Origin of the sequence: Collinsella sp. Sow4_E3 (assembly GCF_052116285.1) — a bacterium.
Classification (GTDB): Bacteria; Actinomycetota; Coriobacteriia; order Coriobacteriales; family Coriobacteriaceae; genus Collinsella.
This window is the reverse complement of record NZ_JBQKLJ010000001.1, coordinates 288,358-476,215: the sequence shown is the minus strand read 5'-3', so window position 1 is coordinate 476,215 and position 187,858 is coordinate 288,358. Positions and strand designations below refer to the sequence as shown.

139 protein-coding genes, 5 tRNA genes, 4 pseudogenes and 1 CRISPR repeat array (1 of these 149 cut by a window edge) are annotated in these 187,858 nt (G+C 58.0%); of the genes and pseudogenes, 54 read left to right on the top strand and 94 right to left on the bottom strand.

Annotation, left to right across the window (positions count from 1 at the left end; all coding sequences use genetic code 11):
• Positions 1-516 precede the first annotated feature (516 nt).
• Genes ACTQ48_RS01955 through ACTQ48_RS01915 form a run of 9 tightly spaced genes read right to left on the bottom strand, consistent with a single transcriptional unit; the run spans position 517 to position 10,665 of the window.
• The gene (locus ACTQ48_RS01955) at positions 517-2,751 is read right to left on the bottom strand and encodes a DUF7657 domain-containing protein (RefSeq protein WP_441570000.1); all 2,235 of its coding nucleotides are present in this window, start codon (positions 2,749-2,751) and stop codon (positions 517-519) included.
• A complete protein-coding gene (locus ACTQ48_RS01950; protein WP_441570003.1) occupies positions 2,720-3,073 on the bottom strand; it encodes a DUF2304 domain-containing protein in 354 nt (117 codons plus the stop codon). The genes ACTQ48_RS01955 and ACTQ48_RS01950 overlap by 32 nt, the downstream gene beginning before the upstream one ends.
• A gap of 5 nt (positions 3,074-3,078) precedes the next feature.
• On the bottom strand, positions 3,079-3,789 hold the full coding sequence (locus ACTQ48_RS01945; protein ID WP_441569999.1) for a glycosyltransferase family 2 protein: 711 nt from the start codon (positions 3,787-3,789) through the stop codon (positions 3,079-3,081).
• Positions 3,790-3,815: 26 nt separating this feature from the next.
• On the bottom strand, positions 3,816-5,075 hold the full coding sequence (locus ACTQ48_RS01940; protein ID WP_441569998.1) for a glycosyltransferase family 4 protein: 1,260 nt from the start codon (positions 5,073-5,075) through the stop codon (positions 3,816-3,818).
• On the bottom strand, positions 5,057-6,232 hold the full coding sequence (wecB, locus tag ACTQ48_RS01935) for a non-hydrolyzing UDP-N-acetylglucosamine 2-epimerase (protein ID WP_441569997.1): 1,176 nt from the start codon (positions 6,230-6,232) through the stop codon (positions 5,057-5,059). The genes ACTQ48_RS01940 and wecB overlap by 19 nt, the downstream gene beginning before the upstream one ends.
• A 21-nt stretch (positions 6,233-6,253) precedes the next feature.
• A complete protein-coding gene (locus tag ACTQ48_RS01930) occupies positions 6,254-7,318 on the bottom strand; it encodes a glycosyltransferase (protein WP_441569996.1) in 1,065 nt (354 codons plus the stop codon).
• A gap of 59 nt (positions 7,319-7,377) precedes the next feature.
• Entirely contained in the window at positions 7,378-8,595 is a 1,218-nt protein-coding gene (locus ACTQ48_RS01925) for a polysaccharide biosynthesis C-terminal domain-containing protein (RefSeq protein WP_441569995.1), read from the bottom strand.
• Between the two features lies 1 nt (position 8,596).
• On the bottom strand, positions 8,597-9,646 hold the full coding sequence (locus ACTQ48_RS01920) for a polysaccharide biosynthesis protein (protein ID WP_441569994.1): 1,050 nt from the start codon (positions 9,644-9,646) through the stop codon (positions 8,597-8,599).
• Positions 9,647-9,675: 29 nt separating this feature from the next.
• On the bottom strand, positions 9,676-10,665 hold the full coding sequence (locus tag ACTQ48_RS01915; protein ID WP_441569993.1) for a glycosyltransferase family 2 protein: 990 nt from the start codon (positions 10,663-10,665) through the stop codon (positions 9,676-9,678).
• Between the two features lie 118 nt (positions 10,666-10,783).
• Here ACTQ48_RS01915 and ACTQ48_RS01910 point away from each other — a divergent pair, with 118 nt between their 5' ends.
• Positions 10,784-11,980, top strand: coding sequence for a lipopolysaccharide biosynthesis protein (locus ACTQ48_RS01910; RefSeq protein ID WP_441569992.1), 1,197 nt, complete (start codon positions 10,784-10,786; stop codon positions 11,978-11,980).
• Between the two features lie 163 nt (positions 11,981-12,143).
• Entirely contained in the window at positions 12,144-13,436 is a 1,293-nt protein-coding gene (locus ACTQ48_RS01905) for an IS30 family transposase (protein WP_441569991.1), read from the top strand.
• Between the two features lie 581 nt (positions 13,437-14,017).
• Here the strand turns inward: ACTQ48_RS01905 and ACTQ48_RS01900 are convergent.
• From ACTQ48_RS01900 to ACTQ48_RS01870, 7 genes and pseudogenes are all read right to left on the bottom strand, one after another.
• A pseudogene (locus ACTQ48_RS01900) lies at positions 14,018-14,373 on the bottom strand (DUF2304 domain-containing protein).
• Between the two features lie 7 nt (positions 14,374-14,380).
• Positions 14,381-15,103 (bottom strand): glycosyltransferase family 2 protein, encoded by a 723-nt coding sequence (locus ACTQ48_RS01895; protein WP_441569990.1) that lies wholly within the window; start codon positions 15,101-15,103, stop codon positions 14,381-14,383.
• A gap of 74 nt (positions 15,104-15,177) precedes the next feature.
• The gene (locus ACTQ48_RS01890) at positions 15,178-18,492 is read right to left on the bottom strand and encodes an N-acetylmuramoyl-L-alanine amidase (RefSeq protein ID WP_441569989.1); all 3,315 of its coding nucleotides are present in this window, start codon (positions 18,490-18,492) and stop codon (positions 15,178-15,180) included.
• A gap of 334 nt (positions 18,493-18,826) precedes the next feature.
• Positions 18,827-19,180: a hypothetical protein gene (locus tag ACTQ48_RS01885; RefSeq protein ID WP_441569988.1), complete on the bottom strand. Its 354-nt coding sequence runs from the start codon at positions 19,178-19,180 to the stop codon at positions 18,827-18,829.
• Between the two features lie 57 nt (positions 19,181-19,237).
• Positions 19,238-19,555 (bottom strand): annotated as a pseudogene (locus ACTQ48_RS01880) (C39 family peptidase); the annotation flags it as partial.
• Between the two features lie 125 nt (positions 19,556-19,680).
• Positions 19,681-21,069 (bottom strand): annotated as a pseudogene (locus ACTQ48_RS01875) (hypothetical protein); the annotation flags it as partial.
• Positions 21,070-21,224: 155 nt separating this feature from the next.
• Positions 21,225-24,236, bottom strand: a complete 3,012-nt coding sequence (locus ACTQ48_RS01870; protein WP_441569987.1) for a L,D-transpeptidase family protein — start codon at positions 24,234-24,236, stop codon at positions 21,225-21,227.
• Positions 24,237-25,050: 814 nt separating this feature from the next.
• On the opposite strand from ACTQ48_RS01870, the gene ACTQ48_RS01865 reads away from it, so the two are divergent.
• Both ACTQ48_RS01865 and ACTQ48_RS01860 read left to right on the top strand, forming a co-directional pair.
• Positions 25,051-25,218, top strand: a complete 168-nt coding sequence (locus tag ACTQ48_RS01865; protein ID WP_441569986.1) for a hypothetical protein — start codon at positions 25,051-25,053, stop codon at positions 25,216-25,218.
• A gap of 51 nt (positions 25,219-25,269) precedes the next feature.
• Positions 25,270-25,452: pseudogene (locus ACTQ48_RS01860) on the top strand (DUF2304 family protein); the annotation flags it as partial.
• Positions 25,453-25,466: 14 nt separating this feature from the next.
• Here the strand turns inward: ACTQ48_RS01860 and ACTQ48_RS01855 are convergent.
• The 6 genes from ACTQ48_RS01855 to ACTQ48_RS01830 form a co-directional block, all read right to left on the bottom strand.
• Entirely contained in the window at positions 25,467-26,000 is a 534-nt protein-coding gene (locus ACTQ48_RS01855; RefSeq protein WP_441569985.1) for a hypothetical protein, read from the bottom strand.
• Positions 26,001-26,225: 225 nt separating this feature from the next.
• A complete protein-coding gene (locus ACTQ48_RS01850; protein WP_441569984.1) occupies positions 26,226-28,712 on the bottom strand; it encodes a glycosyltransferase family 2 protein in 2,487 nt (828 codons plus the stop codon).
• On the bottom strand, positions 28,713-29,780 hold the full coding sequence (locus ACTQ48_RS01845) for a glycosyltransferase (protein ID WP_441569983.1): 1,068 nt from the start codon (positions 29,778-29,780) through the stop codon (positions 28,713-28,715).
• A gap of 12 nt (positions 29,781-29,792) precedes the next feature.
• Positions 29,793-30,911: a glycosyltransferase family 2 protein gene (locus tag ACTQ48_RS01840; RefSeq protein ID WP_441569982.1), complete on the bottom strand. Its 1,119-nt coding sequence runs from the start codon at positions 30,909-30,911 to the stop codon at positions 29,793-29,795.
• 74 nt (positions 30,912-30,985) lie between these two features.
• A complete protein-coding gene (locus ACTQ48_RS01835; RefSeq protein WP_441569981.1) occupies positions 30,986-32,026 on the bottom strand; it encodes a glycosyltransferase family 2 protein in 1,041 nt (346 codons plus the stop codon).
• Positions 32,027-32,032: 6 nt separating this feature from the next.
• Positions 32,033-33,136, bottom strand: a complete 1,104-nt coding sequence (locus ACTQ48_RS01830; RefSeq protein ID WP_441569980.1) for a glycosyltransferase — start codon at positions 33,134-33,136, stop codon at positions 32,033-32,035.
• A 255-nt stretch (positions 33,137-33,391) separates the two neighbouring features.
• Here ACTQ48_RS01830 and ACTQ48_RS01825 point away from each other — a divergent pair, with 255 nt between their 5' ends.
• Positions 33,392-34,411, top strand: coding sequence for a glycosyltransferase (locus tag ACTQ48_RS01825; protein ID WP_441569979.1), 1,020 nt, complete (start codon positions 33,392-33,394; stop codon positions 34,409-34,411).
• Between the two features lie 11 nt (positions 34,412-34,422).
• On the opposite strand, the gene ACTQ48_RS01820 is transcribed toward ACTQ48_RS01825, so the two are convergent.
• From ACTQ48_RS01820 to ACTQ48_RS01810, 3 genes are all read right to left on the bottom strand, one after another.
• Entirely contained in the window at positions 34,423-36,219 is a 1,797-nt protein-coding gene (locus ACTQ48_RS01820; protein WP_441569978.1) for an AAA family ATPase, read from the bottom strand.
• A 204-nt stretch (positions 36,220-36,423) separates the two neighbouring features.
• The gene (locus ACTQ48_RS01815; RefSeq protein WP_441569977.1) at positions 36,424-38,073 is read right to left on the bottom strand and encodes a hypothetical protein; all 1,650 of its coding nucleotides are present in this window, start codon (positions 38,071-38,073) and stop codon (positions 36,424-36,426) included.
• 138 nt (positions 38,074-38,211) lie between these two features.
• A complete protein-coding gene (locus tag ACTQ48_RS01810) occupies positions 38,212-38,643 on the bottom strand; it encodes an RrF2 family transcriptional regulator (RefSeq protein ID WP_154518293.1) in 432 nt (143 codons plus the stop codon).
• A 223-nt stretch (positions 38,644-38,866) separates the two neighbouring features.
• Between ACTQ48_RS01810 and sufC the strand changes: the two genes are divergently transcribed.
• From sufC to sufU, 5 genes are read left to right on the top strand one after another with little or no spacing between them, the layout of a single operon-like run.
• Positions 38,867-39,667 carry a Fe-S cluster assembly ATPase SufC gene (gene sufC, locus ACTQ48_RS01805; protein WP_427718800.1) on the top strand — a complete coding sequence of 267 codons (801 nt, stop codon included), beginning with the start codon at positions 38,867-38,869 and terminating at the stop codon, positions 39,665-39,667.
• 12 nt (positions 39,668-39,679) lie between these two features.
• Positions 39,680-41,092, top strand: coding sequence for a Fe-S cluster assembly protein SufB (sufB, locus tag ACTQ48_RS01800; protein ID WP_117854891.1), 1,413 nt, complete (start codon positions 39,680-39,682; stop codon positions 41,090-41,092).
• Positions 41,092-42,471 (top strand): SufB/SufD family protein, encoded by a 1,380-nt coding sequence (locus ACTQ48_RS01795; protein ID WP_441569976.1) that lies wholly within the window; start codon positions 41,092-41,094, stop codon positions 42,469-42,471. Before sufB ends, ACTQ48_RS01795 begins: the two co-directional genes overlap by 1 nt.
• Positions 42,468-43,793, top strand: a complete 1,326-nt coding sequence (locus ACTQ48_RS01790) for an aminotransferase class V-fold PLP-dependent enzyme (protein ID WP_441569975.1) — start codon at positions 42,468-42,470, stop codon at positions 43,791-43,793. The genes ACTQ48_RS01795 and ACTQ48_RS01790 overlap by 4 nt, the downstream gene beginning before the upstream one ends.
• Complete coding sequence (gene sufU, locus ACTQ48_RS01785) at positions 43,786-44,220, top strand: Fe-S cluster assembly sulfur transfer protein SufU (protein ID WP_441569974.1); 435 nt, start codon at positions 43,786-43,788, stop codon at positions 44,218-44,220. Before ACTQ48_RS01790 ends, sufU begins: the two co-directional genes overlap by 8 nt.
• A gap of 634 nt (positions 44,221-44,854) precedes the next feature.
• Here the strand turns inward: sufU and ACTQ48_RS01780 are convergent.
• Entirely contained in the window at positions 44,855-45,667 is an 813-nt protein-coding gene (locus tag ACTQ48_RS01780; protein WP_441569973.1) for a transposase, read from the bottom strand.
• 403 nt (positions 45,668-46,070) lie between these two features.
• On the opposite strand from ACTQ48_RS01780, the gene ACTQ48_RS01775 reads away from it, so the two are divergent.
• From ACTQ48_RS01775 to ACTQ48_RS01765, 3 genes are all read left to right on the top strand, one after another.
• The gene (locus ACTQ48_RS01775) at positions 46,071-46,805 is read left to right on the top strand and encodes an iron-sulfur cluster assembly scaffold protein (protein WP_006235554.1); all 735 of its coding nucleotides are present in this window, start codon (positions 46,071-46,073) and stop codon (positions 46,803-46,805) included.
• Positions 46,806-46,823: 18 nt separating this feature from the next.
• A complete protein-coding gene (locus tag ACTQ48_RS01770; protein WP_154518278.1) occupies positions 46,824-47,828 on the top strand; it encodes a GGGtGRT protein in 1,005 nt (334 codons plus the stop codon).
• A gap of 492 nt (positions 47,829-48,320) precedes the next feature.
• Positions 48,321-49,847, top strand: a complete 1,527-nt coding sequence (locus ACTQ48_RS01765; protein ID WP_441569972.1) for an FAD-dependent oxidoreductase — start codon at positions 48,321-48,323, stop codon at positions 49,845-49,847.
• A 391-nt stretch (positions 49,848-50,238) separates the two neighbouring features.
• Here ACTQ48_RS01765 and ACTQ48_RS01760 read toward each other — a convergent pair.
• The 3 genes from ACTQ48_RS01760 to ACTQ48_RS01750 all read right to left on the bottom strand — a co-directional run bounded on the left by ACTQ48_RS01760 (position 50,239) and on the right by ACTQ48_RS01750 (position 50,532).
• Positions 50,239-50,314 (bottom strand) — tRNA-Lys (locus tag ACTQ48_RS01760).
• Between the two features lie 43 nt (positions 50,315-50,357).
• A tRNA-Lys gene (locus ACTQ48_RS01755) sits at positions 50,358-50,433 on the bottom strand.
• Positions 50,434-50,455: 22 nt separating this feature from the next.
• Positions 50,456-50,532 (bottom strand) — tRNA-His (locus ACTQ48_RS01750).
• Positions 50,533-50,697: 165 nt separating this feature from the next.
• On the opposite strand from ACTQ48_RS01750, the gene ACTQ48_RS01745 reads away from it, so the two are divergent.
• Positions 50,698-51,879 (top strand): pyridoxal phosphate-dependent aminotransferase, encoded by a 1,182-nt coding sequence (locus tag ACTQ48_RS01745; protein WP_441569971.1) that lies wholly within the window; start codon positions 50,698-50,700, stop codon positions 51,877-51,879.
• A 140-nt stretch (positions 51,880-52,019) separates the two neighbouring features.
• The gene (locus tag ACTQ48_RS01740) at positions 52,020-52,910 is read left to right on the top strand and encodes an ROK family protein (RefSeq protein WP_441569970.1); all 891 of its coding nucleotides are present in this window, start codon (positions 52,020-52,022) and stop codon (positions 52,908-52,910) included.
• Between the two features lie 113 nt (positions 52,911-53,023).
• Here ACTQ48_RS01740 and ACTQ48_RS01735 read toward each other — a convergent pair whose 3' ends face one another.
• From ACTQ48_RS01735 to argS, 4 genes are all read right to left on the bottom strand, one after another.
• Positions 53,024-53,473 carry a VanZ family protein gene (locus tag ACTQ48_RS01735; protein ID WP_427794116.1) on the bottom strand — a complete coding sequence of 150 codons (450 nt, stop codon included), beginning with the start codon at positions 53,471-53,473 and terminating at the stop codon, positions 53,024-53,026.
• A 6-nt stretch (positions 53,474-53,479) separates the two neighbouring features.
• Positions 53,480-54,928, bottom strand: coding sequence for a hypothetical protein (locus tag ACTQ48_RS01730; RefSeq protein WP_441569969.1), 1,449 nt, complete (start codon positions 54,926-54,928; stop codon positions 53,480-53,482).
• 313 nt (positions 54,929-55,241) lie between these two features.
• On the bottom strand, positions 55,242-57,620 hold the full coding sequence (gene rho, locus ACTQ48_RS01725) for a transcription termination factor Rho (RefSeq protein WP_441569968.1): 2,379 nt from the start codon (positions 57,618-57,620) through the stop codon (positions 55,242-55,244).
• 981 nt (positions 57,621-58,601) lie between these two features.
• Positions 58,602-60,455 (bottom strand): arginine--tRNA ligase, encoded by a 1,854-nt coding sequence (argS, locus tag ACTQ48_RS01720; protein ID WP_427796045.1) that lies wholly within the window; start codon positions 60,453-60,455, stop codon positions 58,602-58,604.
• A 342-nt stretch (positions 60,456-60,797) separates the two neighbouring features.
• Here argS and ACTQ48_RS01715 point away from each other — a divergent pair, with 342 nt between their 5' ends.
• A complete protein-coding gene (locus ACTQ48_RS01715; RefSeq protein ID WP_441569967.1) occupies positions 60,798-61,283 on the top strand; it encodes a CarD family transcriptional regulator in 486 nt (161 codons plus the stop codon).
• Positions 61,284-62,166: 883 nt separating this feature from the next.
• Here the strand turns inward: ACTQ48_RS01715 and ACTQ48_RS01710 are convergent.
• Positions 62,167-62,766, bottom strand: a complete 600-nt coding sequence (locus tag ACTQ48_RS01710) for an HD domain-containing protein (protein WP_441569966.1) — start codon at positions 62,764-62,766, stop codon at positions 62,167-62,169.
• A 171-nt stretch (positions 62,767-62,937) separates the two neighbouring features.
• Positions 62,938-64,224 (bottom strand): glutamate-5-semialdehyde dehydrogenase, encoded by a 1,287-nt coding sequence (locus ACTQ48_RS01705; protein ID WP_441569965.1) that lies wholly within the window; start codon positions 64,222-64,224, stop codon positions 62,938-62,940.
• 113 nt (positions 64,225-64,337) lie between these two features.
• Between ACTQ48_RS01705 and ACTQ48_RS01700 the strand changes: the two genes are divergently transcribed.
• Positions 64,338-65,756, top strand: coding sequence for an alpha/beta fold hydrolase (locus ACTQ48_RS01700; RefSeq protein WP_441569964.1), 1,419 nt, complete (start codon positions 64,338-64,340; stop codon positions 65,754-65,756).
• Between the two features lie 100 nt (positions 65,757-65,856).
• Here ACTQ48_RS01700 and proB read toward each other — a convergent pair whose 3' ends face one another.
• The 5 genes from proB to ACTQ48_RS01675 form a co-directional block, all read right to left on the bottom strand.
• Positions 65,857-66,984, bottom strand: coding sequence for a glutamate 5-kinase (proB, locus tag ACTQ48_RS01695; RefSeq protein ID WP_441054043.1), 1,128 nt, complete (start codon positions 66,982-66,984; stop codon positions 65,857-65,859).
• A gap of 79 nt (positions 66,985-67,063) precedes the next feature.
• On the bottom strand, positions 67,064-68,569 hold the full coding sequence (locus ACTQ48_RS01690) for a nicotinate phosphoribosyltransferase (protein ID WP_441014794.1): 1,506 nt from the start codon (positions 68,567-68,569) through the stop codon (positions 67,064-67,066).
• Positions 68,570-68,653: 84 nt separating this feature from the next.
• A complete protein-coding gene (locus ACTQ48_RS01685) occupies positions 68,654-69,112 on the bottom strand; it encodes a hypothetical protein (RefSeq protein WP_441569963.1) in 459 nt (152 codons plus the stop codon).
• A gap of 64 nt (positions 69,113-69,176) precedes the next feature.
• A tRNA-Ala gene (locus tag ACTQ48_RS01680) sits at positions 69,177-69,249 on the bottom strand.
• 232 nt (positions 69,250-69,481) lie between these two features.
• Positions 69,482-70,420: a radical SAM protein gene (locus tag ACTQ48_RS01675; protein WP_441569962.1), complete on the bottom strand. Its 939-nt coding sequence runs from the start codon at positions 70,418-70,420 to the stop codon at positions 69,482-69,484.
• Between the two features lie 534 nt (positions 70,421-70,954).
• Here ACTQ48_RS01675 and ACTQ48_RS01670 point away from each other — a divergent pair.
• From ACTQ48_RS01670 to ACTQ48_RS01660, 3 genes are all read left to right on the top strand, one after another.
• Complete coding sequence (locus ACTQ48_RS01670) at positions 70,955-72,154, top strand: MraY family glycosyltransferase (RefSeq protein ID WP_427727958.1); 1,200 nt, start codon at positions 70,955-70,957, stop codon at positions 72,152-72,154.
• A 159-nt stretch (positions 72,155-72,313) separates the two neighbouring features.
• A complete protein-coding gene (gene trpS / locus ACTQ48_RS01665; RefSeq protein WP_441569961.1) occupies positions 72,314-73,363 on the top strand; it encodes a tryptophan--tRNA ligase in 1,050 nt (349 codons plus the stop codon).
• A gap of 221 nt (positions 73,364-73,584) precedes the next feature.
• Positions 73,585-73,878 (top strand): DUF6485 family protein, encoded by a 294-nt coding sequence (locus tag ACTQ48_RS01660; RefSeq protein WP_195838532.1) that lies wholly within the window; start codon positions 73,585-73,587, stop codon positions 73,876-73,878.
• 420 nt (positions 73,879-74,298) lie between these two features.
• Here the strand turns inward: ACTQ48_RS01660 and ACTQ48_RS01655 are convergent, their stop codons facing one another.
• From ACTQ48_RS01655 to ACTQ48_RS01630, 6 genes are all read right to left on the bottom strand, one after another.
• Positions 74,299-74,619: an MGMT family protein gene (locus ACTQ48_RS01655; RefSeq protein ID WP_427747461.1), complete on the bottom strand. Its 321-nt coding sequence runs from the start codon at positions 74,617-74,619 to the stop codon at positions 74,299-74,301.
• A gap of 193 nt (positions 74,620-74,812) precedes the next feature.
• Positions 74,813-75,667: a DegV family protein gene (locus tag ACTQ48_RS01650; RefSeq protein WP_441569960.1), complete on the bottom strand. Its 855-nt coding sequence runs from the start codon at positions 75,665-75,667 to the stop codon at positions 74,813-74,815.
• Between the two features lie 119 nt (positions 75,668-75,786).
• Positions 75,787-76,236, bottom strand: coding sequence for a MarR family winged helix-turn-helix transcriptional regulator (locus ACTQ48_RS01645; protein ID WP_154515655.1), 450 nt, complete (start codon positions 76,234-76,236; stop codon positions 75,787-75,789).
• Between the two features lie 169 nt (positions 76,237-76,405).
• Positions 76,406-77,125, bottom strand: a complete 720-nt coding sequence (locus ACTQ48_RS01640; RefSeq protein WP_441559673.1) for a B3/B4 domain-containing protein — start codon at positions 77,123-77,125, stop codon at positions 76,406-76,408.
• Between the two features lie 226 nt (positions 77,126-77,351).
• The gene (gene pckA / locus ACTQ48_RS01635; RefSeq protein ID WP_441569959.1) at positions 77,352-79,022 is read right to left on the bottom strand and encodes a phosphoenolpyruvate carboxykinase (ATP); all 1,671 of its coding nucleotides are present in this window, start codon (positions 79,020-79,022) and stop codon (positions 77,352-77,354) included.
• Positions 79,023-79,284: 262 nt separating this feature from the next.
• Positions 79,285-80,856, bottom strand: a complete 1,572-nt coding sequence (locus ACTQ48_RS01630) for an L-lactate permease (protein ID WP_441569958.1) — start codon at positions 80,854-80,856, stop codon at positions 79,285-79,287.
• Between the two features lie 177 nt (positions 80,857-81,033).
• On the opposite strand from ACTQ48_RS01630, the gene ACTQ48_RS01625 reads away from it, so the two are divergent.
• Positions 81,034-82,608 carry a lipopolysaccharide biosynthesis protein gene (locus tag ACTQ48_RS01625; protein ID WP_441569957.1) on the top strand — a complete coding sequence of 525 codons (1,575 nt, stop codon included), beginning with the start codon at positions 81,034-81,036 and terminating at the stop codon, positions 82,606-82,608.
• A gap of 316 nt (positions 82,609-82,924) precedes the next feature.
• Here ACTQ48_RS01625 and ACTQ48_RS01620 read toward each other — a convergent pair whose 3' ends face one another.
• Positions 82,925-83,764: a metallophosphoesterase gene (locus ACTQ48_RS01620; protein ID WP_441569956.1), complete on the bottom strand. Its 840-nt coding sequence runs from the start codon at positions 83,762-83,764 to the stop codon at positions 82,925-82,927.
• A 262-nt stretch (positions 83,765-84,026) separates the two neighbouring features.
• Between ACTQ48_RS01620 and ACTQ48_RS01615 the strand changes: the two genes are divergently transcribed.
• The gene (locus tag ACTQ48_RS01615) at positions 84,027-85,628 is read left to right on the top strand and encodes a potassium/proton antiporter (RefSeq protein WP_441569955.1); all 1,602 of its coding nucleotides are present in this window, start codon (positions 84,027-84,029) and stop codon (positions 85,626-85,628) included.
• A gap of 337 nt (positions 85,629-85,965) precedes the next feature.
• On the opposite strand, the gene ACTQ48_RS01610 is transcribed toward ACTQ48_RS01615, so the two are convergent.
• Positions 85,966-86,157 (bottom strand): hypothetical protein, encoded by a 192-nt coding sequence (locus ACTQ48_RS01610; protein ID WP_441569954.1) that lies wholly within the window; start codon positions 86,155-86,157, stop codon positions 85,966-85,968.
• 115 nt (positions 86,158-86,272) lie between these two features.
• Between ACTQ48_RS01610 and ACTQ48_RS01605 the strand changes: the two genes are divergently transcribed.
• Together ACTQ48_RS01605 and ACTQ48_RS01600 are read left to right on the top strand one after the other, a co-directional pair.
• On the top strand, positions 86,273-86,629 hold the full coding sequence (locus tag ACTQ48_RS01605) for a nucleotide pyrophosphohydrolase (RefSeq protein WP_441569953.1): 357 nt from the start codon (positions 86,273-86,275) through the stop codon (positions 86,627-86,629).
• On the top strand, positions 86,622-88,364 hold the full coding sequence (locus tag ACTQ48_RS01600) for a DNA/RNA helicase domain-containing protein (RefSeq protein ID WP_441569952.1): 1,743 nt from the start codon (positions 86,622-86,624) through the stop codon (positions 88,362-88,364). The genes ACTQ48_RS01605 and ACTQ48_RS01600 overlap by 8 nt, the downstream gene beginning before the upstream one ends.
• 99 nt (positions 88,365-88,463) lie before the next feature.
• Here ACTQ48_RS01600 and ACTQ48_RS01595 read toward each other — a convergent pair whose 3' ends face one another.
• The 3 genes from ACTQ48_RS01595 to ACTQ48_RS01585 are packed head-to-tail and all read right to left on the bottom strand — an operon-like array spanning position 88,464 to position 98,596.
• Complete coding sequence (locus ACTQ48_RS01595) at positions 88,464-90,197, bottom strand: ATP-binding domain-containing protein (RefSeq protein WP_427727988.1); 1,734 nt, start codon at positions 90,195-90,197, stop codon at positions 88,464-88,466.
• A gap of 2 nt (positions 90,198-90,199) precedes the next feature.
• Complete coding sequence (locus tag ACTQ48_RS01590; RefSeq protein ID WP_441563134.1) at positions 90,200-95,512, bottom strand: DEAD/DEAH box helicase; 5,313 nt, start codon at positions 95,510-95,512, stop codon at positions 90,200-90,202.
• Between the two features lie 12 nt (positions 95,513-95,524).
• Positions 95,525-98,596: a hypothetical protein gene (locus ACTQ48_RS01585; RefSeq protein WP_441569951.1), complete on the bottom strand. Its 3,072-nt coding sequence runs from the start codon at positions 98,594-98,596 to the stop codon at positions 95,525-95,527.
• Positions 98,597-99,298: 702 nt separating this feature from the next.
• On the opposite strand from ACTQ48_RS01585, the gene serC reads away from it, so the two are divergent.
• Together serC and ACTQ48_RS01575 are read left to right on the top strand one after the other, a co-directional pair.
• On the top strand, positions 99,299-100,423 hold the full coding sequence (serC, locus tag ACTQ48_RS01580; RefSeq protein ID WP_441569950.1) for a 3-phosphoserine/phosphohydroxythreonine transaminase: 1,125 nt from the start codon (positions 99,299-99,301) through the stop codon (positions 100,421-100,423).
• A gap of 69 nt (positions 100,424-100,492) precedes the next feature.
• Positions 100,493-101,656 carry a phosphoglycerate dehydrogenase gene (locus ACTQ48_RS01575; protein ID WP_154515718.1) on the top strand — a complete coding sequence of 388 codons (1,164 nt, stop codon included), beginning with the start codon at positions 100,493-100,495 and terminating at the stop codon, positions 101,654-101,656.
• A gap of 348 nt (positions 101,657-102,004) precedes the next feature.
• Here the strand turns inward: ACTQ48_RS01575 and ACTQ48_RS01570 are convergent, their stop codons facing one another.
• Positions 102,005-102,985: a hypothetical protein gene (locus ACTQ48_RS01570; protein WP_441569949.1), complete on the bottom strand. Its 981-nt coding sequence runs from the start codon at positions 102,983-102,985 to the stop codon at positions 102,005-102,007.
• A 223-nt stretch (positions 102,986-103,208) separates the two neighbouring features.
• Between ACTQ48_RS01570 and ACTQ48_RS01565 the strand changes: the two genes are divergently transcribed.
• Both ACTQ48_RS01565 and ACTQ48_RS01560 read left to right on the top strand, forming a co-directional pair.
• On the top strand, positions 103,209-104,429 hold the full coding sequence (locus ACTQ48_RS01565) for a M20 family metallopeptidase (RefSeq protein WP_441569948.1): 1,221 nt from the start codon (positions 103,209-103,211) through the stop codon (positions 104,427-104,429).
• 39 nt (positions 104,430-104,468) lie between these two features.
• The gene (locus ACTQ48_RS01560) at positions 104,469-105,158 is read left to right on the top strand and encodes a DUF1015 family protein (RefSeq protein WP_441569947.1); all 690 of its coding nucleotides are present in this window, start codon (positions 104,469-104,471) and stop codon (positions 105,156-105,158) included.
• Between the two features lie 131 nt (positions 105,159-105,289).
• On the opposite strand, the gene ACTQ48_RS01555 is transcribed toward ACTQ48_RS01560, so the two are convergent.
• The 3 genes from ACTQ48_RS01555 to ACTQ48_RS01545 all read right to left on the bottom strand — a co-directional run bounded on the left by ACTQ48_RS01555 (position 105,290) and on the right by ACTQ48_RS01545 (position 107,238).
• Positions 105,290-105,925 (bottom strand): histidine phosphatase family protein, encoded by a 636-nt coding sequence (locus ACTQ48_RS01555; RefSeq protein WP_427794603.1) that lies wholly within the window; start codon positions 105,923-105,925, stop codon positions 105,290-105,292.
• 18 nt (positions 105,926-105,943) lie between these two features.
• Entirely contained in the window at positions 105,944-106,486 is a 543-nt protein-coding gene (locus ACTQ48_RS01550) for a histidine phosphatase family protein (RefSeq protein ID WP_427747436.1), read from the bottom strand.
• 80 nt (positions 106,487-106,566) lie between these two features.
• Positions 106,567-107,238, bottom strand: a complete 672-nt coding sequence (locus ACTQ48_RS01545; RefSeq protein ID WP_441569946.1) for a nitroreductase family protein — start codon at positions 107,236-107,238, stop codon at positions 106,567-106,569.
• 233 nt (positions 107,239-107,471) lie between these two features.
• Here ACTQ48_RS01545 and ACTQ48_RS01540 point away from each other — a divergent pair, with 233 nt between their 5' ends.
• Positions 107,472-108,074, top strand: coding sequence for an HdeD family acid-resistance protein (locus ACTQ48_RS01540; RefSeq protein ID WP_441547739.1), 603 nt, complete (start codon positions 107,472-107,474; stop codon positions 108,072-108,074).
• Positions 108,075-108,557, top strand: coding sequence for a YaiI/YqxD family protein (locus ACTQ48_RS01535; protein ID WP_154515742.1), 483 nt, complete (start codon positions 108,075-108,077; stop codon positions 108,555-108,557).
• 132 nt (positions 108,558-108,689) lie between these two features.
• Here ACTQ48_RS01535 and ACTQ48_RS01530 read toward each other — a convergent pair whose 3' ends face one another.
• Positions 108,690-109,772 carry a putative manganese transporter gene (locus ACTQ48_RS01530; protein ID WP_441569945.1) on the bottom strand — a complete coding sequence of 361 codons (1,083 nt, stop codon included), beginning with the start codon at positions 109,770-109,772 and terminating at the stop codon, positions 108,690-108,692.
• 171 nt (positions 109,773-109,943) lie between these two features.
• On the opposite strand from ACTQ48_RS01530, the gene ACTQ48_RS01525 reads away from it, so the two are divergent.
• From ACTQ48_RS01525 to ACTQ48_RS01505, 5 genes are all read left to right on the top strand, one after another.
• A complete protein-coding gene (locus ACTQ48_RS01525; protein ID WP_441569944.1) occupies positions 109,944-110,912 on the top strand; it encodes a 3'-5' exonuclease in 969 nt (322 codons plus the stop codon).
• A 438-nt stretch (positions 110,913-111,350) separates the two neighbouring features.
• Complete coding sequence (locus ACTQ48_RS01520) at positions 111,351-112,541, top strand: hypothetical protein (RefSeq protein WP_441569943.1); 1,191 nt, start codon at positions 111,351-111,353, stop codon at positions 112,539-112,541.
• Positions 112,542-112,952: 411 nt separating this feature from the next.
• Complete coding sequence (locus ACTQ48_RS01515; RefSeq protein WP_427747430.1) at positions 112,953-113,321, top strand: ArsR/SmtB family transcription factor; 369 nt, start codon at positions 112,953-112,955, stop codon at positions 113,319-113,321.
• A 63-nt stretch (positions 113,322-113,384) separates the two neighbouring features.
• Positions 113,385-113,603 (top strand): cation transporter, encoded by a 219-nt coding sequence (locus tag ACTQ48_RS01510; protein WP_195363207.1) that lies wholly within the window; start codon positions 113,385-113,387, stop codon positions 113,601-113,603.
• Between the two features lie 100 nt (positions 113,604-113,703).
• Positions 113,704-115,656 (top strand): heavy metal translocating P-type ATPase, encoded by a 1,953-nt coding sequence (locus tag ACTQ48_RS01505; RefSeq protein ID WP_441569942.1) that lies wholly within the window; start codon positions 113,704-113,706, stop codon positions 115,654-115,656.
• Positions 115,657-115,752: 96 nt separating this feature from the next.
• Here the strand turns inward: ACTQ48_RS01505 and ACTQ48_RS01500 are convergent, their stop codons facing one another.
• The 8 genes from ACTQ48_RS01500 to ACTQ48_RS01465 form a co-directional block, all read right to left on the bottom strand.
• Positions 115,753-116,523, bottom strand: coding sequence for a Cof-type HAD-IIB family hydrolase (locus tag ACTQ48_RS01500; RefSeq protein ID WP_441569941.1), 771 nt, complete (start codon positions 116,521-116,523; stop codon positions 115,753-115,755).
• Positions 116,524-116,529: 6 nt separating this feature from the next.
• A complete protein-coding gene (locus tag ACTQ48_RS01495; RefSeq protein WP_441014850.1) occupies positions 116,530-118,389 on the bottom strand; it encodes an ABC-F family ATP-binding cassette domain-containing protein in 1,860 nt (619 codons plus the stop codon).
• 205 nt (positions 118,390-118,594) lie between these two features.
• Positions 118,595-119,467 carry a phosphate ABC transporter ATP-binding protein PstB gene (gene pstB / locus ACTQ48_RS01490; RefSeq protein ID WP_441569940.1) on the bottom strand — a complete coding sequence of 291 codons (873 nt, stop codon included), beginning with the start codon at positions 119,465-119,467 and terminating at the stop codon, positions 118,595-118,597.
• Positions 119,464-120,390: a phosphate ABC transporter permease PstA gene (gene pstA / locus ACTQ48_RS01485; RefSeq protein ID WP_427795763.1), complete on the bottom strand. Its 927-nt coding sequence runs from the start codon at positions 120,388-120,390 to the stop codon at positions 119,464-119,466. The genes pstB and pstA overlap by 4 nt, the downstream gene beginning before the upstream one ends.
• Positions 120,383-121,291 (bottom strand): phosphate ABC transporter permease subunit PstC, encoded by a 909-nt coding sequence (gene pstC, locus ACTQ48_RS01480; RefSeq protein ID WP_427795762.1) that lies wholly within the window; start codon positions 121,289-121,291, stop codon positions 120,383-120,385. Before pstC ends, pstA begins: the two co-directional genes overlap by 8 nt.
• Positions 121,292-121,315: 24 nt before the next feature.
• Positions 121,316-122,269 carry a phosphate ABC transporter substrate-binding protein gene (locus ACTQ48_RS01475; protein WP_427794614.1) on the bottom strand — a complete coding sequence of 318 codons (954 nt, stop codon included), beginning with the start codon at positions 122,267-122,269 and terminating at the stop codon, positions 121,316-121,318.
• 275 nt (positions 122,270-122,544) lie between these two features.
• Entirely contained in the window at positions 122,545-123,981 is a 1,437-nt protein-coding gene (locus tag ACTQ48_RS01470; protein WP_441569939.1) for a M20 family metallopeptidase, read from the bottom strand.
• Positions 123,982-124,035: 54 nt separating this feature from the next.
• Positions 124,036-124,698, bottom strand: coding sequence for an HAD hydrolase-like protein (locus tag ACTQ48_RS01465; protein WP_441569938.1), 663 nt, complete (start codon positions 124,696-124,698; stop codon positions 124,036-124,038).
• A 156-nt stretch (positions 124,699-124,854) separates the two neighbouring features.
• Between ACTQ48_RS01465 and ACTQ48_RS01460 the strand changes: the two genes are divergently transcribed.
• The 3 genes from ACTQ48_RS01460 (at position 124,855) to ACTQ48_RS01450 (ending at position 130,567) form a co-directional block, all read left to right on the top strand.
• Complete coding sequence (locus ACTQ48_RS01460; protein ID WP_441569937.1) at positions 124,855-125,715, top strand: DegV family protein; 861 nt, start codon at positions 124,855-124,857, stop codon at positions 125,713-125,715.
• Positions 125,716-126,051: 336 nt separating this feature from the next.
• On the top strand, positions 126,052-127,173 hold the full coding sequence (locus ACTQ48_RS01455) for an IS110 family transposase (RefSeq protein ID WP_441569936.1): 1,122 nt from the start codon (positions 126,052-126,054) through the stop codon (positions 127,171-127,173).
• 382 nt (positions 127,174-127,555) lie between these two features.
• Positions 127,556-130,567, top strand: coding sequence for a TOTE conflict system archaeo-eukaryotic primase domain-containing protein (locus ACTQ48_RS01450; RefSeq protein ID WP_441563116.1), 3,012 nt, complete (start codon positions 127,556-127,558; stop codon positions 130,565-130,567).
• Between the two features lie 64 nt (positions 130,568-130,631).
• On the opposite strand, the gene ACTQ48_RS01445 is transcribed toward ACTQ48_RS01450, so the two are convergent.
• From ACTQ48_RS01445 to tgt, 4 genes are all read right to left on the bottom strand, one after another.
• Positions 130,632-130,940 (bottom strand): type II toxin-antitoxin system RelE/ParE family toxin, encoded by a 309-nt coding sequence (locus tag ACTQ48_RS01445; protein ID WP_316367041.1) that lies wholly within the window; start codon positions 130,938-130,940, stop codon positions 130,632-130,634.
• A gap of 2 nt (positions 130,941-130,942) precedes the next feature.
• Positions 130,943-131,242 (bottom strand): type II toxin-antitoxin system RelB/DinJ family antitoxin, encoded by a 300-nt coding sequence (locus tag ACTQ48_RS01440; RefSeq protein ID WP_441563115.1) that lies wholly within the window; start codon positions 131,240-131,242, stop codon positions 130,943-130,945.
• 113 nt (positions 131,243-131,355) lie between these two features.
• The gene (locus ACTQ48_RS01435) at positions 131,356-132,114 is read right to left on the bottom strand and encodes a TIGR00730 family Rossman fold protein (RefSeq protein ID WP_441548184.1); all 759 of its coding nucleotides are present in this window, start codon (positions 132,112-132,114) and stop codon (positions 131,356-131,358) included.
• A gap of 233 nt (positions 132,115-132,347) precedes the next feature.
• On the bottom strand, positions 132,348-133,487 hold the full coding sequence (gene tgt / locus ACTQ48_RS01430; protein ID WP_441041950.1) for a tRNA guanosine(34) transglycosylase Tgt: 1,140 nt from the start codon (positions 133,485-133,487) through the stop codon (positions 132,348-132,350).
• Between the two features lie 233 nt (positions 133,488-133,720).
• Between tgt and ACTQ48_RS01425 the strand changes: the two genes are divergently transcribed.
• Positions 133,721-135,493: a hypothetical protein gene (locus tag ACTQ48_RS01425; protein ID WP_441569935.1), complete on the top strand. Its 1,773-nt coding sequence runs from the start codon at positions 133,721-133,723 to the stop codon at positions 135,491-135,493.
• 399 nt (positions 135,494-135,892) lie between these two features.
• Here ACTQ48_RS01425 and queA read toward each other — a convergent pair whose 3' ends face one another.
• From queA to ACTQ48_RS01410, 3 genes are all read right to left on the bottom strand, one after another.
• Positions 135,893-137,104: a tRNA preQ1(34) S-adenosylmethionine ribosyltransferase-isomerase QueA gene (queA, locus tag ACTQ48_RS01420; RefSeq protein WP_441569934.1), complete on the bottom strand. Its 1,212-nt coding sequence runs from the start codon at positions 137,102-137,104 to the stop codon at positions 135,893-135,895.
• Between the two features lie 70 nt (positions 137,105-137,174).
• Positions 137,175-137,750, bottom strand: coding sequence for an epoxyqueuosine reductase QueH (locus ACTQ48_RS01415; protein ID WP_441064239.1), 576 nt, complete (start codon positions 137,748-137,750; stop codon positions 137,175-137,177).
• Positions 137,751-137,879: 129 nt separating this feature from the next.
• The gene (locus ACTQ48_RS01410) at positions 137,880-138,449 is read right to left on the bottom strand and encodes a DUF3267 domain-containing protein (RefSeq protein WP_441545493.1); all 570 of its coding nucleotides are present in this window, start codon (positions 138,447-138,449) and stop codon (positions 137,880-137,882) included.
• A gap of 132 nt (positions 138,450-138,581) precedes the next feature.
• On the opposite strand from ACTQ48_RS01410, the gene ACTQ48_RS01405 reads away from it, so the two are divergent.
• A complete protein-coding gene (locus tag ACTQ48_RS01405; protein WP_441569933.1) occupies positions 138,582-140,732 on the top strand; it encodes a methionine--tRNA ligase in 2,151 nt (716 codons plus the stop codon).
• 151 nt (positions 140,733-140,883) lie between these two features.
• Positions 140,884-141,987 carry an RsmB/NOP family class I SAM-dependent RNA methyltransferase gene (locus tag ACTQ48_RS01400; RefSeq protein ID WP_441569932.1) on the top strand — a complete coding sequence of 368 codons (1,104 nt, stop codon included), beginning with the start codon at positions 140,884-140,886 and terminating at the stop codon, positions 141,985-141,987.
• Between the two features lie 21 nt (positions 141,988-142,008).
• Here ACTQ48_RS01400 and ACTQ48_RS01395 read toward each other — a convergent pair whose 3' ends face one another.
• The gene (locus tag ACTQ48_RS01395; RefSeq protein ID WP_441014875.1) at positions 142,009-142,179 is read right to left on the bottom strand and encodes a hypothetical protein; all 171 of its coding nucleotides are present in this window, start codon (positions 142,177-142,179) and stop codon (positions 142,009-142,011) included.
• 191 nt (positions 142,180-142,370) lie between these two features.
• Between ACTQ48_RS01395 and ACTQ48_RS01390 the strand changes: the two genes are divergently transcribed.
• Positions 142,371-143,462, top strand: a complete 1,092-nt coding sequence (locus ACTQ48_RS01390; RefSeq protein ID WP_427728970.1) for a hypothetical protein — start codon at positions 142,371-142,373, stop codon at positions 143,460-143,462.
• A gap of 107 nt (positions 143,463-143,569) precedes the next feature.
• Here the strand turns inward: ACTQ48_RS01390 and ACTQ48_RS01385 are convergent, their stop codons facing one another.
• The gene (locus ACTQ48_RS01385; RefSeq protein WP_441559512.1) at positions 143,570-144,460 is read right to left on the bottom strand and encodes a DegV family protein; all 891 of its coding nucleotides are present in this window, start codon (positions 144,458-144,460) and stop codon (positions 143,570-143,572) included.
• Between the two features lie 318 nt (positions 144,461-144,778).
• Between ACTQ48_RS01385 and ACTQ48_RS01380 the strand changes: the two genes are divergently transcribed.
• From ACTQ48_RS01380 to ACTQ48_RS01370, 3 genes are all read left to right on the top strand, one after another.
• Positions 144,779-146,695, top strand: coding sequence for a fructose-1,6-bisphosphatase (locus tag ACTQ48_RS01380; RefSeq protein ID WP_441569931.1), 1,917 nt, complete (start codon positions 144,779-144,781; stop codon positions 146,693-146,695).
• A gap of 78 nt (positions 146,696-146,773) precedes the next feature.
• A complete protein-coding gene (locus ACTQ48_RS01375; RefSeq protein ID WP_427719820.1) occupies positions 146,774-147,169 on the top strand; it encodes a GtrA family protein in 396 nt (131 codons plus the stop codon).
• Positions 147,170-147,388: 219 nt separating this feature from the next.
• The gene (locus tag ACTQ48_RS01370; protein WP_370450581.1) at positions 147,389-147,796 is read left to right on the top strand and encodes a GtrA family protein; all 408 of its coding nucleotides are present in this window, start codon (positions 147,389-147,391) and stop codon (positions 147,794-147,796) included.
• Positions 147,797-148,380: 584 nt separating this feature from the next.
• Here ACTQ48_RS01370 and ACTQ48_RS01365 read toward each other — a convergent pair.
• The 7 genes from ACTQ48_RS01365 to ACTQ48_RS01335 form a co-directional block, all read right to left on the bottom strand.
• On the bottom strand, positions 148,381-149,271 hold the full coding sequence (locus ACTQ48_RS01365) for a DUF4430 domain-containing protein (RefSeq protein ID WP_441569930.1): 891 nt from the start codon (positions 149,269-149,271) through the stop codon (positions 148,381-148,383).
• Between the two features lie 9 nt (positions 149,272-149,280).
• A complete protein-coding gene (locus ACTQ48_RS01360) occupies positions 149,281-155,085 on the bottom strand; it encodes an InlB B-repeat-containing protein (RefSeq protein ID WP_441569929.1) in 5,805 nt (1,934 codons plus the stop codon).
• A gap of 667 nt (positions 155,086-155,752) precedes the next feature.
• Positions 155,753-157,516: an ABC1 kinase family protein gene (locus ACTQ48_RS01355; RefSeq protein WP_441569928.1), complete on the bottom strand. Its 1,764-nt coding sequence runs from the start codon at positions 157,514-157,516 to the stop codon at positions 155,753-155,755.
• 8 nt (positions 157,517-157,524) lie between these two features.
• Positions 157,525-157,941, bottom strand: a complete 417-nt coding sequence (locus tag ACTQ48_RS01350) for a hypothetical protein (RefSeq protein ID WP_154515830.1) — start codon at positions 157,939-157,941, stop codon at positions 157,525-157,527.
• Between the two features lie 147 nt (positions 157,942-158,088).
• Positions 158,089-159,612 (bottom strand): C69 family dipeptidase, encoded by a 1,524-nt coding sequence (locus ACTQ48_RS01345; protein WP_441569927.1) that lies wholly within the window; start codon positions 159,610-159,612, stop codon positions 158,089-158,091.
• Between the two features lie 98 nt (positions 159,613-159,710).
• Positions 159,711-160,565, bottom strand: coding sequence for a bifunctional 5,10-methylenetetrahydrofolate dehydrogenase/5,10-methenyltetrahydrofolate cyclohydrolase (locus tag ACTQ48_RS01340; RefSeq protein WP_441569926.1), 855 nt, complete (start codon positions 160,563-160,565; stop codon positions 159,711-159,713).
• Positions 160,566-160,567: 2 nt separating this feature from the next.
• Positions 160,568-161,200, bottom strand: coding sequence for a cyclodeaminase/cyclohydrolase family protein (locus tag ACTQ48_RS01335; protein WP_441569925.1), 633 nt, complete (start codon positions 161,198-161,200; stop codon positions 160,568-160,570).
• 381 nt (positions 161,201-161,581) lie between these two features.
• Between ACTQ48_RS01335 and ACTQ48_RS01330 the strand changes: the two genes are divergently transcribed.
• Together ACTQ48_RS01330 and ACTQ48_RS01325 are read left to right on the top strand one after the other, a co-directional pair.
• On the top strand, positions 161,582-161,806 hold the full coding sequence (locus ACTQ48_RS01330; RefSeq protein WP_441569924.1) for a hypothetical protein: 225 nt from the start codon (positions 161,582-161,584) through the stop codon (positions 161,804-161,806).
• Positions 161,807-162,155: 349 nt separating this feature from the next.
• Complete coding sequence (locus ACTQ48_RS01325; protein WP_441569923.1) at positions 162,156-162,941, top strand: ADP-ribosylglycohydrolase family protein; 786 nt, start codon at positions 162,156-162,158, stop codon at positions 162,939-162,941.
• Here ACTQ48_RS01325 and ACTQ48_RS01320 read toward each other — a convergent pair.
• From ACTQ48_RS01320 to ACTQ48_RS01310, 3 genes are all read right to left on the bottom strand, one after another.
• Positions 162,938-163,132, bottom strand: a complete 195-nt coding sequence (locus ACTQ48_RS01320; protein ID WP_441569922.1) for a hypothetical protein — start codon at positions 163,130-163,132, stop codon at positions 162,938-162,940. The genes ACTQ48_RS01325 and ACTQ48_RS01320 overlap by 4 nt on opposite strands.
• Before the next feature lie 102 nt (positions 163,133-163,234).
• Positions 163,235-163,319 (bottom strand) — tRNA-Leu (locus ACTQ48_RS01315).
• Positions 163,320-163,420: 101 nt separating this feature from the next.
• Positions 163,421-164,449 (bottom strand): VG15 protein, encoded by a 1,029-nt coding sequence (locus ACTQ48_RS01310; protein WP_441569921.1) that lies wholly within the window; start codon positions 164,447-164,449, stop codon positions 163,421-163,423.
• Between ACTQ48_RS01310 and ACTQ48_RS01305 the strand changes: the two genes are divergently transcribed.
• The 5 genes from ACTQ48_RS01305 to ACTQ48_RS01285 all read left to right on the top strand — a co-directional run bounded on the left by ACTQ48_RS01305 (position 164,448) and on the right by ACTQ48_RS01285 (position 167,417).
• Positions 164,448-165,425 carry a hypothetical protein gene (locus ACTQ48_RS01305; RefSeq protein WP_441569920.1) on the top strand — a complete coding sequence of 326 codons (978 nt, stop codon included), beginning with the start codon at positions 164,448-164,450 and terminating at the stop codon, positions 165,423-165,425. The two genes, ACTQ48_RS01310 and ACTQ48_RS01305, sit on opposite strands and share 2 nt — an antisense overlap.
• Positions 165,425-165,616 (top strand): hypothetical protein, encoded by a 192-nt coding sequence (locus ACTQ48_RS01300; protein WP_441569919.1) that lies wholly within the window; start codon positions 165,425-165,427, stop codon positions 165,614-165,616. Before ACTQ48_RS01305 ends, ACTQ48_RS01300 begins: the two co-directional genes overlap by 1 nt.
• 121 nt (positions 165,617-165,737) lie before the next feature.
• Positions 165,738-166,499, top strand: a complete 762-nt coding sequence (locus ACTQ48_RS01295) for a hypothetical protein (protein ID WP_441569918.1) — start codon at positions 165,738-165,740, stop codon at positions 166,497-166,499.
• Between the two features lie 46 nt (positions 166,500-166,545).
• Positions 166,546-166,767 (top strand): hypothetical protein, encoded by a 222-nt coding sequence (locus tag ACTQ48_RS01290; protein ID WP_441569917.1) that lies wholly within the window; start codon positions 166,546-166,548, stop codon positions 166,765-166,767.
• A complete protein-coding gene (locus ACTQ48_RS01285) occupies positions 166,749-167,417 on the top strand; it encodes an HK97-gp10 family putative phage morphogenesis protein (protein WP_441569916.1) in 669 nt (222 codons plus the stop codon). Before ACTQ48_RS01290 ends, ACTQ48_RS01285 begins: the two co-directional genes overlap by 19 nt.
• 48 nt (positions 167,418-167,465) lie before the next feature.
• A CRISPR array of direct repeats spans positions 167,466-171,912; the repeat unit is 36 nt; unit sequence GTTTGATTACCAGTTAGATCGACACTGCTCCAAAAC.
• 55 nt (positions 171,913-171,967) lie between these two features.
• On the opposite strand, the gene csn2 is transcribed toward ACTQ48_RS01285, so the two are convergent.
• The 5 genes from csn2 to ACTQ48_RS01260 all read right to left on the bottom strand — a co-directional run bounded on the left by csn2 (position 171,968) and on the right by ACTQ48_RS01260 (position 179,736).
• Entirely contained in the window at positions 171,968-172,648 is a 681-nt protein-coding gene (gene csn2, locus ACTQ48_RS01280; protein WP_154515875.1) for a type II-A CRISPR-associated protein Csn2, read from the bottom strand.
• Positions 172,645-172,953: a CRISPR-associated endonuclease Cas2 gene (gene cas2 / locus ACTQ48_RS01275; RefSeq protein ID WP_427794632.1), complete on the bottom strand. Its 309-nt coding sequence runs from the start codon at positions 172,951-172,953 to the stop codon at positions 172,645-172,647. Before cas2 ends, csn2 begins: the two co-directional genes overlap by 4 nt.
• A 23-nt stretch (positions 172,954-172,976) precedes the next feature.
• On the bottom strand, positions 172,977-173,858 hold the full coding sequence (gene cas1, locus ACTQ48_RS01270; RefSeq protein ID WP_441569915.1) for a type II CRISPR-associated endonuclease Cas1: 882 nt from the start codon (positions 173,856-173,858) through the stop codon (positions 172,977-172,979).
• Complete coding sequence (gene cas9, locus ACTQ48_RS01265) at positions 173,845-178,035, bottom strand: type II CRISPR RNA-guided endonuclease Cas9 (protein WP_441569914.1); 4,191 nt, start codon at positions 178,033-178,035, stop codon at positions 173,845-173,847. The genes cas1 and cas9 overlap by 14 nt, the downstream gene beginning before the upstream one ends.
• A gap of 363 nt (positions 178,036-178,398) precedes the next feature.
• Positions 178,399-179,736, bottom strand: coding sequence for a hypothetical protein (locus ACTQ48_RS01260; RefSeq protein ID WP_441569913.1), 1,338 nt, complete (start codon positions 179,734-179,736; stop codon positions 178,399-178,401).
• Positions 179,737-179,954: 218 nt separating this feature from the next.
• Here ACTQ48_RS01260 and ACTQ48_RS01255 point away from each other — a divergent pair, with 218 nt between their 5' ends.
• Entirely contained in the window at positions 179,955-181,136 is a 1,182-nt protein-coding gene (locus ACTQ48_RS01255) for a cation diffusion facilitator family transporter (RefSeq protein WP_441569912.1), read from the top strand.
• Between the two features lie 110 nt (positions 181,137-181,246).
• Here ACTQ48_RS01255 and ACTQ48_RS01250 read toward each other — a convergent pair whose 3' ends face one another.
• Positions 181,247-182,203 carry a hypothetical protein gene (locus ACTQ48_RS01250; protein ID WP_441569911.1) on the bottom strand — a complete coding sequence of 319 codons (957 nt, stop codon included), beginning with the start codon at positions 182,201-182,203 and terminating at the stop codon, positions 181,247-181,249.
• Between the two features lie 138 nt (positions 182,204-182,341).
• On the opposite strand from ACTQ48_RS01250, the gene ACTQ48_RS01245 reads away from it, so the two are divergent.
• Positions 182,342-182,578, top strand: a complete 237-nt coding sequence (locus ACTQ48_RS01245; RefSeq protein WP_035137347.1) for a hypothetical protein — start codon at positions 182,342-182,344, stop codon at positions 182,576-182,578.
• 494 nt (positions 182,579-183,072) lie between these two features.
• Here the strand turns inward: ACTQ48_RS01245 and ACTQ48_RS01240 are convergent, their stop codons facing one another.
• The 5 genes from ACTQ48_RS01240 to ACTQ48_RS01220 all read right to left on the bottom strand — a co-directional run.
• Positions 183,073-184,740 carry a formate--tetrahydrofolate ligase gene (locus ACTQ48_RS01240; protein WP_154515893.1) on the bottom strand — a complete coding sequence of 556 codons (1,668 nt, stop codon included), beginning with the start codon at positions 184,738-184,740 and terminating at the stop codon, positions 183,073-183,075.
• A gap of 146 nt (positions 184,741-184,886) precedes the next feature.
• Positions 184,887-185,954, bottom strand: a complete 1,068-nt coding sequence (gene ruvB, locus ACTQ48_RS01235; RefSeq protein ID WP_427717818.1) for a Holliday junction branch migration DNA helicase RuvB — start codon at positions 185,952-185,954, stop codon at positions 184,887-184,889.
• Positions 185,954-186,574 (bottom strand): Holliday junction branch migration protein RuvA, encoded by a 621-nt coding sequence (gene ruvA, locus ACTQ48_RS01230; protein ID WP_154515896.1) that lies wholly within the window; start codon positions 186,572-186,574, stop codon positions 185,954-185,956. The genes ruvB and ruvA overlap by 1 nt, the downstream gene beginning before the upstream one ends.
• A complete protein-coding gene (gene ruvC, locus ACTQ48_RS01225) occupies positions 186,574-187,095 on the bottom strand; it encodes a crossover junction endodeoxyribonuclease RuvC (RefSeq protein WP_035137351.1) in 522 nt (173 codons plus the stop codon). The genes ruvA and ruvC overlap by 1 nt, the downstream gene beginning before the upstream one ends.
• A 137-nt stretch (positions 187,096-187,232) precedes the next feature.
• Positions 187,233-187,858 carry the end of a hypothetical protein gene (locus ACTQ48_RS01220; protein WP_441569910.1) on the bottom strand. It continues 1,360 nt past the right edge of the window, so 626 of the gene's 1,986 nt are visible here — the last part of the coding sequence; its start codon lies beyond the right edge, outside the window; the stop codon is at positions 187,233-187,235.

The window sequence follows — 187,858 nt, the reverse complement described above, 5'->3', positions numbered from 1 at the left end:
GTCCTTTCCTAGAACCTGTTGTTGTGGTGATTTCAGATTCTAGGACGAAGGCCGTTCTTCGTTAAACGAGCGCTAGGGTGTCACCCTTACACCAACATTTTCGACGCGATCGCTGGGACCCCGATGAGGTCCTGCCGTTGCGCTTGGTCCGACCGCCGCAGTAGGGGCAATAAACGGCCTTCATGGGCACCTCTTCCGAAAGGGTATTTAACGGTTCCGGAAAAGGTTATCTACCTGCGGTAACGATAGGCAACCGGACACACATTCTGTCCGAGCGGTTAAAAGCGGGCACGGAATTTATACGGCTGAAAAAGGGGCATCGACCTGCGCCGATGCCCCGAACGTGGACACACATTTTGTCCTATAAGCCTATTTGGCAATTTGTGCAAAACGTCTTTACTATCTAGTTAACTCAAAAATTAAATTTTAAACTCATGTCGGCCCCGGTACCAAAACAGTATAATTAAGGAGTTGTTTCGCGATATTCAGCATTGCACAAGCGTACAAATATTCAATTTAGTAATCAAGTTTGTACAACGTGAACCCATTAGCTGAACCCATACTCTCGATTTGCATTCTATCTGTAGAGAACTGTAATAAATCCCTACTGGAGACAACAAATCTCACTCCGAGCGTCATGAGATCGTCTACAGTCAAATCAACAGAAAACAAATCAGGCTGAGGCGAAGTGAAAGATGTCGAAGGGGCAAATACATTAGCAACAATATGAGCATAGCGATTATATGCGTATTCATCTTCATGTTTGGGGTCGATTAATTCCCAACGCTTTAAATCGGGGTACGCATTCGTAGAATTAATAACTGGCGCTCCATAGGAAGCGCAAAGGTTTGCAACAGTCCACGAGCCGTCAACGACCCATTTATCTGACAGCCCCTCTTCGTCTGTAAAACGATCAACAAGGGACGCTAAAGAGGTATCGATGACTGGCGCAGCACCGACTTGGATTGGATTTATGCAGAAACCAGGAATTACACCAAAACAAATAGCAAATAAGACAACTAAACTCGCATCTTTTCTATTAAACGAATAGGAACCAAACAAAATACAAGAAAGCACACACAATAGAACTAACATAACAATGTAAAGCTTCCTAGATACGAGAAACTCACCCGAAAGTAAGTTAATAATTTGAAATGCGAAACTGAGAGCAATCCCAATTACCAAGAAAATAGGAAGGTAATCTACACCAATACTATGCGCATGAAGCTCCCTGATCCTTTTAATTGAAATCAAAAAAAGGAGAAGTTCTAGGTAACCCATCGGAAATAATAGTCGAGTTGTAGGAACGTTGTACATCAGAGTCAACCGACTAATAATCGGCGGGAATCCGAAGAATGCAAAAATCAGAAAGAAAACCTGCAGCGCTAAAAGGGTTATTTGTTGTCCATCACGTTTTTTAATAAGACAAAGAGAAGATGCAATCGTTCCAAGAGGGAAAAAGCAAAGTATAGTTGCCATTTCACATTCATTTAAAACCACTGGTGCATCAAAAGAATAAAACAAAGGAAGTGCGTAAGAAAATAGCTCCGGAAGACCCCTTCCCCCTGTTTCAAAGCGTGCGCCAGGATAAACCGTATTAACAACGGAAGCCATGGCCTCAGAGGACTCAGAAAAAGCAAACAATACAAGACTTGCCGAAATTATCAAAGTAGCAATCAAAACTAACGTATCAACGATTGACCACAAGAGCATTTGCTGGCAATCATCCGAAATGAGCTTCTGATAGTAGTCGTAAACTTGAAAAATACCCATAGCAGCAAAAATAAAGAAAAAGGGAACCATCCAAGCTGGATACATAAGCACTATGTAACAACCGCACAACCATGCAATAGTCACAATCGAAATAAGCCTAGTTGCTCTTATTTGAGTAAACAAAGCCTTGTTTAATAGCAGAACAAGTGCCTGGCCATAAAGGATAACCTCACCAGTACCCCACCATTGAATCAACGGCGAAAAACAGAGTAGGCAGGAAAATAGCAAACTCAATGACTTTGATCTGATTAAGAGGAAAGCACAATCAAAGGAGACAAGTACCATCAGGCATAACTTAATTGACCAAGAATATGCTAGGCCTAATTCAAATCCAAATAGCAAATAACCCCATAAAGTAGGTCGAAATAGAGTAATAACACTCCAGCATGCAGCGCCATACACCATTCGAACATCGGTCGAATCTCCTCTTAAGATTTCCGATATTGGAGCATAATTATTATGAGACTGTGATAACTGAAATAAAGTTCCGACCGAAAACTCATCGCTTCGAAGGGATCTAGGTATTCCCCAAACAGGCGATCCACTATTTTCAGGGAGCATAAAACTCCACATGCCAAGGGATGAGCCACTAATCCTAAAAGCCACAGCCAGAAGCGCTACTGATATTCCGATTATCCATCTATACTTAAATAGAAAATCACCTTTGTACTCCACCAATTTGATAGCAGAAAGAAGGAAGATAACGGTCAATCCACCAATAAAGAGAATTGACATTCTGCCATTTGTTGCAAAATTAATTACATTATCAGATGCACTATAAAAGCAATTAACGTAATTAACGAACAATGCTAAATATATAAGTGAAAATGAGAGAGATAAGAAAAAAAAGGCACCCTGATACAGTGAACGGAAATTACGGGATGTGTTGCTTTCTTTATTATCTGGATAACGTTTTTTCATATTTGCGGTCATAAAATCCATTTCTTTATAATCCTGATCGTTTCCGTAGAGAATCATTCTCATTTTCAAGTATCGCAATACGTTGAGTTAAGTTCTTGCAAGCCGTAACGAGTCTGCTGATCGCAATACTGAGAGATAGAGAAATCATCAATAAAAGTACTACGGCGACGAGAAAAGCAAAATTCGAAGGGCTAATAAACCCGATACAGCCTGAAATTCGATAAATCAACTCCGGAAAGCAAACGCTAAATAGCGCCACCACGCACAGGCAGAGCCATAGTAACGAGTACTTTAAAAGTAGCTTTCCTTTGCCGACTAAAGAGACGACATAAAAGAAAAGGCCACTAAAAATTACGCCAGCGCCCACGCGAATTATCATACTCATTAGTGAGCCGCCTTTCTATAAACAAAACAGGCCATGGAAATTGCAAGCGAAACCTTAATCATATAATAAATTGAAGAAAGGCCAGAAATTGATGACACTCCGCCCTGCCTCTCGCGCATAAGTACAGGAACCTCAACCACTGAAAGACCAGTTTTTAATGCTGCGGCAATAGATTCAGGCTCAGGATAATCATCTGGATAGTCCCTACAGAACAGATCTATGGCTTTTTTGCCGCACGCGCGAAATCCAGAAGTAGGATCTTTAATCATCTTTCCGGTAAATAATCTCAACCAACCAGAAAGCCATCGGATACCTACTCTCCTTAAAAAAGTAGACTGAAAGCCTTCCGTGGGAACGGCAAATCTGGAACCAATGGATAAATCGGCACCATCAATAACCGGCTCGATTAGGTTCCCAATATAAGAAGGATCATGCTGCCCGTCACCATCAACCTGGACATCAATATCATAACCATGCCTGAGCGCATATTTATGACCGGCCTGAACAGCACCACCGATGCCCAAATTTTGCGGAAGGTCAAGGACATTAAATCCATGTTGACGGCAGATAGATAGAGTTTTATCGGTTGAGCCATCATTCACCACTACATAATCATAGCCAGCTTCAACAACCGATGAAACAGTCTGAACGATATTGGCTTGCTCATTATATGCAGGAATGATTACAAGCACTCTCAACATGTCATCCATTAAAACCCCAACGATCCACATCGGACCTATATTGAAAATAGAACCTGCTTAATTTTATCCAAACAAACCAATCTCGAGAAATGCTCACGATAATAATTGAAGCCATTAGATCCTAAAGCTTCAATAGCGTCTTTATTCATTGAAGCAATTTTAACCATGTTGTTAGCAAGTGCATTAACGTCTGAAGGATTGGAGACGAACCCGCATCTAGCAGAACGAACCGCATTGGCCCCTTCACCGCGCATTACGGCAAGTATTGGTTTCGAAGACGCCATGCAACTTGAAATTTTCGCCGGAATAGTAAGCTCTAACTCGGGATTGTCAGCAAATGGTGCAATCATTGCCGTTGCAATATCTGAATACATGGGCACGACCTCGGGATCCACGCGCCCCAAAAACAAAACAGAACTATCAAGCCCCTTGCTTAAAACGAGCTTCTGCAGTTCTGCCCTAGACATGCCATCGCCAAGAATTAACAGCTTCATCTCGATAGGGCTCTCTGAAATTGCACGCGAGAACGCTTCAATAACCGTATCAAGCCCTTGGGCGGGGGTTATAGAACCAGCAAATAGGAATACGCATTGATTTTTGAATTGCGATCTCAGTTCCGATGAGACAATCTTTTGCTCGTAACTTTCCTCGCAATGTTGAGGTATTACGTCTATCGAAACATCAGAATTCAAAGGCTTGACTCTATGAAGCAGGTTATCAGCCAAAGAGTCGCTCAAAGCAATCAGCTTATTGCAGGCCGCATACTGCTTGTCACAAAAAGATTTGGCAAAAGACCTCAGAAAACCGCTTTGGACATTCAAGACTGTGTAAAGGTTCTCGGGCCAAATATCCAAGACATAAGTTACTAGAGGACATTTATTTCGCCATGCAGCAACCCTTGCAGGAATTACCATCAAAATAGGACTTGTATTGTAGCAAAATACAACGTCATACTTTTTATTGAGCCTCAAAGCTCTAAAAGAAGCAGTAATTGGCCAGCTAATATAGTTCAGGAAAATGCGTATCGAAGTATTACCCTTACGACGGATTTCGCCAGACCGAAAAACGGACGCACCGAAATAATCGTCTCGACGGTGACCGAAATAACCATATCCATCAGACCATTCGCCTGAAGGATAATTAGGGATGCCACAGAGAACATCTACGCTTACTCCGTCTTCAACAAATCCCTTCACCAAGTCATTAATTCGAAAAGATTCCGGATAGAAATGCTGTGTAACAACAAGCATTTTCTTTCCAGCACATGAGCTAGTCATTAAATGCTCTTCCTCCACACCATCTTGTCAACGACGCCGGTGTAGCTCTGGATGATCTTGACCACCTTGGTTGACACGGTCTCGTCGGCGTAGTCGGGAACGGGCGCCTCGGGCAGCGAACCCTCCGCGTCGAGCTCGACGGCGGTGTGGACGGCCTGGAGCAGGCCGCGCTCGCTGATGCCGGCAAGCGTGAAGCAGGCCTTGTCCAGGGCCTCGGGGCGCTCGGTGGAGGTGCGGATGCACACCGCCGGGAACGGGCGGCCGACGCTCGCGAAGAAGCTGGACTCCTCGGGCAGGGTGCCGGAGTCCGACACCACGGCGAAGGCGTTCATCTGCAGGCAGTTGTAGTCGTGGAAGCCCATGGGCTCGTGCATGCGCACGCGCGGGTCCAGCTTAAAGCCGGTGGCCTCCAGGCGCTTGCGGGAGCGCGGGTGGCAGGAGTACAGGATCGGCATGTCGTATCTCTCGGCCAGCGCGTTGATGGCGGTGAACAGGCTCGTGAAGTTGGCCTCGGTGTCGATGTTCTCCTCGCGGTGGGCCGAGAGCAGCATATAGCGCTTGGGCTCCAGGCCGAGCTCGGAGAGGATGTCGGAGGCCTCGATCTTCTCAAGGTTGGCGCGCAGGACCTCGGCCATGGGCGAGCCCGTGACGTAGGTGCGCTCGGGGGCGCAGCCGGTGTCCTTCAGGTAGCGGCGTGCGTGCTCGGAGTAGGCCAGGTTGACGTCGGAGATCACGTCGACGATGCGGCGGTTGGTCTCCTCGGGCAGGCACTCGTCCTTGCAGCGGTTGCCCGCCTCCATGTGGAAGATGGGGATGTGCAGGCGCTTTGCCGCGATGGCGGACAGGCAGCTGTTTGTGTCGCCCAGGATCAGCAGTGCGTCGGGCTGGACCTGCACCATGAGCCTGTAGGAGGCGGCGATGATGTTGCCCACGGTCTCGCCCAGGTCCGCGCCCACGGCATCCAGGTAGACGTCGGGGTCGGCGAGCTCCAGGTCGCGGAAGAAGATGCCGTTGAGCGTGTAGTCGTAGTTCTGCCCGGTGTGCGCCAGCAGGCAGTCGAAGTGGCGGCGGCACTTCTTGATGACCTCGGACAGGCGGATGACCTCGGGGCGGGTCCCCACGATGATCAGCAGCTTCAGGCGGCCGTCGTTATTAAAACAAATATTGGAATTCATAGTTTTCCCTAAAAGCCGAGTCTAGTATTTAGCCAACAACAATGAGGCGGACAGCACGTCACCACATTCAACAAGTTTTGAATCGTCCCTATGCAAGGTCTCGGAGCATCCACCGACATCGTAACAAACGACCGGAACCCCACAAGCCTCAGCCTCAAGATTGACCGTAGGATAATTATCTTCGTATGTTGGATTGAATAGAACGGAGGCAGAACTATAAAGTGAGGCCAACTCTATCTGAGAGTCGGTTCGTGGAATACCAACCACCCCCGGAGGTAGTTGCCTCATCTGCTTAACACTCAGCCCAACCAACACAATAGAATACTCGGACTTGTCAAGCTTATCTGCAAGGGCAAAAAAGTCTGAAAGACCCTTACGCTTGGACCATGGAGAGGCAACCCCTAAAATAATTTTCCTCGAATCAAGGCCGTATTTCTCCTTAACGCTAAAAACCTCACTATTGGATCGTGGCTTAAAAACGTTGAGATCAATCGTATTGTGTACAACCTCAATCGGATACTTTGATAAATAGCTACAAGCGACCAGTCCAGCCAGCCATTTAGAAGGGGTAATGATAGTCATTCGATTGGAAGGAAGCGAAGTGAAAATCGAACGTTTGGCCTCGTAGCTCCATTTACATGATGCAGAATTAATAGTTGGAGGATATCCCATGAGTTGAGGGCACCTCTTGGCGCCACAGCCAGTTTTCCATTGATTGCAACAAGAATAGGTGAAATAAGGGCAATGGCCGGTAAAAGCCCAGCAGTCGTGCAAAGTCCATACAACACGACAATCAGATCTCATCAACCATTGAAACAGTTTATCAATATTCAAATAGTAACCATGGAGGTTGTGCAAGTGAACCACATCAGGACCGAACTCATCAAGACGATGAATCAACGCGTCGGTTTGCCTCGCCGAATGAAAGCCCACCTTACCGTCAAGGAGAGTAAGACCAACGTCAAGTATAAAATTAGCCGATGACCCAAAACAGTATTCACTGACACTGCTTGCTGGCCTTTTTCTGCCCCAGCAAGCAAGCGATTCGTACCCCTGATCAATAAGAGCATGATGCTCCTTCATCATAATGCGCCCAGTGGATCCATTTGGAACGCTATTAATATGAGCGTATCTGGTCAAAACCTCTAGACTTCCTCGTAGTAGGTGTCGGGGCTCTCGGGGTCGAAGGGCTCGTTGGCCCACATGACCGTCACGAGGTCCTCGGTGTCGGACAGGTTGGTGATGGAGTGCGTGTAGCCGGGGATCATCTCGACCACGCGCATGTCGCTCCCCTTGACGACGTACTCGTCGACGGGGAACGGGTTGCCCCCGGCGTCCTCCCCCACCTTCCTCAGCTTGATGGAGGCGGTGCCGGAGACCACCAGGAACCTCTCCCACTTGCTCATGTGCCAGTGGTTGCCCTTGGTGATCCCGGGCCTCGAGACGTTGATGGAGACCTGGCCTCGCTCCGGCGTGCGCAGGAACTCCGTGAACGAGCCGCGGTTGTCCACGTTGGGCTTCAGGCCGTAGGCGAAGTGCCCTGGCTCGTAGTAGGACAGGAACGTGCTCCAGAGCTTCTTGGAGAAGGAGCCCTCGGACAGGTCGGGCACCGAGAGCGTCTCGCGGCTGTCGCGGAAAGCGCCCAGCAGGTAGACGATCTCGCCCAGGGTCTTCACGTCGGTCCCGGGGACGTAGCAGAACCCGTCACCGTCGACGCGCTCGAGGCCCTCGTAGCCGCAGCGGTGCTCCTCCCCCAGCAGGGCGCCCAGCATCTCGTCCACGAGGTCGTCGATGTAGAGGAGCTCCAGCTCCACGCTGGGGTCGTTCACGGTGTAGGGGCGGCCGTTGGCGATGGCGTCGCAGAAGGTCGCCACGGCGGAGTTGTAGCGCGGGCGGCACCACTTGCCGTAGAGGTTGGGGAAGCGGTAGATGAGCACCGGCGCCCCCGTGCGCTCCGAGTACTCCCGGAACAGGCCCTCCCCCGCGAGCTTGGACTCGCCGTAGACCGAGCCCTCGAAGCGGCCCGACAGGCTCGCCTGCGCGGAGCTGGAGAGCATGACGGGGCATTTGTTCCCGTGGCGCTCGAGCGTGTCCAGCAGCGTGGAGGCGAACCCGAAGTTGCCCTCCATGAACTCCGCCTGGTCCTTTGGGCGGTTGACGCCGGCCAGGTTGAAGACGAAGTCCGCGCGGGAGCAGTAGTCCTCCAGCTCCCCGGGCGTGGAGTCGACGTCGTACTCCATGACCTCGAGGGGAAGGAGAGGCTGGTATTTGGCGAGGCGGTCCTTGCCGTCGCGGATGTTCTTCAGCGCGCAGCAGAGGTTCCTGCCCACGAAGCCCCTCGCGCCGGTGACGAGGACGCGCACCCTACTGCACCGCCTCGTGCTCGCGGCCCTCGAGCGCCAGCTGCACGTACTCGGCGGTCTTGATCTTGGCGATGGTGCCCTCCACGTCGAGCCTCTCGGTGTTGTGGGAGGTGTAGGACTCGTCGGCCTGGGTCTCCACCTCGCCGTCGACGACGAACTTGTCGTAGTTCAGGTCGCGCGAGTCGCAGGCGACGCGGTAGTAGCCGCCCATGTCCTCGGCGCGCAGGCGCTCCTCGCGGGTCATGAGGGTCTCGAAGAGCTTCTCGCCGTGGCGGGTGCCGATGACCTGGGTGCCCACGCGGCCGAATACCTCCTGGACGGCCTCGGCGAGGTCGCCGATGGTGGAGGCGGGGGCCTTCTGGATGAACAGGTCGCCGGGGTTGGCGTGCTCGAAGGCGAACTGCACCAGGTCCACGGCCTCGTCCAGGTTCATGAGGAAGCGGGTCATGTTGGGGTCGGTGACCGTGAGCGGCTCCCCTTTCCGGATGCGGTCGATGAACAGCGGGATGACGCTGCCGCGCGAGCACATGACGTTGCCGTAGCGGGTGCAGCAGATGGTGGTGCGGCCGGCGCCGTTGCGGGCGTTGGCGTAGATGATGGACTCCATCATGGCCTTGGACTTGCCCATGGCGTTGATGGGGTATGCGGCCTTGTCGGTGGACAGGCACACGACGCGGTCGACGCCCTCGTCGATGGCGGCATGGAGCACGTTGTCCGTGCCGATGACGTTGGTGCGGACTGCCTCCATGGGGAAGAACTCGCAGGAGGGCACCTGCTTGAGGGCGGCGGCGTGGAAGATGTAGTCCACGCCGTGCATGGCGTCGCGCACGCTCTGGGCGTTGCGGACGTCGCCGATGAAGAAGCGCACCTTGGAGGCTAGCTCCGGTGACCTCTCCTGCAGGCGGTGGCGCATGTCGTCCTGCTTCTTCTCGTCGCGCGAGAAGATGCGGATCTCGGCCAGGTCGGTGTTCATGAAGTGCTTGAGCACGGTGTTGCCGAACGATCCGGTGCCGCCCGTGATCATCAGGGTCTTGTTATAGAAAGTACTCACTATAAATCTCCCACAAAATGTACAGACAATTATCTGAATAAAAACCCATTGCCTCTGACTTTTCTTTTTTCAAAGTATAAAGACAGGTAATTCAAAAAAATACCTGGGATTCTCAGGTAGTAGCTGAGCGTCTTGAGCGGTCCCATTGCACTAAGGAATTGCTTATAACCAGGCAATAAATCTAAGCGCTTTTCAGTAACAATCGCAACTCTGAGCTGAAACAGCCATTGACTCCTTAGACAATCAAAACCAATAGCTGAACCATAAAACTCCGCATTTCTATCAATTATCGCTAAGTGCTCCATTGCTATATCGGAGTACAAAGAGCGACTATTGTAATTAGTATCATTACCGGCTGTTATCGTTCGATAAACAGACATGACTTCGGGCAAAACAAGTACATCGCCCAACCGCAACGCAGCCACGCACCAAGTAAAATCCCAAACCATCCTGTTAAAGCAAAATAAATCTGCAAAGCTGGCATCCTGTGACAGATTCAAGTCAGTAAAAACATTCTTGTATATGGTCACGACATTGCTATAAGTTTTGTTTTGAAGAAAATCAGACAGCCTAACGCGCTGCCTTTTATGCACCCAAGAAGGATATTTGGCAAGAATTTCCCCCTCAGGATCAATCTCACTGATTAGATGGCTTGCGCCAATAAGCGAGTCGTCCTTTTCCAGTTCTGAAATCAACTTCTCGATTTTAGAATCCGAAGTCCAGTAGTCATCCCCTTCAAGAAAACCGATATAACGACCAGTCGCTTCCTTAATTGCATTCCATGTGTTGCGCGAATTGCCTTGATTAATATCAGAAGCTATCAATTTGACGTTTTGATTATGCTGAGTGTACTCACGCGCAATTGCCACCGTGCCATCAGAAGAGCAATCATCCGCAACGATTACCTCATAATTATAGTGAGTTTTTTGGGAGAGTATGCTATCTAGGCCTTTGGCGAGGTAGCCCTCATGGTTATAAGTGCTGACTATGATAGATACATCGACGTTATTTTCGTGCAAATCCAAAGCTCCAACCGGTACTAATTCTTTATTTCCATTAGTTTAAACCTACGCAATCCAATCAATACGTAGAGCGGAACCTCGGAAGATGAATCCCACAAACACAAAAGAACTATCCATGAAAGCGAATGCGCTTTGGAACACATTTGGCTGCATCTTTTATCTCGGCTGTCAATGGCTAATTACCGTTCTCGTCGTAACACTTTCAAATGGTTACGGTAACTCGGGAGCATTGTCTCTTGCAATGAGTGTAGGGCTCATTTTTACAGCAATAGGTTCTTACAACATGAGAACTTATCAAGTCTCAGATACAAAGAATCGATACAGTGACTCAAGTTATATTGCGTTCCGTTTTTTGACTCTATTCTTGTCCCTTGGAATCTGCATCGTATATGGCTTTGTTGCGTATAAGGATGTTCAATTATTTGAAACATGCATTTGCTACCTAGTCTTCAAGTTCGATGAAACGTTCGTCGATGTAATATACGGAATTTATCAGAAGAACTTACGGATGGACTATATAGGTAAATCTCAAATTCTTAGAGGCTTTCTTTCCCTATCTTTGTTTTCAATTGGATTGAGCTTCACAAGCAATCTCAAAATGAGCATATTATTAATGTCATTCGGATGCATCCTGGTGACAATTCTTTTCGACAGAAAGCATCTTAAGCTTTTTTACCATGGCTTTCCAAAAATTGATATTGCCACTGCAAAGTCAATGATTATCACCTGCACGCCAGTAATGATCGCCTGCCTTTTAAACACGGCGATAGCGTCAGCCTCCAGACAGTTGTTTGGCGTAAACCAGGGCACAGAGCTATTGGGGATCTACTCCGCCCTCGCAACGCCAGCCGTACTCATACAAGCAGGAATCACCTACATTTACAGTCCTTGGATTTCCTCGTTATCGAGAGACCTTGCCAGCGATAAACGCCTATTCAAAAGAAATTTAAAGAAACTAGTTCTAGCGCTAATAGGGATGACTGTATTAGGAACATTGCTGCTTGCGCCACTAGGCACACACCTCTTACCGCTTGTGTATCCAAATATCAACAACTACATTTGGACATTTCCGTTCGTCCTTTTGGCCACATCGGCAACGGCTGTATTTGGCTTAATTCACAATTGCTTGATCATCAATCGATCTCTAATCACTCTTGTAGTTGTAAATGCTGGTGCATTAATTCTTGCGCTTGCCACGCAAACACCGCTTGCATCAGCCTGTGGTTTAAACGGATTAAATCTATCCCTGCTAATGTCGTATACGACAGCAAGCGTAGCCGGCTATCTTTACTTATTATACAAACTTAAATAATCAAGCCACCTCAACTGCTCAAGATAAAATCGCTCAAAACGATTCCCTTGATTATCAACTTTATCCGAACACCTCCCACATTCATCCGTACATGTGCGGATGAATGTGGGAACCCGATACCCTGAGGGCCGGATCGGCCGGCCCCGGGAGATCGGAGGACGGCATGTCCGGAAAGAAGAAGAGCGGCTCCGCAAGGGCGGTCCCGAGGGCCTACGGAAGGCTCACGAGGCACGAGCGGGACACGGTCCAGAGGATGCTGGAGCGCAGGGCGTCGTGCAGGGAGATCGCGAGGGAGCTGGGCAGGTCGCCCTCGACGGTGAGCGCCGAGGTGGCGTCGCACAGGTTCGTGACGGCGCCGAAGGCCAGGCGCGGCGAGCGCGTGGACGCCTCCGCCGACCTGTCGGCGGCCTGCCCGCGCCTGGCCGCGTGGCCGCGATGCTGCAACGGCTGCGGCCGGTACCGCGCGATCGGCTGCAAGCGCCGCCCCCACGTCTTCTACGAGGCCCGGGCCGCGCAGCTGTGCGCCGACTCGGTCCTCGTCTCGTCCAGGCGCGGGATAGACGCCGACGAGCCCGCCGCGGCGGCCAGGCTGGAGGCGATAAGGGACTGCCTGCGCCGGGGGCTGTCGCCCGAGCAGATGGCGGCGCGCAACGGCGGCCCGGTGGACCTGTCGCCGTCGACCATCTACCGCTGGGTCTCGGCGGGCTACGACGGCATGACCAACATGGAGCTCAGGCGCAAGGTCGGCTACAGGCCGAGGAAGCGCGCCGCGGGCCGGGCGGCGACCCGCCACTCCGCCCGCAGGTCGCATGCCGCGTTCCTCGCCCTCGGGGAGGACGCGTGCGCCGCGGCCTGGGAGATGGACACCGTCGAGGGGGCCCGGGAGGACTCCGCCTGCCTGCTCACGCTGCTGCACCGCCCCAGCAGGCTCCAGCTCGCGCTGCCGCTGGAGGAGAAGACCGCCGAGGACGGCCCGGACGCCCTGGAGGGCGTCCGGGCCATCCTCGGCGCCGACGGGACGCGCCGCGTGTTCCGCGCCGTCCTCACCGACAACGGCGCCGAGTTCTCCGACGAGGCGGCGGTCGCGGCGCTGCTCGGCGAGGGGCCGGGCGAGACGAGGCTGTTCTACTGCGACCCCGGGCGCAGCGACCAGAAGGGCGCCTGCGAGCGCAACCACGTCGAGATCAGGAAGCTGCTGCCCAAGGGCGCCGGAATCAGGTTCGACCGGCTCGCCCCGGCCGACCTGGCGCTGGCCATGTCGCACGTGAACTCCGAGCCCCGCGGCGCGCTCGGCTTCGCGACGCCCGCGCGCGCCTTCAGGGCGATGCTCGGGGAGGACGCGGCGGCGCTGCTGGACGCCTACGGCGTGGGGGACGTGCCGCTCGGCGACCTCGACCTGACGCCGGGGCTCATCGAGAGGGCGCGCGCAGAGAGGGGCGATGCCCCGCTGGCCTAGCCTAGGAGAAAAACGGAATAGACGGACCGACCGTCCGGCTGAGTCTGGGAAGAGGTGCCGGGCGGCGGGCGGGGCATGGCCACCGGACCCATCGAAACACATCTCCACCATTCCTTCAACTGGGAAAATGGCGCCCCCGGGGCCCGAGAGGGGCCGCGGGGACGTTCGGTTAACTGCGGGAGCGTGCCATCAGCTCAATGTGTTCGGTTGAGATCGGAAATCAACCGACATGTTACACAGGCATATATCATGCAAACGATAAGGGCGGCAGCGTTTGTCAAAACACGAAATGCCAAATATTCGCCCGTAGTGTTCTCATTTCTAACATCAGAGACTTGATATGTGTACATTCGGCACTGTGCTATTGGAGCAAAAATGGCATAAACAGAAACAGCTAATGAATAAATACCTGCAGAATCAAAGCCCTTGGAAAGTCTTACAATTAGGACATTTAAAGCCCATTGACACCCTAAATTTACAATAGACCCAAATGAGTTCCAAAACATATTCAGTTTTAGAGAGAGCCTAGAAGTGTTCAAAGAATCACCATTCTAATGCCACTAAAGCCTGAAGCACGACTTTCATTCCTCAGTTGTTTTACTTAAGTTAACCTCTTTCTCAAGAAGAGCGACTTCTTGAGAAAGATTCTTAATCGCGACACTACTTCGACTGACTGCAATGCTCAGAGAAAAGCAAATTGCCGTTAATATAATAATCGCAATTAAAAAAATAAATTTGAAGGTGTAATAAAACCAGCAAATTCAGAGGCATACGAGGCAATACATGGAAAAGCATCACAAATAAGCACAAGAATGCAAAGCAACAACCATAGTAAAGAATACTTTAAGAGCAGCTTGCCATCTTTTATCAGATTAAATAAATGAATAAGGAATATGACCATTAAAACAGCGATACAGGCCTTGAAAATTAAACCCATGACATCCTCATTTATTAGAGAAACTTGCAAACAATATAGCAAGAGATACTTTAATCATATAGTAGATAGACGATCCGGCACCGATTGAAGAAACCCCACCTTGACGCTCATGCATAATTACAGAGATTTCAGAGACATGAAGCCCTTGCTTTAAGGCAGAAACAATAGACTCAGGCTCAGGATAATCATCAGGATAATACTGACTGAACAGCTTAATAGCCTTATGGTCGCAAGCCCTGAAACCAGAGGTCGAATCGGTGATATTTACACCTGAAAAAAGCCTGATCCAGAAACAGAGCCATCTGATTCCAATCCGACGCATCAAGGTTGACTGAAACCCATCTGTCTGCACAAGAAACCTGGAACCAACAACAAGATTTGCTCCATTGTTAATTTGATCGACAAGATTTTTAATAAACCGAGGATCGTGCTGACCATCGCCGTCAACTTGAATATCAATATCATAGCCGTACCTAAGAGCGTACTTATGGCCTGCCTGAATTGCACCGCCAATCCCCAAATTCTGAGGTAGGTTTAAAACATTGACACCATTATTAACACATATTTCGAAGGTATCATCCGTTGAACCGTCATTGATAACGACGTAGTCATAGCCTGTGGCCTTAATAGATTTCACAGTATCAAGAATACAGTCCCTTTCATTAAAGGCGGGAATAATGACAAGGACCTTCGGTTCGTGACCATCACTCTTTAAACTTAAATCAAGCAAAGAAATTCCAAAATAGATACTACGAAATTAATCACTACTATGCTAAGTGATTAAACGGTTATCGAGTAAAAATCCTATGCAATCCTTGTAATTATCGAATATATATTCTGCCCATAATATGTACCCGGAACAGCCCATCGCCCGTTTAGATCTGTGATAAAAGGAGCGACGCCTCTCTGGACTAGATTAAAACGAGGATCCACACAAGCTCTATTCAACGATTCCGTAGTGGCATACGCCTTAAGATGTTGAACTTGGGCACGGACTCCAAGAGCAACCGAATCAAAAGACGCTCCGCCAACAGTAGGAGAAGTAGCGCCAAGACCAGAGAAATTACATTGTTCAGGTCTGACAGAACCGCCAAATTTTAACCAACCAGTCTCAAGCATTGACTGAGCAAAAACAACCTCAGCACGTACTCCTTCGGCAGATGCTTCTTCAACAATTATCCTACAGAAATCTTCGATTGATTTTGCACCCTTTGAAGAGTAAACATTACTCGGAAAAATGTTTCCAGTCGATTTAAAACAAGCTGCCATTTGTGCGGCGGTCACTTTAGAAGATCCCATGATAGCGTAATCTGCCTTGTCCCAGAACGGCGTGTCGGTGGAGCCGGGGGCCGCGGCGCCCTTCTCGACGAGCCTGATCTCGACCGCCTCCGCGTGCCTGCTGTAGCCCTGGGAGCCGGCCTTCTCGCCGTTCTTCGCCCAGCCCATCCAGCCGAAGCCCGACGCGTGCACGCGGTACCAGATGTCGTACCTCTGGGCCAGGTCGCCCGTCAGCCTGATCCTGAACGCCTCTACGCTCCTGGACTGCCCGGTCGTGCCGGAGACGCCGCCAGCCGCCACGTAGCCCTGCCAGCCGATGCCGGAGACGTGGGCGCTCGACTCGACGGTGCCGGACATCTTTGCGTTCTCGAGGCTGAGCTGCAGGGCCTCCATGGCCTTGCTCTGCCCCGTGGTGCCGGCGACGCCGCCCGTGTAGGACTGCCAGCCGATGCCGGAGACGTGGGCGCGGTAGGTGAGGCTCATGGGCTCGTCGGCCTTGTCCCTGAACGGCGTGTCGGTGGAGCCGGGGGCCGCGGCGCCCTTCTCGACGAGCCTGATCTCGACCGCCTCCGCGTGCCTGCTGTAGCCCTGGGAGCCGGCCTTCTCGCCGTTCTTCGCCCAGCCCATCCAGCCGAAGCCCGACGCGTGCACGCGGTACCAGATGTCGTACCTCTGGGCCAGGTCGCCCGTCAGCCTGATCCTGAACGCCTCTACGCTCCTGGACTGCCCGGTCGTGCCGGAGACGCCGCCAGCCGCCACGTAGCCCTGCCAGCCGATGCCGGAGACGTGGGCGCTCGACTCGACGGTGCCGGACATCTTTGCGTTCTCGAGGCTGAGCTGCAGGGCCTCCATGGCCTTGCTCTGCCCCGTGGTGCCGGCGACGCCGCCCGTGTAGGACTGCCAGCCGATGCCGGAGACGTGGGCGCGGTAGGTGAGGCTCATGGGCTCGTCGGCCTTGTCCCTGAACGGCGTGTCGGTGGAGCCGGGGGCCGCGGCGCCCTTGACTACAGCAACTATTTCTAGCGCCTGAGCACCGTTACCGTAACCAACTGAACCGGCACTCTCACCGTTTTTAGCCCATCCGAGCCAACCAAAATTTGCGGCATGGATTCGGTAGTAAATATCATATTTGGAGGCAGCATCCCCAGTTAATTTTATCTGAACAGCCTGAACAGCCTTGCTCTGGCCGGTAGTACCAGAGGTGGCACCGTTGGAGACCCATCCCTGCCAGGAACCGTCAACGTTGGAGCGATACTCCACTCCCCCGCTCGCAGCTACACCGTTAAGAGCAGAGATTTGGAAGGCCTCGAGGTTAAAAGATTTACCAGTAGTACCAGCAATTTTATTGTCATAAACGGTGCTTTCCCATCCAAGATTAGCCACATGGGCTTTAACGGCAACAGAGGCGACAGCTCGAGCATCAGCGTCTTTGCCGAGGTTATATTGCTGAGCAACACCAGTAGCATCGGCAATGCCGAGCTTAGTCCTAAAAGAATCGTTGGCAAGATTGGCGGCATCTGACGGATTGGTAACAAACGCATGCTCAACAATAATACCGGGAATACCATGCAGGCGAGCGTTGCGAATAACGCTGTAATAGTCCTTCATGCTGCCATCGGGATAAGAGGAATCGCTACCAGAACCCCAATCCCTTGTCTTGACCCCACGGTTACCGAGGCCTAAAGCAACGAGCTGAGCCTCGATCTTGGCACCAAGCTCCTGCCCATCAACATGGGTCGAGTAGTTAAAGGAACTGGAGTTGGGGACCCAGACCTCTGCACCATAGGCGCTTGCGGAAGCCGAATTAACATGGACGCTTACAAAGACATCGGCACCGACAGCCACAGCGCGATCGACACGCGTTTGAAGCCCGGGTTCTTCCCCGTTGGTAGTGAGATACGGAGTAACGCCAGTATAAGTAGATAGCTCGTCCTTAAAATGATTCGCAATACTCCAGTTAACGTCGCGTTCGACAACTCCGTTAGCGCACGCACCGGTATCACTTCCGCCATGGCCAGGATCAATTGCAACAATTAGATAATTCTCTCGGGTCTGATTAACAGCAGAACGAGAACTAGAGCTGTAGGTAGAAATAGCCGTGGAATCAGAGATGCTTTCACTAACGCCACTTTCGTCTGCCGCCGCGAGAGCATCTTCGACAGAGTCTTCAGCTACAAGCTGGCCATCATCATCGATATGTAGGGCAGAAACGCCATCATTATCCGCAGATTCAATTGCAGCTGCCGTATCTTTCCTCACGACTTCAAATGAATACGAATTCTCGGAAGCAGAGTCCTCAGAAAATGAAACACTGTAGGTCACATTGCCCGAAACGAAAAGCAGAGAATCGATCGTGTAAAAATCCGCATCGGAATCATTAGAGAAAGTACCGGAAAAACGAAGTGCACCGTCAGCGTAAGCAGACAGTGGCACCTCAACGGTAGTCGAATCAGTTTTGCGCAGAACGAGCTGGGCGTCCGAAATGTCATTGCTCAAATTAGCCAGACCGATAACCACATTCCACTCATTGCCAACAGAGACAAGAGAATCATCCATGTACACGTATTGAACGCTACCGATAGGAAACTGCTCGGAAGTCCGATCAGAATCTTGCTGGTCTGAGATATCTTGCTCATCAGGATTCTCAGCAGAGGAATCTCCCAGAGACTGTTTGTTCGCCTCAGATGAATCGGTACTCTCAGAATCTGAGCCATTTGCAGACGTTTCTACATCAACCGGCTGGGAAAATGTGTTCTCAGCATAAATACTGAGTGGGCTGATAAGGCTCTCAGCCAGCATGAAAGCCGATAAAGCAAAGGCCATGATGCGCTTAGATGACATCTGGAATCTCCTATCAAACGAATAGCATTGTTAATATTACAGGAGGACCCCTTGCGCAACAAATCGAATGGGGTCCCGTCAGCTAAAAAGTAGAAACGCGCGTTCGTTATCGAAGTATGCAAACCTGCTGATTAACTTCGCCCTTATTGGCATTGTTAAAACAAGCTCTAATGGTATTGCGAGGAGAAATCTGGTGCCAGATCTTATTGTCGCTCGAGCTATCTCCCCAAAAGATACCTATATGGCAATCGATGCCAGGGGCAGTCTTAAAGAAAATAATGTCTCCTTTGCGCGCAACGCCGCTCGCCAACATATCACGAACCGTATGGAACGTTTAAACATGAGCTCCAGAATCGATCGCATAGCCATACCAACGCCATGCATTGATGTAAGCGCCGCCACCAGGTCCGCCGTTCCACGGAGAATGGCTGTTGTTAACGGCAATCGGCGCCAAATTTCCGCCAGCCGATTGATAAACATGTGCAACAAATCCCGCGCAGTTCTGCCCAACATAGCCGTCCCAGCGACGAGACCCATTAGGATACATACAGGACTCAGGGCTAAAACCGCTCGGAAACGTCGCAAAGGGCGTGCCAAGATAGTAACCATCGTAGAGGTGGCGATTGGGCCAGCCAAGGATGTTCATTCTGGGAACGCCAAGAACGGTATCGAGAGAAGTCGCATCCATGAAAGCGTTAGATGTGGAACCGGAAGCAGAAGCGCCTTTGGGGAGCACGCTAACCTGAATAGCCTCGATACGTCGAGAAACGCCCTCGGTGCCCGACTTGGCGCCATTCTGGGCCCAACCAAGTCGTCCGATGCCCTCAACATGAGCGCGGTACCAAACATCGTAGTAAGAGGATGCTTTTCCTGAAAGTTTAATTATTACAGCTTCAACGCGGAGAGACTTTCCAACGGATCCGGAAATGTTTCCGCTAGAAACCCAAGACTGCCAGCCCTCACCTTGAACATGAGAGGAGATATCAAGATCGCCCGAAACCGGACCGTTCCATTGGAGCTTAAGCGCCTCGATGCGCAGGGAGCGGCCCGTTGTGCCGGCAATGGCACCGTTACCAACGGGATTCTGCCAACCAATGTTCTGAACATGAGCGGGAACCGAAATATCAGCTTTTTGCAGGTATGGAAGTTCTTCGGAAGTCGGAGCCGATTCGCTTTTTTAACGAGTTTGACCTGTACCGCTTCAGCCTGAACGCTCAGGCCTGATGTACCGGCCCCCTCTCCGTTCTTGGCCCATCCAAGCCAACCGTAACCAGCCGCATGAACACGGTAGTAAATGTCACAGGATTCTGCAGCAGGTCCCTCAAGCTTAAACGCAAGTGCCTCAATTGCACGCGATTGGCCGACCGTGCCCGCATACGACCCATCGCACCAATCCTGCCAACCAATACCCGAAACATGGGCTTTCGCAGAAACATTAGAGCCATCCGCAATACCAGAAAGCGAGATGTTAATGGCCTGAAGAGCACGACCTTTGCCAGTGGTTCCAGCAGTAGCGCCATTGGTCGCGTTTTCAAGCCAGCCTTCATTGGCAACATGTGCTTGGTAAACCAACAAAGGGTCACCAGGAGCATCCGCAAACGCATTATCAGTAGATCCCGGAGCAGAAGAACCCTTGGCAAGTTCTTTTATCTCGATAGCAGATAGAGAAGACGTGACATCGGAGCATCCAGCAGCATCACCATTACATGCCCATCCAGACCAACCACGTGATGAATCAAAAACGCGATACCAAAGATCATACTTTTGAGACAAAGCACCATCAAAAGCCATACGAATGGCTTTAATAGTCATTCCATCGTTTATTCCATGAACCGCAACGCCGTTGGAAGCCCAGCTCGACTGCCAGCCCGAATGCTGAAGATAAACCTGGTACTTTATAGAGCCCTCATTCTGTCGATTATCCAAATCCAGAGAGAACGAGCTGAGAGCACGACCTTTTTCGGAACCAAGAACAACCGAATTGCCTTCTGATGCTGGGCCATTGACTGAATTAATAAAGGAAACAGAGCCCTTGATCTCATCAACATTGCCCACAAATGATTTGTCGACAGAACCAGGAGCAGCGCCGCCCTTTTGGGTCAATACAAATTGGATGCCCTGAATGGAAACAGATGCGCCCGTTGAACCGGAAAGTCCACCATTAGTTGCCCAGCCCAGCCAACCGCCAAGCTTTGCCGAACAAACTCGATAGCAAATGTCATATGAATCAGCGAGCTGACCCGAAAGCCTCGCCTGAATACATTCGAGAGCCTTGCCCTGACCGGTGGTTCCAACAGCACCAGAGGCCCAATTTTGCCAACCGATGCCAGAAACATGTCCACAAAGTTCTACTCCACCGGTACGTCCACACCAACCAACCGAGGATGAGAGTGCCTCAATGGCGTTAGGTGACCCCACCATTCCGGCGGTTTGACCAGAGGGCACCGAACCCATCCAGCCAACGCCTGAGACGTGGGCAGAGTAGCTCAGAACAGGCGGCTCATCACTGTGATTCTTGAATGCATTGCCCGTTTGAGGAGCAGAGTCATCTTCCTTTGGAACAAGCAGAATCTGCAATGCCTCAACCTGCCGAGAATAGCCAGCAGGGCCGGCAGGATCTCCGTTAGAGGCCCCCAACTTAGCCAACAATTGAGACAAATTATCCAACGCATCTGCATAAAAGCAAAGCCCCGAATCTCCAAACGGGGAATCGGGGCTTTAAGCGGTCCAAGCTAGTACGTGACGACCTTTGTGCCAATGGGAACGTTATCCCATATCCATTTAGCTCGATCTATAAGCAATCTCACGCATCCCTGAGATATATGCACACCCATTCGATCGTCCATAACGTTAAAAGTGCCCTGGTAATACGTTCCAGAGTGGATCAGATAGTCACCATAGAATTGCGTGTAGTAATAGCAGGTATAGCCATGACCAAATGAATAGCCCTTACCCGTGACGGAGTATTCACCCAGCACCGTTGGAGTTTGAGGCGCACCCGTAGAGCACTGCCAAAATTGAGCATAGCTCCAATTACCCTTGAAGCCTCTAAAAACACCCAGCTTGCAATTAACGGTATCAACCATAATGAGCCAACCAGTATTGCTCGAATACCAATTGGCTCGGTTGAGCATCGCCAATTGATCCGAAGGCATCATGGGTTGCGTAGTAAAAGGACGAGCTGTTGACCCGGGCGCAGAAGCACCTTTTGAGGTGATAACCACCTGTACGGCTTCAACACGATAGCTAACGCCCTCGGTGCCAGCTTTAGAGCCATTAGAGGTCCAACCCATCCAGCCGTAGCTCTGAGCATGCACGCGATACCAGATGTCATAGTATTGCGAAGCGGTGCCGCTTAAGCGCATCTTAACGGCTTCGACACGGCGGGATTTACCCACAGTTCCAGAAATCGAACCGCCTTTAGCCCAATCTTGCCAGCCCACGCCCTCAACATGAGAAGAAATCTCGATACCACCGGGAATAGCGCCTTGCCAAGAAGCCTTAAGGGCCTCAACGCGAAGGCTTTGCCCCGTGGTGCCCGCGACCCCGTTTTGGCCAACAGGATTAAGCCAACCACGACCCTCAACATGAGCTGCAATCGCAATATTAGGAGATGACACAAGAGCAGGGAGGTTATCGGAGGGAGAGAATGCGCCTTTCTCAACAAGCTTAATTTGAAGAGCCTCGGCGCGGACACCAAGCCCGGTCGTACCAGCATCCTCACCATTTTTTGCCCAACCAAGCCATCCATAACCGGAAGCATGCACTCGATACCAAATATCATAGGAATCAGAGGCGGGTCCTTGAAGTTTCAAAGAGATCGCCTGGATCGCCTTACTCTGACCAACGGTGCCAAAATAAGAGCCATCGGAGACCCAGTTTTGCCAACCGATATCGGAAACATGAGCCCTAACAGAAATGGATGAATCCTCAAAACCATTAAGTTTAAGGCCAACTGCCTCCAGAGCGCGCGATTGGCCAGTCGTACCTATAACTGCGTCGCCAGAAACAGTGTCAAGCCAACCAACTCCAGAAACGTGCGCCTGTGCAACAACACCAGGAGCAGAATCCCCTTCAACAAAAGCGTTGTCAGAGGCACCCGGTGCCGTTGAGCCCTTTGCAGAAAGTTCAACTTCAATTGCAGTCACACCCGAGCCATCGCCAGTACGACCTACGGAGACGCCATTAGAAGCCCAGCCCGACCAGCCAAAAACAGGCGTGAAAGCCCGGTACCAAACGTCGTACCTTTCGGCTAGAGCGCCAGAAAGCTGGACCCGGATGGCATTGATCGATTCGCCATCATTTGCGCTATGAAGCTGAGCGCCGTCTTGAGCCCAAGAGCTTTGCCAACCAGAACGTGAAAAACATGCTTGGTAGCTAATAGAGCCATCAGTTTCGCGGTCGACAACGGAAAGGGCAAAAGAGGAAAGGAGACGGGACGATTTAGTCGAGCCAATCGACAGAGGAGCAGCACCGTTCTCAGACTCAGAGACATTGTTGACATAGAAGCCGACACCGCTCAGCCGATCAACATTTCCTTGAAAGCGATTGTCCGCAGACCCCGGCGCAGCAGACCCTTTGGAGAGCAAAATCGCCTGAAAGCCCTGAATTGCCGCGCCCTTGCCGGATGATCCTGCCGAGAGCCCATTGGTGGCCCAGCCGCTCCATCCTCCATTTTTAGCAGAATAGACTCGATACCAGATATCGTATGAATCCGCCGCTTGTCCCGTTAACTTAAGCTGCACGGCCTCAAGGGAATGGGACCGGCCTGTGGTACCGCAGCTGCCGGTATTCCAGCTCTGCCAACCCTCACCGGAAACATGACCGCGCATGGCAACTGCACCAGTACCCGCATACCAAGAGAGACTCATGGACAAAGCCTCAATGGAAGAAGTGGCGGAAGCGTGGCCGGCCGTGGCGCCAGAAGAAACGGCTCCACCCCAGCCAGTACCCGAGAGGTGCGCAGAGTAGCTGATTGAAGCAGGCTCATCAACTCGATTTTTGAATGCATCTCCCACGGAAGGGGCGCTGCTCGAATTCTTGGGCAAGACCTCGATTTGGATAGCCTCAACCTGGCGTGCGTAACCAGCCGATCCTGCGGGGTCGCCATTAGAAGCCCAACCAAGCCAGCCAAAGTTTGAAGCATGAACACGGTAGAAAATATCGTATTGAGAAGCGAGCTCATCACTGAGTTGAAGCTTAACGGCCTCGACCGCTTTGGATTTTCCCGTTGTGCCGGCGATTGCATCGTTTCCAACGGGGTCAAGCCAGCCGATACCAGAAACATGCGTGGTGACGGAAATAGCGTTAGCGCCGAGAGGAGAGCCATCGGCTGACGTGCCCGTCAGCTTAACCTTAACGGCCTCGATACGTTTAGACTTACCCGTAGTACCCGCAATGCCACCATCTTTGACATAGGACATCCAGCCCATGTCTTGCACATGAGCGCTAATTGAAATTGCATCGATTGAAGCTGCGCCCTGGTCATTAACCGAAGTGTCTTCGACCGCGGGAGGATCGACAACGTCACCCACGGCATCTCTGGCTTCAGAGGACGTCGAGTCCAACGCCTCTAAAGAATCGTCCTCGACGGGGACGTCAGGGCAGTCTTGAGTCGTTGACAAATTTAATGAAACAAGATTTTCAGCATATACAGTAAAGGGAGTTAAAAACGAACTAACGCACATCACCGATGAAAGCAGGCATGCAACAGAAAATCTCAGCTTACCCATGAGCAACTCCATCAAACTACAACAGCACTATTAACAAAATAATACAAGTTAAAGGCTATGAGACTGAGATGTTGCGCTAGACAGAATCGAGCCGATAAAATTAAGAAGGATGTTCTCAATTCTTCAAGAATTAGGAAATCAAAACCTGCCGAGAATCTCCTCAACATTCTCCTTCAGATACTCATCCAGATCGGGTGCGGCAAACTGCACGTAGCCTCGCTGCGGCGCCTAAATGTCCGCCTGCTGAAGCAGCTTGGCCCCAATAAAGCTAATCTCGTTGGTCTTCTTGCCCATGCACTTGGCAATCTCGGACGATTTGGAATGTTGCTTATCCAAATGGAGTAACCAATCAGCTGTGCCAGGTGTGCGTAGCCCTTAGTAGCCGTAGCGGCTCTCGAGAGCGGGGTCGCCCTCAAAGGCCAGTTCCGACATTGTATCGGCTTATCGCAAAAGTATCGAGCTCTCGTAGGGCTCGAAGCTTTTAATCGAGATATACGAGATATATGCAGCCCACACAGGCCGCATATCACTTGAAAAACTAACAGCAGTTTGTTAAACAAATATTGGTGGCTTTTAGCTACCTCCAAGTACCGGGGGAAGTCCTCCGGCGTTTTTTCGGCCCTATTAGAACCAGATGGCCATACGGCCCATCTAACATTTCATTCCATTCCGAACCCTTGCTAAACGGCCACAAGGTATACGAGGGACTCACCATCGAGCAACGCAAGAAAATGCTTGTGACGTTCTCCGCGCTTATACGCCGTCTTCCTATCCGCTATGCCTCATTTGTTTATCTAAGGGTGTCATCGAGCGACGGAAGACCTCCATGGTCGATTACCGACCGGAACAGGCGGCGGACTACCTCTACCCTATCGAACTTGCCGCGGTACAGTATGCCGCAAAGGGAAACGGTGAGACCAACAATAAATTCATCGGCGGTTCGGGAAACTTCAAAAAGAGTTGGCTAAAACAGGCCCGTCACAAGGTAATCTAGCCATCCGTTAATTCAAGCTAGCAAAAGGATTAAAACCTTCCCCAATATCGTCATTTTTGTTCCAAGCTGTTTGGCTTTGAGTCGGCTTCCAACTTTGCCTACTTCTGCGGCATCATCATGCTCGCCCGTGTCTTTACCCAAGACCTCAAGATCGCCACACTCAAGAAAAAGCTAACGACCCTCACTCAAACGCTTGCGCTTAAGGATCATGAAGCGCGAACTGCGGGAAAATAAAAGTTTCAATTAGATTAGTACCGCTCGAGAATCTCCTCGGCGTTTTCTCGCAGGTAGATGTCTAGGTCCGGCACAGCAAACTGCACGTAACCCCTCTGCGGCGCCTGAATAACCTCTCTTTGTAGCAATTTGGCCCTAATAGAGCTGATCTCATTGGTCTTTTTACCCAAGCGCTTAGCAATCTCAGACAATTTTGACTGTTGTTTATCATCGCACATGGCCAAAAGGTATTTGATATCGTTGAGCCCCAGTCCGGAAATCGCGGGCTCGTGAACAAAATCGTGAAAACGAGCCTCTGCCAGCGCAATGCCTTCGGTGACGTCGCGCTCGCTCACAATGGAACTTTTGGCACGATGCAAGTCGGCGCGCTGCCAAATGGAATAACCGACCAGTTGCACCAGATAGGCATAGCCCTTAGTGGCCTTAGCGGCTCTCGACAGAAGATCGTCCTCTATGGTCAAACCAGTCGCGACAAAGCTATCGCCCATAGAGAGCGCTACCTCCACCTGGTTGATAGGCGCCAGATCTTCGGGGAGGGCACGACGCAAGAACGTAAGCGCCTTGCCGTTAATAAGATCCATAACGCCGGCGGGTAAGCCGGCAAAGGCAAGTGCGATATCTACTTATATCGGATAATATCGAGTTATATAAGCGTGTATAAACTTATCGCGAAAGTATCGACCTTTCGTAATTCGTCTTAATAAGTAGTCCAACGTTGCTTTCTTCCAAGCTCGTAGCGAAAGAAAGTTAAGGACTTCCTAAAAACCATTGCCTTAATACGAGAAATACTCGCTCTCAGCGGATAAATTCGGCCCCAACCACGGATCGCCCGTCAAGAAGAACTCCGGCCAGCGCTGCATGAACAGCGCCTGTTCACGCTTCCAGCGGCGCAGTTTTTCCTCGTTGGCCTCTTCCCTGCCGCGCGAGGTGAACTCGTAGTGGTACAGCTCGGCATAGGGCGAAAAGATGGTGCGGTAGCCCGCCTCCCACGTGCGCAGGCAAAAGTCCGCATCGTTAAAGCCGACGGCGAATTCCTCGTTGTAGCCTCCGACCTGCTCAAACACGTCGCGTCGGACCATCTGGCAGGCACCTGTTACGGCGCTAAAGTTACCCGGACGTGCGGCGCGGGCAAGATAGCCCTCGCGCTTTGCCGAGAAGTTCTGGTTGGCATGGGCAAGTGCGCCGCGCACACCGACCAAAATGCCGGCATGTTGCACCAGATGATCGGCAAAGTAGAGCTTGGCACCCACCACGCCCACATCGGGACGCTGCAGATAGCCCATCATCTCTTCAATAAAGTCCGGGCTTACGACCTCGGTATCGTTGTTCAGCAGCAGCAGATAATCGCCCTTGGCATGCTCAACGCCAAAGTTGATGATCTGGGAGTAATTGAACTCACCCGGCCAGTATACGACGCGTGCGCTACCTTTGCCTTCGGATACTGCGGCCACGCGCTCCGGCAGGGTTTCGTAATACGCAAACGTCTCCGGATCTTCGCTGTTATTCTCCACCAAGACGATCTCATAGTTGGCATACATGGCCTTTTGGGCGATCGACATCACGCAGGCATCGAGCGTCTCGACGTGGTCCTTGGTGGGAATCACAATGCTCACCAACGGCGCAGACTCCGGCAGCGCATAGCGCATGCGGTAGACAAACGGCGTCTCGGTCTCCTCGACCGCTCCATGAACGCCCAGTGCGTTAAAGTGGCGCTGAAGCGCAAGACGCCCGGCCTCTATGGCATACGGCTTGCTGTCGGCAGAGCCATCGGCGGTGAAACCGGAATGCACGCGCCAGTGATACAGCACGTGGACAATATGCTCAAACCGTGCACCCGATGCAAGGCAGCGAAGCGTCAGATCATAATCCTGGGCGCCCGCGACGTCTTCCGGCGACATGCCAATGCGATCGATAAGCGCCTTCTCCACCATCAGAAAATGCGTCACGCAGTTATGGCTATAGAGCAGGTCGACGTTGAGCCGCGTCTTAAAGACCGGCTGACCCCACTCCCCCGTTTTCTGAAACATGTCCTCGTCACAGAACAGGACCTGCGGACGCTCCCCCTCTGCCGCCTTGTTCAACGCGGCGACATAGTGGAACAACGCATCCGGCTCCAGAATGTCGTCATGGTCCAAAAATGCGATGTAGTCGCCCGACGCTTGTTGAATGCCAGCGTTGGTGTTGAGCACAATGCCGCCGTTGCCAGGCAGCTCAATACGATGAACCCGCTCGTCATTGGCGTCGGCCGCAAGCTTGGCCACCGCATCCCATTCGGGCGAGGCGTCCATAAGCAGCAATTCCCAGTTGTCATAGCTCTGAGATAGCACCGAGTCCAGCAGCTCACGCAGGTAAACCCGATCGGTCTTGTAGCACGGCACCACAATGCTCACGAGCGGTCGGTAGGCGAATGCCGCCGCGACGACGCACTGGCACGCCAGGTCGCCCGGCCTTGCGCGATGCTGCTCAAACCAGCATCGATAAGCAGCGTCATCCGCACGCGCATCTTTCATGCGGTTCCAACTGTCGTCGACCATGCCGTTGTACAGGCGGCCATCCATAGCGCAAAACCCACTCTGGATTTGGCCCGTGGGATCAGCCGCAATCGCGACAAAATCTCGTATATCCTCGGGCATCTCCACGCTCAGATACGTTTTATTGACGCGACAACCGTTTTGCTGGAGAACATCGACCTGCGACTCAAACACATGCACGGTGGCATCAATCGTATTCATGTGCGTATCGAAGATCTGGAGCCCAGGGACGCACTGGGGATCTCCCGCCCACTTTACCTCATAGCGCCAGACGGCGCCCTCATCTGCCGGTAAATAACGAACGGCATCGATCTCGTAGCGACCGCAGCACTCGCCGCGCTGCGCATCGCGGATAAGCGCGCACATCGCAGGCTTTGCTTTGTAGTTAATCTTAGATTCCAGCTTGGCAATACGACTATCAAGGCGAAGAGAGCCCAGCCTTTTGCCGCCGGACGCAAATGAGACGTCAATTGTAGAGCCGTCCATAAACGGAAGCACCAAGACGACGAGCTCACGCTCATAATCGGCAACGGAGGGGCAAAGCGCAAGCACGCGGCCATGATCGACCGGCAGTGCCAAAGACGGCACGCAAGCGCGATTGGTCGTCGCGTGAGCAAAGGCCTGGGAACCCTCCTGCTCAATAAGCCCCGCGATATCCTGGCCGACAAAGCGAAGCAGGACAAACAGACGACCCTGACTGCGGCAAAGCGCCAAACGCTTGATACTCATCTACACTTCTCGCTTTCCCAGAGCGTTCGCAGCCATGCGCTTGCACGCGCCCAGGCGCCCAAACCTCAAGACGTCGTAATCGAACATGAGTTTTTTGCGCGAACGAGCAGCAGGAGCCTTACCGACAAGCGCCGCACGCACCATAGCGGCAACAGAAGGAGCGCATTGTGCGAGCGCAGCATCGCTGCCCACGGCAGAACCGGCAAGCGCCGTGGCAACGGCAGCAAACACCTTGCCGCAGTCCGTACCCAACAGCCTGAGCGCATCGTACAGCACCAGATCGCATAGAAAGTACGCCAGGTCATCGGCATGCTGGGCATCGAGACCGTGGCGCCGCCAGTCAGCCAGCACCGCGGAGTAAATCTTCACGTGCTCCAGCAGACGTGTCTCGTCGTCGTAGCGCATGGTGTCCATGAGCGAACCCTTGCGCGCCACGCGGTAGTCGTACAGCTTGTTCGAGATAAGCGCAGTCTTGCGCGAACGACCATAGACGGCAAAATCGAAGACCTGGTCCTCGCCATACTTAACGGTTTCATCAAACACGATCCCGCTACCCAGCAAAAAAGCGCGCTTGCAGGCGGTGCGCCATGCAAAAGGGCGAGACGCTTCCTTAAACAGCAGGTCGGAGCTATAGCCCTCAAACGAAACGTCGCGTGGACTCAGCACATAGTTAAGCCACGGATACCCCGCGTCGAGCGGATACGGGTTTGCGCCAAAGGTCAAAACGTCGCAGTCCTCGCGCTCAAAGGCATCGACGATCACGCGGCACGCATCGGACGTAAAGCGGTCGTCAGAATCCAGGAACGCTACGATAGGAGCCAAGGACGCAGCGATGCCCGCATTGCGGGCGCTCGACAGACCACCGTTGGGCTTATCGACCAGCTTAAAGCGCGTATCCTTTTCGCAATAGGCAGCGGCGATATCGCGCGACCCGTCCGGCGAGCCATCGTTAACCAGCACACCTTCCCAATCGGGCATATCCTGCGCGAGCAGGGAGTCCAGGCACCATGCCAGACAATCCTCCACCTTGTAGATGGGAACGACAACGGAAATCTTAGGGGTAACCATAATCACGCGCTCCTACTGTGCCGCCGGCACGTCATCGGGATGCGGGTTATCGCCATAGGCGCGCTGATACGTCAGCACGCGCCAGACCAGCGGCAGGCCGCCGATCTTAAAGTAGTGCTTAAATGTATTGAGCTTGCCGGGCTTCTTAAAATCAAAGCGCGAATCGATATAGGCGCGGGGCGACTTGACCATCAAACGCAAGTCGGTCTCGCCGCGCGGATCGAACAGCGACAGGTCAAAGCGACCGGCATCCCAATCGGCCTTGAGCTCGGGCGACGCCTTCTCCCAAAACTGCTCGCGCAGCCCATCGACCAAACGCTCATCATTCCAACGGTACGTATCGACCTTCATGCGCATTAAAATGCCCTGAAGCCGAGCCTTAAGCTCGGGGCGTTCATCCAAAAAGCGCTGCATCTCGGCATATTCGTCGCACACGCAAAATACCTTGTTGGGCGAATTAACGGAGCTCTTCTCGTTATCCTGGCGATAGCACAAAATGGGGTCCGCAATAAACGCGGCACGCTCGGCGCATGCCCAGACCTTAAAGTTAAAACCCGCATCCTGATACGAGGCACCCGGCGTGGGAAGAAACCGAATCTGATTGTCGTTAAGGAACTCGCGTCGATAGATGGCAGACCAAATGGAAGGCTTGCGGTAGAAGATACCCGGACGATCGGCGGGGCGATACGCGGCGCCCGTCATATGCTCGTCGATAATCCCAAACAGCTCACGGCGCTCGCTGGGCGCAGACCAGTACAAGTAAAAGTCGCCCTTAACGACATCGGCATGCTCAGCATCGGCCTTGGCGACCAGCTTTTGGAGCGAATCCTCAAACATAAAGTCGTCGGACTCAAGGATGCCCACGTACTCGCCGCGTGCCATCTCCAGGCCGCGATTCATCGAGTCGCCGTAGCCGCTGTTGGCCTTGTCGATCATCTTTACACGGGGGTCGCGCTCCATGTACTCGCGGATGATATCCGGCGAGCTATCGGTAGAGCCGTCGTTGATGCAAATGATCTCAATGTCCTTGAGCGTCTGCGCCACGGCGGAATCGAGGCACTCGCGCAGGTAGCGCTCAACATTGCAGATGGGAACAAGCAGCGAAACTTTAGGGGTATCAGAGTTCTGCAAGAGAACCTCCTGTTGAATAGCGTGTAACAGGGTTATTTTAGCAGCCGAGTTGCGGCGGGCGGCAGCGCCCAGAATTAGATAAAGCGTTCCAGGCAGGCCTTAAGACCGCGGGTCGAAAGATAGAACAGCGTGGCATCTGCCATCGAAACGCCCGAGGTCGCCGCTACGAGCTTATGGGCAACACGGCGAACGGCGCCCTGAGCAGGCATATCCGCCCACTCCGATCCCAAAAACGTCGTGAGGTCCATGTTGACGCGAGCCGCCACGCGATGGAAGTCATCGGCATCCAAGCGTGCCAGGTCGAACACAATGAGGTCCAAAAACCAAGTGATCAGCTCGCCGGGACACAAGTCCAAAAGACCGTAGGCAGCCCAATCCTTAAAGACCTCCTCGAGCATCCTCATATGGGCGTCGAGCTTTTTAGCGCGGGCCTCGGCGCTGTTGAACTCGTGCGTTGCCGAGTCGTTCTCCATCACGTAGTGGTAGAACTTGTCCGGCATGACAACGGTCTTGCGGGCAAGCGCATAGGCCGCAAATTGGAAGACGACGTCCTCGCCCAAGGCCAAGCCGGGAGCAAAGCGAATGCCTTCGCGATTGAGCAGCTCGCGCGAAAAAGCCGCACGGCACGCATACGGCTGCGCATTCGCATGGAACAGCAGCTGGGGATCACGAGCGCCGAAGGTACTAGCTTTGGGACCCATGAGTTGCTGGACGCGTTTGGGTGCGGCGTCGGACGGCTCGCAGACGCCGCCAAAAACGGCAACCTCGGCATCCGCGGACGCCATGGCCTGCAGCACGCAGTCGACCGTCTGGGCGTCGATGTAATCGTCGGCGTCCACAAAAAAGACGACCTCGCCCTCGGCCGCATCGATACCGGCATTTCGAGCGCACGAGACGCCAGCGTTTTCTTGGTCAATCACCAGCACACGGCCGTCGGTATGGGCAATCTGGCGCAAGACGCTTAGCGAGCCATCTGCGGACCCGTCGTTAACGCAGATAACCTGAATCGAGCGCTCCGACTGCGCCAACAGCGAATCGAGGCATCGCCGAATCGAGCGTGCCGAGTTGTATACGGGAACGACAATAGTCGCTTTGGGGCTCGTGGCCTCTCCCATGCCGATCTACCCCCTCAGCGATTCGATGAGAAAGGCGGCGACCACGCCAGGGCCTCCAACCGATGCGTAGTACTTGGCACGCCCCAAGGCACCATCCGTCGCAAAACTCGGATGCTCGTCAACCCAGCCCTCAGGATCTTTGAGGATGGCAGCAAGATTCGCGCGCTTCCACGGCTTGAGGTCGTCAAGCGAAAAATCCCCCGCGTCCAAGGCCGCCTGAAATTCCTTGGCCATCTGAACCAGGAACTCCTTATAGAATTTGGGCGCCAGGCGCACGTAGTTCCACATGTACGAATCGTACTTAATGAGCTGATTGAACTTGAGCATGCGGGCGACGTCATCACTTGCGTGGTCGCGAGCATAATCCTCTCGAATCCAACGCTCGATCTCGGCATACTCGGTATTGACGCAAAAGACCTTGGCTGAAGAATTAACCGAGGAATTCTCGTTGTCCTGGCGATACGACAGCACGGCATCATGCAGGTAAATAGCCTTATCGGCACACGCGATCACCTTAAAGGCAAACGACGTGTCCTGAAAGGATGCCCCCGGAGTCGGCAAGAACTTGATGCCGTTGCGCTCAAGAAAATCGCGACGGTACACGGCCGACCAAATCGACGGCTTTTGCTTAAAGAACTGCGTCGTGTCGCTCGGATGCACCGGCTTGTCACAGTCCCTTGCCTTAAACATCTCGTGCAGCGAGCGGCGCTCCTCGGGCTTAGACCAGTAGAAGTCAAAATTCGCCTTCGCAAAGTCGGCGTTACTGCTCTCGGCTGCCAAGACCAGCTTCTCCAGCGCATCGGGCGCCATAAAGTCATCGGACTCTAGAATGCCCACGTACTTGCCGCGCGCCATATCCAGCCCGCGGTTCATCGAATCGCCGTAGCCGCTGTTGGCCTTATCGATCATCTTCACACGCGCGTCGCGCTCCATGTACTCGCGGATAATCGCCGACGAGTTGTCGGTAGAGCCGTCGTTGATACAGATGATCTCAATATCCTTGAGCGTCTGCGCCACGGCGGAATCGAGGCACTCGTGCAGGTAGCGCTCAACGTTGTAGATGGGAATTAGCAGCGACAGGACGGGGCTGCCAGAAGAATTAGTAGACAAATGTGCTCCTTAGGAAATACCTGTCGTTAATGGTATCAAAGGGTCGTCCAGCCCGCGGGCGTTTATATAATCTATGGAGCCTCTTACGGGCAAAGCAGCCCCACGCCACTCGTCGCGCACATATCAGGTTCCTGCGTTTTATTCAAACCTTGCCTACATGGCGCAGCGACCCTTTACAATAGGTGCCGTCCAACGGACGCATTCGATAGCTTCCGCGCAGCGCTCGCCCGCCGCGCGTGAAAGGATATATTCCCCATGACTTCTACCCTCCCCGCTCCCATCGACAAGCTCGCCATCGTCGTCGTCACGTACAAGCGTCAGGAACTCCTGGCCAACCTGTTCGACTCCATGACCGAGCTCACGGCAACGCCCTGGCGCATCGTGATTGTCGATAACGAGAATTCGTGCGAGACCAAGGCCATGTGCGCGGCGTTTAACGAGCGCCTCGCCAACCTGTGGGGCATCGACGCCGATCAGCCCGACGCGCAGGGCGGCACCGACCGCGTTATCTACGCCCCGCAGCTCGAAAACGGCGGCGGTGCGGGCGGCTTCTCCGCCGGCACCAAGTGCGCCTACGATCTGGGCGCCCAGTGGTTTTGGGTGATGGACGACGACGTGCTCGTCATCCCGGAGGGCATCGAGCGCCTGGCCAAGTGGACCGACCGCTACGACGTTATCCAGGGTTCGCGCCTGGACTTTGACGGCGGTGCCTTCTTTTGGCAGTATCAGCTCATCCTTTCGCTTGGTATCCCCAACCCCATCGCTAAGTGGGACCTGGGCCCCGAGGGCTATCGCGCCATGAACCAGCTGTGCTTTGAGGGAGGCCTGTTCTCGCGCCGTGTTGTCGACAAGATCGGCCTGCCCGACGCTCGTTTCTTTATCTACGGCGATGACGCCTGCTATGGCTATGTCGCCAGCCAACACTTCCCTGCCGTCGTAGTCGCCGATGTGGTGCTTAAGCGCGCCCGCGCCGTCTCCAACTGGGATATCGCCGGCAAACGCCAGCTCAACTCCACGAGCGACACCAACCGCTACTACATCATGCGCAATCGCGGCTATTTGGCCCGCTACATGCAGATCTACGGTGATTACCACCCTATTTTGTTCCGTTTGGGCAATGTGGCGACCTTCTGCAAGGAGTTTATCCGCCTTGCCGCCGTCGACAAGTGCTTTAAGACCGGCATTCCGGCGCTGCGCCGCGGCATGAAGGATGCCCGCAAGATCATACGCGACCCCAACTGGAAGCCCATGCCGCCCATGAAGGAAACCGAGTAAAGCCGGCCCTCCTATAACTTCTGACATGCGACGGCAACTCGTTGTCCATCAAAGCCAAACCCCCAGCGCATGCGGCCCACGGCAGGACGCGGCACGCGAATGTCGTCGAGACCGCTCCGTTCGATATCGAGCAATGCCTGCACTGACAGAAGCTCTAGGCCCAACGCATCGACATCGGGGTCGTACAGCATGCTGACCGAGATCAGCGGGCGGCTATCCAATATGCCAAGTGTATCCGCCGCATCAAAGGTATTGGCGGTCGGAAACACCTGGAAACCCCCAAACTCCGAACCGTGCGCTCGTTTTGTAACAGGGTCGGCATATCCAGGCAACCCAAAACAAAGACCCTGCAGTGCCAAACGAAAAGCCAGTAGCAAATCCGACTCGTCTCCATCGACGCCCAAATCATTAATAATTACGTCCAAAGCTCGCCTAACTGCACGCTCGTCTCCGCGGCAAAGAGCCTCTTGGAAATCATCGATAGTCTCGGCACTCTCGACAGCGCACTCGAACCATTCGATAATCACAAGACGCAGCGCATACCGGAGCTCGTTATTGGGAAGGCGCAGGGCGCGGGGCAGACTGCCGTCCGTCTGGCGATCAGTCGCATCTGTCGTCAGGAGTCCACTCAAATACAAATCGGTCCAAATACCTTCCGATGTACCGGCATCAGGCTTCACGGCGTCTATGCACAGTGGCGCCTCAACACAGCCATACGGATTAAGCAAATCAAACATTGCCGCAAGCCATCTTAAATCCCAGGCGCCCACAGTCTCGTTCAGACAATCGGCATAGCAACATACGTCAAAGCGCGTTGGCGGCAGGCAGCCCCGAGCCAAGAACTCAACCACGCGAGCCGGGTTCGAACAATAGAACCCGCCAAACCGGTAGCCTTCGAACCATTCGCGTGCGCAAGCCAGTCTGTCGCTCTGGCCAGTGTAATCTAGCAGCGCCCTGTTTTCGGCATCCGAAAAACCAAAGCGGCGATCGCACCAGCTCGACAAGGGCGAAGCCAAACAATACGGGCAGTTGCGATGCGCAAGTGCCGCCCGTGCGGGGCCGGGTCGCTCCCCCATCAAGCAAACCAGCCGCAAAGAATCGGTCGAGGCGACAATGCCGTCAAAGAGCAGGCGGTCAAGCAACTCGATAAAGCACGAGCCATAGGCGGCCTGCACCTGCATATGATTCGAAAACGCCGCGTCATACCCATCAACCAGCATCACAACCTGTTCATCACATGCCATACGGAGGAGCTCGATTAACACGCCAAGAGCCGAATCGATCTCATCAGGAGCGGCAACACCGCGCGCTACGCGCTCGATATGGCGCACGTCGCCGCGCGCTAAATCGGGAACTTCCAGCAGCGGCAACAGACGAGCGCACTCACGAGCGACGGCATCGCGCATGGCGGCCTCGGCATCGGCGCCTCGATAGGAGGAAGCAGAAAAATCCAAAGCAATGACCGGATAACGTGCATACTCATCACGATAGATGCCATCTTCTGCGTCCCATATTTGGCTACCGATGAAGAGATTGACGTTAGACGAGCCGGGCACAGGACGCTCCAGATAACATTTGAGCATGGAGAGGTTCATACTCTTGCCAAAACCATGAGGCCGACAACAGAGCGCCACAGTCGATTCGCAATCTAAGATATCGGCAATAAACATGGTCTTATCAACTAAAACACAATGATCGGCGGCGTCGGCAAAATCATGAATATCAATCGGCAGAACAGCATTTCCGACGGGATTGAGCAACTTCACGCCAAAGGTGTTATCAATATCATACATTGCCTGTTCAGACACCGTTTTATCTCCCCTTTTAGAATAACGATGCCATTTTAGCGACCATCTTGATAACAATTTTGTAGTTCAACAAATGATTCGGGTAACGGCAGATGTGGCTCCATAAAGGGGGGGCATAACAAAACGATTCGCAACAAATAGGGGTCCGGTGCTATCGCATCGGGCCCCTATTTCAATCCCTAAGGCAAAACACTCGCTGAGAGCCTACTTTTGGGCGTCTTTCTCCGCAGCGTCTTTGTTTTGCTGGTCAAGTTTATGCTTACCGCTCACAATAGACGTAGCGCCCAATGTGGCCAAGCTCGCGCTGGCAAGGCTCGCCATCAAAATCAAGTCACCCGTCTTGGGCATGCTGCCCTTAGAGGACTCAGTCGTCGTGGCTGAAGCAGTCACAACCTTGGTCTTACCCTGGTTCTGGTCGGCGGCATCATCAACCAGGCCCTTGGACCCATTGTCGTCCGTGTGCTTGCCATCCTTATCAAGGCGGGGATCCTTCGATTCCGCACCGTCTGATTCCGCGCCTTGGTCGGAATCGGACTCCTTAGAACCCTCGTCCTTCGAATCGCCTTTAGCTTCTTCGGTCTTTTCCGTAGCGCCCTGGTCGGAGCCATCCTTCTTGGAAGACGAGCTGCTGTTGATGCCAGACATCAGCGAGGAGCCAAACATGGAGCCAAGCTGTTCGCTCGCAGAGGGTTTGTCATTCGTCGACGAGTCGCTCGAACCGGCAGTCGATCCGCCGGCGGGAGAACCAGACCCTGCTGCAGCATCTGCGAAATTCGAAGGCGAGGCAGACCCCGCGCTACCGGCCGAAGCGACATCGCCATTTCCATCGCTTGCTCCGGCATCGTTCGAAGGAGTATCGACGGTATCCTCGTCAGCACCATTGGTATCGGCACTAGGCCCAGAGGGAGCAACGGGAGCGGCGGGCGCCTGGCTAGGCGCTGGAGTCACGGGCTTGGGCTCAGGCTCGGGTTCAGGCTCGACCGGCGGCGTCGCCGCGGCCTCGTCCTCGGTAATATAGACCAGGCAATCCTTAAGCTCGTTCTTGTAACGGTTCTTCCAGCCCTCGTGATATTGCGGCTGGCTCGAGTACTTACGGGCAACGTTATTGACCACGCTGCTGGAAAGCGCCGTCACAAATTCACGGTCGGTCATATCGTTTGTAAGATTTGCCCAGCGGAAAAAGTCCTGGCAGCCATAGGTGCCGCACATGTTGGTGATGCTCCACACCATACCCTTGACGCAATCGGCGCGGCCAGAGATATCAATACCAAGCGCGCTCTTGAGCCAGGCCTCGGTCACCGCGTAATAGGAGTTGTATGCATATGAATCTTGCAGCGCCGAGAACTCAGCCGGATCGGCGTTATAGGCGCCCTGGAAGGCCTCCTGTGCAATACGGCCCAGCTCCGTCAGCTGGCCATTGGAATACATGGGGTTGCTTGCGTTGGAGATATCGCTCCCGCGGTCGATTGCAGACTTAAGCATGCCGTACTTGGCAGGATTGTAGTTATAGACCTGCTTCATAAACGGGATGAGCGACCAGCGTCGATCGAACTGGTAGTAACCGAGAGCGTTGTAACCATCGCCGTACGAAAAGCCCTGGTTATAGTTGCCGTGGCTCTCATACTTGGTAAAGTACTTCATCTCGCTGGTCACATTGACAAACGAGACGCCTTGGACCGACCTCAGCACGCCCGAGAAAGACTGCTGGGTATAAAGGCCCTTATCGATATCGGTGGCATCCGAGGCAACGCCCGGCGTGGGCTCATCCGCAGCAGCGGGCGCGGGCGCGGCAACGGCGCCAAACGAAAGAGCCAGCGTCAATCCGGCAACAATCGCAGAATGCTTGGGCTGCATAAGATCCTCCTTGCATTGGTGTAGTTAAAGTGCAGTTTGCAAAGATAGATTTAAGTATCGCAGCAAGACCGATGTCGTACAACAACAACTCGACAGACGGTAACGCCCTCCGCGAAATCTTAAGGAATTGCGCTCGAGTTACAGCTTGATATCGAAGTTAATCTCGGGCACGGCCGCCAAGTCGGCCAACGTCACGCCGTCGACGTACTTTTCAATCACGTCGTCCAGACCGCGCCAGAACTTCACAGTAGAGCACAGATCGCTGCGAGTGCAGTTGTTATCGATGCCATCGCACGCGACGGGCGCCGTGCTGCCCTCGACGGCGCGCAGTATATCGCCGGCTCGCACCTCGGCCGGGTCCACGGCCATCATGTAGCCGCCGCCCTTACCGCGCACACTCTTGAGCAGGCCCGCCTTCATAAGCGGACGGACCAGCTGCTCCAAATACTTTTGCGAAATATGCTCACGGTCGGCAATCTCGCGCAGGGCGATTTTGCCCTCGGCGTCACCGAGCGCCGCGATATAAATCATCAAACGGAGGGCATAGCGGCCCTTAGAAGAAATGAGCATACCTACCCTCCCGGTGCGCTTGAGAAAAAATCATCAGCAGAGTTTGCCCCAGATGCCAAGCGTGTGGGACAGACAATCCCGACTATTATGTCCCACATCTGAAAAGTCGAGTGGATTAGTCGGGTTTTCCCTTGACTAACGCCGAACCCATAGTAACTTTATTCCGAGAAGATTCCTAGGGTTTAGTACACCTATGAGTACACCATAAACAGAGAGGGACAGCATGAGCGCAAATCCGCTGCTTTCCATCGAAGGTCTGACCGCCTCCGTGGACGAGAAGACCATCCTCCACAACGTCAACCTCAACGTCGCCGCCGGCGAGACCCATGTGCTGATGGGGCCCAACGGCGCCGGCAAGTCCACCCTCGGCCACTTGGTCATGGGCGATCCCGTCTATACCGTGCAGAACGGGCGCATCGTCTTTGACGGCCAGGACATCACCGAGCTCACCACCGACAAGCGTTCGCGCGCCGGCCTGTTCCTGAGCTTCCAGGCTCCGGTCGAGATCCCGGGCGTGCCGCTGTCGAGCTTTTTGCGCGCCAGCATCGCCGGCCGCCCCGGCCTGGAGATGAAGGGCAAGGAATTCCGCCGTCGCGTCAAGGAGCTCGCGGCCGAGCTCAACATGGATACCGCTTACCTCAACCGCGAGCTGGGCGTAGGCTTCTCGGGCGGCGAGAAAAAGAAGGTCGAGATGCTCCAGCTTCTGCTGCTGCAGCCCAAACTCGCCATCCTGGACGAGACCGACTCCGGCCTGGACGTCGACGCCCTGTCCACCGTCAGCCACGGCATGGACGCCTACCGCAAGAGCTGCAACGGTTCCATGCTCATCATCACGCACAACACGCGCATCCTGGAGCACCTGGATGTCGACCGCGTCCACGTTATGGTCAAGGGCCACATCGTGCGCGAGGACGACGCCTCGCTGATCCCCTGGATCGACAAGAACGGCTTTGAGGCCTTCGAGCGCGAGGCCGCCGAGCAGCGCGCCCAGGCCGAGGCCGCCGCTGCCGAACAGCAGGCGTAAAGGGGCGACGCAATGACCAAGAACCGCACCGAGGTCGCGGACATCGACCGCAGCCTCTACGACTTCACCTATGGCGAGGAGGGATTCGAGCGCCTCGACGCCGGCATCACGCCCGACATCGTGCGCGAGATCAGCGCCAAAAAGGACGAGCCGCAGTGGATGCTCGACCTGCGCCTCAAGTCCCTCGAGATCTTCAACCGTTTTCCCGACCCAACGTGGGGCCCCTCCATCGAGGGTCTGGACATGGACAACATCGTCACCTACGTCAAGCCCAACACCGACCAAAAGCACGACTGGGAGTCGGTGCCCGACGACATCAAGAACACCTTTGAGCGCCTGGGCATCCCCGAGGCCGAGCGCAGCTACCTGGCGGGCGTCGGCGCGCAGTACGACTCCGAGCTCGTCTACCACAACATGCAGGACACCGCGTCCAAAATGGGCATCGTCTACTCCGGCATCGAGGAGGCTCTGCACGACCCGCAGTGGGAACCGCTCATCCACGAAAAGTTTATGACGCTCATCCCGCCCACCGACCACAAGTTTGCGGCCCTGCACGGCGCAGTATGGTCGGGCGGCTCGTTTGTCTACGTGCCCAAGGGCACCAAGCTCGATTTTCCGCTGCAGAGCTACTTCCGCCTCAACGCCAAGGGCGCCGGCCAGTTTGAGCACACGCTCATCATCGTCGAGGACGACGCCGACCTGCACTTTATCGAGGGCTGCTCCGCGCCTAAGTACAACGTGGCCAACCTCCACGCCGGCGCTGTGGAGCTCTTTGTGGGCAAGCGCGCACACCTGCGCTACTCGACCATCGAGAACTGGTCCAAGAACATGTATAACCTCAACACCAAGCGTGCGCGCGTGGACGAGGACGGCGACATCGAGTGGATCAGCGGCTCCTTCGGCAGCCACGTGGGCTACCTCTACCCCATGAGCGTGCTCAACGGCCGCCGCGCCCGCTCGAGCTTTACCGGCATCACCTTTGCCGGCGCCGGCCAGAACCTCGATACCGGCTGCAAAGTCGTACTCAACGCGCCCGATACCTCGGCGACCGTCGAGACCAAGGGCATCTCCAAGAGCGGCGGCATCCAGACCTTCCGCAGCTCTATCGTGGCCACGCCTAAGGCCGAGGGTTCCAAGGCAACCGTGAGCTGCCAGTCGCTCATGCTCGACGACCAAAGCCGCTCCGACACCATCCCCGCCATGGACATCCGCGCCAAGAACGTCGACATCGGCCACGAGGCCACCATCGGTCGCATCGGCGACGACAAGGTGTTCTACCTGATGAGCCGCGGCATCTCGGAGGAAGAGGCCCGCACCATGATCGTCAACGGCTTTGCCAACCCGGTCTCCAAGGAGCTGCCGCTTGAGTACGCCGTCGAGATGAACAACCTGATCAAGCTCGAGATGGAAGGAGCGATCGGATAATGAATCAGACCACGAACACGCCGAACGCATTTACGTCATCCGAGCTTCTGCAGTGCGACGTATCGGGAGCGACGAGCCCGACGACGCGTACTAAAGGTACGCGAGGAGGGTCGGAGCCCCGAGACGGCGTGCTGCAGGAGATCGGGGGCGTCAACGCGATGCCGGCCGCCACATGGGGCTGGCTCAAGATGAACCAAACCAAGCTCGAGCTTTCGGACGAACTTGCCTCCGCTCCCGCCGAGGCCGTTGAGGTCGAGGGCCTGGACGAGCAGATCCATGGCGCGGCCGACGCCTTCGACGCCGCCATGGACGCCATGGCCGAGCGCTTCCCCGAGCGCCGCGCCTCTGCCCCCGGCGACGCCGCCGACCGCGCCCGCATCACGCCCGAGACCGAGCTCGACGTGCCCGCCACTTCCGTCTACCAGGCCGGCGCCATCAAGCTCGAGGAGGAGCTCTCCCCTGCCGAGGCCTTCGAGACCGGCATGGGCGAGGCTGCCTACACCTACCTGGCCGACCATGCCACCAAGCGTATCGTCATCGATGTGCCCGCCTACGGCCGTGCCACGGTCACCGTGCGCGTGAGCGGCGTCGATGCCGCCGCTGCCATCGCCGCCATCGACGTTGTCGCCCGTCCGCAGGCAATACTCGACTTGCAGATCGCTCTGGACTCCCCCGTTACCGGCGAGGGCGTCGTGGGCTCCGTGCTGCGCGTGTGCGCTCACGAGTACGCCACCGTCAACGTGACCTGCACGCAGACGCTCGACGACAGCTGGATCGCACTCGACGACACCGGCCTGTTCCTGGACGAGGGCGCGCGCGTCAACGTGCAGCACACCGTACTGGGTGCCGGCGCCAGCGCCACCGGCCTTGCCGGCGACCTGCTGGGCGACACCGCCAAGGTGATGATCGATACCGATTACCTGGGTGCCCGCCAGCAGGTGCGCGACTTTAACTACGAGCTTCGTCACCGCGGCCGCAAGACCGAGTGCGAAATCGATGCCAACGGCGTGCTGACCGGCACGTCCAAGAAGGTCTACCGCGGCACCATCGACCTCGTGCACGGCTGCAAGGGTGCCGTCGGCACCGAGCGCGAGACGGTGCTCTTGGCCAACAAGGGCGTCGACAACAAGACCGTTCCCGTCATCCTCTGCGACGAGGACGACGTCGCCGGCAACCACGGCGCCACCATCGGCCACGTCCGTGACGAGCAGCTGTTCTACCTCGCCTGCCGCGGCCTTGACCAAAACGCCGCCGAGGACCTGTTCATCCGTGCCAAGCTGGAGGACGCCGCACTTTCCACCACTGACGAGCGCACCCGCGCCGCCGTCGTCCGCTTGGGCAACAACCTGATCGATAACTTTGAGGAGGAGCTCGCATGATCGACACCGAGCACGTTAAATGCGATACCTGTACTGCCCCCGAGCCCATGGAGTTCGACGCCAGCGATGAGGCCTCGCGCGGCTGGCCTACCGTCGACATCGAGATCAATCCCTACAAGGCGCAGTTCCCGCTGTTCCAACAACACCCCGAGATCGCCTTCCTCGATAGCGCCGCCACCGCGCAGCGCCCCGCCTGCGTGCTCGACGCCGAGCGCGACTTCTACCAGCGCATGAACGCCAACCCCCTGCGCGGCCTGTACTCGCTGTCCGTCGAGGCCACCGAGGCCATCGCCAAGGTCCGCCAGCAGATCGCCGATCTCATCGGCGCCTCCCAGGCCAACGAGATCGTCTTCACCCGCAACACGAGCGAGTCGCTCAACCTGGTCGCCAAGAGCTTTGCGCCCACGGTGCTCGAACCGGGAGACGAGGTCGTCATCACCATCATGGAGCACCACTCCAACCTGATTCCGTGGCAGCAGGTCTGCCGCGAGACCGGCGCCAAGCTCGTCTACCTCTACCCCACCAAGACCGGCCAGCTCACGACCGAGGAGGTTCTATCCAAGGTGGGCCCCAAGACCAAAATCTTGGCCGTGGGTCAGGTCTCTAACGTGCTGGGCGTCGAGAACCCGGTTAAGAATCTCGGCAAGCTCGTGCACAAGTACGGCGGCTATCTGGTCGTCGACGGCGCGCAGTCGCTGCCGCACATGCCGGTCGATGTGGCCGATCTGGGAGCCGACTTCTTTGCCTTTAGCGCGCACAAGGCCATGGGCCCCATGGGCATTGGCGTGCTGTGGGGCAAGATGGATCTGCTCAACGCCATGCCGCCCATGCTTACCGGTGGCGAGATGATCGATTCGGTCACCGAGCAGGACGCCGTCTGGGCGCCCGTCCCCGAGAAGTTCGAGGCCGGCACGCAGGACGCCGCCGGCATCTTCGCCACGGGCGTGGCGCTTGATTACCTGGTCAACACGGTGGGCTACGAAAACATCCAGGCACGAGAGCAGGCACTCGTCCACTACCTGATGGGCGAGCTCATGCAGCTCGACTTTGTCCAGATCATCGGCTCCATCTATTGGGACAACCACCACGGAGTCGTCAGCTTTAACGTCAAGGGCATCCACCCGCACGACGTCGCGAGCATCATGGACATGGACGGCGTCTGCATCCGTGCCGGTCACCACTGCGCGCAGCCGCTGCTCACCTGGCTGGGCGTCGAGAACCTTGCCTGCTGCCGCGCCAGCGTGGCCTTCTACAACGACAAGGCCGATATCGATAAGTTCATCGCCGGCCTGTATCACGTTTGGAGCACGTTCAATGGGTAATCTGTACACCTCCACCACGTTTATGGAGCACAACTCCCACCCCGACTACAAGTACGAGATGGATGCCCCCACGCACGAGCACGACGGCATCAACCCCAGCTGCGGCGATGAGCTCACCCTGCAGCTGCGTGTCGAGAACGATGTAATCGAGGAGGCTTCCTTTACCGGGCACGGCTGCGCCATCAGCCAGGCCAGCGCCGACATCATGGCCGACCTCATCACGGGCGAAACGGTCGAGGAGGCTCGTCGTCTGGCAGGACTCTTTCTCGCTATGATCCGCGGCGAGAAGCTCTCAGAGGAGGACCTGGAAGACCTGGACGAGGCCGCCCAGCTCCAGGACATCTCGCACATGCCCGCCCGCGTCAAATGCGCTGAGCTCGCATGGCGAACTCTCGACGGCATGCTCGAGGGTCAGGCTAACCAGTAACGGATGCCCCGAATCCAAGGTTTTTGATTGCCGAGCCGCCCGATACGGGCGGCTCGGCTTTTTCATAACGAGCGCACGCGCAGCCACGCTTCCGGCACCCAATCTGTCATTTATCGCACGGCCAACCGCAAGCACAAGCGTTTTTCACAGTACCAAAGGCTTGCCACAGGGCCACGGGGCACGCCGAGCAAAGCGCCAGGCACCGTCCTACTAGGCTCCGGCTCGCCTCCTGCCTGCCGCAGACGGGTCCCCTAGGGTGCGGCGTGCATTTTTGCGAGTATTCAGCACGCCAAGCTATGTGCATACAAATCACGAGCATAAATTAGCGCCTTCGGGCGCGTATATATTGCGTTTTAGAACAGGCATTACGGTCTACGGGGACGCAAACGCGTGCTTCGGGGCGTATTGGCAGACAAATAATTGTCTCGGGGCCCGCAAGTTGCAAGGTTATAGCAGTTCCGACAGCACTACGATGCTGAAAACTCCGCTATTTTGCACGGCGTGGACGGGGGTAGGCACGGGCAAAACCGGACTGAGCTATTGTTTTATGCAAGACGGCAATCATTCTATGCATATTTAGAAGTGTAGTTAACGTCCAAGCATTTAGAATGATGGTCCCAGTGGGCAGACAGCCCTATCCCAGGCTGTCATCAGTCCGCACCGCCGTTCGAGCACGGGCGCGCACAATACGAGAAGCGGTACTTTTGCTTATCCCCGTATACCGCTCAATCTGGCGCACCGTAAAACCAGCATCGTGCAATCCAAGAATAACGATATTGCGCTGCGCCGGCGGCGCCGCTTTAACCCCCTGGAGCGCAACCCCGCATCCCTTCGCCAACTCGTCGGCAAAGGCGCGCCGCTCCAACTCCATCTCTACCAAATCGCGCATCGCCGGATCGCCGCCGTCGGGCGTCGAAAGCGAATAGGCAATAAAGGCCTTGGCAGAACCAAAAAGCTCAAGCACGCAAGAAGGATCGGAAAATCCCCTCGTAGCATCTGCCTCGTCGCCGTCGTAAACGCGCAGATGCTCCGCAAAGCTGCTCCAGGGATAACGCTCAATTAGGTTGATGCCCGCATCCTGCGGATCGGCGTGAACGGAGCGAACAGCCTCAATCACCTGCCGGTCGGTATCGAGCGAACAGCGCTCAAAACGTTCCCGGAACAGGCAGCCCGAACGCCCAGTACGCCTATTGAACCGACGAGCATACGTCAACAGCAGGCGTTGCATGGCTGCACTCATGTTGTCCTCATAATCCAAAAGTACCAGATCCACATGGTCGCCCATGAGGCACCACGCCACAATCGTTACCTGGGCATCGCGGCAGCAGTCGCGCATCAGCTCCAAAAACTCCCACCGGTCCTCGTCGCTCTCAAAGATCAGCTGACTGCCCATACCGCGGGCACAGACATGGTAAAAACCGGTGATCGTTTTCCAAACACGCTGCATGGCGCTCCCTTCGCCGGGACCTGCTTACCATCCAATACATCACGATTGAAACGTGCCATCAAAACATTCACGCAAAATGGCACCCGTCGACGGTAAAAGGCGGCAAACCGACGGCGAATGGCATCATAACCACAGGCTAGACACCGCAACATGGGCAAGAACTAACCAATAACTTGACCAGAACTGACCCCCTATAACGTATCGCATAACCGCAACCAAGCTTGTTAAATCGTTTTAATTGAAAGTTCCGCGCTTCTCGTTACGAAAACTGCGCCGTTCGCCGAATATTCCGTGCATTTCGCGGTATTATAGGGGCTGCATGTCATGTCCCTTTCGAAGGGTCGCCCGGCAATCACCAGCCACGACCTCCAGACGGGACGCCAACACGATAGAGAGGAGAGGCATGCAGTACTCACAGGAAGTGGAGAACATGTGCCCCGTTGCCAAGGGTGCATACCACGGCCCCGCACCCATCCCCGAGGAGGGCAAGTGGGTCCAGGCTAAGGAGATTTCCGACATCTCCGGTCTTACGCACGGTGTGGGTTGGTGCGCACCTCAGCAGGGCGCCTGCAAGCTCACGCTGAACGTCAAGGACGGCATCATCGAGGAGGCCCTCGTTGAGACCATCGGCTGCTCGGGCATGACCCACTCTGCTGCCATGGCTTCCGAGATCCTTCCCGGCAAGACCATCCTCGAGGCCCTCAACACCGACCTCGTCTGCGACGCCATCAACGTTGCTATGCGCGAGATCTTCCTGCAGATCGTTTACGGCCGCAGCCAGACCGCGTTCTCCGAGGGCGGCCTGCCCGTGGGCGCCTCCCTCGACGACCTCGGCAAGGGCCTTCGCTCTCAGGTCGGCACCATGTTCGGCACCAAGGCCAAGGGCGCTCGTTACCTCGAGCTCGCTCAGGGCTACGTCACCCGCATGGCTCTCAACGACAAGAACGAGATCATCGCGTTCGAGTTCCTGAACCTCGGTAAGTTCACCGACGCCGTCAAGGCCGGCAAGACCCCCGAGGAGGCCATCGCTGGCGCCATGGGCCACTATGGTCAGTGGGAGAACGCTGCCAAGTACATCGACCCGCGCACCGACGAGGAGACTCACTCCGTCGCCAGCGTGTTCCCGGTTCACGAGTAGAAAGGGAGGGAAATAACTATGACTGTTACGTTCGAAGGTTACGAGCGCCGCGCTGACAAGATCAACAAGTGCCTCGCCGACAACGGCATCGCCTCCCTCGAGGAAGCTCTGCAGATCTGCACCGACAAGGGCTTCAACCCGCGTGAGATCGTCAACAACACCCAGTCCATCGCCTTCCAGAACGCCGAGTGGGCCTACACCCTCGGCTGCGCTCTCGCTGTCAAGCGTGGCGCCAAGAACGCTTCTGAGGCTGCCGCCATCATCGGCGAGGGCATCCAGGCCTTCACCGTTCCCGGCTCCGTCGCCGAGGACCGCAAGGTCGGTCTGGGCCACGGCAACCTGGGCGCTATGCTACTCTCCGACGACACCGAGTGCTTCGCCTTCCTGGCCGGCCACGAGTCCTTCGCTGCCGCTGAGGGCGCTATCGGCCTGGCCCTGAACGCCAACAAGGCTCGCAAGAAGCCGCTGCGCGTTATCCTCAACGGTCTGGGCAAGGACGCCGCCCAGATCATCGCCCGCATCAACGGCTTCACCTACGTGAAGACCCAGTTCGACTACTACACGGGCGAGCTCAAGGTCGTCGAGACCATCCCCTACTCCGATGGTCCCCGTGCTGCCGTTAACTGCTACGGCTCCGACGACGTCCGTGAGGGCGTTGCCATCATGTGGCACGAGAACGTCGACATCTCGATCACCGGCAACTCCACCAACCCCACGCGCTTCCAGCACCCCGTCGCTGGCACCTACAAGAAGGAGCGCATCGAGGCTGGCAAGAAGTACTTCTCCGTCGCCTCTGGTGGCGGCACTGGCCGTACCCTGCACCCGGACAACATGGGCGCCGGCCCTGCCTCCTACGGCATGACCGACACCATGGGCCGTATGCACTCCGACGCCCAGTTCGCCGGTTCTTCCTCCGTGCCTGCGCACGTCGACATGATGGGTCTCATCGGCATGGGCAACAACCCCATGGTCGGTGCCACCGTCGCCTGCGCTGTCGCCGTCGAGGAGGCCCTCAAGGCCTAATCGCGCCCGCGCGATGCTCATATAGTTGAGCTTCGGAGCCGCTATCCACCCGGGTAGCGGCTCTTTTTTATTCCAAAACAGCCAATCGCTTTGGATTGCTCCACGAAAACGGCCCATCTACTACGTTTAACCCGCGCAGGTCGACCATAGCTGGGTTTCTTGAAAACCAATAAGCAGTCTACCTGCGGTTTTAATTTTGTGATTCTCGGTATGGTTGGGGGGTGACCGCTCAAACGTAGTAGATAGGCCCATTTCGTGGCGAGCGGATCGACCCGAGGCGCAGGACAGCTCGTAAAGCCCCGTCTCAAATTGACTAATCCAAAATAGATGTCCGATATATCAGTTGCAGCGAAATACGAGATGCCCGGAGACGAAGCCAGCGAATGCGTATGACGTCCACCTGCCATATTCGCCCTTTACCGAATAGCGCGGCCTTTGCATCGCATTAGTCGATCACCCATGCGAAAATGCGCCGGACGAGAAAGGAATCCCATGGAATCGACTGATGTACTGGTAATAGGATCTGGCATTGCGGGCCTTTGTGCCGCCATAGAAGCGGCACGCGCGGGCGCGACCGTTGCCGTCGCAAGCGCCGGCAAGACCATGAGCGGATCGAGCTTCTTCCCGGGCACCTGGGGCCTTGGCCTTATTGGCCCCATCGACGAAGACGACGAACAGGACCTCATCGACACCATCCAAGCCGTCGGCGGCGGCGTCGCCGACCCTACGCTCGTCCAGACGTTCGTCCACGGTATTCCCCAGGCCATCCAATGGCTCGAGCAGGATCTAGGTGTTGAGCTCCAACGCCCGCAAAGCGCCGAGAGCGCCCAGCAAAAGCAATTTATCCCCTGCTTTGACCATAAGACACGCAATTGGCGCGGCCTCACCCGCAAGCCCCTTGAGGACGCGTGTACGGCCCAGATCAAGTCTCTCGGCATTCACCTGCTCCCCCGCCACGAGCTTATCGACCTTGTTGAGGACACGACCGGAAAGATTATCGGCACCGTACTCTACGACCGCACAAACGAGCATCTCGTACCTATGGCAGCCAAGGCCACCATCATCGCTGCGGGCGGCACGGGTGGCCTGTTCGAGCGAAGCCTCACTTCCGCCGACGTGCTCAGCTCCTCGCAGGCCATCGCGCTGGCACACGGCGCAACGCTCACTAATATAGAGTTCATGCAGATGATGCCGGGCTTCATCGAGCCCAAGCGCAACCTTGTCTTTAACGAGAAGACCTGGCGCTACGTACATGTAGACCAGCCGGTCGATATCGCCGACGACAAGCTGGACGATCTGCTTGAGCAACGCTCCGGATATGGTCCTTTCACCTCGCGCTTGGCCTCCCGCGCCATCGATCTTGCCATCGATCAAGCGGGTACCGAAGGTCTGGCGCTCCACTACGATTTCCCCCGCGAGGACGTTCCCGAGTTTGTGCAGACCTTTGCCACCTGGCTACAAGACGAGCACGGCATCGCGCCGACCGACGAGATGCGTGTGGCGATGTATGCCCACGCCGCCAATGGCGGCATCAAAATCGACAAGACCGCGTACACGGGCGTTGAGGGCCTCTATGCCTGCGGCGAGGCGACAGGCGGCATGCACGGGGCCGATCGCATTGGTGGCCTGTCAAGCGCCAACGGCATCGTGTTTGGGCGCATCGCGGGCGCCTCGGCAGCCCAAGCAGCACAGAATGCACCTGAGGTGGCCCCAAAGGCGGATGTCGCCCTCCCCCAGCATGGCATTGCCACAACAGACGCCGAGCGCCTGACCCGCGGACTTAAGCACACGATGAGTACCTATTGCATGATCAACCGCACCGAAGGGGGCCTATCCAAGGCACTACACGAGCTTGAGGGCTTGAAGACGGAGGCAACGACCTTGAGCACACAGAAAGCTCAGGACAGCGAAATCGCAGCCCTCGCCCGCCTGCAATCGCAGATTCAACTAGCACAGGAAATGGTCAAAGCCATGCGCAAACGGACCGAAAGCCTCGGATCGCACTATCGAGCGGACTAATTCGATTCCCACCTTGAGCTTGATCACAATTACTCAACATGTATCGAGCCCCGTAAGCATGATTCCCCTAAGGAGAACACGCTTAGGGGGCTTTAGCCGTGTTTTCCCTAAGGGAATCACAATGGAGATTTCTCAGCTCCGCGCCCTTTCGGGTTCGACCCATGTATGGTTAACAAAAAAGACGGCCAACTTTCGCTGACCGTCTTAACATGCTTTGGTGGGCCGTCAGGGGGTCAGCCTGCTGCGCAGGCGGCCGCTGCGGCGCTTCGCGCCTTGCGCGCTGCGCTGGTAAATGCTCACGCATTTCCTCAGCTCCGCGCCCTTTCGGGTTCGACCCCATGCGAGGTCAACAAAAAAGCGACCAGCCAAAGCCAGTCGCTTTAACGTTCTCTGGTGGGCCGTCAGGGGGTCGAACCCTGGACCTTGGGATTAAGAGTCCCCTGCTCTACCAACTGAGCTAACGACCCAAAGCTAAAGTCCGTAGTAGCGGACTTTAGAGGAGATATCGTGTGGTGGGCCGTCAGGGGGTCGAACCCTGGACCTTGGGATTAAGAGTCCCCTGCTCTACCAACTGAGCTAACGACCCGATATCAACACGAAGCAAGAACTGGGGTGGGTAAAGGGACTCGAACCCTCGACCTACGGGACCACAACCCGTCGCTCTAGCCAACTGAGCTACACCCACCGTGTCCTGTGCGCTTCGCGCTCGACTATTATTGCAAGGAACGCCACGCGACGCAAGCCCCAATTTTCAAGAATTTTGAAAAGAGTTTTTCGGATCCATTTCGAGCAAATCCCACCGGTTCCATAGGAGTAAACTTGCCCCACCCCGATGTTCGAAAGGACAAGCATGAAAGAACTCTCCAATCGCACGGCAACGTTTACCGATTCGGTCATCCGCCGCATGACGCGCATCTCCGATATGTACGGCGCCGTCAACCTCTCGCAGGGCTTCCCCGACTTTGATCCCCCGGCGCAGCTGCTCAAGAGTCTGAACACCATCGCCACCGACCCTAAGCCGCTCTACCACCAGTACTCCATCACCTGGGGCTCCCAGGCCATGCGCGAGGCGCTTGCCGCCAAACAGGAGCACTTTATGGGCATACCGATCGACCCCAACCAGAACATCGTGGTCACTTGCGGCTCCACCGAGGCCATGATGGCTGCCATGATGACGGTCACCAACCCCGGCGACAAGGTCGTCATCTTCTCGCCCTTCTACGAGAACTACGGCGCCGACACGATCCTTTCGGGTGCCGAGCCCATCTACGTGCCGCTCAACCCGCCCACATTCGACTTTGACCGCGAGACACTCGAGGCGGCCTTCCGCGACAACGACCCCAAGGCCATCGTCCTGTGCAACCCTTCCAATCCCTGCGGTAAGGTCTTTACGCGCGAAGAGCTCACCTTTATCGCCGATCTCTGCAAAAAGTACGACGCCTACTGCATCACCGACGAGGTATACGAGCACATCGTCTACGCGCCCCACGAGCACGTCTATATGGCCACGCTGCCCGGCATGTTCGAGCGCACCATCAGCTGCAGTTCGCTATCCAAGACGTACTCCATCACCGGCTGGCGTCTGGGCTACACCATCGCCCCGGCCCAGATTACCGAGCGCATCAAGAAGGTCCACGACTTCCTCACCGTGGGTGCCGCCGCTCCCCTGCAGGAAGCCGTCGTCACCGCCCTCAACTTCGACGACAGCTATTACCAGGAGGTCCTCGATCTCTACACAGCCAAGCGCGATCTGTTCTGTCAGGGGCTCGATAGCATTGGTCTTGAGCATAACGTGCCGCAGGGCGCCTACTACGTCATGATGGACATCTCTGAGTTTTGCTATGACAGCGACCTCGACTTCTGCGAGGATCTCGCGTCTAAGGTGGGCGTGGGCGCTGTGCCCGGCTCGAGCTTCTTCCGTGAGCCCGTCAGCCATCTGATTCGCCTCCACTTTGCCAAGCGAGACGAGACGATTAACGCGGCGCTGGAGAACCTCAAGTCGCTACGCGATAAAATCAAGCCGCGCGGGTAAGGACGGCCCGGCAACTAAAGCACCCAAAGAAGCCCCGCACCGCACGCGCGTTGTGGGGCTTCTTTTTATAGCGCTTTCTTAATTTGTTTAAAGCGCTATACTTTAGTCACGGAGCAACTCGTCCCAGGGGGAGGAATACTATGGCAGAGCAGCAGCTTATCGGAGCGCTCGAGGCCGGCGGCACCAAGATGGTCTGTGCCACGGGCTATGCAGACGGTACGGTTCTGGAGCGTGAGCAGATCGCAACCACGACCCCACAGGAGACCGTTGAGGCCGTCAACGCATGGTTTGCAAACAAGGGCATCGCCGCGCTGGGCATCGGCGCCTTTGGCCCCACCGCAGTCAACCCTGCCTCGCCCCAATACGGCAAGATCTTGGAGACGCCCAAGACGGCATGGCGCTACTTTGACCTGCTGGGCACCATCCAAAACGAGCTCAATATTCCCTGTGGCTACGACACCGACGTCAACGTCGCCTGCCTGGGCGAGGTCACCTTTGGCTGCGCCCAGGGCCTCACCGACGTGGTGTATCTGACCATCGGCACCGGTGTGGGCGCCGGTGTGCTCTCGGGCGGCCAGCTCGTTCATGGCATGATGCATCCCGAGGCAGGGCACATCCTGGTCACACGCGATCCGCGCGACACCATCGGCGAGCACAGCGGCTGTCCTTTCCACGACAACTGCCTCGAGGGCCTCATCGCAGGCCCCGGCATTAAAAAGCGCTGGGATGGCAAAAGCGCCGGAGACATGGCCGATGACCCGGCGGCCATGGACCTGCTCGCAGGCTACCTGGCACAGGCACTCATGACCTACACGCTGTGCTATGCGCCGCAAAAGATCATCATCGGCGGCGGCGTAGCCGACCACACCCCCATCGTGCCGCTCGCCCGCAAAAAGTGCGCCGAGATGCTCAACGGCTATATCGTCACGCCCGAGGTCAACGACATCGATACCTACATTGTCAACAACAGCCTCGAGGGTAAGCAGGGCGTCATGGGCTGTCTGGCCCTTGGCGCACAGGCGCTCCAGTAAAGGGTGCACCAACGACACACGGTATTGCCGGGCCCGTATAACGCGCAGACAACGCTATCGCGTCCTGCAGGGCCCCCAAACGCACAAGGCCGTCTAGGACCAAGCAAAACGTCCTAGGCGGCCTTTTTGGTGCATACAAGCGATCGGAGGAGATATCGGAGCACGACGCCGGTAGCCGCTCCGCAGCAGTCAATCATCACGTCGGTAATCATACCGGCGCGCCCCGGCACAAATAACTGAATCGTCTCGTCGATTGAGGGGACCAGCAACAGAAAAACCACCGTAGGAAGCAGTCTGTCAAAAGTGCGTCGACCCTCGATATCAAAGGCATGTGTCACCAAAACACCGAGCACCATATACTCGGTAAAGTGTGCGCACTTGCGGACGACAAAGTTGGTTACCCATTCATACGGCAGGCTCAAGCTATGCAAAAACCCGCGGACGTCCTCCATGATCGCCAGGCTCAGTGAGCCGGACCCCGTGCCGGGAACCAGTGAATTGCCCCAGATCAGCAACACCATGGCGCAGGCCGCAACCGCCCACTTACGATCGATCTTAATCATGCAGAACTAGGCCTCGGCACGAAGCGGCGTAAAACTGGCGGTACCGCCCTCGATAACACTCAAATAGGCACGGCCCGTACGCTTGGCGGTAGAGGACTGCAGGCGCTCGATCTCTTCCTCAAGGATCTGATTGACGCGCTCGTGGCGACGGTTTTCCATAACGCCGGCGGCGATAGCCTCGGCGCGCTCGATACCCTCGCGCGAGATACGCGCGGTATCCTCGGGAAACACGGAGCTGTGGCGGCCGACATAGACGGGAGCAACCGAGACAGGTGAGGCTGCAGGCGTGGGCATCGGCGCGGGGGCGGGCTCGGCGACCTCGGCCATGATCGCCATGGCGGCGGCCCACATGTCCTCGTGGCCCGAATAATCGGCCATGGGGATATCTTCCTCGAGGGAGGCATCGGGGAGACTGTCGGTATCCACGCGATTCTGGGCATCGATAGAGGCAGTGATGGCGGCGGGCTCGTCCAAATCGGCGAGATCCACACCCTTGGCATCGGAAATGATGGGCATGCTGGCGAGCTTGGCGTTGTACGGCACCGCCTCCGCGGCCTGCATTTGGGCCGAAGCGCCCCAAAGCGAGCTTTCGGCAGCACGACGAGCGGCGATGGTCTCCTCGTCGACAACCAGGGGCTCATCGGCAAAGGGGTCGGCGACAGGAGCCGGCTGAGCTGCGCCCTGCTGGCCGGTCGAAGCGGCCGCCGCGGCAGAGGCGTACGCAGCCGACGCAGCACCGTTATAGGCGGCATTGTTGGCAGCGTTGGCCACAAGCGCCACGAAAGCTGCAGTGCTGCCCGCAGGGGCGGCATGAGAGCCCGAGACGGCACGTGCGGCAGCAGCGATGTCGTCGCGGTTATAGGAGCCAGTCTTTTCACCGTTTGTGAGCTCGTCAATTGCGACCTGGTAGATATCTCGCGAGCGAGCGGGATCGCAGCTAACCGGCGAATCGTCGTCGAGCATGCTATCGATCATAGCCCAGGCATCGGCCTCGTCCATGGCATTGGCGGCACGGGCGATGGTCGGAACGCCATCATCGGCGTGGCGGCGCTGAAACGCGCCGGTCAGACCGGAGAGAAGCGAAGAGGATTGACCCTGCTCGTCCAAGGTGACAGGAGCAGCAGCCCGGGGAGCAGCCTCCTCCTGCTGAACGGGAATAGAGGCGGTCTTGAACTCGTTGTAGGTCCGACTAAACTGAGCGGCGCCGCCCACGGCATCGGGCTCAAACAGGCGGCCATCGTGCTCCGCACGATACTCAGAGATACCCAGCGAGGCGGCATAGATACCCACGCCGGCCACTGCGCCCACGGCAAAGGGAACAGCACCCGCGACGACCGTCTCGTTGATTGACGAAAACGGCAGTGTAGCGGCATACACGACCACGGGTGCGGCAAGGCCGATCCCGCAGGAAAGTCCGGCAAGGACTGCTCGTTGTGTTGCATCAGAAGAAGCCATGAGCTCTCCCCATCTTCCAGCACCCAAATCGCATCATTCAGTTGGCTGCGCGAGAGAAGATGAAGCGGGGCCTGAGCCCCAAAGCAACGGTATAAGGTTCGTTTCATCTGCGTTTTCCGTCGCGAAGCTTAACTGCTATTATGCGAAACCCCCTTGGGGATTGCAAGCGACGAAGCGGAATTGAAACGGGAAAATCGCTGCTTGCCGGTCGTAAGGTCAATAATCGTTGGCGAGCGGCTATACGAAAAGGGCCAGGATCTAAACCCCGGCCCTTCTGGCATGTCTATGGTTGCTGTCGCGTGCAGCGGACGGACTAGAACATCTGCTCGTAATCGCTGTGCTTTTTGGCCGAACGCACCAAAAATTCCTGGTTGGTATTAGTGCCCTTAAGGCCCTTGATAAACGACGCGGCCGCGCGCTCGGTATTGTTCATGCCGGCGAGGATGCGGCGCAGGCCAAAGACAAACGGGCGCATCTGCTCGTCGACCAACAGGTCCTCGTTGCGCGTGCCCGAGGCAACGGGGTCGATGGCCGGGAAGATGCGGCGGTCGGCCAGATCACGGTCGAGCTTGAGCTCCATGTTGCCGGTGCCCTTGAACTCCTCAAAGATGACCTCGTCCATCTTGGAGCCGGTATCGATAAGGGCGGAAGCAAGGATGGTGAGTGAGCCGCCGTTTTCGATATTGCGGGCAGCACCCAGGAAGCGCTTGGGCGGATACAGGGCCGCCGAATCGACGCCGCCCGAAAGGATGCGGCCCGAGGCGGGCGCCGCCAGGTTGTACGCACGGGCAAGACGCGTGATGGAGTCGAGCACCACCACGACGTCGCCGCCCAGCTCCACGATGCGCTTGGCGCGCTCGATGACGAGCTCGGCCACGCGGGTATGGTTGTCGGCGGGCATATCGAAGGTGGAGGCCACGACCTCGCCCTCAATGGAGCGCTGCATATCGGTGACCTCTTCGGGGCGCTCGTCGACGAGCAGGCAGATGAGGTGCACCTCGGGATTGTTGATCGAGATAGACTGGCAGATCTTCTTGAGAATCGTGGTCTTACCGGCCTTGGGCGGTGACACGATCAGGCCACGCTGGCCCTTGCCGATCGGCGACACGATATCGATGGCGCGACCGGTAATGGAATCCTTGCCATGCTCCATGCGCAGCGGCTCATTGGGGTAGACCGGCGTGAGATCGCCGAACTTGGGGCGGTTACGGGCCTGCTCAGGATCAAGACCGTTGACGGTCGTAATTTTGGCGAGACCGGCACGCTTGTCGCCGCCGCGCGAGGGGCGAAGCGAACCCTCGATCACGTCGCCCGTGCGCAGACGCGCGGAGCGGATGAGGTAGGCGGGCACGAAGGCGTCGTCATTGGACTTCATGTAGCCGTGGGCATGGATGATGCCGGAGCTGTCCGGGCGAATCTGCAGGATGCCCTTAATATCGCGGAAGCCCTCGGCCTTCGCGGCGGTCGTGTAGATCTCTTCGACGAGCTCGGCCTTCTTCTTGCCGGTCGTCTCGATCTCGAACTCTTTGGCCTTCTCGCGCAGCTCGGCGACCTTCATGGCCGCGAGCTCCTCGCGCGAAAGCGTTGGCTCGGTCGGAGCTGCGTTGCGCTCCTTGTTGCGCTGTTTGCGGTCGCGCTGACGGCTGCGGCGGTCGTTGTTGCGATCATCCTTGCGCTCGCTGCGCTCATCGTTGCGCTTGTGCTGACGGCGGTTGGGGCGGGAACCCTCTTCGGCCTCAGCGCTCTCGACGGCAGGCGTCGTGGGCGCATCGGCGGTCGCCGGGGTCTCGCCGTCCGACTTAGCGTCGGACTCGGGCTGTTGCTCAGCATCCCCCTGCTGTTCGGCAGACTTGGTCTTGGAAGATTTCTTGCGCGTGCGCTTGGGCTTCTCGCCTGCCGACCGATCGGCGCCCTCCGTCTCGGGAGTCGTGTCGACACTCGCCTCGGTAGACTCAGCTACCGCAGATTCGGCGCCGGACTTCGCCTCTGCCTTAGCTGGGCGTTTGGCTGCGGTGTGACGGCTGCGCCCGGGACGAACGTCGGCAGACTCGGCAGCGGCAGAAACAGCGACCTCAGGAACATCAGCACCCTCGGCCGAAACCACGGCAGCCGCTGTAGGCTCGACGAACGCCGGGGCATCTTGGACAGAAGCCGCGGCAGCGGCCGCCTTCTCCGCCTCGACAAATGCCTTGGGCTTGCGGCCGCGGCGATGCGGGCGCAAAGCAGGATCGACGACAAATGCACCGCCGGCCTCGGCAGGCACGACAGACTCAGCAGAGGAAGCGTCCTCCTCCGCCGCAGAGCGAACCGGGGTCTCGGCGGCATCGGACGAAGCCTGCTCGGCAGCCTGCTGGACCTTGGCCGCCGTGCGACGGCGCGTGCGCGGAGCCGGCGTTTCTGCTACCTGCTCGGGAGCCGGAGCCGAAGGCGCCTCGGGGGCGGACGGAGCCGCGAGTTCGGTCAGAGCCGCGGCATCGCGCTCGGCGGCACGACGGCGAGCACGAACAACCTGGGCTTCGCTGATCTGCGCAAGCGCGCGGGCCTGCGCAACCTCATCTGAAAGCGGCGCCGAAACCTCGGCGGAAACCGGACGCTTGGCACGCGTCGTGCGCGTGGTGCGGCGTTTAGGCTTTGCAGCCTCATCGCCATCCGCAGCGGGCTTGGCCACACGACGCGTGCGCTTGGGCTTCACGGGCGCAGCCTCCTCCCCGGTAACAGGTGCGACGGGAACAGGGTTCTCACTCGAAGCCGAGGCAGCGTTCTGGTGTGTCTCGGGGACCGACGCCTGCGACGGTGCGGGTTTCGCGATCTGGTCCAACGCAACCGGTGCAGCGGGAGTGGTTTGTGCCGTGCTTATTTCATTTTCTTGCTGTTGATCAGACACAGTGTTTGCTCAACTTTCTTTTAAAGCCCTGTGATCACATGCTCCCTGCATAAACCTTCAGGGCGGCTAAACAGTCTAGCTCCGTTCAAAACACAACGGGCATCATTGATCTGTATCGAGATGATTACGTCAAATACGCAGCGTTAGTGTAACACAACCGCCACCACCTGCAACTTAGTCATTGGACGTTCTTATACAACTGGTCAAAAGGGACACTCTCCCTCAAAAGCGCTTCCTCTGTCGCACCAGAAGAGTGAAGCCGTGGCATCCGGAATAGCCGCGCCACGAAACGCGCCTATCTACTACGTTTGACCCGCGACCCCTGACCATCCCCTCGATCTTCCTAAAATCGCAAGCCCGCTACCTGCGGTTTTAATATCGTACTTTTCGGCATGGTTCGGGGTATGCGACTAAACGTAGTAGATAAGCCCGATTCGTGGCGGACGGTTTCGCACTGCTCTCCCACCGGACAAAAATGATCCGTTTTCCTCCGTCCCCAAGGGGTCGTTTTCAAAACGATCGCGGATTACGGTGCAAGAACGGCGTAAGCCAACCATACCCTGCATTTTTAATATTCGGCAAGCCGTCTACCTGCGATTTTATTTTCGCTGCTGTTGCTATGGTCGCCAGGCAGCGATTCAGCCCCGTAAACCGGTATAGTTGCGTTTTTGTAGCATTTTCCAACACGCCAAAAAGCCCCGCCAAACGCAAAAAGCCCGACCTCCGCATGGGAGATCGGGCTTATAGGGCTCAGCAAAGCCAAACCTACACGGTCAAACGACCCGTAGATTACATCTGCTCGGGTGCAGAAACGCCAACCAGAGTGAGCACCAGGGCGAGCGTCACGCGGACGGCGTCGCAAGCGGCCAGACGGGCGCGCGAAAGCTCGGGGTCGACGGGACGGCCCTCGCTCGGAAGCACCTGGCAGGCAGCGTAGAAGCTGTGGAAGTCGCCGGCGAGCTCCTCGGCAAAGTGCGTCAGACGGAACGGGGCGCGGTCGCGAGCGCAGCTGGCGATGAGGTCGGTGAGCTCGTTGAGCTTACGCGAAAGGGCAAGCTCGGTGGGGTCGGTCAGCAGCGAGTAATCGACGTTCTCACCGATGGCCTTGGCGGCGACGGCCTTCATGCCCATCTCGTCAGCCTGCTCGGGCGTAACGTCAGCGGCACGGCGCAGAATGGAGCACACACGAGCGTGAGCGTACTGCACGTAGTAGACCGGGTTGGAGTTATCACGCTTCTTAACGGCCTCGATATCGAAGTCGACCATCTGGTTGGAGCTCTTGGAGATGAGCGTGTAACGGGCGGCGTCGGAGCCGACCTCGTCAACAAGCTCCTGCAGGGTCACCATGGTGCCCTTGCGCTTGGACATACGGACGGGCTTGCCGTTGCGCAGCAGGTTGACGAGCTGGCCCAGCAGAACCTCGAACTTGCCGGGATAGCCAAGAGCGTCGCAAACACAGCGGACGCGGTCGATGTAGCCATGGTGGTCGGCGCCCCAGATGTCGATGACGTGGTCGACGCGCTGGAACTTATCCCAGTGATAGGCGACGTCGGAGGCGAAGTAGGTGTACTCGCCGTCGGACTTGATCAGAACGCGGTCCTTGTCGTCGCCCAGGTCGGTGGAGCGGAACCACAGGGCTCCGTCCTTGGTGTAGAGGTAGCCCATCTTGTCGAGCTTCTCAAAAGCGCGGTCGACGGCGGAGGTGCCGGCGGTCTCGCCCTCGGTGTCCTTCACGTACAGCGAGCGCTCGGAGAACCAACGATCGAAGTCGCAGTTGACGGCGTGGCAAAGGTCGCGCATGTTGTCGACCATCTTTACGTAGCCGCGCTCGCGGAAGCTCTCCATACGCTCCTGCGGATCGGCGTCGACCCACTTATCACCGTCGGTGCGCCAGAACTCGGCGGCCTCGTCGATGATGTAGTCGCCGCCGTAGGAGTCCTTGCCCAGAGTCTCGGCAAAGTTGTCCTGATACGGATGGGTCTCGGGATGCTCGTCGTTCTCGTCGGCAACAAAGGCATCGCGGTCGGCAATCAGCAGCTTGTGAGCCTCGTCGATATCCACGCCCTGCTTGGCGATGATGTCGGCAAGCTGCATATAGCGCGTGCTGATGGAGTTGCCGAAGGTGTTCATCTGAGAGCCGTGGTCGTTGATATAGAACTCACGCTGGATATCGTAACCGGCATGGTCCATAACGCGGCAGAGGGAGTCGCCCAGAGCGGCCCAACGGCCATGGCCAATATGCATGGGGCCGACGGGGTTGGCGGAGACAAACTCGACCTGGGTCTTCAGGCCGCCGCCGACGTTGGACTTAGCGAAGTCCATGCCCTTCTCGCGAGCCTCGCCGAAGATGGCGTTCTTGACGGCGACGGAGAGGTAGAAGTTGATGAAGCCAGGGCCGGCGATCTCGACCTTCTCGATCGCAGGATCCTCGGGCATATGGGCAACAACGGCCTCGGCGATCTTGCGCGGGGCGCAGTGAGCCAGCTTGGCGGACTTCAGAGCCATGGTGGAGGTCCACTCGCCATGAGAAGTGTCAGCCGGTCGCTCGATAGCGCAATCGTCAAGTTCAAATGCGGAAAGGTCGCCGGCCTCCTGGGCCGCAGCAAGCGCAGCGCGTACCAGCTCTTCAATCTTCTCGGGCATAGATCCTCCTTGTGTTAAAGCCCCCGAGCTCTTGGTCACTCGTAGGGCAAAAGCCAGAGTTTGCAGCACTCTATCACAAGCGGTAACTACTGTCGCAGGGTAAAGTCAATCGATATTGCATATGCACATAATTGACCACAGTTGTCGCAAGGCCATTCAAAGATGGCGGTCTGCCTGCTGGTTGTGCACCCGCCGAAAATGCATAAACATGTGCATGAGCCAGACAGAGTATCGAATACTCTTACCTATCGGATTTGTGTGCTTTTCCTGCATAAAGTAAGGGTTTGCGCACGTCAGCGTGGTATTCTAGACATATGTAAATTCGTATAAGTTGGAGGTAGCATGTTCTCAATCGGTCAACACGTCATTCATCCGGGTCAGGGAGTCTGCACCGTCGTCGGTTTTAGGGACGACACACCGCAGCCCATGCTGTTGCTCGAGACCAAGCAGGGACATGCGCAGACGATCCTCATGTACCCCGTGGCGCAGGCCGACCGTCTGCATGCCGCCATCTCCCAGCAAGATGCCGAGCACCTACTGAGCCATTACGACGAGCTGGAGTGCGACACCTTTACCGAGCGCAACAGCTCGCTCGAGGAGACGCACTTTAAGCAGCAGCTCAAACTGGGTGCGCCCGAGACGGTCCGCGTGGCAAAAACAATGATGCACCGTATTCGCCAGGCCGAGGAAGCAGATAAAAAGCCCAGCTCCTACTACATGCGCGTACTCAAGGAAGCCAAGCGCCGCTCCATCGAGGAGATTGCCGTGGCCTTGGGCGTCACCGAGGAAGACGCCGAAGCCCGCCTATCCCAAGCCGCCCTCAACTAACCTGCCAAAAAGGGACAGGTTTATTTTGGCAGGTTTTATCTGGGGAAACGTCAACAAACAATTGGTAAATGGTCGGGTGCTCCGTTTTTTTGTAAGCCCCGGCCATTTTTCTATCGCCGCGAAAATGCGTGAAGCCCATTTGTGATGACATCACGCGAGGGCCGTCCAGATCGACGCAACCAACGCCCGTATCCGCAACAAGCGCACCCGTCTTGCTCAATTACCATTAAAAAGCATCAATTTGAAAACGCAATAACATTTCGGCAGGTAGCAGCTATAGTCGGTAAACTGAATCTCGACAACCGAAGCCCCCGAATGAGGTATCTTCAGCCCATCCAAGCTAAAGGAGGGGCCATGCCGAGAAAACCTCGTTCAAAGTCACCAACCGGTTATTTCCACGTCACGTTGCGTGGAAACGGAGGGCAATTGCTGTTTGACGATGCCGAGGACCGAATCGCCATGCTTCAGATCCTCGATGCAATCCTCCCCAAACACAATATCGAGCTTATCGCTTGGTGCCTTATGGGAAACCATATTCATTTGGCACGGCAATCGTGCAGAGTGTCGCAGGATGTGCTCCGACGGAACTCAAATCCGTCTCCAAGCCACTTCGCAATGAGGCGATTCTCGCGCTTCGAAAACAGGGGCTAACCGTTAAGCAGGTTCAGCTGTTGACCGGACTCGGAATATGGATTATCAGGAACGCGTCCTAGCGTCGCGTTTGCCGAGTTACGGATACGGCGAAGCGCAGCTGCCTGCCGCGAGGCGCCGCCATTCGCAAGCGCCACCATGTTAAACAGAAAACGCTTCCGCTGAATAACGTCCAACGGAAGCGTCTTCCCAGATAAAACCTACCAAAATAAACCTGTCCCTTTTTGGCAGGTTAGGCCTGGAAGGTGTCGCGGTCGGGCGCGAAGGACTGCATGGCCGCGATGGTGCGGTCGAAAAGCTCGGGGAGCTCCCAGCCCAGCATCTCGGCGCCCTGCGAAATCACGTCGCGCGAGCAGCCGGCGGCAAAGCGCTTGTCCTTGAACTTCTTCTTGAGCGACTTGGTCGTAAAGTCCATGACGCTCTTGCTCGGACGCATGATCACGGCAGCCCCAATCAGGCCGGTAAGTTCGTCGCAGGCAAACAGGATCTTTTCCATCTGCAGCTCGGGCTTGGGCAGCGAGGTATTGAAGTCCGAGGTATGCGTCTGGATGGCGCGGATGAGCTCGGGCGATGCGCCCTCGCTCTCCAGAATCTCGGCAGCATAGATGGTGTGGTTCACGGGGTCGTCCTCATGCTCCTCCCAATCCAAGTCGTGCAGCAGGCCGACGATGCCCCAAAACTCCTCGTTCTCGGGGTCGAACTCGCGCGCAAAGTAGCGCATGGTGCCCTCGACCGTCTCGCCGTGGGTGATGTGGAACGGATCTTTGTTGTGCTCGTTGAGCAGTTCGAACGCACGGTCGCGGGTGATTCCAGCGGAAAGCGTCTGAGACATGGCAATACCTCCAGGTGAGTCGGTGCTAGGACACGGTGTCACTATCGTATATCGCCGCGGCTCAAGCCGGAAGGCAGAAAAGGCATACGGAGAAAAAAGCCGGGCGAACGCGTCGCCCGGCAAAACCGCAGATAAAACCTGCCAAAATAAACCTGTCCCTTTTTGGTAGGTTTAGGGGCGGACCTGGCCGGTGCCGCGGAGCTTGTATTTGTAGGTGGTGAGGGCCTCGGCGGCAAAGGGGCCGCGGGCGTGGAGCTTTTGGGTCGAAATGCCGATCTCGGCGCCCAGGCCAAACTCGCCGCCGTCGGTAAAGCGCGTGCTGGCGTTGGCATACACGGCCGAGGCATCGATCTCATCCAAAAAGCGCTCGCAAGCGTCCGCGTCCTCGGCGATGATGGCCTCGGAATGCATAGTGCCATAGCGGTTGATGTGCACGATGGCCTCGTCCTCGTTCGCCACGACCTTTACGCTCATCTCGAGCGCCAGGTACTCGCGGCCCCAGTCCTCCTCGGTCGCGGCAACAAAGTCATCGCCCTCGGCAAGACCGGCGTCGGCGCATGCGGCACACGCGGCCTCGTCGCCGTGAATCAGCACACCGTGGTCGTGCAGCACGGCCACGACCGCCGGCAAAAACGAATCTGCCACGGCGCGGTCCATAAGCAGCGACTCGGCGGCGTTGCACACGCCCACGCGCTGGGTCTTAGCATTAACGATAATGTTGAGCGCTTTATCAAAGTCTGCCGACTCATGCACGTAGATGTGGCAGTTTCCCGTGCCCGTCTCGATAACCGGCACAAGCGACTCGCGCACGCAGCGCTGGATCAGGCCCGCACCGCCACGCGGAATAAGCACGTCGACGATGCCGCGAAGCTTCATGAGCTCGCCGGTGGCCTCGCGATCGGTGGACTCGATCATCGAGATAGCCTCGCGCGGGAAACCCTTGGCCTCGAGCGCATCGGCCAGCAGTTCGGCAATCATGGCGCACGAGTGATAGGCCAGCGAACCGCCGCGCAGAATGCAGGCGTTGCCGGTGCGGATGCAGATGCCCGCGGCATCGGCCGTCACGTTGGGACGCGCCTCATAGACCATGGCGACTAGGCCCAGCGGCACGCTCACGCGGGTGAGGTCCACACCACTTGCAAGTACGCGGTGGTCGAGCACGCGGCCGACAGGATCGGGCAGCTCAGCGAGCTTCTCCAGGCCGGCGGCCATGCCCTCGACGCGCTCGGGCGTCAGCAGCAGACGGTCGAGGAGCCCCGCCGAGGTCCCCGCATCGCGCGCAGCGGACATATCGAGCTCGTTGGCGGCGACGATGGAATCGACGCCATCGCGCAGCGCCGCGGCCATGGCGCGCACGGCCTCCTGGCGCTGCTCGTCGCTCGCCGTGGCAAGCGAGGCCGACGCTGCCTTGGCGGCAACGGCAAGATCGTGGACATACGTGGCTATATCGACCGACATGGACGGCCCTTTCTCTTAGAAGTTTGCCAATCATGGTAGCCGATTTATGCGCATCCTCGCTGGCGGCGGTAGAATTGGTCAACCCGAAACACCGCAACGAACGGAAGTACCGCATGGCCCTCATCACTTCGTACCACGTCCCCGGCCTCTATGTCGAGGACCACAGCATCGACGTCCCCTTGGATTGGCGCGGCCTGGAGCCAATGCTTTTGGCCGTCGGCAGCACCATGCGCCGCGGCGCCATGCCGGCGCCCATCGCCGGCGCACCCGAGAGCATCAAGCTTTTCTACCGCGTGGTTTGCGCTCCCGACCGTATCAACGACGATCTGCCACTCCTCCTCTTTTTGCAGGGCGGCCCCGGCGGCGAGAGCCCGCGTCCGCTGTCGCCCACAAGCGACGGCTGGATCGAGGAGGCCGTCAAGCACTTCCGCGTCGTCCTGCCCGACCAGCGCGGTACCGGGCGCAGCAGCTGTGTAGACGGGCGCACGATTGCCGCACTGGGCGAGCGCGCCGAGGCGGCAGGCTCCGATGCGGCCCGCTCGCAGGCGGATTTTCTCAAGCGCCACCTCGCCAGCTCCATCGTGCGCGACTTTGAGTACCTGCGCCTGGTGGGCTTTGGCGGCAAGCCCTGGGTCACACTCGGCCAGAGCTACGGCGGCTTTTTGACGTTGAGCTATCTGTCGCTCTTCCCCGAGGGCGTGGCGGCGAGCTTTACCTGCGGCGGCATTCCGCACGTACCGGCGAGTGCCAGCGAGGTCTACGCGCACACCTTCCCGCGTATGGCGGCCAAGACTCAGCAGTATTACGACCGCTACCCCGCCGACGTCGAGCGCGTGGCGGCCCTGGCAGATGCCCTCGAGGAGCAAAAGCCCGCGCTGCCCGACGGCTCGCCGATGACGGTCGAGCGCCTGCAGCTCATGGGCAGCGACTTTGGCATGAAGCCGAGCTTTGAGCGCATGCACTGGATTATCGACCACGCGTTTGTTAATGGCGACGGTACGCTGAGCTGCGGCTCCTCGGTATCAGACAGCTTTTTGATGCGCGCCTTCGAGCGCACCAACACGCGCACGAATCCGCTGTACTGGACGCTGCAGGAGTTCATCTACGCCGATGGCGACACGATGCCCATTGGCTGGGCAGCCGCCGGGGAAAAGGCCCATCGTGCCGAGTTCGACACCCTCGCGCGCCCACTCATGTTTACCGGCGAGGCCATGTTCCCGTGGATGTTTGAGCAGATGCCCGAGCTCAAGCCCTTCAAGCCCGCCATGGACCTGCTGATGGAAGACACCAGCTGGGACAAGATCTACGACCCGCAGCGACTTGCCTGCAACGAGGTGCCGCTCCAAGCCGCGGTGTATTTCGACGACATGTACGTGGATTCGGGCCTGCAGCTCGACACGCTCAGCCGCGTGGGCAACTCACACGCCTGGGTGACCAACGAGTTCGAGCACGACGGCCTGCACGGCAGCATGGTGTTCAAGCACCTCTTCGAGGAGGCCCTCAACCGCGGAGACCTGCGCCAGATCTTCTAGCATAGGAGTGTCCCCCATCAGCCGGCACAAAAGGAACGTCCCCAAGTGCCGGCACGAGAAAGACAGCGCTGCGGGAAACGATCCGCAGCGCTGTCTTTCTTTATGCAAAGACGATCAAGTTGTCTCGGTGGATCGCGGGCTTCTCGGCCAAGTCTGCCAGCAAGCGGTTGCCGGCAATCTGGTCCTGGCGGCGTCCGGCTGCAAGCTCCAGCACGTCCGAATCGGCCTCGGCGATACCGCGGGCGACAACCATACCGCTTGGGTCGCACACGTCGAGCACATCGCCCTCGGCAAACGTGCCATCGACCTTGCGAATACCCACCGCAAGCAGGGAAGAACCGCGGCTGACCAGCGCCTTCGCGGCGCCGTCATCGACCGTCACCGAGCCATGCGCCTTGTCGCCCAGTGCAATCCACAGCTTGCGAGGCGCAATGTCCAGGCGCTCCGCCGGCGGATCGAACAGCGTGCCCACGCTCTCGCCGCGGGCAAGGCGCACGAGCGCATCGGGCTCCTCGCCCGAGCAAATCACGCTCTGAATGCCCGCCGTCATCAGGATGCGGCTCGCGCGGATCTTGGTAATCATGCCGCCTGTGCCAACCGATGTGGAAGAATCGCCCGCCGAGGCGATAATCTTGGCATCGATCCTATGCACGACCGGAACGAACTCGGCCGTGGGGTCCTCGTGCGGATTGGCGGTATAGAGGCCATCGATGTCCGAGAGCGTCACGCACAGGTCGGCAGAAACCAGGCAGCCCACAAGCGCCGCCAGCGTGTCGTTGTCGCCAAACTTGATTTCGTCGACGGTAACGGTGTCGTTCTCGTTGACGACCGGCACCACGCCCAGTTCTACCAGACGCAGCAGCGCGTCGCGCGCGTGCAGATAGGACGTGCGACGGGCCGTGTCGTGACGTGTGAGCAGCACGAGCGAGGTAAGCAGGTCGCGCGCATGGAACTCCTCGTCGTAGGCCGACGAGATGATGCACTGACCGGCCGAGGCGCAGGCCTGCAGGCTCGGCAGGTCACCGACCGGCTTGCGGTCAAAGCCCAGCACGGGATAGCCACAGGCAATGGCGCCCGAACTCACCACGACCAGACGCCAGCCGAGTTTGCGCAGGGCAGCAGCCTGATCGGCGAGCCCGCCGATAAAGGCGCGGTTGACCTTGCCATCGGCGCCCACCACCGTGGACGAACCGATCTTTACCACCATCGTTTTATAAGAAGTCGTCATACGTCAAACCAATCAACTGTTGAGGGTTCGGGCGAGCTGACGGCCGAGGGAACGTAATTCCACCCTACACCCAACAAAATTAGCGAGCCCAGGGGAAGGCAGAAGCCGCGGCCATGTTCTTGCGCACGAGCTCGTCGCGCACCTGCGCCAGGCCCTGCTCCATGCCCACCACATAGGTCTGCGGGTACAGGAAGCGCTTGTAGACCGGATCCAGATGGTCCAGCGCCCAAGCGCAACGCTCGCGTGCGGCCTCGATGCTCTCGCGCGGGGCAACAGCGCTGCCGTCGCGCACGATCGGCGCCAGCAGCTCGCGATACTCAAGCTCGGACACGTCGGTCACCAGGGCGGCATCGTTCACGGCCACGAGGGTATTGCCGCGCGCGGCGCCCTCCCCCGCCAGATGGTCCTCGTCATAGATCATGTCGCAGACCGGGCCGCCAAAGCCGTCGTAATAGCGGCGCACGCGCTGCACACCCGGAATCGTGCGCTTGTAGGGCTGCTCGGAGAGCTTGACCACCGGCGTCCACGGGTCCGCCTCGCTCGCACGGCGGGCGGAAAGCTTGTACACGCCGCCCAGCGCCGGTTGGTCGTAGCAGGTCGCGAGCTTAGTGCCCACGCCAAAGCTATCGATGGGCGCGCCCTGGTCGAGCAGCGACTGAATCGTGTATTCATCCAGATCGTTGGAAACCGAGATCCCCACATAGGGCAGGCCCTCGGCATCGAAACGGCCGCGGACATACTTGGACAGCTTGGCGAGGTCGCCTGAGTCGATGCGAATGGCCGACAGACGCTCGCCCGCCGCCTCCATCTCCTTGGCAACCGTAATGGCATGCTCGCAGCCCTCGCGCACGTCGTAAGTGTCAATGAGCAGCGTGCAGTTCTTGGGGCTCGACTTGGCAAAGGCACGGAAAGCCTCGAGCTCGGAATCGAAGCTCATCACCCAGCTGTGCGCATGCGTGCCAAAGACGGGAATACCGTAGCGGCGACCGGCGAGCACATTGGACGTAGAGGAACAGCCGGCAACGTAGCTCGCGCGCGCGACGGCCAGACCGCCATCGGGACCCTGGGCGCGGCGCAGGCCAAACTCGGCCACGGGACGGCCGTCCGCCGCCAGCACCACGCGCGCCGTCTTGGTGGCGACAAGCGTCTGGAAACCGACGATGTTGAGCAGCGCCGTCTCGAGCAGCTGGCACTCCAGCGCGGGGCCGGTGACGCGCACCATGGGCTCGCGCGGAAAGACGAGCTCGCCCTCGGGGACGGCGTCGATGTTTACATGCGCACGAAAATCACGCAGGTAGTCGAGGAATTCGGGCTTGAACATCGCGCCGCCGGCCGGGGCCTGGAGCGATGCGAGGTAGTCGATATCCTCGGGCGTAAAGCGAAGGTTTTCGACCAGCTCGGGCAGCTCGGCGGTGCCGCACATGACGGCGTAGGCGCTGCCAAACGGATGGTCACGGTAAAACGCCGTAAAACAGCCCTGCTCATTGGCCTTGCCGCTCTCCCACAGGCCCTGGGCCATAGTGAGCTCGTACAGATCGGTGAGCATTGCGATGTCGGTGGGATGCGAGATGTCGGTCAAAGCCATGGGGCGACCTTTCGGATGCGTTGTGCAGAGGTTGAGGGTTGGACGAGAGCAGAGCATGCGGACATGATGCCCGATGCAAATCGGTTAGAGCAGGCCCATACTGGTCATGATCGTGTAGCCCATAAAGACGACAAACGCGACCAAGGCGAGCGCGATGATGATCTTTTGAGCCGGGGCCATACCGGGGATCTCGCCCTCGGCCGTGGGCTCCTTGGAAGTGACCATGCGCTGGGCAAACGTCATCTCGTCACGGCTCGGCTTGGACTCGGCGGGCTTGGGACGAGCGGCTTTCTTAGGCTGAGGCTTGGGTGCAGCGGGCGCAGGCTTCGCAGCGGCGGGCCTGGGCGCGGGCGCGGGCTTGCGCTCGGATGCGGCGCTCGCGGCAGCCTCCTCGGCCTTCGCACGCTCGGCACGCAGGGCAGCCAGCTCTTCACGCTCGCGCCGGGCCTTTTCCTGGGCCTCGCGGCGGGCCTTCTCGGCGCGGAGCTCTTCCAACTCGGCGCGCTCCTCGTCGGACAATGGTTGGGAATCAAGCTCGGCCATAGTGCAGCCCTTTCTTTCAAAAAAAGCCGCCGACACAATGTCGACGGCTTATCAAATCCAAGGGTGGAGACGAAGGGAGTCGAACCCTCGGCCTCTGCCATGCGACGGCAGCGCTCTCCCAACTGAGCTACGTCCCCAGGACAAGTTGTTATTTTACCTACGGCTCGCCAGCTGTCAACGCCCAATACCCAGTCTTTTTGGGACGGGGCTTTTTTGACTACTTTTCGGATGGTAGCTCGACCCCCACCGGGAGCAGTCTTTTTGGGACGGGGCTTTTTTAGCTACCCAGGCAGATAGCGAAAACGATTTGGACGATTAACGGCAGGGGCAGCTAAAATAGCCCCGTCCCAAAAAGACTGCTCAAAAGAGCTACTTTGCGCTGGTGAGGACGCCGGTAGTGTCGAACGCTGGGGTAAAGCTCTCGTCTACCGCGCCGCCCTCTTGCCAGAACATCGTCGTAAAGCCCAAGTCGTCGGCATGGTCGAGCACCCGCTCGTACTCCTCGCGCGTCACGGCTCGCGCCAAGTCGCCGCCCTGCTCGCGCATGAGCGCATTGGGCGTGTACTGGTTCATGACCGAGATCGGCACATCACCCACCGTCTGCCACACCAGGTCTAGCACGCGACACGAATCGTCCGCATGCCCCGGCAACACCAGGTGACGCACGATCATGCCGCGCTTCATGAGCCCGTCCTCGTCCACCAGCTCTCCCCCACGGCGCTCAATCTCGCGCGCCATTTGCGCCAAACCCGACACGGCCACACGCGGGTAGTCCTTAATGTGAGAGAGCGACTGCGCAAGCCCCGCATCGGCATATTTAAAGTCGGTTAGCCACACATCGACCAGATCGCCGAGCGCCGCCACGGCACTCGCGCGCTCATAACCGCTCGTGTTGTAGACGATTGGAACAACCAGCCCGCGCGCCCGTGCCGCGGCAATCGCAGCCGGCAGCAGGTGCGCGTAGTGCGTCGCCGTCACCAGGTTAATATTGTTTGCACCCTGGTCCTGCAGCTCCAACATAATCTCGACCAGGCGCTCGGGCATAATCTCAAGCCCAAAATTGCCCGTCGAAATCTCGTGGTTCTGGCAATAGACGCATTTGAGCGAGCAGCCGCTAAAGAAGATCGTGCCCGAACCGGCCTCGCCCGAGATAGGCGGCTCCTCCCACATATGAAGCGCCGCACGGGCCACCTTGAGCGTGTCGTTAGCACCGCATACGCCGCGCGCACCCTCATCGCGCGCCGCACCGCAACGGCGCGGACACAAATGGCAAGCGGGAGAAAAAAGTTCGGTCAACGACGTCGGCATAAAAACATGCTCCAAAACAACGATTCAGCAGGTCAAACGCAAAAGGACCAACCGCGCAGACGGCTCGAGCCCAAGGCGCCGTAATCGTCCGACACGATTTTTGTAATGTCAAGACTGGAATCGATAAAGTGCCGCTTTATGATGTAAGTATTCCGCCCCCCGCGGAGCAACTGGGTGAACCGTCGCGTTTATTTAGGGAGCCCACACAGTCGTACGTAGTACAGGTATCCTTCGTTGTTAAGGACGCTGGAACGGTCGATGAGGGCACCCACCTGTTTTAGGTGGGTTCATTTTCGTAACGTGGGGGGTGGTTTTCTTTTGCCGTTTTTGCCAAAAATTGCCATCGCAGATCCCGTATGACATCCAACGGCACTCGGCAGAACCCCCGCCACCATCCCAATATCTGGTAAGCGCGTGATTATCGATTGGCGCGATTCCCCGCACCCCCTTTGGTCGAGTATCATGGGTCAGCTATACCCTTTGCGGCATGGCATCCTTTGACCTTTTCCTTCGACGCTTGGCGGTTTTTGATACATGGCTTCATCCACGAGCTACATACCGTTCCTTTGCGTGGCAGCCGCGGCATATATCACGACCTTCCTCACGGTGCCCCTGGTTAAACGTCTGGCAATCAAGCTCGACGCCGTTGATTATCCTTCAAAACGCCGTATCAACACCAAGCCCATCCCGCGCTTGGGAGGCACGGCGGTCTTTTTGGGCCTGGTCGTTGCCTGCATCGTTCAGATTATGGGCACCTGGCATCTGGGCTGGCCGCCCGTCTTGGTCCCGCATCCGCGCCTGCACATTAGCTACCCCATGCTGGCGCTTTCTTTTACCGTCATTTTTGCGACCGGCGCGATCGACGACGTCTTCCAGCTTAAGCCCAAGCAAAAGCTCGCCGGCCAGGTCCTCGCCGCGCTCATCGCCTGCGTGGGTGGCCTAAAAATCGGCGTCATCCTCAACCCGCTTGCCCCCGGCGAGATTATGCTCGGCTGGCTCGCCTATCCCATCACCGTGGTCTACCTGGTGGCGTTCACCAACATTATCAACCTTATCGACGGCCTCGATGGCCTGGCCACAGGCATCTGCGGCATCGCATCGTTCACGATGTTCTCGATGGCCGTTCTCTCGGGCCGCATCGATGCCGCCGCGCTCTCCATCGCGTTGTTTGGCGCCTGCCTGGCCTTTTTGCGCTACAACTTCAACCCCGCGAGCATCTTTCTGGGCGACTCAGGGTCGCTGCTGCTGGGCTTTGCGCTGGGCTCCATTTCGCTGCTTAATGTGAGCCGCACCGCCGCGCTCACCTCGCTTATCATTCCGCTCATCGTTGCCGGTGTGCCCATCATCGACACGTTTAGCGCCATCGTGCGCCGCAAGCGCGCCCACATTAGCATTGGGCAGGCCGACAAAGGCCACATCCACCACCGCCTCATTCAAGAGGGCTATAACCAAAAGCAGGCTGTGCTGCTTATCTATGCCTGGTGTGTCCTGCTTTCGGCCGGTGCGGCCGCCATCAACCAGGTCGAAGTCCCCATGCGCGTGCTCATCTTTACCGTCCTTGGCATTGGCTCGGCAGCCTTCGCCAAGCACCTGCACCTGTTTGAGCCCGTGCTACGCCACCATTACAACAAGCGCACGCACGAAGACGAGCTGATAACCCCCGACGACCCCGCCTTTAAGCAGGAGGAGCAAGCGGCCGAGGAGCGTAAGGGAGAGCGCCACCACAGGCATTAAGGTTTGCTGCAGAAGATTGTTCTGCTTACCGTCGGCCGCTCGTGACCGCGCCTCGATCGCCACGCATGTCTCGCCTTACCACCCCCTTGCCCACTTTCGCCCGCCCCTCTCAATAAACGCGTTATCATCTTGACCCATGAACATACGTTAGGAGCAATCATGCCAAACGAGAACAGCTACGAAGTCGCGCTGCAAAAGAGCAACGCCATTCGCGAGGGCCTGGCCAAGACGCCCGAGAAGTTCACCATGCTTTCCGGCGACCGCCCCACCGGCCGTCTGCACCTAGGCCACTACTTTGGCACCCTCAAGGGCCGCGTGGAGTTGCAGAATATGGGCGCCAAGACCAACGTGCTCATTGCCGACTACCAGGTCATCACCGACCGCGACACCACCGAGCACATCCAGGACAACGTGTATAACATGGTCATGGACTACCTTGCCTGCGGTATCGACCCCGACAAGACCATGATCTACACGCACTCCTCCGTGCCCGCCGCCAACCAGCTCATGCTGCCGTTCCTGTCGCTGGTCTCCGAGGCCGAGCTGGCGCGCAACCCCACCGTCAAGGCCGAGATGGAGGCCTCGGGCCACGAGCTCACCGGCCTTCTGCTCACCTATCCGGTACACCAGGCCTGCGACATCCTGTTCTGCAAGGGTAACGTTGTGCCCGTCGGTCGCGACCAGCTGCCGCACATCGAGCTCACCCGTACCATCGCCCGCCGCTTTAACAACCGCTACGGCAAGGTGTTCCCCGAGGTCGACGCGCTGCTGTCCGAGACCCCGCTGCTGCCCGGCCTGGACGGCCGCAAGATGAGCAAGAGCTACGGCAACGCCATCAATATCTCGATGACCGCCGAGGAGACGGCCAAGCGCATCAAGAAGAGCCAGACCGACTCCGAGCGCATGATTACGTTTGATCCCGAGAACCGCCCCGGCGTGTCCGGCCTGCTTTCGACCGCCGCCATCTGCACCGGCCGTTCCGAGGTCGAGATTGCCGAGGAGATTGGCATGGGCGGCTCTGGCCAACTCAAGAAGTACGTGACCGAGGCCGTCAACGGGTACTTCGCACCGATCCGCGAGCGTCGCCAGCGCTACGAGAACGACCTGGACTATGTGAAGGACGTCCTGCACGAGGGCAACCGTCGTGCCAACGAGATCGCCGAGCAGACCCTGGCCGAGGTTCAGGACGCCATGGGCATGGTGTACTAGTCGAGAGCAATAAACAACACTCAAACTAAACCGCCGCGATTGGCACAATCCTCGTTGCGGCGGTTTTGTTTTCTTCAGAGGTCGGTCGCCGAGATATTCAGCCGCTTGGCAGAACCCCTAAGTCGCAAGCACCTTGAGGCTATATCCTGTTAAGCAATGACACCCTATTGTTTAACATGCGGCAGCTTTTACGGCAGACCCGACCGACCGGAAGGAGTCCCATGAGCTCAGTTGCGTTTTGTACCTGCAACGACCGGAAATGCCCATTTAACCCTGTCAACCACGAGAAGGGCTGCACACCGTGTATCGCTAAGAATCTGCACGAGCACGAGATTCCAACGTGCCTGTTCAACGCGATTTCTCCCGATCGGCTTGAGGCCGATAAAGACGAGTGGTCGTGGCAAGCGTTCGCGCGGCATGTAGAAGCATATCTGGGAAGCGACAGCCCAAGAATCCCCGCAGGCGAAGAAGCGCCGCAGGGATTTACCAAGATCGGTTGCTGTAAGCGGGACTAACAATCAAAGTTAGTGCCCCCCTAAAACCAAACGTCAGTACCTCATTATGGGATAACAGACCTGATGGGTTTGCCCCATGCCTACAGGAAAGCGCCCGCCGACCATGGCAGCCGACGGGCGCTTTCCTGAAGTACACCGTTGAATCGCACAGAGGGGAGGAATGCGAATCAAACTCAACAGGGCAGGCTTTTTCATCGCCTATGGTCTGCTCCGTTGCTGCATACAATATAGTTCACCATTGTTTACTTTGCAGTATCAAACCGCGCCGCCACACCTTCTGCATAAGTTAACCGCGTTAAACCTGCCAATTAGGGACAGGTTTATTTTGGCAGGTTTTATCTGGGGAAACATCAATGGAGCCAGCGTTCCACCACAAAGAGGACAGGCACCCTTGTGGTGGTCTTGGCCACAGCAGAGCCGCTAAAGCCCTGCTGGCCAACGACAGGCGGCCAAGTCGACGTGCATGGGGTCGACAAACGTCACGCCCTCCCCCAGCAGAAGTTCGCGCTGAGCATCGGGGCCGCCAAACGCAAAGCCCTCGCAAATGCTGCCATCGGCAAACACCACACGATGGCAGGGAATCTGACCAGGGCGCGGATTGCTGTGCAGCGCATAGCCCACGTACCGCGCACTTCGTGGACGGCCGGCGAGCAGCGCCACCTGGCCGTACGTGGCAACCATTCCCTCAGGGATCTGCTCGACTACCTCGTACACCCGTTCAAAAAAGCCCTCAGACGCCATCGATGCTCCTTTCCGCCCGCAACAGCATAAATCAAATGATCCCTCGGGGACGGCAGGGCTGCGGATCATTTGCGGCTTCCGTGCGGCCGATAGTCCGCAACCCCGTCATCGCCGAGGGATCACATGGCATGGCAGGTAGCGTTCGCCCAGATAAAACCTGCCAAAATAAACCTGTCCCTTTTTGGCAGGTCGGTTAGTTGGCAGGCTGGAAGAAGGCTACGGCTACGGCACCGGGGCCTACATGGGTGCCGATGGTGGCGCCGATGGTGTGAACGGGCAGCTCGCCCTCGGTGTGGCCAGCCCACAGCGCGGCGCTGTCCTCGATATACTTCCTGAGCACCGCATCCGAAAGGCCCGTATAGCCCAGCGCCAGCGGCATGGAAAAGTCGACGCCGCCCGCCTTTTCGACCTTTTGGTTCAGCAGGTTGCGGCCGTTCTTGGAACCGCGCGCCTTGCCCAGCTGCACGATCAGACCGTCCTCGGCAGCCACCACGGGCTTTACGTTGAGCAGCGTACCCACGGCGCCGGCCGCAGCAGACAGGCGACCGCCGCGCACCAGGTACTCCAGCGTCTCGAGCAGGCCGATAACCACCACGCGGTCGCGCACGGCCTCAACCGCCGCCGCGATCTGGGCAGCGCCACGGCCCTCGTCCACCAAGTGCAGGGCATACTCGACCAGCACGCGCTCGCCCAGGGTGACGTTGTTGCTGTCTACCACGAACACATCGCCGCCCGGTGCCTCGGCAAGTGCGGTACGGGCACTCTGATTGGTGCCGGAAAGCTTAGCGCCCACGGTAATAATCACGGCCTCATCGCCGGCCTCACGAACCTCGGCGATAGCCTGCGAAAACGCGTACGGGTTGACCTGACCGGTCTTGGGCAGCTCATCGCGCTCCACGAGCATCTCGTAAAAGCGCTGGTGATCGATGTCGACGCCATCCATGTACACATCGGTGCCAAAGGTAACGGACAGTGGCAAAACAGCCAGTGCCGGGTGCTCCGCCGGCGACATATCGCTTGCGGAATCGGTAATAATGCGGACGGACATAGCGAATCCTTTCTTGCACAGGTCCCGCGCAGGGAATTTTGACAGCAATGCCCCGGCACGGTATACGCGCTCAAACGGGACGATGCAGTTGTTAATGGGAAGCAAATGCCTAGGCGGCCCTACAGCTCGCGCAGGGTGTCGAGAATCGTACGCAGCGACGCGTACATCTGCTCGCGCTGCTCCACACCCATGGCCTTGCCGGTGGCATCGAGCACCTCGCGAATAATGCGATCGGCCTCATTCATGCTCTCGCCGCCCAACGTGGTCAGGCGAACCGGGGCGCGATACTTAACGGCGGCATCGCCCGAATCGTCGACCTCGACGTAGCCGCCCTCTTCCAGATGCGCCAGCGTGCGCGAAACGGCAGCGCGGGTCACGCCTGCCATGCGGGCGAGGTCGGCACCAGTCAGGCCGTCCTTGCTGCGCTCAAGATAGTACAGGCACATGATATCGGAACCCTTAAGGCCCAGCCTTGCGCCCTCAGATGCCTTAATGCGCTGGATCTCCTTGTAGAGTCCGCTGATCAGTCCAACAAAGTCCTCAAAACGCGTCTCGTCGTTCTGCTGCATGGGAGACGACCGCCTTTCGCTTGCATGATGCTAACGGGTAAACATCTTAGCCGTACCCAGCGATCGCAAGCCCCGAACGCCCTATTTGTTAACTCATCAACATAAAAACCACCACAAAGGGGACAGCACCTTTGTGGTGGTTTGGGGCATCAATAGGTTCTAGGCGCCGCTACAGTTCCACGCAGGGATTGTCGCGGGTCACAAGCGTCTTGACGACAACCGTCGCTCCCAGATAGCGCTCAAGCAGCTCGGCTAAGCGATCGATGGCGGCCTGGCAGTCCCCCATCCGCTCGGGTTCAACACACTCAATCGCCAGGAACGCATCGGCAGAATCGTCGGACAGAGCCGTTCGAACGCCGTCGCGCCAGTTCCAGCAGCGGCACACGGCACCCGCATCATCGATGTAGGCGAGCTCGCCGGGCAGCGTCGGATCATCCGCCTCCTCGCCAAGCGGCAGGAACGCATCGCCACCGTCGGTCACCTTCAAGCGAAGGTCTCCCTCAATCGCGTGCAAATCCTCGCCTCCCACGGGCAGCGCGTAGGTCAGCGACACCGTGTTGTAAATATCCACCGCCGGTGTGATATGACCGACCGGCTTGCCCTTGAGCACGCGCTTGAGCAAGTTCTCGATCGAGCAGCGGGCGCCCTTTTTGGTCTTGAACAGGCGATAGGCCTCGCGCCATGCCTTGACCGGCGCGTTCTCGCTGATGGTATCGCTTGTCAGGTGGCGCTCCGCATCGATATTGGCGCGATCGAGCAGCGCCGCAATCGCGTCCACGTCCTCTTGAGGAATCGTAGCCGCGGGCTTCATGCCCTTTACGACCACGACGCCGACCGCCGCCTGTGGAAATAGCTCCCAAAATGAATCCTCGGCAACAAAGCCCTTCATACGTGCTCCTTTCATTGTGCGCGCCCGAGCGAGGGCACCTAAACAAAAAGCGCCCCTACAACGGCCACCTTCAAAGTCCTACGGTGCCGTCACAAGAGCGCTTACGCTGCCCCCATCCGGAGAAGGGGACGATATGTCAGGCGCATTGTAACCCGAGTCATCCACACGAGCAAAACCACCACAAAGGCGCCTGCCTCTTTGTGGTGGATATGGACTCGAGGCGACGCTAGTGGCGGAGTCCCAGTAGGCCGCGGCCGCGATGACGGGCCTCGGCGGACACCTGAGTGTGCGGACCGGCGGCCTTGACGGACTCGGGCAGGTGCGAGTACTTCTTCTCGAAGTTCTCCTCGAACATCACCGCCAAGTTGTGCGCGGCCTCGTCGTAGCGCGCTGTGCTCTGCCAGTACTGGCGCGGCACCAGGATGCCGTCCGGCACACCGTGGCACGTGGTGGGAATGTCGACATTAAAGATATCGTCGTGCAAGAACTCGCTGTCCTCGATGGTACCGTCGAGGGCGCGTGCGACCAGGGCGCGCGTGTAGGCAAGCTCGATGCGATGGCCCACGCCATAACCGCCGCCAATCCAGCCGGTGTTGAGCAGATAGACGCGGGTGCGACCGTCGGCGATACGCTCGCCGAGCATCTTGGCATAGACCATGGGGTCGAGCGGCATAAACGGCTCTCCGAACAGCGAGGAGAACGTGGGCGTGGGCTCGGTGACGCCGACCTCGGTACCGGGGATCTTTGCGGTGAAGCCCGTCACAAAGTGATACATGGCGGCATCGGCCGTCAGGCGCGAGATAGGCGGCAGCACGCCAAAGGCATCGCAGGTCAAAAACAGCACGACGCTCGGGGTGGTGCCCATGCCCTTGGTCCACGCGTTGGGGATATGCTCGACGGGATAGGCAACGCGCGTGTTGTGCGTGATCGAGACGTCATCGTAGTTGGGCTTGCGGTTCTCGTCGAGCACCACGTTTTCGCAGATCGCGCCAAAGCGAACGGCGTTGAAGATCTCGGGCTCGTGAAACTCGTCCAAGCCCTCGCACTTGGCGTAGCAGCCGCCCTCGATGTTGAAGATGCCCATGTCGGACCAACCGTGCTCGTCGTCGCCGATCAGCAGGCGCGTGGGATTGGCCGAAAGCGTGGTCTTGCCGGTGCCGGACAGGCCAAAGAACACGGCGGTCTCGTGCGTGACGGGATCCATGCTGGCCGAGCAATGCATGGGCAGCACATCGTCCTCGACGGGCAGCAGGTAATTCATGACGCTGAAGATGGACTTTTTAATCTCACCGGAGTAGCCGGTGCCGGCAACCAGAATCACGCGTTCCTGGAAGTTGATGACCACGGCGGCGCTGGAGTTGAGGCCCTTGATGGCAGGGTCGCACTGGTACCCAGGTGCCGCGAGCACGCAAAAGTCCGGTTCGCCGGTGCGCGCAATTTCGCGAGCGAGCGGACGGGCGAGCATCTGCTTAATGAAGAGCGCCTGGCTCGCGCGCTCGCAGGCAACGAGCAGGCGACGCGTGTGGTTGCGGTCGGCACCCGCCATGCCGCGGGTGACGAACACATCGCGCTCGTTGAGATAGTCGACGATGCCGGCCTTGATGGCCTCGTAGCTCTCAATCGAAAGCGGGCGGTTGACGGCGCCCCAGGCGATCTTGTCGTGAACATCGGGGGTGTCAACGATAAAGCGGTCGTTGGGAGAACGGCCGGTGCGCTCCCCCGTCTCGATTACCAGCGCGCCGTTGGATGCCATGCGGCCCTCTTCACGGCGGATGGCGTGCTCGACGAGCTCCGCAGCAGGTAGATCGACCAGCAGACGCGGCTGATTCTCGGCGGGATCTTCGACCAGCGTAATACCAAAGTTGGACAGAACTTCTGCAGGGGTAACACCAGGCATGGGGCCTCCTTTAAAAGCGCGTCACGCGGGCGCGGCGCGCACTTTACTCACGTAAAGCCCGTTGTACCCGATATGCAAAAACGTTTTTGTGGCAAGGGGGGCAAGCCCGCCCAACGGTCAAAAATCCCAGGCAAGCGGCCTAGTCATTGGGTAGTCATTGGGGACGTTCTTAAACGACGAGTCGTTGGGGACACTCTTGAACAGGCAACATTCAAGGAGTGTCCCCGGATGCCGGCACAAAAGGAGCGTCCCTAAGTGCCAACTATAGCGGCAAGCCTTGGCCGAGCATGGCGATGGCGCTCATAAGGACCAGCATGCCGGCGGCGTAGGGCAGGACCGCACCCAAGAGCTCGGCATCCTTGCCGCGCACGTGCACGGCGGCCAGGCCGATGGCAAGCGTCTGCGGCGAGATCATCTTGCCGGCGGCGACGCCAAGCGCGTTCAGCGCGACCATCCAGTAGTCGCTCACGCCCAGCGCGGTGGCAGCCTGGCTCTGGATGGGACCAAACAGCATGCCAGAAGACGTGCCCGAACCGGTCACGAACGCACCGACCGCGCCGATCCACGGAGCCAGAACCGGGTACAGGCCACCGGCGACTGCAATGCAAAACGCGCTGATCGAAGAGATCATGCCCGCATAGCCCATAACCTTGGCACAGCCCAGAACCGAAAGCATGGTAATGACCGTCGGCATCATCTGCTTGACGGTCGCGGCCAGTACCTTGCCCATCAAGCGCGGCGAAGCACCCTGAATGGCGCCGCCGACAAACGCCGCCAGGAAAATCCAGACGCCCGGCGTGTTGATCCACGAAAACGTGAGCGTGCCGGGGTTCTCGCCGCAATACACCTGCACCTGGCTCGCAAACGGTGCGAGCGCAGCATGCACGGCAGGCACCAGGTTAGACGTTCCCAACAGCAGCACAAAGATCAGGATGAAGCACGACCAAGCCGAAAGCGCCGACTTAGCGGTGAGCTGCTCGCCGGCCTCGATATTCATGTGGAAGCGTGCGTCCAGATGCCCCGACTTCTCGGCACGCATGGCAAGCGCAGCTGTCAGCGCGAGCGAAACGATGGAACCGACGACGACAGCAAGCTCGGGACCCACAAACATAGCAACGACAAGCGCCGCACCGGCAAAGGACACGCCGGAGAGCACGGCGATGCCCGCCACGCCGTTCAGGCGCTCGGCAACGCCCGCAACATTACCCTGGTCATCGGCGACACGACCCGCAACCAGCACGATAAACAGCGGCATCATCGCAAAGAAAGGCGCCAGCTGCACCATCTGAACGGTCGCCAAATGCAGCGGATCCAGGCCCACCAGACCGGCAACGGACACCGTGGGAATGCCAATGGAGCCGTAGGGCGTGGGCACGCCGTTGGCCAGCAGACAGATGAGCACGGCGGGCACGGCCTCAAAGCCCAGGCCCGCGAGCATGCCGGCGGGAATAGCAACGGCGGTGCCAAAACCGGCCATGCCCTCCATAAAGCCACCAAAGCACCAGGCCACAAGCAGCGCCAGCAGGCGGCGATCGCTGCTGATGGAGGTGATCATGCTGCCGATCACGTCCATGGCGCCCGTGCGAACGCTCAGGTTATACGTGAACACCGCGGCGATGATTACCAAAACGATGGGCCACAGGGCCATCAAAAAGCCTTCGAGCGAGGCGGTCGCGATCTGCGCTGCCGGCAGGTGCCACCATGCGAAGGCAAGCACGCACGAAAGGACAAACGATCCGATGGCGGCTTTCCAAGCTGGCCATTTAAAGCACAGCAGCATCACGACAAGCCAAATGATCGGCACAAGAGCCAGCAAGAATGCGGCGACGTCCATAGGTAGAAGCTCCTTGGTGCCGCGCGGGCGGCATCGTGGTATCACATAACTTCAACAGGATACCGCACGCTCACCGACAATTTACTGCCGCCCCCCGAAAATATTGAACAATCCGTTCAAAAACATGAGTGACACCGTCGCGTCTATACTAGAACGCAGCAATAGAAAGGACCCGCCTTGAGCATCTCGCCCCTCGATAGCATCCGCCGCGCCATCGCCCGCCGCAACGGCATCGCCAACCCCGCTGTATCGGGCGGGGCGCACGGACAGGGCGGACGCATCGAGAACGGCCTGTTCCCCGCATCGCACACCGCCGAGGAGCTCGCGCGTATCCAGGAGCTGAGTCAGCGCAACGCCGGCGGGCCAAATAGCGGCCAAGCCACGCGTCGTCGGCGCGAGCGCGATCGCGAGCCCGGTCCTGTCCGCCGTATGGTCAACGCCTGGTGGAACCGCCTGCTCGGCGCCGTCTACGGCGGCGGTTTCTCCATGCAGGAAGCCGAATACGAGGAGCACGCCACCCGTCGCGACTACCTTTGGAATACCCTCGGCACCGCCGTGTGGGGCATGGCGTTTCCGCTGCTCACTATCGTGTCTACGCAACTCGTGGGGGCCGAAGAAGCCGGCAAGTTCTCCATCGCCTTTGTCACCGGCACGCTCATCATGATCGCGTGCAACTACGGCGTACGCAATTTTCAGGTCTCGGACATCGACGAGAAGACGTCCTTTGCCTCCTACCAGCTCAACCGCTGGCTTTGCGGAGCTCTCGCCCTAGGCTGCGGCCTCATGTACAGCAGCGCCCGCGGCTATGACGCGCAGATGGCGACGATCGGCCTGGGCGTCTACCTCTATAAGGTGATCGACGGCATCGCCGACGTGTACGAGGGCCGCCTGCAGCAGGCCGACAAGCTCTATTTGGCCGGCATGAGCCAAACGCTGCGCTCCGTCGGCGTCATCGCGGTCTTTAGCGCGGCACTGTTCCTCACGCGCAACATGCCCATCGCGGCCATGGCTATGGGTGTTACAGCGATCGCCTCGCTTGTGCTGGTCACCGCCCCGCTCGCCCTGCTCGAAACCGAAAAATCGCGTCGCGTGAGCATACGCGAAGTCGGCCGCCTTTTTGCGCAGTGTGCCCCGCTCTTTGGCGCGCTCTTTTTGTTCAACCTTATCGAGAGCATGCCCAAGTTTGTGATGGAAGGCACGCTGGCCTACAAATATCAGCTGTATTTTAATGCCCTATTCTTTCCGGCGCAGGCCATTTTGCTGAGCATTGGATTTATCTATAAACCGCAGCTCTTGCGTTTGTCGAGCATTTGGGCTAACCCGCGCAAGCGTCGCCGCTTTGACTTAATTATTGTCGCTGTCATGGCGCTGATCTTGGGTTTCACTGGCGCATGCGCCGCATTTATGGCAGGCCCCGGCATTCCCCTTATGAGCTTTATGTACGGCCTCAACTTTGAGCGCTACCGCACATTGGCGCTGCTGATGGTCGTCGCCGGCGGCATCACCGCAGCCATCGATTTTATCTACGCCATTATCACAGTGCTGCGCCACGCCGGCGATGTCACCAAGATCTACCTCATTTGCTTTGCCGTGAGCGTGGTGCTCCCGATGATCCTCATCAACCTACTGGGGCTGATGGGTGCCGTCGTAAGCTACCTGGCTATCATGGCCCTACTGCTGGTGCTGTTGATTATCGAGTACGCCCACATCCGCCAGCGTATAGAACGAGCCCGCAACCCGTACGGTGTCTAATTAGATGCCTCGGCCACCGGAATTTGCGATGGAATCGCCCCGGCTGGGGTCTCGTTGCGGACAATATGCATCACGCAAAACTAAGTGAGTAGACTTTTACCGAATCCTCGACCACACCGACAAAGCACAAGTCTGTGACCTGCGGTTTTATTGAGGCAAATATGTTGGGTGCTCGGCATTTCCAAAAAAGTCTACTCACTTAGCCAGCGGGCAGCCAAATGATTATGTAATCCACGTCCCAGAAAAATCATTTGATGGGCAGAAGGGCAAAAGTAGTCAAAAAAGCCCCGTCCCAAATTAGCTACCCCTTGCGTAATCATTCGCCGGGCAGAATGTTCGCATAGAACTCGGCCCCGTCGTCCAGGCGCAGAATGCCTACGCGGCCGAACTCGGAGCCGGTGGCGGCGGCACAGTCGATGTCGATGCGGTCGGGAACGCCGGCGGTATCCTCGCCGCCCAGGCGCACAATCTGCCCGCGGCCCGACTCCTCATCGAGCCCTGCCAGGCCGCCTACCTCGCAATAACGCCCGAGCGACACCGTGGGCGTGTGACCGCTCACCACAACCGGACCCTTGCCCTCGGCAGATAGCAGCCCCGTCGGGGCATCCCAATAGCCATGGCGAATCCACAGCAAGTCATCGGACGACTGCACGGCAAGCATTTGCTGCAGCAGCTCGCTATCGGCATCGACCGCTCCCCTGCCGTCACCGCAATCAACACCATGCTCAAGCAAAAACGCACGCGCTGCCTCGGTCTGAATACCGGCGTGCACCAGCAGATACGGACGCTCGGCAGTCTCTGCCACCGCATAGAGCGGCAGGGCAGCAGCCCAGCGTACCAGCTCCTCGTATGCCTCAAACTCCATTTCGTTGAGCTGTTGGCGCGTGGTCCAACCGCCGTTGATGTCCCAGGTCTCGGCATCGAGCGGGTCCTGGCCAATGATCGCGTCGAGCATAATCTGCTCGTGGTTACCCTTAAGCACGCGAGCGTTGGGCAGCGAGCGCACCAAGTTAATGACGCCGACCGGATCGGGACCGCGATCGACCATGTCGCCCAACACGTACAGCGTGTCGTCGGACGCCAGCGAGATCTTGGAAAGGGCCTCGTCCAGCGCGCGCACGTGCCCGTGAGCATCAGATGTCACATAGATCGCCATGGAACGCCTTTCCCTACCTTACGGGCGAAGCCCGGAGCCGCAACTAAAACTTCAAGTTGAACTTAAACGTTACCCATTGTACTCCGTTGCAATAAAGCTGGGAAGTAGATACGAGCCGCCGCCAATAGTCTAGAAAAACGGCTCCGCCTGTGACGATATCACGAACGCCCTCCGTTCAACCCATAAACCCACCATCTTTGGGTACAAATAACCGCAGACAACTGACCGTGCCACGCCAACCACCCAGGAGCGGACACTATCCATGAACCAGATACTTCTTTTTATCGGCCTCGTCATCATTTTGTGCCTGACCATCAAGCCCGTCGGCAAAAAACTCCCCTTCCCCACCCTGCTCATCTTTATCGCGCTGGGCATGCTGCTGGGCGTCGACGGTCCGGCGCACATCGACTTTAGCGACTACGCGCTCACCGAAACCGTCTGCAGCACGGCACTGCTGTTCATCATGTTCTACGGCGGCTTTAACACCAACATCGACCGCGCCAAGCCCGTCGCAGTACCCGCAGTGCTGCTGAGCACGCTCGGCGTTGTCATTACCGCCGGCATCACGGGCGCCTTTGCACACTTCGCACTGGGCTTCGACTGGATCGGCGGCCTGCTGCTAGGCTCGGTCGTGGCGTCGACCGATGCGGCGAGTGTCTTTAGCGTGCTGCGCGAGCACAACCTTTCGCTGAGGGACGGCACTGACTCGCTGCTCGAGGTCGAATCGGGCTCCAACGACCCCGTCGCTTACATGCTCACCGCCGTGCTCGCGACCCTCGCGGCCGGCGGCGACATCAACATCCCCGTGCTGCTCGCCAAGCAGATCATTCTGGGCGTGGGGCTGGGCCTTGTCATTGGCTGGGCATCGGGCCGCCTGATCGAGCGAGCGCACGCAACAGCCGAGGGCGCGCAGACCATCTTCTTGTTCGCCGTGGCCATCGTCGCCTACGCGCTGCCGAGCTATCTGGGCGGCAACGGCTTTTTAGCCGTGTACCTTGCCGGCATCGTGCTAGGCGCGAGCGACATCACCGGTAAGGTCGAGCTGGCGCACTTCTTCGACACCCTCACCGAGATGGCCGAAATGACCATCTTCTTTTTGCTCGGCCTACTCGTGACGCCCGCACGCCTGCCGCAAATGCTACTACCGGGCCTGGCACTCATGGCGTTTATGCTCTTCGTGAGCCGCCCCATCGCCGTCGGTCTGCTGTTGGCGCCCTATAAGACAAACCCCCGCCAGGTGGCGCTCGTAAGCTGGGCGGGCCTGCGTGGCGCGGCTTCGGTCGTGTTTAGCCTCTTTACCGTGGTGGCCGACGTTCCCGGCGGTCACGACCTGTTTGACCTGGTGTTTGTGATTGCCGTGTCGAGCATTGTGGTGCAGGGCTCGCTGCTGCCGGCGATGGCGAAAAAGCTCGACATGATCGATGCGGCCGGCGACGTGCGCCGCACCTTTAACGATTACCGCGACGAGGACGGCATGTCGTTTGTTAAGCTCAAGGTAGGCGCGGGCCATCCGTTTGCCGGTCGCTCGCTCGCGGACATCGGCAGTGCCACGGACATGCTCGTAGTCCTGGTGCTGCGCGACGGTGCACACCCGGTGCTGCCCAATGGCGATACCGTCATCGAGGAAGGCGACCTTCTGGTTATGGCCGCGCCGACGTTTGAAGAGCGTGCCGAGGTTACGCTGCGCGAGGTCACCGTGACACCCCACGGCCGCCTGGCGGGGCTGCGCCTGCGCGATGTGCCACAAGGCAAGCACCCCTTTATCGTCGTGATGCTCAAGCGCGATGGCCAAACGATCATCCCCGACGGCAACACCCTCATATACGCCGGCGACGAAGCCGTTATCGCCACGCTCGCGTCGTAGCGGCCAGGGGTAGCCGTCCCGAATTGGCTACATTTGAGCACCAATCGCCCCGGCTGGGGTCTCGTTGCGAACAATTAGCGCCTCTCAAAACTAAGTGAGTAGACTTTTGCCGAATCGCCGACCACGTCACCAAAGCATAAGTCTGTGACCTGCGGACTTGTTGAAGCAAATTAGTCGTGTGCTCAGGATTTCCAATAAAGTCTACTCACTTAGCCAGCGTGCGATCAAAATAGAACGGTCGCGAGCTCATTAGACTCCATTGCGACGGCTTATCGTGCATTTTCGCGCAGCTGCGGGTGCAGGCGACCGTCCCAAATTAGCTATCCTTGTCACATTCCTAGTTATCGTCGACGGCAAAATCGCGGAGGTCGAGGCCTTCGCGTTCGGCTCGGGCTAGGAGCTCTTGGGGCGACTCGTCCTCGATATCCACTACGTCGAGCATGGCAGCAGGAAAGCCCACGCCAGCCGTACTCCCCGCGCGATCGAGCAGACTCTCGCGCAGCTGGTCTACGTCCACATCGATCTTCATGGTGTAACCTCCTACCGGGGAATCGCGTCCAAACAAACCGCACATCCCAAATGATGTGCAATAAACCCCAGATACGGTCATAATAAAATAATGAACATCAGGGAGGTTGCGGACGATGGATAAGCTCGATGCCATGACGGAACAAGTCAGGGATTTTTGCGACGATCGAGGCTGGCGCAAATATCACACGCCAAAAGAGCTTGCCATCGGCATGGCGACTGAGTCCTCCGAGCTCCTTCAGCTCTTTCGTTTTATGAGCGACGAGCGCATTGCAGAAATGTTCGAAGACGCCGAGCAACGTCAAGCCATCGAAGACGAAATTGCCGACACGCTCCTTTTCCTCCTGCGTTTCGCTGATTTAAATGAAATCGACCTGCCAGCGGCGCTTTCGTCCAAACTCAAGCGCAATGGCGAACGCTACCCCATCAACGCATCATCTGTCGAATACAGAAAGGCGGGCCACCGTGAGTAATGAGTTCGCCCTTCGGCAATACACGCTTCCCCTGCCCCAACCCTTTGAGACAAGCGAATCGCTTCAGGACTTTGGCACGCCAAAGCCTGGAGCCCATCATGACGAGAGTTGGCCCGTCCTTTACATTCTTACCAACAGCAGAAACAAGACGGCATACATCGGTCAAACAACCAACTACCAGCGCCGTATGAAACAACACGCTGCAAACGTGGACAAGGACTTCGACCGGACCCTTCTGATCGACAATCCCACCTTCAACCAATCCGCAACGTTCGAGTTCGAGAATCGACTTATTGAGCTGTTCTGTGCTGACGAAAAATACCAGGTCACCAATGCCAACAACGGCTATGCCCAATTCGATTATTTTGAGCGGCCTCAATATCGCCAGAAGTTCCGAGACCTCTGGACAAAGCTTCGCGAAGAAAACTACGCGATTCATCCGATTGAAGAGCTCGAGAACTCCGATCTGTTCAAGTTCTCACCTTTCAAGACGCTTACGCCCGACCAATACGAAACGATCGAGACGATTTTTAAACGTCTCGAACAGGAGCATGAAGACACAAAACATGGCGGCTCAAAAAGAGAACGTATAACCGTCGTGAATGGCGCACCGGGAACAGGTAAAACAATCCTCGCCATCAGTCTCATGTTCAAAATCAAAAATGAGCCCAACCTTTCCGGCCTGCGAGTCGGTTTTGTCACCCCGATGGATTCTCTGAAGAAGACCCTCAGGAAGCTCACGCACTTCCTTCCAGGGCTAAAGCCTGGCGATATCTTGAGCCCCAGTGACGTAACCAAAAATGATCGTTATGACATCCTACTTGTCGACGAAGCACATCGACTGGGTAATTATCTAAGCATGGGCGCCGGCATTGGGGCTTTTTACAACACCTGCGATCGCCTCGGCCTTCCGCATACGAGCAACCAGGTTGACTGGATATTCAAATGCTGTGACAAGGCATACCTGTTCTACGACCCCAAACAGCAGGTTCGCGCATCCGGACTCAATCGAGACGGCCTTGAGCAGCGACTCAATCAGCTCGAAGAAGCGGGCATTGAAACTGAAGAGTTCAGCCTAAGCACACAAATGCGCGTACGCGGTGGTGACGAATACCTCGATTTTGTCTATGACTTACTCAACAACAAGGCGTTTATGCATACCGGCATGAAGTTCAACGAACTCTTTTCATCGGAGCCTTACGATTCGCGAGCCGGGGATCCGGACAGCGATATCCCCAGATACCAGTTTGGAATCGTCGACCGATTTGAGGATTTCTGTTCCCTGCAGCAAGCCAAGGAAGAAGAAGTTGGTCTATCCCGCATGACGGCAGGTTTTGCGTGGAAGTGGGAAACGAAGAAACACAAAGACGCTTTCGACATCGTCATCGAGGGCATTCCCAAACGTTGGAACTCGAGTCAAAAGGATTGGGTTAACTCCCCCAACGCCGTCAACGAGGTTGGATGCATCCACACGGTGCAGGGCTACGACCTCAATTACGGATTCGTCATTCTGGGGCCAGACATTTACTACGACACCGATAAAGGAGCCGTCTGCGTTAACAAAGCGAACTTCAAAGATGCTGTCGCAAAGAAAAAGGCGAGCGAAGATGAGCTACGGAAGATTATCGTCAACGCCTACTATGTCCTTATGACGCGTGGCATGCTGGGAACGTATCTCTATGTGTGCGACCCCGCACTCAAGGAGTATTTGTCGCGGTATATCCCGGTGATATAGGCTGGCGCCCACACATGACATGAATAGCAACGAAAGCAGCAGCGAAGCTCCTAGGAAACAATCTCGGATTCACAAAGGGCGGTGGGGCGCGCCGGCGCCCTATCCAACCAATACTGCTCCCAGAACATTTGCGAGCTTCTTGGCGGGGCGCCTATTCGCTTTTTCACCCATCGCCACGAGCGCATGGTTGCAGTCATCCCCATTCATGTCGCAAACAATTCTAAGCTCATGCCGTGCCCTCGAAGCAGCCGTATAAAACAGAGTTCCAGGCTCAGGCATGTAGCTCATGGACGGCTGTTCCCATAAGGCTTGATCAACATCAATCATAATTACCGCAGCAGCCTCCATCCCCTTGAACTTCCTCACCGTATGGACGGGAACCTTCTGACCTTTCCATCTCTTTAAGCTCAGATCGCCAGTGAAACAACTCGACAGCTTAGAGTTTTCCAGTGTCTTGCATGTGATAACCACAATGTCATTAATACCAGCGTTCTTGAGTAGATCAATGTGCTTATCCACAAATGCCTCTTGCGCGGCGGCGTCACAATCAATCATAAGCAATGGAGGTTTTCCGAGCCTAGCCATAACCTGCATTCTAAAACCATGCGCCTCACCAAGAGCACTCAAGGAAGACCTCTCGATAGCCTCCGTATTCCGGCAGTTTACATAAAGCGTTAGCTTGCAATCGGCATCCATAAGGAAGCTGGGCATAGTTGAGCCTTGGACAAACTGCCTTTTGTCGTAGAAGAGGTACATCGTGCTTTCCGGCCTCGAGTCCACGATAGAACGCAAGGTTTCGAGCACCATCGCATCTTCAATGGGTTTGAGGCCAAAGTCTTGGCCTTCATCTATTACGATGTGCTGATAGGGAAACGAGTCAGGGTGCTCCATGAGTTCTTCGGTCAGGCTGGCGTAGTTTGGCTCGAGAGAATTGCAGACCTTGCAGGCGTAGCCCGGAATTGTATAGACGTCAATTTCCGGGACATCGTCGCACCTTCTAGTAATCTCTTCCTTCAAAAGCGAGTTAAAGCACAAAAAGAGAACCCTGCCCGTACAGGCGGCCTGCCTAGCTCTCTCAATTGCAATGAGAGTTTTGCCAGTTCCTGCCGCCCCGTTAATTACCGCTGTCTTCTGATCCTTTATGAAATTCAACACGCGAGCTTGCGAGTCCAGCAGCCTTGCGAACACGAAGTCGTTATATCGATAGTCCACCGAATTCGTCGGGACGATATCGAACTCCGGCAAGAGCACTTTATGCAAGACCTCTTGAGCCTCGGTCTTGGAGAGTCTCGTCTCCCTTCCCCCGACTTCCATACTCATGATGCGAACTATTTGAGCAGTTGGATCTCCAAGGTCTGTCTTGCACAGAGTAATATCGCGAGAAGCCTCGGGGGAGTAATCAATAAAGCCAAGTTCATGTGCCCCCAGGGACGGAAGCCAAACCGCATGAGCAACCTTGCACCTACCGCAAAGCTCTCCTAACCCTACATCCTCAAAGCGATTAATGAGCTTCCATTTGATGCTATCCGCCTGCCGATAAGGCCCTCCATGCCTCCTCATCGATATGCCGCTACCGTATAGCCACTCGCCGTTTTCGCAGCGAATCTTTCCCGCCTTCGCCTCGATGACAAGGATACCGAGCCTGCGATTAAACACGACGAAATCGGCTTCCCTCTGCTCAATAGCGTTTCCATCCACAACATCCAACATCTTGTATGAATGGATAACCGTAAAATCATCGGGAAGCTTGCTCAGCGCGTAATAAATCTCCCCCTCACGGCTCCGATCGTCGTATTCAGCCGGGCCAAGGCTCGGTATCATTCTTGCAGCCACAGCTACGCCTCTTTATAAATCTCGTCCATCACATCTTTGGCGGAGCACTCGCCAACGACAAACAGGCTCCAACCCGAAATGTTGCGCCAAGCAGGCCCAAATACATCTTTGAAATCGCTCGCCGCTTCTTCATCAAGAAGAATGACCTTGGACTTACGCCAAACAAACGTGGCGTAAGCGCTGTCGCCGCTAGCATTAGATAGATCCACGTCTTTGTCCGGAGTCTCCCAACGCAAATGCGGATCGTAGCTCGCCATCTCACAAACCAGCTCGGCCCATTCATCCGTAGAACCAGATTGGATTGACAGTTTCATCGCTTCGGCCAACGATAGCGCCTTGTTGTTTGCGCCATCATCAGAGGCATATAGCTCAAACCCAGCAACCGAGTCCGAGGCATCCGGCTCGCAATCGAGTTCTTTATCCTCATCGGCATTGCCGGCAGAACAAACGGAAGGCGATACAGCAAGAAGAGTCCCCAAAATTCGCTTTGCAGCGCCTCGAGAAAGATTCGCCTGCACAGCTTGGTTGTAATAATTTGCAATACAACCGTAGCAGCAAGTTTCTTCACCGCATCCGCAATGACCGTCTACGACCTTATATGCCTCTTCAATTAGTTCCGCCACCTCTTTGCTGAGCTGGCGCACATGACCGGCTCCTCCAGGCACGTCATCATAGATGAGTATTGAGAAGCTGCCTGCATCATTTTTGTATGTAGTCCCTCCGAGTTCGGTCTCGGGAACCTCAAGGATTTTAGCCGCAGCGGTAACCAGCGCCCACATCACAGCTTCCCAGTCGCCATCGCAGCAAACCGTCGCCGCATCAAAATCAAATACGAGCTCGAGAACGTCGCTCACAAATGCCGTACCCAGTGCGCTGAACCTATTAATCTTTGGAGCAGCGCCGCTCTTCTCGCACCAGTAGGCATGTTGAATCTTCTCTCCACCAACAGCAGCGCGATTGCAGTAAGAGCAGACTTGGAAGCCCTTAGCAGGGCTATTGAGCACACAAAGTTGCCCGTTCTCGGCATATTTTACTTTCACCGCACCGCCAGGAAAACAAAACTCTCCGGTCGCAGTCTCGTTAGGCCAGTGCTGGCTAAAGTGCACCGATGCATACCCCTTTGGCCTCGGCCTTCTAAGCCCGATGCCTTTTTTGTTTTCTGTGCCGACAAAACCATAGGAAGGTATGAGCATATTCTTTTCGAGAGCAAACTCGGTATGGCAAACGGGGCACTCGCCTTTATCACTGTAGTTTTCAATGGGCCATACAAATGTTTCGCAATTTGGGCACTTTCCATACCTGCGCTTTCGCAACTCTTGCCCTTTCGGCTTTCTGAGTCCGACGGACTTCCAAAGCGTCTTGCCGGCAACGATTTCCGCCCCCGGTGCATATTCCCTAATGGCTTGACGCATACCCCTAGAAAGCTCGAGCCTGTTCTCACCTACAGAATTCTCAATATCAAGAAGATGGAGCTCTACGAGATCAGTCGGAAACCCGTACTTAGGCAATACTCCGTTCTCGGCAAGAATTGCGATAGTTCTCTCCTTCTTGAGTGCATCCCTAGACTTTAAAAGCTTGGATGCGAGAATGTCGTTGACGCCCATATTCAGCTCAATACCATCCTGAACACGCTCAAAATCAGCATGCTTAAGGCTATGTGCAAGGAGAAGCCTGCCACCGCCTCCATTCTCAGCCGAATCGATTGGCCCAACGAGCTTTGCTATCCACCCCCACTCGTTTACGCCAACTTCTTCCGCCACAGGCATGCCTTGCGGAACAACGCGAACGAGCTGTTCATAGACACTCTTTGGCCGCGATGCAAGGAAGCGGCGAAGATCTTCGAGGCCTTCCGGCTCCGATTTAGAAAGATCCATAAAGTCGTTGTATCCATGAGAGTAGTCTTTGCCCAAGCTCCGGCTCGCGTAGCGAAAGAACTCAGACATAGCGACAGCGAAAACATGCCGTATCGCAATGGCATCGTTATTCAGATAACACATTGGCACTCTCGTGTTGCCGCCAATTATCTTGGCTGGGTCCTCAAAGTACGCGACATCATGGGGCCGCAAGCGAGCAAATGTGATGGCATATCCAGGCTTGCCAGCGCGGCGTCCAACGCGTCCAGCACGCTGTGTGTAGTTTGCAGTGCTGGGCGGAACATTTCTCATAAAGATTGCCCTCAAATCACCGACGTCTACACCCAGCTCAAATGTCGTTGTGCAACTCAAAACATTAACGTCGCCCTTAATAAAATCGCTCTGTATTTCCCTGGCCTTTTTAGAAGACAGCTGCGCCGTATGCTCTTCGATTTTGAGAGGAAGCGCCTCATCTTGATATACCGTTTTATAGTAGCGGTCTTTGCCTCTTGCCTCTGCGAAGCTCATTTTCACCATCGTGCCGTTGCATTTCGTTGTCATGCAAACACCATGCGTATCCAGGTGAGTCTCACATCCGCACGCATCACAACGATAGACAATATCATCGTTGGAATGCGGATACATAGTCCAAATATCTCTGCCAAGCCTAAAGTGTTCACGCGAATCGATCAGATATCCTTCGCCCCTAAATAGCTTGCAACTTAGATACTCCCCCATAAACTGGAATAGACTTTGCAGAATCGGGCGAACGTCCTCACGGGTCAGCTCGATACCGTGGACCCTTTTGACGTACTTGCGAATAAAGGCGCTGCGCTTATTTTCTGTACCACGTACCGCATCTCCCGCAAACTGAACAATATCCTTTGACGCAGAGCTGTCGCTCTCAAGCACGACAAGGTTGCCGCGCTTCTCATGATTGTTTCTTAGTTCAGGGACCCCTTCAGGAACCTCGATAACGTTTTTCTCTCGGAGCAGTTCAAGACAGGTCCTTGCAAACAAAATGTAGTCTTCGCATGAAAGCCAGGTGGCCCCATCGGCATTAAGTATATCCACTTGCCTTGCGACAAGCTTTTTCGCCCCAGGATGGGAAAACCCCTTGTTAAATTCAGTAGGCTCGATCCTTACAACGCCAAGGCCTTCAAGGCTGTTCCGCGAATCCTCGGCCGCAAGCTCATCGAGAACCCAGGCCGTCGCCTGGCCCCTCTTGTTGGAACCCAAGACCCCCGGATATCGCCTCTTTGCAACACTTGTTATCCAATCAATAACTGAGCTCGGCTTACAGCCTTCACCGTCGCGAGACAGAGCCTCCACCGCTTCTCTTATCAGCTGACGACGTGTGATGTTTCCATAAGTTCTGTCCAATGCGGGCGCGAAGAAAGCCGCGTCCTGGCGCTTGTCCGAGAAGCAAATAACACTTCCGGCCCTGCGTTCTTCATCGAGGTCTGCAAACAAATCATCCTCGTCAGCCTCCTCATCAAAAGGAGGAATATCCCTGACTAAGTCGTAGCAAACGACACTGCCCGCAGCTTCAGGCGAAACGCGCATAGGCTGAATTGCCACAACGGACTGATATCCACAATGGCGACAACGCGCTTCTGCCTCATCTGCTTGTTTTTTCTCGTTTTGGTTGAGCGCAATTGGGATGCGGGCGACAATCTCATGCTCGAAACGATGAGCACCACCCTCGGCTTCATGATACAAAGACCCGCATATCGGGCACAGCCATTGGATCTTCTCATCGGGATCTCTCTCCGATTCGTCAGAGAGAAGACGGTAATAGACCCTCGGAAGAAATTCGTCGTCGGAATCCGTTCCTTCATGTCGAGGACTAAGCCACGCAGTCTTCACCTCGGGATCGGAGCTCTCCTCACCAAGGATGTATGCCTGCCCACAGTGGCGACAGACCGACACCTCATATACAGGAGTATCGTTTACATCGTCATAATGCTCCGCAATCGTTTTGTGAGGAGTCAGCTTACGTGTATGCAGATTTAAATAGATGCCCTCAGGAGCACGCAAGAAGGAATGGTAGCGACTCGTAAGAATGGGGACATCCTTGGAGCGCTGCGCAGAGGAAAGCACCTCAACCATGGCAGTGAGGATTTCCACACCTCTCTTATCTCCCGTGAGCCCTTCGATCTCAAGCTCCTCAATGGTGTCAAGATCAGTGAGGTCGAAAAGACGCTCGCAGCGTCTCACCAGTTTTGCCGCAGACGATTCACCCAGAAGGATCTTTCCTAGTCCCATTAGGGGGGACTCGCCGTCTAGTCTCGCTACAACCTCTTCAGGAGCTCCACCAGATGCGAGTGTGCTGCGAATGTCTTCTACGTTTACGTTTTCAGGATCGGAAAGTTCCCTGCGAAGTTCCGCCCAAGTGTCTAGAGAAAGCGTGCCCCAAGGCTTTTCATCAAGAGCATCTTGGGGCTGATCTTTCTCGCTCGTGATGACATCGAGATCTGCGGGATCACCCGAGAAAGGCTCGCCAAAAAGATCCCGAGCAAATTTAGCCACCTTCGGCATATCTTCTTCCGAGCCGATTGTTGCGGAAGTTGCGTAACAATGAAGCTTGGGCAGCTCCCCCGTTTCCGATTCGATACGAGCCTTTACTCGACGCAGCAAATATGCGATTTCGGTGCCAAGCGCGCCCGAATAAACGTGCGCCTCATCGATGGCGATATGCCGCCAGTTTGCACCAAATGCCCCTTCGAACAGCGGCGCATCCTCCGGACGTAGAAGGAGATACTCAAGCATAGAGTAGTTTGTAAGCAAAATGTTGGGTGGGTTCTCACGTATTTTCTCGCGAGAGATGATTTCATTTGGCAGTCTAGTTTGATCCGGGTTTTCGTCTTTCCACTTACGGAGAGCCACGGACTCTTTCTCCTCAGTGTCGCCGGTATAACGCCCGAAGGTAATATCGGTCCCCTTCAGCAACTGGCGCAATCGTTTAAGCTGATCGTTTGCAAGGGCGTTCATCGGGTAAAGAATCATGGCACGGACGCCAGCGGAGCGCCCACTCTTTTCAAATTCTGAGAGGATGTCATTCAGAATCGGAAGCAAAAAGCACTCAGTCTTACCCGAACCCGTGCCCGTAACGACGGCGTAATTACACCCGGCAACGCTCTTTTCAATAGCCTTAACTTGATGCACATATAAGGGGCGATAGGGGTCAAAATTACGTGCCTCTCCGCCGCCTAAACTCATCATGCCCTTGCAGAGAAGCCCCTCGTCCACCAGGTCGGCCACAGTTTTATCCTTGCGGTACGGAGGCGCCGCCTCAAGAAACGGTCCCTTTGCAAGATATCCCGGCTCGCAGAGAATCGTCTCAAGCTGCTTCTGCAAATCCGCGTCATCAAAGTGAATAGTAGTGGCAATGTATTCACGATAAGAGTCCTCCACTTTGCGCGCAGTCTCAATGGGGTTGAATTCTTTTACATCCGTCATTATTTGCTCCCGCTATTTAAGAATGATACTGGTCGCGTATTCTCGCCGAGGGTCTCCAAAGAAGTCGCTCGGTGACATTTCAACTGCGACCTCTCTCTTGTTGCCCAGCTGCCTCACCACGCTTGATGGAAGGGCGACCTCCGCAGAGCCCTTTTCCGCAAAGGCCGTAGCAATCGGCTTTTCGCCTCTTTCCTTATACTTGGAAAGTCCAAAAAACCTGAAATGAATGTCGCATAAGGGCTTGCCTTCGAACCGAAGGACATACCCAAGAGAATCGGCCGGCAATAACTTCCAGCCGTTAATGCCGAGCCCTTCAGCGCAGTCAAGCATTTGAACATCAGTCCAGGCCGGCTTCAGTTCTCCCGTTGACACGTCATCGCCATACCACAGGGACAGCTTCAAGGGAAGGCGGATGGGCGCCTTATTATCAGCTTGTTGTAAGAGACTTGCATGCCTAAAAAGATTGAATCCGTATTCGCCAGGCTGCTTGAGTGCCTTGAAGAAAAGGGGTCTTGAACCGAGTAACGCCAGCACGGCCCTGTTATACCTCCAACCATAGGAGACAATCTTAAAGTTTGCCGCGCTAGGACCGAGCTCTAGCGCATCCGCCAAACAGATTGGACGCTCTTCGGATAGATTCGCTAGTCTATCTGGTATGTCAACATCTATTGCAGCAAGGGCCAGCTTGGCATCAGTTTCTTTGCCACTCCCTTTCGATCGGATGCGAACGCGCAAGAACTCATCCTTCAGGAGAGCCTTCGCTTCATACCGCTCCCACGCATTGAGAGAATCGGGACTGTCGCATTCGCCTGCCATATCAGCCTCTTCACGAATACGCACAACATCAATGGGAAGGCACGCCTGGAAACCATATTCAGCTACAGCACGCCCGTGATCAATGCTGATGGACAGAGGCCTAAATTCTTGTATGGGTACCACTGCGAATCGGTAGCGGAAAACAACCTTACCACCGGCAGATTTCTGCCTCGCCTCTAGGACGCATTCTTCAATATGCCAACTGAATAGACTCGTTTTTGAGAGATTGAGTTCTATTCTTGCAATACCTGAATTTTCAGTATCGTCCTCATATATGGCGCAACGAGGCATCGACACCAGCTCGCCATCGCAGCAGCACATGATGTCCAAGTCTTTTAGGGCGCTCGCGCCATCAAGCGCTTCAATGCTCACAGAGGGCAGGCCGTCGCTGGTATTGAGTTCGTTCGGAACGCACCCATACAAGTCAACGCCGTCGCTCGTTTCTCCGATAATGCGATGCTTATCAACCTTTGCGACATAACGTTCTTGCCAAACGGCAACTTCCTCGCCCGTAAGCTCGTCAACAACCGAACCTGCCGAACCGGGCTCAACGTCGTAGATATAAATCTGGTTATCGTTCCAATCGCCAGAAGCCTCATACTCCGAAACGGCTTTCATGCCTTGCCCGGGAACGATCTTGTATCCGTCTTTAACAATGTATGCGATACGACGCTTTTTCGTTAACCGCTCGTTCTTGCCACGCAAGCGATAGAAGCCCTTAGCGTCCTTTATAAATTCAAAACAACCGGGCTTGTTCCTACTGAACGACTGGCTCAAAGAGCTAAGCTCGATGTAGTCACCCGCTCGCTCATCTTTCTGCATGAGCTTCAATTCCACGTCGTAACGAGCCCGAGGGTTAACGGCAATACTGACGGCATTCAAAATGCATTTTCCGACACTCATATCGAATTCAGAGCTTGCCTTTAGCTCGCCGTCAACATAATAGTCAATCTTGTCACCAGCAAAATGCAGCGGGAACTGTTGGCGCGGCCAGCGCATGGTCACAACACCCTCAGATAAATCCAGCTGCAAACTGGCAATCGGAAGATAGATCAATCGGTGGGTGCCACTTCTCCGCTCTTGCGTCTCAGCAGCAGCCCTTCCTCCGGTCGCCAAGGGCTGCACACGCTCTTGATTGTCACGAAGGGCCTGCATTGCAGCTTCAGGCAGACCGAAACTAGATAGCATCGTGTAGCGGCTTCCAACCCTATTCGTGTCAACAATTTGCGCCGCCACGCGCATGGACGCCTCAAATAATGGAGCAATGGTTGAATCGGGCGCTTTCTCAAGAATGTTAAGGACTGCCTTTTCGGGAGCATACCGACTCTCAGGGTTCTTTAGCTCCCTAAGAACGGAGCGCCCGTCCATCTCTCCGCCAAAACCTAAACTGCCTTTAGAAACTTCTTTCGCAAGCGGAAGTAATTTCTCCCACAGGTTTGACCAAGAATCTTCCGATAAGCCTCCGTGGAGGAGTGTGGTGTAGAAGTAGTAATTAACTTCCTCATCACGGCCGTACAAAGGCATTCCACGCTCTTCAACATGTTTCATAAAAATATGCTTTACAAGCCCCTGTACGTTACTGTCGAAAATGCCAAGACTCGCGAAGAAATTGCCCCATAAGTTATGATCGTTGAAAACCCTGCGCGCCTTGTCAGCAACATAAACCATAAAAGCGTTCGGCAAACACCTATCAATCAGCATCAGAACAATGCGAGGTTTTGTCGGGTAACGTTTTATGAGTTCTTCAAAAGCAGTGCTGAGCTCATCAAGGTCTGCCGAGAATTCCTCAAACGTCTGATAAACCATGACGTTTTCAGACCTTGAGTCAAGGTCGTCAAAGGCACCCCGAGCTCTTTCTTCAAATTCCTCCAACTTTGCCGAAAACAACCCATGCGAGCGTGTGAGCGGAAAATGGCTCAAATCGTATTCATATTGCTCTATCGAGGACGCTGTCTCGGTATTTGACTCGCGAGGAGATTGGCTTTTCGGCAGGACTTTCACGTTCGTCGTATTCTCGACCATCTTGGGCTGAAGCATGGAGGCCGCGAAGTCGTCGGGGGCCGCACGGTATTTCTTTCGCATCCTTATGATTGAATCGGCATATCTGCTATCAAAACGAGCGTCTATTTCTTTATCGGCAAGAGACAAAAGATCGGGCAAGTAGCAGAAGCCAGCTTTCTGAATTGAACGCTTCAGCCGTACATCATCAAAACTAAGCTCCGAGATGGACGTTTTCTCCAACCTCTCCAAGTAGTTCGATTCGCTCATCAGCATCCCCTATGCCGCGATTGCATTTGATGCCGTCATTTCTGGCCTTTTATTAACACCGGTCTGGCATGACGTGCTTTTAATCATACCGTGAGACACATACGCAACCCAACGAACAAAGCTGTCCAATGGGCCGTTTCTGCAGACGGTCGTTATCATCCGGTGAACAGCGCTTGGAAGTACCTGCTATGGCTCAAGTGTCTTTTATTGCACAACAAAACCGCCGCCAAAATGATTCGATTGTGAACATAGATGCACGGATCTGCCGACCGGGAGTCTAGGTTTTCCCTACGGTCTGTCGCCTTGCCCCAATCCCGCAAGGTGCCCACACGCTATTATCGATATAAATTGAATGGGCAAGCATTACAGGAGGGGCTCTGCGTGCCAATTGAAAAGCAAGTTCCATACTTGCAAAACACTTCTGGCTCGGTAATTGACAACCACCACGAAGCTCATAGGGCTGTCCAGCACTCCATCGCCCGCGGCTACGCTGACCTTGTCAACGGCCGCGTGCGTCCTTGGAAGCAGGCAAAAGCAGAGGCAGATCGGATGCGAGCCATCAGGTAAGGTCACCCCTCTCCCATGTAACCATCCTGTAAATCATAGCGGCGCAGTCGAGTTTTACCGTGATGCGGTCGCGCCTGGCGCTCCACTGTGCTAAAGTATCCCGAACGTTCAAACGACTACGAGGGGAACTAGAAGATGGCACGTGTGCACAACTTCTCAGCTGGCCCGGCCGCACTGCCCACAAGCGTGCTCGCCGAGATCGCCGACGAGATGATGGACTACCGCGGTTGCGGCATGTCCGTGCTCGAGATGAGCCATCGATCTAGCATGTACCAGCAGATCATCGATGACGCCGAGACAACCCTGCGCCGCCTGCTGAGCATCCCCGACAACTACCGTGTCCTGTTTTTGCAGGGCGGCGCCACGCTGCAGTTTGCGGGCATCCCCATGAACCTCATGCGCCGCGGCCGCGCCGGCTACGTCGTGACCGGCAACTTTGCCAACAAGGCGTACAAGGAGGCCGCCAAGTACGGCGAGGCCGTGCTGCTCGCGAGCTCCAAGGACACCAATTTCGACCGCATTCCCACCATGGCCAATATCAACGCGCGCATTGCCGCCGAGGCCGCGGGCGACGGGCTCGACTACGTCTACATCTGCCAGAACAACACCATCTTTGGCACCATGTACCACGAGCTGCCCGCTTGCGGCGATGTGCCGCTGGTCGCCGATGTCTCGAGCTGCTTTCTGTCGCAGCCGCTCGACGTTGAGCGCTACGGGCTCATTTACGCCGGCGCGCAGAAAAACGCCGGCGCCGCGGGCGTGACCGTGGTCATCGTGCGCGACGACCTCATCGCCGATGGCCCAGCCTTTGCGCAGACGCCGCAGTACCTGGACCTTAAAACCCAGGCCGCCAAGGGCTCCATGCTCAACACGCCCAACACCTTTGGCATCTACGTATGCGGCAAGGTATTCCGCTGGGTGGAGCAAACCGGCGGACTAGCCGCCATGGCCGAGCGCAACTGGGCCAAGGCCAACCTGCTCTATGACCTGCTCGAGCACAGCGAGCTGTTTCATGGCACCACGCAGGCCGACAGCCGCTCCATCGCCAACGTCACCTTCCGCACCGGCGATGCCGAACTCGACGCGGCCTTTGTCGCAGGCGCGGCCGAGCACCAGATTCAAAACGTCAAGGGCCATCGCCTGGTGGGCGGCATGCGCGCCAGCGTCTACAACGCCGTAACCATGGAAGATGTGCAGGCACTGGCCTCGTACATGAAAGACTTCGAAGCGCAGCATAGTTTGAGTCCGCGATCTAACTAGCCCGCAACCCGCGGGCCGACCAGCCACTTCAAACCACTTGTTTTAGACAAACCTGCTAAGGAGTTTTTCATGCGCAAGATCAAAACCATCGACGACATAACCAAAGACGGCAAGGTCGAGTTTGGCGAGGGCTACGAGTTTGTGGGCACCGCCGAGGAGGCCGACGCCATCCTGATGCGCTCCACCGACCTGCACGGCTACGAGCTGCCCGAGGGCATCCGCGCCATCGCCCGCTGCGGCGCCGGCGTCAACAACATCCCCATCGAGGAGTACGCCAAGAAGGGCGTCGTCGTCTTTAACTCCCCCGGCGCCAACAGCAACGCCGTCAAGGAGCTCGTCCTGGGCATGCTGGTGCTCTCGAGCCGCGGCGTGGTGCAGTCGATGAACTGGGTGCGCGACAACGCCGACGACCCCGAGATTCAGGTCGACGCCGAGAAGGCCAAGAAGGCCTTTGTGGGCCGCGAGCTCAAGGGCAAGCGCATCGGCGTCATCGGTCTGGGCAACGTGGGTTCCAAGGTCGCCAACGCCTGCGTCGACCTGGGCATGGACGTCTACGGCTACGATCCGTTCATTTCCGTCGAGCACGCGTGGGTGCTGAGCCGCGAGGTGCAGCGCGTGGGCACACTCGAGGACCTCTGCCGCGGCTGCGACTACCTCACCGTGCACGTGCCCAGCAAGGCCGACACCATCGGCATGATCAGCACCGAGCAGATCGACCTACTGGCCCCGGGCGCCGTGCTCATCAACTACGCGCGCGAGACCATCATTGACGAGGACGCCGTCGACGCAGCCCTGCGCGCGGGCAAGCTGAGCTGGTTTAGCTGCGACTTTGCCACGCCCAAGACGGTCAAGATGCCCAACACGTTTATCACCACGCACTCGGGCGCCGGCACCGGCGAGGCCGAGGCCAACTGCGCCGATATGGCCATCAGCGAGCTCAAGGATTACCTGGAGAACGGCAACATCGCGCACAGCGTCAACTACCCCGCCTGCAGCATGGGCAAGGCGCGCGCCGCAAGCCGCATTGCCTGCCTGCATGCCAACGTGCCCAACATGATCGGCCAGATCACGGCGATCCTGGCCAAGGACAACGCCAACGTGCAGCGTATGACCAACGAGTCCGCCGGCGAGAACGCCTACACCATGTTCGACACCGACGAGCACCTGGACAGCAGCACCATCGAGGCGCTCAAGCAGATTCCGTCGATGTATCGCGTACGCGTGATCAAGTAGCGTCGGCGCCAAGCCTGCCAGACAGGCAATGAAGCTCATTCGGCCCCCGTTTTCGCGAAACGGGGGCCGATTTCGTTGCTCCAGCTGGTTTTTAAAATGCTACCCAGAATAAGTTTTTTCGGATAATCGACAGTCATGCCTAAATCACTGAGCGCACCTGCTCTGATAAACAGCTTTATCAGGGACTTTAGTAGGTAAAAATCGATCTCTCTGTGCCGAATGTAAGTTGACTGTCTATTTTCCGAAACAACTTATTCTAGATAGCATTTTTAGGGCCCTCCAAAGGCGAAATTGAAGCCTTTTTGCGACCAAAACTCTAGTCCGCGCGACCGTTTTCCACCCGCACGGCTACATTCCCGCCCAATCGATAAAAATCTCCTCACGAAGCCGCCGTTCGAGCTTCTGCTGCCGCGGCGTCTTGTCTTTCAACGGCACATCAAGATAGGACATGATGAGTTCCATCACCACGCGGAAGGCATCGGAGTCGACCAGCTGACCATAGGTCATCAGAACGACAGGATATCCCATCGCTTGAAGGGCCGTCGTTCGATCGGAGTCCGAGATCTTGGATTCTATGGATCCGTGAATGGCTTTACCTTGACATTCAACCAGGCACTCTCTGCTGCCGTCCTTATTTGACAGCAGGATATCGGCGTAGCGCCTATCAAGCCCCGAAATCAGGCGGGCGCTGCGCGTCATGCGAATCTCAACGTTATTGGTAAGGCGCAGCCCTTCGCCGCCGCGCAACCTCGTAAGGCCAAACAGCATCGAAGCCTGGACCTCGAGCGGCGATGCCACAACCCCCGTAATGCATTTCGCGGCACGCGTGAACGATTTAGCACCGCGGAGCCCCTGGATCTTATCGACGTACTCGGTTAGTTCAGAGAGCTCAATCAAGGGCGGTCGTTTCCACAGGTCCGTTGGATTCCCCGAGGTATCCTTTACGTTTTCCCAGCCCGACCGTGCGTCACCCCACCGGCTCCCATATGCCTGCTCAAGCGCCGACTTTACCTGAGGCGCAATCTTGCACACGGCAAAGGTGCCGCACATCTCATACATGCACATGATCAGGCGCTCATTTGAGACCGAGGAAGCCAGGGTCAGCAGGGTAAAGAGCGGGGACGCGACATCAAGGCCAAACTCTGTCTGCCACACGGAGCCAAACGGCCTCTCCCCGTTCCAAACATGTCTGACAATGCGGCCGCCCTTGCGCCCGCAGAGGCCCTGCGCCAACACGTGTAGCGGAGTGCCCAGGAAATGCGTGACGAGCGGGTGCTCACAAAGATGCTCCCTGCGCGGATCGTCCGCAGAATCGGGCAGGTCCGGCATTATTGCCAAGACCTGCGGAGGTATCCGGTGATACCGAAAGGCAGATATGTCGCACAGCATGTCGTCCATGAAGGATACGTACCCATTGCGTCGTTTGTGAGCCTGCCCGGACGCCAAACGCGATGGCTCGGCCTGTGAACGGTTAATACTGCTACGCACACGTCGCGAATCTTCCAGGTGGCTTACAATCGGTTTTGGAAACAAACTGATTGTGAGGTTGCATATGGTTGATGAGAACTTTGCCTGGCGGCTTACGCAGGAGCTCGTGAAGATTGATAGCTCGGACCCGGGCGCCTACGAAGGCGAGATCGAACACTTCATTAAGAGGCTCATTGAACAGCAGCTGGCGCAGCTTGATAGTCCTGCGCTCGATGCCGTGCAGGTTGCAGAGCTCGAAGTACTCCCCGGACGCTGCAACCTTATGGTCACCGTGCCGGGTGTGAGCGACGAGCCGCGGCTGGTCTACATCTGCCATATGGATGCCGTCACCCTAGGAGATGGCTGGAACGCGGACACACCGCCACTCGGGGCGACCGTGCGCAACGACAAACTCTATGGCCGGGGCGCCTGCGACATGAAGGGCGGCCTGGCTTGCGCCATTACCGCGCTTGTCCACGCACTCGAGCGCGTGGCGGCAGAGGGCGAGCTGCCCCACCGCGGCTTCTCGCTTATTTGCTCGGTCGACGAAGAGGACTTTATGCGCGGCTCCGAGGCCGCCATCGATGCCGGCTGGGTCGGCTCGCGCGAATGGGTGCTGGACACCGAGCCCACCGACGGACAGATTCAGGTGGCGCACAAGGGTCGCACGTGGTTCGAGATCGAGATGACCGGCGTCACGGCGCATGCGAGCCAGCCCTGGAAGGGCGCGGATGCCGTCGCCGCCATGGCCGAAGTCGTATGCTCGCTTCGTCGCGCGTTCGCGGCGCTGCCCGTGCATGATGAGCTGGGGCCTTCGACCATCACGTTTGGACAGATCGAGGGCGGCTATCGCCCCTATGTCGTGCCCGACCGCGCCAAGGTCTGGGTCGATATGCGCCTGACGCCGCCGACCAATACGGCCGCCGCGACGCGCATGGTAGAGCAGGCCATCGCCAGCGCCGAAGCCACAGTCCCCGGTTGCCATGGAAGCTATACCGTGACAGGCGACCGACCCGCCATCGAGCGCGAACCGGTCTCTCCCCTTCTAGCCGCGCTCAAGCGTGCCGCCGATGACGTGACAGGCGCGGACACGACCGTCGGCTTCTTTACCGGCTACACCGACACTGCCGTCATTGCCGGCAAGACGGGTAACCGCAACTGCATGAGCTATGGCCCAGGCTCGTTGGCGCTCGCCCATAAGCCCAACGAATATGTGCCCCACGCCGACATCGTTCGCTGCCAGCGGGTGCTGATCGCGCTCGCCGACAACACGCTCTGGGGCGCGAATAGCCAAGTTGGGGCATAATAAGCCGCGAACAAACCGACTCGCGCGTTAGGACTGTCCATGAAAGCTCTTCCGTTTCCCTGCATCCGCCCGGCTCAGGACCGTGCGCTCGAGGCGCTGCCTGCGATGGACAGCATTCTGAGTAACAACGAAGCCCTGCGCGGTGCGATTGCCGATGGGCTCATGCTCAAGGATCCGGGTGCGGCGTATTACGTGTACGAATGCTCCGGAGAGCCAGGGCGCGTGACGGGCGTTGTGGCGATCTGCCCGGTTAACGTGCTGACGGGTAACGACGAGGCCGCCGCCGAGAGCGTCGACGCACTCGCCGCCGCCCGTACAATCGCCGAGCTCAAGGTGCAGCCGCGCCCCGTATCGCTCGCCTACGAGGCGTCGCCCGTCATGGATATCATCCTGGGCGCCGCCAAAGAGGGCGCATCGCTCTACGCCGTCACCGACCCCGCCGGTATTACGCATCGCGTATGGGAAATCAAGCGCGAGGACGCCGTTGCCGCCATCCGAGCCATGCTCGATCAGGCACCGGAGCCGGCACTGGCCGACGACCCCGCCTACGCTGCCGCGCTGGCAGGGGCGGCGCAGCTCCTGGCAGACGAGGCCCGCGCAGCCGGCACCTACACGGGCAAAGAGCCGTTCAACTTTACCGTGGCCGTGCTGTTCCCCGCCGCGCAGGTCAGCGGCGGCGCGCCGCAGGTTCCGACGGGTCTGCTCACTCACCAGATCTCACGGTTCTAGCGAACTCAAACGCGAAGCAGGAAAACCCAGCATCCAAACAAACAAGGGGCGGAGATGCAATGCCCGTGCATGCATCCCCGCCCCTTTCGCATCAAACAATTACGCCGGCGACCCGCATCGCCGCGCCCGCGCTACCCGCGCTGCGGGCCCGCTGCCGCCACGAGCGGCTCTAGCCCCAGCTCACGCGCGTAATCTTCCTGCGTAAAGACTTCGACCAGTTCAAACGTATCGGTTGCATCGTCAAACGCAAAATGCAGAACCGAGCAGTTGCCCGGCACGCGCTCGCGCTCGTCGGCCGCCGCTCCCCTAGAGTGGTCCAAAAACTCCTTGATGGCCGAGGCATGGCTCACCGCGAGCACGCACGAATGGTCCGGACGTCGCATAAGATCGGTCAACGTCGTCACCATGCGCTCCCGTACCTGCATCTGGCCCTCACCGCCAAACTGACGATAAAAGTCACGCCACGGACGCTCGGGCATCAGCATCACGCGCTCGGCCTCAAAGTCGCCAAAGAACCACTCGCGCAGGCCATCCAGACGCTCGTAGGCAAGGCCCGGCCACAGGCTGGCGATAGTCTGCTCGGTGCGGTGCAGCGTCGAGGTGTAGGCGTGATCGGGCTCAACGCCACGCGCACGCAAGAACATACCGGCACGCGCCGCCTGCTCGCAGCCCAACTGCGTGAGCGGCGAATCGCTCCATCCCTGAATAATGCGTTTAAGGTTGAATATTGTCTGTCCATGACGGACCAGATACAAATCTTTGTTCATAGGGGTCCTTTTCGTTCGTTACCAATCGAGGAGCGAAAACGCCCCGTCGCAATAGCCAAAATGAAGCACGGCACCGTTGTCGGGCTGCTCTCCCCCGCCGGTCACGCATCTAAGAAACTCCTGGCAGGCAGAGCCATGAGAGACCGCAAGCACACGATCGTGCTGCGGTCGGGCCATAATACGGGACAGCGCCGCGACCATGCGCGCCCGAAGCTCGCCTTCCGACTCGCCACCAAAGGCCACCGGATAATCGCCCCAGGGCTGCGGCGGCATATCGCGATTTGATGTGCCCTCCAGCGTGCCCAGGCGCCACTCGCGCAAATCATCGACCGGCTCTATGGGAAGATCCTCGCCAACGATCAGCTCGGCCGTGTGGCGCGCCCGACCCAACGGAGACGAATACGCGTGGTCAAAGGAGATGCCGCGCGCCTCAAACGCCGCGCGCGTCGCCAGTGCCTGCTCGCGCCCGCGCTCCGTGAGCGGCGAGTCTTGCCAGCCCTGCAAAATGTTCTGCACGTTAAGCTCGGTCTGCCCATGCCGAACCAAATACAGATCGGACACACGCCCTCCCCTCGCACCACCACAAAGGGGACAGGCACCTTTGTGGTGGTTTGCCGCCGGATCGCGCCGCAACGACGCAACTACACCAGCACGTCGGCAAGCGGACGCTTGGGCACGTGATGCACCTGCGCCTCGTCGCGCCAGTAATTAATTGAACCGTCGGGGTTGGAATCGATCGCGTCGATAACCTGGGTCTCGGCCGGCACGCCAAAAGCCATGATCAGCTTGAGCTCGTACTTGTCGCCGTCGAGCCCCATCGCATCGATCGCGCGGGGCGTAAAGGCCTTGAACATGCAAGCCGCCACCTCGGGCGTTGCGCTGCGCGCGGCGAGCATCATCGTCTGAGCCGCGATGCCCGTGTCGACCTCGGTGATAGGCGCGGCGGGTTTGCCGGGAACGGTGCGCTCGGCAAGAATTGCAATGTAGCCGGTCGGACGCTCGCCCTCGACAGGACCCGGCCAGTCCTTGAGCGCCCCGGCCCATGCAAGCTCGTCAAACACGCGAGCGCAGTCCTCGGCACCGCTCACCACATGAAAACGCAAGCGCTGAGCATTGGCGCCACAGGGGACCAGGTGCGCCAGCTCTGCCAGCTCGAGCAAAAACTCGCGCGGCACGCGCATGGACTCGTCAAAACGGCGGCATGTGCGGGCGCGACGGACCAGCGCATCAAACGCATCCAGGCCAAGCTTTTCGCAACCCTGCTTTGCCATCGACTCGGCGCTCAACGGCACCACGGGAACTGCTTCGTTCATAGGGACCCCCAAAAAGCCAATTGTTCTTAGGAAAATCTAACCTAAAACGCAGGCAATAACGAACAGAGCTGCAATGTTCTACACCTGTTGAATAGAAAATCGCGACGTGGGGAACAACGGAAACAAATCGGGGCCTTTGAGTTGCGTTTCGCCCTCCCCGACCCATACACCAGCTCCTTTAGGCGATACTGGTTGTAACGACCGCGGCTTACGCCGCACGGAAAGGAGGCCTCATGGGCATCTTTAAGAATGATGACCGGCAATCGAGTCTGTTTGGATTTGACGAGAAAAGCATGGCAGGCAAGGCGATTAAAGCCGTGCGCTGGATCTACGCCGCCACGGGTGTCATCGCGCTCATCGCCGGCATCGCGCTGCTGTTTGCACCCGCTAAGACCCTCGTCTTTTTGACGACCGTACTGGGCTTCTACTTTGTGATCACGGCTGGCGTCAGGCTGTTCACCGCCATTTTTGAGCCGCTGCTGCCCGCCGGCTGGCGCGTCACGAGCATCCTCGCCAACCTGCTCATCATCTTGGGCGGCGTGGTGATCCTGCGCAACCAGGCGCTTTCGACCGCGACGCTCAGCACGCTTGTGGTGGTCGTGGCCGGCTTTGGCTGGATTGTCGAGGGCATCATGTCGATTCTGGAGTCCGAGCTTTCTTCCAACCGCGCCCTCGCCATCCTGAGCGGCGCGCTCTCCATCATCGCCGGCGTGTTCGTGTTCATCTACCCGCTGTGGTCGGCAAAGATGCTCGTCATCTTTACCGGCGCTGCGCTCCTGGTGTTTGGCGTGACGCTGGTTATTCGCGCTATCCGCTTTGGCAAGCTGGTGCATTAGATGCCGCGAACGCTGTTTATTGATGCCGACGCCTGCCCGGTCACGCGTGAGTCGATCGACTGCGCGCGACGGGCGGGTGTTGCCGTGGTTGTCGCCGGCAACAGCACGCAAAACCTGGAGCGGCACATTCGCCGTGACGACCCACGCGATGCCGAGCACGCGCGACGTGGCTTTTGGGTCACAACGCTCGACGTGAGCGTAGGCGCCGATAGCGCCGACTTTGCCATTATCGAGCGTCTGCAGGCAGGCGATGTGGTCGTGACACAGGACATTGGCCTGGCGAGCATGGTGCTCGGTCGCGATGCCGCCGCCATCGGCGTGCGCGGGCGCGTGTACGACAAAGCCACCATCGATATGCAGCTGTTTATTCGTCACGAAGAAAAGAAAGTACGCCGCGCCGGCGGTCGCACCCGTGGACCGGCAGCCTTCACCAGCGAAGACCGCGCCCGCTTTAAGCGCAACCTCACCGACCTGCTGCGCTAACCAAGGTAGATTTTTGGGACATGCCTAAAAATCTACCTTTTTGTTTTGGCGATTGGCGCGCATCCAACGCCGGTCATGGCGGTAGATGTTTGAGGCATGCCCCAGTTTTTACGGGATACCTCAAACATCTACTTAGAGGCCAAAGGCGGAAAGGATAAGGCCCCAGCCGGCGCCGATGACGTACATCATGACCAGGAACACAGCGTTTTCGCGAGCGCTGCGGTTGGTGCGGAACAGCACCAGGTAACCCACGCCGGCAGAAATAAGCGTGCCGGCGAGCATCGGTGCCAGCTGCAGCGCGCCTTCCAGATACAGCTGCGTAATGACCACGCTCGCTGAGCAGTTGGGAATGAGGCCGACAAGCGCCGAACCCAGGACGGCGAGCGTCTCGTTGCCGCGCAGGAACTGCTCGATCGCGGACTCGCCAAAGGTCTCGAGCACGGCGACCAGAATCAGCGTCACCAGAAAAATGAATACCGAAACCTGCACGGTGTGCGAAATCGCGCTGCGGATAATCGACAGGACGGGCGCGCCGTTGTGTGAGTGGGAGTGACCGTGGTGGTGTTCGTGCTCGCCCTCGTGTCCGTGGTCGTGGCCATGTCCGTGGTCACGCTCGTCCTCGTCTTCATTACAACCGCAATGATCGCGCTCGCACAGCTCATGGATGTGGTCGGCGCTCACGCCCGCCTCGGCCACCTCGTCGATGATGTCACTGCCGCTGTGATCGTCATGTGCGCAGTTAACGTGCGCCGGATTGGCAGCGGTTCCCAACACGGTACGGCGGATCGCCGCATGAGCACGGGCGTTGCGACGCAGGCCGCGAATGGCGGCATCCACGATAAAGCCCGTGACCAGCGCGATCAGCGCCTTCGAAGCCAAAAGCATCGCCATAGTCTGCACGGGAACCTGCTCGGCAAGTAGCAGTGGCAACATCTCGTCGGAGGTCGAGAGAAACACCGCCACCAGGGTGCCCAACGTCACGACGCGACCGGCGTACAGCGTTGCCGCCATCGCCGAAAAGCCACACTGCGGCACCATGCCCAGCAACGAGCCAACCACGGGGCCAGCGGCGCCGGCACGCTTGATGGCGCCGTTGACGCGATCGCCCGCCACATGCTCTAACGTCTCGAGGGCCAGATATGTCACCAACAAGAACGGCACCAGCGAGAGCGTGTCCTTGCCGGCGTCGAGCAAAATATCAATCAGCAAATCCATGACGGATGGAACCTTTCGTGTCTTTCGGCAGCATTGTAAAAGTCCTAGCGGTCAACTAGGGTATTGTAGTTGTCCTAGGCGTGATGCCAATAGTTGCATGTGGTAAACTATCATCTCGCCACATCTCAATGACCCCGAGCCGCACGACGCGGCCCGTCCAAGGAGCAGTATATGAACGTTTCGCAAGCACTCGAATACGAGCGCCAGCCGTTTATCCCCATGTTCATCTATGGCGATCACGCCGCCATGGAATCCGAGCGTCAAAAAGGCGAAGAGGCCCTCAAGGTGCTCGAGACCGAGTACTTTACCGCCGAGGGCGACCCTGGCTTCGACTTTGCCACCGTGCGCGACCTGGCCGACCGCAACCGCGACCTATGCGACCAGATTGGCGAGGCGCGCCTGCGCAACGTGACGCCCGTGACGCTTTCGCGCGGCCTGTCCGACGCCGATACCTGCGCCGCCATCGGCAAGATGCAAAAGCGCACCGCCGCGTCCGTCATGCGCGAGATCCGCGGCGACCGCGATGCGCTCGGCGTGGCGTACGCCCGCAAGCCCATCCAGGGCACGGTGCTCGGCATCGACATCGAGACCACCGGCCGCGCACCCGAGCGCGGCTACATCATCAACGTGGGCTGGGAGATCATGGAGCTCACCAGCGACGCCGTCCCGCACGACGCCGAGGCACACTACTGCGGCCTGCCCGATATCTACCGCGGCGAAGATGTGCCGCTGTCGAATATCCATCACATCACCTGGGACGACATCGACGGCAAAATGCCCTTCCGCGAGAACAAGGAGCTGCAAAAGCAGCTGCTCAAGCTCATGAAGAAATACCCGTACATGGCGCACAACGCCGCCTTTGAGGACAGCTGGTTCAAGATCCATCTGGACGGCTATGCCGAGGCGCGCCGAGCCGGCAAGATTATCGTCATCGACTCGCGCCAGATCTGCCGCAGCCTGGACGCCGACGTGCGCTCGCTCCCCCGCGAGTCCGCACCCGCCGCACTCGAGAACTGGGCACGCCGTCGCGGCACCCTCGCGCCCGACGCCAACGAGCAGCACCTGGGCCTCGACGACACCGACCTCATGCTCCGGACGGTGCAGGCCGAGTTCAACCTCAAGAACCTGTTTGCCAAGTAGATTGCCAAGCAGAGGCGCCATTCGCGAGCAACACTTGCCGGACCATAGCGCCCCGCGCAAAAGCGACACGCCGAGGCGCTCCTCTCAAGCGACGCAATACGGGCCGATGTCCAAGCGGATATCGGCCCGTTTTTCGCGCCGTACAACGCGGCCCTCCAGTCCCCGATGTCTAGCCGCCGCATAACCAAGAACTTCATCTGCGCATGTTCAAGCCAAATTGCACATTTCTGTTGACGCCGTCTTTGCATCAAAACGATGCTGACCATCATCAGTTGTGGAGGTCTGCGTGGTCAGCGAGCTGCGACAATGCTCCAAATAGCATCTTTCTCCATCATTGGCGTCAAGCGCTTGGACAGCTTTTGTTATGCCGCGACATTTTACCTTGGCGTTCATTGCGAACCCCGCCGCCTGGTCTGCCATGCTATCTGTATGAGTATCGTGCTTTCACATAACACGGCAAAAGCGGTCTACCAAGCCGCATACTCGGTATCCGCAATTGGCACCGAGCCCTGCAGCCCTGCCAAGATCTACGGGGCGCGCCCCAGCAAGGAGCTGCTCGACTCTGCCGCCGACTGGCTCGCCAGGCACAACGTCGCTCTGGATAACGATGCCCCGCTCGATACAACGGTGTTCGAGCGCGCAAACGTGCGCAGCATGACGGGCTGCAAGTGCCACGTATCATCCAAGCGATTCGCGGGCTCGCGCTTTATCAAGCTTGCCGACGACATCTATATTGTCGGCGTCGAACTCTGTGCGCTTCAGGCCGCAACCTATCTTCCCTTTCGAGAACTTGTGGAGTACTACTTCGAACTGTGTGGAGCCTATTCCCTTGGGCACGATGCCTCAACATCCTATACCGAGCGCTTCGCGCTCACCTCGACTTCGAGCCTTAAACATTTCTTTAACTCCCTTATCGACTGCAAGGGCCTCGAACTTGCCCGAAAAGCCATCCAATGCGTGCGAGACGGATGCCGATCGCCGATGGAAACGGCGTTTGTCATGATGCTCACGCTACCCAGGCGCGAGGGCGGTCTTGGCATTAGCGAGATCGAGACCGACTACGAAGTAAAGGTCACAGCTGCTGCAAAGAATCTCACGCGGCGCGAAAAGTTCTATATGGATTCATATCTCAAGCGGTCCCGAACCGACATCGAATACAACGGATTTCAGCACGATGCCGAAGAAGACCGCGCCATTGACGAAGAGCGCAAGAACGCGCTGGCGTCCATGGGCTACGGAATCATTACCGTCAGTCGCTATTCCTTTATGCACGCCAGCGCCTTCGCCAGGGTTATGGAGGCAATCCAGCGAAAGGAGGGCATTCGCCCATCGCGCCTGCCCAAAGATTTCGCAATCAAGCAAGAAGAGCTACGACAATTTGTGCTCAGGAGATTTATCGAGGAAAAGAAGCGTATTGAGGAGCTCCTCCGTCAAGACGCAGCGCAGGGTAATGCACTTGAGCTCGAGCGCGCAGTGCTCGAGGGCATCTCGCTGGACGACCCGACGATCAACAATGTCCCGGCCATCGACGACATGCAAGTCATCGAGCTGGATTGCCCGGAGTTCGCCCAAACAAGCACCTCCACACCCGAAGGCAGGGTGTACGGGGCCAGAACAGAGGCGGACTGACAGGGTGGGTACCCCGGCGACGTGCAAAAACGGGAGTTTTCAGCAGAGCCGAGTATCCGAGGGCGGCCGAATTGCCCCATTTTGCACCGAAGCCGCTGTTTTCGATGTAAGTTAGGCAACAGCTGGGGAATATCTATTGCCATTTGCACTCCAGTAAAGCCCTGTGGCGGCAAACGACGCCGTATCATGCAATAAATAACCCCTCGTCGATGCTGAAAACTCCCGTTTTTGCACGTCGCTAGGGTACCCACGTTGGCATCGGCGGCCTTATCAGCACCAACCAATGCCCTTAGCCGCCTCTAGAGCCATCCGATAGCAAAAAATTTCGCAAATTATATTGACATATGAACATGCGCTCATATACTCGGAAGTAAGTTATATGAGCACATGTTCATATGTAAGGATATTGCAATGAGCGAACACGCCGATGAAATAAGGACCGACATCGACACCGCCATCGTGCCCGACATCCCCACCACTTGTTCGCCCGAGGACCTTCCCGACGAGGAGCTGCTGTACGACCTTGCCGACTTGTTCAAGGTTTTCAGCGACACCACGCGTATCAAGATCCTCTACGCTCTCATGGGCCGCGAGCTCTGCGTGGCAGACATCGCCGAAGCGACTGCGACTTCGCAGTCCGCGGTGTCGCACCAGCTGCGCACGCTCAAACAGTCGCACCTGGTTAAATTCCGGCGCGACGGGCGCAATATCCTCTACTCGCTCGCCGACGATCATGTCTACACCATGCTCAACCAAGGCATGAGCCACATCTGCGAATAGCGACCAACCACGGTACCAGCGAGGTCTGCACCCAAGCCGCAAATACAGGGAAAGGAACCCATCATGAAAAAGCAGTTCAAGCTCGACGAGATCGACTGCGCCAACTGCGCGCGTAAGCTTCAGGACGAACTCGCCAAGCTCGAGGGCGTCAAATCCGTTTCGGTCAACTTTATGACTCAGAAGCTGACGCTCGAAGCCGACGACGCTGAGTTCGACGAGGTCCTTGATCGCGTCGTGGAGTTCACCGCCGACGCTGAGCCGGACTGCGAGATCATTCTCTAGCCTGCGCATACGCTGATACGCAAGGCCGCGCTTGCCGCGGCCTTTGCTCGCGAAATTACATGAGCGAGTGTTCATACATTCAAATGGAAGGATACGAGTCATGGCAACCGCCGACCCCAAGAAGAAAAAGAAGAAGCGCAAGAAAAAAGAGTCACTCGAGCATAAACGCAACCGCATCCTGGTAGCACTGGGTATTCTTGTCGTGGTGTACGCCCTCGATGAGCTCGGCGCCCTCACTATCGCATTTGGAGAGCCCGGCAACATCTACGCCAGCTTTGTGCTGTTCCTCGTGCCGTTTTTGATTGCCGGATACGACGTACTGCAAAAGGCATTCAGCAACATCCGCCGCGGCAAGGCCTTCGACGAGAGCTTTCTCATGGCCGTCGCGACCATCGGCGCGTTTGCCATGGTGCTCTTCCCCGATACCGACCCGCACATGGCCGAAGGCGCCGCCGTTATGCTGTTCTACCAGGTCGGCGAGCTGTTCCAGGCATACGCCGTGGGCAAGAGCCGCAAGTCGATCAGCGCCATGATGGACATCGCGCCCGATTACGCCAACGTTGAGCAGGCTGACGGCACGCTCGAGCAGGTCTTTCCCGATGACATCGCCGTCGGCACCGTCATTGTCATCAAGCCCGGCGAGCGCGTGCCCATCGATGGCGTTATCGTCGATGGCGAGACACAGCTCGACACCGCCGCCCTCACCGGCGAGTCAGTCCCCCGTACCGCCAAGACCGGCGACGATATCATCAGCGGCTGCATCAACATGACGGGTCTTATCCGCGTGCGCACCACTAAACCCTTTGGCGAGTCCACCGTCGCGCGCGTCCTGGAGCTCGTGGAGAATGCCAGCGAGAAGAAAGCACGCACCGAAAACTTCATCACACGGTTCGCCCGCGTCTACACGCCCGCCGTCACCGGCGCGGCAGCGGTGCTCGCGCTCGGCGGCGGCCTGGTGACCGGTGCCTGGTCCGATTGGATCCTGCGCGGCCTGACCTTCCTCGTCGTCAGCTGCCCATGCGCACTCGTAATTAGCGTGCCACTGAGCTTCTTTGGCGGCATCGGCGGCGCGTCCAAGCTGGGAGTTCTCATCAAGGGCTCCAACTACCTCGAGGCGCTCGCCGATGTGGATACCGTCGTCTTCGACAAAACCGGCACGCTCACCAACGGCACGTTCTCGGTCGTCGCGGTGCACCCCGAGGGCAGCTATACCGAGCAATCGCTGCTTGAAGTCGCAGCCCTCGCCGAGTCGTTCTCCGACCACCCCATCGCGCAGTCGGTGCGCGCCGCCTTCCAGGGCCAACTCGACCCCAAGCGTGTATGCGAATCCACCAACGACGCGGGCCACGGCGTGACGGCGAACATCGACGGCAAGCACGTCGTCGTCGGCAACGCCAAGATGCTCGCCGCGTCCGGCGTTGAAACACCGGACTGTGAGGTCGTCGGCACTATCCTCCATGTGCTGGTCGATGACGTCTATGCCGGTCACATCGTAATTGCCGACACCGTCAAAGCCGATGCCGAGCAAACGATTCGCGAGCTGCACGCCGCCGGCGTCAAGCGCACCGTCATGCTCACGGGAGACCGCGAGGAAGTGGCCGCCGCCGTGGCCAATCAGCTGGGAGTCGATGAGTTCCACGCGCAGCTTCTGCCAGGAGACAAGGTCGAGCGCGTCGAGGCATTGCTGGCGACCGAATCGGGCAAGGGCAAGCTCGCCTTTGTGGGCGACGGTATCAACGATGCGCCCGTGCTCACCCGTGCCGATGTGGGCATTGCCATGGGCGCCATGGGCTCCGACGCCGCAATCGAGGCAGCGGACGTTGTGCTGATGGACGACAAGCCGTCCAACATTTCCCGCGCGATCCGCGTGGCTCGCAAGACCATGACGATTGTTTGGCAGAACATCATCTTTGCGCTGGGCATTAAGTTGCTGATTCTGGTACTTGCGGCACTGGGCATTGCCAACATGTGGCTCGCCGTCTTTGGCGACGTGGGCGTGGCGATCATCGCCATCCTGAACGCCATGCGCGCGATGGGTGTCAAGAACCTGTAGCATACGTGGGACAAGCAGGGCGACGCGGCACACAACGCGCAAGGGGCGTCCCCAACTGCCGGCAGAAAAGGAACGTCCCCAAGTGCCGAGCCGCAGCTATAGCAGCCCAAAGTGCTTTGCGGCGTTGTAAATTCCGTCGTCGTCCACGGCGGTCGTCACGTAGCTCGCCGCAGCCTTTACCGTGTCTTGCGCGTTGCCCATGGCCACGCTCGTACCCACGGCGGCAAACATCGACAGGTCGTTCTCGCCATCGCCAAAGGCGATCGCCTCGCTCGCGTCGATGCCCAGGCGCTCAAGCGTCGCCGCCACGCCCAGGTCCTTGCCGCCATTGGCCGGAATAATATCGCAGAACAGGTCGCACCAGCGCGTGGTAAGCGAATGCGACACGGCGTCGGTCACGATATGCTCGTCGGCCGGATCCACAAAGGCGCAGAACTGGTAAACCGGCGCATCGAAGGCGTGCTCGAACGGCTCCTCGTGGTAGACGATTCCCGCGTTGTTACCGGCCGTCACCACGCGCTCGGACAGGCGGTTCACAAACGAGTTCTCGCCCTGCATGCACAGTGAGTCATAGCGCCCCTCGGCCACCTGGTCCACAATCACCGCAACGTCGTCCGGATCAATCGGACAGCTGCGGTAGACGCCCTCGGCATCAAAACAGTGCTGGCCCGAAAGCGTAATATACGCATCCCAACCAAGATCGAACAGCCAATCGGGCATCTGGTAGGTCGGGCGGCCCGTGGCGATCACGCACGCAATCCCCTGCTCGTGAAAGCTGTCGAGCACTTGCTGCGCCGACGCCGGAATCCAGTGCGTCTTAAAGCTCAGTAGCGTGCCGTCGATATCGAAAAATGCGGCTTTGATCATCCTCGTCTACTCCTCGCCCTCGAGCTTCTCGCTCGCCTCGAGCCACGCCATCTCCAGCTCGTCCATAGCGGCGTGAGCCTCGTCGATCTTTGCCTGCTGCTCGCCCAGCGCCGTGTAGTTGGTGGGGTCGACCTGAGCCATCGCGGCCTCGGCCTCCTCCACGCGAGCGCGCTGCGTCTCCATCTTGCGCTCGAGCGAGCTCACCTCGCGGCGGAGCTTCTGGCGCTCGGCGTTGGAAAGGCCATTGGGCTGACCGCTCGCCCCGGGCTTTTCGGCCGCAGCTGCCGCGGCACCGGTGTCAAACGTGCCGGTCTTGGCGCTCGGCGCACCCACGGGCTCGCCCTCGGCGGTGGCATTGCACAGGCGCAGGTACTGGTCGACACCGCCGGGCATATGCGTCAGGTGACCATCGAGCAGCGCCCACTGCTGGTCGGTCACGCGCTCCATCAAAAAGCGGTCATGCGTTACCAGAATCAACGTGCCGGGCCAACCATCGAGCAGGTCCTCGACAATCGCCAGCATGTCGGTATCCAGGTCGTTGCCGGGCTCGTCCAGGATGAGCACATTGGGCTCGTCCAGAATCGTCAGCAGCAACGACAGGCGACGGCGCTGTCCGCCCGAAAGATCGCCGATACGACTCCAGAGCTGCTGCGTCGTAAAGCCCAGACGTTCGCAGAGCTTCTCGGGCGAGGTCTCCTTGCCATCGATAACGTAGTACTTCTTGTAGTTGCTGAGCACCTCGCGGATCGTGTCGCCCATGTAGGGCTCGAGCTCCTCGAGCTGCTGCGACAGCACGCCAAAGCGCACCGTCTGGCCAATCTTCACGCGGCCGCGCAGGGGCGCGATCTTGCCCTGAATCACATCGAGCAGTGTGGACTTGCCGGCGCCGTTCTCGCCCAAAAGACCATAGCGGTCGCCCGCACCAATGAGCCAGGTCACGTCGGAGAGCACTTGCTTGGGCGCGCCGTCGGTATCGGCATAGCCGGCGTCCACGTCGACCACGTCGATAACCTGCTTGCCCAGGCGGCTCACGGCGAGGCGCTTGAGCTCCAGCTCGTCGCGCACGGGCGGTACGTCGGCGATGAGCTCGCGAGCGGCCTCCACACGAAACTTGGGCTTGGTGGAGCGCGCCTGTGCGCCGCGGCTCAGCCACGCGAGCTCCTTGCGCGCCATGTTGCGACGGCGCTCCTCGGTAACGGCGGCCATGCGGTCGCGCTCTACGCGCTGAAGGATGTAGGCCGAGTAGCCGCCCTCGAAGGGGTCGACCTGGCCGTCGTGGACCTCCCACATGCTGGTGCAGACCTCGTCCAAGAACCAACGGTCGTGCGTGACCACGAGCATGGCGCCCTGGCCGCGCTGCCAGCGGGCCTTTAAGTGGCGCGCGAGCCAGTTGATGGTGCGCATGTCCAGGTGGTTGGTGGGCTCGTCGAGCATGAGTACATCGTAGTCGCCGATCAGCAGACGCGCGAGGTCCACGCGGCGGCGCTGACCGCCCGAAAGCTCGCCCACCGTGCCCTCCCAGGGCACATCGCTAATAAGGCCGGCCAGGATCTGGCGCGTACGCGGACTCGAGGCCCATTCGTACTCGGGCGTGTCGCCGACGACGGCATGATGCACGGTGTCGGTATCGACCAGGTTGTCCTTTTGGCCGAGCAAACCAATCGTCGTGTCGCGGCGGTGCGTCACGCGGCCGTCGTCGGGCTCCAGCGTACCGGCGAGCACACTTAGCAGCGTCGACTTGCCGTCGCCGTTTTTACCGACGATGCCAATGCGGTCGCCCTCGTCCACGCCGAGCGTCACGCTATCGAAAATATGCTTGGTGGGAAACTCTAGGCTGACGGAATCGCATCCCAAAAGAATCGCCATATGCCCTGCTCCTTCGTAGAAATTCAACGTTGTCCATGATAGCAGCGAGCCCCACCCCAAACCACCACGAAGGTGCCTGTCCCCTTTGTGGTGGTCGTTTCGGTCGCAGAGCAAAAAGGCGGGCCATCTCCCGCAGGAGATGACCCGCCTCTCCAATCAGTCCCGCGGCAACCTTGGCCGCCGCGGGCCTCAAGCATGTCCCGGACTAGGAGAACATGCCGGTGAGGTAATCATTCAGCCGCTTATCCTTGGGCCGTTGGAAAATCTCGTCGGTCTCGTCGTACTCGACCATATCGCCCATGTAGAAAAACGCCGTGCGGTTGGACACGCGCGACGCCTGCTCCATGTTGTGCGTCACGATGACGATGGCGCGATCGGCAACAATCGATGACATCAGGTCCTCGATTGCCAGCGTCGAGATGGGGTCGAGCGCCGAGCAGGGCTCGTCAAACAGAATCACATCGGGATTGAGCGCCAGCGTGCGCGCAATGCACAGGCGTTGCTGCTGGCCGCCCGAAAGCGCGTAGGCGCTCTTGTCGAGCTTGTCCTTGACCTCGTCCCACAGCGCCGCGCCGCGCAGGCTTTCCTCGACCATGCGATCGAGCTCGTCGCGGTCAGTAATGCCGTGGCGTTTGGGCGCAAACGTGATGTTGTCGCGAATGGACTTGCGAAAGGGGTTGGGCTGCTGAAACACCATGCCAATGGAGCGACGCAGCTCGTAGGTGTTCTCGGTCTTGGTGTTCACGTTGCGCCCGCGATAGTAGATCTCGCCCTCCACGCGGCAGCCGCGAATCTCGCGATTCATAAGGTTGAGGCTGCGCAAAAAGGTCGACTTACCGCAGCCCGAAGGCCCGATGAGCGCCGTGATCTCGCCCTTGTGAAAGTCGAGCGACGTATCGTGCAGCGCATGGTGGTCGCCATAGTAAACGTTGACGTCCTTGGTGGAAAGCACGACCTCGTCGCTCACGGCTTTGCCGCTTACGCGCACGCGCTTCTCGCTCTCCCCCACGCTCGACAAAAAGTCCTGGGTCTCGGACGCGGCCGCCTCGGTTGCGGGCGTTGCATTTATCTCGCTCATTCGGCCGTCATCCTCCTTGCCAGTTGCTTGCCCACGATACGGGCGACTACGTTAAACAGCAGCACGCAGATCATCAGCAGTGCCGCGGTGCCCCAAACAATCTGCTGTGCCTCGGGGCTGCCCTCGCCGTAGATCTTATAGATGTGCACGGCGAGCGACTCACCGGGGCGGAACACGTTCCAGGCGCAAGTGGGACTCGACAGGTTAAAGCTCAAGAAGTTCAGACGCACCGGCGAGCTCATGCCCGAGGTAAAGAGCAGTGCTGCCGCCTCGCCAAACACACGGCCGGCCGAAAGCACGATACCGGTCACAATGGCGGGCATGGCCTCGGGGATCAGGATGTGCAGCGTGGCTTCCCAACGGGTGAGGCCCATAGCCAGGCACGCATCGCGCTGGGCCTGCGGCACGTCCTCGAGCGCCTGCTGGATCACGCGCACCAGGATGGGGATGTTGAACATGGTGAGCGCGACGGCGCCGGAGATGATGGAGTACTTCCAGCCCAGCTGCACCGAGAAGACCAGAAAGCCGAACATGCCGACGACGATGGAAGGCAGCGAGGACAGCGTCTCGATGGCGGTGGAGGCGATGTCACGGATGGGTCCGTCCGGCGCGTACTCAACCAGGAAGACCGCGCCGCCCAAGCTGATGGGCACGGAGATACCTAGGGTGATCAACAGCAGATAGAACGAGTCGAACAGCTGGTAGAGCACGCCGCCCTGGGTTCCGTTGGCGCGCGCGGGCTGCGTGAGAAAGCCCGGCTGGAACAGCGTCGAGATGCCCTCGAACAGAATATAGGCCACCATGGAGACGACGATGAGCATGACGATGGCGACGATTGCCGTCAGCACGCCCGTGGCGATGCGGTCCTGCTTTTGGACGCGCCTGAGTCTCGCCTCGTCGATATGAATGCGCGTGCTAGCCACGAGCCTTCGCCCCCTTGCGGCCGATAAGGTGAATGATCAGGATAAAGATGAGGCTCATGCCCATCAGCAGCAGACCGAGCGCCCACAGGACGTCGTCTTGGGCCGAGCCCTCGGCATAGACCGCCATGGACGTGGTGAGCGTGGTGGTGATGGTGGACGCCGGCGACAGCAGCGACGTCGGCATGGCCTCGATACCGCCGATAACCATGCGCACGGCGAGCGTCTCGCCAAAGGCACGGGTCATGCCAAGGATGACCGCGGTCATGAGCGACGGCATGGCGGATTTGAGTACCACGTGCCAGATGGTCTGCCAGCGGGTGTAGCCCAGCGCGAGCGATCCCTGACGGTAGCTATCGGGCACGGCACGCAGGCCATCGACCGAAAGGGTGGTCATCGTCGGCAAGATCATGACGGCCAGCACAATGGCGCCGGGCAAGATGCCCAGGCCCGTGCTCACGTGGAAAACGCTTTTCATAAGACCGACGACCACGTGAAAGCCGACCAGGCCAAAGACGACCGAGGGAATGCCGGTCAAAAGCTCAATAAGCGGCTGAAACACCTTGGAGCCAAACTTAGGGCTAATCTCGACCGCAAAGATGGCAGAGCCGATGGCGATGGGCAGCGCGATAAGCGTGGAGAGCACCATGACCGCAAACGAGGTGACGATCAGGGGCAGGGCGCCGGTATAGGGCAGGCCGTTTTTGGCCGTGTTGGCCAGGTCCCACTTGGTGCCGGTAAAGAACTCGACGACCGAAACGCCGTCCTTGAGAAAAGCCGAGAGGCCCTTTTGGGCGACCATAAAGATGAGCGCGGCAACGACAAGCGTCACGAGCGCTACGCACGCGCCCGTGACGCCCAGGCCCACGTTCTCAAGGTCGCGCTTTGGCAGCTGTTTTGCCATTGCAAACCTTTCCGGGGCGATTACTTATTTAGCGGAGACCTTGCCGCTGGCGTCCTTGACGACCTTCATGGCAGAGACGGGGATAAAGCCCTGCTCCTCGACGAGTTTGCCCTGGACGTCGTCGGAAAGCATGAACTCCAAGAAGGCCTTGGTGGCATCGTCGGCGTCCTTTGCGCAGTACATGTGCTCGGTCGCCCAGATCTTAAAGGAGTCGTCGGTGACGTTTGCGCTCTTGGGCTCCACGCCCTCGACCTTGATGGCGTTGAACTTGGAGTCGTCGAAGTGCGAGAAGTCGAGGTAGGAGATGGCGTTGTCGGTGCTGGCCATCTGAGTCTGGACGTCGCCGGACTTGTCGAGCTCGGCGTCGCCCTTAAAGTCGACGGCCTCGTCACCAAAGACGGCGGCCTCGAAGGTGGCGCGGGTGCCGGAGCCGGCCTTGCGGTTGAGAACGACGATCTTGGCGTCGTCGCCGCCGACCTCCTTCCAGTTGGTGATCTGGCCGGAGAAGATGCCCTTGAGCTGCTCGAGGGACAAGTCGTCGACCTTCACGTTCTTGGAGACGACAGGGCCCATGCCCACGACGGCGACCTCGTGGTCGACGAGGTTCTTGACCTGGTCGGCCTCGAGCTTGGTCTCGGCGAAGACGTCGGAGTTACCGATGGTGACGGTACCGGCGGCAACGGCGGTCAGGCCCTTGCCCGAACCGTTGCCCGAGCCAGAGACGGAGACGTCCGGGTTGGCGTCCATGAACTTCTCGGCAGCGGCCTCGACGAGAGCCTGGAACGAGGAGGCGCCGTCGTAGGTCACCTCGCCGGAGACGGACTCGGCAGCGGCGCTGCCCTTGTCGGCGGCGTTGGAAGCGCCTGCGCCGCCGCAACCAACGAGGCCGAGGCCCACGAAGCTGGCAAGACCACCAGCGAGGCCGAGGAACTGACGACGAGAATAAGCCTGATCGAGCATGATCTTCCTTTCATACATGCGACTCGCGGGCACCCTGCCCGCTTTGCTGTTTGGAAAGATACGGCCTCGATCGGGCGGTGTCCGCGCCAACTGCGGTTTCTTACGGGCATTTGATAGACCCTTACCGCAAGCGCGACTCGGCTTTACAAACGAATAACAAACCCGCCCCCAAGCATGGCCCGCCTTTTACACCAATAAAAACAAAGTTGCGGTGAAATAGCTCCTGCTTGGCCATCAAATGGCCCATTCTAGGAACTATTCCATCGCAACTTAGATTAGGAAACCGCGTAACCTTAAAGCTCTAATTCATTCAAACGGAGGATCGCAACAATATAGATCTTGAGCGCCTGCTTGAGCTGTTCCTCGTTGGCGCACTCGTTGGGGCCGTGCATCTGGCCGCCCCATGCGGGCAGCTCCAGACCGGTTTCCTCGGGGCCAAACGACACGGCGCGGGCAAAGTTGCGCGCGTACGTGCCGCCGCCCATGGCAAAGGGCTCGGCATGCTTGCCCGTAAACTCGTTATAGGTATCAATAAGCGCCTTCACGGCCGGATCGTCGGCGGACACCGAGAACGGAACCTTTGCACGACCCACACGGCACGTCACGCCAAAGCGGCCCACGAGCGGCTCGAGCTGCTCGCAGATGGTATCGGCGCTCGTGCTGTCGGGGAAACGTACGTCGATGACCTGCTCAATATGGCCATCCATCACACGGATAACACCGGGGTTGCACGTGAGCGGGCCAAATGCCGGGCTCGTCGCGTCGATACCCAGGCCGTGGCCATAGGCATCCGCATGTACAAAGGTCAGAAACTTGACAAACTCGTGCTCGGCGGGCGTCAGCAGGCGCTCGTCGCGTGCACCAAACGCGTCCTCGGCCTCGCGCAGATACGCCACGATGAGGCCGACGGCATTGATCGTTCCCTCGGGCATCGAAGCGTGGCCGCCAATACCGTGGGCGAAAATCTGCGCATGCCCGTTATCGAGCGCCGTGATCTCCAGGCGGTCGGCGTTCTCAACGGGCGCCGGCAGCTCATCGGCGGCAATCGCGAGCTCGCAGATAGACTGCGACGGAATGGCGTTGCTCGCCTCGGCACCGCTCCACGATACGATGCGCCCGCCGTCGATCTTGGAGCTCACAAACGTCGCCCCAAACTGCCCCTTCTCGGCATTGCAGACCGGGAACTCGGCATCGGGCGTAAACAAAAAGTCGGGGTCTGCGTGGTTCTCCAGATAATGGTGAACGTCGGACATGCCCACTTCCTCATCGCAGCCCAGCAGCGCGCGGAAGGTATAGCGCGGCACAATGCCGTGCTTGATCAGGTAGGCACCGGCGTAGAGCGACAACACGGCCGGGCCCTTGTCGTCGATCACGCCACGACCGAGCAGCCAGCCCTCGCGGCGCTCCATCGCAAACGGGTCGGTGTTCCAACCGGGACCGGCGGGCACCACATCCACATGGCAGATGGTCGCAAGCTGCTTATCGCCGCGGCCGGGAATGTCGGCGATTCCCACATAGCCCTCGTCGTCGCTCGTCTGGTAGCCGAGCTTTTGCGCAATGCCGAGCGCACAATCGAGCGCATTACGGACCGGGCGGCCAAACGGCGCACCGGGCTCCGCATGGGCAGCAACGGCCACGGACGGATAGCTCACCAGCCGCTCGATATCGGCAACGACATCTTCCCAGATCTCGTCGACATACTCGGTAACGCTCTGCTCCACCTGATTCATGGACGACCTCCTTACCAATGAGCGACGGCCACACCCGCCCCTCGCATAACGTCATTAGATGGCGAAAAGTTTAGCAAGCTCGGCCACCGAGTGCACCACTGCATCGGCACCCGCCGCCTCGTGCTCGCCAGGCACCGCCGCGCCCGAATAGATGCCAACGCACGGCACGCCCCTTGCGTGCGCGCCCTCCACATCGTTAAAGCGATCGCCGATCATCACGGCATCGTCCGCCGTCGCGCCGAGCGCCGCCAGGGCATCGCGAACCGAATCGGCCTTGGTCTCGCGCCCCTGCGGCGGATTCATACCGACCACCGCCTCAAACTGCGAAAGCCCCAGCTCGCCCACCATGTCGATGCACTTTGCCTCCATGCGCGACGTCGCCACGGCCAAGTGATGCCCCTGGGCGGCCAAGCCATCGAGCAGTTCGGGAACTCCATCGAACACGGGGTACTCTTCCGGTCCCAGCTCATCAAAAAAGGCACGGTACTCGTCGGCCACCACAAGCGACTCCTCGCGCGAGAAGCCGTAAAAGTCGTGGAAGCTCCTCCACAACGGAGGCCCGATCATGCGGCGCAGGTCACCCATCTGCGCCTCAGAAAACCCGCGCGCAGCCAGCGTTTTACGCGTCGAGGTCATCACCGCCCGGCCCGTATCGGCCACCGTGCCGTCAAAATCAAACAGTACGACCGACCGCTTGCATATCTCCAGAGCCTCCATCGACATCCCTCTTCCCCAGTTGAAGATTTCCACACCGACACTTCAAACTGTTGACTATTCAACAATTGAACCTAGCAATGTGGAGCGACTCTACTATACTTGTCGCACTTTGCTCTCAGAAGGCGGCGCGCAAGCGCCCCAACGAAAGGTGCAATTATGTCTTTTGCCATCATAACCGACTCCACGTCGGACATCTCCCCCGCCCGCGCCCAAGAGCTCGGCATTTACGTGATTCCACTTCATGTGATTATCGAAGGCGAAGACCTGCTCGACCAGGTGCAGATTACCGCCGAGGAATACGTCGCCCGCATGGCCGGATCCGAGCAGCTGCCGCACACCTCGCAGCCAAGCGCCGGCGAGTTCAAGGCACTCTTTGACCGCGTGCGCGCCGACGGCCACGATAGCGCCATCTTTATCTCACTGTGCAGTGAGTGGTCCGCCTGCTATGCCAACGCCAGCCTGACGGCCGAAGCGCACGAGCTCGACGTGCGCTGCATCGATTCGCGCACCGGCTCGGGTGCCGAGGGCCTGCTGGTGGAGTACGCGCTGGCCATGCGTGAGGATGGCCGCAGCCTGGACGAGACCGAAGCGCAGATCCGCGCGACGCTGCCCGACGCCCATCTGCTGCTGATTCCCCGCACGCTCGAGAACCTCGTTAAGAACGGCCGCGCGCCCAAGCTCGCCGGCCAGCTCACGCAGATGCTCAATATTCGCCTGGCCGTTTCGCCGGAGTGGAAATCGGGCGAGATCAAGGCGATCAAAAAGGGTCGTGGCGCCAAGCGCATCGTCGCCAACACCATGGCAGATTGCCTCGCATTTTTGGCCGAGCACCCGGGCTCCAGCGTACGTGTGCTCACGACCGGCGCCGCCGAGGAGCAGGAGCTCGTCAACCAAGCGCTCGCAGGCCAGAACTACGTAGACGCCGGCACCGGCCCCATCGGCTGCACCATCGCCACCCACGTAGGCGTCGACGCCATCGCCATCAGCTACTGCCCCCGCTACCAACCTGCCAAATAGGGACAGGTTTATTTTGTCATGTTTTATCTGGGCAAACGTCCAGCGCCAACAAATACCAGCCTGACAAGATCGGGCAGGCAGGAGCTATCGAACAACCAAGGTACAACCAGCCGTAGCAAAGCCATCATGCCGGTGCACCCCAACTCAAGGCGCGCCGGCATCCCTTTAGGAATTGCGGCGGGAAAGGGGCCGAATAGTCGAAAGACAGACACTATGACCCAATCCGAGGGCACTAAAAAGACAGGAGCCCCCGCTCGTGACCGCGGGTCGGGGCTGCGACAATGATGTTGAAGTGCCATAGGCGCAGCCGCGCCGCAACGAGGTTGGGAGGCTCCCATGCCAAAGTATTCTACCGCGTTCGGGATGGACGTCCACCTGAGGTCGACCACCGTCTGCGCCCTCGACGCGGACACCGGCGAGGCCGTGACGAGGAGGTTCCCCGGCAACCCCTGGGGCGAGATCGCCGGGTGGATGGATGGGTTCCCCGGGCCGTCGCTCGCGGCCTACGAGAGCGGCTACCTCGGCTTCGCCCCGCAAAGGGAGCTCGCCGGGCTCGGCGTCGAGTGCGTCGTCGCCGCGGTCTCGAAGATCCCCAGGTCGGCCGCCGACTCGGCCTCCAAGAACGACAGGAACGACGCCGCCAGGATGGCCAAGGCGATACTCGCCCACGACATCTCCCCCGTATGGTCCCCCTCCCCCGAGGTCGAAGGCATCAGGGACCTCGCCGGCGCCTACGACGGGGCGACCGCGCGCCTGGCGACCGCCAAGCAGCGGCTGCTCGCCTTCCTCGCAAAGCGGGGGTTCGTCTACGGCGGCACCACGCCCGCCGGCAACCCGAGGAAGTACTGGACCTACGACTTCCTGAGGTGGCTCGACAAGGTCAGGCCGGAGGACGATGGCGGGGTTCGGACGCTCGCCGCCCTGAGGAACGAGGTCGAGGCCGCGGCGGAAGCCCGGGCGGACCTGCTCTCCGAGTACAGGGCCGCCGTGGATGCCAGCCCGATCGCCGCGGAGGTGGCCGCCCTCCAGTCGATCAAGGGCTGCGCCTTCGCGCTGGCCGCAGCCTTCTCGGCCGAGGTCGGCGACTTCACGAGGTTCCGTTCCGGAAGGCAGGTCACGGCCTATTTCGGCCTCGCGCCGAGTCAGAGGTCGAGTGGCGACTCCGTGCGGCTCGGAGGCATCAGCGGCGCGGGCAACGCGCTCGTGAGGAAGCTGGCCGTTGAGGGTTCATGGTGCTACGCCGCGGCACGGCACCAGCCGAAGCTCATGCCAAGGGACACGGGCGTGCCCCTCGAGATAAGGATGCACGGGAGGAAGGGGTCCGAGCGGCTCCTGCGGCGGCGCGAGGAGATGCTCGCCCGCGGCATGCCCGCGGCGAAGGCCAACGCGGCCACCGCGGCCGAGCTCGTGAGGTGGCTCTGGGCCCTCGGCATGATGTGCCGGGAGGGCGCGGAATAGACATAGCCCCCCGTCCCGGCGAGCCGGGCGGCCTTCGGGGATACCCCCTATTTCGCTGTGCGCGCGGAGCCCTCCGCATGCGCCTCGACAGAGTTGGGGAACCCCGCCGAAGGAATGGAGTGCGGGCCGACAGAACGGTATCCGCGGATATGAGACTGAGCCGAAGGCGTCGATGACATGCCGGGGGCGGACCGGGACGGGTTCAACGGCAGGCCCCGCCGACCGATTGCAAGCGGTCGGCGGGGCCATTGTGGCTCTTGACAGCGGATTGGGTCATATGAGCGAACCGCCGAATGCCGCTCACGGAGCGGCACCCCACTATCACCGAACCAAAATCAAAGTCGAGTATCTCATATAGCCGAAATGACGTACCCTCATCCCAATGAACGCTGACAAGAATGGCATTCAAATGAGCAACGCCGTGCATCAATACGCCCTTTTCGGGAACGCCTTATTCAAACTCAATAAAACGGTCGTCCACGCTTCGGATCCGCGTAAGCAAATCGTAATCTGTAGCAACGGTCCAGACATCCGTTACGCAACACTCGAAGAATGGGACAAAGCCGGCAAATCTTTCGACGAACGTGCACAGACCGAGGGCATCGTTACCAGCGCGAGCCCAGCGCGCGACAAACTCGAGCTCTTTCGCAATCTTTTTACCGGCCGCAAAGATGTGCACGCTCACGGGTATCGCAGAAAAGACGGGGGCATCGGCTATACACCTGCCTGTGCAAATGAGTGGAAGCCAGGCATTTGTCCCAAAGCAAGTCATCAGAGAATTAAATGCGCAGAATGTCGCAGCCGCACATTCCTTGAGCTGAACGATACCACCATTATCGCCCATTTCAAAGGCAGTGACGACAGGCTCCGGGACGTCATAGGTCAATATGTTCTCGACAAAGACTGCAACACAAATGTCCTTGTCATTGATTTTGACAAAGCCGATTGGAAAGAAGCGACAAATGCTATCAGGCTTGTCGTAAGAAGCCATGGAATTAACGCTGCGGTCGAGCGATCAAGGTCAGGCAACGGCGCGCATATCTGGTTTTTCTTCCTAGAACCTATGAACGCAAAGACAGCACGAGATTTCGGCAGCTGCCTTATCGCCGAAGCAGCGGCACTCAACAAGACAATCACCTTCGAAGCCTTTGACCGAATGATACCCGCGCAGTCCACCATTCCTGAGGGCGGCTTTGGAAATCTCATTGCGCTGCCCTTTCAGGGAAAAGCGCAGCGGGAAGGAAACAGCGTATTTGTTGACGAACGATTCGAGCCCTTTCCCGACCAATGGCTTTACCTTTCGCAAATCCAACTAATCTCGCGTGCGACGGTGGATCGTCTGATCGAGGACACCGAAAACAAACCGCTTGGAATAGCAACAGCTGCAGCGACAAACAAAACCAGGCGCAATGTCCAAAAGCCACGAAAGCGGCTCCCGCTCACGCCACGAGACTTCCCCTCGAACCTGCCCGTCACACAAGCCGATATGCTCTACATCCCCGAAAAGTCTCTGAGCCCGGCAGCTCAAATGGAAGTCCGCAGGCTTGCGACATTTGCCAACCCCGAGTTCTTCCGTGCGCAATCTATGCATCAATCTGTATTCGGCAAACCGCGACTCATAGACCTCAGCGAACTTAGAGATAGCCGCGTCGCGATTCCCAGAGGCTGCAAAGCCCAACTTGAGCAGCTGATTCAAGAAGCCCACGTTACTGTCCATTATTCAGACGAACGCAGCACGGGCAATCCAATTGAGATGGCATTCAAAGGGACCCTTCATCCCGAACAGCAAATTGCCGCCGACCAGATGCTTGAATACGAAGACGGAATCATGTCTGCACCAACGGGCTTCGGTAAAACCGTCATCGGAGCTTATCTTATTGCCGCCGTTGGTCTTCCGGCGCTCGTCATTGTTCCAAAGACCGCGCTCATAGCCCAATGGAAATCGCAGCTCGAACGATTTCTTGACATTACGGACACCAGAGAGCCGGTCCGAACGCCAAAAGGACGAATCAGCAAAAAGCAACCTCCCCTTATTGGGCAAATCGGAGGGGGCAAAACCGCCGTCAGCGGCCTTATCGACGTCGCTTCCTTTCAGTCGCTATCTGGCAAAGACTCCCAAACCGGGGAGCCGATAGTTAAGGACCTTGTTCGTAATTACGGCCTCATTATCTGCGACGAATGCCACCATGCTGCCGCGCCACAGCTCGAGCTCGTCCTCAAGTCCGCTCCAGCCAAATATATATATGGCCTTTCCGCGACACCTGAGCGCTCCGACGGACTCACTCGGGCGCTCTCGATGCTCTGCGGCCCGCTTCGCTATGCCATCGATCCAAAAACACAGGCAATTCAGCAGGGTATCCAGCGCATCGTGCGACCGAGATTTACCGGCATTCGGCTATCCGCCTACGAGCCGGGTGCAAGCTTCAATCAGATTCTTGATCTGCTGTGTGCACATGCGGCAAGAAACGAATTGATTGTCGATGACGCCCTCGAAGCAGCGTCAAACGGTCGGCATCCGCTCATACTATCCAAAAGGAAAAAGCATGCTGAGGAACTGTTCAGGCTGCTTAATGATCGCAGACACGAACCCATACTCTTAACCGGAGAAATCGGTGCCAAAGAAAGAAAAACGATACTGAACAGTCTTCCCGGCTTTGAGCATGAACATCGAATCATCGTCGCCACCGAAAGCCTTCTGAGCGAGGGCTTCGATCTGTCCTACCTTGACACCCTATTCATTGCCACGCCGATATCTTGGGACGGCAGTGTAACGCAGCAGGTGGGTCGGCTGCACAGAAGCCACGAGGGCAAGCAACAGATTGAGATATTCGACTACATTGACCTGTCGATACCCATGCTCGCTCGCATGTACCAGAAAAGACTCAAGACGTACGCCAAGCTGGGCTACGAAATTTATTCAGCAGAGGACAGTGAGCAACCCGATTACAACATTCTCATAGAGCCGGCAAACGCTATTGAGGCATTAATTAAAGACATCACCGGTGCCACAAAGAGCGCCTTCATAGCCGCATCCTACGCATCCGCCGCATGCCTCACGAAACTCACCGCCACACTCGTAGGCGCAGCCGCCCGTGGGATCACCCTTGAGGTTTATGTTGCCTCAACTCCGCGCGATGACGCGAAAGCAATTTTTGCCGAGATGAACGTCGGCTATTCCGTCAAGGCCAAAGGGCGGCTGTGCGCGGCCGTGATTGACGAGGAAACTGTCTGGTACGGAACTATCCCGCTGCTGGCATTCCCCAAGAAAGAAGACCGCAGCATCCGTTTCAAAAGCAACGAAGTCGCCGCTGAATTTTTGAGCGAAATCCAGCAACGAGGAGAACCGGGGACCGCAGCAACGAACGGGGCACCCCTATCAGTAGCGGTGAAATAAGGACTGTTTTTGGCTTATCAGCCGCCAATCAGTCCCTATTTCACCGCAACTTAGAAATCGGCGATCAGCCCAGCGGACCCTGAAAAAGCTCCTGATGAGTGCCCATTCGCACCAGCCTGATCACTGGGTTAGTCTTATGGGGAAGATAAAGAACGACCACATCGACCAAGCCATCGGATAGGTGGAAATCGATGTGGCCGTTGTAGTTTCCGCCCGGGTTTGAGAGCTCGTGGGCGCCATACTCCGCCGGAAGTGACCCATGAGCCACAAGCTCTGCAACCGCCGCTTTAAACTCACTTTTTAGCTGCGGATGCATGCGCATCGTTCGTTTGTAGTCCGCCTTAAATTGAGCCTCGACTTTAATCTCGAACATCGCTATTCCTCATCGAGGAATGACATAAGCTCATCAGCGTTATTAAATGACGGGCTATCGTCCGGCAAAATCCCCAACTCATGAGCCTCGGCGATCACCATGGCACGCCTCGTCGCCTCGTTGGGCGCCTCCGCCCTTCCTACAATCTCAAAAGGAATCTTTCGCTGATTTACCAGCTGCCGAACGGCAAGATTGAGATAGGAATTGAGGCTGAGGCCGACCGAATCCAAGAACTCAGTCGCCTGCTCCTTGAGCCCCTCTTCGATTCGAACCGTCGTAGGCTTAACTGTTGCTGTAGACATTTGCGACCTCCTCGCCCTCGTCTTTTACACCAGTATACCCAATATAAATGGCAATCTGATGTTAGATAACATCAGATTGCCATGCGTATTCATGTCGCGTGGGCACGATTGATCTACATCAGCCCGCTCAGGACAACATCGACGGCCTCGTTGAGGTCATCGGTGATGTGGACGAGGTCTGGATCGAGTGGGCTGATCATGCCGGCATCCATCACCGGGCCGTTGAGCCAGTCGAACAGGCCCTGCCAGTATTCGCTGCCCACCAAAACAAGCGGCATGCGCTTGACCTTGTGCGTCTGCACCAGCGTGAGCACCTCAAACATCTCGTCGAGCGTACCAAAACCACCGGGAAACACGATGGCGCCCGAGCTGTATTTGACAAACATGGTCTTGCGCACAAAGAAGTAACGGAAGTCCATGCCGAGGTTCACGTATTTGTTGAGCCCATGCTCGTGCGGAAGCTCAATACCCAAGCCGACCGACTTGCCGTTGGCGCTCGCCGCTCCCCTGTTGGCCGCCTCCATAATGCCAGGACCACCGCCGGTGATAACCGCCACGCCGCGCTGCGCGATCTTGCGGCCGACCGTGCGCGCCGCCTTGTAGAGCGGATCGGTCTTGGGCGTGCGGGCACTGCCGAAGATGGTCACCGCGGGCCCGAGCTCGGCAAGCGCGCCGAAGCCATCGACAAACTCGGCCTGAATGCGCAGCACACGCCACGGGTCGGCGTGCAACCAGTCAGTCGAGTCCTCGGGCGCCAGCAGGTTGGCATAGGTGTTGTCCTTAGGAATCATGGGGCCGCGCATAACCACGGGGCCGCGTCGGTACGTCTCGTCGTAGGCCGGCTCGCCCTCGACGTTCTCATTCTTAATCATGGGATACTCCTATCGAAAATAGAAACGGGCGGGGTCGACGCCATGCGTCAAACACCCGCCCGAACATCAACCATTCGGTATGGTACCCACGATGCATCAAACGCTTGCAAGGCATCGGTCAGAGGTCGTGCAAGCGATGCCGACGCATGCGATGCCCGGCGCCGGCTACGCACGGTCGATTGGCACGTAGCCTCGACACCGCGCGAGCGCCCCCGTAAGCGCACCCGCAGCTCTTAGTAATCCACTGCCGCGGGGCTGTTCATCCAGTCGCTCACGAACGCACCGTAGTGGCCCTCGATAATGGCCTGGCGGGCACGCTGCATAAGGTTGAGCAGGTAGTAGATGTTGTGCATCGAAAGCAAAATGCCGCCGAGCATCTCCTTCTGCGTGACCATGTGGCGAATGAGCGCACGGCTGTAACCGCCCGTGCACACCGGGCAGGTGCAGGTGGGATCGATGGGGCCGTCGTCGTGCGCAAAGCGGGCATTGCGGAAGTTAAGGCGACCCTCGCTCGAAAACGCCGTCCCCATGCGGCCGGTGCGCGTCGGCAGCACGCAGTCGAACATGTCGATGCCCACGCCTACACCACGCACGAGCGTCGTCGGGTTGCCGACGCCCATCAGGTAGCGCGGCTTATGTTTGGGCATGTACTCGCTCGCGAGCGGTGCGAGCGTCTCAAACATGGTCTCGTGGTCCTCGCCCACCGAGTAGCCGCCAATGCCGTAACCGGGGAAGTCACCGCACTCCTCCAGATGGCGCAGCGAACGCAGGCGCAGGTCCAGATGCATGCCACCCTGAACGATGCCAAAGAGCGCCTGGTCGTCGCGGGTATGAGCTTTATAGCAGCGCTCGGCCCACATGCTCGACAGCTCAACGGCGCGCTCAACGTAGGCGCGCGTGGCGGGATAGCCCGGGCACTGGTCGAGCTGCATGCAGATGTCGGAGCCGAGCTTCATGGCGATTTCCATGTTGTCCTCGGGCGTCCAGAACACGTGGCGGCCGTCGTAGTCGTTGACGATAAAGCGCACGCCCTCGTCGGTGAGCTTGACGGCGTCGTTGTGGCTGAACACCTGGAAACCGCCGGAATCAGTGAGGATGGGGCCATGCCAGTTCATAAACTTGTGCAGGCCACCCAACTCGGCGATGGTGTCCTCGCCGGGGCGCATGGACAGGTGATAGGTATTGGCGAGCACGATCTGGGCGCCGAGCTGCTTGACGGTCTCGGTAGGGATGCCCTTGACGTTTGCCTTGGTGCCCACGGGCATAAAGATCGGCGTCTCGATGTCGCCGTGCGGAGTGTGCAGCACGCCGGCACGCGCATGCGTCGTCGGATCCTCGGCGATCAGGTCGAATTTAAATAGGCTCTGGTCCATAAACTGGAACTCCTTGGTTGCGGTTCATACGCAAACCATTATAAAGACCGCGGCAGGCGAACGGCATAACGTCTTTCGGAGAAGGGAATGTCAAGCGCAAACTGAATAGAGCGGCCGATTTTTTGCTATCCAAGCGAGCCATCGAACACGTTTTGAAACTTTGCTGCGGCGCGCGGGATGCCGGCGCGAGACTTTATCATAGGGTGACAATCAACGATGAGGAGCACATGCCTATGACAGACGAGCTGGACTCCCAGACTCAGCAGCATATTGATGATTCCGCAGACGCCGTCGACGACTGCAGCACTCCTACCTGCGTCGCCGCTTCCGTCGATGCATCCGCCGAAGATGCGCACGCCGGTGCGGATAAGGCAACAGACACAGGCGATACTGTCGAGCATGACGAAGGCGAGCAACCGGAGTCGAACGACGCCGAGACCGACACGGACCCCGCGTCACAGGCGGCAGGCCCCATCGAGGTATCTTCGGAAGAAGAGCTCGATGCCGTCATGGACTCCATGATGGATGCCGTCAAAGCGATGAAAGACGCCGTGGCCGACGCCGATGTGGACGCCGAAGAAGAGAAGGCCGCCGAGGCCGCATCGACCTTCGTGCCTGGCGAGACCCCCGTTGCCGACCAAGGCAGCACCGTACCTTCGTTCTTACAGCTCGAGCACCCTACAATTGGCGCAGATGCAGTTGACCCGCACACTGCCGGCTTTTCCGTGATCGAGGGCGGCACCGGCAATATCGCCACGTCGCAGGCGCCCGATGCGGGTACGGCCGACGCCGGCCATCCGACCGCTCCACACGCCCCTGCAGCCAGCCGCGATCTGGGAACCGCCGTCTCAAATACAGCAAACGCCGTAGGCACTTTTATCGCCCAGGGCGCCTCTGCCATGCGCGAGATGAACGCCGCAAAGAAGGCGCTCGCGGACGCTCGTGCCCACCTGGCCGAACTTGATCAGCGCATCGCCGATCAAGGAGAGGAGCTCGAGACGCGCCAGGATATCGCAAGCCGCTACGACCAAATCGTCGCCGAGCAGCGCCACGCTATCGACACGGCACAAAAGGCCGCCGCGGCGGCAGAAATCGGCCGCGATACCCATGCCGCCAAGACAACAGAGCTCAAAGCGCAGCTCGAACAAATAAAAGAAGAGGACGGCGCCACCGAGCGGCGTCTCAAAGCCGCACTCGATGCCGTCGAAGCGCGCGAAGCCAGCTCGCGCGAGACCGGTAACCGCCTCGTACGACGTCTCGAGGATTCCAAGCGCATCCGCGACAAGGTGAAGGCCGAGCGAGACGCCGGCGTTGCCGCAGCGCAGCAAACCGTCAACGCCACGCGCGCCCAGCTCGAGACGCTGCGTCATGAGTATGCCGAGCTGCAGCGCAATCCCTCGGCAAATCCCGCCAACTATACGGTGCGCACCAGCGAGCTTTCGATGCAGATCTCCGACACGGCTGATGCCCTGCGTAAAGCCGAGGAAGATGTCCCGCGCATCACCGCCGATCTTGAGCACTCGCTCGCAGCCGCCGAGCACGCCGTCGAGCAGGCGCAAGCCCCCATCGCCGACGCCAAGCGCGCCCATCAGGCCGTGACGGCCGAGGCCGATGCCGCGCGCGACGAGCTGCAGACCGCAAAGGCGGCCGCTGCAACGCGCCAGCGCGAATTACGCGAGAAGATCGTCACCGAGGACAAAGCGCGTCAAGAGCAAGAGCAGGCTATCGCCAATGCCCAGGCGGACGTCGCGCATGCGCAGTCGATCATCGAGCAGGCGACCGAGGTGCACAACCATCCCGAGATCACCGAATCGCTCGCGGGCTCCCTGGCTCGCGATAAGGACGAGCGCGCCGAAACCGAGCGCGAAGTGGCTCAGCTCGAAGCCGCCGAGAACGACGTGCGCGAGCGCACCCGCGACTCACGCGTTAAATTCACCGGCGCAATCGTCTGCATTGTCACCGTAATCCTCGTGATCGTCCTGATCTGGCTGTTCGCGAGCAAGTAAACCAGCTGCCAAAAAACACTCACCGCAACGTTTTGATTGGTGCAAAGGGGCCAGGCAACTTTGCACCAACTTGGTGCATATAAAGCAGTCCCCATTGCACCAACAACGTTTGCCCAGATAAAACCTGCCAAAATAAACCTGTCCCTTTTTGGCAGGTTGAACCACGGCAACGCCAATGTTTTGGCGAAGTCAGCGAAAACCCGCCAGAACGGCAATCTCTTGACAACCAAAGAAATGCCGATGTTTTGGCAGCGACAGCGAGCGGGTCGCATTTGAGGCAAGGTGACGTGAAACGAAAGGGCGCTGACCTTCTGGTCGCGCCCTTGAAGTTGAACGTCAGATTGTCCAAATGCGGCCCGCGCAGCGTCGAGCCGTTACGCGGTTCGTAGAACTGCGTAACTAACAAATGAGCATGGCGTCGCCAAAGCTGAAGAAGCGGTAGCGCTGCTCGATAGCGGCGGCATAGGCATCCATGATCTGATCGCGGGTGGCAAGTGCGCTCACGAGCATCATGAGTGTGGAGCGCGGAACATGGAAGTTGGTGATCAGCGAGTCGACCACGTGATAGGTCGAGCCGGGCATGAGGTAGAGCTGCGTCGTCGCGTTCTCGCGCGCCACGATGTCACCACGGCCGAGCGTGTCGGCCCCGTCCTTACGGCCCTCAAAATAGCGCGCCGTCACAGCCGGATCGGACACCGGCGCGTCCGCGTCAAACGCACTCTCGAGCGAGCGGACTGCGGTGGTACCGACAGCAATCACGCGATGCCCCTCGGCCTTAGCCTTATGCACGGCGTCGACAACCTCCTGCGACACGTGATAGCGCTCGGTGTGCATCACGTGCTGCGTGGGGTCGTCCTCCTCCACCAGACGGAAGGTATCGATGCCCACCTCGAGCTCGACAGCGGCAAACTTCGCACCCTTGGCCTCGATAGCGGCCATGAGCTCGGGAGTAAAGTGCAGGCCCGCCGTGGGAGCGGCAGCTGAGTGCTCCTCCTTCATGGCGTAGACGGTCTGGTACTTCTCGGGATCGCCCTCGTAATCGGTAATGTAGGGCGGCAGCGGCACGTGGCCGGCAGCATGGATGGCCTCATCGAGCGTGCGCGGGTCGCCGGCGGCATTGCAACCGGCTGGCTCAAAACGCACCAGGCGGCCGCCGCGGCTATCGGTGACAAAGTCGACGACCTCGGCCGTCAGCACCACGGGAGCACCCTCGGGCGCATGGGCGCCACCGGCGCGATACTCAATCTGAGCGCCGGGCTTTAAGCGCTTGCCCGGCTTGACCAGACACTCCCAAACGTGACCCAGCGGATCCACGTCCTCGCGGCGCTTGAGCAGTAGCGTTTCGACCACGCCGCCCGAGCCGGCCTTGCGACCGATAAGGCGGGCCGGCATCACGCGCGTCTGGTTGATGACGAGCACGTCGCCCGGCTCGATATAGTCGATGATGTCGCGGAAGATGCGGTGCTCGACGGTGCCGCCATGCTCCAGCGGCGTTCCCGCCTGGGAGCCCTTGCGGTCAACCACCAGCAGGCGGCAGGAGTCGCGCGGCTCGGCAGGAGCCTGGGCAATCAGTTCCTCAGGAAGGTTGTAGTCAAAATCATCGGTACGCATAGACACGTCGAATACTCCTTATATAGCTAAAATCCGCTCTACATCCTAGCAGGCTGCCAGCCCAAAAGGACTACTTTTTGGACGCTTTGCGCTCGTCGCGGATGCGGGCGCGGTCCATGGCCGCCTCGACGGCCGAGAATCGGCAGCCGCAATAATTCTGCCGATACATACCCAGCTCGCGCGAACGGCGTGTCGCCTCGGGATAATACGGGCGAAAATCGCGAATCACCGGGGTGAGCCCATGTGCCGCCGCCAAGCGCTCAAGCACGTCATTGCAGGTGTCGAACAACTGATACGGCGAGACGGCGAGCGTCGTGCCCACAAACTCAAACCCGCGCTCCTGGGCCACACGGCATGCCTCGGCCAGGCGCAGGGCATAGCACGCGCGACAGCGACGGGGTCGATCGGCGCCCAGCGGGGCCACGCCGGCCTCCCAGCGCTCGCGGTCCTCCCCCGCCTCGATGAGCTCGATGTCGCCATCGGCACACCACCGGCGCAGCTCGTCCAAACGCCGCTGCCATTCATCGCGCGGCTGAATATTGGGGTTGGTCCAGCAAATCGTGGGCTCAAACCCCTCCTCACGCAGCAGACGAACCGGCTCAAGCGAGCACGGCGCACAGCACGCATGCAGCAGTAGCGGCTTCATGGACATCTCCTCCCAATCTTTGCCCAGGGTAGTCTTTTTGGGACGGGGCTATTTTGACTACTTTTGACGTAAAGCAGTCAAAAATACCCATCTCCAAAAAGTAGTCAAAATAGCCCCGTCCCAAAAAGACTACTGACCAAAAAAGCGCACGCCAAAGGACGTGTCCTCGCAGGCGACAATGCGGCGGTCGCGCAAAATGGTCCGCACGTAATACCAGTCGCCCACACAGCCCGACAAATGCAAGCCGGCTGCCAGGTAGCACAGCAGCGGATAGCCCGAAAACGCAAACCCCAGGGTAAACGCTGTCGTCACGACAACCGTCGGCGCCAGACAAACTGCCATGTACCGCCGGCGCGAATACACCACGCCCTCGGCGCAGGCGTAAATCATGCACGTCTCGAGATTCGCCCCAAAGGTCACGTGCGCACCGGCGGGCGCAAACAGCTTAAAGAACACGCCGTGCACCAACTCGTGCACGGCAAATGACGCCGCCGAAACCGCAGCCAAGCCGACTATCCAGCCCAAGACAGCCGTCCAGCCACCCGCGTCAGCCGCATCCAAGTCCGCGGGCCCACCCAGCAGCATAAACACCGGCACCAGGCACACGGCAAATGCGCCAAGCACGGCCATCCCCCACACAAAGCAAGCGTGCAGGAAATCCTCGTCTTCAAACGCATGTATGTTGGAAATCTCATTCATAGCATCTTAGGATAGCGCCCCTGCCACGTACCCGTCCGCATGTGCGATAATGTCGAACGATATGCACGAATTGACCACCGCGTCGCCGAGCCCCGCGCCCGGCCACGCTCTCACCATATGCGAAGGAGTCCCATGGCATCCAAATACTCCATGAACGACCGTCCCAGCTGGCCCCGCCGCGCCATCGTCACCGCCGGCGAGCCCTATGGCAACAAGGGTCTTCACTTTGGCCACGTTGGCGGCGTCTTTGTCCCGGCCGACTTCTTCGCCCGCTTCCTGCGCGACCGCCTGGGCCGCGAGAACGTCATCTTCACCTCGGGCACCGACTGCTACGGCTCGCCCATCATGGAGAGCTACCGCAAGCTCAAGGAAAACGAGGGCTACGACAAGTCCATCGGCGAGTATGTCGAGTCCAATCACTCCCGCCAGGCCGCGACCCTCAACAACTACAACATCAGCTGCGATATCTACGGCGGCTCGGGCCTTGAGCCGGCGGCCCAGATTCACAACAAGGTGACCGCCGAGATTATCGAGCGCCTGCACGAGCAGGGCACCATCTCCAAGCGCTCTACCCTTCAGTTCTACGACGCCAAGGCCGGCACGTTCCTCAACGGTCGCCAGGTCATCGGCCGCTGCCCCATCCAAGGCTGCAAGTCCGAGAAGGCTTATGCCGACGAGTGCGACCTGGGCCACCAGTTTGAGCCCGAGGAGCTCATCGCGCCCAAGAGCCAGCTCACCGGCGAGGTGCCCGAGCTGCGCCCGGTCGACAACCTCTACTTCGACCTGCCGGCCTACCTCGACTTTATGAAGACCTACACCGCCAAGCTCGCCCAGAACCCGCAGGTTCGCTCCGTGGTCTCCAAGACCATGGAGGAGTGGCTGCTGCCGGCACAGCTCTACATCCAGAACAAGTTCCGCGAGGCCTTCGACGCCGTCGAGGACCAGCTTCCCGAGCACACCGTGCTGGAGCCCGAGGGCAACAAGAGCAGCTTTACCGTCACCTTCCCCAGCTGGAAGGAGCGCGACGATGCCCACGCGGTGCTCGCCAACGGCGGCGTGCGCTTCCGTAGCGGCAAGGCGCTCGTGCCCTTCCGCATCACCGGCAACATCGACTGGGGCGTTCCGGTGCCCCAGGTCGATGGCGTGACCGATGTCACCTGCTGGTGCTGGCCCGAGAGCCTGTGGGCGCCCATCAGCTACACCCGCACCGTGCTCGCCCGCGATGCCCGCGCCGCCGGCGTGACCGAGGGCGTCGCCGCCCAGGATGCCGCCCTCATGGGCGAGCCCGCCGCCGATTCCACGCAGGTCCCCGCGCCCACCTACCAGCACAGCTCGCTCGACTGGCGCGACTGGTGGTGCTCGGACGACGCACAGATCTACCAGTTTATCGGTCAGGACAACATCTACTTCTACTGCATCGCGCAGACCGCCATGTGGGAGGCCCTGGGTTGGAACCTCACGCAGAGCACCGTCAGCGCCTGCTATCACCTGCTCTACATGGGCAAAAAGGCCAGCTCGTCCTCGCAGACGCCTCCCCCGCCGGCAGACGACCTGCTCAACCACTACACCTGCGAGCAGATGCGTGCGCATTGGCTGTCGCTCGGCCTGTCCGAGAAGCCGGTGAGCTTTAGCCCCAAGGCATATGACACGCGCGTGACCGGCAAGGACAAGGACGGCAACGAGGTGCGCGCCTGCGACGACAAGCGCGTAATCGACCCGGCCCTTAAGGAGAGCGCGCTTTTGACCGGCGTGTTCAACCGCCTGGCCCGCAGCTGCTTCTACGGCGTCGCCGTCAAGGAGGGCGACGAGAGCCCCTACCGCAACGGCTGCATCCCCGCCGGTGCCGCCTCCGCCACCGTGGTCGAAGCCGCCCAGCAGGCAGCTCTCGCCTTTGAGCAGGCCATGTACAAGTTCGAGACGCACCGCGCGCTCGCCGTGTGCGACGACTACCTGCGTGCCGCCAACAAGCGCTGGAGCGACGCCTCCAAGGCTGCCAACAAGCTCGAGGGTAGCGAGGCAAACGCCGCAATGACGCAGGCACTGGTCGACGCCTTTACCGAGCTGCGCGTGGCGACCGTGCTCATGCACGGTATTGTGCCGGCCGGCTGCGAGCTCATCTGCGAGTACTTCGACGTTGACCCGGTCGCCTTCTTTAGCTGGGACAACATCTTTGCCTCCACGGATGAGTTTGTGGAGAGCCTGGGCGAGAAGCCCGGCGAGCACCGCGTAAAGCCGCTGCCCCCGCGCTTCGACTTCTTTAGCAAGCACGAGAGCCAGTACTAGACAAACGCCAAGGCAGACTAGTCAATTTGGGACGGGGCTATTTTAGCTACCCCGTCCCAAATTTAACTGCAACGCCTGCCGAAACGGACGGGCAGCTAAAATAGCCCCGTCCCAAATTGACTACTTTTAATGGAATGGGAAGGAAAGACGGATGTCCAAGCCGCGTCGTCGTAAGCAGAAAAAGCAGGTTAAGCCCGAGCTCAAGCTTAGGCAGTTTGCCGCTACCGAGCTTTCCGACCAGCTTGCCGCCCAACACTCCGCCGCCGACCTGCCGCGCTTTATGGTCGACACGGTCGCCGGCGCCTATGCGCCTGCCGATGCCGAGCTCATAATCGAAGGCTTTGGCGCCGCTGCCACGCGCCCGGTCACGCTGCGCGCCAACACGCTCAAGGCAACCGCCGAGGACATCGCCGCCGCGCTCGACGCAGCCGGCATCGCCCACCAAACCGTTGCCTGGTACCCGGACGCTTTCATCCTGCCCGAGGCCCAGGTATCCGATCTGTGGGATCTCGACATCTACCGCAACGGCAAAATCTATCTGCAGAGCCTGTCGTCCATGATGCCTCCTTTGGTGCTGGGCGCTCAGGCCGGCGAGGATATCCTGGACATGTGCGCGGCCCCCGGCGGCAAGACGACGCAGATCGCCGCCCTCACCCAGGGACAGGCGCACCTCACCGCCTGCGAGATGAGCATTCCCCGCGCCGAAAAGCTCGAGGCCAACCTGGGCCGCCAGGGCGCCAAAAACGTGCCCGTCATGCGCATCGACGCACGCGAGCTTGACGAGTTCTTTCGCTTTGACCGCATCCTGCTCGACGCCCCCTGCACCGGCACGGGCACCGTCATCAGCGGCAACGAGAAAAGCCTGCGCGGCCTGACCGAGCAGCTGCTCTGCAAGTGCGCCCGCTCGCAGCGCGCGCTTCTGGACCGCGCCATGGGCGCCCTCAAGCCGGGCGGCACGCTCGTCTATTCCACTTGTTCGATCTTGCCGCAGGAAAACGAGGACGCCCTGCAAGAGGCCCTCGACAAACACATGGACTGCGAGCTCATTCCCCTCGACGGCACGCCGAGCGAAAGTGAAACGCGTCGCGCCCAGGAAGCTGGCGAAGAGCCACGCGTCGAGAGCAACGCCCTCACCGAGGCCATCGCCACCGGCCACGTCTCGACCGTCGCCAACGGCATGCCCGGCACGCTGACCATCCCGCCCAGCCGCGACTTTGAGGGCTTCTACATCGCTCTGATCCGAAAACGCAGCTAGCGCACGGACCAACTCAACAAGCTATCTCCGTACGCGCTTGTCCTGCTGGTCACGGTGCTGCTTAAGTGCCTCGCGTTCCTTGCGCTCGGCTCTTTTGCCCTTAATGGCCGTAACCACAAAGTAGATGACCGCGGCGGCTACGATTGCGCCCACGCATAGGCCAATCGAGCCCAATAATGTCGAGATTTCCATACCGCGTCACCTCTCTTTTGTATACGGGACATCCAAGATAGCACCTCGATTCCCGCCACCACAGCTCCTTCACGTTCGCCGGCCCTTCGGTCTAACGGATAGCGCGGCGGGGAAAAATCAACTCGTCAAACGTTTTAGCAACGTAGCGCCGGTCGCACGCTGCCGACCGCACATTATAGAAACGGACCGCAATGGATTCTCTCAACGATTTGAACGAGCGTGTTGACGCTTTTGTCGCCACCAGCTCCTTCGACACGCCCGCCGCGACGAACGACCAAGCCCCCATCGATGTTCCCGCCGAGGTTCACGAGGACATCGTCGCCTCGGTCGATTTCTCAGAGGTTGAGCTTGCGGACGAATTTACCGAGCCCCAGGTGGCCGTAACCCCCAGCGGCCTCTTGCCCATGGAGCCGCTGCCCATCGACGGGCGCCTGCGCAAGGCGGCCCTCCGCATGCCCGATGAGATCGAGGAGGCCAGCGGCTTTACGCTCTTTGGACGCCGCATCAAATCGCTCATCTACACCACCGACGTGGCGGTCATCCGCAACTCCAATGCCGACGCCGTGTTTGCCGTCTACCCCTTCACGCCGCAGCCCGCCATTACGCAGGCGCTGCTGACTGTTGCCGAGTGCCCGGTCTTTGTGGGCGTTGGCGGCGGTACCACCACCGGTAAGCGCTCCGTGCAGATGGCGGCCGTCTCCGAGATGCAAGGCGCGGCGGGCTGCGTGGTCAACTCCCCCGCTACCGCCGAGATGGTCGAGCACATCACCAACATCGCCGACATCCCCGTCATCGCCACGGTCGTTCGCTGCGATGACGATGCCCACGCCAAGGTGCGCGCCGGGGCCAAGATCCTCAACATCGCCGCCGGCAAAAACACACCCCAGGTCCTACGCGAGCTGCGAGAGCACTATCCCAGCCTGCCGCTCATCGCACCGGGTGGCAAGACGCCCGAGAGCATCCGCGAAACCATCGCCGCCGGCGCCAACGCTATCATCTGGACGCCGCCTTCGGCCCAGCAGCTGCAAACCGACATGATGGAGCGCTACCGCAAGATGAAGGAAGACGCCACGCCTGTCATCTCGCGCGACGATGTGCCCATTATCGACCAGGTCGCCGCCGCCGAGGTCAGCCAGGTCGAGAACATGAATCCCGACGTGCCGATTCCCGACGAGGTCATCGAGCGCGTCGCCTCGATCCACGATCATATCGAGGAGCGTCGCGCCAACCGCGGACTCAAGCCCTCGCTACACGGTTTCTTCTTCCGCGGAAAGAAACGCTAGCCGCAACAGCAAGGCCCGCCCCGCAAACAACGGGACGGGCCTTTTTCTGTTATCAAATGTCAGGAGGACAGGCGTAGCCGTTAAAACCGTCAGCCAGCCCACAAACGTTAGTCCACGCGCTTGTCGCCCATAAAGAAGAGCGCCACCGTACCAGGTCCGGTATGCGAGCCAATCAGAGCACCGATGTCATTAATCTCAATCTTGCCTTTAAGCTGCGGAACCTGTTCCTCGATCAGCGCCGCAACTGCCTCAGCATCCTCGCGACACGCCGAGTGCGACATGATGCACTTACCCGAATAATCCGCACCGCCCTGCACGTGTGCCATCATGGTCTTAGCCATCTCGGAAATCGCACGCTTCTTGGTGCGAATCTTCTCACGCGGCGCCAGCTCACCTTCGCAATCGACCGTCATAAGCGGGCAAATCTTGAGCGCCGTGCCGATGATCGCGCTCGCGGCCGAAATGCGACCGCCGCGCAGGTAGCTCGACAGATCGGTCGAGAAGAACCAGTGGTGCAGGTTGAGTTTATGCTCCTCAATCCAAGCGGCCGTCTCGTCGAGCGAAGCGCCGCCATCGCGAACGTCGGCGGCACATTCCGCCAGCAGGCCAAGGCCCGAAGACGCCGCCAGCGAATCGATGACGCGCACCTTGCCGCCCTGGGGATAGCGATCCGCGAGCATCTGCGCCGCAACGCAGGCCGATCCATACGTGCCCGAAATACCCGACGACAACGTCAGGTGCAGCACGTCTTTACCCTCGGCAACAAACGGCTCCCAAAACTCCTCGTACTCACCCACGCTCACCTGAGACGTCTTGGGCATGGCGCCCGCGGCAATCTGGGCAAAAAACTCGTCCGGCGTAATCGACTGATACAGATCATCCGTATAGACAACATCGTCGATCTCGTAATGAAAGCACACGACAGGAATATTGCGCGACGCAAAGAACTCACGGGTTCGATCGGCGGCGGATTCACAGGTCAGGACAAAATCACTCATATGAGGCTCCTTACTCATTGCTGCGCAAATTATCGCACAGCATGCGTGAATACGGTACAAATGTCCGTTATTTACCAAATTGAACCAAAGGTAGTGAACATCTTTACCGCCATCATCTCTAGCGATCCCGGAGGTATGCGCCTGCAAAAATGACCCCATGTCTCCACTCAACCGCCATATCTACCTTGACTAAATCGATTTAGCAAACCGTTCGGCCAACAATTCAATCTCCTAACCCCAATTGAAAGAAAAGCGGCGCATACTGATAAACGTTTGACGCTGTTTATCAGTTTTACCAACCACATCGGAAGGTGTTTCATGGTCGCATTCGATCGCAATCCGCAAGACTTCAAGTATCTGCGCCTGCTGTCGAGACAGTTCCCCACCGAGCAATCCGCATTCACCGAGATCATCAACCTCTCGGCCATCCTCAACCTGCCCAAGGGCACCGAGCATTTTATGAGCGATGTGCATGGCGAGTACGAAGCTTTTATGCACATCCTCAACAACTGCTCGGGCGTCGTGCGCGAGCATGTCGACGAAATCTTTGGCGACACGCTCTCCTTTAACGAAAAGGGCGAGCTGTGCACGCTCATCTACTACCCGCGCGAGAAGATCGATCTGGTCCGCAGCCGGCACGAGGACTCGCCCACCTGGTACAAGACCATGCTCAACCAGCTCATTGTGGTTGCCCGCTCGCTTTCGAGCCGCTACACCCGCTCCAAGGTACGTAAGGCCATCCCGCGCGATTACGCCTACATCATCGACGAGCTGCTGCACACGCATCCGGACGAGAACAACTACCGCGTGCGTTATCACGAGCGTATTATCGAATCCATCTTGGAGACCGCCAGCGCCGACGACTTTATCGAGTCGCTCGCCTCGCTCATCAAGCGCCTCGCCGTCGACCACCTGCACTTGGTGGGCGACATCTTCGACCGCGGCGGCGGCGCGGCCAAGATTATGGACCGCCTGCTCACCTATCATTCGCTCGATATTCAGTGGGGCAACCACGATCTGTTGTGGATGGGCGCCGCTGCCGGCGAGCCTGCCTGCATCGCCACGGTGCTACGCAACAACCTGCGCTACGACAACTACGAGATTCTCGAGAACGACTACGGCATCTCGCTGCGCGAGCTTGTCGCCTTTGCCAACGCTACCTATACCGCCGGCGAGCCCATCAGCCCGCTCATCAAAGCCATCAACGTTCTGCTCTTTAAGCTCGAGGGCCAGATTATCCAGCGCCACCCCGAGTTCGACATGGCCGACCGTCTTCTGCTCGACAAGGTCGATCACAACACCGGCACGGTCACCCTCGCCGACGGCAGCGTGTGGCCGCTCACGACCAACGACTTCCCCACCGTCGATCCGGCAGACCCCTACACGCTCACGCCCGAGGAGCAGCACATCATCGACAAGCTCGTGTCCGAGTTTGTCACCGCCGATCATCTGCATCGCCACATCGATTTCCTCTATACCCACGGCTCCATGTATAAGGTCGCCAACGGCAATCTGCTGTTCCACGGCTGCGTACCGCTCAACGAAGACGGCACCTTTAGCAGCATGAACTGCCTGGGTACCTGGCACGCCGGCCGCGATTATTTTGATTTTTGCGACTATATCGCCCGTCGCGCCTGGCGCGTCGGCGACCGCGATGCCCTCGACTGGATGTGGTACCTGTGGATCGGCTTTAACTCACCCGCCAGCGGACGCGTGGTGCGCACCTTCGAGCGCGCCTACATTGCCGACAAGAGCACGTGGGTCGAGCCGATGGACCCGTACTACACGCTCACCACGTCCTCGTCCGTTTGCGACGACATCATGCGGGAGTTTGGCGTCGCCCCCATGGCTTGCTCGCCGACGGGCCATATCATCAACGGCCATACGCCCGTCAAGACCACCAAGGGCGAGCAGCCCATCCGCGCCAACGGAAAGTTGCTGGTCATCGACGGCGGTTTCTGTCGCGCCTACCACCCCAAAACGGGCATCGCCGGTTACACGCTCATCTCGAGCTCGCGCGGATGCCGCCTTAAGTCGCACCAGGCCTTTACCAGCGTTGCCGAGGCGCTCACCCGCAACATCGATATCGAGAGCGAGACCAACCGCTTTGACGAGGCCGACCGGCGCCGCATGGTGAGCGACACCGATACCGGCGTCAAGATTCGCAGTCAGATCCAAGACCTGCGCCAGCTCCTCGATGCATATAGAAACGGTGCTATCGAGGAGCGAGCCTAGCCCCGCCTGCGGGGATTGGTTAAACTTGCTGGGTTTGTCATCCCCGCGGCGCCCCGGCGCCACCCTAAGGCAGGTACCATGCAAAAGCTCCTTGCGCAGATCATAAAGTTTGGCGTCGTCGGCGTCGTTGCCACCGTCATCGACTTTGGAATCATGAATCTGCTCCACTACGGCCTGGGCCTCAACATCTTGATCGCCAACACCAGCGGTTTTATCGTCTCGCTCATCTTTAACTACGTCGCGAGCATGAAGTACGTGTTTGCACACAAGGAGGGCATGAGCCGCCGCCGCGAGTTCATCATCTTTGTCGTGCTATCCGTTATTGGCCTGGCGCTCAACGACGGCATCGTGCTTGCCCTCAACGCCGGCCTGGGCCTCGAGGCCAATATCGCCAAGATTTGCGCTACCGCGCTCGTCATGGTCTACAACTTTGTAACGCGAAAGATCTTCCTAGAGGGCGAGCAGGCCAAATAGGTCGGCCTCCTCGTTGCACTACGGGGACCTGCGGATGACGCGCGTCAAGCGTAGCGTTGCCTGGGCCTTGCTCGTTTACGGGTAGATTTGCAACGTTTGCGGATTTCCACTTGAATATTTGGCGAGTTCGTATAGTTCTTGCCAAAGACCTTACGTTTGCCATGCAAAAGCTCTAAAGTATCTCGTTGCTCGATTCATCAACGCATTGGATGTGATTACGTGCGCAACGCGCTGGCACAACCTCATACCAAGCAGTTCCTCAAGTTCGCTGTCGTAGGTCTTATCTCCTTTGGCGTCGACTGGGGCATGCTTATTGCGCTCGTCGAGCTGTTTCACCTCGACTTTTTGATGAGCACGACGGTCTCGTTTACCACGTCCGTCGTGGTTAACTACTGGCTCAGCATGAAGTACGTGTTCGACCATCGCGAGGGCATGAGCCGTAAGCGCGAGTTCACGATCTTTACCATCCTGTCGGTGATCGGTCTGGGCCTCAACGACCTGTACATGTTTGTGGGCGTCACGTTTTTGAGCATCGGCTACCAGGCCATGAAGGCCATCGCCACGTTCCTGGTCACCTGGTACAACTACTTTAGCCGTCGCTTTTTCCTCGAAGGCGCACGGTCGTAGACGGCCCAACATAATCTCGCTTCGCAGCCGGTTGGAATTCTCGTTCCAACCGGTTTTTGTTTGCAGAGTCTGCCGAGGAAGGCGGGCTACGGTGCATGAATGGGACGCAGTTTCCCCATGAACGCCGTTCCGGAAAGTGTATCCCAGATTGCAGCCTCAGAATGGGATGCAGCTTCCGCAACGCCGTCCTAGCGGAAACTGTGTCCCGGAATCAGCCAACAGAACGGGACGCAGTTTCCAGATGAGCCCCCATGCGGAAAATCCATCCCGGAATGAGCCCCCAGAGCGGGACACGCTTTCCGAAACCCGCCCCATCGGGAAACCGTATCCCGGTCTGAGCGTGGATTCCGGGACGCAGTTTCCCGCGGACGCCGAAACGGAAAGCGCATCCCGTTATCGATGGCTAGAACGAGATACGCTTTCCCAATGGATGCTAATGCGGAAATTGCGTCCCGGAATTCACCTTCAGGGTGGGATGCAATTTCCGGTTGAGCCTCGATTGGGAAACGACGTCCCATTCGCATAAAAACGGGCGGCTCGGATGTTTGTCCGAACCGCCCGTTTGGCATGTTATGTCGAGGCATTTAGCCCGTTACGTAATACCAGACGACGCTGTCACCGTTGGAGAGAACGTAGTTGCTGCAAGCCGTGTTGGGCGTTACGCCGTTGACAGAGTACATCCAGCCGCTTGTACCACCGTGCTCCTTCTCGGCCAGGCCGCCGATAGCGGCGACATACGTGCCGTACGATGAGCCGTGCGCATTGACGGAAAGGCCCAGTGCACACAAAGCATCGTAGGCCGTAGCGCCCTCGTTGAAGGTGAACGTACCGCCAGAAGACACCGGGTTACCCACGGCACTCGACGTCACTGAGACCGTCACAGTAATGTAGCCAGGCTGCTGCGAGCCGCCCTGATTGCCAGCAGAGGCGTTGTCGCCGTTGGATACAGACCCACCGCCAGACACCGAGCCGCCGCCCGAAGAGGAGCCGTTTGAAGAACTCGATTCACCAGCGGATTCGGAGCCCTGTCCGGCAGACGCGTTGTTGGACTTCTTGCCGCCCTTGCCTTCGGACTTCTTCTCTTTCGAATCCTTGTCTGACTTCTCGTCCGAAGACTCGGAAGCGTCCTTGGAATCCGATTCATTCGAGTCCTTGGACTCAGAGTCCACAGCGTCAGAAGACGAGGAGCCCGCTGTCTCCGTCTTGCGAGAGACGATAGAGCCAGAGTCGGCAACGCTCCTCCCTGCCACGGCCCGAGCGATCCAATCGATGGACCAGGCGCCGCTGGCAGAAGGGTGAACAAAGCCCAGCGAGACGACAATCAGCGCGATGCAGACGGCCGTCAGAGAGCCAAGCAGCGCCTTGCGCCGAGGGGCGGACGCCGCCGAGGCGGCGCCCTTTTGCTTAGCATCGTCGAGCTGAATGAACGACGAGTCGGGTTGCTTGGAGTCGGCATCCTGAGGTTTATTGGACACAGCTCTCACCTACCGGCGCTTGGTAAACACGAACACGCCAATGACCGCAAGCCCGATCACGCCGGCCGCTACGCCGACAATGGCGAGCGGGTTGAAGCCAGACTCCTGTGCCAGAGCCTCGGCGGACTTCCTGGTGGTAGTCGTGGCAGCCGATCCCGTATCGGACTTGGAGCTGGACTTGCCGGACTTCTTGTCAGACTTCTTGCTGTCCTTCTTGTCGGACTTGTCGGAATCCTTCTTGGAATCCTTGCCGTCCTTGGTCTCGGTCTTGGTCGTGGTGGATACCGGCTTCTGGCCCGGAGCAACAGCACCGCCAGTCTGCTGGCCGTTTGTGCCGTTACCGGAGCCAGAACCAGCACCGGCATTACCCGAGCCGCCATTGCCGCCGTTGGAGCCAGAGTCACCGTTGCCGCCAGGGGTAACGGCATTCTTGGTCCACTTAGCGTAGAGCGTCATATCGGCCGTCACCGCAGCGCTAAAGTCATACGCCTCTGTACAAGCCTCGTCGGTATACCAACCAGCGAAGGTGTAGCCCTCGCGCGTCGGATCGGCAGGCTTGGTGACGGTCGAGCCAGAAGCAGGCGTCTGATCGCCAGTCGCAGAGCCGCCCCGAGAATCAAACTTAACGCGATGGGCCTGGGACTTCACACAGAACAAGTGACCTGAGTCGTTCGTGTAGTAAAGGTTACCGAACTCGTCGCAGACAACCGACGCCATGCAGTAGTTTGCATAACCAGAACCGGGAACAAACACTTCGGTCGCCTCGGCATCGCCCAGCCTGTACATGTACACGCCGCCGCCGCTCGTGTAATTAGGCCAGTTACCCTTGGCGCCGTTCAGGGTGAAGTACACGTACGTCTCGCCATCACGCGTCGAGACGAGCGGCGTGCTCTTCGATTCAAAGCCGAGCTCTTCGCCATCGGCTTTCGTAATCTGCTTCACGCTCATATCGGAAAGGTCGATGATCGAAAGCAGGCCCTTAGCCGTCCAATTGTTCGCAGTCGCACCGCAAATAAAGGCATATTTGCCGCTAAACACGGGCGTTGAAGTCGAGTATGGGGCAAACTGCACCTTCCCGGCCTCGGTAATAGAGCCATCCGAACCAATAGTCAGCTTGTGCAACGTGCCATCATCGCGCGTAACGGCGTATACATAGCCATCGTGGACGGTAAGCGCCGAGCGGATATTGCCACCAGATAGCTTAAACGAGGCGACAAGCTTCGACAGATCGGCGGAATACACGCGCACCTGGCCGAAGTCGCTGCCGACAACGTAGTAGCCATTTACCATCAGGCCGCCAGACCAGTAGTAACCTCCGTCAGCGACGGAGGCGCTACCGGCGATGGCGCCCGTGTGAATATTGATGCGCCTGACCGTACCGTTTTGCACGTCATTGCCATTGGCAGACCAATAATCAAGGGTGTTGATATAGACGTAGTCGCCGTCAACGGTCAACGAAGACAGGTTCTGCTTCGTAAACGCATCGGAATACCAAAGCGTCTCAAACGTTTTCGCCGAAACAGCCTGCAGATAGCCACCGGAAAGCGGAATCAGAATGATGCCCTGCGCAATAACGGGACGGCAGGTGCTATCCAAGGAAGAGCCAAGCTCAAGCGAGCGTACGACGGAACCCGTCTCGGGGTCGATCTCATTCAGAACGGCATTCCACGTCTTTCCGCCCCACACCGAAGCGCCCGTGACAAGGTACACCTTTCCGTTCGCGACAATGGGGTCAGACGCAGAGGCGCTTGCGCCTGCCTTCTGCTGCTCTTCGGTTAAAAGGTTGAGCGCCCAGGAAGGCGTATCGGTCTTTGTCGTAGGCGTAAGGGCATCCGTTGCGGATCCCGAGCCACCGTTCGCAAAGCCATTCCATGCCGTATCGACATCGGGATGCTCAGCCCCAGGATTGGTGGCAGGCGCCGACGAAGGCTTCTGTATGCCATCGCCCTTAACGTAACGGAACTCGACGCAATCGCCGTTCTTAAGGCAATAGCTCGAGGCGCCGAAGTTCGCAAACCCATTGTTTACGTAAAACGACCAGAAGCTGTACGGCGCGGCGCTCGTTGTGCCCAGCACGCGGCCATCGGGCATCGTCGCACTCGTAAGACCCAAGGCGTTTGCCACAAGGTTCGTACAACCGGCAGCCGTCATAAGCTGCTCGAGTACCGACTCGGCCGTCGTGTCATCGTCGGCGGGAAGCGTAAGCTCGGTCAAGGGCACCACCGATTGCTCGGTGTAGTTGCCGTCGGCATCACTTGCGGAGACGCCCGTGACCTTGGCCGTCACCGTAATGGTCTTGCCCTCGTTCGGGTTGTCGAGCCCCGTCGTTCCCTTGACGTTTACCGTCGCAGAAACATCCAAGCCGGCAAGCACCGCGTAGTCCGAGTTGTCGGGATAGCGCTCGGCATAACGGGCAAAACGCTCGCTCTTCAGACGGCCGCTAATCGTGACTTTCGTGTTGTATTCGGGCTGAGTGAGGATAAGGTTCTCATGCGCGATAACCCTCGGTTTGCTCGACTTGAGCAAACGATAGGTGTTCTCCGTGCCACCGGGGAGCTCACTAAACACGAAGCCGTAATGTCCCGAAGCCTCTTCGGTGGAATAGCACCAATTAACCGCATATCCCTGGCCATACACCTTAAGCGGTGCATGCAGGTTGCCCGTCACGCTGGAGGCATTTTGGCCATCAAGAATACCCAAGTAGAACGAAGACTTCGCAAGGCTCAGGTGGAACAACTCGGCATTGAGCTCGTCCTGATTCTGCGGAGAAATCGCAAAGTCGAGGGTCCTGCTTGCCGTGACTTCGGCGTTGGACTTATCGGTCACCGTAAGGGTGACTTTGGTCTTCGCTGCCTCGGCGCCAGGCAGCGGCTGATAGACCGTACCCTTGTAACCGTTAAACGTGATGTCATCGGTGCTGGCGGAGTACTCGACCTTGTAATACTTGCCGTCGACGCCAAGGTTCTTGGGCTGTGGCATTTGCAGGTCGGCGGTTAGGCCGTCCTTGTCGGCAACCGTTTTGGTGCCGTAGTACTTGATATTGTCGTAGGTAAAGGCCGCATCGACCTTTGCCTGCAGGTCGGCCTTGTCGGATGCAACCTTATCGGGGTCGCCCTTGACGGTCACCGTGAAGTCGTGCGATCCGGCAAGCTTGATGTCGCCATTCGTAACCGTAACCTTGGCGGTCAGCGTCACGTCTCGGTCGCTCGATGCGCGCGAGACCGTACCCGTCTTATCTTCCCAGCTAACACCAGAAACAGACAGGCGCTCGGTGTCGGAGCTTGTCCATTCAACAGAGAATTTCTTTGCGGAACCCGCCTTGTGCGGAAGCGTGACATTTTGGGTCACGCCATCGGCGGACTCGCCCGCCGCGTAGCCAATCTGCAGGGATTCGGCAGCACTGTCAAGAAGGTCTTGCAGCTTAGCCTCGTCCCAAGCAACCTGCACCGTCTTGTTGGGCTTGTAGCGCACGGTCTCGCCATTACGCGACAGCACGAACGTCACTTCGGCACCGCGCAGACCATCGATATAGCTGCCGGTGTAATCGTTAGGATCGATGTAGAAGAACGTCACATCGCCGTTGGTCTTATCCTGGGCGTCGGAGATACCGACCGTGGCCTTGGCATCCTCTACCTTAAAGAGCACGCCGCCCTCGGAGACCTTAACGTCAACGTCGGTAAATCCCAGATTGGCAAGCTGCGCCTTCAGGACATCGTTGACGTTGCCGCCCTCGGCGCTGTAGTCAACAACGATTTGCTTGTTGGCATCGTTGAGCTTTTGGACTGCAGCCTCGAGCGAGTCCGCGGCGATAACCTTGTTGGCGGAGACGAGCTCGACCGTCGAGCTACCGCTCGTGGCGACAGCCTTCAGATACTTGCCCGCGGCAGAAGCCGAGACCGTCGCCTCGGCGCCCGACATATCGGACAGCAGCGTCCAGTCGGCCGCCGGAGCCTTCGCATCGTCGGCCGCATACCAAGAGATATCGGCGCTGTCGGCAGAAAGCTTAACGCCGTTAGTGGTCGAGCCGTTAGTGGTCGAGCCCTCGACGCGCTTAGCGTACACATCGGCAGAGACGCTATCGCCCGCGACAAGGTTGGTCGACTTGCTCTGGAGCTGAGGCGTGCTCACGACGCGCAGCAGGTTATACTCCCCCACCGGCAGCACCGTGTCCCTAGAGGTCCACGTAACGGTGTTGTCGAGCGCCGAGGCCTCGAGCTTGAGGGATTTGCCCACAAGCGCATCGGTGATAGTCAGCGCACCAGTGGAGGCGTCAAGGTTATCGGTGACCTTGGTCCAATTAGCGTCATCGGCGCCCTTGGCATACCAGGTGACGGTCAGCTTGGCGTCATCGGGCAGAGCGGAATCCGACCAACTCGAAGAGTCGGGGATACGGACCTTGGGCGTAAGCGTCGTGCCCACGTTGAGCGTAGCCGTCGAAGCCTCTGCCGGCTCGACAGATTTAAGCGTGTACTGACCGGCAAGCGTCACCGGACCCACGGGGTCAACCGAGGTGGTGCTGCCGTAGTACTTCTTCTGTGTGCTCTTAACGGAGTTTTCACTCGTGGCGATCACGCGGATGTACTTGCCCACCATATCGGCCGCAACCGTATAGCTGGCAGAGTCGGCGGCACCGTCGATATTCTTGAACGCGGCGTCGGACGTCGACTTGGCGTCGGCGTACTGCCACTGGTAATGGACCGTATCGGTAGAGCCGACACTCGTAGAGGAGTTGCCCTTGGTCGCCTTAGCCGTGAGCACGTTGCCCACATGCACGGCCCCAGTAGAAGAAGCGCCCTCGACCGTAACGCCGTACAGCTCGACCGCGCCAGCCTCCGAAACAGGACCAACGGCAACGTAAGGAGTAGTCTCGCCAGAAGCGCTCGTAGCTTTGGCAACGAGGTATTTGCCAAACAGGTCAGCCGTAACCGTAAAAGTACGACTCGTTGCCCCAGTGATTTTATTGGTGCAAGCGCTAACGGAACTCGAGTCGCCGTAGTACCACTGCCAGGAAACGCGAGAGTCCGCGGAGACGTCCGTTGTACCCGACTTCGCCGTTGCAGAAATCACATCTCCGGCGTAAACCTTACCGCTCTTATCGAGGGTGACGCTCGAAACACTGACGCTATCGGCGGCGGTGACCAGAGTCGTCCCGAGATTAGCATATGAGTCGCCACCCGCTTTAGGTGTCACCACGCAACGGACAGACTTACCGGCATACTCGGCAAGCTTTAGGGTCTGCTCAGTAGCGCCGGGAATAGCGGTGTAATCCGAGTCTTTCCTGCTCTGTTTAGGACCCTCTTGCCACTGATAACTGAGATCGGATGAATCAATTTCGGTCCTAGCCCCATTAACTTTTTGAAAGGCATGGACCAAAATCGTATCCGACGTAGTGTAACCGGCATAAGACTGCTCGCCGGTCGATAGGTTCTCGAACGTTAGAGAGAAAATCGTAAGTGCGTCATCGCTCTGCACCGCGACGGCGCTGCTCCCCGCTGCGCTCTGGACAGCACTCGGCTGCGGTGCGCTCGACTGCTCGGAGGTCGCAACGGTACCGGAAGACGCGGCGGCATCCGTACCGGCAGCATCGGCGTCACCCTCGCCGGCAGCCTGCTCCTCCGCCGACTTCGTCTCCGCAGTCTGCGTCACGGCCTCGGCGATGCCCTCGGCGCCCTCGGCCCAAAGTTGCGCCGGCGTGGTGCCAAAAGCCATGGCAAAAGCCAGGAACGCCACCAGACCGCGCTTGGCTATGCCGCGGGCAATCGCTCCATGACGACGCCACGAGGCGCGCTGGCACTCGTCCTCAAACATATCCATTTGTCTCCTATTGTCTAAACTTGGAACATTGCCCAGCGGCTGCCCCACGTCATCGCGCACATTGCGCTCGAGTACCCCCATCGGGGTCCCCCCTTCCCTCCAGAGCCCAACGCGTACCGGCGGCATGCGCCGCGGCCGCGTACAAGATGGGAGGCGATCCGACTTAACCTTACCGACCCGGGCGCGCCGTCCGATCTGCGACGCGGCCATCCCGGGCCAAGAGGAATTACGGTTACTGGTACAGCCGGGGACTTGCACCCCGATTCTCCCAAACGCGCAGGAAACCCGCGCATTCGTGCGTCTCCGCACCACCATCTAGGCCATCGATTATTACTGTCGATATGGTAGCACGCAAAAGGGCCCCGCACACAGGCAAAGCCCAAGGTAAAAGCTATGGTTTGCAATAGGAAGGACTGTCATCGGACCTTGCAAGAACAGCCCGTTTCAAAACTATGCCGGTTTACGGGGCTAATTCAGCACTTCGCAACCATATCTGCCATTTTCGAAAACCAACGACTCATCTACCTGCGGTTTTAAAAGCGCGAATTTCGGTATGCTCGAGGTTCGGCGCTCCAGCCCCGTAAACCGGCATAGTTTTGTTCGGACCAGCCCACGCCGGCGCGACGCAAGGCAAAATGATCCGTTTTCCTCCGTCCCCCAGGGGCCATTAACGCTTGCCGCCGTGACTGTTACGCCAGATCTCGCGGCCCAGCATCAGCGCCAGCACCAGCGCACTCACGTAGCCCATAAAGCCAATGACCGGAATACCGAACACAACCGGCTCGATGCGCGCGTAGTACACCACCGACGAGCCGATAAACAGGCCGGCGATCACAATTGCCATCGACATGCGGTCGATAATTCCACCCAGCTGTCGCAGCGCCTTATCGCTGCTCATAATCTGCGTGTTCACCTTAAGCTGGCCGCGCGTGAGCATGCGCGACGCCAAGCCCAGATACTCGGCCGCCTCGAGCGAGCCTTTTGCCGCGCGATAGCTGCTCGCGGCAAGATCGTGCCCCATTTCGCGGACGCGCGCATAGGTGCTCTTCTCGTTTTTGATGTGCGCCTGGATGATCTGGATCATATTGACGTTGGGCATGTACTCGGTCAGCAGACCCTCGAGCGTCACCATGCCACGGGCGAACATCGTCACCACGCTCGGCAGCTCAACGTCGTTTTTGCGCGCCAGATTTAACAGCGAGGTCAAAAACTCGCCAATATCCAGGTCCTTAAGGTCGAGCCCTGCAAAGTCGGCGACGATAAAGTCCAAGTCGGACAAAAAGGCCGAATGGTCGAGCTCGGCAGAATCGCCGCGCGTCACGGCAAAGCGCATAAGCGAATCCTTGAGCTTGGGAACGTCGCCTTCGGCCACGGCGAAAATCATGTCCTTGACGATACCGCGGTCGTGACTCGACATGCGCCCGACCATGCCAAGGTCGATAAAGTAGACGATGCCGTCTTTGAGGATGATGTTTCCCGCATGCGGGTCGGCATGGAAAAAGCCGTCGTCGAGCACCTGCGTCGAGTAATCCTCGACAATCGCGGCGCCAATCTTTTCCAAGTCATAACCCTCGGCCACCAGGCGCTCGGGATCGGCAATGGAGATGCCGTCAATGTAGTCCATGACCACGACGTGTTCGGTGCAAAGGTCCAAGTAGGATTTGGGACACGAGACGCCATGCACGCTTTTGTGGAAGTCATAGAAATCGTTGAGGTTTTTGGCCTCGGCCAAAAAGTTGGTCTCCTCGCGAAACGAGGTCCACAGCTCTTCGACCACGCCATGCAGGTCCACAAACTGGTCGGTGTTGACGAACTTGGAAACGATGCGTACCACCGAGCGAATGATGTCGATATCCTGAGCCATCACCTGCTGCGCGCCGGGGCGCTGCACCTTAACGGCCACGTCCTCGCCGGTCACCAGACGGGCGCGGTGCACCTGCGCGAGCGACGCGCTACCGAGCGGGTTGGGGTCAATCGCGTCGAATATCTGCCCCAGGCGCTGGCCGTATTCCTCTTCCAAACAGCGGAGCACTACCTCATACGGCACCGGCTCTACGTCGGAGCGCAGACGGCGCAGCTCGTCGCAAAACCGCTGCGGCAAAATCTCGGAGCGGTTGGCCAGAATCTGCCCCATCTTAACGAACATGGGACCGAGCTCTTCGAGCAGACGACGCAGGCGCACCGGCGTAAGGTTGTCCCACACGCGGTACTTTTTGATCAGGCGAACGATCTGCCCAATGCGCTCACGACGACCTGCCGGCGTGAGCTGGTATTCCTCGTCCGGCGCCATCGCGTCGGGCTCCTCAGGGACCATATCGACAGCGCGCGGCTTCTTGCGAGCGCCCGAGACGGCGGCCTCGACCTCGTCGACAACCGCCGCCTCGTCACCCAAGGGATCTTGATTGTTGTAATCGGTGGTGGAATCTGCCATCTGCGCTGCTACTCGGCCTCTTCGGCGTCCTCTGCATCGTCGGGCTCAACGGACTCGACGGGCACCGAGGTCACGTTGTCCTCGACCGAATCGACGATGTCGCGCACATGGGCCAAAAAGGCCGTGCGCTCGGGGGCGGTCATGACGCGCACGCGGGCGAGGATGAGCTCGTCGAGCACGCGCTGGGCCGCAGTCTCGCCCTGCATGCCCAGGCGCTCGGTCAGGTCGGAGATGGTACCGCCGGCCTGCTCGAACATGTCGGACACGCTGCGGGCGATATCGGGAGTGCCGGCGTCCTTGCGCACCTGCTCGCCCTTGGCATTGAGGTCGTCGAGGACCTTCTTGCCGCCCTCGACGGCAACGGCGGCGGCGCCGAAGCCCACGTTGATGGCACCGTTAACAAGCTGATCGAATTTCATAACCATGGTTGGCTCCAATCGTGAACAACTTCATTGGCCTACTTGTACCCAAGATTGAGCAAACGACACAAAATCGTTTGTCACCGGGATAGAAATCGAGCGAGGCAAAGCCTTTGACGGCGTTTGCCCCGCTCGCTCGTTGCAAGGTTATCTTTACCTTACGTTATCGTTCATCGCGAAGGAATTCTTCATGGCACAGCTCGTGGTGTAGAGCACCTTGCCCAACAGGGCATCGGTCTCCACGCGCACAAGCTCGGCAAAGGCCTCGTTGGCGCGGGCGAGCTCGGCGGGCACCTCGGCCTCGGGCAGTACGGCGACAACGGCGTCGACGTCGTGAATCTGCTTGTGGCCCATGCCGCCGACCTTCTCCTGATAATCCTCGACCGCGCGACCGCACTCATGGAAGCGGACATCGGCCAAGGCGCCAATCAGGCGATTTGCCCAATAGAAATTCTCGGACGTCACGCGAGCCTGCGTGTCGGCATAGTACTCGGGCATGGTCTCGACATTGGCGTACAGCGGCACAAGCGCGTTAAACGAGTTGGAGCCAAACGCCATCCACTGCACGGCGCGATACGCCGGCTGCGCATAGGGGCGCAGCTGCAGCACGGCGAGCTGGCTGTTGCGGTTGATGCCGATGGGACGATAGGCGCCGCGCGTGGCGGGCGTGCCCTTGCTGCCGTAGCAGTCGAACTCCGTGCCCTGGTAGTGGCTCGAAAGCACGTACTTGATGTCCTCGAGGGTCACCTTGCGCTCGGGCACGCGACTCCAGGGAATGTCGTCGCTCTCGGGCGTGTAGTCGGCGTCGGGACCGTCCCACACATCGCTGGGGTTGAGGCAGCGCTGCATGTACCAGGCGCGCGGTGTGTTGTAGACGTGGTCGCTGTCGCTGTGCGAGCCAAAGGCCTCGCGCGGGTTAAAGACCGCGGCGGGACCGTCGCCCTTAACGCCCAGCGTCAGGTCCAGATGCCACTCGGCCATCCAGGTGCGTAGGTCGGCCGAGCACATGTGGTCGACCTGCGCGCCCTCGGCGTCGTCCAAGTCAAAGCTGTCGATACCCAGCTGGTTGGGCATGGTCACATAGGCGTCGTCGGGTACGCGCTTGGCGATCCAGTGGTGGCCGCCGATGGTCTCGAGCCACCAGATCTCGTCAACGTCGCTAAAGGCGATGCCGTTGTTCTCGTAGGTGCCGTAGCGCTCGAGCAGGTCGCCCAGAATGCGCACACCGTCGCGGGCGGACTTGGCGTATGGCAGCACCAGGGTCACCATGTCCTCCTCGCCCAAACCGCCGGGCTGCGCCGGCACATAGCCGTCCTCGCCCTCGTTACCCTTGGCGGGCACGTAGTCCACGAGCGGATCGGCGCCGCGGACGCGCTCGTTGGTGGTGAGCGTCTCGGTTGCGGACATGCCAACATTGAGCTCGTTGAAGCCGGCCTCGGCCCAAATGCCATGACCCGGGACAACGTCGGGGACGCTTGTGTAACGCATGGGATTGTCGGGCAGCTCAACGGTCAGGTGGCTCAGGACACTCGTGTAGACACGCGGCTGCTCGTCGGGATGCACTACGCGCATGCGCTTGGGCTCAAACACCCCATTGGGCGAGTCCTCGTTGCGGGCAACCAGCGTCGACCCGTCATAGCTCGCGTTCTTACCGACCAAAATCGTTGTGCACGGCATGCGCATCCTCCTTGAGCGAAATAATCAAACGGCAACAGTGTATCGCTTTGGTGCAAAAGGGCGAAACCACAGCCTCGGCAGCCCCCGTGGTCAAAAGCCTATTTCGATGTGCGCTCGGCTGCTTCGATCACGTGTTTGGCGAGAATCGCGGTGGTCACAGCCCCCACGCCGCCCGGCACAGGCGTGATGGCGCCAACGATCGGCTCCGCAGCATCAAAATCGACGTCGCCGACCAGCTTGCCGGCGGCCTCGTCCCAATTAATGCCCACATCGATGATCGTCTGGCCCTCGCGAACCGCATCCGCGCCAATCGTGCGCGCGCGCCCAACGGCCGCAACCACAACATCAGCCGCACGACACTCAGCAACAAGGTCGCGCGTATGCGTATGGCACGTCGTCACCGTGGCATTGCGAGCCGTAAGCATGGCGGCAACGGGACGGCCAATCACCAGAGACCGACCGACGACCGCGACTTTGGCCCCATCCAGCTCAACACCGTAATGGTCCAGCAACGCCAACACGGCCTCGGCCGTGCAGGGAGCAAAGCCCTCGCCTCGCCCCGAAAGCGTGGTAAGTAGCGAAGCCGGCGTCATGGAGTCGACATCCTTGGCAGGATCGAGTGCCGCGGCAACCGCATCCTCGTCAAGCCCAGCGGGCAGCGGGCGAAACACCAGGCAGCCATGAACGGCGGGGTCGGCATTGATGTCCTTAATAGCCGCCAGCAGCTCATCCTGCGAAGCATCGGCAGGAAGCAAAACGCGGCGAGCCTCAATGCCAGCCTTTTCACAGCGCTTGAGGGCGCCGCGCTCGTATGATAGATCGTCCTCGCGCTCGCCCACACGAACGATGGCCAGCGTCGGCACAACGCCGCGTTCGCGCAGGACGGCGCAGCGAGCAGCGAGTTCCTCGGTCAAGGCACGAGCAACGGGAGCACCCTTGAGCAGCTCTGCCATGGCTATCCCCTCTTCCTGGCTGCGTCGGCGGCACGGCGCGCCAGCGCATCGGCGCGCGGCAGCCACGTATCCAACAGCTCATCGCACGCCGCCTCGAGTTCCTCGGCGCGCGCCCGGTCTTTCATAGACGTAGTGTTGGCAAAGAGCGTCAGACTCGCACCCTGCATGGCGGCGCGGCAGAACACGGCGCCACAAGCCACGTCGGACAGCAGCTGGCGCGACCCCTTGTCCGCCATGTCCTCGAGCAGCGCCAGCGCGCGCCCGCAGGCATCCATAATGCGATACGGTGGCATAGCCGCCACGTGCAGCGCATCCTGAATCGCAGCCGGTCGAGCCGGATCCTCGCGCGGAATACCGTACGCCGCGGACACCTGCCCGTAGGCACGAACATCCTCGGCGACCAGACCCACAAGTTCCTGCGCCAACTCATCCGCCTGGGCAAACGCGTGCGCCAAATCGTCCGCTCGATCGGCAAGCGCGGGATTGGTCGCCCCGTAGCGCGCGACCATCCCGCAAAGCGAGGCTCCCAGCGCGCCCACAAAGGCGCTCGCGCTGCCACCGCCGGGAACCGGCTCGCGCGCGGCAAGCGCCTCGGCAAATTCTCGACAGGTTTTATCCATCATCTCTTGGCTCATACGCACGCACCTTCAAGTCATATAGATCGGTCGGGCGGCAACCGCCGGCCAACTGTATCGATCAAGTAATGGTGCTAAGTCTAGCCCATAAGCACATGAGCGTCAGCGCATCTGGCCATCGCGGATTTCTATGACACACGATAGGCGTCGGCACCGCAAGCATGGGACACATGGCCCAGCCGAGCGAGCCGCCCGCGCGTACAGTAAAGGCAGGTAATCCATGGGCGGTTACAGATCGAGGAGACACGACCATAAAAAAAGAAGGCCTTTGCGATTGTCACCCTCTGCATCAGTCTCTTTGCCGCGGTTGCCCTGGTGGGTTGCGGCGGAAGCGGTGGCGCTACCGGCAGTGGCGGTGGCGGCGGCACGGAAAAGCCAGCCGTGGATATGCGGACCGACTTCATTTGGTTTAAGGTCGAGGTCCCCGAGGGCGTCGAGATCATCGACGTTGACGGTGGTAGCGTGTATGTGCGCATCGCCAACGTCGAAGAGCACAAGGACGCTGTCGAGACCATGATGAAGTCCCTGGAGTTTGCCGATGACATCGCCAAGGCCAAGACCGAGGCCATGAACGTCAAGCTCGACGATATCGAGATCAAGCGCTAAAGCTCCAACGGCATGCAGCAGCGCCGCTTTAACTCAGCCGGGATGCAAGGTGCGACTCCTTGCATCCCGGTTTTTTTGTGTTCGAAAGCGCCCAATCACATCACCATATTGAACACGTTGACGAATTCCTGCGCCTTCGCGTGGCTGCTGAGGCCAAGGTGCAGGCGGTCAACAGCCGGCTACTGCGCCTCTGTTTTCCCTAGCATTTCATTCTAGTAGCCACGAGACCCTTTCTCGAAGACCTCCGACGACGTCGCAGTTTCTGTCCCCGCCAGGCTTTATGATAATCGCCATTAGCCAGCCATTATCTATTAAGCAGCATCCCTCAAGAGGAAAGCGGGAGATACGAATGGGCACACCAAAACCGTCTTTGCGCGACTGCATCTACGGACTTGCCGTCGGCGACGCGCTGGGCGTTCCCTACGAGTTTATGCCTCGCGGCACGTTCGAATGCACCGACATGATTGGCTATGGCACGCATGGGCAACCCGCCGGCACCTGGAGCGACGACACATCTATGACGCTTGCTACCTGTGACTCGATTAGGGAGCTCGGGCATATCGACACCGCAGACATGCGCGACAAGTTCGTAAGCTGGATCGCCCGTGGCGAGTATGCGATCGACGGCGTTTTCGATTACGGCGGCACGACCGCCCGCGCCCTGCACACCGGCAAAGGTGGCTCCGGCGAACGCGACAACGGCAACGGTTCGCTCATGCGCATCGCGCCCCTGGCGTTCACCGATGCGACAGGTGAAGAGATCCGTGAGGTCTCTGCGATCACGCACGCTCACAGAACGTCGACCGAGTCATGCGTCATATTTGTTGAGCTGATGAGAGACGTGCTGAGCGGCGCACTCCCCTCGTGGGCGCTGCAGCTGAAAAGCGCGCCCGAGCACGAAATCAGATCAGGCGGCTTCGTGCGCGACACGCTTAAGGCAGCCACCTGGTGCTTCGTCAACACTAACAGCTACGAGGATTGCGTGCTTGCCGCCGTCAACCTGGGCGACGACACCGACACCACCGCAGCCGTCGCAGGCGCCCTCGCCGGCACGGCATACGGCATGGACGCAATTCCACAGGAGTGGGTCGACGCCTTGCGCGGTAAAGAGCTGATTGAGAGCTGCTTGTTTTAGATCGCGGCGGCAGCAGAAACAAGCCAGGAGGCATCATGGAGAGGTCGATGTTGCGTGAGGCTGCGAGAGTCTTTGCGCGACTCCTTCAGCGCGTTCTCGTAGAGCACCTTGTAGTCGGGCTCTTGACCGGTCTCTCCGCCCTGTGCAGGGTCGGTCGGCTTGGTCTCGGTGGGCGTGGTCTCCTGGGCCATGCTCCCTCCATTTCCGCCCCGCACGGGGCATCGTCTTGCCCCGTGCGGGGCGCTTTTCGACATGAAAAGGGCCACCCGTGCGGATGGCCTGGTTCAACGTTTTGGTCGGGGCGGCGGGACTCGAACCCGCACGGGCGATGCCCACGTGCTCCTGAGGCACGCGCGTCTGCCGTTCCGCCACGCCCCGGTAAGATGTGGCCCGCAGTTTAATCCGCGGTCGATGTGGTAGAATAATCTTGAAAAGAGCGCCTAGACCTGGGTGAGGAACCGAGGCCGCGGGCGCTTTTTCTATGGACGTGCGACTTGGCCGTCAGGCAGAATGCACCAGACGTTCACGGCCGTCCCTCCCGACTGCATGTCCGCGGCGATTGCGCGGGCACGGTCAACATCATTGACCTTTTGCAATCCAAGATAAGTCACCTTCTCTCCGGAGCCCACCGCCTCAAGCTGAGCCTTTGCGTGGCGAAGCCTTGCGGAGATTTTTTTAGCCGAAGTTGGACATTTAATTTCGGCATAACCCAACGATGTCTGGATATCAGGGACGACATCCTGATCTGACGGAAGAAACTTTATGAAGCGCTCATAGGGCGAAATCTTGGCTGCGACCCAGAGCTCATCGCCATTTGGGTTGGCATATACAGCCGTCCCCCCGATATTCCTAATCGAGCCGCATTCCCATGTCGCCCCGTACTGCCCACCAAGGAGCCGCACAAACTCCCCGAAAGTCGCTTCGTAGTTCTGTTCGGTTTTCTCCCTCGCAAACCTATTCCAAGCGTCTCTTCTTGCCGCCTCGAATATCTCGGAAAGCTCAGACGAAGGTGTCCGCTGTCTGCCGGACTGGGCAGCGAACCGATCGAGGCATGCATGCTTGAGTGCGTCCTCCTGAATCCTCGGCAGACCGCAGTCGTCTATTTCCTTGAACCGAACGTACAGGTCGCGCAGCTCCTCCGGGTTCACGCCCTCCACGAGCTCCGCGTCCGGGTCGTCCTCGAAGCCTGGGACCACCTTGCAGTCGCAGTGCCGGTGGAAGTGCTTGAACTCGCCGGCGGACTTGCGCGTGTGGTAGACCGCGCCGAGGCTCGCGGGCATGATGCAGAAGGTGCAGGTCTCGAAGCCCGTCGGCACGCGCGCGAAGCGCACGCCGCGGTCCTTGTCGCGGCCCACGTTGGAGATGATCGTCTCGTTCAGGCTGCGGAACGCGTCGTTCCTGGCGTACTCGCCGCACGCCCTCGCGAACGCCGCGTCGCCGCCCTTCACGAGCTTCTTCGCCTGGTAGCGCGCGACTTCATCGGCGGGGCCCGGCCTGTAGGTCGCCATGGTGACGCGCAGCAGGGCCAGATTACCAGCTGGATCGACACTGCTCCAAAACAGAGAGCGCGGCATCCCACCTGGCTCGTTCCGCAAGATGAGCGCGGGCGACCAGCAGAAGGTGCTGGACGCGGCGCTGGCCCGAATTCGGCGCATCGCGGGCAAGGCCGATATGCCTGCTTCCGTCTACTCGTGCCTCAATGGGGATCAAAGGGATGCGGTGAAAGGCATTCTCAAGCGTTCGAACAAGGCTGCCCGTAGCGTTTACCTGAAGCATGAGCGTGATTTCGTTTTGCGGAACGGCGGATGGGGCGGGACCGCCCACTACAGCCCAACGGACGGTGGCGTGAGGCTCAACCTTGAAAGAGTGTTTTCGAAAGATGGATTGAGACCCCAAGGAACGACCTGGTTCCATGAGTTCGGGCACATGGTCGACGATCTCAAATCGAATATATCGGAGACTTACAAAGGTGGGGTATTCGCGAAGACGATCAAGAAGGAGGCGAACGCATACATCGACGCTCGCAACAAGGAGATGCGCGAAGGCTTCAAGCGGGCAAAGGCGGCTAAGGACCTCGGGTGGCTAGAGGCGAACGGCTATATCTCAAAATGGAAGGTAGACTATTTAAGGAAGCACCCCGACAACGTCGCCGAGGCGATCTCATCCCTCAAGCACACGAAGGCGGACGCATACAACTCCGTCACCTCCGAGATATGTGAGATGAGCAATGCGGACAAAGCAGACCTTTCCGACCTTTTCGGCGGGGCGACGCTGAGCAAGTGCGAAGACGGCTGGTACCATGATAGAGACTATTGGAGGCCCAAGGGGTCAGGCGAGGACTTCACTCTGATGCGCTTGTCTCATGAAGGTTTTGCCGAGTTCTTCAGTGCTCATACCGCGAACCCGGAATCTCTCGCCGTCCTGCGCAAATACCTACCTGAATCAAGTAAAATATTCGAAGAGATGCTTGAGGAGCTGATTTGATGGAAAGCCAGGTTAAGCAGGAGAAGCTTGCAAAAGCTCGTATCGAGAAGGCCGAACCCGTCTTTATTGAGATGTTCGGCTATGAGCCTATGTTCTACGGGCACGTTTGCGAATATGCCGACCTTCTGGAAGAGTCCATCTCGTCCGGTGAGCCTAAGCTTATGGAGCATGACTCTAGCATCTTCCTTTAGCCAATCAATCGGCCAATCGGTCTAACCGCTTGCCTAGTTCAGCCCCGCCACGGCGGGGCTTTTTCATGCCGCGTGACCGCGGCGGGAACATCCTCGCAAGCAACCGAGCGCGGGGAGGGACATGAGCAAGAGCAGGGAGAGCTTCACAGACTACGACGGCTTCGTCGAGAAGTTCAAGCCTAAAAAGACCACCGACGACTGCTACACGCCGCCGGAGGTGTACGCCGTCGTGCTCGACTACGTGCGAGAGCGATGGGGCGTGGAGGAGTCCGACGTCGTGAGGCCGTTCTGGCCGGGCGGCGACTACGAGGCATTCGAGTACCCGGAGGGCTGCGTCGTGGTCGACAACGCGCCGTTCTCCATCCTCTCCAGGATTCAGGCGTTCTACCTCGAGCGCGGCATCAGGTTCTTCCTGTTCGCGCCGTCGCTCACCTGCCTCAGCGGCAGGCGCTGCATGGAGGTCGACCACATCGTCTGCGACTGCAGCATCACCTACGAGAACGGCGCAGTCGTGAGCACGGGTTTCGTGACGAACCTCGACGACGAGAACGTCCTAGAGGCTGACCCCGAGCTCGGGCGCAGACTGAACCATGCCAACGACGCGCGGCTCAAGGCGATGAGGAAGACGGTCGCCAAGTATGAGTACCCAAACGAAGTCATAACCGCCGCCCGCGCGCAGTGGCTCGCCGCGCACGGCACGCCCTACCGCGTCCGCAGGCGCGACGCGTGCCGCATCTCCGCGCTCGACGAGCAGCGCGAGCGCGGCAAGTGCATATTCGGCGGCGGCCTGCTGCTAAGCCGGGCCGCCGCCGCAGAACGCGCCGCCGCAGAACGATGGCACCTTAGCGACCGCGAGCGCGCCGTGCAGGCCGCGCTCGGTTAGCGCGTGACAATGTCGCGACACTGCCCGCAGAGAGATTGGGGCAGGCATGAAAGAGCTATTCACATGTGCGAGCTGCGGCGACTGCGCCGTGAGGCTCGGTTTCGGTTTCACGTTCCCTGATACCTACATCTGCACGCAGCACGGCGACGAGGTTGAGCCCGACGACGGCTGCACGCTCGGGTGCGAGGGCGTGCCGGTACAGGCCATCGAGGCCATCGAGGCGGACGTCAACGGCCGCGTGGGCTACGGGTGCGAGGTGATGGACTGATGGCTTACGGGCTTGTCGGCGGCGTCGGCGACCATGGGCGGCACGGGACCCTCATCACCGAGGAGATCGTAAACGCCGCGAAGCTGGATACAGCCGGGCGCGTCGAGATACGGCAGGACAACCGCGAGGCCATCGCGGAGGCCATCGACCAGGCGCTCGCCACGGCGCTTGAGGAGATCGGCCTCGTCGCGGAGGGCTACGCCAAGCGTGCCTGCCCGGTCGACACGGGCCGGTTGCGCAACTCCATCACCCACATCGTCGACGAGGGCAGCAAGTGCGCCGTCATCGGCACGAACGTCGAGTACGCGCCATATGTCGAACTGGGAACGAGGCACCAGAAGCCGCAGCCCTACCTCAAGCCGGCGGCCGAGGACCACGAATCCACATACCGCTCAATCTTCCGTAAGCACCTCGGGGCTAGTGCCGCGTTGCGCCGTTTGGATACTCACCCTTGCCGCGAGGTATTGCGGCAAGGGCCCTGCCGAGGCATCAGGCGGGAACCCGCCCATTCCGAAGGAAGGGAGATTCTGTTGGCACTCACACGAAAGATGCTCAAGGCAATGGGCATCGAGGACGAGAAGATCGACCAAATCATCGACGAGCACGCCGAGAGCGTTAACGCGCTCAAGGCCAAGCTTGATTACCGTTAGATCGACACCGACCCAAAGCTACTACTATCAACCCATTGGCGCGTGGTGGTTTGATTGCCAGCCAGATCGGCACTGCGCCAAAACTATAGTGGTGCCTTGCAAATCTGGTTCTACGTTTGATTGCCAGTTAGATCGACACTGCTCCAAAACAGTTCTGTAGTGCAGTCCTTCGTAAATACAGTTTGATTACCAGTTAGATCGACACTGCTCCAAAACCTGTCCCCTTTGGACAACTATTACTTTACGTTTGATTACCGGTTAGATCGACACTGCTCCAAAACGCCGAGTACAAGGTCCAGAACGAGCGCAAGGTTTGATCACCAGTTAGATCGACACTGCTCCAAAACCAAGTGACGGAACCCAGCGCAAAACATAGGGTTTGATTACCAGTTAGATCGACACTGCTCCAAAACTGGAGGAGGAGGTGAGGAGGGAGGACCGCGGTTTGATTACCAGTTAGATCGATACTGCTCCAAAACCCTCACTGTCGGTGATTGCAAGGTGCCCGTGTTTGATTACCAGTTAGATCGACACTGCTCCAAAACAGCCTATATTTTAGGAGGATTGAAAAACAAGTTTGATTACCAGTTAGATCGACACTGCTCCAAAACACTTCATAGCGATAGGGAGTGATTGACAGTGTTTGATTACCAGTTAGATCGACACTGCTCCAAAACGTCCGCAACGGTATAGGCAGCCGCGCTCGAGTTTGATTACCAGTTAGATCGACACTGCTCCAAAACCCTCGTCGGCTTGAACGTGGCGGCCTCGACGTTTGATTACCAGTTAGATCGACACTGCTCCAAAACCAAGCGCGTTACTAACGATGCTGTTAGTGGTTTGATTACCAGTTAGATCGACACTGCTCCAAAACAAGGCCCCTCCTAGATTGACAAGATTACGCGTTTGATTACCAGTTAGATCGACACTGCTCCAAAACGGAAACGTGGAGATTAAAGACGAGGACGGGTTTGATTACCAGTTAGATCGACACTGCTCCAAAACTTGTAGGGTGTATGCCATTAAACGCCCTTGGTTTGATTACCAGTTAGATCGACACTGCTCCAAAGCGAGGATGCGAGGGCTCCAACTTCTGGAAGGGTTTGATTACCAGTTAGATCGACACTGCTCCAAAACGCGGTCAGGTAGGCCGCGCGCTGCGTGGCGTTTGATTACCAGTTAGATCGACACTGCTCCAAAACCGACAAGACGTTCGTCATCAGCACGTTTGTGTTTGATTACCAGTTAGATCGACACTGCTCCAAAACGCACAAGGCAAGCCCCACGAGCGCAAAGGAGTTTGATTACCAGTTAGATCGACACTGCTCCAAAACAAATTACGATCCATATTTTGTTTTTTCGTGTTTGATTACCAGTTAGATCGACACTGCTCCAAAACCCTTGCTGTAGCTGATGCCGATCTCGCCGAGCTTGATTACCAGTTAGATCGACACTGCTCCAAAACGGCCCCCTATAACCCCGTGTCTACGCCCAGTTTGATTACCAGTTAGATCGACACTGCTCCAAAACCGACGGTGGAGTTGCCGGAAGGGTCGCCGGTTTGATTACCAGTTAGATCGACACTGCTCCAAAACTGGATATTGCATCAGATGAAGTCACATCTCGTTTGATTACCAGTTAGATCGACACTGCTCCAAAACGTGAACACCGTGACCACGTTCGACATGTTGGTTTGATTACCAGTTAGATCGACACTGCTCCAAAACCCATTGCCACGCAGACGGGCTTCACGTTCTGTTTGATTACCAGTTAGATCGACACTGCTCCAAAACAGTACGCGCATGTGGCGCATAGCCTCGCGGGTTTGATTACCAGTTAGATCGACACTGCTCCAAAACGCTGTATCCATCGCCGGGGGCTATTGGCGTGTTTGATTACCAGTTAGATCGACACTGCTCCAAAACTCTACGTCGCCGTGGCCGATATGTACGTGGGTTTGATTACCAGTTAGATCGACACTGCTCCAAAACTGTGGTGGATACCGAACCACATGCGCGATAGTTTGATTACCAGTTAGATCGACACTGCTCCAAAACTCGGTGAGTACCACGTCGAGTACCAATGGAGGTTTGATTACCAGTTAGATCGACACTGCTCCAAAACTCCGCCAGATGGAGGAGCTGGGCTCGATCGGTTTGATTACCAGTTAGATCGACACTGCTCCAAAACGCGCAAAGCTCGCCCTCTTTATCTGTCGGTGTTTGATTACCAGTTAGATCGACACTGCTCCAAAACGCACAGGGCAAGCCCCGCGAGCGCAAAGGAGTTTGATTACCAGTTAGATCGACACTGCTCCAAAACTTGAGCCTGATATGTACGTACAACGTGACGGTTTGATTACCAGTTAGATCGACACTGCTCCAAAACACCTGCTGCGTGTCGGTATGGTTCTGGTCGTTTGATTACCAGTTAGATCGACACTGCTCCAAAACTGCCGTGCCGCTGTTCCTGACCCTGACTGTGTTTGATTACCAGTTAGATCGACACTGCTCCAAAACATGAGCTTTGGCTTTGACCTCACGTGGTACAGTTTGATTACCAGTTAGATCGACACTGCTCCAAAACGAAAAAGAGCTAGGGCATGGACTGCTGTTGGTTTGATTACCAGTTAGATCGACACTGCTCCAAAACACTATGGCATTTAACGATATGGGTCTTAGGGTTTGATTACCAGTTAGATCGACACTGCTCCAAAACGAAAGCTCAAAGTGCTTGCTGATGCAATAGGTTTGATTACCAGTTAGATCGACACTGCTCCAAAACTGTAGCCTTAGCTTCAGCCACAGGAGCTGCGTTTGATTACCAGTTAGATCGACACTGCTCCAAAACGGCTGCCGCGTACTTCCTCCATACCTTTACGTTTGATTACCAGTTAGATCGACACTGCTCCAAAACAGGTGTCGGTTTTTGGATGCGGTCGCGCTCGTTTGATTACCAGTTAGATCGACACTGCTCCAAAACAGGTGTCGGTTTTTGGATGCGGTCGCGCTCGTTTGATTACCAGTTAGATCGACACTGCTCCAAAACTTCACGACGCCGAGGATTGCCAAGACCGAGGTTTGATTACCAGTTAGATCGACACTGCTCCAAAACGCACATACACATCGGCCACGGTGATGTCGAGTTTGATTACCAGTTAGATCGACACTGCTCCAAAACTACTGCACCTCGAGGTAGCTCGGGTAGCCGTTTGATTACCAGTTAGATCGACACTGCTCCAAAACCCAGAGGGCCAGTGCGTCTACACGGTCACGTTTGATTACCAGTTAGATCGACACTGCTCCAAAACGAGGATGCGAGGGCTCAAACTTCTGGAAGGGTTTGATTACCAGTTAGATCGACACTGCTCCAAAACCCCTCGAGGCATCCCGGCGGCAGGTTGTAGGTTTGATTACCAGTTAGATCGACACTGCTCCAAAACACCGTGCCCATCGTGGCGGCCGGCGGCGCGGTTTGATTACCAGTTAGATCGACACTGCTCCAAAACGCCCGGGTGAGCACGGGGGAGGGGTGTCAAGTTTGATTACCAGTTAGATCGACACTGCTCCAAAACGGAGGTGCTCGCTGAGAAGGGCGAGACCGGGTTTGATTACCAGTTAGATCGACACTGCTCCAAAACATGGGTCGAAGCGTCTTTTTGTGAAGTTTGGTTTGATTACCAGTTAGATCGACACTGCTCCAAAACGGACCCCCTTACGTCAAACTTGTGCTTAAGTTTGATTACCAGTTAGATCGACACTGCTCCAAAACAGCCTAAGGTGGAGGACGTGCGTGAGCGTAGTTTGATTACCAGTTAGATCGACACTGCTCCAAAACGAAGCCCAAGACGCTGCTCAAGATGCACGCGTTTGATTACCAGTTAGATCGACACTGCTCCAAAACCTGACTATTCTGATGTTGAAGATATTCGGGTTTGATTACCAGTTAGATCGACACTGCTCCAAAACTTCACGGTCATTCCGGCGGACAATGAGGTAGTTTGATTACCAGTTAGATCGACACTGCTCCAAAACGATTGCCCGCTAGAAACATGATACCCGAACGTTTGATTACCAGTTAGATCGACACTGCTCCAAAACTCCCGTTACCATATCTGTTTTACGTATGTTGTTTGATTACCAGTTAGATCGACACTGCTCCAAAACGAGCGCCTTGCGCTCGGTCGGGCTGGAGCGTTTGATTACCAGTTAGATCGACACTGCTCCAAAACACAGGCTTCCGTCTATAAGGACGGCGGAAGGTTTGATTACCAGTTAGATCGACACTGCTCCAAAACCGGCGAGTATATCTTCGAGCCGATACCGACGTTTGATTACCAGTTAGATCGACACTGCTCCAAAACCAGGTACGCCGCTATAAACATAACCAACAGGTTTGATTACCAGTTAGATCGACACTGCTCCAAAACGGCTCTCGAGGGCGGGGGCCGTCCCCTAGAGTTTGATTACCAGTTAGATCGACACTGCTCCAAAACCATTGGAGCAAATTCCCTACTGCGATGGGACGTTCAATCTAACCGGTCAGTTCTTTCAATGCTCTAAAAACTGCAGGTCAACCGTTAGTTTATGTTCATGTCCATAAGACATGGTGTCTTTTTTATTCTCCAGGAGCAACAGACTCAACTTAAGGAAAAACACGTGGTCATAGAGCGTTTGCAGCTCATTTTCCGTCAAAAAAGTTTTGAGATTTACAAATACGATTGTCTTTCTACAGCCAGCGTCAAGAGCAAATGAAAGGAAATTCAGCAGATTATCAAGGAACGATTTATCTTCTTGAGGCGCTGCGCCAAATCCTAAAAACTTGAGGTAGCGCTTCAAATCCCATTCTAACCCAAACCCCAAATCGGCATTAAAGCCAAGGTTCAATCCGCCTAAACGCAGCTTTATTGCACGCTCGGCCTCTTCCACCTGCATACGCAGATCTTCGTCTTCTAGAAACTCGCGCTCAACCTTCTTGGTGATTGCGGTCATAAACGCACGGTCATCCCATGGAAGATTCAGTGCATCAGGTACCACCATCAGAGCGTTGCCGGGCTTAATCTCCTCATCGTCTTTCCAAAGGGAATAAGGCTCCATTGCCTGTCGTCCCAATCCGTTTTGCAAAGAAGCTACAATCCGCGCGAACAGAGCCGAGTTCTCGACTTGCAAAACCGATGTCTCCCCTGCTGTTAGCTCCAACGAGTTCTCAAGTCCCGCAAATACGAGCCTCATAAAACCAGAAGCTCCTCCATCGTGTCTATCTCCTCATGGGTCTCACGACTGCCCGTTATGTACTCCATGGTCGAAAACTGAGATTCAGTCACGCGTAACACCTGCACGAGGCCGGCGGGCGGGCGATGCTTCCTGAGCCTTTGCACCGCGCTTCCCGCCGCCCCATCATTAACAACGAGCTTTGCATACACGGATTCCTGGAGCATAAGATAGCCATCTTTAAGAAGAAATTTACGGAACACCCGGTAGTCTTTTCTCTGCGCAGGAGTGTCGACGGGCAAATCAAAGAAGACGACAAGCCTCATATATCTGATCCTTTCCCCGATACTCATACGACCTCAAACGACTCGATTTCGTCCACTGACAGCTTTCGATCAAGAGCCTTGAAACAATCCGCAACATACAGAGAGATTACGGAGCCCACGCGATATGTGCCGCCTCGATATGCAATTCCCTGATTGAGCATGTCGACCAAAAGCAGCTTTGTCTCCTTAGAGAACTCGCCGTCAAAGTTATCGAACACAATGCGGTCGACAAGAGGCCTAAACGGCTCCATAAAATCGCAGCTCAAGTTGAACTGGTTGTACTCATTTCTATGGCAGATTCCCGCCTGCGTAAGGTATCCGCGCGCTGCGATCTCGCGATTGACGCTCGACAGCAGAATCGCATACCCGTAATTGAGAGCAGCATTCAGAGGTGTATCGTCATCCCTCGAGAAGGACGGACCAAACAGAGAGTTGAAATACAGCCGGGCTGCATGTCCTTCGCGATTCGTCGTATCGCCCGAGCGCACCTCGGCAACAATGCTCTTGAGCGTCTCGCCCTGTTCCTCACGCGCACGGGCGTGAAGCACGTCAGATTGATGCTTAATCTTGTCGCGTACGATGCGTTGCCATACGCGCTTTTTAATCGGCTCGCCCCACTCAAGCTGTTCTGCAATACGCTTGCTGGTGTTATGGGCCCCGTATAGCGGCAAATACTGCCCAATGGGGTCGCGCTTCTCGTCAGAAACGACAAACGCGACCTTTGCCTTGGCAAGCTCCGAGAGCAGATAAGCACTTATGAAAACCTGATTGGTCTGAAGGACGACTGACGAAATCTCCGAAAGGTGAACCTTCGCCGTGTCGTCCTCCCGACGGACAACCATGTACCCGCCCTTGTACTGCAATTTGCAGGGGCTAGAAATGACAATGTTCCTAAAGCCCGACACGAGTCCTTCTCTCGAACATACCCGTTACGGACTGGTCGATGATTACAAGACCATCAGGGACTTTATTGCGTGCAGGACGGAGCCTTCCGGCTGCCTTACCTCCTCCAAGCGCCTTGATGTCAATCGGCACAGACTTTTTATTACCCATACACAGTCTTATCAGCTTAATCAATAGGTCTTTTTGCTGTGCCACGTCAAGCGCGCTAAACGCCTCATACTTTTCTTCAAGGCCCAAATCACTTGCCAGCATGGGGCATTCAGATTTCTCCAGCGAGCGAGCGACAGCTCGATAAACGAACAGGTTCGTATCCGCATCAAAAAAACCTTCTTGGCAGACACGGGAGATCTTCAGGAGCTCCTCCTGTGAGAAGGCCAGCTGAGACGCCGACTTCATTTCCTCTTCAGCATTTACGCACAGTCGACTTCCGGCTATTTCCACAAGCTGCCATTTCAACAACCTCGGAATAACAATCCTTGTAAATACGCACGAAGTACCGGACGCCAGCTCTCGACAATAGTCTTCAAAAGCTAGTGAATCGCTCTCCAGTTCTTTCATCTTGTAGACTGGCATCATTGCCATCTTCAAAACAAGCTTCGCCTTCTTATCCCTAACTTCGTATATAAAGAAATACGCCGCGCTCTTGCTGTCGTACCCACCGTAAAGCAAGGGATCGAGTCCTTTTTTAACCTCAATCTTCGGCGCTTTCCTTTTAGAAATAGGATTGGCGTTCCAGTACGCCCCCGTATCTACATACGGCATCCTCGAGATGTAGCACTGGCGGTAGTTGAGCGCACGGCGAATGCCCTCGACCTCTGCCGCTGCGTTCCAGCCGTCCGGAAGATACTTTCCCCTATAACGTTTGACTTCGTCGTCCTCGGTCCAGGCATCGTCAAAGACCTCACCCGTCTCGGGGTCAAAACCCGCAGTCATAAAACTATTGACGACAAATCCGGCAGATCCAGGCATGCGATGGGTTTTCTTAAACAGCTCGGACTGCTCGCGCACGTATTTCTTAATCACATGCGAGTAGCCAATGGGGTTCTCATACATTCCGGGGTGGCGCATCTGAATAAACAGCCCCAAGCGGCATGCCAGATAGGCATCGTGCGCATGATGGAAATCGTTGGCTTCGCGGCATTTGACCAAGCCGGCCGCCTCACGGAGGTTGTGCGACACGCTCGCCTTAACGGGAACGATCTTCGTTCCCTCGTCGGCATAACGCGCCTCAAGCAACGCCTGCGCCATCTTAACCATCTGGCTCGTCTCCACGAGCTGACGCGCGACAAAGCCCTTCATAGCGTTCTCGTTTATGGAAGAACGCAGCAGGTTGCGATACTTTTTATCGCCAATGAGCTTCGCCTGATGCAGCTGTTTCCACGTCTCGCCCATCTTCCAGCGAATGCTCTTATCAATCAAAAGCTGGTCGGTCTTGTGCTGATTTTCCTCGCGATACACCAGCGCCTTGTTTTCGAGACTGTCGTCCTTAATGTAGGCACGCGGAATGATATGGTCGACCTCATACTCGCCCGAGCCCGCCATAAGTTTATTGAGATCGATAGCGCGGCCGGAATACAGGCATTTTCCGTTTTGCATCAGATAGAGGGTCAAGCGCTCGTCAAGGTCCACATTAGCTGCCTTGAGCTCCTTGAAATCGTCCATAACAGCCAGGTCGCCGCCCTCGGCCTTAAACGCCTTGAGCGCGTCCTCGATGACGTCCCAGCGCTTCGTGGTCCGCTTGCCCTTCTTCTTTTCGTCCTCGTCGCGAGTCACCTCAACAAAAACGTTAGCCGGCGCGTGCCCCGCAATCTTTGCGATTTCGTCAACAATGCGAATCGCTTGATTCAGGCTGCGACGAATCGCCGGGGATCCGGGAAGCTCATTTACGCCTAGAGACTTCTCGTGTTCGGCATAGTATTTTCGATTGTGTTCATCCACTTTTTCCTGGAAGCCCAGTGTGTTGTCGTGGAGAATCTCCATCATCACCATAGTCTCGCCCAGGCGACGCTCAGAGCTGGGGTTTCCCTCTCGCAGCACGTCCATGATGCTCATAGAGCGACCAGCTTGCGTATCAATCCTGATGCCCGTCAGGAACTTCTCCGACAGACGCCCCCAACCAGTCAGGCGCTTTTTGCAGATCTTTTTAATCTGCTCGGCATCGAGCATTCCGTTGCCACTGGGGCCAAACTCATCCTGCAGTTTTTCCTTAAGGATCGAGCGGTCCTCGAACAACGTGTTCCAAAGAATGATCGTTTCGATAACCGGATACTCGGCGCGGCTCAACTCGTCCACGCCAAAGATATCCTTGGCAAAGAAGATGTACGAGCCCATCTTTGATTCAAGGCCGCTCTCACCCTGGCCACCGCGGACAACCGGATTTGTCGCGTCGCCCTCTTTTACCAGCCAGTCGGCAATCATCTTGTAGGTAACGCGACGTTTTTTATGGAAAAGCTCATGGACAATGCCTTCGCGCTGCGCGGCATCCAGGCGCTGCCAATCGTCACCATCTTCGGACCAGCGAACACCATTGAGTTCATTCAGAACGCAGAACTCCTCATAGAGCAGAGACTGCTTGGGAAGCACCTTTTCACCAGCAAGATACGTGCAATCGCCCGTCATGCGCATGATAAAGTTCTCGGCGCTCTTGTTCTTATCGATCACGGTATCCCAGTTCCAAGGCGTAATCGTCGCATCTTCCATGCCGGGCTTACGCTCGGACCATTGGAATCGATGGTTGCCGTGTTTGTCCTGGGCAGCATTTTTAGGCGTCAGCGGTCCCACATAGTACGGGATACGGAACGTAACCAGACTCTCGATCTTTGCAGCCTCGTCCTTAAGGAACGGATAGAAGCGGCCCTGGTTTTTGAGAATAGCCTGCAACTCCTCAAGATGCAGCTGATAGTAGATGGCACCGTTATCACTCGTCTTAAGGCGACGCAAAAAGCGTTGTTTGTCGAATGCGTCCATCATGGCAATATAGCGCTCATCCGTCTCCGCGCCCGTTCCCGCAAAGAGCTTCTTTACGGATTTAGCGAAGTCATCATAGGACAGTTTATGCAGGTCATATGCGGTGTAACCCTGTGCCTTAGAGGCATCGTAGTCGCGCGAGGGGTCATCGCTATTCGAATCGTGATAGGTTGCGCCGCGGAAGAAAGACTCATATGAGCCGGGAGCATATTCGTGGACCAAAGTCTTGAGTCGATCAAGATCATTCGCGTAACAATTATATTTTTCGATCATGTTGACCGAGATTGTCTGGCCCTCAGCATAGGACAAAAGCCCCTGCAGCACGTAAGCAGAGTAAACACCGCAGATGGACTCAAGAAGCTCGACGCAGTCATCGGGACATGCGGCCTGCAGCGCTTCTAGCTTCTCGTCATCCGAAAGCGCGAGCTTAGTTGCCTCGCACTCAAACTCGCCAAACACATCTTTGAACTCGCATTGGAGACCGACGACAGCGCTCGACAAACCCTTCGCCAGCTTTTTGTTCGCAGCCGCATCCGCAGTATCCACTTTTACAAGCGCCTGAATGTCTTTTGCCTTTTGCGAACGAGAAGATCGCTCATCAGCCAAGATCTTCGCTACAGAGAGTTCATCAAGCTTCGCGAACTCATATTCTCTCGATTCACACCATGCCTTCAGAGCGCCATTGAGATTCTTAAGGGCATCGGATGTCTTTGCCGTCTTTGCCGTCAGCTTCTCCCCCTGGCGCAAGAAGTTACCGCGATGCTTAACGATGTTATGGATTGCGAGATACACCAATCGAAGATCGGCCTGCTCATCGGTGTCCATAAGGTAAGTGCGCAGATGATAGATGGTCGGGAAGCGATCGTAGTAATCGGCCTTCGTGAAGTCCTTGGTAAAGATCGGATCACCCTCAATGGTCCGCGACTGGTTAAGTCGCATGAAAAAGTCCGGATCAACCTCGCTCATCGCAGGCTCGAACAGCTTTTGCAGCAAGTCGAGGCGCCAGCGGCGGCGCACGTAACGGCGACGCTGTCCACGATGAACGCGCGCCTCGGACGCCGGCTGTGCGCTATCGAACAAACGACTGCCCCACGTCGGCTGTTTCTTAAAATGCAGAAGCTTGCCCTGGGCATCGGTCACCGCCCAGCCAACGGAGCCGGTTCCCATGTCGAGGCCGATATTGTAGTCGCCAGAGTAGTTTCTTAAATTCATGTCGACCAGCCCTTCCGCGCTGTGTTACAGTTGCCTTGTCGATTACCAGTTACATCGACACTGCGAGTCAAAATACGGCTTTGCCAAAAATGCCTTCCTTGGAAGGCGTCCCGTAGGGGACAATTTGACTTGCCAGAGGGGTTCCATTCGGGACCCCTCTTTTTTTGATGCTACTACCGTGAACGGACATTTTTTAATAGCCATCGGCAAACGTAATGTTGCTCAACGTTTGGGCTGTGAGCATGTGTGTTTAATGGAGTGCCTGCGGGTCCTGTCGCCGCACAAAAACGGGGCGGCCCGCACCCCTGCGAGCCGCCCCGTGCCCCTAGCTATCGCGTCATAAGGCTAACCAGCGCCACTCCCCTACTTACCAAATATCGCGCCAAACAAACCCTTGCGTTTGGGCTTTTCCTCTCGGTAGGAACCATCGGCCGCCGCTGCCACCTGACGCGGTTGCCCGCCGCCTCCATGGCGCACGATCTGGTACAGAAACGGCGATTTAACGTATTTGACCTCGATGGGCGTGGCGTGCACGGTGCTTTCGCTCGACAGCATCACGTTGGGATTGAGCGGTGCCACCACATGCGTCTCGCGCTTGTCGCTAAACACCACCGCGGCCGCGCGGCCCGTCTGGCCGTTTACGGCAATGCGCACCTGCTCGCCATCGCGGCTGTCCGACGCGGGACGGTCGACAAAGTAGACCGGCACCATCACCAGGCCGTCCTTATGCTTGCGGGCCTTGCGCGCCCAGGCGCGGATGCTCTTTTTATTGAGCCCCAGCACCGCCTCGGCATCGTTGCCGGCAACATCGAGCGCCAGCTTATCAATGACCACCTGGTCCTTGGTAGACGCATCGACGGAGACAACGCGGAAGTCGCCTTCCTGCATGGCAGGATCGAACGGCCCCACCCTGCCAAAGTCCCACGGCTCCAAAATGCCCATAAGACGAACGTCCAGGTAGTTTGCCCGCGGATATGCCCAGTCGAGCACCTCGTAGTACACCAAGGTCTCCTTACTCAGCCCCTTGCCCGGGAAGGACGCCATCATGCGCAAATCCGCGAGCGCCATGGGAAAGTAGAAGAGCATCATGTTGTTTTGGATCGCGTCTTCTACATCGTGACCGGCAAAGGCTTCCGCATACTGGTGCACCAGCTGCAGCGCGTTGGCACGTGCCTGCTGCGGCGAGATTTCGCAGGGAATACCCTGCTCGGGTACATACTCCGCACCAACGCCCATGGTCAGGCGCTTGCTAAAGGTACCGGGCTTGAGTAGGTCTGCAACGCCGATCTTATTGCCGCAGGACGGGCATTCAAACACGCGCTGCGTTGACTCGCCTTCGAAGGATGCGCCACAGAAGGGGCACGGGATGCTCACATGCGTAGCCTCTTGGAACTCCTGCGCCGTGCCGCGGTCCTCCCACAGTAGATGCTCCAGAACCGACTGGTTGCGCCAGTGCGCATGAAAGAAATACCAGTCGGGGTCCACCGGGCGCTCGAGCTGCGACACATGGGTGAGCTTAAGCAGCCCATCGACAACCGTCAGCGGCGCATGGCGAATGCCCAGGGCGCTCCTGGGCTCCCCCGCATCGGCCTGCCACGGAACGACCGTGCCGCAATAGGCGCACTCAAAGCTGCGTTTAGCCTGGTGCGAGTACATAGGGCCTCCGCAGTTTTGGCATTTAATGGCAAACATCTCGTCCATGGATACATCCTCCTTTACGCAGGGGCTGTCGACATTAAGTATGTCGGGCAGGCAGGCACAAGCCCATACCCATGTGGCCCAAAATGGAGCACCCGGTCGGACAAGAAGCCCCGATCGTTAGCTCCAGCAGACCATTGCTGCATTTTCTGAGCATCGGCGCACGGCGCGCCCATGCGAGCTACACTATCCCCTTAAACGAGGATGCGAGGAGGTACGCCATGCTATTTGTAAATCGGCTGGTACATACACTTGTTCCCGGCAGCGAGGGCGAGCCGGTCGATGCATCTTGTCGCACCAACGCGGGCTTTGCCGCAAGCCTCATCTGCATTGGCCTCAACATTACCCTGTGCCTGGCCAAGGGCATCGCGGGTCTGCTCGCCGGCTCTGTCTCGCTCATCGCCGATGCCTTTAACAACCTCTCCGACGCCTCGAGCAACATTGTGAGCTTGCTCGGGTTCCGCCTTGCCAGCCGCCCGGCAGACGAAGGCCACCCCTATGGCCACGGCCGTTACGAATACCTCGCCGGCTTGTTTGTCGCCGTCCTCGTTTGCGCCGTCGGCATCAACCTGGTGCTCGAATCGATCTCCAAGATCATCAAGCCCTCCCCCACCGCCTACACGCTGGTCTCCCTAGCCGCCCTCGTCTTATCCATGCTCGTCAAATTATGGATGGCCGCATTCAACCGTGCGCTGGGCGACCGCATCGACTCGGAGACGCTCATCGCCACGGCGCAGGACTCCAAAAACGACGTCATCACCTCGGGCTCGGTCTTGGCGGCGGCGCTTATTTCGCAGACGACCGGCTTTGACCTCGATGGCTGGGCAGGCCTGGGTGTGGGTATCTTCATCTGCATCAGCGGCATGGGCCTGGTGCGCGACGCCATCAGCCCGCTGTTGGGACAAGCGCCCGACCCCAAGCTCGTCCAGGAAATCCGCGACAGGATCATGTCGTACCCCCAGGTCTTGGGCACACACGACCTCATGGTGCACGACTACGGCCCCGGCCGTCAGTTTGCCAGCGCACACGTGGAAATGCCCGGCGAGGGCGATGCCTTTGAGCACCACGAGATCCTGGACACCATCGAGCACGATATCAAACGCCAGATGGGCATCGACATCACGCTGCACTGCGACCCCATCGCCACCACCGGCGACGACCTGCGCAGCTGGGTCAAGCGTGGCGTCATGCAGATCGATCCCGCGCTCTCCATCCATGACCTGCACGAGCACGACGGGTTCGTTTCGTTTGACCTGGTGCGTCCCGACGGCTTTCGCATCTCCGACGACGAGCTGTTGGAGCGCGTAACGCATATCGTGCACGAGCGCAGGCCCGATGCATCATGCGTTGTCACGTTTGACTCGGGTTTTAGCTCGCCCGACCGTCCGGCCGAACAGTTGTAATCGACAGCAAAACGGGACGCAGGACCGCCGACCAACGCGCCCGTGCGCCCGGTCACGCGATCCTACGTCCCGTTTTTGTTTGCACCGCTAAGGCTCTAGCCGCTCGGCCGCTAGTTTCCCTGCGCGCCCGAAATGCCATTTTGCAGGGCATCCCAGGCGTTCGTTGCCATATCGCCCAGGTTCTGTGCAGTATCGCCGAGATTCTGAGCCGTGCCGCCCAGCTCTTGGGCCTTATCCCCAAGCTCCTGCGCCTTGTTGCTCAGGTCCTCCAGCGTGTTAGAGCTCGAGCTGTCCGTGGCGCCTTGATCAGCGGACGCATTGCCCGACGAGCCGTCCTTGCGCGTGAGCTGAATCTCAAGGTTGCCGTCACCGTTGTAGTAGGCAGATGTGACGACCCAGTTGGCATCGACGACGGGCGTCGAACCGTCGTCGGTCAGAATCACGGCATTCGAAAGATCGGCCCCGCGCGACTTGAGGAGCTTCTTGGCGTTTGACCAGTACTGACCCGGGATATCGCTCAGGTCGACGGTGCCGGACTGGGCAGTCTCGGTCTGCTCGGCCGTGGTATCAGTCGTGGCGCCCCGCTTGTTGAGCATGCCCGACACGATGGCAAACACAACCGACAAGGCAAAGAAGATCGCCAGCACGATGAGGATCTTCTTAATCACGCTCGACGAACGCGAAGGCTTCTTCTCCTCGTCCTCGCCATACTGGGGGATGGACTTGGGATACTCACGATACGGCTCGCGCGCGTATCGGTCGTGCGACTCGTAGCGCGGCTGTGCCGTGCGCGGCATGTATGTCGTCTGCTGAGGTTGTGGAATGGGATTTTGCAGCAGGTCATCATAAGGGTCTACCACCGCGTTGCCGTAGGGGTTCTGCGATGAGACACCATGCGGGTCCTGCGCCGCGTTTCCGTAATTCACAACGCGCGTGGGATCGGCCGACACCTGCGTCGTATCGGGGGCAGCGTAGCCGGGATTCGGCACGACGCGGGTCTCATCGGCGCCATTGCCCGTCCGCGGGGAGCCGTAGCCACCCATCACAGTCGTCTTGTCCTGGTCCATGCAACGTTTCCTTTCCGTCGCCCGTAAGCATCAAGTTATCCATGCATTCTACCCGCGCAAAAGCCTATGATGGACAAAGCCCGCCGGTATCTACAAGACATGCGCGGCCGACGGTCACAAGCGAATCGAGGATATGTCATGGCAAAAAGCAAGCTCATCAAGGACACGACGCGTGCCGAGCGTGAGGAGATCATTAAACTGGCGCTCGCGGGCTGCGGCAACGGCAGCTGCGACAACTGCGGAAGCTGCAGCTTGGGAGCCGGCGACCCGTACGGTACCTACCAGCCCTACATTGACGGCGAGATGGAAATCGCCGATATCAACATGATGGTCGCCGAGCGCAACGCCAAACTCTTCGGCCTCCAGCGCGGCTAACGACCTCTTCTTGGGCTGTGAACCATAAAATGCGCCCATCTACTACGTTTAACCCAAGGGTGCCAACCATAGCCATATTTGTGTTAACAAAACCGCAGGTAAACGTCTTGCCGCATTGTTAAAAAACGCTCCATGGTCGGTCCAACCCTGGCAAACGTAGTAGATGGGCGCTTTTCGTGGCGCGGCTGGCCCAGACAGCTTGTCTCGGAGCCAATTTGCATCAAAAAGTCCCCGACGGCGCTGCGTTTTGCGCCACCGGGGACTGTTCAGTTCACTCCCTGTTGCTTTGCCCTACTCGATGGGCACATGCGTGGCGCAAGGATACTCAGGCGTCACATCCTGGCCGTTGGAATAGCTCGAATCTTGTAGTACGCCGACCTCGTCACCTGTTCCGAACGATACGGAGGAACGTAGCTATCGGTATAGGTACGCACAAAGCCCCGCCGGGCCTTGGTAGGCACGGCGGGGCGGGCAAGCGGCTATGAGCAGCAGGCTTAGAACAAGCCGGTGATGTTGCCGTCGTTGTCGACGTCGATGTTCTCGGCCGCGGGAACCTTGGGTAGGCCCGGCATGGTCAGAACGCTGCCGGTCAGCGCAACCACAAAGTGGGCACCGGCGGAAACCTTGAGCTCGCGCACGGTGATGCGGAAGTTCTCGGGCGCGCCCAGAGCCTTGGCGTTATCGCTAAAGCTGTACTGGGTCTTGGCGACGCACACCGGCAGGTTACCAAAGCCGTTCTCGCGCAGCTCGGCGAGCTGGCGCTTGGCAGCCGGCGTAAAGTCGACGCCATCGGCGCGGTAGACCTTGGTAGCAACGGCCTCCAGGGCGTCGGCCACATCGGCACCGTCCTCGTAGGCAAACTTGAGCTCGCTCGGCTGCTCAATCAGGCGCATGACCTCATCGGCCAGGTCGAGCGCACCCTCGCCGCCCTTGGCCCAAACCTCGGACAGCTTAACGTTGACGCCGAGCTTCTGGCACTCGGACTCGATGAGCGCAAGTTCGGCCTCGGTGTCCGTTGGGAAGCGGTTGATGGCGACCACGCAGGGAAGACCATAGACGTTCTGGATGTTGTCGACGTGGCGCAGCAGGTTGGGCATGCCGGCCTTAAGGGCCTCGAGGTTCTCCTCGTTGAGGTCGGCCTTGGCAACACCGCCGTTGTACTTAAGCGCGCGGGCAGTGGCGACAACCACGACAGCACTGGGGCGAACGCCCGTCATGCGGCACTTGATGTCCAGGAACTTCTCGGCACCAAGGTCGGCGCCAAAGCCGGCCTCGGTAATCGCAACGTCGCCAAAACGCATGGCCATGCGGGTGGCCATGATGGAGTTGCAGCCGTGGGCGATATTGGCGAAGGGACCGCCGTGGACAAACGCGGGCGTGCCTTCGAGCGTCTGCACCAGGTTGGGCTTGAGCGCGTCCTTAAGCAGCGCAGCCATGGCGCCCTGGGCCTTAAGGTCGCGGGCGCGGACGGGCTCGCCGGCATAGCTGTAGCCGACGACGATCTCGCCCAAGCGCTCTTTGAGGTCGTTGATGCTCGTGGACAGGCACAGGATTGCCATGACCTCGGAGGCAACGGTGATATCGAAGCCGTCCTCGCGCGGCACGCCCTGGGCCTTGCCGCCAATGCCATCGATAACATGGCGCAGTTGACGGTCGTTCATGTCGACGACGCGCTTCCAGGTGATGCGCTTAACATCGATGCCGAGCTGGTTGCCCTGCTGAATATGGTTGTCGAGCATGGCGGCCAGCAGGTTGTTGGCGGCACCGATAGCGTGGAAGTCTCCGGTAAAGTGCAGGTTGATGTCCTCCATGGGGATGACCTGGGCCCAGCCGCCGCCGGCGGCACCGCCCTTGACGCCAAAGACGGGGCCGAGCGAAGGCTCGCGCAGGGCCACGGCGCTCTTGACGCCGCGACGGCGCAGGCCATCGGCCAGACCGATGGTCGTGGTGGTCTTGCCCTCGCCCGCAGGCGTGGGATTGATAGCGGTCACAAGGACAAGCTTGGCCTGGTGATCGGTCGGCTCGTTGAGCAGGGAATAGTCGACCTTAGCCTTGTCGAAGCCGTACGGAATCAGGTGCTTAACGTCGACGCCGGCGTTCTTGGCCACCTCGGTAATAGGTAGCGGCGTAACAGAACGTGCGATTTCGATGTCAGTAGGCATGGGCGGTCCTTTCGTTACCGGATGAGAAAAAGACCAATTCAGCATAGCACGGGCGCGCGATAGTAAAACGCCCATAACCGATGAACGGCGATATGTTTATCCAATGCCCAGCGATAGCCTACAGATGCGCTAAAACAAGCCCATTCCTACAGGGTCGGCTCGATACCCAAATGCTCGAATGTGCGAAGGGTTGCCTGACGGCCCTGCGGCGTGCGAATCATCAAGCCGCACTGCAACAGGTAGGGTTCGTAGACATCTTCGAGCGTACCCGGATCCTCGCCCACCGCGCTGGCAAGGGTCGTCAGGCCCACGGCACGGCCGGAGAACGTCTTGGCGAGCGTCTCCAAGATGCGAATGTCCATCCAGTCCAGACCAAGCTCATCAATCTCAAAGAACTCGAGCGCCTGACGGCAGATATCAAGCTCAATAGGACCGTTGCCGCGCACCTGGGCGTAATCGCGCACGCGCTTGAGCAGACGGTTAGCCAAGCGCGGCGTGCCACGCGAGCGTGAGCCGATCTCGAGCGCGCTCGGATGGTCTATTGTCACGCCCAAAATGGTTGCCGAGCGCGTCACGATCTGGGCAAGCTCCTCGATCGTGTAGTAGTCCAAGCGATACGAAATACCAAAACGGTCGCGCAGCGGGCCGGTCAGCATACCCGAACGGGTCGTTGCCGCCACCAGCGTAAACTTGGGGATATCCAGGCGAATCGAGCGCGCCGCCGGACCTTTGCCAATCACGATATCGAGCGCAAAGTCCTCCATCGCGGGATACAGGACTTCCTCGACCGAACGGTTGAGGCGGTGGATCTCGTCGATAAACAGCACGTCACCCGGCTGCAAGTTGGTAAGGATGGCCGCCAGGTCGCCGGTGCGCGCGATGGCCGGGCCACTCGTCGTCTTAATCTGAGCGCCCAGCTCGTTGGCTATAACGGTGGCCAGCGTGGTCTTGCCCAGACCCGGAGGGCCCGAGAAGATCACGTGGTCGAGCGTCTCGCCACGGCTCTGCGCCGCCTCGATCAGCACGCGAAGGCTCTGCTTGATATGCTCCTGACCGCAGTAGTCGTCCAGGCGCTGGGGACGCAGGGTACGGTCGACATCGAGGTCCTCGGGCGTTAGCTCCGAGCCCACCATGCGCTCGCCATGCGCCATGGATGCCGCCGGCGAGTTGCCGGGCGTCGCCCACAGGTCCTGAGAGTCATCGGCTTCCCACATCACGCATCCATTCCGAGTCGCTTAAGCGCCGCGCCGAGCAGATCCTCGACACGCATATCTTGCCCATCATACCCGCTCAGAGCGACATCGGCCTCCTGCGGGCTAAAGCCCATGGAAAGGAGTGCCGCGCGAGCATCATCGATGGCCGAGGGAGCGGCAGCGGGCACGGGCATCGCAACCTGTCCGGGAATCACGTCGACCGGCACAAAGCCCTTATCCTTGGCAAAGGTACTCTTGAGTTCCAAGATGAGGCGCTGAGCTGTCTTTTTACCCACACCGGGTACCTTGGCCATGCCCTTGTCGTCCTCGGCCATCACCAGCGAATACAGCTGCCCCACGGTATAGGTGGAAAGCACGGCGAGCGCCAAGCGCGGGCCAACGCCCGAGACGGACACGAGCCGGTCGAACATTGTGCGCTCATCCTTTGAGGAAAATCCGAAAAGTGTCATGGCGTCCTCGCGCACCTGCATACGCGTGTAGAGGCGGACCTCGCCGCCGGGCGTCGGCAACGTGGCCGCAGTGCTGCCCGAGATGCCGAGCTCAAAGCCCACGCCCGACACATCGACGACAGCAGAGCTCATCGTGGCCTCGACAAGCGTTCCGTGGAGCTGGGAGATCATCAGTATCCGGTTCCTCTCTGTTGATAGAACTCGCCGCCGGTAAGCGCGCGGGTGCGGCTGAGGTTAACGTGGCAGATGGCGCAGGCCAGGGCATCGGCGGCATGGTCGGGGTGCGGGTCGTGATCGAGCTGCGTGAGCGTGCGCACCATGTAGGCGACCTGTCGCTTATCTGCGGCGCCGGTGCCCACAACAGCCTGCTTAATCTGCATGGGCGTGTATTCGCCAATCTCGAGCGCGCACTCCGAAAGCGCCACAAGCGCAGCGCCGCGGGCATGCGCCGTGGGGATGGCCGAACGAACGTTGGCGCCAAAGTAGATGCTCTCGATAGCAGCGGTATCGGGACGATAGCGTTCGACAACGCCCTTGAGGTCGCGGGCGATATGCGACAGGCGCACCGCGAGCGGACTTCCAGCACTGGTCTCGATGCAGCCATAGGCACGGCAGCGAACCTCGCCACGTCGCTCCTCGATAATCCCCCACCCCGTATGGGCCAAACCAGGGTCGATACCCAAGATAACCAAGCCAACCTCCCCTCGTCACAAGCGCAGCGCGAGGCAAGGCCCCACGCACTATTCACGAACGTCTGTTCTAGAATAACACAACGGGGCCAAGATGCTTAGTTAAAGCATCGGGGTTGGGAGCGAATCCTATCCCCAGTTTAGTTCTGCGAGAAAAAAGGAAACTGACGGGGATCCACCGGCGGATGTGGCATCGGCGTACCCTGGGGCCCGCCCTGCGGTCCGCCCTGGCCGCCCATCATCCTTTCGATGGCGTCCTGGACCTCGCCCTCGAACTTTTTCATTCCCTCGTGCAAACGACGCTGACCGTCCTCAGAGCGCAGCTCCTCCATCTGCTCGGGTGAAATACCCAACAGCTCACCCAACAGACCCATCATCTCACCGCGCATGCGATCGCCCGTATCGCTATCGGCAAAGCGGCGCACTTCGGCGCGCGCCAGTGAATCAACCGTCATGCGCTCCTTGCCGTTGAGCCCCAAATCGGACCACGCAAGCATGTACGGCCAAGCGCGCTCGGCAAACGAACGGGCCGAAACGATCGGCGCCGTCGGCAACATGCGACGGGCAGCCTCACCCTGTCGAACGAGCATCAGCAGCAGCGAGCAGGCCTCAGGCTTGCCAGCGGCCATCGGGATGTCGTCGAAAGATCGATTGCGGTCCACGTGCGCCTCGAGCGCGCCATCGACCTCACCCGGCTCAAGCCCGCCGAGCAGCTGTGCCGCGCGGTCGAGCATATCGACCGGACCGGCGAGCGTCGAGAGCGCCT

What these genes read in the sequence shown, in the direction of transcription:
- tgt (WP_441041950.1), bottom strand. Translation starts at nt 133,487, where the DNA reads ATGGACCAGAGCCTATTTAAATTCGACCTGATCGCCGAGGATCCGACG.
- ACTQ48_RS01815 (WP_441569977.1), bottom strand. Translation starts at nt 38,073, where the DNA reads ATGCAGCCCAAGCATTCTGCGATTGTTGCCGGATTGACGCTGGCTCTT.
- ACTQ48_RS01300 (WP_441569919.1), top strand. Translation starts at nt 165,425, where the DNA reads ATGGAAAGCCAGGTTAAGCAGGAGAAGCTTGCAAAAGCTCGTATCGAG.
- trpS (WP_441569961.1), top strand. Translation starts at nt 72,314, where the DNA reads ATGCCAAACGAGAACAGCTACGAAGTCGCGCTGCAAAAGAGCAACGCC.
- ACTQ48_RS01590 (WP_441563134.1), bottom strand. Translation starts at nt 95,512, where the DNA reads ATGACGGATGTAAAAGAATTCAACCCCATTGAGACTGCGCGCAAAGTG.
- ACTQ48_RS01355 (WP_441569928.1), bottom strand. Translation starts at nt 157,516, where the DNA reads ATGGCAGATTCCACCACCGATTACAACAATCAAGATCCCTTGGGTGAC.
- ACTQ48_RS01390 (WP_427728970.1), top strand. Translation starts at nt 142,371, where the DNA reads ATGGATTCTCTCAACGATTTGAACGAGCGTGTTGACGCTTTTGTCGCC.
- ACTQ48_RS01700 (WP_441569964.1), top strand. Translation starts at nt 64,338, where the DNA reads ATGGCCCTCATCACTTCGTACCACGTCCCCGGCCTCTATGTCGAGGAC.
- ACTQ48_RS01745 (WP_441569971.1), top strand. Translation starts at nt 50,698, where the DNA reads ATGAAAGAACTCTCCAATCGCACGGCAACGTTTACCGATTCGGTCATC.
- proB (WP_441054043.1), bottom strand. Translation starts at nt 66,984, where the DNA reads ATGACGACTTCTTATAAAACGATGGTGGTAAAGATCGGTTCGTCCACG.
- ACTQ48_RS01435 (WP_441548184.1), bottom strand. Translation starts at nt 132,114, where the DNA reads ATGATTAAGAATGAGAACGTCGAGGGCGAGCCGGCCTACGACGAGACG.
- ACTQ48_RS01415 (WP_441064239.1), bottom strand. Translation starts at nt 137,750, where the DNA reads ATGAAGCCGCTACTGCTGCATGCGTGCTGTGCGCCGTGCTCGCTTGAG.
- ACTQ48_RS01690 (WP_441014794.1), bottom strand. Translation starts at nt 68,569, where the DNA reads ATGGCTTTGACCGACATCTCGCATCCCACCGACATCGCAATGCTCACC.
- ACTQ48_RS01310 (WP_441569921.1), bottom strand. Translation starts at nt 164,449, where the DNA reads ATGGCGACCTACAGGCCGGGCCCCGCCGATGAAGTCGCGCGCTACCAG.
- ACTQ48_RS01290 (WP_441569917.1), top strand. Translation starts at nt 166,546, where the DNA reads ATGAAAGAGCTATTCACATGTGCGAGCTGCGGCGACTGCGCCGTGAGG.
- ACTQ48_RS01445 (WP_316367041.1), bottom strand. Translation starts at nt 130,940, where the DNA reads ATGTTCGAGATTAAAGTCGAGGCTCAATTTAAGGCGGACTACAAACGA.
- ACTQ48_RS01955 (WP_441570000.1), bottom strand. Translation starts at nt 2,751, where the DNA reads ATGATTCTCTACGGAAACGATCAGGATTATAAAGAAATGGATTTTATG.
- ACTQ48_RS01775 (WP_006235554.1), top strand. Translation starts at nt 46,071, where the DNA reads ATGCAGTACTCACAGGAAGTGGAGAACATGTGCCCCGTTGCCAAGGGT.
- ACTQ48_RS01770 (WP_154518278.1), top strand. Translation starts at nt 46,824, where the DNA reads ATGACTGTTACGTTCGAAGGTTACGAGCGCCGCGCTGACAAGATCAAC.
- ACTQ48_RS01835 (WP_441569981.1), bottom strand. Translation starts at nt 32,026, where the DNA reads ATGGGAGAGGCCACGAGCCCCAAAGCGACTATTGTCGTTCCCGTATAC.
- pstC (WP_427795762.1), bottom strand. Translation starts at nt 121,291, where the DNA reads ATGGCAAAACAGCTGCCAAAGCGCGACCTTGAGAACGTGGGCCTGGGC.
- argS (WP_427796045.1), bottom strand. Translation starts at nt 60,455, where the DNA reads ATGCCCGAGAAGATTGAAGAGCTGGTACGCGCTGCGCTTGCTGCGGCC.
- ACTQ48_RS01525 (WP_441569944.1), top strand. Translation starts at nt 109,944, where the DNA reads ATGAACGTTTCGCAAGCACTCGAATACGAGCGCCAGCCGTTTATCCCC.
- ACTQ48_RS01305 (WP_441569920.1), top strand. Translation starts at nt 164,448, where the DNA reads ATGGTGACGCGCAGCAGGGCCAGATTACCAGCTGGATCGACACTGCTC.
- ACTQ48_RS01565 (WP_441569948.1), top strand. Translation starts at nt 103,209, where the DNA reads ATGGTTGATGAGAACTTTGCCTGGCGGCTTACGCAGGAGCTCGTGAAG.
- ACTQ48_RS01575 (WP_154515718.1), top strand. Translation starts at nt 100,493, where the DNA reads ATGCGCAAGATCAAAACCATCGACGACATAACCAAAGACGGCAAGGTC.
- ACTQ48_RS01865 (WP_441569986.1), top strand. Translation starts at nt 25,051, where the DNA reads ATGGTCGATTACCGACCGGAACAGGCGGCGGACTACCTCTACCCTATC.
- ACTQ48_RS01655 (WP_427747461.1), bottom strand. Translation starts at nt 74,619, where the DNA reads ATGGCGTCTGAGGGCTTTTTTGAACGGGTGTACGAGGTAGTCGAGCAG.
- ACTQ48_RS01845 (WP_441569983.1), bottom strand. Translation starts at nt 29,780, where the DNA reads ATGGTTACCCCTAAGATTTCCGTTGTCGTTCCCATCTACAAGGTGGAG.
- pckA (WP_441569959.1), bottom strand. Translation starts at nt 79,022, where the DNA reads ATGCCTGGTGTTACCCCTGCAGAAGTTCTGTCCAACTTTGGTATTACG.
- serC (WP_441569950.1), top strand. Translation starts at nt 99,299, where the DNA reads ATGGCACGTGTGCACAACTTCTCAGCTGGCCCGGCCGCACTGCCCACA.
- cas2 (WP_427794632.1), bottom strand. Translation starts at nt 172,953, where the DNA reads ATGAGGCTTGTCGTCTTCTTTGATTTGCCCGTCGACACTCCTGCGCAG.
- queA (WP_441569934.1), bottom strand. Translation starts at nt 137,104, where the DNA reads ATGCGTACCGATGATTTTGACTACAACCTTCCTGAGGAACTGATTGCC.
- ACTQ48_RS01675 (WP_441569962.1), bottom strand. Translation starts at nt 70,420, where the DNA reads ATGCCGACGTCGTTGACCGAACTTTTTTCTCCCGCTTGCCATTTGTGT.
- ACTQ48_RS01650 (WP_441569960.1), bottom strand. Translation starts at nt 75,667, where the DNA reads ATGTCCGTCCGCATTATTACCGATTCCGCAAGCGATATGTCGCCGGCG.
- ACTQ48_RS01605 (WP_441569953.1), top strand. Translation starts at nt 86,273, where the DNA reads ATGGATAAGCTCGATGCCATGACGGAACAAGTCAGGGATTTTTGCGAC.
- ACTQ48_RS01425 (WP_441569935.1), top strand. Translation starts at nt 133,721, where the DNA reads ATGACAGACGAGCTGGACTCCCAGACTCAGCAGCATATTGATGATTCC.
- ACTQ48_RS01295 (WP_441569918.1), top strand. Translation starts at nt 165,738, where the DNA reads ATGAGCAAGAGCAGGGAGAGCTTCACAGACTACGACGGCTTCGTCGAG.
- ACTQ48_RS01455 (WP_441569936.1), top strand. Translation starts at nt 126,052, where the DNA reads ATGCCAAAGTATTCTACCGCGTTCGGGATGGACGTCCACCTGAGGTCG.
- ACTQ48_RS01630 (WP_441569958.1), bottom strand. Translation starts at nt 80,856, where the DNA reads ATGGACGTCGCCGCATTCTTGCTGGCTCTTGTGCCGATCATTTGGCTT.
- ACTQ48_RS01645 (WP_154515655.1), bottom strand. Translation starts at nt 76,236, where the DNA reads ATGCAGCAGAACGACGAGACGCGTTTTGAGGACTTTGTTGGACTGATC.
- ACTQ48_RS01620 (WP_441569956.1), bottom strand. Translation starts at nt 83,764, where the DNA reads ATGGCGATCTATGTGACATCTGATGCTCACGGGCACGTGCGCGCGCTG.
- ACTQ48_RS01640 (WP_441559673.1), bottom strand. Translation starts at nt 77,125, where the DNA reads ATGAAGGGCTTTGTTGCCGAGGATTCATTTTGGGAGCTATTTCCACAG.
- ACTQ48_RS01945 (WP_441569999.1), bottom strand. Translation starts at nt 3,789, where the DNA reads ATGGATGACATGTTGAGAGTGCTTGTAATCATTCCTGCATATAATGAG.
- ACTQ48_RS01660 (WP_195838532.1), top strand. Translation starts at nt 73,585, where the DNA reads ATGAGCTCAGTTGCGTTTTGTACCTGCAACGACCGGAAATGCCCATTT.
- ACTQ48_RS01375 (WP_427719820.1), top strand. Translation starts at nt 146,774, where the DNA reads ATGCAAAAGCTCCTTGCGCAGATCATAAAGTTTGGCGTCGTCGGCGTC.
- ACTQ48_RS01400 (WP_441569932.1), top strand. Translation starts at nt 140,884, where the DNA reads ATGTCCAAGCCGCGTCGTCGTAAGCAGAAAAAGCAGGTTAAGCCCGAG.
- ACTQ48_RS01795 (WP_441569976.1), top strand. Translation starts at nt 41,092, where the DNA reads ATGAATCAGACCACGAACACGCCGAACGCATTTACGTCATCCGAGCTT.
- ACTQ48_RS01610 (WP_441569954.1), bottom strand. Translation starts at nt 86,157, where the DNA reads ATGAAGATCGATGTGGACGTAGACCAGCTGCGCGAGAGTCTGCTCGAT.
- ACTQ48_RS01345 (WP_441569927.1), bottom strand. Translation starts at nt 159,612, where the DNA reads ATGCCGTGCACAACGATTTTGGTCGGTAAGAACGCGAGCTATGACGGG.
- ACTQ48_RS01540 (WP_441547739.1), top strand. Translation starts at nt 107,472, where the DNA reads ATGGGCATCTTTAAGAATGATGACCGGCAATCGAGTCTGTTTGGATTT.
- ACTQ48_RS01535 (WP_154515742.1), top strand. Translation starts at nt 108,075, where the DNA reads ATGCCGCGAACGCTGTTTATTGATGCCGACGCCTGCCCGGTCACGCGT.
- ACTQ48_RS01505 (WP_441569942.1), top strand. Translation starts at nt 113,704, where the DNA reads ATGGCAACCGCCGACCCCAAGAAGAAAAAGAAGAAGCGCAAGAAAAAA.
- ACTQ48_RS01950 (WP_441570003.1), bottom strand. Translation starts at nt 3,073, where the DNA reads ATGATAATTCGCGTGGGCGCTGGCGTAATTTTTAGTGGCCTTTTCTTT.
- ACTQ48_RS01930 (WP_441569996.1), bottom strand. Translation starts at nt 7,318, where the DNA reads ATGATGAAGGAGCATCATGCTCTTATTGATCAGGGGTACGAATCGCTT.
- ACTQ48_RS01340 (WP_441569926.1), bottom strand. Translation starts at nt 160,565, where the DNA reads ATGGCAGAGCTGCTCAAGGGTGCTCCCGTTGCTCGTGCCTTGACCGAG.
- ACTQ48_RS01790 (WP_441569975.1), top strand. Translation starts at nt 42,468, where the DNA reads ATGATCGACACCGAGCACGTTAAATGCGATACCTGTACTGCCCCCGAG.
- ACTQ48_RS01380 (WP_441569931.1), top strand. Translation starts at nt 144,779, where the DNA reads ATGGTCGCATTCGATCGCAATCCGCAAGACTTCAAGTATCTGCGCCTG.
- ACTQ48_RS01555 (WP_427794603.1), bottom strand. Translation starts at nt 105,925, where the DNA reads ATGAACAAAGATTTGTATCTGGTCCGTCATGGACAGACAATATTCAAC.
- ruvA (WP_154515896.1), bottom strand. Translation starts at nt 186,574, where the DNA reads ATGATCTCCCAGCTCCACGGAACGCTTGTCGAGGCCACGATGAGCTCT.
- ACTQ48_RS01570 (WP_441569949.1), bottom strand. Translation starts at nt 102,985, where the DNA reads ATGCCGGACCTGCCCGATTCTGCGGACGATCCGCGCAGGGAGCATCTT.
- ACTQ48_RS01705 (WP_441569965.1), bottom strand. Translation starts at nt 64,224, where the DNA reads ATGTCGGTCGATATAGCCACGTATGTCCACGATCTTGCCGTTGCCGCC.
- ACTQ48_RS01360 (WP_441569929.1), bottom strand. Translation starts at nt 155,085, where the DNA reads ATGGATATGTTTGAGGACGAGTGCCAGCGCGCCTCGTGGCGTCGTCAT.
- ACTQ48_RS01850 (WP_441569984.1), bottom strand. Translation starts at nt 28,712, where the DNA reads ATGAGTATCAAGCGTTTGGCGCTTTGCCGCAGTCAGGGTCGTCTGTTT.
- ruvB (WP_427717818.1), bottom strand. Translation starts at nt 185,954, where the DNA reads ATGTGGGAAGCCGATGACTCTCAGGACCTGTGGGCGACGCCCGGCAAC.
- ACTQ48_RS01250 (WP_441569911.1), bottom strand. Translation starts at nt 182,203, where the DNA reads ATGGACCAGGACAAGACGACTGTGATGGGTGGCTACGGCTCCCCGCGG.
- ACTQ48_RS01335 (WP_441569925.1), bottom strand. Translation starts at nt 161,200, where the DNA reads ATGAGCCAAGAGATGATGGATAAAACCTGTCGAGAATTTGCCGAGGCG.
- ACTQ48_RS01440 (WP_441563115.1), bottom strand. Translation starts at nt 131,242, where the DNA reads ATGTCTACAGCAACAGTTAAGCCTACGACGGTTCGAATCGAAGAGGGG.
- ACTQ48_RS01560 (WP_441569947.1), top strand. Translation starts at nt 104,469, where the DNA reads ATGAAAGCTCTTCCGTTTCCCTGCATCCGCCCGGCTCAGGACCGTGCG.
- ACTQ48_RS01450 (WP_441563116.1), top strand. Translation starts at nt 127,556, where the DNA reads ATGAACGCTGACAAGAATGGCATTCAAATGAGCAACGCCGTGCATCAA.
- ACTQ48_RS01465 (WP_441569938.1), bottom strand. Translation starts at nt 124,698, where the DNA reads ATGGAGGCTCTGGAGATATGCAAGCGGTCGGTCGTACTGTTTGATTTT.
- ACTQ48_RS01245 (WP_035137347.1), top strand. Translation starts at nt 182,342, where the DNA reads ATGGCAAAAAGCAAGCTCATCAAGGACACGACGCGTGCCGAGCGTGAG.
- ACTQ48_RS01460 (WP_441569937.1), top strand. Translation starts at nt 124,855, where the DNA reads ATGTCTTTTGCCATCATAACCGACTCCACGTCGGACATCTCCCCCGCC.
- pstB (WP_441569940.1), bottom strand. Translation starts at nt 119,467, where the DNA reads ATGAGCGAGATAAATGCAACGCCCGCAACCGAGGCGGCCGCGTCCGAG.
- csn2 (WP_154515875.1), bottom strand. Translation starts at nt 172,648, where the DNA reads ATGAGGCTCGTATTTGCGGGACTTGAGAACTCGTTGGAGCTAACAGCA.
- ACTQ48_RS01325 (WP_441569923.1), top strand. Translation starts at nt 162,156, where the DNA reads ATGGGCACACCAAAACCGTCTTTGCGCGACTGCATCTACGGACTTGCC.
- ACTQ48_RS01870 (WP_441569987.1), bottom strand. Translation starts at nt 24,236, where the DNA reads ATGGAGTTGCTCATGGGTAAGCTGAGATTTTCTGTTGCATGCCTGCTT.
- ACTQ48_RS01510 (WP_195363207.1), top strand. Translation starts at nt 113,385, where the DNA reads ATGAAAAAGCAGTTCAAGCTCGACGAGATCGACTGCGCCAACTGCGCG.
- ACTQ48_RS01350 (WP_154515830.1), bottom strand. Translation starts at nt 157,941, where the DNA reads ATGGTTATGAAATTCGATCAGCTTGTTAACGGTGCCATCAACGTGGGC.
- ACTQ48_RS01825 (WP_441569979.1), top strand. Translation starts at nt 33,392, where the DNA reads ATGACTTCTACCCTCCCCGCTCCCATCGACAAGCTCGCCATCGTCGTC.
- ACTQ48_RS01500 (WP_441569941.1), bottom strand. Translation starts at nt 116,523, where the DNA reads ATGATCAAAGCCGCATTTTTCGATATCGACGGCACGCTACTGAGCTTT.
- ACTQ48_RS01615 (WP_441569955.1), top strand. Translation starts at nt 84,027, where the DNA reads ATGAACCAGATACTTCTTTTTATCGGCCTCGTCATCATTTTGTGCCTG.
- ACTQ48_RS01470 (WP_441569939.1), bottom strand. Translation starts at nt 123,981, where the DNA reads ATGAATCAGGTGGAGCAGAGCGTTACCGAGTATGTCGACGAGATCTGG.
- ACTQ48_RS01890 (WP_441569989.1), bottom strand. Translation starts at nt 18,492, where the DNA reads ATGTCATCTAAGCGCATCATGGCCTTTGCTTTATCGGCTTTCATGCTG.
- ACTQ48_RS01670 (WP_427727958.1), top strand. Translation starts at nt 70,955, where the DNA reads ATGGCTTCATCCACGAGCTACATACCGTTCCTTTGCGTGGCAGCCGCG.
- ACTQ48_RS01910 (WP_441569992.1), top strand. Translation starts at nt 10,784, where the DNA reads ATGAAAGCGAATGCGCTTTGGAACACATTTGGCTGCATCTTTTATCTC.
- ACTQ48_RS01730 (WP_441569969.1), bottom strand. Translation starts at nt 54,928, where the DNA reads ATGGCTTCTTCTGATGCAACACAACGAGCAGTCCTTGCCGGACTTTCC.
- wecB (WP_441569997.1), bottom strand. Translation starts at nt 6,232, where the DNA reads ATGAATTCCAATATTTGTTTTAATAACGACGGCCGCCTGAAGCTGCTG.
- ACTQ48_RS01735 (WP_427794116.1), bottom strand. Translation starts at nt 53,473, where the DNA reads ATGATTAAGATCGATCGTAAGTGGGCGGTTGCGGCCTGCGCCATGGTG.
- ACTQ48_RS01685 (WP_441569963.1), bottom strand. Translation starts at nt 69,112, where the DNA reads ATGGCCGAGCTTGATTCCCAACCATTGTCCGACGAGGAGCGCGCCGAG.
- ACTQ48_RS01585 (WP_441569951.1), bottom strand. Translation starts at nt 98,596, where the DNA reads ATGAGCGAATCGAACTACTTGGAGAGGTTGGAGAAAACGTCCATCTCG.
- ACTQ48_RS01810 (WP_154518293.1), bottom strand. Translation starts at nt 38,643, where the DNA reads ATGCTCATTTCTTCTAAGGGCCGCTATGCCCTCCGTTTGATGATTTAT.
- sufC (WP_427718800.1), top strand. Translation starts at nt 38,867, where the DNA reads ATGAGCGCAAATCCGCTGCTTTCCATCGAAGGTCTGACCGCCTCCGTG.
- ACTQ48_RS01405 (WP_441569933.1), top strand. Translation starts at nt 138,582, where the DNA reads ATGGCATCCAAATACTCCATGAACGACCGTCCCAGCTGGCCCCGCCGC.
- ACTQ48_RS01495 (WP_441014850.1), bottom strand. Translation starts at nt 118,389, where the DNA reads ATGGCGATTCTTTTGGGATGCGATTCCGTCAGCCTAGAGTTTCCCACC.
- ACTQ48_RS01740 (WP_441569970.1), top strand. Translation starts at nt 52,020, where the DNA reads ATGGCAGAGCAGCAGCTTATCGGAGCGCTCGAGGCCGGCGGCACCAAG.
- ACTQ48_RS01395 (WP_441014875.1), bottom strand. Translation starts at nt 142,179, where the DNA reads ATGGAAATCTCGACATTATTGGGCTCGATTGGCCTATGCGTGGGCGCA.
- ACTQ48_RS01710 (WP_441569966.1), bottom strand. Translation starts at nt 62,766, where the DNA reads ATGTCTCAGACGCTTTCCGCTGGAATCACCCGCGACCGTGCGTTCGAA.
- ACTQ48_RS01905 (WP_441569991.1), top strand. Translation starts at nt 12,144, where the DNA reads ATGTCCGGAAAGAAGAAGAGCGGCTCCGCAAGGGCGGTCCCGAGGGCC.
- sufU (WP_441569974.1), top strand. Translation starts at nt 43,786, where the DNA reads ATGGGTAATCTGTACACCTCCACCACGTTTATGGAGCACAACTCCCAC.
- ACTQ48_RS01715 (WP_441569967.1), top strand. Translation starts at nt 60,798, where the DNA reads ATGTTCTCAATCGGTCAACACGTCATTCATCCGGGTCAGGGAGTCTGC.
- ACTQ48_RS01530 (WP_441569945.1), bottom strand. Translation starts at nt 109,772, where the DNA reads ATGGATTTGCTGATTGATATTTTGCTCGACGCCGGCAAGGACACGCTC.
- ACTQ48_RS01545 (WP_441569946.1), bottom strand. Translation starts at nt 107,238, where the DNA reads ATGAACGAAGCAGTTCCCGTGGTGCCGTTGAGCGCCGAGTCGATGGCA.
- ACTQ48_RS01515 (WP_427747430.1), top strand. Translation starts at nt 112,953, where the DNA reads ATGAGCGAACACGCCGATGAAATAAGGACCGACATCGACACCGCCATC.
- ACTQ48_RS01410 (WP_441545493.1), bottom strand. Translation starts at nt 138,449, where the DNA reads ATGAATGAGATTTCCAACATACATGCGTTTGAAGACGAGGATTTCCTG.
- cas9 (WP_441569914.1), bottom strand. Translation starts at nt 178,035, where the DNA reads ATGAATTTAAGAAACTACTCTGGCGACTACAATATCGGCCTCGACATG.
- ACTQ48_RS01385 (WP_441559512.1), bottom strand. Translation starts at nt 144,460, where the DNA reads ATGAGTGATTTTGTCCTGACCTGTGAATCCGCCGCCGATCGAACCCGT.
- ACTQ48_RS01255 (WP_441569912.1), top strand. Translation starts at nt 179,955, where the DNA reads ATGCTATTTGTAAATCGGCTGGTACATACACTTGTTCCCGGCAGCGAG.
- ACTQ48_RS01320 (WP_441569922.1), bottom strand. Translation starts at nt 163,132, where the DNA reads ATGGCCCAGGAGACCACGCCCACCGAGACCAAGCCGACCGACCCTGCA.
- ACTQ48_RS01475 (WP_427794614.1), bottom strand. Translation starts at nt 122,269, where the DNA reads ATGTATGAAAGGAAGATCATGCTCGATCAGGCTTATTCTCGTCGTCAG.
- sufB (WP_117854891.1), top strand. Translation starts at nt 39,680, where the DNA reads ATGACCAAGAACCGCACCGAGGTCGCGGACATCGACCGCAGCCTCTAC.
- ACTQ48_RS01780 (WP_441569973.1), bottom strand. Translation starts at nt 45,667, where the DNA reads ATGCAGCGTGTTTGGAAAACGATCACCGGTTTTTACCATGTCTGTGCC.
- ACTQ48_RS01240 (WP_154515893.1), bottom strand. Translation starts at nt 184,740, where the DNA reads ATGCCTACTGACATCGAAATCGCACGTTCTGTTACGCCGCTACCTATT.
- ACTQ48_RS01885 (WP_441569988.1), bottom strand. Translation starts at nt 19,180, where the DNA reads ATGGATGCGACTTCTCTCGATACCGTTCTTGGCGTTCCCAGAATGAAC.
- ACTQ48_RS01260 (WP_441569913.1), bottom strand. Translation starts at nt 179,736, where the DNA reads ATGGACGAGATGTTTGCCATTAAATGCCAAAACTGCGGAGGCCCTATG.
- ACTQ48_RS01765 (WP_441569972.1), top strand. Translation starts at nt 48,321, where the DNA reads ATGGAATCGACTGATGTACTGGTAATAGGATCTGGCATTGCGGGCCTT.